Source organism: Actinokineospora sp. UV203 (genome assembly GCF_056323665.1).
Genome location: NZ_CM150484.1, coordinates 5,425,835 through 5,652,660, shown reverse-complemented (window position 1 = coordinate 5,652,660; position 226,826 = coordinate 5,425,835). Strand labels below are relative to the sequence as shown.

217 protein-coding genes, 4 tRNA genes and 1 pseudogene (2 of these 222 running past the window's edge) are annotated in these 226,826 nt (G+C 69.6%); 86 read left to right on the top strand and 136 right to left on the bottom strand.

Going from position 1 to position 226,826, the window contains the following annotated elements:
- The 5 genes from ACUZ2Y_RS27130 to ACUZ2Y_RS27110 all read right to left on the bottom strand — a co-directional run.
- Positions 1 to 4,302, bottom strand: the 5' portion of a protein-coding gene (locus ACUZ2Y_RS27130) for an amino acid adenylation domain-containing protein (RefSeq protein WP_476324163.1). It extends 198 nt beyond the left edge of the window; the window shows 4,302 of its 4,500 coding nt (coding positions 1–4,302); its start codon is at positions 4,300 to 4,302; its stop codon lies off the left edge, out of view.
- A complete protein-coding gene (locus ACUZ2Y_RS27125) occupies positions 4,247 to 5,278 on the bottom strand; it encodes an alpha/beta hydrolase (protein ID WP_476324161.1) in 1,032 nt (343 codons plus the stop codon). Before ACUZ2Y_RS27125 ends, ACUZ2Y_RS27130 begins: the two co-directional genes overlap by 56 nt.
- Before the next feature lie 78 nt (positions 5,279 to 5,356).
- Positions 5,357 to 6,964, bottom strand: a complete 1,608-nt coding sequence (locus ACUZ2Y_RS27120; RefSeq protein WP_476324159.1) for a tryptophan halogenase family protein — start codon at positions 6,962 to 6,964, stop codon at positions 5,357 to 5,359.
- A 67-nt stretch (positions 6,965 to 7,031) separates the two neighbouring features.
- Positions 7,032 to 7,793, bottom strand: a complete 762-nt coding sequence (locus ACUZ2Y_RS27115; RefSeq protein ID WP_476324157.1) for a tryptophan 2,3-dioxygenase family protein — start codon at positions 7,791 to 7,793, stop codon at positions 7,032 to 7,034.
- Positions 7,794 to 7,837: 44 nt separating this feature from the next.
- Positions 7,838 to 9,460, bottom strand: coding sequence for a (2,3-dihydroxybenzoyl)adenylate synthase (locus tag ACUZ2Y_RS27110; RefSeq protein ID WP_476324156.1), 1,623 nt, complete (start codon positions 9,458 to 9,460; stop codon positions 7,838 to 7,840).
- Positions 9,461 to 9,580: 120 nt separating this feature from the next.
- Between ACUZ2Y_RS27110 and ACUZ2Y_RS27105 the strand changes: the two genes are divergently transcribed.
- The 5 genes from ACUZ2Y_RS27105 (at position 9,581) to ACUZ2Y_RS27085 (ending at position 13,666) form a co-directional block, all read left to right on the top strand.
- Positions 9,581 to 10,396 (top strand): thioesterase II family protein, encoded by an 816-nt coding sequence (locus tag ACUZ2Y_RS27105; protein ID WP_476324155.1) that lies wholly within the window; start codon positions 9,581 to 9,583, stop codon positions 10,394 to 10,396.
- The gene (locus ACUZ2Y_RS27100; RefSeq protein ID WP_476324153.1) at positions 10,393 to 11,139 is read left to right on the top strand and encodes an SDR family NAD(P)-dependent oxidoreductase; all 747 of its coding nucleotides are present in this window, start codon (positions 10,393 to 10,395) and stop codon (positions 11,137 to 11,139) included. The genes ACUZ2Y_RS27105 and ACUZ2Y_RS27100 overlap by 4 nt, the downstream gene beginning before the upstream one ends.
- A 56-nt stretch (positions 11,140 to 11,195) precedes the next feature.
- Complete coding sequence (locus tag ACUZ2Y_RS27095) at positions 11,196 to 12,428, top strand: pyridoxal phosphate-dependent aminotransferase (RefSeq protein WP_476324151.1); 1,233 nt, start codon at positions 11,196 to 11,198, stop codon at positions 12,426 to 12,428.
- Positions 12,429 to 12,527: 99 nt separating this feature from the next.
- The gene (locus ACUZ2Y_RS27090; protein ID WP_476324149.1) at positions 12,528 to 13,085 is read left to right on the top strand and encodes a flavin reductase family protein; all 558 of its coding nucleotides are present in this window, start codon (positions 12,528 to 12,530) and stop codon (positions 13,083 to 13,085) included.
- A 56-nt stretch (positions 13,086 to 13,141) separates the two neighbouring features.
- Positions 13,142 to 13,666: a winged helix-turn-helix transcriptional regulator gene (locus ACUZ2Y_RS27085; RefSeq protein WP_476324147.1), complete on the top strand. Its 525-nt coding sequence runs from the start codon at positions 13,142 to 13,144 to the stop codon at positions 13,664 to 13,666.
- 9 nt (positions 13,667 to 13,675) lie between these two features.
- On the opposite strand, the gene ACUZ2Y_RS27080 is transcribed toward ACUZ2Y_RS27085, so the two are convergent.
- Both ACUZ2Y_RS27080 and ACUZ2Y_RS27075 read right to left on the bottom strand, forming a co-directional pair.
- Positions 13,676 to 15,667, bottom strand: a complete 1,992-nt coding sequence (locus ACUZ2Y_RS27080) for a multicopper oxidase family protein (protein ID WP_476324145.1) — start codon at positions 15,665 to 15,667, stop codon at positions 13,676 to 13,678.
- Positions 15,664 to 16,086 (bottom strand): DUF6220 domain-containing protein, encoded by a 423-nt coding sequence (locus ACUZ2Y_RS27075; protein ID WP_476324143.1) that lies wholly within the window; start codon positions 16,084 to 16,086, stop codon positions 15,664 to 15,666. Before ACUZ2Y_RS27075 ends, ACUZ2Y_RS27080 begins: the two co-directional genes overlap by 4 nt.
- Before the next feature lie 163 nt (positions 16,087 to 16,249).
- Between ACUZ2Y_RS27075 and ACUZ2Y_RS27070 the strand changes: the two genes are divergently transcribed.
- From ACUZ2Y_RS27070 to ACUZ2Y_RS27055, 4 genes are all read left to right on the top strand, one after another.
- Complete coding sequence (locus tag ACUZ2Y_RS27070) at positions 16,250 to 17,473, top strand: sensor histidine kinase (RefSeq protein ID WP_476324141.1); 1,224 nt, start codon at positions 16,250 to 16,252, stop codon at positions 17,471 to 17,473.
- A complete protein-coding gene (locus tag ACUZ2Y_RS27065) occupies positions 17,470 to 18,147 on the top strand; it encodes a response regulator transcription factor (protein ID WP_476324139.1) in 678 nt (225 codons plus the stop codon). Before ACUZ2Y_RS27070 ends, ACUZ2Y_RS27065 begins: the two co-directional genes overlap by 4 nt.
- A 101-nt stretch (positions 18,148 to 18,248) precedes the next feature.
- Entirely contained in the window at positions 18,249 to 19,460 is a 1,212-nt protein-coding gene (locus ACUZ2Y_RS27060) for a cytochrome P450 (protein ID WP_476324137.1), read from the top strand.
- Positions 19,461 to 19,487: 27 nt separating this feature from the next.
- Positions 19,488 to 21,062 (top strand): flavin-containing monooxygenase, encoded by a 1,575-nt coding sequence (locus ACUZ2Y_RS27055; RefSeq protein ID WP_476324136.1) that lies wholly within the window; start codon positions 19,488 to 19,490, stop codon positions 21,060 to 21,062.
- 75 nt (positions 21,063 to 21,137) lie between these two features.
- Here the strand turns inward: ACUZ2Y_RS27055 and ACUZ2Y_RS27050 are convergent, their stop codons facing one another.
- The 10 genes from ACUZ2Y_RS27050 to gltX form a co-directional block, all read right to left on the bottom strand.
- Positions 21,138 to 22,886 (bottom strand): non-ribosomal peptide synthetase, encoded by a 1,749-nt coding sequence (locus tag ACUZ2Y_RS27050; protein WP_476324134.1) that lies wholly within the window; start codon positions 22,884 to 22,886, stop codon positions 21,138 to 21,140.
- 173 nt (positions 22,887 to 23,059) lie between these two features.
- Positions 23,060 to 23,560, bottom strand: a complete 501-nt coding sequence (locus ACUZ2Y_RS27045; protein WP_476324133.1) for a winged helix-turn-helix domain-containing protein — start codon at positions 23,558 to 23,560, stop codon at positions 23,060 to 23,062.
- Between the two features lie 163 nt (positions 23,561 to 23,723).
- Positions 23,724 to 25,163: a cation:proton antiporter gene (locus tag ACUZ2Y_RS27040; protein WP_476324131.1), complete on the bottom strand. Its 1,440-nt coding sequence runs from the start codon at positions 25,161 to 25,163 to the stop codon at positions 23,724 to 23,726.
- Entirely contained in the window at positions 25,160 to 25,390 is a 231-nt protein-coding gene (locus ACUZ2Y_RS27035) for an MbtH family protein (protein WP_476324129.1), read from the bottom strand. Before ACUZ2Y_RS27035 ends, ACUZ2Y_RS27040 begins: the two co-directional genes overlap by 4 nt.
- Before the next feature lie 450 nt (positions 25,391 to 25,840).
- A complete protein-coding gene (locus ACUZ2Y_RS27030) occupies positions 25,841 to 27,568 on the bottom strand; it encodes an AMP-binding protein (RefSeq protein WP_476324127.1) in 1,728 nt (575 codons plus the stop codon).
- A gap of 524 nt (positions 27,569 to 28,092) precedes the next feature.
- Positions 28,093 to 28,545, bottom strand: a complete 453-nt coding sequence (locus ACUZ2Y_RS27025) for a hypothetical protein (RefSeq protein WP_476324125.1) — start codon at positions 28,543 to 28,545, stop codon at positions 28,093 to 28,095.
- 283 nt (positions 28,546 to 28,828) lie between these two features.
- Positions 28,829 to 28,901, bottom strand: a tRNA-Glu gene (locus tag ACUZ2Y_RS27020).
- Between the two features lie 72 nt (positions 28,902 to 28,973).
- A tRNA-Gln gene (locus ACUZ2Y_RS27015) sits at positions 28,974 to 29,045 on the bottom strand.
- Positions 29,046 to 29,145: 100 nt separating this feature from the next.
- Entirely contained in the window at positions 29,146 to 29,859 is a 714-nt protein-coding gene (locus ACUZ2Y_RS27010; protein ID WP_476324123.1) for an HAD family hydrolase, read from the bottom strand.
- Positions 29,860 to 30,078: 219 nt separating this feature from the next.
- Positions 30,079 to 31,563 carry a glutamate--tRNA ligase gene (gltX, locus tag ACUZ2Y_RS27005; RefSeq protein ID WP_476324121.1) on the bottom strand — a complete coding sequence of 495 codons (1,485 nt, stop codon included), beginning with the start codon at positions 31,561 to 31,563 and terminating at the stop codon, positions 30,079 to 30,081.
- A 97-nt stretch (positions 31,564 to 31,660) separates the two neighbouring features.
- Between gltX and ACUZ2Y_RS27000 the strand changes: the two genes are divergently transcribed.
- On the top strand, positions 31,661 to 32,887 hold the full coding sequence (locus ACUZ2Y_RS27000) for an FAD-dependent oxidoreductase (protein WP_476324119.1): 1,227 nt from the start codon (positions 31,661 to 31,663) through the stop codon (positions 32,885 to 32,887).
- A gap of 194 nt (positions 32,888 to 33,081) precedes the next feature.
- Here ACUZ2Y_RS27000 and ACUZ2Y_RS26995 read toward each other — a convergent pair whose 3' ends face one another.
- From ACUZ2Y_RS26995 to ACUZ2Y_RS26980, 4 genes are all read right to left on the bottom strand, one after another.
- The gene (locus ACUZ2Y_RS26995; RefSeq protein WP_476324117.1) at positions 33,082 to 33,852 is read right to left on the bottom strand and encodes a fumarylacetoacetate hydrolase family protein; all 771 of its coding nucleotides are present in this window, start codon (positions 33,850 to 33,852) and stop codon (positions 33,082 to 33,084) included.
- Positions 33,853 to 33,999: 147 nt separating this feature from the next.
- Positions 34,000 to 34,611 (bottom strand): lipoprotein, encoded by a 612-nt coding sequence (locus ACUZ2Y_RS26990; protein ID WP_476324115.1) that lies wholly within the window; start codon positions 34,609 to 34,611, stop codon positions 34,000 to 34,002.
- 28 nt (positions 34,612 to 34,639) lie between these two features.
- On the bottom strand, positions 34,640 to 36,301 hold the full coding sequence (gene cimA / locus ACUZ2Y_RS26985) for a citramalate synthase (RefSeq protein WP_476324113.1): 1,662 nt from the start codon (positions 36,299 to 36,301) through the stop codon (positions 34,640 to 34,642).
- A 228-nt stretch (positions 36,302 to 36,529) separates the two neighbouring features.
- Positions 36,530 to 37,276, bottom strand: coding sequence for a class I SAM-dependent methyltransferase (locus tag ACUZ2Y_RS26980; protein ID WP_476324111.1), 747 nt, complete (start codon positions 37,274 to 37,276; stop codon positions 36,530 to 36,532).
- Positions 37,277 to 37,335: 59 nt separating this feature from the next.
- On the opposite strand from ACUZ2Y_RS26980, the gene ACUZ2Y_RS26975 reads away from it, so the two are divergent.
- On the top strand, positions 37,336 to 37,917 hold the full coding sequence (locus ACUZ2Y_RS26975) for a CGNR zinc finger domain-containing protein (RefSeq protein WP_476324109.1): 582 nt from the start codon (positions 37,336 to 37,338) through the stop codon (positions 37,915 to 37,917).
- Between the two features lie 72 nt (positions 37,918 to 37,989).
- On the opposite strand, the gene ACUZ2Y_RS26970 is transcribed toward ACUZ2Y_RS26975, so the two are convergent.
- From ACUZ2Y_RS26970 to ACUZ2Y_RS26940, 7 genes are all read right to left on the bottom strand, one after another.
- Entirely contained in the window at positions 37,990 to 38,982 is a 993-nt protein-coding gene (locus ACUZ2Y_RS26970) for an ABC transporter substrate-binding protein (RefSeq protein WP_476324107.1), read from the bottom strand.
- Entirely contained in the window at positions 38,979 to 39,752 is a 774-nt protein-coding gene (locus ACUZ2Y_RS26965) for an ABC transporter ATP-binding protein (RefSeq protein WP_476324105.1), read from the bottom strand. The genes ACUZ2Y_RS26970 and ACUZ2Y_RS26965 overlap by 4 nt, the downstream gene beginning before the upstream one ends.
- Positions 39,752 to 40,765, bottom strand: a complete 1,014-nt coding sequence (locus ACUZ2Y_RS26960; protein WP_476332089.1) for a FecCD family ABC transporter permease — start codon at positions 40,763 to 40,765, stop codon at positions 39,752 to 39,754. The genes ACUZ2Y_RS26965 and ACUZ2Y_RS26960 overlap by 1 nt, the downstream gene beginning before the upstream one ends.
- A gap of 366 nt (positions 40,766 to 41,131) precedes the next feature.
- Positions 41,132 to 42,169 carry a 3-isopropylmalate dehydrogenase gene (locus ACUZ2Y_RS26955; protein ID WP_476324103.1) on the bottom strand — a complete coding sequence of 346 codons (1,038 nt, stop codon included), beginning with the start codon at positions 42,167 to 42,169 and terminating at the stop codon, positions 41,132 to 41,134.
- 283 nt (positions 42,170 to 42,452) lie between these two features.
- Positions 42,453 to 44,051: a phosphoglycerate dehydrogenase gene (serA, locus tag ACUZ2Y_RS26950; protein ID WP_476324101.1), complete on the bottom strand. Its 1,599-nt coding sequence runs from the start codon at positions 44,049 to 44,051 to the stop codon at positions 42,453 to 42,455.
- Between the two features lie 164 nt (positions 44,052 to 44,215).
- Complete coding sequence (locus ACUZ2Y_RS26945; protein ID WP_476324099.1) at positions 44,216 to 44,626, bottom strand: hypothetical protein; 411 nt, start codon at positions 44,624 to 44,626, stop codon at positions 44,216 to 44,218.
- Positions 44,627 to 46,854: 2,228 nt separating this feature from the next.
- Positions 46,855 to 47,130: a DUF397 domain-containing protein gene (locus ACUZ2Y_RS26940; RefSeq protein WP_187221356.1), complete on the bottom strand. Its 276-nt coding sequence runs from the start codon at positions 47,128 to 47,130 to the stop codon at positions 46,855 to 46,857.
- 131 nt (positions 47,131 to 47,261) lie between these two features.
- Between ACUZ2Y_RS26940 and ACUZ2Y_RS26935 the strand changes: the two genes are divergently transcribed.
- On the top strand, positions 47,262 to 47,978 hold the full coding sequence (locus tag ACUZ2Y_RS26935) for a hypothetical protein (protein WP_476324097.1): 717 nt from the start codon (positions 47,262 to 47,264) through the stop codon (positions 47,976 to 47,978).
- 70 nt (positions 47,979 to 48,048) lie between these two features.
- On the opposite strand, the gene ilvC is transcribed toward ACUZ2Y_RS26935, so the two are convergent.
- Genes ilvC through ACUZ2Y_RS26920 form a run of 3 tightly spaced genes read right to left on the bottom strand, consistent with a single transcriptional unit; the run spans position 48,049 to position 51,450 of the window.
- Entirely contained in the window at positions 48,049 to 49,062 is a 1,014-nt protein-coding gene (ilvC, locus tag ACUZ2Y_RS26930) for a ketol-acid reductoisomerase (RefSeq protein ID WP_476324095.1), read from the bottom strand.
- 46 nt (positions 49,063 to 49,108) lie between these two features.
- Complete coding sequence (gene ilvN, locus ACUZ2Y_RS26925; RefSeq protein WP_091371379.1) at positions 49,109 to 49,615, bottom strand: acetolactate synthase small subunit; 507 nt, start codon at positions 49,613 to 49,615, stop codon at positions 49,109 to 49,111.
- Between the two features lie 2 nt (positions 49,616 to 49,617).
- A complete protein-coding gene (locus tag ACUZ2Y_RS26920; protein ID WP_476324092.1) occupies positions 49,618 to 51,450 on the bottom strand; it encodes an acetolactate synthase large subunit in 1,833 nt (610 codons plus the stop codon).
- Positions 51,451 to 51,741: 291 nt separating this feature from the next.
- On the opposite strand from ACUZ2Y_RS26920, the gene ACUZ2Y_RS26915 reads away from it, so the two are divergent.
- The 4 genes from ACUZ2Y_RS26915 (at position 51,742) to ACUZ2Y_RS26900 (ending at position 54,872) form a co-directional block, all read left to right on the top strand.
- A complete protein-coding gene (locus tag ACUZ2Y_RS26915) occupies positions 51,742 to 52,194 on the top strand; it encodes a PH domain-containing protein (protein WP_476324090.1) in 453 nt (150 codons plus the stop codon).
- A 148-nt stretch (positions 52,195 to 52,342) separates the two neighbouring features.
- On the top strand, positions 52,343 to 54,187 hold the full coding sequence (ilvD, locus tag ACUZ2Y_RS26910) for a dihydroxy-acid dehydratase (protein ID WP_476324088.1): 1,845 nt from the start codon (positions 52,343 to 52,345) through the stop codon (positions 54,185 to 54,187).
- A gap of 56 nt (positions 54,188 to 54,243) precedes the next feature.
- On the top strand, positions 54,244 to 54,501 hold the full coding sequence (locus ACUZ2Y_RS26905) for a type II toxin-antitoxin system Phd/YefM family antitoxin (protein WP_476324086.1): 258 nt from the start codon (positions 54,244 to 54,246) through the stop codon (positions 54,499 to 54,501).
- Positions 54,498 to 54,872: a type II toxin-antitoxin system VapC family toxin gene (locus tag ACUZ2Y_RS26900; RefSeq protein WP_476324084.1), complete on the top strand. Its 375-nt coding sequence runs from the start codon at positions 54,498 to 54,500 to the stop codon at positions 54,870 to 54,872. The genes ACUZ2Y_RS26905 and ACUZ2Y_RS26900 overlap by 4 nt, the downstream gene beginning before the upstream one ends.
- A 69-nt stretch (positions 54,873 to 54,941) precedes the next feature.
- On the opposite strand, the gene ACUZ2Y_RS26895 is transcribed toward ACUZ2Y_RS26900, so the two are convergent.
- Complete coding sequence (locus ACUZ2Y_RS26895) at positions 54,942 to 55,574, bottom strand: DoxX family protein (protein WP_476324082.1); 633 nt, start codon at positions 55,572 to 55,574, stop codon at positions 54,942 to 54,944.
- Positions 55,575 to 55,622: 48 nt separating this feature from the next.
- A complete protein-coding gene (locus tag ACUZ2Y_RS26890) occupies positions 55,623 to 56,528 on the bottom strand; it encodes a 2-hydroxyacid dehydrogenase (protein ID WP_476324080.1) in 906 nt (301 codons plus the stop codon).
- Between the two features lie 231 nt (positions 56,529 to 56,759).
- Between ACUZ2Y_RS26890 and ACUZ2Y_RS26885 the strand changes: the two genes are divergently transcribed.
- From ACUZ2Y_RS26885 to ACUZ2Y_RS26875, 3 genes are all read left to right on the top strand, one after another.
- Positions 56,760 to 56,948, top strand: a complete 189-nt coding sequence (locus ACUZ2Y_RS26885; RefSeq protein WP_476324079.1) for a hypothetical protein — start codon at positions 56,760 to 56,762, stop codon at positions 56,946 to 56,948.
- Positions 56,949 to 57,048: 100 nt separating this feature from the next.
- The gene (locus ACUZ2Y_RS26880) at positions 57,049 to 57,288 is read left to right on the top strand and encodes a hypothetical protein (protein WP_476324077.1); all 240 of its coding nucleotides are present in this window, start codon (positions 57,049 to 57,051) and stop codon (positions 57,286 to 57,288) included.
- Positions 57,289 to 57,298: 10 nt separating this feature from the next.
- Positions 57,299 to 58,489, top strand: coding sequence for a PQQ-dependent sugar dehydrogenase (locus ACUZ2Y_RS26875; RefSeq protein WP_476324075.1), 1,191 nt, complete (start codon positions 57,299 to 57,301; stop codon positions 58,487 to 58,489).
- A gap of 110 nt (positions 58,490 to 58,599) precedes the next feature.
- Here ACUZ2Y_RS26875 and gatB read toward each other — a convergent pair whose 3' ends face one another.
- Genes gatB through gatC form a run of 4 tightly spaced genes read right to left on the bottom strand, consistent with a single transcriptional unit; the run spans position 58,600 to position 62,112 of the window.
- The gene (gene gatB / locus ACUZ2Y_RS26870; protein ID WP_476324074.1) at positions 58,600 to 60,102 is read right to left on the bottom strand and encodes an Asp-tRNA(Asn)/Glu-tRNA(Gln) amidotransferase subunit GatB; all 1,503 of its coding nucleotides are present in this window, start codon (positions 60,100 to 60,102) and stop codon (positions 58,600 to 58,602) included.
- Positions 60,099 to 60,299, bottom strand: coding sequence for a hypothetical protein (locus ACUZ2Y_RS26865; RefSeq protein ID WP_476324072.1), 201 nt, complete (start codon positions 60,297 to 60,299; stop codon positions 60,099 to 60,101). Before ACUZ2Y_RS26865 ends, gatB begins: the two co-directional genes overlap by 4 nt.
- The gene (gene gatA / locus ACUZ2Y_RS26860) at positions 60,299 to 61,816 is read right to left on the bottom strand and encodes an Asp-tRNA(Asn)/Glu-tRNA(Gln) amidotransferase subunit GatA (RefSeq protein WP_476324070.1); all 1,518 of its coding nucleotides are present in this window, start codon (positions 61,814 to 61,816) and stop codon (positions 60,299 to 60,301) included. The genes ACUZ2Y_RS26865 and gatA overlap by 1 nt, the downstream gene beginning before the upstream one ends.
- Positions 61,813 to 62,112, bottom strand: coding sequence for an Asp-tRNA(Asn)/Glu-tRNA(Gln) amidotransferase subunit GatC (gatC, locus tag ACUZ2Y_RS26855; protein WP_476324068.1), 300 nt, complete (start codon positions 62,110 to 62,112; stop codon positions 61,813 to 61,815). The genes gatA and gatC overlap by 4 nt, the downstream gene beginning before the upstream one ends.
- Positions 62,113 to 62,350: 238 nt before the next feature.
- On the opposite strand from gatC, the gene ACUZ2Y_RS26850 reads away from it, so the two are divergent.
- Together ACUZ2Y_RS26850 and ACUZ2Y_RS26845 are read left to right on the top strand one after the other, a co-directional pair.
- Entirely contained in the window at positions 62,351 to 63,004 is a 654-nt protein-coding gene (locus tag ACUZ2Y_RS26850; RefSeq protein WP_476324067.1) for an ACT domain-containing protein, read from the top strand.
- A 709-nt stretch (positions 63,005 to 63,713) separates the two neighbouring features.
- Positions 63,714 to 64,580: a transposase gene (locus ACUZ2Y_RS26845; protein WP_476324065.1), complete on the top strand. Its 867-nt coding sequence runs from the start codon at positions 63,714 to 63,716 to the stop codon at positions 64,578 to 64,580.
- A 142-nt stretch (positions 64,581 to 64,722) separates the two neighbouring features.
- On the opposite strand, the gene ACUZ2Y_RS26840 is transcribed toward ACUZ2Y_RS26845, so the two are convergent.
- The 6 genes from ACUZ2Y_RS26840 to ACUZ2Y_RS26815 are packed head-to-tail and all read right to left on the bottom strand — an operon-like array spanning position 64,723 to position 70,614.
- A complete protein-coding gene (locus tag ACUZ2Y_RS26840) occupies positions 64,723 to 65,259 on the bottom strand; it encodes a GNAT family N-acetyltransferase (RefSeq protein WP_476324063.1) in 537 nt (178 codons plus the stop codon).
- Positions 65,252 to 67,495, bottom strand: coding sequence for an NAD-dependent DNA ligase LigA (ligA, locus tag ACUZ2Y_RS26835; protein ID WP_476324061.1), 2,244 nt, complete (start codon positions 67,493 to 67,495; stop codon positions 65,252 to 65,254). Before ligA ends, ACUZ2Y_RS26840 begins: the two co-directional genes overlap by 8 nt.
- 38 nt (positions 67,496 to 67,533) lie before the next feature.
- The gene (locus ACUZ2Y_RS26830; protein ID WP_476324059.1) at positions 67,534 to 68,244 is read right to left on the bottom strand and encodes a hypothetical protein; all 711 of its coding nucleotides are present in this window, start codon (positions 68,242 to 68,244) and stop codon (positions 67,534 to 67,536) included.
- Positions 68,163 to 68,444 carry a MoaD/ThiS family protein gene (locus ACUZ2Y_RS26825; protein WP_476324057.1) on the bottom strand — a complete coding sequence of 94 codons (282 nt, stop codon included), beginning with the start codon at positions 68,442 to 68,444 and terminating at the stop codon, positions 68,163 to 68,165. The genes ACUZ2Y_RS26830 and ACUZ2Y_RS26825 overlap by 82 nt, the downstream gene beginning before the upstream one ends.
- Positions 68,444 to 69,526 (bottom strand): exo-alpha-sialidase, encoded by a 1,083-nt coding sequence (locus tag ACUZ2Y_RS26820; RefSeq protein ID WP_476324055.1) that lies wholly within the window; start codon positions 69,524 to 69,526, stop codon positions 68,444 to 68,446. Before ACUZ2Y_RS26820 ends, ACUZ2Y_RS26825 begins: the two co-directional genes overlap by 1 nt.
- Positions 69,527 to 69,576: 50 nt before the next feature.
- A complete protein-coding gene (locus ACUZ2Y_RS26815; protein WP_476324053.1) occupies positions 69,577 to 70,614 on the bottom strand; it encodes a methionine synthase in 1,038 nt (345 codons plus the stop codon).
- 63 nt (positions 70,615 to 70,677) lie between these two features.
- On the opposite strand from ACUZ2Y_RS26815, the gene ACUZ2Y_RS26810 reads away from it, so the two are divergent.
- Positions 70,678 to 71,580: a threonine/serine dehydratase gene (locus ACUZ2Y_RS26810; RefSeq protein WP_476324051.1), complete on the top strand. Its 903-nt coding sequence runs from the start codon at positions 70,678 to 70,680 to the stop codon at positions 71,578 to 71,580.
- Here the strand turns inward: ACUZ2Y_RS26810 and ACUZ2Y_RS26805 are convergent.
- Genes ACUZ2Y_RS26805 through ACUZ2Y_RS26785 form a run of 5 tightly spaced genes read right to left on the bottom strand, consistent with a single transcriptional unit; the run spans position 71,577 to position 76,464 of the window.
- Positions 71,577 to 72,887 carry an ABC transporter permease gene (locus tag ACUZ2Y_RS26805; RefSeq protein ID WP_476324049.1) on the bottom strand — a complete coding sequence of 437 codons (1,311 nt, stop codon included), beginning with the start codon at positions 72,885 to 72,887 and terminating at the stop codon, positions 71,577 to 71,579. The two genes, ACUZ2Y_RS26810 and ACUZ2Y_RS26805, sit on opposite strands and share 4 nt — an antisense overlap.
- Positions 72,887 to 73,585 (bottom strand): ABC transporter ATP-binding protein, encoded by a 699-nt coding sequence (locus tag ACUZ2Y_RS26800; protein ID WP_476324047.1) that lies wholly within the window; start codon positions 73,583 to 73,585, stop codon positions 72,887 to 72,889. Before ACUZ2Y_RS26800 ends, ACUZ2Y_RS26805 begins: the two co-directional genes overlap by 1 nt.
- Before the next feature lies 1 nt (position 73,586).
- Entirely contained in the window at positions 73,587 to 74,588 is a 1,002-nt protein-coding gene (locus ACUZ2Y_RS26795; RefSeq protein ID WP_476324045.1) for an efflux RND transporter periplasmic adaptor subunit, read from the bottom strand.
- Between the two features lie 41 nt (positions 74,589 to 74,629).
- Positions 74,630 to 75,547, bottom strand: coding sequence for a LysR substrate-binding domain-containing protein (locus ACUZ2Y_RS26790; protein ID WP_476324043.1), 918 nt, complete (start codon positions 75,545 to 75,547; stop codon positions 74,630 to 74,632).
- Between the two features lie 44 nt (positions 75,548 to 75,591).
- Positions 75,592 to 76,464, bottom strand: a complete 873-nt coding sequence (locus ACUZ2Y_RS26785) for a hypothetical protein (protein ID WP_476324041.1) — start codon at positions 76,462 to 76,464, stop codon at positions 75,592 to 75,594.
- A gap of 239 nt (positions 76,465 to 76,703) precedes the next feature.
- On the opposite strand from ACUZ2Y_RS26785, the gene ACUZ2Y_RS26780 reads away from it, so the two are divergent.
- Positions 76,704 to 77,633, top strand: coding sequence for a hypothetical protein (locus tag ACUZ2Y_RS26780; RefSeq protein ID WP_476324039.1), 930 nt, complete (start codon positions 76,704 to 76,706; stop codon positions 77,631 to 77,633).
- On the opposite strand, the gene ACUZ2Y_RS26775 is transcribed toward ACUZ2Y_RS26780, so the two are convergent.
- Positions 77,591 to 78,232: a response regulator gene (locus ACUZ2Y_RS26775; RefSeq protein ID WP_476324037.1), complete on the bottom strand. Its 642-nt coding sequence runs from the start codon at positions 78,230 to 78,232 to the stop codon at positions 77,591 to 77,593. The two genes, ACUZ2Y_RS26780 and ACUZ2Y_RS26775, sit on opposite strands and share 43 nt — an antisense overlap.
- On the bottom strand, positions 78,225 to 79,355 hold the full coding sequence (locus ACUZ2Y_RS26770; RefSeq protein ID WP_476324035.1) for a GAF domain-containing sensor histidine kinase: 1,131 nt from the start codon (positions 79,353 to 79,355) through the stop codon (positions 78,225 to 78,227). Before ACUZ2Y_RS26770 ends, ACUZ2Y_RS26775 begins: the two co-directional genes overlap by 8 nt.
- Before the next feature lie 144 nt (positions 79,356 to 79,499).
- Between ACUZ2Y_RS26770 and ACUZ2Y_RS26765 the strand changes: the two genes are divergently transcribed.
- Genes ACUZ2Y_RS26765 through ACUZ2Y_RS26755 form a run of 3 tightly spaced genes read left to right on the top strand, consistent with a single transcriptional unit; the run spans position 79,500 to position 81,591 of the window.
- A complete protein-coding gene (locus ACUZ2Y_RS26765; RefSeq protein WP_476324033.1) occupies positions 79,500 to 80,177 on the top strand; it encodes an SDR family NAD(P)-dependent oxidoreductase in 678 nt (225 codons plus the stop codon).
- Positions 80,174 to 80,545 (top strand): VOC family protein, encoded by a 372-nt coding sequence (locus ACUZ2Y_RS26760; RefSeq protein ID WP_476324031.1) that lies wholly within the window; start codon positions 80,174 to 80,176, stop codon positions 80,543 to 80,545. Before ACUZ2Y_RS26765 ends, ACUZ2Y_RS26760 begins: the two co-directional genes overlap by 4 nt.
- Before the next feature lie 32 nt (positions 80,546 to 80,577).
- Positions 80,578 to 81,591, top strand: a complete 1,014-nt coding sequence (locus tag ACUZ2Y_RS26755) for an S-adenosylmethionine:tRNA ribosyltransferase-isomerase (protein ID WP_476332087.1) — start codon at positions 80,578 to 80,580, stop codon at positions 81,589 to 81,591.
- A 1,131-nt stretch (positions 81,592 to 82,722) separates the two neighbouring features.
- On the opposite strand, the gene ACUZ2Y_RS26750 is transcribed toward ACUZ2Y_RS26755, so the two are convergent.
- The 7 genes from ACUZ2Y_RS26750 to ACUZ2Y_RS26720 all read right to left on the bottom strand — a co-directional run bounded on the left by ACUZ2Y_RS26750 (position 82,723) and on the right by ACUZ2Y_RS26720 (position 92,976).
- Positions 82,723 to 84,510 carry an AMP-dependent synthetase/ligase gene (locus tag ACUZ2Y_RS26750; RefSeq protein ID WP_476324030.1) on the bottom strand — a complete coding sequence of 596 codons (1,788 nt, stop codon included), beginning with the start codon at positions 84,508 to 84,510 and terminating at the stop codon, positions 82,723 to 82,725.
- A 206-nt stretch (positions 84,511 to 84,716) separates the two neighbouring features.
- Positions 84,717 to 87,188 (bottom strand): CHAT domain-containing protein, encoded by a 2,472-nt coding sequence (locus tag ACUZ2Y_RS26745; protein ID WP_476324028.1) that lies wholly within the window; start codon positions 87,186 to 87,188, stop codon positions 84,717 to 84,719.
- Between the two features lie 193 nt (positions 87,189 to 87,381).
- Positions 87,382 to 88,704 carry a S8 family peptidase gene (locus tag ACUZ2Y_RS26740; RefSeq protein ID WP_476324026.1) on the bottom strand — a complete coding sequence of 441 codons (1,323 nt, stop codon included), beginning with the start codon at positions 88,702 to 88,704 and terminating at the stop codon, positions 87,382 to 87,384.
- An 18-nt stretch (positions 88,705 to 88,722) separates the two neighbouring features.
- Positions 88,723 to 89,088 (bottom strand): hypothetical protein, encoded by a 366-nt coding sequence (locus tag ACUZ2Y_RS26735; RefSeq protein WP_476324024.1) that lies wholly within the window; start codon positions 89,086 to 89,088, stop codon positions 88,723 to 88,725.
- A gap of 159 nt (positions 89,089 to 89,247) precedes the next feature.
- Positions 89,248 to 90,336: a tRNA 2-thiouridine(34) synthase MnmA gene (gene mnmA, locus ACUZ2Y_RS26730; RefSeq protein ID WP_476324022.1), complete on the bottom strand. Its 1,089-nt coding sequence runs from the start codon at positions 90,334 to 90,336 to the stop codon at positions 89,248 to 89,250.
- Positions 90,337 to 90,340: 4 nt separating this feature from the next.
- Positions 90,341 to 91,567 (bottom strand): cysteine desulfurase family protein, encoded by a 1,227-nt coding sequence (locus ACUZ2Y_RS26725; RefSeq protein ID WP_476324020.1) that lies wholly within the window; start codon positions 91,565 to 91,567, stop codon positions 90,341 to 90,343.
- Positions 91,564 to 92,976 carry an MFS transporter gene (locus tag ACUZ2Y_RS26720; RefSeq protein WP_476324018.1) on the bottom strand — a complete coding sequence of 471 codons (1,413 nt, stop codon included), beginning with the start codon at positions 92,974 to 92,976 and terminating at the stop codon, positions 91,564 to 91,566. Before ACUZ2Y_RS26720 ends, ACUZ2Y_RS26725 begins: the two co-directional genes overlap by 4 nt.
- A gap of 367 nt (positions 92,977 to 93,343) precedes the next feature.
- Between ACUZ2Y_RS26720 and ACUZ2Y_RS26715 the strand changes: the two genes are divergently transcribed.
- The 4 genes from ACUZ2Y_RS26715 to ACUZ2Y_RS26700 all read left to right on the top strand — a co-directional run bounded on the left by ACUZ2Y_RS26715 (position 93,344) and on the right by ACUZ2Y_RS26700 (position 95,598).
- Positions 93,344 to 93,847, top strand: a complete 504-nt coding sequence (locus ACUZ2Y_RS26715) for a SigE family RNA polymerase sigma factor (RefSeq protein WP_476324016.1) — start codon at positions 93,344 to 93,346, stop codon at positions 93,845 to 93,847.
- Complete coding sequence (locus ACUZ2Y_RS26710; protein WP_476324014.1) at positions 93,844 to 94,335, top strand: hypothetical protein; 492 nt, start codon at positions 93,844 to 93,846, stop codon at positions 94,333 to 94,335. Before ACUZ2Y_RS26715 ends, ACUZ2Y_RS26710 begins: the two co-directional genes overlap by 4 nt.
- 325 nt (positions 94,336 to 94,660) lie before the next feature.
- Positions 94,661 to 94,999 (top strand): hypothetical protein, encoded by a 339-nt coding sequence (locus ACUZ2Y_RS26705; RefSeq protein ID WP_476324012.1) that lies wholly within the window; start codon positions 94,661 to 94,663, stop codon positions 94,997 to 94,999.
- Between the two features lie 5 nt (positions 95,000 to 95,004).
- Positions 95,005 to 95,598, top strand: coding sequence for a class F sortase (locus tag ACUZ2Y_RS26700; RefSeq protein WP_476324010.1), 594 nt, complete (start codon positions 95,005 to 95,007; stop codon positions 95,596 to 95,598).
- Here the strand turns inward: ACUZ2Y_RS26700 and ACUZ2Y_RS26695 are convergent.
- From ACUZ2Y_RS26695 to ACUZ2Y_RS26680, 4 genes are all read right to left on the bottom strand, one after another.
- Positions 95,590 to 96,459, bottom strand: coding sequence for a lysophospholipid acyltransferase family protein (locus ACUZ2Y_RS26695; protein WP_476324008.1), 870 nt, complete (start codon positions 96,457 to 96,459; stop codon positions 95,590 to 95,592). The genes ACUZ2Y_RS26700 and ACUZ2Y_RS26695 overlap by 9 nt on opposite strands.
- A 2-nt stretch (positions 96,460 to 96,461) precedes the next feature.
- A complete protein-coding gene (locus ACUZ2Y_RS26690; protein WP_476324006.1) occupies positions 96,462 to 97,214 on the bottom strand; it encodes a GNAT family N-acetyltransferase in 753 nt (250 codons plus the stop codon).
- A 145-nt stretch (positions 97,215 to 97,359) separates the two neighbouring features.
- Positions 97,360 to 98,343 (bottom strand): electron transfer flavoprotein subunit alpha/FixB family protein, encoded by a 984-nt coding sequence (locus ACUZ2Y_RS26685; protein WP_476324004.1) that lies wholly within the window; start codon positions 98,341 to 98,343, stop codon positions 97,360 to 97,362.
- A 23-nt stretch (positions 98,344 to 98,366) separates the two neighbouring features.
- Positions 98,367 to 99,152, bottom strand: coding sequence for an electron transfer flavoprotein subunit beta/FixA family protein (locus ACUZ2Y_RS26680; protein WP_476324002.1), 786 nt, complete (start codon positions 99,150 to 99,152; stop codon positions 98,367 to 98,369).
- A 268-nt stretch (positions 99,153 to 99,420) separates the two neighbouring features.
- On the opposite strand from ACUZ2Y_RS26680, the gene ACUZ2Y_RS26675 reads away from it, so the two are divergent.
- A complete protein-coding gene (locus ACUZ2Y_RS26675) occupies positions 99,421 to 100,257 on the top strand; it encodes a DegV family protein (protein WP_476324000.1) in 837 nt (278 codons plus the stop codon).
- Between the two features lie 223 nt (positions 100,258 to 100,480).
- Here ACUZ2Y_RS26675 and ACUZ2Y_RS26670 read toward each other — a convergent pair whose 3' ends face one another.
- Entirely contained in the window at positions 100,481 to 101,080 is a 600-nt protein-coding gene (locus tag ACUZ2Y_RS26670) for a DUF397 domain-containing protein (RefSeq protein WP_476323998.1), read from the bottom strand.
- A 160-nt stretch (positions 101,081 to 101,240) separates the two neighbouring features.
- Complete coding sequence (locus ACUZ2Y_RS26665) at positions 101,241 to 102,116, bottom strand: helix-turn-helix domain-containing protein (RefSeq protein ID WP_476323996.1); 876 nt, start codon at positions 102,114 to 102,116, stop codon at positions 101,241 to 101,243.
- Positions 102,117 to 102,252: 136 nt separating this feature from the next.
- On the opposite strand from ACUZ2Y_RS26665, the gene ACUZ2Y_RS26660 reads away from it, so the two are divergent.
- From ACUZ2Y_RS26660 to ACUZ2Y_RS26645, 4 genes are read left to right on the top strand one after another with little or no spacing between them, the layout of a single operon-like run.
- A complete protein-coding gene (locus ACUZ2Y_RS26660; RefSeq protein WP_476323994.1) occupies positions 102,253 to 103,089 on the top strand; it encodes an SAM-dependent methyltransferase in 837 nt (278 codons plus the stop codon).
- 38 nt (positions 103,090 to 103,127) lie between these two features.
- Entirely contained in the window at positions 103,128 to 103,889 is a 762-nt protein-coding gene (locus ACUZ2Y_RS26655; protein WP_476323992.1) for a class I SAM-dependent methyltransferase, read from the top strand.
- Positions 103,886 to 105,406: a 1,4-alpha-glucan branching protein domain-containing protein gene (locus ACUZ2Y_RS26650; protein WP_476323990.1), complete on the top strand. Its 1,521-nt coding sequence runs from the start codon at positions 103,886 to 103,888 to the stop codon at positions 105,404 to 105,406. The genes ACUZ2Y_RS26655 and ACUZ2Y_RS26650 overlap by 4 nt, the downstream gene beginning before the upstream one ends.
- A 32-nt stretch (positions 105,407 to 105,438) precedes the next feature.
- Entirely contained in the window at positions 105,439 to 106,692 is a 1,254-nt protein-coding gene (locus ACUZ2Y_RS26645) for a glycosyltransferase family 4 protein (RefSeq protein ID WP_476323988.1), read from the top strand.
- An 11-nt stretch (positions 106,693 to 106,703) separates the two neighbouring features.
- Here ACUZ2Y_RS26645 and ACUZ2Y_RS26640 read toward each other — a convergent pair whose 3' ends face one another.
- Positions 106,704 to 107,459, bottom strand: a complete 756-nt coding sequence (locus tag ACUZ2Y_RS26640; protein ID WP_476323986.1) for an acyltransferase — start codon at positions 107,457 to 107,459, stop codon at positions 106,704 to 106,706.
- A gap of 50 nt (positions 107,460 to 107,509) precedes the next feature.
- Here ACUZ2Y_RS26640 and ACUZ2Y_RS26635 point away from each other — a divergent pair, with 50 nt between their 5' ends.
- Positions 107,510 to 108,451 (top strand): nucleoside hydrolase, encoded by a 942-nt coding sequence (locus ACUZ2Y_RS26635; RefSeq protein WP_476323984.1) that lies wholly within the window; start codon positions 107,510 to 107,512, stop codon positions 108,449 to 108,451.
- Here ACUZ2Y_RS26635 and ACUZ2Y_RS26630 read toward each other — a convergent pair.
- From ACUZ2Y_RS26630 to ACUZ2Y_RS26615, 4 genes are read right to left on the bottom strand one after another with little or no spacing between them, the layout of a single operon-like run.
- A complete protein-coding gene (locus ACUZ2Y_RS26630; RefSeq protein WP_476323982.1) occupies positions 108,429 to 109,607 on the bottom strand; it encodes a class I SAM-dependent methyltransferase in 1,179 nt (392 codons plus the stop codon). The genes ACUZ2Y_RS26635 and ACUZ2Y_RS26630 overlap by 23 nt on opposite strands.
- Entirely contained in the window at positions 109,608 to 110,564 is a 957-nt protein-coding gene (locus tag ACUZ2Y_RS26625; protein ID WP_476323981.1) for a class I SAM-dependent methyltransferase, read from the bottom strand.
- A complete protein-coding gene (locus tag ACUZ2Y_RS26620; RefSeq protein WP_476323979.1) occupies positions 110,554 to 111,333 on the bottom strand; it encodes an enoyl-CoA hydratase/isomerase family protein in 780 nt (259 codons plus the stop codon). Before ACUZ2Y_RS26620 ends, ACUZ2Y_RS26625 begins: the two co-directional genes overlap by 11 nt.
- A 60-nt stretch (positions 111,334 to 111,393) precedes the next feature.
- Positions 111,394 to 112,221, bottom strand: a complete 828-nt coding sequence (locus tag ACUZ2Y_RS26615; protein ID WP_476323977.1) for an ABC transporter ATP-binding protein — start codon at positions 112,219 to 112,221, stop codon at positions 111,394 to 111,396.
- A gap of 74 nt (positions 112,222 to 112,295) precedes the next feature.
- On the opposite strand from ACUZ2Y_RS26615, the gene glgX reads away from it, so the two are divergent.
- The 5 genes from glgX (at position 112,296) to ACUZ2Y_RS26590 (ending at position 117,468) form a co-directional block, all read left to right on the top strand.
- Positions 112,296 to 114,425, top strand: a complete 2,130-nt coding sequence (gene glgX / locus ACUZ2Y_RS26610) for a glycogen debranching protein GlgX (RefSeq protein ID WP_476323975.1) — start codon at positions 112,296 to 112,298, stop codon at positions 114,423 to 114,425.
- Between the two features lie 209 nt (positions 114,426 to 114,634).
- A complete protein-coding gene (locus tag ACUZ2Y_RS26605; RefSeq protein WP_476323973.1) occupies positions 114,635 to 115,174 on the top strand; it encodes a cysteine dioxygenase in 540 nt (179 codons plus the stop codon).
- Entirely contained in the window at positions 115,171 to 115,575 is a 405-nt protein-coding gene (locus ACUZ2Y_RS26600; RefSeq protein WP_476323971.1) for a rhodanese-like domain-containing protein, read from the top strand. Before ACUZ2Y_RS26605 ends, ACUZ2Y_RS26600 begins: the two co-directional genes overlap by 4 nt.
- A 94-nt stretch (positions 115,576 to 115,669) precedes the next feature.
- On the top strand, positions 115,670 to 116,275 hold the full coding sequence (locus ACUZ2Y_RS26595) for a phosphoribosylanthranilate isomerase (protein WP_476323969.1): 606 nt from the start codon (positions 115,670 to 115,672) through the stop codon (positions 116,273 to 116,275).
- Between the two features lie 68 nt (positions 116,276 to 116,343).
- On the top strand, positions 116,344 to 117,468 hold the full coding sequence (locus ACUZ2Y_RS26590; protein WP_476323967.1) for a hypothetical protein: 1,125 nt from the start codon (positions 116,344 to 116,346) through the stop codon (positions 117,466 to 117,468).
- A 102-nt stretch (positions 117,469 to 117,570) separates the two neighbouring features.
- Here ACUZ2Y_RS26590 and ACUZ2Y_RS26585 read toward each other — a convergent pair whose 3' ends face one another.
- From ACUZ2Y_RS26585 to glgP, 6 genes are all read right to left on the bottom strand, one after another.
- Entirely contained in the window at positions 117,571 to 118,023 is a 453-nt protein-coding gene (locus ACUZ2Y_RS26585; RefSeq protein ID WP_476323965.1) for a hypothetical protein, read from the bottom strand.
- 17 nt (positions 118,024 to 118,040) lie between these two features.
- Positions 118,041 to 119,234 carry a type III PLP-dependent enzyme gene (locus tag ACUZ2Y_RS26580; protein WP_476323963.1) on the bottom strand — a complete coding sequence of 398 codons (1,194 nt, stop codon included), beginning with the start codon at positions 119,232 to 119,234 and terminating at the stop codon, positions 118,041 to 118,043.
- 12 nt (positions 119,235 to 119,246) lie between these two features.
- Entirely contained in the window at positions 119,247 to 121,004 is a 1,758-nt protein-coding gene (locus ACUZ2Y_RS26575) for an IucA/IucC family protein (RefSeq protein WP_476323961.1), read from the bottom strand.
- A 2-nt stretch (positions 121,005 to 121,006) separates the two neighbouring features.
- Entirely contained in the window at positions 121,007 to 122,677 is a 1,671-nt protein-coding gene (locus tag ACUZ2Y_RS26570) for an IucA/IucC family protein (RefSeq protein ID WP_476323959.1), read from the bottom strand.
- Positions 122,674 to 123,906 (bottom strand): ATP-grasp domain-containing protein, encoded by a 1,233-nt coding sequence (locus ACUZ2Y_RS26565; RefSeq protein ID WP_476323957.1) that lies wholly within the window; start codon positions 123,904 to 123,906, stop codon positions 122,674 to 122,676. The genes ACUZ2Y_RS26570 and ACUZ2Y_RS26565 overlap by 4 nt, the downstream gene beginning before the upstream one ends.
- 98 nt (positions 123,907 to 124,004) lie before the next feature.
- Positions 124,005 to 126,536 carry an alpha-glucan family phosphorylase gene (gene glgP, locus ACUZ2Y_RS26560; RefSeq protein ID WP_476323955.1) on the bottom strand — a complete coding sequence of 844 codons (2,532 nt, stop codon included), beginning with the start codon at positions 126,534 to 126,536 and terminating at the stop codon, positions 124,005 to 124,007.
- Positions 126,537 to 126,774: 238 nt separating this feature from the next.
- Here glgP and ACUZ2Y_RS26555 point away from each other — a divergent pair, with 238 nt between their 5' ends.
- A complete protein-coding gene (locus ACUZ2Y_RS26555) occupies positions 126,775 to 128,736 on the top strand; it encodes an alpha-1,4-glucan--maltose-1-phosphate maltosyltransferase (protein ID WP_476323953.1) in 1,962 nt (653 codons plus the stop codon).
- On the opposite strand, the gene ACUZ2Y_RS26550 is transcribed toward ACUZ2Y_RS26555, so the two are convergent.
- Positions 128,726 to 129,130, bottom strand: coding sequence for a DUF6463 family protein (locus tag ACUZ2Y_RS26550; protein WP_476323951.1), 405 nt, complete (start codon positions 129,128 to 129,130; stop codon positions 128,726 to 128,728). The genes ACUZ2Y_RS26555 and ACUZ2Y_RS26550 overlap by 11 nt on opposite strands.
- 16 nt (positions 129,131 to 129,146) lie before the next feature.
- On the opposite strand from ACUZ2Y_RS26550, the gene ACUZ2Y_RS26545 reads away from it, so the two are divergent.
- The 3 genes from ACUZ2Y_RS26545 to ACUZ2Y_RS26535 all read left to right on the top strand — a co-directional run bounded on the left by ACUZ2Y_RS26545 (position 129,147) and on the right by ACUZ2Y_RS26535 (position 132,938).
- Positions 129,147 to 129,731 carry a TetR/AcrR family transcriptional regulator gene (locus ACUZ2Y_RS26545; protein ID WP_476323949.1) on the top strand — a complete coding sequence of 195 codons (585 nt, stop codon included), beginning with the start codon at positions 129,147 to 129,149 and terminating at the stop codon, positions 129,729 to 129,731.
- 67 nt (positions 129,732 to 129,798) lie between these two features.
- A complete protein-coding gene (treS, locus tag ACUZ2Y_RS26540; protein WP_476332086.1) occupies positions 129,799 to 131,607 on the top strand; it encodes a maltose alpha-D-glucosyltransferase in 1,809 nt (602 codons plus the stop codon).
- Entirely contained in the window at positions 131,604 to 132,938 is a 1,335-nt protein-coding gene (locus ACUZ2Y_RS26535; RefSeq protein WP_476323947.1) for a maltokinase N-terminal cap-like domain-containing protein, read from the top strand. The genes treS and ACUZ2Y_RS26535 overlap by 4 nt, the downstream gene beginning before the upstream one ends.
- Before the next feature lie 35 nt (positions 132,939 to 132,973).
- On the opposite strand, the gene ACUZ2Y_RS26530 is transcribed toward ACUZ2Y_RS26535, so the two are convergent.
- On the bottom strand, positions 132,974 to 134,167 hold the full coding sequence (locus ACUZ2Y_RS26530) for an RNA-guided endonuclease InsQ/TnpB family protein (RefSeq protein WP_476323945.1): 1,194 nt from the start codon (positions 134,165 to 134,167) through the stop codon (positions 132,974 to 132,976).
- A gap of 195 nt (positions 134,168 to 134,362) precedes the next feature.
- Between ACUZ2Y_RS26530 and ACUZ2Y_RS26525 the strand changes: the two genes are divergently transcribed.
- The 6 genes from ACUZ2Y_RS26525 (at position 134,363) to ACUZ2Y_RS26500 (ending at position 142,008) form a co-directional block, all read left to right on the top strand.
- Complete coding sequence (locus tag ACUZ2Y_RS26525; RefSeq protein WP_476323943.1) at positions 134,363 to 134,791, top strand: CBS domain-containing protein; 429 nt, start codon at positions 134,363 to 134,365, stop codon at positions 134,789 to 134,791.
- Positions 134,792 to 134,796: 5 nt separating this feature from the next.
- The gene (glgB, locus tag ACUZ2Y_RS26520) at positions 134,797 to 136,947 is read left to right on the top strand and encodes a 1,4-alpha-glucan branching protein GlgB (RefSeq protein ID WP_476323941.1); all 2,151 of its coding nucleotides are present in this window, start codon (positions 134,797 to 134,799) and stop codon (positions 136,945 to 136,947) included.
- Between the two features lie 45 nt (positions 136,948 to 136,992).
- A complete protein-coding gene (locus tag ACUZ2Y_RS26515) occupies positions 136,993 to 138,402 on the top strand; it encodes a neutral zinc metallopeptidase (protein WP_476323939.1) in 1,410 nt (469 codons plus the stop codon).
- Positions 138,403 to 138,509: 107 nt separating this feature from the next.
- Positions 138,510 to 139,973 carry a neutral zinc metallopeptidase gene (locus ACUZ2Y_RS26510; RefSeq protein WP_476323937.1) on the top strand — a complete coding sequence of 488 codons (1,464 nt, stop codon included), beginning with the start codon at positions 138,510 to 138,512 and terminating at the stop codon, positions 139,971 to 139,973.
- A 217-nt stretch (positions 139,974 to 140,190) separates the two neighbouring features.
- Positions 140,191 to 141,585 (top strand): Gfo/Idh/MocA family protein, encoded by a 1,395-nt coding sequence (locus tag ACUZ2Y_RS26505; RefSeq protein ID WP_476323935.1) that lies wholly within the window; start codon positions 140,191 to 140,193, stop codon positions 141,583 to 141,585.
- Between the two features lie 84 nt (positions 141,586 to 141,669).
- The gene (locus ACUZ2Y_RS26500) at positions 141,670 to 142,008 is read left to right on the top strand and encodes a cupin domain-containing protein (protein WP_476323933.1); all 339 of its coding nucleotides are present in this window, start codon (positions 141,670 to 141,672) and stop codon (positions 142,006 to 142,008) included.
- Between the two features lie 150 nt (positions 142,009 to 142,158).
- Here the strand turns inward: ACUZ2Y_RS26500 and ACUZ2Y_RS26495 are convergent, their stop codons facing one another.
- The 3 genes from ACUZ2Y_RS26495 to ACUZ2Y_RS26485 are packed head-to-tail and all read right to left on the bottom strand — an operon-like array spanning position 142,159 to position 144,346.
- On the bottom strand, positions 142,159 to 143,121 hold the full coding sequence (locus tag ACUZ2Y_RS26495; RefSeq protein WP_476323931.1) for a co-chaperone YbbN: 963 nt from the start codon (positions 143,119 to 143,121) through the stop codon (positions 142,159 to 142,161).
- A 4-nt stretch (positions 143,122 to 143,125) separates the two neighbouring features.
- Positions 143,126 to 144,028, bottom strand: coding sequence for an SCO6745 family protein (locus ACUZ2Y_RS26490; RefSeq protein WP_476323929.1), 903 nt, complete (start codon positions 144,026 to 144,028; stop codon positions 143,126 to 143,128).
- A gap of 9 nt (positions 144,029 to 144,037) precedes the next feature.
- On the bottom strand, positions 144,038 to 144,346 hold the full coding sequence (locus ACUZ2Y_RS26485; protein ID WP_476323928.1) for an MTH1187 family thiamine-binding protein: 309 nt from the start codon (positions 144,344 to 144,346) through the stop codon (positions 144,038 to 144,040).
- A gap of 44 nt (positions 144,347 to 144,390) precedes the next feature.
- On the opposite strand from ACUZ2Y_RS26485, the gene ACUZ2Y_RS26480 reads away from it, so the two are divergent.
- Complete coding sequence (locus ACUZ2Y_RS26480) at positions 144,391 to 145,434, top strand: DNA polymerase IV (RefSeq protein ID WP_476323926.1); 1,044 nt, start codon at positions 144,391 to 144,393, stop codon at positions 145,432 to 145,434.
- 36 nt (positions 145,435 to 145,470) lie between these two features.
- Positions 145,471 to 145,974 (top strand): MarR family winged helix-turn-helix transcriptional regulator, encoded by a 504-nt coding sequence (locus ACUZ2Y_RS26475; protein WP_091370617.1) that lies wholly within the window; start codon positions 145,471 to 145,473, stop codon positions 145,972 to 145,974.
- 1,773 nt (positions 145,975 to 147,747) lie between these two features.
- Here the strand turns inward: ACUZ2Y_RS26475 and ACUZ2Y_RS26470 are convergent.
- The 5 genes from ACUZ2Y_RS26470 to ACUZ2Y_RS26450 all read right to left on the bottom strand — a co-directional run bounded on the left by ACUZ2Y_RS26470 (position 147,748) and on the right by ACUZ2Y_RS26450 (position 152,408).
- The gene (locus tag ACUZ2Y_RS26470; RefSeq protein WP_476332084.1) at positions 147,748 to 147,993 is read right to left on the bottom strand and encodes a DUF3817 domain-containing protein; all 246 of its coding nucleotides are present in this window, start codon (positions 147,991 to 147,993) and stop codon (positions 147,748 to 147,750) included.
- Between the two features lie 131 nt (positions 147,994 to 148,124).
- Positions 148,125 to 149,174 (bottom strand): ABC transporter permease, encoded by a 1,050-nt coding sequence (locus ACUZ2Y_RS26465; RefSeq protein ID WP_476323923.1) that lies wholly within the window; start codon positions 149,172 to 149,174, stop codon positions 148,125 to 148,127.
- A 70-nt stretch (positions 149,175 to 149,244) separates the two neighbouring features.
- A complete protein-coding gene (locus ACUZ2Y_RS26460; protein ID WP_476323921.1) occupies positions 149,245 to 150,189 on the bottom strand; it encodes an ABC transporter ATP-binding protein in 945 nt (314 codons plus the stop codon).
- Positions 150,190 to 150,255: 66 nt separating this feature from the next.
- Positions 150,256 to 151,218, bottom strand: coding sequence for a methylmalonyl Co-A mutase-associated GTPase MeaB (gene meaB / locus ACUZ2Y_RS26455; RefSeq protein WP_476323920.1), 963 nt, complete (start codon positions 151,216 to 151,218; stop codon positions 150,256 to 150,258).
- Positions 151,219 to 151,220: 2 nt separating this feature from the next.
- Positions 151,221 to 152,408 (bottom strand): acetyl-CoA C-acetyltransferase, encoded by a 1,188-nt coding sequence (locus ACUZ2Y_RS26450; RefSeq protein ID WP_476323918.1) that lies wholly within the window; start codon positions 152,406 to 152,408, stop codon positions 151,221 to 151,223.
- Positions 152,409 to 152,539: 131 nt separating this feature from the next.
- Between ACUZ2Y_RS26450 and mce the strand changes: the two genes are divergently transcribed.
- On the top strand, positions 152,540 to 152,986 hold the full coding sequence (gene mce, locus ACUZ2Y_RS26445; RefSeq protein ID WP_476323916.1) for a methylmalonyl-CoA epimerase: 447 nt from the start codon (positions 152,540 to 152,542) through the stop codon (positions 152,984 to 152,986).
- Here mce and ACUZ2Y_RS26440 read toward each other — a convergent pair.
- Together ACUZ2Y_RS26440 and ACUZ2Y_RS26435 are read right to left on the bottom strand one after the other, a co-directional pair.
- The gene (locus ACUZ2Y_RS26440) at positions 152,983 to 154,443 is read right to left on the bottom strand and encodes a peptide MFS transporter (protein WP_476323914.1); all 1,461 of its coding nucleotides are present in this window, start codon (positions 154,441 to 154,443) and stop codon (positions 152,983 to 152,985) included. The genes mce and ACUZ2Y_RS26440 overlap by 4 nt on opposite strands.
- Positions 154,444 to 154,542: 99 nt before the next feature.
- The gene (locus ACUZ2Y_RS26435) at positions 154,543 to 154,956 is read right to left on the bottom strand and encodes a VOC family protein (protein WP_476323912.1); all 414 of its coding nucleotides are present in this window, start codon (positions 154,954 to 154,956) and stop codon (positions 154,543 to 154,545) included.
- A gap of 63 nt (positions 154,957 to 155,019) precedes the next feature.
- Between ACUZ2Y_RS26435 and ACUZ2Y_RS26430 the strand changes: the two genes are divergently transcribed.
- Positions 155,020 to 155,595 (top strand): TetR/AcrR family transcriptional regulator, encoded by a 576-nt coding sequence (locus tag ACUZ2Y_RS26430; protein WP_476323910.1) that lies wholly within the window; start codon positions 155,020 to 155,022, stop codon positions 155,593 to 155,595.
- Positions 155,596 to 155,604: 9 nt separating this feature from the next.
- Here the strand turns inward: ACUZ2Y_RS26430 and ACUZ2Y_RS26425 are convergent, their stop codons facing one another.
- Positions 155,605 to 155,976, bottom strand: a complete 372-nt coding sequence (locus ACUZ2Y_RS26425) for an SPW repeat protein (protein ID WP_476323908.1) — start codon at positions 155,974 to 155,976, stop codon at positions 155,605 to 155,607.
- A gap of 190 nt (positions 155,977 to 156,166) precedes the next feature.
- Between ACUZ2Y_RS26425 and ccrA the strand changes: the two genes are divergently transcribed.
- Positions 156,167 to 157,498 (top strand): crotonyl-CoA carboxylase/reductase, encoded by a 1,332-nt coding sequence (gene ccrA, locus ACUZ2Y_RS26420; protein ID WP_476323906.1) that lies wholly within the window; start codon positions 156,167 to 156,169, stop codon positions 157,496 to 157,498.
- 81 nt (positions 157,499 to 157,579) lie between these two features.
- Positions 157,580 to 158,809: a chromosome segregation protein gene (locus ACUZ2Y_RS26415; RefSeq protein WP_476323904.1), complete on the top strand. Its 1,230-nt coding sequence runs from the start codon at positions 157,580 to 157,582 to the stop codon at positions 158,807 to 158,809.
- A gap of 369 nt (positions 158,810 to 159,178) precedes the next feature.
- On the opposite strand, the gene ACUZ2Y_RS26410 is transcribed toward ACUZ2Y_RS26415, so the two are convergent.
- Entirely contained in the window at positions 159,179 to 159,637 is a 459-nt protein-coding gene (locus ACUZ2Y_RS26410; protein WP_476323902.1) for a nucleoside deaminase, read from the bottom strand.
- 79 nt (positions 159,638 to 159,716) lie between these two features.
- Between ACUZ2Y_RS26410 and ACUZ2Y_RS26405 the strand changes: the two genes are divergently transcribed.
- The 3 genes from ACUZ2Y_RS26405 to ACUZ2Y_RS26395 all read left to right on the top strand — a co-directional run bounded on the left by ACUZ2Y_RS26405 (position 159,717) and on the right by ACUZ2Y_RS26395 (position 162,161).
- Positions 159,717 to 160,169 carry a universal stress protein gene (locus tag ACUZ2Y_RS26405; protein WP_476323900.1) on the top strand — a complete coding sequence of 151 codons (453 nt, stop codon included), beginning with the start codon at positions 159,717 to 159,719 and terminating at the stop codon, positions 160,167 to 160,169.
- Positions 160,170 to 160,375: 206 nt separating this feature from the next.
- Positions 160,376 to 161,410 (top strand): adenylate/guanylate cyclase domain-containing protein, encoded by a 1,035-nt coding sequence (locus tag ACUZ2Y_RS26400; RefSeq protein WP_476323898.1) that lies wholly within the window; start codon positions 160,376 to 160,378, stop codon positions 161,408 to 161,410.
- A gap of 85 nt (positions 161,411 to 161,495) precedes the next feature.
- A complete protein-coding gene (locus ACUZ2Y_RS26395; protein WP_476323896.1) occupies positions 161,496 to 162,161 on the top strand; it encodes a C39 family peptidase in 666 nt (221 codons plus the stop codon).
- Positions 162,162 to 162,204: 43 nt separating this feature from the next.
- Here the strand turns inward: ACUZ2Y_RS26395 and ACUZ2Y_RS26390 are convergent, their stop codons facing one another.
- From ACUZ2Y_RS26390 to ACUZ2Y_RS26380, 3 genes are all read right to left on the bottom strand, one after another.
- Positions 162,205 to 162,948 carry an alpha/beta fold hydrolase gene (locus tag ACUZ2Y_RS26390; RefSeq protein ID WP_476323894.1) on the bottom strand — a complete coding sequence of 248 codons (744 nt, stop codon included), beginning with the start codon at positions 162,946 to 162,948 and terminating at the stop codon, positions 162,205 to 162,207.
- A 16-nt stretch (positions 162,949 to 162,964) separates the two neighbouring features.
- Positions 162,965 to 163,642, bottom strand: coding sequence for a hypothetical protein (locus ACUZ2Y_RS26385; protein ID WP_476323892.1), 678 nt, complete (start codon positions 163,640 to 163,642; stop codon positions 162,965 to 162,967).
- A 79-nt stretch (positions 163,643 to 163,721) separates the two neighbouring features.
- On the bottom strand, positions 163,722 to 164,024 hold the full coding sequence (locus ACUZ2Y_RS26380; RefSeq protein ID WP_476323890.1) for a hypothetical protein: 303 nt from the start codon (positions 164,022 to 164,024) through the stop codon (positions 163,722 to 163,724).
- Positions 164,025 to 164,068: 44 nt separating this feature from the next.
- Here ACUZ2Y_RS26380 and ACUZ2Y_RS26375 point away from each other — a divergent pair, with 44 nt between their 5' ends.
- A complete protein-coding gene (locus tag ACUZ2Y_RS26375; protein WP_476323888.1) occupies positions 164,069 to 164,287 on the top strand; it encodes an FmdB family zinc ribbon protein in 219 nt (72 codons plus the stop codon).
- A 49-nt stretch (positions 164,288 to 164,336) separates the two neighbouring features.
- Here ACUZ2Y_RS26375 and ACUZ2Y_RS26370 read toward each other — a convergent pair whose 3' ends face one another.
- From ACUZ2Y_RS26370 to ACUZ2Y_RS26350, 5 genes are all read right to left on the bottom strand, one after another.
- Entirely contained in the window at positions 164,337 to 166,112 is a 1,776-nt protein-coding gene (locus tag ACUZ2Y_RS26370) for a 3-hydroxyacyl-CoA dehydrogenase family protein (protein WP_476323886.1), read from the bottom strand.
- Positions 166,113 to 166,219: 107 nt separating this feature from the next.
- On the bottom strand, positions 166,220 to 166,894 hold the full coding sequence (dhaM, locus tag ACUZ2Y_RS26365; RefSeq protein ID WP_476323884.1) for a dihydroxyacetone kinase phosphoryl donor subunit DhaM: 675 nt from the start codon (positions 166,892 to 166,894) through the stop codon (positions 166,220 to 166,222).
- Entirely contained in the window at positions 166,891 to 167,499 is a 609-nt protein-coding gene (dhaL, locus tag ACUZ2Y_RS26360; RefSeq protein WP_476323882.1) for a dihydroxyacetone kinase subunit DhaL, read from the bottom strand. Before dhaL ends, dhaM begins: the two co-directional genes overlap by 4 nt.
- Positions 167,499 to 168,500 carry a dihydroxyacetone kinase subunit DhaK gene (gene dhaK / locus ACUZ2Y_RS26355; RefSeq protein WP_476323880.1) on the bottom strand — a complete coding sequence of 334 codons (1,002 nt, stop codon included), beginning with the start codon at positions 168,498 to 168,500 and terminating at the stop codon, positions 167,499 to 167,501. Before dhaK ends, dhaL begins: the two co-directional genes overlap by 1 nt.
- Positions 168,501 to 168,573: 73 nt before the next feature.
- A complete protein-coding gene (locus ACUZ2Y_RS26350; protein WP_476323878.1) occupies positions 168,574 to 169,563 on the bottom strand; it encodes a DUF3558 domain-containing protein in 990 nt (329 codons plus the stop codon).
- Positions 169,564 to 169,689: 126 nt separating this feature from the next.
- On the opposite strand from ACUZ2Y_RS26350, the gene ACUZ2Y_RS26345 reads away from it, so the two are divergent.
- Together ACUZ2Y_RS26345 and ACUZ2Y_RS26340 are read left to right on the top strand one after the other, a co-directional pair.
- Positions 169,690 to 169,824 carry a hypothetical protein gene (locus tag ACUZ2Y_RS26345; protein WP_476323876.1) on the top strand — a complete coding sequence of 45 codons (135 nt, stop codon included), beginning with the start codon at positions 169,690 to 169,692 and terminating at the stop codon, positions 169,822 to 169,824.
- 12 nt (positions 169,825 to 169,836) lie between these two features.
- Positions 169,837 to 170,151: a hypothetical protein gene (locus ACUZ2Y_RS26340; RefSeq protein ID WP_476323874.1), complete on the top strand. Its 315-nt coding sequence runs from the start codon at positions 169,837 to 169,839 to the stop codon at positions 170,149 to 170,151.
- Between the two features lie 134 nt (positions 170,152 to 170,285).
- Here the strand turns inward: ACUZ2Y_RS26340 and nucS are convergent, their stop codons facing one another.
- Positions 170,286 to 170,945: an endonuclease NucS gene (gene nucS / locus ACUZ2Y_RS26335; protein ID WP_476323872.1), complete on the bottom strand. Its 660-nt coding sequence runs from the start codon at positions 170,943 to 170,945 to the stop codon at positions 170,286 to 170,288.
- Positions 170,946 to 171,032: 87 nt separating this feature from the next.
- On the opposite strand from nucS, the gene ACUZ2Y_RS26330 reads away from it, so the two are divergent.
- Positions 171,033 to 171,515, top strand: a complete 483-nt coding sequence (locus ACUZ2Y_RS26330) for an NUDIX domain-containing protein (protein WP_476332082.1) — start codon at positions 171,033 to 171,035, stop codon at positions 171,513 to 171,515.
- Positions 171,516 to 171,864: 349 nt separating this feature from the next.
- Here ACUZ2Y_RS26330 and ACUZ2Y_RS26325 read toward each other — a convergent pair whose 3' ends face one another.
- On the bottom strand, positions 171,865 to 172,509 hold the full coding sequence (locus ACUZ2Y_RS26325; protein ID WP_476323870.1) for a response regulator: 645 nt from the start codon (positions 172,507 to 172,509) through the stop codon (positions 171,865 to 171,867).
- On the bottom strand, positions 172,506 to 173,663 hold the full coding sequence (locus ACUZ2Y_RS26320; protein ID WP_476323868.1) for a sensor histidine kinase: 1,158 nt from the start codon (positions 173,661 to 173,663) through the stop codon (positions 172,506 to 172,508). The genes ACUZ2Y_RS26325 and ACUZ2Y_RS26320 overlap by 4 nt, the downstream gene beginning before the upstream one ends.
- A gap of 130 nt (positions 173,664 to 173,793) precedes the next feature.
- Between ACUZ2Y_RS26320 and ACUZ2Y_RS26315 the strand changes: the two genes are divergently transcribed.
- Entirely contained in the window at positions 173,794 to 174,384 is a 591-nt protein-coding gene (locus ACUZ2Y_RS26315; RefSeq protein ID WP_476323866.1) for a hypothetical protein, read from the top strand.
- A 68-nt stretch (positions 174,385 to 174,452) separates the two neighbouring features.
- On the top strand, positions 174,453 to 175,991 hold the full coding sequence (locus ACUZ2Y_RS26310) for a chitinase (RefSeq protein WP_476323864.1): 1,539 nt from the start codon (positions 174,453 to 174,455) through the stop codon (positions 175,989 to 175,991).
- Here the strand turns inward: ACUZ2Y_RS26310 and ACUZ2Y_RS26305 are convergent.
- From ACUZ2Y_RS26305 to ACUZ2Y_RS26295, 3 genes are all read right to left on the bottom strand, one after another.
- Positions 175,988 to 176,539 (bottom strand): GNAT family N-acetyltransferase, encoded by a 552-nt coding sequence (locus ACUZ2Y_RS26305; RefSeq protein WP_476323862.1) that lies wholly within the window; start codon positions 176,537 to 176,539, stop codon positions 175,988 to 175,990. The two genes, ACUZ2Y_RS26310 and ACUZ2Y_RS26305, sit on opposite strands and share 4 nt — an antisense overlap.
- Complete coding sequence (locus tag ACUZ2Y_RS26300) at positions 176,539 to 177,312, bottom strand: enoyl-CoA hydratase-related protein (RefSeq protein WP_476323861.1); 774 nt, start codon at positions 177,310 to 177,312, stop codon at positions 176,539 to 176,541. Before ACUZ2Y_RS26300 ends, ACUZ2Y_RS26305 begins: the two co-directional genes overlap by 1 nt.
- 137 nt (positions 177,313 to 177,449) lie before the next feature.
- Positions 177,450 to 179,468, bottom strand: a complete 2,019-nt coding sequence (locus tag ACUZ2Y_RS26295) for a protein meaA (RefSeq protein WP_476323859.1) — start codon at positions 179,466 to 179,468, stop codon at positions 177,450 to 177,452.
- Between the two features lie 134 nt (positions 179,469 to 179,602).
- On the opposite strand from ACUZ2Y_RS26295, the gene ACUZ2Y_RS26290 reads away from it, so the two are divergent.
- Positions 179,603 to 180,472 (top strand): trypsin-like serine protease, encoded by an 870-nt coding sequence (locus tag ACUZ2Y_RS26290; protein WP_476323856.1) that lies wholly within the window; start codon positions 179,603 to 179,605, stop codon positions 180,470 to 180,472.
- Between the two features lie 348 nt (positions 180,473 to 180,820).
- Positions 180,821 to 180,894, top strand: a tRNA-Arg gene (locus ACUZ2Y_RS26285).
- A gap of 1 nt (position 180,895) precedes the next feature.
- On the opposite strand, the gene ACUZ2Y_RS26280 is transcribed toward ACUZ2Y_RS26285, so the two are convergent.
- Positions 180,896 to 181,543 carry a DUF998 domain-containing protein gene (locus ACUZ2Y_RS26280; RefSeq protein ID WP_476323854.1) on the bottom strand — a complete coding sequence of 216 codons (648 nt, stop codon included), beginning with the start codon at positions 181,541 to 181,543 and terminating at the stop codon, positions 180,896 to 180,898.
- A gap of 135 nt (positions 181,544 to 181,678) precedes the next feature.
- Here ACUZ2Y_RS26280 and ACUZ2Y_RS26275 point away from each other — a divergent pair, with 135 nt between their 5' ends.
- Complete coding sequence (locus ACUZ2Y_RS26275; RefSeq protein WP_476323851.1) at positions 181,679 to 181,969, top strand: hypothetical protein; 291 nt, start codon at positions 181,679 to 181,681, stop codon at positions 181,967 to 181,969.
- Between the two features lie 115 nt (positions 181,970 to 182,084).
- Here ACUZ2Y_RS26275 and ggt read toward each other — a convergent pair whose 3' ends face one another.
- Positions 182,085 to 183,863, bottom strand: coding sequence for a gamma-glutamyltransferase (ggt, locus tag ACUZ2Y_RS26270; RefSeq protein ID WP_476323848.1), 1,779 nt, complete (start codon positions 183,861 to 183,863; stop codon positions 182,085 to 182,087).
- Positions 183,864 to 184,010: 147 nt separating this feature from the next.
- Here ggt and ACUZ2Y_RS26265 point away from each other — a divergent pair, with 147 nt between their 5' ends.
- The gene (locus tag ACUZ2Y_RS26265; protein ID WP_476323845.1) at positions 184,011 to 185,108 is read left to right on the top strand and encodes a sulfite oxidase; all 1,098 of its coding nucleotides are present in this window, start codon (positions 184,011 to 184,013) and stop codon (positions 185,106 to 185,108) included.
- Positions 185,109 to 185,115: 7 nt separating this feature from the next.
- Here ACUZ2Y_RS26265 and murA read toward each other — a convergent pair whose 3' ends face one another.
- Positions 185,116 to 186,390 carry a UDP-N-acetylglucosamine 1-carboxyvinyltransferase gene (murA, locus tag ACUZ2Y_RS26260; RefSeq protein WP_476323842.1) on the bottom strand — a complete coding sequence of 425 codons (1,275 nt, stop codon included), beginning with the start codon at positions 186,388 to 186,390 and terminating at the stop codon, positions 185,116 to 185,118.
- Between the two features lie 70 nt (positions 186,391 to 186,460).
- On the opposite strand from murA, the gene ACUZ2Y_RS26255 reads away from it, so the two are divergent.
- On the top strand, positions 186,461 to 187,033 hold the full coding sequence (locus tag ACUZ2Y_RS26255) for a cob(I)yrinic acid a,c-diamide adenosyltransferase (RefSeq protein ID WP_476323839.1): 573 nt from the start codon (positions 186,461 to 186,463) through the stop codon (positions 187,031 to 187,033).
- A gap of 57 nt (positions 187,034 to 187,090) precedes the next feature.
- Complete coding sequence (locus tag ACUZ2Y_RS26250; RefSeq protein WP_476323836.1) at positions 187,091 to 187,522, top strand: SRPBCC family protein; 432 nt, start codon at positions 187,091 to 187,093, stop codon at positions 187,520 to 187,522.
- 366 nt (positions 187,523 to 187,888) lie between these two features.
- Here the strand turns inward: ACUZ2Y_RS26250 and ACUZ2Y_RS26245 are convergent, their stop codons facing one another.
- The 4 genes from ACUZ2Y_RS26245 to ACUZ2Y_RS26230 all read right to left on the bottom strand — a co-directional run bounded on the left by ACUZ2Y_RS26245 (position 187,889) and on the right by ACUZ2Y_RS26230 (position 189,999).
- Positions 187,889 to 188,155 carry a hypothetical protein gene (locus tag ACUZ2Y_RS26245; protein WP_476323833.1) on the bottom strand — a complete coding sequence of 89 codons (267 nt, stop codon included), beginning with the start codon at positions 188,153 to 188,155 and terminating at the stop codon, positions 187,889 to 187,891.
- A gap of 113 nt (positions 188,156 to 188,268) precedes the next feature.
- Entirely contained in the window at positions 188,269 to 189,162 is an 894-nt protein-coding gene (locus ACUZ2Y_RS26240) for a ribonuclease Z (RefSeq protein ID WP_476323830.1), read from the bottom strand.
- Entirely contained in the window at positions 189,163 to 189,606 is a 444-nt protein-coding gene (locus tag ACUZ2Y_RS26235; RefSeq protein ID WP_476323827.1) for a DUF2550 domain-containing protein, read from the bottom strand.
- 27 nt (positions 189,607 to 189,633) lie between these two features.
- On the bottom strand, positions 189,634 to 189,999 hold the full coding sequence (locus ACUZ2Y_RS26230; protein WP_476323824.1) for a F0F1 ATP synthase subunit epsilon: 366 nt from the start codon (positions 189,997 to 189,999) through the stop codon (positions 189,634 to 189,636).
- A gap of 107 nt (positions 190,000 to 190,106) precedes the next feature.
- Between ACUZ2Y_RS26230 and ACUZ2Y_RS26225 the strand changes: the two genes are divergently transcribed.
- On the top strand, positions 190,107 to 190,610 hold the full coding sequence (locus ACUZ2Y_RS26225; RefSeq protein WP_476323821.1) for a SigE family RNA polymerase sigma factor: 504 nt from the start codon (positions 190,107 to 190,109) through the stop codon (positions 190,608 to 190,610).
- Positions 190,611 to 190,612: 2 nt separating this feature from the next.
- Positions 190,613 to 191,968 (top strand): hypothetical protein, encoded by a 1,356-nt coding sequence (locus tag ACUZ2Y_RS26220; protein WP_476323818.1) that lies wholly within the window; start codon positions 190,613 to 190,615, stop codon positions 191,966 to 191,968.
- Positions 191,969 to 192,029: 61 nt separating this feature from the next.
- Here the strand turns inward: ACUZ2Y_RS26220 and atpD are convergent, their stop codons facing one another.
- The 12 genes from atpD to ACUZ2Y_RS26160 form a co-directional block, all read right to left on the bottom strand.
- On the bottom strand, positions 192,030 to 193,466 hold the full coding sequence (gene atpD / locus ACUZ2Y_RS26215) for a F0F1 ATP synthase subunit beta (RefSeq protein WP_476323815.1): 1,437 nt from the start codon (positions 193,464 to 193,466) through the stop codon (positions 192,030 to 192,032).
- Complete coding sequence (locus ACUZ2Y_RS26210; RefSeq protein WP_476323812.1) at positions 193,466 to 194,416, bottom strand: F0F1 ATP synthase subunit gamma; 951 nt, start codon at positions 194,414 to 194,416, stop codon at positions 193,466 to 193,468. Before ACUZ2Y_RS26210 ends, atpD begins: the two co-directional genes overlap by 1 nt.
- Before the next feature lie 11 nt (positions 194,417 to 194,427).
- Positions 194,428 to 196,074, bottom strand: coding sequence for a F0F1 ATP synthase subunit alpha (gene atpA / locus ACUZ2Y_RS26205; RefSeq protein WP_476323809.1), 1,647 nt, complete (start codon positions 196,072 to 196,074; stop codon positions 194,428 to 194,430).
- A 50-nt stretch (positions 196,075 to 196,124) separates the two neighbouring features.
- Positions 196,125 to 196,955, bottom strand: coding sequence for a F0F1 ATP synthase subunit delta (locus ACUZ2Y_RS26200; RefSeq protein WP_476323806.1), 831 nt, complete (start codon positions 196,953 to 196,955; stop codon positions 196,125 to 196,127).
- A 12-nt stretch (positions 196,956 to 196,967) separates the two neighbouring features.
- Positions 196,968 to 197,501, bottom strand: coding sequence for a F0F1 ATP synthase subunit B (locus ACUZ2Y_RS26195; protein WP_476332080.1), 534 nt, complete (start codon positions 197,499 to 197,501; stop codon positions 196,968 to 196,970).
- A 44-nt stretch (positions 197,502 to 197,545) separates the two neighbouring features.
- Entirely contained in the window at positions 197,546 to 197,797 is a 252-nt protein-coding gene (locus tag ACUZ2Y_RS26190; protein ID WP_476323803.1) for an ATP synthase subunit c family protein, read from the bottom strand.
- Positions 197,798 to 197,856: 59 nt separating this feature from the next.
- Positions 197,857 to 198,636: a F0F1 ATP synthase subunit A gene (gene atpB, locus ACUZ2Y_RS26185; protein WP_476323800.1), complete on the bottom strand. Its 780-nt coding sequence runs from the start codon at positions 198,634 to 198,636 to the stop codon at positions 197,857 to 197,859.
- Between the two features lie 221 nt (positions 198,637 to 198,857).
- Positions 198,858 to 199,325: a hypothetical protein gene (locus tag ACUZ2Y_RS26180; RefSeq protein WP_476323797.1), complete on the bottom strand. Its 468-nt coding sequence runs from the start codon at positions 199,323 to 199,325 to the stop codon at positions 198,858 to 198,860.
- On the bottom strand, positions 199,322 to 200,470 hold the full coding sequence (locus tag ACUZ2Y_RS26175) for a glycosyltransferase family 4 protein (protein ID WP_476332078.1): 1,149 nt from the start codon (positions 200,468 to 200,470) through the stop codon (positions 199,322 to 199,324). The genes ACUZ2Y_RS26180 and ACUZ2Y_RS26175 overlap by 4 nt, the downstream gene beginning before the upstream one ends.
- A 6-nt stretch (positions 200,471 to 200,476) precedes the next feature.
- Entirely contained in the window at positions 200,477 to 200,632 is a 156-nt protein-coding gene (locus tag ACUZ2Y_RS26170; protein WP_476323794.1) for a hypothetical protein, read from the bottom strand.
- A 48-nt stretch (positions 200,633 to 200,680) separates the two neighbouring features.
- Positions 200,681 to 201,331: an L-threonylcarbamoyladenylate synthase gene (locus ACUZ2Y_RS26165; protein ID WP_476323791.1), complete on the bottom strand. Its 651-nt coding sequence runs from the start codon at positions 201,329 to 201,331 to the stop codon at positions 200,681 to 200,683.
- A 30-nt stretch (positions 201,332 to 201,361) separates the two neighbouring features.
- On the bottom strand, positions 201,362 to 202,180 hold the full coding sequence (locus ACUZ2Y_RS26160) for a tetratricopeptide repeat protein (protein WP_476323788.1): 819 nt from the start codon (positions 202,178 to 202,180) through the stop codon (positions 201,362 to 201,364).
- Positions 202,181 to 202,269: 89 nt separating this feature from the next.
- Here ACUZ2Y_RS26160 and ACUZ2Y_RS26155 point away from each other — a divergent pair, with 89 nt between their 5' ends.
- Positions 202,270 to 203,055, top strand: coding sequence for a hypothetical protein (locus tag ACUZ2Y_RS26155; RefSeq protein WP_476323785.1), 786 nt, complete (start codon positions 202,270 to 202,272; stop codon positions 203,053 to 203,055).
- A gap of 185 nt (positions 203,056 to 203,240) precedes the next feature.
- A complete protein-coding gene (locus tag ACUZ2Y_RS26150) occupies positions 203,241 to 203,525 on the top strand; it encodes a hypothetical protein (protein WP_476323782.1) in 285 nt (94 codons plus the stop codon).
- 30 nt (positions 203,526 to 203,555) lie between these two features.
- Here the strand turns inward: ACUZ2Y_RS26150 and prmC are convergent, their stop codons facing one another.
- The 3 genes from prmC to rpmE form a co-directional block, all read right to left on the bottom strand.
- Positions 203,556 to 204,419: a peptide chain release factor N(5)-glutamine methyltransferase gene (prmC, locus tag ACUZ2Y_RS26145; protein ID WP_476323779.1), complete on the bottom strand. Its 864-nt coding sequence runs from the start codon at positions 204,417 to 204,419 to the stop codon at positions 203,556 to 203,558.
- Positions 204,420 to 204,449: 30 nt separating this feature from the next.
- On the bottom strand, positions 204,450 to 205,529 hold the full coding sequence (prfA, locus tag ACUZ2Y_RS26140) for a peptide chain release factor 1 (protein WP_476323776.1): 1,080 nt from the start codon (positions 205,527 to 205,529) through the stop codon (positions 204,450 to 204,452).
- An 81-nt stretch (positions 205,530 to 205,610) separates the two neighbouring features.
- A complete protein-coding gene (gene rpmE / locus ACUZ2Y_RS26135) occupies positions 205,611 to 205,841 on the bottom strand; it encodes a 50S ribosomal protein L31 (RefSeq protein WP_476323773.1) in 231 nt (76 codons plus the stop codon).
- 224 nt (positions 205,842 to 206,065) lie between these two features.
- Here rpmE and ACUZ2Y_RS26130 point away from each other — a divergent pair, with 224 nt between their 5' ends.
- Positions 206,066 to 206,446 (top strand): hypothetical protein, encoded by a 381-nt coding sequence (locus ACUZ2Y_RS26130; protein WP_476323770.1) that lies wholly within the window; start codon positions 206,066 to 206,068, stop codon positions 206,444 to 206,446.
- Here ACUZ2Y_RS26130 and ACUZ2Y_RS26125 read toward each other — a convergent pair.
- From ACUZ2Y_RS26125 to argS, 11 genes and pseudogenes are all read right to left on the bottom strand, one after another.
- Complete coding sequence (locus ACUZ2Y_RS26125) at positions 206,388 to 206,570, bottom strand: DUF397 domain-containing protein (RefSeq protein ID WP_476323767.1); 183 nt, start codon at positions 206,568 to 206,570, stop codon at positions 206,388 to 206,390. The genes ACUZ2Y_RS26130 and ACUZ2Y_RS26125 overlap by 59 nt on opposite strands.
- A 9-nt stretch (positions 206,571 to 206,579) precedes the next feature.
- Complete coding sequence (locus ACUZ2Y_RS26120) at positions 206,580 to 206,936, bottom strand: DUF5753 domain-containing protein (RefSeq protein WP_476332076.1); 357 nt, start codon at positions 206,934 to 206,936, stop codon at positions 206,580 to 206,582.
- On the bottom strand, positions 206,824 to 207,132 hold the full coding sequence (locus ACUZ2Y_RS26115; protein ID WP_476332074.1) for a Scr1 family TA system antitoxin-like transcriptional regulator: 309 nt from the start codon (positions 207,130 to 207,132) through the stop codon (positions 206,824 to 206,826). The genes ACUZ2Y_RS26120 and ACUZ2Y_RS26115 overlap by 113 nt, the downstream gene beginning before the upstream one ends.
- A gap of 133 nt (positions 207,133 to 207,265) precedes the next feature.
- Positions 207,266 to 207,376, bottom strand: a pseudogene (locus tag ACUZ2Y_RS26110) (helix-turn-helix domain-containing protein); the annotation flags it as partial.
- Between the two features lie 96 nt (positions 207,377 to 207,472).
- Positions 207,473 to 208,693, bottom strand: coding sequence for an HNH endonuclease signature motif containing protein (locus tag ACUZ2Y_RS26105; protein WP_476323764.1), 1,221 nt, complete (start codon positions 208,691 to 208,693; stop codon positions 207,473 to 207,475).
- 1,119 nt (positions 208,694 to 209,812) lie between these two features.
- Positions 209,813 to 211,966, bottom strand: a complete 2,154-nt coding sequence (rho, locus tag ACUZ2Y_RS26100) for a transcription termination factor Rho (protein ID WP_476323761.1) — start codon at positions 211,964 to 211,966, stop codon at positions 209,813 to 209,815.
- A gap of 494 nt (positions 211,967 to 212,460) precedes the next feature.
- Complete coding sequence (gene thrB / locus ACUZ2Y_RS26095) at positions 212,461 to 213,333, bottom strand: homoserine kinase (RefSeq protein WP_476323758.1); 873 nt, start codon at positions 213,331 to 213,333, stop codon at positions 212,461 to 212,463.
- A complete protein-coding gene (gene thrC / locus ACUZ2Y_RS26090; RefSeq protein WP_476323755.1) occupies positions 213,330 to 214,400 on the bottom strand; it encodes a threonine synthase in 1,071 nt (356 codons plus the stop codon). Before thrC ends, thrB begins: the two co-directional genes overlap by 4 nt.
- Positions 214,397 to 215,707, bottom strand: a complete 1,311-nt coding sequence (locus ACUZ2Y_RS26085; protein ID WP_476323752.1) for a homoserine dehydrogenase — start codon at positions 215,705 to 215,707, stop codon at positions 214,397 to 214,399. Before ACUZ2Y_RS26085 ends, thrC begins: the two co-directional genes overlap by 4 nt.
- 168 nt (positions 215,708 to 215,875) lie before the next feature.
- Positions 215,876 to 217,312: a diaminopimelate decarboxylase gene (gene lysA, locus ACUZ2Y_RS26080; protein WP_476323749.1), complete on the bottom strand. Its 1,437-nt coding sequence runs from the start codon at positions 217,310 to 217,312 to the stop codon at positions 215,876 to 215,878.
- Between the two features lie 8 nt (positions 217,313 to 217,320).
- Positions 217,321 to 218,985 carry an arginine--tRNA ligase gene (gene argS / locus ACUZ2Y_RS26075; RefSeq protein WP_476323746.1) on the bottom strand — a complete coding sequence of 555 codons (1,665 nt, stop codon included), beginning with the start codon at positions 218,983 to 218,985 and terminating at the stop codon, positions 217,321 to 217,323.
- Positions 218,986 to 219,058: 73 nt separating this feature from the next.
- Here argS and ACUZ2Y_RS26070 point away from each other — a divergent pair, with 73 nt between their 5' ends.
- The 3 genes from ACUZ2Y_RS26070 to ACUZ2Y_RS26060 all read left to right on the top strand — a co-directional run bounded on the left by ACUZ2Y_RS26070 (position 219,059) and on the right by ACUZ2Y_RS26060 (position 221,360).
- The gene (locus ACUZ2Y_RS26070; protein WP_476323743.1) at positions 219,059 to 219,754 is read left to right on the top strand and encodes a DUF3105 domain-containing protein; all 696 of its coding nucleotides are present in this window, start codon (positions 219,059 to 219,061) and stop codon (positions 219,752 to 219,754) included.
- A 107-nt stretch (positions 219,755 to 219,861) separates the two neighbouring features.
- Positions 219,862 to 220,695 (top strand): DUF3105 domain-containing protein, encoded by an 834-nt coding sequence (locus tag ACUZ2Y_RS26065; protein WP_476323740.1) that lies wholly within the window; start codon positions 219,862 to 219,864, stop codon positions 220,693 to 220,695.
- On the top strand, positions 220,692 to 221,360 hold the full coding sequence (locus ACUZ2Y_RS26060) for a DUF305 domain-containing protein (RefSeq protein WP_476323737.1): 669 nt from the start codon (positions 220,692 to 220,694) through the stop codon (positions 221,358 to 221,360). Before ACUZ2Y_RS26065 ends, ACUZ2Y_RS26060 begins: the two co-directional genes overlap by 4 nt.
- Position 221,361: 1 nt before the next feature.
- Here the strand turns inward: ACUZ2Y_RS26060 and ACUZ2Y_RS26055 are convergent, their stop codons facing one another.
- Positions 221,362 to 222,267 (bottom strand): cation diffusion facilitator family transporter, encoded by a 906-nt coding sequence (locus ACUZ2Y_RS26055; RefSeq protein ID WP_476323734.1) that lies wholly within the window; start codon positions 222,265 to 222,267, stop codon positions 221,362 to 221,364.
- 188 nt (positions 222,268 to 222,455) lie between these two features.
- Between ACUZ2Y_RS26055 and ACUZ2Y_RS26050 the strand changes: the two genes are divergently transcribed.
- The 6 genes from ACUZ2Y_RS26050 to ACUZ2Y_RS26025 form a co-directional block, all read left to right on the top strand.
- Positions 222,456 to 223,577 (top strand): lytic transglycosylase domain-containing protein, encoded by a 1,122-nt coding sequence (locus tag ACUZ2Y_RS26050; RefSeq protein WP_476323731.1) that lies wholly within the window; start codon positions 222,456 to 222,458, stop codon positions 223,575 to 223,577.
- Between the two features lie 25 nt (positions 223,578 to 223,602).
- A tRNA-Arg gene (locus ACUZ2Y_RS26045) sits at positions 223,603 to 223,674 on the top strand.
- A 595-nt stretch (positions 223,675 to 224,269) separates the two neighbouring features.
- Positions 224,270 to 224,572 (top strand): hypothetical protein, encoded by a 303-nt coding sequence (locus ACUZ2Y_RS26040; protein WP_476323728.1) that lies wholly within the window; start codon positions 224,270 to 224,272, stop codon positions 224,570 to 224,572.
- A 9-nt stretch (positions 224,573 to 224,581) separates the two neighbouring features.
- Entirely contained in the window at positions 224,582 to 226,162 is a 1,581-nt protein-coding gene (locus ACUZ2Y_RS26035) for an alpha/beta hydrolase (protein WP_476323725.1), read from the top strand.
- 92 nt (positions 226,163 to 226,254) lie between these two features.
- Complete coding sequence (locus ACUZ2Y_RS26030) at positions 226,255 to 226,671, top strand: hypothetical protein (RefSeq protein WP_476323722.1); 417 nt, start codon at positions 226,255 to 226,257, stop codon at positions 226,669 to 226,671.
- A 57-nt stretch (positions 226,672 to 226,728) separates the two neighbouring features.
- On the top strand, positions 226,729 to 226,826 hold the beginning of the coding sequence (locus ACUZ2Y_RS26025; RefSeq protein WP_476323719.1) for a hypothetical protein. 1,009 nt of this gene lie beyond the right edge of the window; 98 of the gene's 1,107 nt are visible here — the first part of the coding sequence; the start codon lies at positions 226,729 to 226,731; its stop codon lies beyond the right edge, outside the window.

Genomic DNA, 226,826 nt, shown 5'->3' with positions numbered 1-226,826 from the left:
GAGCAACTTCATCCACAGTTGGGCGACGAACTCCTCGGTCGCGCCGCGCGGCGGGTCTCCCACGTCGCGCGGACGGTCGACGGACTGTTCGAGCGCGGTGAGGATCCGCTTGCGGTCGACTTTGCCGTTCGCGCTGAGCGGCAGCACCGGCAGCACCGCGATGTGCGCGGGCACCATGTGCTCCGGCAGGTGGTCGGCCGCCCACCGGCGAAGGGCGTCCACGTCGACTCCGCGCGCCGACTCCGGCCGGTCCGCGGTGAGCAGGATCTCGCCGGTGTCCTCCTCGCGCAGCACCTCGACGTCGACGAATCCGGCGTCGGTGAGGGCCCGAGTCCAGCGCCGCGTCCCGTGGAGCCAGCCCGCGCCGTGCGCGCCGTCCTCGAACCGGCCCGCCCGCGCCTCCAGCGGCAACGCGGTGATCAGCGCCAGCGGCGTCGGGTAGGCGCGTTCGAGCAGGTAGAGCCTGCCGCCAGGGGCGAGCAGCACAGCCATCGTGGCCGCGGCCGCGTCCGGGTCGGGCATCCGGTGCAGCACGTTGTCCGCGACGACAGCGGCGAAGGCGTGGACGTGCTGCCCGGCGATCGCCTCGTGGCCCTGCGGCGACACCCGCGTGCTGTGTCCCTGCTCGGCCAGCCGCGTCTCGGCCTTGGCCAGGGCGGGTGCCGACGGGCCGAGCAGCGTGTACTCGACCGCGTCGGAGGCGAGCTCGGTGAGCACTCGCGCGGCGCCGTTGCCGCCTGCCACCCCCCACTGCGCCACCGCGCCGGACCGGCCGCGAAGGTCCGCCCCGATGGCCTTGAGGCATTCGGCCGTCGCGGGCATCAGGTCGTTGAGCGCTTCCGGGGCCAGCACCGGGTCGTCGAGCAGCGCGGTGGCGTCGCCGCCACCGGAGACGATTCCGGTGAAGAGCGGCTCCGCCCACTCCAGCGCGGTCGCGACGGCCGCGAACCGGGTACCGATGGCCGACTCGCGCACCTGCTTGATCCACGCCTGGTCCGTGACCTCGGCCCACCGGGGCCCCTGCTCGCAGCCCGCACCCGCGCGGCGAACCACCGCACGCTGGGCGAGGTAGTCGAGCCAGATGTCCACGACAGGACGCTGCCGCGCGCAGACCGGCAGCGCGGCGGCCACCCCGTCGACCAGCGGCGCCACGACAGCCGCGAGCAGCGCCTCCACCAGTTGGTGCTCCAGCGGGTTCGCCTTGGCGTCCGCGGCGGGCGGCAGGAACTCGCTGTGCGCGGCGGCTGGGCGGTCGACGGCTGGGCGGTCGGCGCCCTGGTGGGCGCGCTCCGCCGCCGCCGAACGCTCGGTCACGGCGGCGGCGACCCCGCGCGTGCCCTCGGTGACCACCACCGCGACGGCCTGGGCCACCTCCGCGTCGGCCTGCAGGCAGGACTCGATCTCGCCGAGCTCCACCCGGAAGCCGTTGATCTTGACCTGGTGGTCGAGGCGGCCGAGGAACTCGATGTTGCCGTCGGGCCAGAAGCGGCCGAGGTCGCCGGTGCGGTACCAGCGCTCGCCGTCGACGACCGGGAACCGCGCGGCGGTCAGCTCGGCGTCGCCTCGGTAGCCGAGCGCGACACCGGCGCCGCCGATCCACAGCTCGCCGGGCACCCAGTCGGGACAGTCGCGGCCGCGGCCGTCGACGACGCGGAACTTCTGGTTCTTCAGCGGCTTGCCGTACGGGATCGATCGCCAGCCGTCCTCGACCTCGGCGACCTCGAACGAGTTCGACCAGATCGCGGCCTCGGTGGCACCGCCCGCGGCGATGAACCGGCACCGGCCGCCGGTCGCCTCGGCGAGCCGCGCGGGCAGGTCGAGCCCGATCCAGTCACCGGAGAGCAGTGCCACGCGCATCGACTCGGGCAGCGGCTTGTCCTCGGCGGCGATCAGGACCATGTCGAGCAGGGCGGGAACCGTGTTCCAGAACGTCACCGAATGCGTGTGACACAGGGCCAGCCACTCGGCGGCGTCGCGCCTGCCGGTCTCGGAGACCAGCACGGCCGCGCCGCCCACAGCGAGCGGACCGAAGATGTCGTACACCGACAGGTCGAAGTCGAGGGCGGACACCGCCAGCACCCGGTCGTTCGCCCCGACACCGAATCGCTCGTCGATGTCCTCGACGGTGTTGACACTGGCGCGGTGGTCGAGCTCCACGCCCTTCGGCAGACCGGTGGACCCCGAGGTGAAGATCACGTAGGCGGGGTCGTCCGGCTCGGCGGGCACCGGAGCGCTCAGCGGCGCCTCGGCCAGCGCGGCCTCGATCGTGACCACCTCGACGCCGGTGTCGGCCGAGCTCAGCTGACCGCTGCCGTCGAGGATCACCTTGGCGCCGCTCAACTCCAGGATTCGCGCGCGCCGCTCGGCGGGCTGGTCGACGCCGATCGGGATGTACGCGGCACCCGCGGCGAGCACGCCGAGGACCGCCGTGATCTGTTGGTCACCCTTCGGTGCGACCACGGCGACGTATGAGCCTCGGCCGACATCGCGCCGCGACAAGGCGCCGGCGACGGCCAGAGCCCGGCGAGCGAGTTCGTCGTGCGCCAGTGACTCGTTCTCGCCCCACAGCAACGCGGGCAGGCCCGCCCGCGCGGGCGCGTGCGCGAAGAACGCGGTGTGCAGCAGGTTGTCGGTCATCTCCCGGGTGTCGGAGTTGACCTCGGCGCGCACTTCACGCTGCGCGGCGGGCAGCGGAAGTTCCGGCAAGGCATCCCACGAGCCGACCAGCAGCGCGCGCACGAGCGACTCGTAGGCCGCGATCATCGTGTCGAGCACGTCGGCGGGGAACAGCTCCTCGACCGCGTCCCACACGAGACGTACGTTGTTGTCGCAGGTGCGGTAGATCTGCTGGTCGAGCCAGACCTGCGGGGTCTGCGAGATCATCCACGAGACGTCGCCGAAGCGGTCGGCCCACTCGTCGGGGATCAGCGGCGCGGACAGGTCGTAGGAGAACACGACCGGCGCGGTGCGGGGCGCGTCGACGTCGGCGCGGGCGAGGTCGCGCAGCACGTCGACACCGGTGTAGGCGGCGTGCCCGATGTCGGAGTGCAACTGCCGTTGCACGACCCGCGCGCAGTCGGCGAAGCTGTCGCCCGCCAGCTTGACCTCCACCAGCACCAGGCCGGAGAAGTCGCCGACCAGGCTGCCGATCTCCGGGTGCGCGGCGAGGTCGCGGTCGAACAGCGGCAGGCTGAGCAGGAAGTGATCGTCCCCGCTCCACCGGGACAGGATCAGCGAGTAGGCGGTGGCCAGCACCGCGGCGGGGGTCAGGCCGGCCTCGCCGCAGCGGCGCTCGAGCGCGACCCACTCATCCGCGCTCAACTCCCAGTGCCTGCGCACGAACTTGTGCTTGGTGACAGTCTCCGGGTCGACCGCGAGCGGCAGCTTCGGACCGCCGGGCAGCGACGGCACGCGCTGCTGCCAGTACGGGCGCGCCCGCTCCCGGTCGGACTCGCGGGCCGCGGCGTGGTCGGCCTGGTACTGGCCGAAGGTGTAGGTGAGCTCGGGCAGGCCGTTGGGGTCGTCGTACAACGCGACCAGTTCGATCAGGATCAGTCGGAAGCTGGCCAGGTCGGCGGCGACGAGGTCGACGTTGAGGTGCAGCCGGTCGACCCCGCCGGGCAGCCGCGACAGCGAGACGTCGATGACCTCGCCCCGGTCGACGTGCAGCCACCGGTGGGACAGCCTGTCGCGCAACGCGAGCGCGGACGCCTCCGCCCGCCCGGGAGCCTGGTCGCGCCAGTCGTTGACGGTCAGGCCGGGCCACGGCGACTCGGGCAGGATGTGGTGCATCGCGTCTTCGCTGAACCGCGCCCGCAGCATGGGGTGGCGCTCGATGAGCGCCCGCACCGCGGCCTCGAGGCGCTGGGGCTCCAGTTCCGGCACGTCGAACTCGATGTAGTTGTGGCAGCCGATCCCGCCCAGCTCCTGATGGTCGGCGCGGCCGAACAGGTAGGCCTGCTGCACCGGGGTCAGCGGGAACGTGCTCGGCGGAGCGCTCGCGAGGGCGGGCTCGGCGGGTTGTGGTGCGGGCTCGGCGGTGATCGCGAACTCGGCCCACGCCGACAGCCTGGGGTCGGCGGACAGCCGCGCGAAGGTGACCTCCGAGCCCGCGCCGTTGAGCCGCTGGGTCAGCCGCATCAGGTCCATCGACTGCAGACCGAGTTCGAAGAGGTTGGTCTCGTCGTCCTCCGCGGTCAGCTCGATGCCGAGCACACCGGACACCGTCTCGCGCAATGCGTCGCGATCAGTCGCGGTCATGTCCGCCGACCCCACCGCGGGTTCCTTGTTCTCCGGTGACATTTCCAAGCTCCCTTGCGCGCTGTCCATCGATGACCCTGCCGTGGAGATCACGAATACCGTCTGTTGTGGACTCCGGAGACCCCTCGGCGCCGTCCGCGCCGCGCCGCTTCTCCCTACGTCCCAGGAGCCTGGCGACCGCGTCGCCGAGCGCCGTACCCGGCCGGCCGAGGTCGTAGGCCAAGTCGAAGTGGTTGCGGGATGGGGCGACCAGCTCGGTGACGTCGCCACCGAGCGCCCGCACCGCGTGGGCGAACTCCCGCTGCTGTCGGCCGAATTCCTCGGTCTCGCTCTCCCCGCGCGCCACCACGAGCGGCGGCAGCGCCGGACCGAGGTGGTGCATCGGGCTGCACGCGCGCGCGGTGGCGGTGTCCAGCCCGAGTGGCGCGTTGACGTAGGTGCGCGACACCGGTTCGAGGTCGTACACCCCGCTGAGCAGGACCGCGCCCGCCACCGCGTCCACCGCGCGCGTCCCGGTCCGCCGCCAGCCCGCCTCGTCGAGCAGCGCCATGACGATCAGGTGCGCACCCGCCGAGCAGCCCGCCAGGTAGACCGACCCGGGCTTGCCGGACAGTTGGTCGAGATTCGCGCAGATCCAGCGAATGCCGCCCGCCGCCATGGCGATGATCTCGGGCAGGGAGTACGCCGGAGCGAGGCCGTACCCGAGCGCCGCGACCGACACCCCGGCGGGCACCAGGTCGGGCGCCATGAACGCCGACTCGTTCCGGCTGACCTCCTGCCAGTACCCGCCGTGGACAAACACCAGCAACGGCCCACCCGGATCCCTGGCCGGGAAGAGGTCGAACAGCTCCTCCGGCCTCTGTCCATATCGGACACCGACCTCGACGTCGAGCCGTTCCCGCGCCGCGGCGCTCCGCCGCGCGTACTCGGTCATGTAGACGTCGATGTCGGGGACGCACGAACTCGGCGAGTACTGGACGTCCAGGGTTTCCTGGTCGTACGAAAGGTAGATCGTCACGAGACCTTCCATAGGTCGGTCGCGGGCCGGGGCCGGATCGCGCGGCAGCGATCCGGCCCCGGCGAACGCACGCGGGGATTACTTGGCGTTGGCGCGCATGGCCGCGAAGAACTCGTTCTGGGTCGGCAGTTCCTGAACCAGCTTGTCCGCCTTCATGCGAATGCGGTCGAACTCGACCTGCGCGGCGGTCGGGTCGGCCATGTCCAGCGCCGGAGAGTGCTTGACCTCGATGCCGCCCGCGCCGAGCAGGATGCAGTTGTAGGAGTACGGCGGCAGACCGTGGTAATGCGGGTAGACCGACTCCGCGTCCGGCACCTTGTGCTTCCAGATCTCGATGCGCTCGGCGAGCGAGTCCGGGATCTTGCGGGTCTTGGTGTCCTTCCAATACTGGTTGTCGGCCCGCTTCGCGGCGACATAGTGCAAGCACAGGAACTCGCGGACACCCTCCATCACGTGCTCGATCGAGCGGTTGAACGCGTCGCGGCGCACGTCGTCGTCGCGGCCGCCCGGGAAGTACCGGACGATCTGCTCGATGGCGTGGTGGATGAAGAAGATGCCGGTCGACTCCAAGGGCTCGACGAAGCCGCTGGCCAGGCCGATCCCGACGACGTTCTTCACCCAGGAGCGCCTGCTGCGGCCGATGCGCATCTTGATGTGGTTGGCCGGGACATCCGCGGCCTCGGGGCCGACGAAATCGCGCAGGGTCTTCTCAGCCTCCTCGGCCGAGAGGTACTCGTCGGCGTAGACGTAGCCGGTGCCGATGCGGCTGATCAGCGGGATCGTCCAGATCCAGCCCGCTTCCTGCGCGGTCGCGGTGGTGCACGGCCGGATCGACTTGCGCTCCATGTCCAGCGGGACCTGGAGAGCGACCGCGCTGTTGTTGGGCAGGGTGTCCTGAAAGGACACGAACGGCTCGCCGAGGGCCTGCTTCAGCAGCAGCGCGCGGAAACCGGTGCAGTCGACGTAGAGGTCGCCGGACAGCGTCCCGTTCTCCGCGGTGTTCACGTGCGTGACGAAGCCCTGATCGTCGAGCGCGACGTCGACGACGTTGTCGGTGATGTGCTTGACACCGCGGTCGGTGGCGTATTTCGTCAGGAACTTCGCCAGCAGGTGCGCCTCGAAGTGGTAGGCGTACGGGAACTGCGCGCCCTGGTACTCGGCGATGTTCGACCGCGCCGACTGGCTGTCGCCGACGTTCTCGAACACGCCTTGGGCCAGCGGGGTGCCGTCGGCGTAGCGGGGCGAGCGCTCGGCGTCGCACAGCGCGGCCATGACGAAACAGTCGCGGTCGAACCGGCTCGACTGCGGCATCCGCAGCCACCAGTCGCTCAGCGAGAAGCCGTCGACCGACCCGAGTTGCTCGAACGGGTGGTAGAAGTGGTGGCCGGGCTCGCGCCAGTTCTCGAACCGCACCCCGAGCTTGTAGGTGGCGTTGCAGGCGGGCATCCAGTCGGACTCCTCCAGACGGAGGAACTCGAAGAAGTGCCGGATGTCGCTGAAAGTCGCCTCACCGACGCCGATGGCGCCGATGTGGGCCGACTCGACGACGGTGACGTCGATGCGGTCGCCGAATGCGGCTTTCATGTAGGCGGCGGTCATCCAGCCTGCCGTGCCGCCACCGACGATGACGACGCTCTTGGTCTTGCCGGGGTCGGTCAGGTTGGCGGCAGCGCCACTTTTCATCATGACTGCGTTCTCCTTAACAGTTGACTCGCTTGGTGTTCGGTGATCGCGTGGTATTCGGTGAGGTGGGTCAGGCCCAGCCGCCCGCGCCCGACACCGGGTCCTCGCCGTCGCTCCACTCGTGCCGAGGAAAGACCTCGGGGAACAACGTTCGTTTGGTCGATCGCCACAGGTACGCCGCACCCGACGAACCGGCTGTGCCCTGCGCGCCGTCAAGGAACTTCTCCGCCAGGCCGGCGTGCTGGGCCCGCCACGCCCGCACCGAGTCGTCGAGGTTCGACAACGCGTCTTCGACGCGTCGGACAAGGGAAAAACCAGGTTCCCTCGCGTCGACGCCCGCCCGCTCCCGATACTCGACAAAGGCGGCGCCCAGGGATTTCTCATCCAGGCGTGCCACCAGCTTGGCCCGCTCGCCGTCGCTGAGTCCCGAGATGTTCAGGAACCGCGGATCCCTCGCACCGCAAAGGAATTCGATCTCGCGGTACTGGGCCGATTGGAGCCCGCTGGAGGTCCCGAGCGTCGCCCGGATCTCGTCGAAGGATTCAGGGGTCAGCGTCGTCAACACGGCGAAATGCTCGGCGACGACCCGCATCAGGTGGGGCAGCCGTTCGAGCGGCGCGACCGCCGCGAGCCCGTCGTCGCGGGTCAGCGCGTCTCGCGCCTGCTCGATGTGGCGCAGCACCACGGCGAACCAGATCTCACAGGACTGGTGCGCCGCGAAGAACAGCGAGCGGTCCGGCGTGTCGTGCACGCAGGCCAGTTCGAGGAACTCGTCCAGGCGCAGGATTTCCCTATAGGCCGGGAAGTCGCCTGTGTGTACCGGCTTGGTCATCGCGTAAGTCCCTTCTCACCGGCCATTGCGGCGCGGACGGGCGGTCAACTGCTCTGCGGCTGCGTCAGGCTTGAGCGCAGCGCGTTCTTGTCGACCTTTCCGACGGGCGTGCGGGGGAGATCGGGTACGACGATCAGCTCGTCCGGCAGCTTGTACGAGGCCAGGCCGCGTCCGCGGATGTGCTCACGGATCGCCCGCAGCGTCAGCGGTGTGGCGGTGTCGGCGTCGACGGCCATCACCACGAAGACGCAGAGGCGTTCGTCGCGCCGCTCATCGGGGACGCCGACCACGGCGGTGTCGCGGATCCGCGAGTGGGTCAGCACGTGGCTCTCCACTTCCTCCGCGGAGACCTTCTCGCCGAGGTGGTGGATGATGTCCTTGAGCCTGCCCTCGATGACGAGGTTGCCGTCCTCGGTCAGCCTGGCCAGGTCACCGGAGCGGTAGAAGCACTCGGCGGTGAACGAGCGGCGGTTGACCTCGGGCGCGGCGAAGTATCCGCGGATCGTGTAGGGGCCGCGGGTCAGCAGCTCGCCGGTCACGCCCGCGGGAACGTCGTTGTCCTCGGCGTCGACGATGCGGATCTCGTCCTCGGGGCAGATCGGCCTGCCCTCACAGGTGTGGACAAGCTCGATCGGGTCGCTGAGGCGGGTGGAGGTGATCAGGCCCTCGCCGATGCCGTAGACGTTCATCAGGCGGCAACCCAGGCTCGTCGACACCCGCTCCACCGCTGTGGCGCTGAACTTCGAGCTGCCGACCTGGATCACCATGCCGGTCATGTCGACGGGCATGGTCTGGGCGGCCTCGGCCCACAACAGCGCCAGCGCGGGCACCAGCGCGGTGTGCGTGACGCCCTCGCTCGTGATCAGCGGGAACACCATCTCGGGGCTGGGATTGCCCGCCAGCACGACCTTCCCGCCGACGACCAACGCGCCGAGCGCGCCGGGGCAGCCGAGCGCGGCGTTGTGCGGGACGGGGTTCGCGGCGAGGTAGACGCCGTCCTCGTCGAACTCGACCACCTCGGCGCACGCGAACATGTTGTAGGCGTAGTCGTCGTGGGTCCGGGGAATCAGCTTCGGCACACCGGTGGTCCCGCCGGACAGCAGCAGCAGCGCCACCTCGGCGGCGTCGACGGGCGGCAAGTCCTTGATCTCGGACTCGGCCAGGGCGGCGAGGGCGGTGAACTCGTCGGCGTCGCCGACGATCACGACGTGCTTGAGGTGCGGCGCGTCGGCCTGGACCTCGCGGGCCAGCGCGCGGAAGTCGAAGCCCTGAAACCGGTCGGGGCCGACATAGCCCACGGCGCCCGAGGCGATCGCGAGCTGGGTGATCTCGTCGCGGCGGTGCCCGGGCAGGGCCATCACGGGAATCGCGCCGAGCCGGAACAGACCGACCATCGTGGTGAGGAACTCGATGATGTTCGGCAGGTGCAGCATCACCCGGTCGCCGGAGCCGACGCCGAGCCCGGCCAGGCCGGAGGCGATCCGGTCGGCCTCGTCGAGGAGTTCGGAGTAGGTGACCCGACGGGTCGCGTCGACCGCGGCGATCTTGTCAGGATGACGCTTGGCGCTCTCGGCGACGAGCTGCCCGAGGGCGACGCCTTTCCAGTAGCCCGCGCTCCGGTAGCGCGCGGCGAGATCAGGTGGCCACGACACGAACCCGTCCAGCATGTGTCCTCCTCGGTTGCGACACCTCCAGACTCGTCAGACCGCCCCGGGGCCGCACCGAGCCCCGACAGAGCTTTGAAAGTTTGCGGCGAGCGGGCCAGTGCCATCGTGACCCTCGATCGTGTGAACCGCGCACGCACACGTGACCGAGGTTGGGTACGGGCCATCACCAGTCGGGAGGGCGCAGCTGTCCGACTCCTCTGTTTCCCGCATTCCGGCGGCTCGGCGGCGACCTTCCGCGGCTGGGCGACGGCGCTGCCCGAGGACATCCAGCTCTTCGCGGTGCAGTACCCCGGCCACGCGGACCGGATCGCCGAAGACCCAGCGGACGGCGTGGCCGAGATGGCCTCGTGTGTGGCTGCGGAACTCGCCCGACTCGGCCCGGCGGACTGGGCGCTGTTCGGCCACAGCTTCGGCTCACTGGTCGCCTACGAGACGGCGCGGGTGCTCCAGGACGACGGCGGGCCCGCGCGGGCGCTGTTCGTCTCGGGCGCCCGCGCACCTCGGCACGCGGGCGGCGGGACCACCCACCGCGGCTCCGACGACGACCTCTGGTCGGCTGTGCGCGAACTCGGGGGGATCGAGCCGGAGGTCGCTGACGACCCCGACTTGCGAAACCTGCTGCTACCGGTGTTGCGGGCGGACATCGCCCTGCACGAGACTTACGCGCCCGATCCGCACGCGCCGCCGCTGACGTGCCCGGTCCGCGCCTACCGCAACACCGAGGACCCGTTGGTCGACGCCGAGGCGGTGGCGATGTGGGCCTCGGTGGGCGGCTGCGAGTTCGGCACGCGGGCCTGGCCGGGCGGCCATTTCGCGTTCGCCGAGAATTCGGCGGAGCTGATCGCCGACATCGTCGACTGCCTGGCCCCCCGCCCCGGGAACACCGAGAACACCGGAGACACCGAGAGCGCCAGGAACGCCGAGGTGGCGCGGTGAGCCTCGACGGGAAGTCGGTCGTGGTCACGGGCGCGGCCACCGGCATCGGCCGGGGAATCGCCGAGTGCCTGCTGAAGTCGGGCGCTCTCGTCACCGTCGTCGGTCGCCGCGAGGAGCCCCTGCGCGACTTGGCGGACCGCTACGGCGACGCCGTCGCGATCGCGGCGCGCGATGTCAGCGCCGCCGGTGCGGCCGAGCGGATCGTCGCGACGGCGACCGGCCGGTTCGGCGTACTCGACGCGGTGGTGAACAACGCGGGCATGGCGCGCTTCGGCCCGCTCGGCGTGGCCGACCCCGAGGACTTCGACGCGATGTTCGCCGTCAACGTCCGCGCGCCCGCCGAGCTGATCAGGTGCGCGCTGCCGGAGCTTCGGGCCCGCAAGGGCAGCGTCGTCAACATCTCCTCGGTCGGCGGTGTGCTGTCCATGCCGGGCCGGGCGTACTACGGCGCCACCAAGGCGGCCCTCAACAGCCTCACCCGCTCGCTGGCGCGCGAACTCGCGCCGGACGTCCGGGTGAACGCGATCCTGCCCGGGCCGGTGGACACCCCGATGTGGTCGGCGACCGGCCTCGACAGCGCGGGAATCGACCGGCTGAGGGTGGATCTGGTCGCTTCGACCCCCATGGGCCGCTTCGGCGAAGAGGCGGAGATCGGACGCTGGGTCGGGTTGCTGCTCGACCCCGAACTGTCGGGGTGGGTCACCGGCGCACTGATCCCCATCGACGGTGGTCGCACCGCATGACCGACCACGACCAGCCCTGCACGAATCAGCCTATCGGATCAGAAGGTGGTACCAGCGTGAGTCCAGACATCCTGTCCGCCGCGGGATCGATCCCCTCATCGTGCCTGCACGCCATATTCCGGGAGGCCGAGGCGCGGGAGCGGCAGACCGGCGACGAGGTCGTCAAGCTGCACGTCGGCGAGCCGTACTACACCCCGACCGATGACGTGGCCGAGGCGTTCGTCGCCGCCGTCAGGCGCGGCGACACCCGCTACATGGGCATCGAGGGTCTCGCCGAACTGCGTGAGGCGATCGTCGAGAAACTGCGCGACGACAACGGCATCGACACCACGGCGTCGCGGGTGCTGATCACGCCGGGGTCCTGCCAGGGGTTGTTCTCGCTGCTGAAGACGCTTGCCGAGCCCGGCGCCGAGATCCTCCTGCCGGAACTGCACTGGCCGGTGCACCTGCAGCAGGCGCTGCTCGCGGGCTTTCGGCCCGTGCTCTACCCGCTGGGGAAGGACTTCCGGCCCGACCCCGACGTGATCGCCGCCGCCGCGACCCCGCGCACCAAGGTGATGCTGATCAACTCGCCCGCCAACCCGACGGGCGTCGTGCTCGACGCCGACGAGATCGGCGCCCTGCTCGGGCTGGCTCGCGACCGCGGCTGGCACGTCATCAGCGACGAGGCCTACGAGCACTTCTGCTACGAGAACGAACACCTGTCGGTGGCCTCGCTCGAGCGCGATCTGCCCGTCGACGAGCGGATCGTGCACAGCGTGTTCACGTTCTCGAAGAGCTTCGCCATGACCGGCTACCGCCTCGGCTACGTCGCGCCGGCCAACGACCGGGCAGCCGACGTGATGAAAGTCGTGCAGGAAGCCAACATCATCGGCACCTCGACCCCGGTGCAGCACGCGGGCATCGCCGCGCTGGAAAGCCGGGCCGACGCCGCGGCGACCAACCGCAAGGCGGTGCAGCGCAACCGGGATGTCGCGCTGCCCGCGCTCGCCGAGGCCGGGTTGCTGCGTGAGCTGCCCGCCGGCGGGTGGTACGCGATGCTGGACGTGGCCAAGACCGGGCTCGACGCCGAGACATTCGCGATGCGCCTGCTGGAGAGCAAGGGAGTCGCCGTGGTTCCCGGCAACGGCTTCGCCATGCGCCCGACACTCGACGAGCAGGGCAGGATCGTCTCCCACGACTACGCGCCCTGGGCCAGGAGCCTGATCCGGATCGCCTTCTGTGTCGACCCGGTGCGGCTCGAGACCGGGGTTCGGCTGCTGCTCGAATTCGTGGACGAATGCGTCTGACCGGCGAGTTCTCGGCAGCGCCACCGCCGTGCGCGACCACCGAACGCCTCGAGGACCCAGTGGCCCGAAGCCAGTGGCCCAAGGAGGAGGTACCAGACCATGCCGGATCCGTTGACCGCCCCGGCTCCGTACACCCACGTCGACCCGGCGCAGTTCCGGTCCCTCATGACCACCCATCCGGCCGCGGTGGCCATCGTGACCACCTCCGGGCCGGATGGCGAGCCGTGGGGCATGACCTGCTCGTCGGTGTGCAGCGTGTCGCTGAGGCCGCCGACTCTCCTGGCGTGCCTGCGCGCGGAGAGCCCGACCCTGGCGGCGCTGCTCGAACGGAACGCGTTCGCCGTGAACCTGCTGCACGACCAGGCCGAACGGGCGGCGAAGCTGTTCGCCTCCGGTGACGCCGACCGGTTCGACAAGATCGTCTGGATCAGGGATCCAGACACCGGTGTGCCGCAACTGATCGAGGACGCCCACACGGTCGCGGCCTGCCGGGTCAGCGCGACGCTGTCGGTCGGCGACCACGTGGTGGTCTTCGGCGACGTCGTCGGCGTGACCACACACGCCGACGATGAGCCGAGCCCACTGCTGTACGGGATGCGGCGGTACTGGTCGCTGAACGGCCCCAACCCGCCCGACAAGGGCACCGACCGAAAGTAGGCCACCGGCCCAGCCGGCCCCATGCCCACGTCCGCCAGAACCCGTTGGAGCGAAACATGACCGCCGACCTGAGCGACACCCGGCAGGGCGCACGCCTGCCGGGCCCGAAGTCCCGCGTCCCCGACTGCCCGCTGGGACGGGCCGTCGAGGTGATCGGCCACTGGTGGACGCTGGAGATCGTGCACGAGGTCTTCGACGGCCACACCCGGTTCGCGGCGATCCAGCGCAACCTCACCACCGCGCCGGACGTGCTGCGGGAGCGGATCGGTGACCTCGTGGCCAAGGGCCTGCTGGAGATCGTCGACACCGTCGCCGAAGACCCCGAATACCTGCTGACCGACCTCGGCCGTGCGCTGCGCCCGGTCCTGCTGGTCATGGCCGCGTTCGGGAACCACCGGCTGGCCGAGGAGGACCGCGGCCTCGTCCTGGTCGACGCGCAGTCGGGGGCGCCGGTGGACCCGGTCGTGGTGGACTGGGTCACCGGCGTGCGGGTGGACACACCCGGGTATGTCTTCGCCCAGGGTCCCCGGGCGGGCGCGCTGATCAGGGCGCGTTACCCGCGGATCCCGCGGCTGGGCTGACCCGGCTGCCTATGACAGGAGGGGTGCGCCATGGTGGCCCGAGTGCCCGCCGCCGAACGGGGACGTGACGCCGTCGTAGCGCAGGCGCAGCATCATGCCCTGGTCGGCGTGCGGGAGGTTGTGGCAGTGGTTCATCCAGATGCCGGGGTTGGCGGCCTTGAACGCGACCTCCCACACCTCACCCGGCCGCACGTCGAAGGTGTCGACCCACAGCGGGCTGCCCGACGGCACGCCGTCCCTGGACAGGATCAGCACGGGATGGCCGTGCAGGTGCCAGGGATGGGTCTCGAGGCTCCGGTTCACGACGGTGAACCGGACGGTGTCGCCCTCGGCGACGAGCTGGTCCGGGATCGACGGGTGCCCGACGCCGTTGACGGTCTGCGCGTACGACGGTGAGCCGTCGACAATGGCCAGCCCTCGGCCCAACACCAGGGTGAAGTGCCGGTTCGCGGCCTCGGGGCGCAGTGCGACCGCGGCGGGAGTGCCGTATGCCAGCAGGTCGAGTTCCGGCCACGCCCCCGTGTCCTGGCCGGTGACGGTGTCGTCGCGCGTGCCGGCCTTGGGCAGCACCCACACCTTGGCGGTGTCGCCGTCGACCGCGAGCACCACCGGCCCGGCAGGCATGGTGAACACGACGTCGTAGCGGCCGGAGGCGGCCAGCCGAAGCAGCTTCTCGCTGATCTCACCCGGCCCGTTGAGGTCGCGGCCGTCCACGGCCACGAGTGTGAACGGGGTGCCTGACAAGGCGAACCGGTGCGGGTCGGAGTCGGTGTTGATCAGCCGCAGCCGAACCTTCGTGCCCGGCGCCGCGACGTGCTCGGCGCCGCCGGAGATCACGGTGGCGCCACCATCGAAGGTATGCACGGCAAGGGGAAGGTCGAGCGCACCCTCGCCACCGCCTTCCTCACGGGGCTTCACGACCAGCGTGCCGTAGAGACCGCGGCGGACGTTGACGTGCGACGACCGGTGGGTGTGGTACCAGTAGGTCCCGACCTGGTCGGCCCGGAACCGGTAGACGAATTCGCCACCGGGCCTGACGGTGTCCTGGGTGAGCCCTTCCGCGCCGTCCTGCGAGCACGGTACGTCGTAGCCATGCCAGTGGATGGTCACGCCGTCGTCGATGTCCTGGTTGCGGAGCTTGACCTCGATGACGTCGCCCTGCGTCGCCGTGATCGGCGGCCCGGGCAGGGTGCCGTCGAAGGTGAGCGCGTCGATCTCGCGACCGGATTCCAGCTTCACCATGGCCTTGCGCGCGGTTATGGAATGGGTGCGGACGACGCCGCCGGGCGCCGGGTCTTGGAGGCCACGCAGGTCGGCGACCGAGATGGTCGGCACCGAGGCCGGGCCGGGCCCGCCGCCCAGTGTCGCGTTCGTGCCGGGGGTCAGTGCCAAGCCGATCCCGGTGCCGCCCGCGCCGACCGCGACGACCCCGCCCGCGACGACGAGGAACCGGCGGCGGGTCAACTCCGACGGGGTGGGCACCGCCGTGGACGCCGTGTCCGCGCTCCCGGACTTGTCCTCATCCGGGTTCGTCAGCACGCGCGCGGTCAGCATCGTGGCCGCGACGACGACCGCGGGTGCGATCAGCGCGGTCGAGGGAGTCAGGGGGTAGCCGATGATGAACGCCACCGCGAACGAGACCAGTGCGGTGAACGCGGCGGCGAACAACGCGACGACGCCCGCGGCGGTGTCCCCGGAGCGACTGGTGTCCCGCGACCGGGCGGCGGCGCGCAGTCGGGGCCCGGCGAGCACCGCGGCGGCTATCGCCGCGACACCGAGGATCGGAAGGCCGAAGACCACCTTCTCCTCGACGAACCACCAGCCGCGCCCGGCCAGCGGCACGATCGAGACCGCCCTGATTACGGTCACGACCAGCGCGACCACCAGCAGGAGGAAGGCGGGCTTGGCCCGCATCGCCGCGGTGACGGCGGCGGCGAACCACGCGATCACGGTGAGCGCCGCGATCGCGTGGTCCAGGATGAGCAGCGTGCCGGTCGTCATGACGAGACTGCGGCCGGTTCCGCCGCCGTCTTCCATGCGGTCTGCCGGAACGTCCGCACGAGCATGACGGCGATGCCCATGATGATCACCCCGTTCACCGCGTGCAGACCGAAGATGTAGTTGCCCGCGTCGGATCCGCCGTCGGCGATCGACTTCGAGACCTCGCGGATCAGGGACTGGACGAGCACCAGCACGGCGACCAAACCCGACATCCCGATCAGCTTGCCGGGGAATCGGGCGATGGCCGCGCCGATGGTGAGCAGGACCGCGATGAGCAGGATGCCGTTGCCCAGGCCCCGGTGCAGCGCGAAGGACGCTTCCTTGGGCGCGTTGTCGAACGCGCCGCTGGCGGCGAAGTAGAACTGGACGGTGATGGCCGCGAGAAGCACGATGGCCAGGATGCTGACTGCCTTCTTCATACCGCGATCTTCCCGGCACGCCAGGGTGTCGCGCTTCCGGCGTGGAGATGAGGTCGGCTACGCCTCTGCGCGTACTGACCGGCGCTCCCGCTACGCCTGTCGTCGTAGGAGAACGCGCCATCGAACCGGAGCCGGGCAACCGCGGGTACCCTACGATCATGGTATGGATCCGCGGGTGATGTCGCGACAGATCTCCGCGTGGTTGTCGCGGCGGCCTGGCTGGTTTCTTGATGTCCTACTCGCGCTGTTCGTCACCGCGGTCCAACTCCAGAGCGCCGGCTACGCGATGGGCGCCGAACCGGTCGCCCGGCCGGTAAGCGACCTGGGCAACGCCGGCTACATCCTGCTCGCCATCAGCGGGCTCTCGGTGGCCGCCCGCCGCCGCTTGCCGGTCGTGGTCTTCGCGATCACGTCGTTGGCCAGCCTGGTGTACTTCGCGCTCGGCTTCCCCGACCGTCTGGCCTGCCTCGCGCTGTTCGTCGCCATCTACACCCTGGCCGCCCATGGCGGCCGCAGGTCGCTGCTGATCGCGGGCGTCGGCACCGGGGTGATCTCAGTCGGCTGGCTTGTCGCCGCGGCGGACATCAATCCACCCGCGGCCATCGGCTGGGTGTTCTTCCGCATCGGCGCGTCCGTCATCAGCATGACGCTCGGGGTGTCGATCAAGTCGCGCCGGGTCATCGCGGCCGACGCGCAGCAGCGGGCGGAACTCGCCGAGCGGTCCCGCGACGAGGAGGCCAGGGCCCGTGTCAACGCCGAGCGGCTGCGGATCGCCCGCGAGGTCCACGACACCGTCGCCCACGCGATCGCAATCATCAACGTGCAGTCCGGGGTGACCGCCCACGTCCTCGACAAGCGGCCGGAGCAGGCCCGCGAGGCGCTGCGCACCATCGAGGAGACCAGTTCGCGGGCGCTGCGGGAGATGCGCGCCATTCTCGGCGTGCTGCGCGACGGCGACGACCGCGAGCCCTACCCCGGCCTCGACCAGATCCACGAGCTGACCACCAAGGCCCGCGACGCCGGGCTCGAGATCGCCCTCAACCAGACCGCGCCGGAGACACCGCTGCCCAGCGCGGTCGGCAGCGCCGCCTACCGCATCGTCCAGGAGTCGATCACCAACGTGATCCGCCATGTCGGCCCGACCAAGGTCACGATCACACTCGAACCGGGGATCGACGCACTGCGCATCCGGGTCACCGACGACGGCGGCCGCGGCATCGCACGCGTCCCCTCGGCTGTGGACGCGCCCACCGCGGGCCGCGGCATCGTCGGGATGCGGGAACGCTGCAGGCTGCTCGGCGGCGAGCTCGACGCGCTGTCTCGTCCGGGCGGCGGGTTCGAGGTCACCGCCCGGCTTCCACTGGCCCCGGTCGGGGCCCGGCTGTGAACTCGGGTTCGCCGATCAAAGTGCTCCTGGCCGACGACGAAAGGCTGGTGCGGTCGGGGTTCAGGGTGCTGCTGGACTTGGAGGACGACATCACGGTGGTCGGGGAGGCCACCAATGGCGCTGAGGCCGTGGAGATGGCTCGCGCCGCCCGCCCGGACGTCGTGCTCATGGACATCCGCATGCCGCGCCTCGACGGCATCCGCGCCACGCGCGAGATCGCCGAGACGGCCGGGCTGGAGCAGGTCAAGGTCCTGATCCTGACCACGTATGACACCGACGAGAACGTGTTCGAGGCGCTGCAGGCCGGGGCGAGCGGATACCTGCTGAAGGACGCGGGCCCCGCCGAGCTGCTGCACGCCATCCGCGTGATCGCCGCCGGTGACGCGCTGCTCGCCCCACGGATCACCCGACGGCTGATCAGCCAGTTCACCGCGCAGCGGCGTGCCGCGAAGTCCGGTGAGGACCGGCTCGCGGTGCTGACCGACCGGGAGCGCGAGGTGCTCGCCTTGGTCGGACAGGGCATGAGCAACCAGGAGATCGGCGCCACGCTGTTCCTCAGTCCGGCGACCGCCCGAACGCACGTCAGCCGCATCATGGGCAAGCTCGGCGGGCGGGACCGAGCCCAACTGGTCGCGATCGCCTACCAGACCGGGCTCAGCCACTTCAGCGAGTAACGGGCCCGCGCGTCGGGTCGCGAGGCCGCGGGGCGATCCCCGGGGAAAGGAACCCGGAAGAGTTTGGGCGGCCCGTCCTCGGTGCCTGCCACGATCGGCCAATGACTCATCCCATTCTCGGCGTTCGTGCCCTGGACCTCGCCGCCCCGGCCACCTTCGTCGAGAACGACGTCCATGAGTTCTGGCGCGCGGCGCGCGCGGACAATCCCGTGTACTGGCATGAGCCCACGGACCGGAACCCTGGATTCTGGGTGGTCTCGCGCTATCGCGACATCCAGTCGCTGCTGCACCACGAGGCGCTGAGTTCCGAGCGGGGCAACGTTCTCGACGTTGTGCTGCGCGGCGGCGACTCCGCGGGCGGGAGCATGCTGGCGGTCACCGATCCGCCGCGGCACCGCCCGCTGCGCAATCTGATCTGGAGCGCGTTCACCCCCCGCGTTCTCGGTGCCGTGGTCGAAAAGGTCCGGGAGCGCACCGACGACCTGATCGCCAAGGTCGTCGAGCTGGACACCTTCGACTTCGCCACCGAGGTCGCCGAGCAGGTGCCGATGACCACGATCTGCGACCTGCTGTCGGTCCCGGCCGCGGACCGCGCCGATCTGCTGCGGTGGAACAAGATGGCGCTGTCGTCCGACCACGCGGACAGCGACGAGTTCGAGGCGCTGGGCGCCCGCAATGAGATCGTCCTCTACTTCATGGAGCTGGCCGCGCAGCGCCGGGAGAGCCCGGGCGACGACGTCATCAGCACCCTCGCGGCCGCGGAGGTCGACGGCGAGCGCCTGACGGAGGCCGAACTCGCGGTCAACTGCTACAGCCTGATCCTCGGCGGTGACGAGACCTCCCGCGTCTCGGCGATCTGCGCCGTGCTCGCCCTGATCGAGAATCCGGACCAGTGGAACGCGCTGCGCGCCGGGGAAGTGTCGTTCGAGTCCGCCGTGGAGGAGGTGCTGCGCTGGTCGTCGCCGGCGATGCACCTGGCCCGCACAGCCAAGGCGGATCTCACCATCGACGGGCACGAGGCCCGCGAGGGCGACATCCTCACCCTGTGGACCATCTCGGGCAACAACGACGAGGCGGTCTTCGATGAGCCACGCCGGTTCACCCTGTCGCGCTCGCCCAACAAACACCTCTCGTTCGGCCACGGTCCACATTTCTGCCTGGGCGCCTTCCTCGGGCGCGCGGAGCTGAACGCGCTGCTGGGGGCTCTGGTCGCCAAGGTCGGTCGGATGGAGCCGCGCGGCACGCCCCGACCGATCTACTCGAACTTCCTCAACGGCTACAAGAGTTTGCCGGTCCATTTCCAGGGCCGCTGATTCGAACCATCGAGTGCTAGGGGGGCCATGAAAAAGAACATCTGTGTGATCGGCGCGGGACCGTCCGGGTTGGTCGCGATCAAGGAACTGCTGGACGAAGGCCATTCGGTGACCTGCTTCGAACAGGCCCGTGAGCCCGGTGGCGTGTTCCGCGAGAACATCGGCGGCGGCGAGGCGGGGGCCTACGACTCGACGATGCTGACCATCTCGAACTACATGATGACGTTCTCCAGCTTCCCGCCGCCGGCGCACGAGCCCCGCCAGTTCTGGTCGGCGGCCAGGTATCGGCGGTACCTGCTGGACTTCGTCGAGACGTTCGACCTCGGCCGCACCATCCGGTACGGGACCGAGGTGCTGAGCATCGCGAAGAACAAGGCGGGCGGCTACACCGTCGACGTCGCCTCCGCCGACGACCCCCAGGCCGTTGTCGCGCACCAGTTCGACGCGATCGCCGTCTCCACGGGCACCCACCGCGTCCCGAACTACATCGACCTGCCCGGCCAGGAGGAGTTCGAGGGCGAGATCCTGCACTCGGCGCACTACCGCAACAACAAGGCTTTCGAGGGCAGGAACGTGCTCTGCGTCGGCATCGGCGAGACGGCGGCCGACGTCGTCGACGAGATCGCCCGCGTCGCCGACAGCTGCGCACTGTCGGTGCGGCGCTTCCAGCCGGTCGTGGAGCGCTACCCCGGCGGCGGCCCGCACACCAACGACGCCTTCACCTCGCACTTGCTGCTCTCGGTGCCGCTGGCCGTCGCCAACCCGTTCATCCGGTTGGGCAACAGGCGGAACCGGACGAAGGCCGCCAACCCCGTCAGCAGGGCGGTGGCCGAGTGGAACTCGAAGAACCCCGACTTCTTCAACCACTTCCTGACCAAGAACGAAGGCTTCATCCACCGGATCGTCGACGGCAAGTTGACCGTGAACGCCTCCGGTATCGAGCGGCTCGGCAAGGACTACGTCCAGTTCAAGGACGGCACGCGCAGGCAGATCGACACGATCATGCTGAACACCGGGTACCGCGAGGACTTCAATATCCTCAAGAATGTCGACGCGAGCGACGTGCGCACGATGTACAAGCACATGATCCACCCGGAGCTCGGCACCGGCGTGGTGTTCATCGGCTGGGCTCGGCCCGCCGCGGGCGGTGTGCCCGCCTGCTCGGAGATGCAGGCCCGCTACTTCGCCCTGCTGCTCAGCGGCAAGCGGGAGCTGCCCGACCGCTACCAGCTGAAGAAGCTGATCGAGCAGCAGTCGTCCTACGAGGACGCCGTGTTCCACGGCAACCCGGACCTGCGGACTCTGGTGCACTACAACCACTACATGCTCGACTTCTCGAAGGTGCTCGGATGCTCGCCGTGGCGTGCCGCCGCCTTCAAGGACCCCCGCCTGGTCTACCGCCTGTTCGTGGGTTCCCAGATGCCCACCGTGTTCCGCCTGTTCGGCCCGCACGCCGACTTCGAGGCCTCGCGGCGCTCGATCATGAGCGTGCCGGTGGCGTTCAAGCCGGGAATGGTCATCGGCGCCCTGGCCGTGATCGCGGTGTCACGGGTGCTGATCGCCCTGCGCCTGATGAAGCCGGACCCGGTCTACGGCGGCTGATCGCACGCCCCGCACCCGATGATCCGGGGTGCGGGGCGCGGGGCTCGCGACCAGCGGTGTCGGTTCCGTCGACCGCTAGACGTTCTTGGCGTCCTGCATGATCCTGGCCAGGTCGGCCAAGTTCTCCGCCTCGAACAGCGACCGCATGGGCACGACCACCCCGTGCTCCTTTCGCATGCGGCCTGCCAACTTCGCGGCCAGCACCGAGTGCCCCCCGAGATCGAAGAAGTTGTCCGCCGGGGTCGCCGACGTGATCTTCAGCGTGTCCATCACCACGGCGATGAGGATCTGCTCGAAGGAACCCTCCGAGGGCGGGGCGGCCGAGGGCGCCGCGTCGCTCCTGGCACCCGCCGCCCGCTCCGCCAGGGCCAGCCGGTCGATCTTGCCGTTGAGCAGGGTCGGGAACTCGTCCAACACGACGATCGACGGAACCATGTGCTCGGGAAGGGCCTGGCGGGCATGCTCGCGCAGGTCCGCCGCCAAGGCGTCCACCGCGGTCGTGTCGTGCCGGGCCGAGGTCTTGACGTAGGCGACGACGTACTCGGTCGAGGCGTCCTCCCCACCGACGACCGCCGCGACGAGCTCCACGGCGGCGTGGCTCTCCAGACGCGTCTCGATCTCGCCGAGTTCGATCCGGAAACCGCGCACCTTGACCTGGTTGTCGACGCGGCCGGTGAAGTAGAGCTCGCCGTCGGCGGCTCGCCTGCCCTTGTCGCCCGAGCGGTACATCCGGCTGCCGGGCGGGCCGTACGGGTTCGCGACGAAGCGGCTCGCGGTCAGGCTCGGCCGGTTGAGGTAGCCGCGGGCCAACCCGGTGCCCGCGAGATAGAGCTCGCCTTCCTCGCCGTCGGCGCACATGTCGAGCTTCTCGTCGAGGATGTGGATCGCCGTGCCGTCCCAGGGGGTCCCGATGGTGACCTCGCCTTGGACACCCTCGATCGGGCCGCCGATCGACGCGCCGACGGTCACCTCGGTCGGGCCGTAGCCGTTGAGCAGGCGCCTGCCCTTGGACCACTCCTCGGCCAGCGACCGGGTGCACACGTCGCCGGTCGAGGTGATCGTGCCGTCGACCAGCAGGCCGTCGCTCTCGGTGATTCCGAGCGCCACCGGCGGGAGCACGGCGTGCTTGACGTCGTGGCGCAGCATGGTCTCGCGCAGCGACTCCCCCGGCAGCAGCTCATCCTGCTCGGCCATGACGAGGGTGCCGCCCTGCAGCAGGGCCAGGGTGAAGTCCCAGAACCACGCGTCGAAGCTGAACGACGCCCACTGCAGCACCCGCTCGCCGGCGCCGATGCCGTAGCGCTTCGCCTGGGTCGAGACCAGGTCGGCGACACCGTCGTGGGTGAGCGCGACGCCCTTGGGCACGCCGGTCGATCCGGAGGTGTAGATGACGTACATCAGGTGGTCGTGCGACAGCGGCGCGCGCCGCCCGGCGTCGGTGACATTGTCGTCGCGCTCCCCCGCCACGGCGGCGTCGACCGCCGGGTCGTCCACCACCAACTCCGGCACGTCGAGGTCGAGCGAGGTGACGTTCTCCGTGCGCAGCAACAGGATCGGCTTGGCATCGACGACCATGTACGTGAGCCGGTCGGCCGGGTAGGTCGGGTCCAGCGGCAAATACGCCCCGCCCGCCTTCAGCACCGCCAGAACCGCCACGATCAGCCGGGTCGAGCGAGCCAGCGCGATCGCGACCAGCGCGTCCGGCCCGACGCCGGAGGCGATCAGCCGTCGGGCGAGTCGGTTCGCGCGCGCGTTCAGCTCCGCGTAGCTGACGGCGGTGTCACCGAAGACGACCGACTGAGTATCACCCGACCTGGCAACCATGGACTCGAAAAATTCAGGCACCGTACGCAAATCGCCCGCCTCCGACTGTGAATGCTTCGTGATCATTGCGATGAATCCCGACCGTGAAAGATCTCTTTCGGCCGCGGCCCGACCGACCGACGAATCCGCGACACTGGAACCGTTCGATGGACAAGCAAGCCACCGTGGGTGGGCTACAGGGGTTCGACCACAAACCCCCGACCCCAAACGTTGCGCACCCCGAGCCCGACGAGCTGCAGCCGGCGCCGCAGTCGCATGACGTGCAGGTCGAGCGCGTTGCTCGACGAGCTGGCACCGGAGTGTTCGAGGATCTCGCGCAGCTCGTCGCGGTAGACGAGCCGACAGAAACGGGAGATCAGCGGGGCCAACATCTCGCACTGGGTCAGGGACAAGGTGACCGACGCGTCCCTGAAGTACAGGATCCCCGCGGGGTCCAACACGGGCTTGGTGTTGAGCACCGCCCGAGCGGCGAGCTGGCGGACCCTGGCCTGCAGGTCCTGCGGCACGATGGGCGGGCGAACCCAGTCCTCGTTGGGGCTCAGGTCCTCCGGCGGCGGCGCGCCGCCCTCGACGATGAGCAGGCACAGGTGACGCAACGCTGTGCACTCCTCGCGGAGATCGCTCTCCGCCGGCCAGCGGACGAATTTGACGCGGTTCTTGACATCCAACTTCACGGGACCCCCGGCACACCTTGTCGCTGTCGAGAATTGCCTTGTCGCTGTTGAGAAGCAGGCTTCTGATGGCGGTGTCGGGATCGCGGTCCCCGACCGCCCGGCCATCACGTGCCGCACAGGTGATCCACCCGGTTCGCCCCGCGCGGGCGGTTCGCCGACATCGTCAATCCGTGACGGTGTCGCCCTTCCCCCCGGTGCGCGTCCTCGGCGCCGCGAGGGTGTCGTCCGGTGCCCGCTTCAGCGACCAGCGCACCAGGGGCCCGGTCAGCGCCGTGGTGATCACCGCGACCATGACCATGATCGTGTAGGCGAGCTGGTTGATGAGGTCGGCCTGGTAGCCGATGCTCAGCACCACCACCTCGGTCACACCGCGGCAGTTCATCAGGACGCCGAAGCACCACGCCTCCCGGGCGGGCAGGCCCGCCAACCGCACCGCGCCGCCCGCGCCGACCACCTTGGTCATCACCGCCGCCACGAGGACCGCGCCGAGCACCAGCCAGGCCGTCGGGTCCGCGCCCAGGAGCCCGACGGACATCCTTAGGCCGACACCGGCGAAGAACAGGGGCAGCAGGATGATCAGCGTGAAGCCCTCCAGCCTGCGGCCGATCTCCTCCACGGCCAGCGAGTCCCTCGGCACCGCGACGCCGAACAGGAACGCGCCGACCACCGCGTGCAGCTGGATGGTCTGGGTCAGCACGGAATAGCCGATCGCCCCCGCGACCAGCACGATCGTCAGCAGCGGGCTGGACCCGAGGCGGCGCACGAGCATCGCCAGCAGCGGCCGCACGCACAGAGCGGTCACGAGCACCAGCACGAACGCCAGCACCAGGATCTCGATCCCGTGCCCGCCGGTGCCGGTCCCGGCCAGCAGGAAGGCCAGTGCGACCCAGAGCACGCCGTCACCGATGGCCGCGGCCGAGATCGAGAGCGCGCCGATGCTGGAGTTCTCCAGTTTCAGGTCGGCGAGGATGCGCGCCAGCACAGGCAGCGCCGTCACCGCCATGGCCAGTCCGACGAACAGCATCGCCTGCGGCGGCGTGGCCTTGTCGCCGGCGAGCAGGTCGCCGGTCACGTACACGATCCCCATGCCCGCCAGCAGGGGCAGGGCCATGCCGCCGATCACCGACCCCGCGACCATGCCCTTGCGCTCGATCCGCTCCGTGCGCAACTCGCAGCCCAGCAGGAAGACGAAGATGACCAGGCCCAGCTGCGCGGCCTTGTCCAGCTGTTCGATCACCGGCTGCTGGAACAGGAACGCGCTGCCCTGCGGCCACGCCAGGCCCAGCAGCGACGGACCGAGCAGCAGGCCGCCGACCATCTCGCCGAGCACCGGCGGCTGGCCGATCACGCGGGCGAGCGCCGCCAGGAGCTGGCAGGTGACCAGGATGACGACGACCGCCATGAGGAAGTGGGTGACCGCGTCGACGGCGCGCGAGCCGAACACTCCCCACAGGGGCGTCGACGCCCCGAGCGCGGCTAGCCCCGCGACCGCTCCGAGCACCGTGCGCGTGCGACCGGACGGGGACCTGTCCGCCGAGCGGGCCGCGTCGGATAACCGCGGCTGCTCGGCCCGCTCGACCAACAGTTCGTGGTGCGAGCTCATGCCGACGACCCGCCCGCGTACGCGGCCATCGTGTCCCGCGGGCGCGTGGGCCGCATGTCAGTCCAGGTCTGGTCGATGTAGTCGGCGATCTCCTGAGCCGGCGCCGGGCCGTGCGCGACCCGCCAGCCCTGGGGGACAGCCAGATCCCCCGGCCACAGCGAGTACTGCTCGTCGTCGTTGACCAGCGCCAGACAGTCCCGGCTGTCGTCCTCGAACGGATTGGACATGCGCTTCTACCCTTTTCCTGTTTGTCTGCTTAGGATCCGGAAGCACGCGGACGAAATCGCCGACAAGGTCGGCGCCGCTGACATATTCCATCTCCCCGACCACGGCCGCATTCGTGCCGATCTTTTACATATCCGTCGACCGCGCTGCGGCGATCCGCGCCAACGATAGCGACCGTACCAGCGCCGCCCACCCCGGCAACAGATTAGGTTCACATACCTGACCATGCATTTCACATATCGCAAACGGAGTAGTGAATATCGACCCACCGCCGCAGTTCAGCGCGTCGCGGTGATCCGAAATACTGTCAAGCGAATTCCCGGTCCCACCCCGCGAATTCCCTTATCGGCAACCTGACCGCCCGCTGAAGACAGGACGCCGGAGCCCGGTCCGACAACAGTCGCAATAGCGATTTCGGCGACCAGACCCGCTCGCTCGTCGAACTCTTGGCGCTACTCCCGGAGCGATTCGGGCACCGAGGGTTCGTAATCGACATACAGCGCGTTCATGGCCCGATCGAGGAACAATCCGCGCATCGCCGTGCGCTGGATCTTGCCCGCCGCGGTGCGCGGGATGCCGTTGGGCCGGTAGAAGGCCACGACCGAGGGGCGGACCCCGAATTCGTCGGCGACCATCGCCTTGATCCGCGCCGACAGCTCGCGGAGGCACGCGTCGTCGCGCCGACCCGTGATCTCATGGGTGGCGACCAGCATCGGGTCGGCCCCGGTTTCGGCGGCCGACACCGTGAACACGGCGCCGATCAGGGCGGTCTCGGCGTATCCCGACCGCATCCGCCCCTCGACCTCCTGCGGGGTGAACATCCGCCCCTCCGTTCGCAGCATCTCGTCCACCCGCCCGATGACGTACAACTCGCCGTCGTGCAGGGTGCCGAGGTCGCCGCTGCGGATGAAGCCGTCGAGGGTGAACGCCGCGGCGGTCGCGGCGTCGTCGCGCCAGTAGCCGCGGGCGGCGCTCGGACCGCGCACCCAGATCTCGCCGAGGGCGCCGGGGGGCGACTCCTCGCCGGTTCGCGGGTCGGCGACGCGGATCTCGAAGCCGCGCGGTGTCCCCGAGCTCAGCATGTCGACGCCCGTCGCCGCGGGGACGAACCGGCCGTGCTCCAGCTCGTGGTTGTCGACCTTGGTGACCACGGCCGAACGGAACGCGTCGCCCGCCACGAACGCCGTCGCCTCCGCCAGTCCATAGCAGGGGCTCAACACGTCCGCACGGAACCCGGCGGGCGCGAACCGCTTGACGAAGGCGTCCACTGTGGACGCGTGCAGCGGTTCGGCGCCGATGGCGGCGAACCGCAACCGCGACAGGTCGAGCCCGGCCACCTCGTCGTCGGTGACCCGGCCGCGGCAGATCTCGAAGGCGAAGCCGGGCGCGGCGGTGGCGGTGAGCTCGAACTTGTCGATCACCCGCAGCCAGTCGTACGGCCGTTTCAGGAAGGCCGAGGGGCGCATCACCACGGCGGTGGCACCGAGCACGAGGGCGGGCAGCAGCTGGCCGAGCAGACCCATCGCGTGGTGGTGCGGCAGCCATCCGCCCACCCGCCATTCGGCGGTCATGCCCGAGGCGGCGCACTGGTTCTCGATGTCGCGCAGGATGTTGTCCTGGGTGAGCGCCACTCCCTTGGGCGCCCCGGTGGCGCCCGAGGTGTAGTGGATCATCGCGAGCGCCCCGCGGTCGACCTCGACGGGTGTCCACAAGCCCGCGCCCGCGAGATCGCCGCGATTCGTGGCGAGCACCGGAACGCCGGTGTGCCCCTCCTCCTCAGCCCACTCGGTCACCGAGCCAAGGTTGTCGAGGTCGGTCAGGATCGCCGAGATCCCGGCGTTCGCCGCGATGTCGCACAGGCGCGCCCACTCGTGCCGATACCGGCCGGGCAGCGGAGCGGGCACCGCGACCGTCCCGGCGTAGAAGCAGCCGACGAGGGCGGCGGCGAAATCGAGCCCGGTCGGGTACAGGAGCAGGACGCGCCCGCCCTCGGGGACGCGGGCGCTCAGCCAGGCACCGGTTTTCGTCGCCTCGGCGTCCAACTGGGCGTAGGACCACTGGGGCGCACCATCGGCCGCCTCGACGTTGTCCACGAAGACCACCGCGGTGCGCTCGGGCGCCGAACGGACGTTCTCGCGAAGCACCGCGGCGACGCTCGCGGCGGATCCTGAATCGACCACGAACCCTTGTCTCCTAGGTCTTGTTCACCATTCGAAACATGCCCGAGCGCAAGAATCATGTCCTGCGCGCGCAAAGCATCGAAACCCGGAACAAAAGCGCAAAAGAAACGCCGCCATTATCCGACGGACACGGATAAGGCCCACCGATGCGGCTCGCCGACATTCACGGCCCGTCGCCCATCAGCTGCCCCTCAATGGCATCGTCCCACCCCAGCGCCGTGTTTGAGTCGATTCGACGCTAGCACGGGCAGGGGTTCACCGCCCCACTGTCCGACCACAGTGGTGAGGATCGCCCGGGCGGGTATTAGGAACTCATCAGCCAAGGTTTCGGTCACAGGTTTCGCCGTGGCAAAAGCAGTGCATACGTCGTTGCGGCACACCGCTCCCGTTAGGCGGCCTGCTCTCCAACACCGATAAGGCCCGACTCGCGCCCGGCTGGGCTTCCCCTCGTATCGTGGAGGCATCGCCTTTGAGGAGAGCGGCGATGACAATGACTGAGTCACGACGGAAGTTTGATCAGGACTTCAAGGAAGGCGCTGTGCGTCGGTGAATTTTCCGGATGGTCCAGTCAGCCAACGGCCTGCACACGTGAGGCTTGCATACGCCAGCGCACCGGTGTGGACGGTCGGTGTGATGTTTGACCGACGGCATGCCGTCGCAGTGGTCGCGGCAGCGCCGCAACTCGGCGTAGAAGTCGTCGAAAACCTTGGCGTTGAGTTCGCCATATTCAGGTCGCCGATCGCGCGCGCCCCTGGCCGTGTACCCGGCGGGGTGGCGATGTGCTTGCGCGCGTAACCCTCGTAGGTGCCCTTGGCCCGCGGTCCGATGTCGGCCACCTTGAGGTGCTCGGTGATCAGTTCCATGAGCGAGGCGTTGGTCTTCGGCTGCCGCTTCTCGGCTACCTGCCGAACCAACCTCGCCCGGGCTTCGTCGGCCAAGTCGGTGGCCTCGGGCCCATCCGGAACGACCTCGGTCAAGATAGAGATCCTTGCCGGTCAGCACGTCGACGCCCGCGTAGACACGAACCCGCAGCGATCCGCTCGGCAGTGTCTGAATACTCCCCCGTGGACGCGAGCGCCCGGGAGGGTTCCCCCTTGTTCCCCCCATGGATCCACGGTACGCCTGGTCTGCCATGGCATGAACCATGTCACGCCGTCCTCTCCACAATCGGCTGGAGAGGGCATTGAGCATGGGGATCGAGCGAACAAAGAGGCGGTCTACCAGCAAATATTCTCCGCTGGTAGACCGCCGACTTCTCTGTAGCCCCGACGGGATTTGAACCCGCGCTACCGCCTTGAGAGGGCGGCGTCCTAGGCCGCTAGACGACGGGGCCAAGGAACTTTCGTCTTAAGTTATGTTGTCTTACTGGCGGGAATCCTACCAGATGGCTGTGGACTCTTTACCGCTGGGGTACCAGGACTCGAACCTAGACTAACTGAACCAGAATCAGTCGTGCTGCCAATTACACCATACCCCAATGGCTATTCGATCAGCCCTGTCCGGATCTCTCCGTTAGTGCTGTTCGGGGTGCCGGAGAAGATGTTAGACCACACCCCGCACCGAAGAGAAATCGGGGCCTACCGGCGTGGGGTGGGGACTCCGGAGGCGCTGGTCAGTGTCGGTGTGCGGTAGTCCGTGACGAGGAGTTCGGGCAGGTCGGCGAGGGTTTCGATCACGGGCACGATGGTGTCGGGGTGTTCGTTGCCGCCGGTGCGGTCCAGCCAGACGCCGTGCAGACCCGCTGCGCGGGCGGCGAGGGCGTCGAGGTCGAGGCGGTCGCCGATGTGCAGGGTTTCGCTTGGGTGCAGGCCCAGTTGGGCGCAGGCCGCGTGGAAGATCGCCGGGTCGGGCTTGGCGACGCCCAGTTCTCCGGCGCTGACGACGACGTCGAAGTACCGGGAGATGCCTTGTGCGGCCAGGCGTGCGCGCTGGTGGGGGGCTGAGGCATTGGTCACAGCGGCGATCATGAAACCGGCGGCGCGGAGCCAGTCGAGGCAGGGGCGGGCGTCGGGGAACAGGGTCCACGCCTGGCGCATCTGGGTGAGTCTGCGGTCTTCCAGCACCGCCACCGCGTCGTCGTCGAGGAGGGCGCCCAGGTCGGCGAGGAACGCCTTCGTGCGGGTGCGGCGCATCGTGTCGTAGTCGAGTTCGCCGGAGACGACCATGGCGCTGTGCTCGTCGGTGACGCGCTGCCAGGCGGGCCACATGTCGTCGCGGCCGATCAATTCGGTGAGTGCCGATCTTGCCGAGCCAGTGAAATCGATCACCGTGTCGTCAATATCCAGGCACACCGCGTGAATTGTTGGCGGGCAGTGATCGCGGGTCAGCGCTCCGGGCGTGGCCGTCGGCAACATAAAAGACATGAGCGCTGATGTCATTCAGCGACGATAGATTGTCGAACGACCTTTTCGATTCGTCTGCACAGGTGATATTTCGGCTACTTGCACGGTCAAGCACGAACGCGCCGCGATAGGCCCGAAGGGGTTCTATCGCGGCGCGTTCGGAAAGCGTTACGGCAGTGCGGCGCGCAGCCTCGAGAGGGTGCGGTCGCGGCCGAGCAGCTCCAGGGACTCGTACAGCGGCGGGGACACCGTGCGACCGGTCGCGGCGACCCGCACGGGGGCGAAAGCCTTCCGCGGCTTGAGACCCAGGCCGTCGATCAGCGCCGCCTTGAGCGCCTCCTCGATGGCCGGGGTGGTCCACTCGCCGAGGCCCTCGAGCGCCTCGATGCTCGCGTCGAGGACGGGCTTGGCGTCCGGCCCGAGCGCCTTCGCCGCCGAGTCCTCCTCGGGGGCGAATTCGTCCTCGGGGGTGAACAGGAACCGCATCATCCCGGCTGCGTCGGCGAGCACTATGACTCGCTCCTGCACCATCGGCGCGATCGCGTCCACTGTGGCCACCTGCTCGGCGGTCGGCTCAGCCGGGAGCAATCCGGCGGAAATCAGATAAGGCAGCGTCCGGCTGACGAACTCCGCGGGGGCCAGCGCGCGCACGTGTTCGGCATTGATGGCTTCGGCCTTCTTGAGGTCGAACCGCGCGGGATTGGAGCTGACTTTGCCGATCTCGAATGCCTCGACCATCTCCGCCATGGTGAAGATGTCGCGGTCGTCCGCAATGGACCAACCGAGCAGCGCGAGATAGTTGAGCATTCCTTCCGGGACGAATCCGCGCTCGCGGTAGGCGAACAGATTCGACTGCGGGTCGCGCTTGGACAGTTTCTTGTTGCCCTCGCCGCGCACCAATGGCATGTGTCCGAAATGCGGGGTGAACTCGGCGACGCCGACCCGCTGCAATGCCTCGTACAGCGCGATCTGTCGCGGCGTGGACGGCAGCAGGTCCTCGCCGCGCAGCACGTGGGTGATCCGCATGAGGGCGTCGTCGACCGGGTTGACCAGGGTGTAGAGCGGCTGGCCGTTCGCGCGGACCAGCACCGGGTCGGGCACGCTCCCGGCCGGGAAGCTGATGTCGCCGCGGATGAGGTCGGTGAAGCCGATGGCGCGGTCGGGCATGCGCAGCCGCAGGGTCGGTTCGCGGCCCTCGGCACGCCGTTTAGCCCTGTCCGCCTCGGTGAGGTCGCGGTCGAAGTTGTCGTAGCCGAGCTTCGGGTCCTGCCCGGCCGCCTTGCGCCGCTCCTCCACCTCCTCGTTGGTGGAGAACGACTCGTAGAGCTCGCCCGCCTCGGCCAGCTTCCGGATGACGTCGGCGTAGCGGTCACCGCGCCGGCTCTGCCGGTACGGGCCGTAGTCGCCGCCGACCTCGGGGCCTTCATCCCAGTCGAGTCCGAGCCAGCGCAGCGCGTCGAGGAGAGCTTCGTAGCTCTCCTCGGAGTCGCGCGCGGCGTCGGTGTCCTCGATGCGGAAGACGAGTTTGCCGCCGTTGTGCCGGGCGAAAGCCCAGTTGAACAGCGCTGTACGGATGAGCCCGACGTGCGGGGTGCCGGTCGGAGACGGGCAGAAGCGGGCTCGGACTGGGGTGTTTGCGTCAGGAGTGCTCATGGCCCGATCAGCGTATCTCTGCCGATCGTGCTTGACCGACTCGACGCCCGGGTGCATCCTGAGATTATTCAACTGGCGTTGAAAAAGGGAGATCACCATGGATCGCACGACGGTGTGCGTGGCGGGCGGCGGGCCCGCGGGGATGGTTCTGGGGCTGCTGCTAGCAAGGGCAGGCATCGAGGTCACGGTGTTGGAGAAGCACAACGACTTCCTGCGTGACTTCCGCGGCGACACCGTGCACCCGCCGACCTTGTACCTGCTCGACGACCTCGGCCTCGGCAAGCAGTTCGCGGCGCTGCCGCAGAGCCGGATCCAGCAGGTCCAGGTGCCGTACAAGGGCGGCTCACTCGTCGTGGGCGACCTGTCCCTGCTGCGCGGCAGGCACGACTACATCGCGATGGTCCCCCAGTGGGATTTGCTCGACCTGCTGGCCAAGGCCGCGCGTGAGGAGCCGACATTCACTCTGCGGATGGGCACGGAGGCGACCGGGCTGGTCCGCGAGAACGGCCGCGTCACCGGCGTGACCTACACGACGAGAGACGGTGGGAGCGGCCGGATCCAGGCGGACCTGACAGTCGCCTGCGACGGCCGGACTTCGCTCCTGCGGGCCAAGGCGGGCCTGCGGTCGAAGTCCTATCCGACCCCGATGGACGTCTGGTGGTACCGCCTTCCCAAGCACGACGGCGACCCCTCGGGCATCGTCGGCCTGCTCGGCAACCACCGTGCCGCCGTGATGATCGACCGCGCCGACTACTGGCAGTGCGCCACCCTCATCCGCAAGGGCACCGACGCGCAGGCCCGCCGAACCCCGATCGAAAACCTGATGCGGGACATGGCCGATGCGGCTCCATGGCTGGCCGACCGCGCCGACGCCTTGTCCTCCTGGGACGACGTGAAGGTGCTCGACGTCAAACTCGACCGCCTGCGCCAGTGGCACATCGACGGCCTGCTCTGCCTGGGCGACGCGGCCCACGCGATGTCCCCGGTCGGCGGGGTCGGGATCAACCTGGCCGTTCAGGACGCGGTGGCGGCGGCCCGACTGCTCGCGGCCCCGATCAAGCGCGGCACATTGTCCACAAAGGACCTGGCAAGGGTGCGGCGCAGGCGGCTGCTGCCCACGGTCGTGGTGCAGACGATGCAGCGGATCGCCCACGCGAAGGCCCTCAAACCCGCGCTGGACGGCGAGGTGAACATCGCCCAGTCCGTCGTCCCGCCAAGGCCCCTGCGGCTGATGGCCCGAATCCCGGCGCTGCGCCGAATCCCGGCCCTGATCGTCGGCCGGGGCCTGCTCACCGAACCGACCCCGGTTTTCGCCCGCCGCTGACCACGCGAGTCCCCACCTCCCGACGATGAGTTCTCACTTCCCGACAGTGGGTTCCCACTTCGGCCACGGTGAAGCGGGAGCCATCGACTCGAAATGAGAACTCACTGTCGGGAAGGGGGAACTCATCGTCGGGAAGGGGGAACTCGTTGTCGGGAAGGGGGAACTCGTTGTCGAGAAGGGGGGCTCGCGGGGGTTTAGCGGAGGGTGACTGGGTTGGTGAGGGTGCCGAGGCCGGCGATGGAGACCGAGACGCTCTGGCCGTCCTTGATCGGGCCGACGCCCGCGGGGGTGCCGGTCAGGATGATGTCGCCGGGGAGCAGCGTCATCACGGCGGAGACCCATTCGACCAGCTTGGCCACGTCGTGGATCATGAACGCGGTGCTGGAGTCCTGCTTGACCTCGTCGTCCACAGTGGTCTTGATGTCGAGGTCGTCCGGCGCGACCGTGGTGTCGATCCACGGCCCCAGCGGGCAGAACGTGTCGTGTCCCTTGGCCCGGGTGAACTGCCCGTCGGCCTTCTGCTGATCGCGCGCGGTCACGTCGTTGGCGATCGTGTAGCCCAGGATCACGTCCTTCGCGCGCGCGGCCGGGACGTCACGGCACGGCATGCCGATGACGACCGCCAACTCGCCTTCGAAGTCGACGCGCTCGGAGTCACGCGGCAGCTTGATGGCCGCGCCGGGGCCGACGACCGTCGTGGACGGCTTCATGAAGATGATCGGGTGGGCCGGGGCCTCCCCGCCCATCTCCTTCGCGTGGTCGGCGTAGTTCTTGCCGACGCACACGATCTTCGTGGGCAGGATCGGGGCGAGCAGCCGGGTGTCGGCCAGCGGCCACCGGCGTCCGGTGAACGTGGGCGTCCCGAAGGGATGCTCGGCGATCTCGGCCGCGACCAGGTCGTTCCCGTCGCCTTCGACGGCGACGAAGGCGACACCTTCCGGATGGGCAATTCGAGCGATACGCACGGACACACCCTAAGCCGTCCCCCGCGAGTCGCCCCTCCCGGCAACCGAGTCGCCCCTCCAGGCGAATGAGTTCGACATTCGGGCCCGCGAATGTCGAACTGACTTGCCGGGAGGGGCGACTCGTTTGCCGGGAGGGGCGACTCGCGGTCAGCGCTCGGTGGGGGTGAGGGTGTCCTTGGCCAGGAGGTAGCCGGGCAGGGCCTTGTCGTAGTCGGCGCCGTCGTCGGCGGTCACGGAGACGACCACCGACCGCAGCGGCGTCACCATGGCGAACGCGCGGGCGCGGGCGCCCTGGTCTTTGACGTAGGTCACCTCGACCCCCTCGCCCATGCCGACGCTCGTGTCGCGGTACCGCGGGTCGGAGATGGCGCCCTCGCTCCCGAGGAACTTCTCCAGCGCCCCGCGCGGGGTCGCGCCTGCCTCACGGCCCACCCACGCCCGCAGGAACGCCGCCTTCCCACTGCTCTCCTTGACCTGGCAGGCCAGGGTCAGACCGCCACGCGGCGACCCGCCCGGGGGCTGGGGCACGACCTCCCACTGCTCGGCGATGTCGAACGCCACCGGCATCGGGCAGTCGTCCGGCATGCCGACCTGCTTCGCCGAAGCCGCGGGCGTCGCACGCGCGTGCCAGACGTCGGAGGCGGGGGGCGCCGAACTGGGCGGCGGCGCGGCGTTGCCCGGCGGAGTGCCGCCGCCCGCACACCCGGTGACCACGATCGCCACCGACACGATTGCCGCCGCTACCTGAATCCGACGCACCCGACTGCCTCCTCTGCCCTGAAGGGGCCTACGGACGCAGGCCCCCACCTGTCGGCACACCCGACCGGACACGCATGGCCTTGTGCGTCAGCGCGTCGCAGAGGGCCAGCCAACTGGCCTCCACGATGTTGCCGTGCACGCCGACCGTGGTCCATTCGAGCCCGTGGTCCGTGGACTGCACCAACACCCTGGTGACGGCATCGGTGCCGTGTTCGGTTGCACGCGGGCTGCCACCTGAGGTCAGAATCCGAACCTTGTAGTCGGTCAGCTCGACCTCGTCGATCCACGGCAGGTGCGGCACCAGCGCCTTGCGCAGCGCCGCGTCGAGCGCGTGGACCGGCCCGTTCCCCTCCGCCGTGGCGATGACCCGACGGCCCGCGACGTGCACCTTCACCGTGGCCTCGGAGACGACCTCGCCGTCGATGCGGTGGTCAAGGATCACTCGGTAGGACTCCAGTTCGAACGGCACACGGACCGCCTCAGCGCCGCCGACCTCGTCGCGCAGCAGCAGTTCCAGGGAGGCGTCGGCGGCCTCGAACGACCAGCCGCGCGCCTCCAGTTCCTTGACCTTGGCCAGCGCGTTGTTCAGCGCGTCAGGCCTGCCGGCCAGGTCGACCCCGAGCTCGTGTCCCTTGAGCTCCAGGCTGGCCCGGCCGGCCATCTCGGTGACCAGCACCCGCATGTCGTTGCCGACGATGACCGGATCGATGTGGTTGTACAGCTCCGGGTCGACCTTGATCGCGCTCGCGTGCAGGCCCGCCTTGTGGGCGAACGCTGACGTCCCGACATAAGCCTGGTGGGTGTCGGGAGCGATGTTGGCGATCTCGGCCAGAGCATGGGAGACCCGGGTGAGCTCGGGCATGGCTTCGGCGGGTAGCGCCCGCATGCCGAGCTTGGTCACGAGATTTCCGATCACGGCGAACAGGTCGGCGTTGCCCGCCCGCTCCCCGTAACCGTTCGCGGTGCACTGGACGTGGCTCGCGCCCGCCTGCACAGCCGCGACGCTGTTGGCCACCGCGCAGGACGTGTCGTCCTGGCAGTGGATGCCGACTCGGAAGCCGGTGCGGTCGATGACCGTGCGGACCGTCTCGGCCAGGCCGAGCGGGAGCTGTCCGCCGTTGGTGTCGCACAGGACGGCGACGTCGGCGCCCGCCTCCATACCCGCGCCGATGACGCGCAGCGCGGTGTCGGAGTCGAATGCGTAGCCGTCGAAGAAGTGCTCGGCGTCGAGGAACACCCGCCTGCCCTCGGCGACCAGGAACGCCACGGTGTCGCGCACCATCTCCGCGGCCTCGTCGACGTCGGTGCGCAGGGCGAGTTCGATGTGGCGGCGGTCGGACTTGGCGACCAGGGTGATGACCGGGGCCTGCGAGTCGAGCAGGGCCCTGACCTGCGGGTCTGTCGCGGCCTTGGCGCCCGCGCGCCGGGTCGAGCCGAACGCGACGAGCGCGGCGTGCTTGAGGTCGAGTTCCTTGGCCGCGCGGGCGAAGAACTCGGTGTCCTTGGGCATGGCGCCCGGCCAGCCGCCCTCGATGAAGCCGACGCCCACGTCGTCGAGCAGGCGGGCCACCGCGAGCTTGTCGGTGACGGAGTAGGAGATGCCTTCCCGCTGGGCACCGTCGCGCAGGGTGGTGTCGTAGACGTGGAAGGTGTCGCCGAGCGGTGTGCCTGCGGGCGTCGTGCGGGTCACGGAGGGCTCCTGGGTCAGAGGGCATTTCGTTGGCCGGAAAACAAAAAGACCCCCCGCATGGATGCAGGAGGTCAGCGCGCCGGGTGTGTAGCTCTGCTACCCAGCGCGCTCATCAATAATGATCATGGAGAAAGTGGCCACGGCCTGATAGTGCCACAGTGGACGCGGCGGTACCAACTCGCGGACCCAGGTTCCCAAGCCCTGGGACCCGCGAGTCGGCGCCGCAGGTCAGCGGACCGCGACCACGACGTGGTCGTCACCGAACTGCCAGACCGGACCGGCGGCGGCGAAGCCCGCACCGGTCAGATAGGCCACGTACTCGCCCACCGTGAGGCCGCTGGAGGAGTCATGGGAGATGGTGACCTCGGAGTGCGCGGCGGCCAGGTCGCCCATCCCCGGCTCGGCGAGCACGGCGCCCCACCAGGCCCGCCAGTCCTCGTTGTCGACGACCCCCACCCGCTTCGCGCGCGCCTCCCGGACGACCTTGGCGAACTCGTCGAGCGGACCCTCCAGGTTCATGTTGTCGGCGTTGACCAACACCCCGCCGGGCCGGAGCCTGCCCGCGGCCGTGGCGAACACCTGGGTCAACTCGGCAGGCGCGAGCCAGTGCAGGGCGGTGCTGGACACCACGGCGTCCCACTCCCCCGCCATGCCCACGGCGTCGGCCCAGCCCGGCTCATCCAGGAGCGCCCGGACGAACCGAACGTCGGCCCGGGCGGCGGAGTTCGCCATCTCCAGCAGCAGCGGGTCGGCGTCGACACCGACGACCTCGGCATGCGGCAGCGCATCGGCGAGACGCTCGGCCAGCGAGCCGGGACCACAGCCGATGTCGACGATCCGTGGCTTGGCGATACCCGCCGTGGCCTGCCGGACGATGTCGATGACGACCCGGAACCGCTCTTCCCGATCGGCGACGTAGCGCTCCTGCTGGGTGTCCCACCGGTCCAGCCACTTCCGTGCGGTTATCGTGTCCACAAGCCCCTCCAGTAACTGACGTATTTCAGAACGACAGTGACAAACCTAGAGAAGAGGACGTGACTGGTCAAGTGAATTTCGACAGTCACTCAAGCGTGGTCGCCGAGGCGGCACTGGCGTTGATGAACGAGGTGTCCCCGGGCTACCGCCGCGGCCGCCCGTTCACCGCGCCCGACGATCTTCCTGAGGCCATGACTCAGGCGATCGCGTCGGTCAACCCCAAGTGGGGCGGCCCGCCTGATGACATCACCGCGGCGAAGTTGGCGGCGTGGGCGGTGCGGCTGCACGCGGCCATCACAGCCCTGGACTCGGGCGATGTCGACAAGGCGTGCGTCGAGGTGAACCTCGTGATGCGTGAGGCGGGGGCACTGCCCACGTTGGCTCGGCACGACGACGAGCCATGGCACCTGCACTACCACGCGGTGGACGTGCCTTGGGCTGAGAGCTGGGCGTCGTCGATGGCGACGAGTCTGGCGATCGTGTTGGGCAACGCTTCCATTGAGCGGCTGGGTATCTGCAACGCGCCCGCGTGCGATCGGGCTTATTTGGACGTTTCGCGCAACGGGACCCGGCGGTTCTGTTCGACTGCCTGCCAGAACAGGGTCAAGGCGGCGGCGTTCCGAGCGCGCCAGTCGGGCTGAGTTCGATGCTGGGTGCCTGCTTGGGTGGTTCGGCCCGTCGCGTTTCGTGGGGCTGTTGGTGGCGGATGGCCCTTAGACCGCGGTCAGGAACTTGTTGAACTCCACGATCGCGGCCGGGTTTCGCGGTCCCTCAACCAACGCGGCATATGGCAGCACATAGAAGCGCTTGTTCTGGATGGCGGGCACGCTCGCCAGCGCCGGATGCGAGAGCAGGAACTGCTTCTTCGCCTCAATGCTGTCGCTAGGCCCATCGCCATAGTCGTTGATCAGAATCACCTCAGGCGCCCGCCGCACCACGGACTCCCAGCTCACCGTGGTCCAACTGTCATCCAGATCGCCGAAGATGTTGTCCCCTCCAGCTTTCGCGATGATCTCCTGCGGCCCGGCGTTGCGCCCCGACGTGAACGGCTGGTCGATCCCGGCGTCGTAAAGGAACACCTTGGGCCGCTTCCAGTCCGCCGGCAACGCCTGGGCCGAAGCGACCTGCTTCTGGTAGCCCGCAACAAGTTCATCCGCCCGCTGCCGCACGCCGAACGCAGTCCCGAGGTTGCGCAGGTCCGTGTAGAGCGCCTCCAGCGGGTCCATGATCCCCCGCTGCTTGCCCACCCCGTTGCGGCACGACTCGGTCAGCAGGTAACTCTGGACTCCCAACGCTTTGAGGCTGTCCGGTGTGAGTCCCTTCGTCTCGTTGAACCCGTAGTTCCACCCGGCGAACACGAGATCCGCGTTGGCGCCCTGGATCGGTTCCAGGGCGATGTCCTCGGCGATGCGCGCGACCTTCTCGAAGTCCGCCTTCCACGGGGAACTCGCGATGCCGCGGTCCTGCCCATGGTCCACTGTGTACCCGGCCATCCGGTCGGCCAGGCCGAGCGCGAACATGATCTCGGTGATGCCGATGTCGTTGGCCACCACCCGCGACGGCGCGCGGTCGAACGTCACGTCCGCGTCGCAGTTGCGGATGGTCACCGGGTATCCCTGCGCGGGGGCCGAATTGTCGGCCGCGATCCGCGCGCCGCACGCGGTCGTGGTCAGCATTACCGCGACAGCCAGGACTCGGGTCTTCACTGGATCTCCTCTTGGTGGACGAGCCGGTCGTAGAGCAGTTGTGGGGCACCGGAAACGGGATGTTCGACGACGAACGCCCGCACGCCGAACACCTCGGCGACCAGGTCCGGGGTGAACACTTCGGCGGGTCGTCCACTGGCGACGATCCGGCCCTCGGCGAGCACGTGGACGCGGTCGCAGTAGGTGGCGGCGAGGTTCAGGTCGTGCAGCACGGTCAGCACCGTCAGGCCGGTGCCCGCGACGAGTGCGAGGATTTCGTGCTGGTGGCGGATGTCGAGGTGGTTGGTCGGCTCGTCGAGCACGAGAACCTTAGGCTGCTGCGCCAAAGCGCGGGCGACGAGCACTCGCTGCCGCTCCCCGCCGGACAGGGTGAGCACGCTGCGCTCGGCGAGGTGGGTGGCGTCGACGCGTTTCAACGCCTCCGCGCAGATCGCGGCGTCGGCCTCGTTCTCGCGCTCGAAGGTTCCCTTGTGCGGCAGGCGGGCCATGGCGACGACCTCGGCGACGGTGAAGTCGAGGTCCACCTGACTGTCCTGGGTGACCGCGGCAAGCTGACGGGCGCTGTCCTTCGGCGCCATCGTGGCGAGCGGATCGCCGCCGAGCAGCACAGCGCCCGCGTCCGGGGTCAGTGAGCGGTAGACGCAGCGCAAGGTGGTTGTCTTGCCACTTCCGTTGGGTCCCACCAGACCCACGACGGTGCCGGTGGCCGCGGTGAGCGAGACGTCGGACACGATCGTGCCGACGGAGAGGTCGCGGAGTTCGATGTCCATCAGCGGCCACCGAACACGTAGCCGCGGCGGCGCATCAGGAACACGAAGCACGGCACACCGACGACCGCCGTGATCACGCCCAGCGGCAGTTCCTGCGGCGCGGCGACCGTGCGCGCCACCAGGTCCACCCAGATCAGGAACACCGCGCCCGCCAACGGCGCCACCGTCAGCACCCGCCGGTGGTCAGCGCCGACCACCATCCGCACCAGGTGCGGCACGACCAGCCCGACGAACCCGACCGCGCCGCTCACCGCGACCAGCGTCCCGGTGAGGACCGAGGACACGACGAACAGCGTGCGGCGCAGGGCGGTCGGGTCGACGCCCAAGGTCAATGACGTCTCGTCGCCCATGGACAAAGCGTTGAGGGAGCGCGCTATCAGCCGCAGGTAGACGAGACCGATGACCACAACCGCGGTCGACAGCGGCAGCATCGCCCAGGTGGCCGCGCCGAGGCTGCCCAGCAGCCAGAACAGCACCGATCGGGCCGCTTCCCCGTGCGGCGCCAGGAAAATCAACACCGTCGTGACCGCCGAGAAGGCGTACGCCATCGCGGTCCCGGTCAGCACCAGGCGAAGCGGTGTGAGGCCCTGCGAGGTCCGGGCGGCGACGTAGACGAGCACCGTGGCGACCAGCGCACCCAGTGACGCCGCCACCGACAGCGCGTAGAGGCCCATCGACGCGAACACCCCGAACACGACCACCGTCGACGCGCCGACCGACGCCCCCGAGGACATGCCCAGCACGAACGGGTCCGCCAACGCGTTGCGCACCATGGTCTGCACGACGACACCGACCACGGACAGCCCCGCGCCGACGACGGCCGCGAGCAGCACCCGGGGCAGTCGGATCTCCCACACGATCCGGTACGTGCCCGCGTCGGCGTGGTCGATGATCCCGCCGAACAACGCCGCGCGCAGGTGGGTGACGGTGTCGGCGAGGGGAACCCGGACCGGACCGAGCGCGACACCGCACACCACGGACACCAGGAGCGCCACGGTCAACAGCGCGACCATCGGCGCGAGCGGGCGTCTGGACAACGGGACAGGGGCGGACACGGGCACCTTTCGGAGTGCGGGTCCGAAACGAAACCCGCGACTCCGGCACGCGCGCGTCGACGCCGGAAGGGACTTCGCCCGCAGACCTCGGCGGGAGAGAGCTGGCTTGCGCGGGTTGTCAGGTGGTCGGGCTCGTCCGCCGTGCGGCGGACCTACCGTTGCGGGTCAGCGCCGGATTTTGACCGGTCTTCCCCTTCGAACCGCGGATGAAGTTGTGGCACGCATGGTGGTGGCACAGCGACGACGCTGTCAACGCACCATGCCCTTCACGTGCGAATGGCCACACCCGCCGCAGCGGATGTGGCCATTCGGACGTGCTTTGTCCTAGCCGACGCGCACGTTTGACGACACCAGTGCCGCCAACCGGTCGCCGATGGCGAACGTGCCGCCGGGCGAAGCGTGGTCGCGGGTGGCGAGGTCGAACGCCACCGACGCCTCGATGCGCCGGGCCGACTCGCTCTGGCCCAGATGGTCGAGCAGCAGCGCGACCGACAGCACGGCGGCCGTCGGGTCGGCGATGCCCTGGCCCGCGATGTCCGGCGCGCTGCCGTGCACCGGCTCGAACATGCTCGGGTTGCGCTTGGTGATGTCGAGGTTGCCGCTGGCCGCGAGGCCGATTCCGCCGGTGACCGCCGCCGCCAGGTCGGTGAGGATGTCACCGAACAGGTTGTCGGTGACGATCACGTCGAAGCGGGTCGGGTCGGTCACCATGTGGATGGTCGTGGCGTCCACATGCTGGTAGGCCACCGTGACCTCGGGGTGCTCAAGCGAGACCTCCTCGACCACGCGCGACCACAGCGAGCCTGCGTGGGTGAGGACGTTCGTCTTGTGCACCAGCGTGAGGTGCTTGCGCGGACGGGCCGAGGCACGGCCGAACGCGTCGCGGACCACCCGCTCGACGCCGAACGAGGTGTTGACGCTCACCTCGGTGGCGATCTCGTGCGGAGTGTCCTTTCGCAACAGACCGCCGTTGCCCGCGTAGAGGCCCTCGGTGCCTTCGCGGACGACGATCATGTCGATCTCGCCCGGGTCGACGATCGGGCTCTTGACGCCCGGGTAGAGCCGCGCCGGGCGCAGGTTCACGTGGTGGTCGAGTTCGAACCGCAGACGCAGCAGAAGGCCGCGCTCCAGGATGCCGCTCGGCACCGAAGGGTCGCCGACCGCGCCGAGCAGGATCGCGTCGTGCTCACGCAACTCGCCGAGCACCGACTCCGGCAGCAGCTCACCAGTCGCGTGCCAACGCGACGCGCCGAGGTCGTAGCGGGTGATCTCGGCGGTCGGAACGACCTCGCCCAGCACTTTGAGTGCCTCAGCGATGACTTCCGGCCCGATCCCGTCACCTGGGATCACCGCGAGCCGCATGCACACACCTCCCGGAGTATCGGCCCGAACTGACAGGGCCTCGTAGACGAACGAAAGGCTACCGGCAATAGGCCCGATTGCCGCACCTCGCCACCCCTCTGGGTGGTTTCATCACACCTCGACCGTGCTCCAACTACACCTGCGGTGCCCAAACCGGCTGAGAGACAACCGTTCCGGGCACGCGGGCGGAAAGATCGCGCATCCCAGCAGATGGACCCGATCAGGTGTCGCGCGCCCCGCGACCGCTCGTGCGGCCGCGAGGAGCGGACGGAATCCAAGTCGATCAGCCGAAGTCGATCGAACGAACGGTGCGGGCGCCGATGGACTTGCCGATCGACTCCAGCACCGACTGGTCGACCGAGCGGCCCACGCGCAGCACCATCACCGCGTCGGTGCCGTCGGTGGTCTGGCTGATCTGCGCGGCGTCGATGTTGATGCCCGACTCGCCCAGCAGGGTGCCGACGGTGCCCATCACGCCGGGGCGGTCCGGGTACTCCAAGAACACCACGTCGCCCTCGGCGCGCAGGTCGAAGTGCCTGCCGTTGACCTCGACGAGCTTCTCGACCTGGGTCAGACCGGACAGCGTGCCGCTCACGGTCAGCGACGAACCGTCGGGGTAGACCGCGCGGAGCGTGACGAGGCTGCGGTGGTTGGCGCTCTCGGATTCCTTGGCGAGGTCGATCGCCACCCCGAGGTCCTCGGCCAGGCGCGGCACGTTCACGAACGTCACCTGGTCCTCGACGATGCCGGAGAACACGCCGCGCAGAGCGGCCAGCGGCAGGATCGAGACGTCCTCTGTGGACAGTTCACCGCGGACGACCACGGAGATGGAGGTGGGGGCCTTCGGGCTCAGCGCGGAGAGCACGGTGCCGAGCTTCTGGGTCAGCCGCAGGTACGGCCGGACCTCTTCGCCGACGACGCCACCGGCGGCCACGTTCACCGCGTCGGGCACGAACTCGCCGCGCAGGGCCAGCAGCACCGAGCGGGCCACGTCGGTGCCCGCGCGGTCCTGGGCCTCGCTGGTGGAGGCGCCCAGGTGCGGGGTCACGACGATGCCGGGGACGCCGAAGAGCGGGCTCTCGGTGGTGGGCTCGGTGACGAACACGTCGACACCGGCGCCGCCCACCTGGCCGCTGCGCACGGCGTCGGCGAGCGCCTGCTCGTCGATCAGGCCGCCGCGGGCGGCGTTGACGATGATGACGCCCTTCTTGGTCTTCGCGAGGGCGTCGGCGTTGAGCAGGCCCTTGGTTTCCGGCGTCTTGGGCAGGTGCACGGAGATCACGTCGGCCCTGGAGAGCAGCTCGTCGAGGGTGACCAGCTCGATCCCCAGCTGCGCGGCGCGCGCGGGCGAGGCGTACGGGTCGTAGGCGATCAGCGTGGTGCCGAACGCGGCGAGGCGCTGGGCGAAGAGCTGACCGATCTTGCCCAGCCCGACGACGCCCACGGTCTTGCCGTTGAGCTCGACCCCGGAGAACTTGCTCCGCTTCCACTCGCCGCCCTGCAGCGTGGCGTGCGCCTCCGGCACCTGGCGGGCCACGGCCAGGAGGAGCGCCACGGCGTGCTCGGCGGCGGAGACGATGTTCGAGGTGGGCGCGTTGACGACCAGGACACCCCGGTCGGTCGCGGCGGGCACCTCGACGTTGTCGAGGCCGACACCCGCACGGGCGACGACCTTGAGCTTGTCACTGGCCTTGAGCACCTCGGCGTCGACCTGGGTGGCCGACCGGACAAGCAGCGCGTCGGCACTGGCCACGGCGGCGAGCAGGGCGGGGCGGTCGGTGCCGTCGACGTGGCGGACCTCGATCTCGTCGCCGAACACATCCAGCACGGACGGCGCGAGCTTCTCGGCGATGAGGACGACGGGTCGGGTCGAATTGGTCACGCTGCGACTCCAAGGTCAGGAGGCTGGGCAGGAGACGGTTACCGCGCTGTAACCAGACGTCGACGAGTCTATGACGTGGGCTGAACCGTTACACCAGGAGGTGGGATTCATGACATGGCAGCGTTCAGCCACGCCGCCCCGACGACAAGGTCAACTACGCGGCGTCACTCCCCGATGACCTGCGGAGCGGTGAACTCACCGCTGCCGAACATCTCGTCGTCATCGCCTTCGACCAGGAAGGCGGGGCGGCGTTTCTCCTGGTCCTTGACGGTGGGGAGCTCGGGGTGGTCGTCGCCCGACCGAACCGGGACGGGGGTGCTGCCGGTCGAGTAGCCACCGGAGCCCGCGGGGCCGAAGCCGCCGCCGAAGGCGCCGATGGGCGGGAGCTTGGCAGCGCGGGCTGGAGGTGGCTGGGGCGGGCGGTTGGGTGGTGGCGGGGCTGGGGGGCGGTTTTGCGGATTGGGGCCGGGTGGCTGGCGGGAGGCGTCTGGACCGGGTTGGCGCATCGGGGGACGCGGGGCGTCGGGGCCGGGCTGGCTCATCGGGCGGGGAGCGTTGGGACCGGGCCGGCGCATCGGCGGACGGGAAGCGTCAGGACCAAGCTGGGCCATCGGCGGGCGCGGAGCGTCGGGGCCAGGCTGGCCCATGTGGCGGGGAGCTTCAGGTCCGGACTGACCCATCGGGCGCGAAGCATCAGGTCCAGACCGGCCGGGCTGAATGGGTGGGCGCGGAGCGTCGGATCCGGCATAACCCATCGGACGGGGAGCGTCGGGACCGGGCTGGCCAGGTCGAACCGGAGGGTGTGGAGCCCCAGGGACGGGCAGGCCAGTCTGGACCGACGGGTGCCCGGGCATGCAATGGTGCGGCGGATCGGTCCGGCCGGATTCGCCTGGCCGCATGGACCGCTCGACGTCGGACAAAGGCTGACCGGGGCGATCCTGCGGGCCGGGCAAGTGCTGACTGGCCTGACCTGGCGAACGCTCGGCGCCGGGCGTCGGAGGGCCGAGCCGGGCTGGGTCGGGCCCGTGCTGACCAGGTCCCATCGCCGGGCGCCTGTCGGGCAGGTGTTGTCCGGGACGGCTCTGAGGATCAGCCGGATGCGGTCCGGACATGTCCGATTGACGATCACCCACCGGCACCTGGTGGCCAGGCACGTGCTGACCAGGCAAGCCCGACGGACGGTTGCCGTCCGGCATCGGATGACCAGGCCGAACAGGCAGATGCTGACCCGACAAACCCCGCGATCCCTCGGCGCCAGGCATCGGGCGGTTGGGCCGGGCCTGATCGGGTGCGTGCTGTCCCGACCGCGATGCCGGGTCGCCAGGCAAGGGCTGACCTGGGCGAATCGGGTGTCGTGGAGCGTCGGGGTGCCCGTCGCCCATGGGGGCGCCGGGGCGGTTTTGCGGTGGGCTGCTCGGGCCGGGCCGGCCATGGCCGTCAGCCGGGTGTCCAGGCCTCATCGGCCCGGCGGGGTGGCCCTGCGGCGGGTGCGCCAAAGCCGGGTCGCGGTGCAGGCCGGGCGGACCCGACATCGGCCCCGGCGCACCTGGGTTGGTCGGGTACGGGCGATGCCGCGGCCCGGTCGGCGGGTGGTTCTGCCGGGCGGATGACCTGCCCGCCGAAGAGTCCTCCATCGGGTCCGGCCCACCCAGTGGCCTCGGCGGGAACGGTGCGTGGATGGCTGGTTGAGGGCCGGTCCGCGAGCGAGCGGGCTCTCCCCCGCCGAACGACATCGGCTGGCCGTCGGGTGCATGAGGTCCGCCCATGCCCGCCGGAGACCCGGCCACCGGGCGCGCCTCGTCCGGCGATCGCGACGGCGGCTCGCCGGTCGGGGAGGAAGGGGGCATCGGCAAGCGGTCCTCACTCGAAGGCGTACGCGTCACCTCCATCGGCCCAACTGGGCCGGACGGAAGTACAGGACCATCCATCACAGGGTCGGCTGGGACGGGTGGATAGGCCCGACCATCCACGAACGACCGGGCCTCATCGAACGACGGATACGAAACCTCCGCCGATACGCCGGGCAGCGGAGAACCATCCACCACGGGATCGGCCGAAACCGGCGAATAATCCCCAAGCCCATCGACCATCGAACGATCCTCACCGAACGACGGATACGAACCCCCCACCAATGCGCCGGGCAGCGGAGAACCATCCATGACGGGCGCGGAATCCGGATGAACCGGCGGCCCAGAGGATGCCGTGGGAGGTGGCGGGTTCGGGGGCCGTGGGGCGTCCAGCGGGAGCGGGTCCGCGTTGGAGTGGGCGAAAGGTTGTTCGGCCGGCCAACGCTCCTCCCCCGACGCCGACGCCGACGCCGCGGGCGCGGGCGCTGGCTCGCTGTGGGCGTCGCCGGTGGGCCAGCCTGGGTCGCGGATGTCCGCGGGGGGCTCCTCGATGCCGCCGATGCGCGGAGCGACCCGGGCCGGGAGGTCCTCCGGGGCGGCGTGGGCTCGGCGTGAGCGGCGGCCGGGAGGGGCGCTGGGCTCCGCGAACCGGCCTGCCAAGTCGTGTGTCAAAGAGTTGGGCGCGGCGGGCTCCACGAAGCCTCCACCGGGCCAGACATCCCCAGAACCCCCAGACCCCCCGGCCGGCTCCTCGAAGCCCGGCCTGCCATGCCCCCCGCTGCCTAAGGGTAAGTACTCCTCAGCGGCCTGCCGAGCCTCCGCCGAGTGGCGCCCACCGCCCGACGGCGGTGTCCACCCGCCCTCGTCCTGTGCCCACTCCGGCGCCGCGGCGGGGGCCACCCAGCCTGGGTCACCCGATCCAGTGAAATCCCCCCGGTCCCGGGCCGCGCCCGGGCTCACCACGGCTCGTCGAACTCGCCTGCCTTGGCGCCCTCGACGAAGGCGTCCCACTCCGATTCGGTGAAGACCAGGACGGTGTCGTCCGGGCCGGTGAACTTGGAGTTGCGCATGGCGATGTAGGTCTTGCCGTCGGTGTGCGGGACGAACGCGATCTCGACGTATTCGCCGTTCGGGTCGGCATCCGGCTCCGCGGCGCGCTGCCAGTCGGCCTTCGTCAGGTCGAGGTTGCCGCGCACCTCGGCCTTGTCGTCGTAGATGGGGGCGCTGTCCATCGCGTCTCCTCTTTAGTCCCGAAGGCGTAACCGAAAACTGTCGGGCCCAGGTATACCGCAGTGGGCGGCTCGGCGATGCCGGAACGTGTCGGTCCGGCCACTGTGCTGTCGCGCTCAGTAGCGTGACCCGCGTGAGCTCGTATTACGCGCGTTACCTGAGCGGCGAGCACGAGTCGGTCTGGAACGACCTTCGCGCGCTCGGCGATATCCCGGAAGACCTCGTCGAGGATGCCGCCGCGGTGGCCGACGAGACGATGATCCGGGTCGGCCAGCATGTGGCCCGCATCGCCGCGGCGCTGCCCGAGCTCGGCTGGGTGTCCTCCGACCGGCTCGTCCCCGCCCACCAGTCGCCCACCGAGGACGACGACGACCTGGTCGACACCCTCATCGACAAGATCGGCGGCCTGCCCCTGGCCCTGGAGGCCTGCCTGCGCCGCGTCGGCGAGGTCTGGTTCGCGGGCGACTGCCAGGCCCTGGAGTTGACCTACCACCAGCAGCCCGCCCCGCGCGGCACCCCGCCGGGCCCGGAGTACCCGGACCCGCTGTGCCTGGGCAACGCCTACTCGCTGAGCTACGAGCTGCGGCGCTGCGACGACCCGTCGGCCTTCGTCTTCGCCATCGCCCCCGACGAGAGCACCAAGGCCAACGTCGCGGGCGCCGCCCACGGCATCGAGCTGCCTGCCCTGACCGCCGACGCCGTCCTGCACGGCGTCGCCGGCAGGCCTGGCGTCACCCTCGTCGACTACCTGCGCGAGTCCGTGGCCTGGGGCGGATTCCCCGGCTTCTCCTTCACCCCGGAACTCGCGCCCGCCGCGATCATCACCCTGCGCACCAAGCCGGACTTCTGAGAACACTTCTGAGGAGAACACAGTGGCCCGCGGCGTCGAGGACGCCACGGGCCACCGTTGGGGGTAAGTCTCAGGCGGTGTCGGTCAGCGGCCGGTCGACCCAGGACATCAGGCCACGCAGCTTGCGCCCGGTCTCCTCGATCGGGTGCTGCTCGCCCTGCTCCTGCAGCTTGCGGTAGTTCTCGCGGCCCGCCTCGTCCTCGGCCACCCACTCGCGGGCGAAGGTGCCGTCCTGGATCTCGCCCAGGATCTTCTTCATCTCTTCCTTGACCGCGGGCGTGATGACGCGCGGGCCGCGCGTGAGGTCGCCGTACTCGGCGGTGTCGGACACCGAGTAGCGCTGGCGGGCGATGCCGCCCTCGTACATCAGGTCGACGATGAGCTTGAGCTCGTGCAGCACCTCGAAGTAGGCGATCTCCGGGGCGTACCCGGCCTCGGTGAGCACCTCGAAACCGGTCTGGACCAGCGCGGACGCGCCGCCGCAGAGCACGGCCTGCTCGCCGAACAGGTCGGTCTCGGTCTCCTCGGTGAACGTCGTCTTGATGACGCCGGCGCGCGCGCCGCCGATGGCCGCGGCGTAGGACAGGGCGAGCGCCTGGGCGCCGCCGGTGAAGTCCTGGTGCACGGCGATGAGCGCCGGGACGCCCTTGCCGTCGACGAACTGGCGGCGCACGAGGTGGCCGGGGCCCTTCGGCGCGACCATGGCCACGTCGATGTTCGCCGGTGGCTTGATCAGGTCGTAGCGGATGTTGAAGCCGTGGCCGAAGAACAGCGCGTCGCCGTCTTTGAGGTTGGGCTCGATGTCGTCGGCGTAGATGAAGCGCTGCTTGGTGTCGGGCGCGAGCACCATGATCAGGTCGGCTTCCTTGGAAGCCTCCGCCGGGGTGAGCACGCGCAGGCCCTGCTCCTCGGCCTTGGCGCGGGACTTGGAGCCCTCGGGGAGCCCGATGCGCACGTCCACACCCGAATCACGCAGGCTCAGCGCGTGCGCGTGGCCCTGGCTGCCGTAACCGATGACCGCGACCTTGCGACCCTGGATGATGCTCAGGTCGGCGTCGGCGTCGTAGAAGATCTCGACGGACATGGTGCTGTTGTTCCTTCCTGGGACTAACGAAAATCGTGGGAATCGGTCACCGCACGGCGGTTGCCGTGATGGAACGCGGACCGCGGCCGATGGCGACCATGCCGGACTGGACCATTTCGCGCACGCCGTAGGGCTCGAGCATGCGCAGGAGCGCCTCGAGCTTGTCGGCGGTGCCGGTGGCCTCGATGGTGAGCGCCTCGGGCGAGACGTCGACCACCTTGGCGCGGAACAGGTTCACCGTTTCGAGGACCTGGCTGCGCACGGTGGCGTCGGCGCGGACCTTGACCAGCAGCAGTTCCCGCTGCACCGCGATCGACGGCTCGAGCTCGACGATCTTGATGACGTTGATCAGCTTGTTGAGCTGCTTGGTGACCTGTTCCAAGGGCAGCTCGTCGACGGCGACCACGATCGTCATCCGCGACACGTCCGGGTGTTCGGTCGGGCCGACCGCGAGCGAGTCGATGTTGAAGCCGCGCCGGGAGAACAGGCCGGAGACGCGGGCCAGGACACCGGGCTTGTTCTCGACGAGAACGCTCAATGTGTGAGTAGTCATGATCATTCCTCGTCGAACAGTGGCCGGATGCCGCGCGCGGCCATGATCTCGCTGTTGCCCGTGCCCGCGGCGACCATGGGCCACACCTGGGCGTCCTTGCCGACGACGAAGTCGATCACGACGGGCCGGTCGTTGATGGCCATGGCCCGGTTGATGACCTCGTCGACCTCTTCCTTGGTCTCGCACCGCAGGCCCGCGCAGCCCAGCGCCTCGGCGAGGAGGGTGAAGTCGGGGATGCGGAACTTGTGCGTGCCGAGGTCGGTCTGGGAGTAGCGGCCGGAGTAGAAGAGGTTCTGCCACTGCCGGACCATGCCCAGGTTGCCGTTGTTGATGACGGCGACCTTGATGGGCGCGCCCTCGATGGCGCAGGTGGCGAGTTCCTGGTTGGTCATCTGGAAGCAGCCGTCGCCGTCGATCGCCCAGACCACCGAGTCCGGCTTGCCGAACTTGGCGCCCATGGCGGCGGGGACGGCGTAGCCCATGGTGCCCAGGCCGCCGGAGTTGAGCCAGGTGCCCGGCTTCTCGTAGCGGACGTGCTGCGCGGCCCACATCTGGTGCTGGCCGACGCCCGCGGTGTAGATGGCGTCGGGGCCGGCGATGGCGCCGATGCGCTCGATGACGTACTGCGGCGAGAGGGCGCCGTCCTCGGGCCACTCGTAGCCAAGGGGGTAGGTCTCGCGCCACTGGTCGAGCTGCTTCCACCAGGGGGCGAGGTCTTCGGCCCCCAAGGCCTTCTCGGCCTTCACCGCGGCGATCAGCTCGATCAGGATCTCCTTGCAGTCACCGACGATCGGGACGTCGGCGCGGCGGTTCTTGGAGATCTCGGCCGGGTCGATGTCGGCGTGCACGATGGCCGCGCCGGGCGCGAAGGAGTCGAGCTGGCCGGTGACCCGGTCGTCGAAGCGGGCGCCGAGGGCGATGAGCAGGTCGGAGCTCTGCATGGCGCCGACCGCGGGGACGGTGCCGTGCATGCCGGGCATGCCCAGGTGCTGCTTGTGCGAGTCGGGGAACGCGCCGCGCGCCATCAGGGTGGTGACCACGGGCATGCCGGTCAGCTCGGCGAGCTCGAGCAACTCGGGGGACGCCTGGGCCTTGATGACGCCGCCGCCGACGTAGAGGACCGGGCGCTTCGCCGAGCACATGAGCTTGGCGGCCTCGCGGACCTGCTTGCCGTGCGGGCGGGTGGTCGGGCGGTACCCGGGCAGCCGCAGCTCCGGCGGCCAGATGAAGGAGGTCTGCTCCTGCAGGACGTCCTTCGGGATGTCGACGAGGACCGGTCCGGGCCTGCCGGTCTTGGCCAGGTGGAACGCCTCGGCGATGATCCGCGGGATGTCGGCCGGGTCGGTGACCAGGAAGTTGTGCTTGGTGATGGGCAGCGTGATGCCGCAGATGTCGGCTTCCTGGAACGCGTCGGTGCCGATGAGCGCGCGCGTCTGCTGGCCGGTGATGGCCACGAGCGGCACGGAGTCCATGTTGGCGTCCGCGAGCGGGGTGACCAGGTTCGTCGCGCCGGGGCCGGAGGTGGCCATGCAGACGCCGACCTTGCCGGTGGCCTGCGCGTAGCCGGTGGCGGCGTGGCCTGCGCCCTGCTCGTGGCGGACAAGGATGTGGCGGACCTTGGTGGAGTCGAGCAGCGGGTCGTACGCGGGCAGGATCGTGCCGCCGGGAATGCCGAAGACGATTTCGACGCCTACCGCCTCGAGCGAGCGGACGAGTGACTGCGCGCCGGTCACCCGAACGGGTGTCCCGGTCGGCGGCGCGGGCTTGGGGCGGGCGGAGTTGCCCGGCCCCGGTGTCGCGGGGGCCGGCGTGGGCCGCGATGTGGCGCTGGTCATCGTTTCTGCCTCGTGGGTAGAAGTGTTATCTGGTCACGGGAAGCGGGTGAGGGCACAAAAAAGCCCCCGTCGACCGGCATGGTCGTACGAGGGTCCGCGCGTTCGATGCGTGCTGGCTTCCGTCAGCGTCGAACGCGCGGCGGAAGTACGAGAATGGATGGTGAGGGCACGGCTCAGACGCTAATGCGTTCGGCCTAGGGCGTCAACTCTGCGGGATCGTGATCCCGGATACTGGACGGTGGGCAGGGGGTCGGGCGGATGCCCGCGAGGCCGGGGGTGCACCATTTGTCTGTGTCCGACCAGCAGATTCCTTCCCGTCTCGTGTTCCGGATCCCCGGTGTCGCCATCCTCGCGGCCCTGCTCCTGGCCGTGTGCGCGACGCCGATCGCGTTCGCCGCGCCCTGGCTTCCGGTGCTCTATGTCATCCCGCTCGCCATTGTGGTGTGGGTCATCCGGGTCCGCACCACGGCCAACGCCGACGGCATCGTCGCGCGCCGGGTGGTCGGGAGCCGGACCCTGCCGTGGGACTCCCTCAAGGGGCTGCGGCTGACCAAGCGCTCCGGGGTGCGCGCGGTGCTCGCTGACGACACCGAGGTCACCCTGCCGTGTGTGCGTGTCCGGCATCTGCCCGCGCTCGCTCTGGTCAGCGGCGGCAGGCTGGACGACCCGACCGAGACCCCGGTCACCGAAGCCGAGGACAAGCCTGCCGAGCAGCCGGCAGAACCGGCCGTCGAGGCGGAGTAACCTGGGGTCACCGCTTTCGCCCCGGCGCCCACCCAGCCAACCGCAGGCCTAGGGGACCGAGACGTACCGTCACCACGGTTACCAGCTCACGTAAGACAAACGCATTAGTTGACCCGGGTTTAAATTCCGGGGAGGCGGAAGGAGTCACGTGCCTGCATTGCGCTCGCGCACGACGACCCACGGCCGCAACGCCGCCGGAGCCCGCGCGCTCTGGCGTGCCACCGGCATGACCGACAGCGACTTCGGCAAGCCCATCGTCGCCATCGCCAACTCCTACACGCAGTTCGTGCCCGGCCACGTGCACCTGCGCGACCTCGGCGACATCGTCGCCGACGCGATCCGCGAGGCGGGTGGCGTGCCTCGCGAGTTCCACACCATCGCGGTCGACGACGGCATCGCCATGGGACACAGCGGGATGCTCTACTCCCTGCCTTCTCGCGAGATCATCGCCGACGCGGTGGAGTACATGGTCAACGCCCACCAGGCCGACGCGCTGGTGTGCATCTCCAACTGCGACAAGATCACCCCCGGCATGCTCAACGCCGCGATGCGGGTCAACATCCCCGTGGTGTTCGTCTCAGGTGGACCGATGGAGGCGGGCAAGGCGGTCGTCGTCGGCGGTGTCGCCCAGGCGCCCACCGACCTGATCACCGCGATCTCCGCGTCGGCGAGCCAGGAGGTCGACGACGAGGGCCTGAGCGAGGTCGAGCGCTCGGCGTGTCCGACCTGCGGCTCCTGCTCGGGCATGTTCACCGCCAACTCGATGAACTGCCTCACCGAGGCCCTAGGGCTCGCGCTGCCGGGCAACGGCTCCACACTGGCCACCCACTCCGCCCGCCGGGACCTGTTCACCCGGGCCGGGACGGCGGTCGTCGAGCTGTGCAAGCGCTGGTACGGCGAGGACGACGAGTCGGCTCTCCCGCGTTCGATCGCCAACCGCAAGGCGTTCGAGAACGCGATGGCCCTGGACATGGCGATGGGCGGGTCCACCAACACGGTGCTGCACGTGCTCGCCGCCGCCCAGGAAGGCGAGATCGACTTCACCCTCGCCGACATCGACAACATCTCCCGCCGCGTCCCGTGCCTGTCGAAGGTTTCACCGAACTCCGACTACCACATGGAAGACGTGCACCGGGCGGGCGGGATCCCCGCCCTCCTGGGCGAGCTGTACCGGGGCGGGCTGCTCAACACCGATGTCGCGTCGGTGCACAGCCCGTCGCTGGAGCAGTGGCTGTCCGAATGGGACATCCGCGCGGAGAACCCGTCCGAGGCGGCCGTGGAGCTGTTCCACGCGGCCCCTGGCGGCGTCCGCACCACCAAGGCGTTCTCCACGTCGAACCGCTGGTCCTCTTTGGACACCGACGCGGCGGGCGGCTGCATCCGCGACGTCGAACACGCCTACACCGTCGACGGCGGTCTCGCGGTGCTGCACGGCAACCTCGCCGAGCGCGGCGCGGTCATCAAGGCGGCGGGCATCGACGAGGAACTGTTCACCTTCCAGGGCCCGGCGCGGGTCGTGGAGAGCCAGGAGCAGGCCGTCTCGGTGATCCTCGGCAAGCAGATCCAGCCCGGCGACGTGCTGGTCGTGCGCTACGAGGGCCCGGCGGGCGGCCCGGGGATGCAGGAGATGCTGCACCCCACGGCGTTCCTCAAGGGCGCGGGCCTGGGCAAGAAGTGCGCCCTGGTCACCGACGGCCGCTTCTCCGGCGGCTCAAGTGGACTGTCCATCGGCCACGTCTCCCCGGAGGCGGCGGGCGGCGGCACCATCGGCCTGGTCCAGGACGGCGACCAGATCCGCATCGACGTGCACGCGCGGACCCTGGAACTGCTGGTGGAGCCCGAGGTTCTGGCGGAGCGCCGGGCGAAGATGGACGCGAGCGAGCGCCCGTGGCAGCCGGTCGACCGGGTCCGCCCGGTCACCGCGGCCCTGCGCGCCTACGCCCGCATGGCCACCGACGCCTCCACCGGCGCGGTGCGCGACCCGGACAAGTAAACGCGTTTGACCACGGCATACTGGTGGACTAACCTCTTAGCTAGGAGGTCTTGCCCATGGGCGCCGAGCACCTTGATCAGTTCAACATCCATGAAGCCAAGACGAATCTGTCTCGGATCATCGACCGTGTCGAACACGGCGAGGAGATCATCATCAGTCGGGCGGGCACACCCGTGGCGAAGGTGGTCCCGCTCCCGCGGAAGACCCGACGTTCCAGCTACGGGATCCTCACAGGCAAGATCGCCGTCGCGGGCGACTGGGATTCCCCTGAGGTGAACGAAGCTATCGCCGACGACTTCTACGGGACGACATGAGGCTTCTTCTCGACTCGCACGTCGTTCTGTGGTGGCTGACGCGCGACCCCGGTTTGTCCGATGACGTCAGAGAACTGATCGCCGAGGAAGCGGAAGTCTACGTAAGTACCGCGACTGTATGGGAACTAGGCATCAAGCAGGAGTCAGGCAAGCTCGCCAGCCCGGAGCGACTGCCGGAGGTCGTCATGGACGCCGGCTTTCGCAACCTGCCGATCACCGCGGACCACACGATCAAGGCAGTTCGACTCCCCATGATCCACCGCGACCCTTTCGATCGCGTCCTGATAGCGCAGGCCCTGGTGGAGGAGTTGACCTTGATCACCTCTGATGCGCACATCAAGCAATACGACGTGCCAGTCCTCGCTCCGTAGGAATCCTCCGTAACGACAGTGGCACCGGAGTCATGGACTCCGGTGCCACTGTCGTACAACGATCGTCGGTCAGCGCAGAACGATGAGTGTGGCCACGGAAAGTCCGATGGCCAACACCAGGAACACGAACCCGAACGCGGGTGCGCGGCGGAACCACGGGGTGTTGCGGTCGAGCGAGATCTTGCCCGCGCCCGTGAACAGCAGGGCGAACGCGCCCGCCGCGTAGAAGGCTTCGAGTTCGACCGCGCCGAGGAACTCGTTGACGTCAAGCCTGACCCAGATGGCGTTCGCCATCACGCCGAGCGCGGCGGCGGCGGCCGCGGGGGTGAACAGGCCGAGGACGAGCAGGGAGCCCGCGGTCAGCTCGGTGACGCCGGTGACCCAGGCCAGCAGCGTCGTCTGCTGGTAACCCAGGGTGCCGAGGATCTTCGCGAAGCCGTCGATCCCCGGGCCCTGCATGATCCCGAAGACCTTCTGCAGCCCGTGCCCGACGAGCATCGCGCCGAGCGCGACCCGCAGGACGAGCAGACCCAGGTCGGCGCCGAAGTGCCACTGGTGTGGTTCCCGAGTCGCGACGACATCGTCGTCGAGGTCGGTGGTGTCGTCAGAGTCGTATGCGGTGTACCTCTGTTCGGAAGGCGTGAAATATCCGCTGTCCGTGCTGCCGCTCGCTACCGGGGTGCGGTCATCATCGATACTCACGGGCGCAGACTAGAGCCTCCGTCAAGGGTTCGCCCTCCGGAAGATCGTTCAGTAGGCGCCGCGCAGCAGGTTCAGCGGTGTCTCGCCCGCGGCGAACCGGGCGATCTCGGCGGCGGCCACCCGGTACGCGCGAGCCCGGTGACCTGCGCTGTTGCCCGCGACATGCGGTGTGATGACGATGTTCGGCGCGGTCCACAAAGGATGGTCGGCGGGCAGCGGCTCCGGATCGGTCACATCGAGCGCGGCGCGCAGCCTGCCGGAGGTCAACTCCGCCAGCAGCGCGTCAGTGTCCACAACCGGCCCGCGCGCGGCGTTGACGACGATGGCGCCGTCGGGCAGCAGGGACAGGAACTTCTTGTCGACCATGCGGGTGGTCGCCTCGGTCAGCGGCACGACCAGGACCACCGCGTCGTGTTCGGGAAGCAGCGCTGGCAGTTCGTCGACGCCGCGCACACCGTCGCGGGCCTGACTGGCGACCAGCGTGGTATGCGCGTCGAAGGCGTCGAACCGGCGGCGCAGCTGCTGACCGAGGTCGCCCGCGCCGATGACCAGGATTCGCTTGTCCTGCAACGTGTCCGTCGTGTGCGGAGTCCAGTTGGCGAGCCTGCGGGCGGCGTCGAACTCGGTGAACTCCCGGTAGAACGTGAGCAGCGCCCCGACCGCCCACTCGGCACTGCTGCCGCCGTGGGCGCCGCGGCAGGTCGACAACATGACGTGCTCCGGCAGCCTCCCGGACCAGGCGTCGGCGCCGGTGGTCAGCAGCTGCACGAGACGCAGCTTCGGCAAACGGTCCACAAGGTTCAGCGCCGCGCCCGCGATGAAGTCCGGGATGAGCACCTCGGCGTCCGCGGCCTCCGGCGGGAGTTCCGGCGAATGCCGATGGACCCGTAAGCCATCGATCCCGGAAAGTGCTCCGATACCGTGCTCGTCGGGCACGAGAACTGTCACCGTCACACAGACACTGTGACATGGCGCCGCCTCCGGCGGCGCGGCTCGGTCGCTTTGATGGTGAGGTTCGGGGGTCCCGCCCGAACACTGCCACCTTCGATGGCGTGTTCGGGCGGGACCCCCGAACCTCACCGCGACCTCGCGGAACCTGCGGAGGGGGGTGGTCGCGGACTGGTCGATGGGCGTGATGGTCGCCACCGAGTTGGCCGCCCGGTATCCGAGCGGGTGGCCGGGTTGATGCTGACCCCGGGCGTGCCCGGCGATTTGTTCGGCGGGATGCTCGGCGTCCTGGGCATCCCGGTGCCGGTGCGTCGGCCCGTGGCGTTGGCTGCCGCCTGCGGGCTGCGGTTAGCGCTGGTCGACGCCGTACTGCACCGCGTTCCGGTCAACCGGGTCACGCGTCGGCCGTGCGCGATAGCGGGTTGATGCTGCCCGGTGCCGCGACCGCGGACGTGGTGCGGCGCCGCGGCGGTTCCAGCGTCACGACTGGCGCTGGTTCGTCACGCTCGCGCTTGCCCTGGCCGATGTGCCCGACCGCGACCTGGCCGGTCACCGTGCTCGCCGCCCGCTACCACATCCTGGCCAACCCCGGCGGGCCACAGTGGCCGCGTCGGCGCTGCCCGACGCCCGCGTCCGGGTGCTGCCGACCAGCCACTTCCTGCCGCTGGAGGCGCCGCGGGTGATCGTCGCCGAGCTGGGCGTGCTCGTCGAGCGGGTGGCCGCCGCGGAGCGGGCGCTCACCGCGGATTCACGGACGTCCTCCTAACCTGGGCACCATGTCGGGTACACACCGCCGGGTCCGCGCGCTCGCCGCCGCCTGCGTGGCCAGTGCCCTGCTCGCCTCCTGCGCGACGTTCGAGGAGCAGCCGCCGCCGCAGAGCTGGCAGCCCAATCCGCAGCTCACCCCGCAGGCCGCGCCCGAGCCGGACACCGGGGGCGGCGACAGCGGCGGCGGCGGACCGGCGGGCGACCCGCGGGTCAACCCGCCCGGACCCGTGCCCCCGCCGGACGGCTGCAAGGACTTCCACCCCGCGGTGCTCGCCACCTGCCTCGACACGGTCGTCGCGGTGGCCGCGCTGCCGGGTGACGGGTCCACGCCGTCGGCGCTGGTCGGGGAACGCAAGACCGGCCGCATCCTGCTGGTCCGGATGGGCTCGGAGCCGGTCGTGGTGGCCACGGTCCCGGTCGACGGCAGCACCGACGGCGGACTCACCGGGCTCGCGCTGTCACCGACCTACGTCGAGGACCAGCTCCTCTTCGCCTACATCACCACGCCCACGGACAACCGTCTGGTTCGCATCGCGCCGAACGACACGCCCAAGCCGGTGCTGACCGGCATCCCACGGGGCGCTTCGGGCAACCGCGGGGCGCTGGCGAACGACCATCGTGGGGCTCTTCTGATCGCCACGGGCAACGCGGGCAACCCCGCCGCGGCCGCGGCCCCCGCGTCCCTCGCCGGGAAGGTGCTGCGGATCAACTCCGGTGGGAAGCCCGCTGAGGACAACCCCGCACCGTCGGCTGTGGTGGCCAGTGGCCTTGAGTCGCCCGGTGGTCTGTGCAGTTCGCTGGATGGGTCACGGGTCTGGGTCACCGACCGGACCGCGGCGGCTGACGTGCTCTACCGGCTGGACTACGGCAAGCCCTTGGGGGCTCCGGCCTGGTCCTGGCCGGACAAACCAGGGATCTCGGGCTGCGCCTCGCCCGCCCGGAGCATGTGGGTGGCCATGTCGAAGGCCGCGCACCTGCAGAACCTGGCCCAGGCCCCCGATGGGACGTTCACGGGCAAGCCGCAGGTCGTGATGGCCGAGCCGGACGGCTTCGGCCGCGTCGACGGACTCGACCTGATGTCCGAGCAGCTCGCCATCGGCGGCACGGTCAACAAGGAGGGCGGCAAGCCCACCTCCAGCGACGACCGCGCCGTAGTGATCGTCGTCGAACAAGGCGGCGGCGGCAGCGGCGTCGACTAACCCGCGAGTCGCCCCCTCCAGCAAACGAGTCGCCCCCTCCGGCAGATGAGTTCGACGTTCGGGTGTTCCGAACGGGCGACTCACTTGCCGGAAGGGGCGACTCGCGAGGGTCAGCTACAGCGTTCGAGGATGAGTTCGCGGACGCGCTTGGCGTCGGCCTGGCCCTTAGTAGTCTTCATGACCGCGCCGACGATCGCCCCCGCGGCGGCGACCTTGCCGTCACGGATCTTGTCGGCGACGTCCGGCTGGGCGGCCAGCGCCTCGTCGATGGCGGCGTAGAGCGCCGAGTCGTCCGAGACGACCTTGAGGCCGCGCTTCTCGACGACGTCCTCCGGTTCGCCTTCGCCTGCGAGGACGCCGTCGACGACCTCGCGGGCCAACTTGTTCGTCAGGCTGCCGTCGGCGACCAGCGCGATCACCTTCGCCACCTGGGCGGGCGTGATCGGCAGGTCACCGAGCTCGACACCCCGGTTGTTGGCCTGCTGGCTCAGGTACGACACCCACCACGAGCGGGCCTCAGCGGGTGAGGCGCCCGCCGCGACCGTGGTGGCGATCAGGTCGATCGCACCGGCGTTGATCAGGTCGCGCAGCTCCAGGTCGGTGAGGTTCCACTCGGCTTGGACCCGCTTGCGGCGCTGCGCGGGCAGCTCCGGCAGGGTCAGCCGCAGTTCCTCGACCCACTCGCGGGACGGGGCGATCGGGACCAGGTCGGGCTCCGGGAAGTACCGGTAGTCCTCCGAGGTCTCCTTGCGCCGCCCGGCGCGCGTGGTGCCCGACGCCTCCTCGAAGTGCCGGGTCTCCTGCAGGATCGAGCCGCCTTCGACCAGGATCGCCGCCTGCCGGGTCATCTCGAACCGCACGGCCCGCTCGACGCTGCGCAGCGAGTTGACGTTCTTGGTCTCAGTACGGGTGCCGAACTCGGTGGCGTCCTTGGCCATCAGCGAGATGTTCGCGTCACAGCGCAGGGAACCCTGGTCCATCCGCACGTCGGACACGTCGAGCGCCTTGAGCAGGTCGCGCAGGGTGCTGACGTAGGCGCGGGCCACCTCGGGAGCCCGCTCGCCGGTGCCCTCGATCGTCTTGGTGACGATCTCGATGAGCGGCACGCCCGCGCGGTTGTAGTCGAGCAGCGAGTGCTCGGCGCCGTGGATGCGACCGGTGGCGCCGCCGACGTGCAGCGACTTGCCGGTGTCCTCCTCCATGTGCGCGCGCTCGATCTCCACGCGGAAGATCTCGCCGTCGTCGAGGGTGACGTCGAGGTAGCCGTTGAAGGCGATCGGCTCGTCGTACTGCGAGGTCTGGAAGTTCTTCGGCATGTCCGGGTAGAAGTAGTTCTTCCGGGCGAAGCGGCACCACTCGGCGATCTCGCAGTTGAGCGCGAGGCCGATGCGGATGGCCGACTCGACGCCGACGGCGTTGAGCACCGGCAGCGCGCCGGGCAGGCCGAGGCAGACCGGGCACACCTGGGTGTTCGGCTCGCCGCCGAAGGTGACCGGGCAGCCGCAGAACATCTTGGTGTTGGTGTTGAGCTCGACGTGGACTTCCAGGCCCAGCACCGGGTTGAAGCGCTCGATGACCTCGTCGTAGTCCATCAGCTCCACAGTGGACGTCATTTGCCGCCGCCCTTCCGGAACGCCCGAACCGCGATCAGCGCGCTGGTCAGCGCGACGAAGATGCCGCCGATCGCGTTGGCCAGCAGCAGCTTGTCGTTGTCCTCACGCGCCTTGCGCAGGCTGGTCACCGCGGTGGTCGCCGCGGTCACCGAGCCGACGACACCGAAGGCGCCCTTGAGATTCTTCACGCCGGCCATCAGTGAGCCACCTCCAACTCGGGAACGCGGTTGATCAGCGGACCGCCCTGCGCGGCGTTGCGGGCGGCCTCGTACGCGGCGGCCACGCGGTAGCCGCGGTGGTCCTGCAGCGCGGGGGACATGATCTGCAGGCCCACCGGCAAACCGTCGTCGTCCGACAGTCCACTCGGGACACTCAGGGCCGCGTTGCCCGCCAGGTTCGACGGGATGGTGCACAGGTCGGCCTTGTACATGGCCATCGGGTCGTTCGCCCGCTCGCCGATGCGGAACGCCGTGGTCGGCGTGGTCGGCGAGATGAGGACGTCCACGGTGCCGAACGCGGCGTCGAAGTCGCGCGAGATGAGCGTGCGCACCTTCTGCGCCGAGCCGTAGTAGGCGTCGTAGTAGCCCGAGGACAGCGCGTAGGTGCCGAGCATGATGCGCCGCTTGACCTCGGGACCGAAACCGGCCTCGCGGGTCAGCGACATGACCTCCTCGGCGCTGCGCGTGGCGTCGTCGCCCACCCGCAGGCCGTAGCGCATGGCGTCGAACCGGGCGAGGTTGGACGAGCACTCGCTTGGCGCGATCAGGTAGTACGCGGGCAGCGCCAGGTCGAAGCTCGGGCAGGACACCTCGACGATCTCCGCGCCCAACTCCTTGAGCTGGGCGACCGCGGCCTCGAAGGAGGCGAGCACGCCCGGCTGGTAGCCGTCACCCGCGAACTGGGTGACAACGCCGACCCGGATCCCCCTGAGGTCGCCGTTGGCGCCCTCACGGGCCGCGGCGACGACGGGCGGCAGCGGCGCGTCGATCGAGGTGGAGTCGAGCGGGTCGTGGCCGCCGATGACCTCGTGCAGCAGGGCCGCGTCGAGGACCGTGCGGGCGCACGGGCCCGCCTGGTCGAGCGAGGAGGAGAACGCGACCAGGCCGTAGCGCGAGACCGTGCCGTAGGTCGGCTTGACGCCGACCGTGCCGGTGACCGAGCCGGGCTGGCGGATCGAGCCGCCGGTGTCGGTGCCGATCGCCAGCGGAGCCTCGAAAGCGGCCAGCGCCGCGGCCGAGCCGCCGCCGGAGCCGCCGGGGATGCGGTCGAGGTCCCACGGGTTGTGGGTGGTGCCGTAGGCGGAGTTCTCGGTGGAGGAACCCATCGCGAACTCGTCCATGTTGGTCTTGCCGAGGATGACGATGCCCGCCTGGAGCAGCTTCAGGGTGACCGTCGCGTCGTAGGGCGGGTCCCACCCTTCGAGCATCTTCGACCCGCACGTCGTCGGGGCGCCCCGCATCGTCAGGACGTCCTTGAGCGCGAGCGGCACACCGGCCAGCGGCGACGCCGCCGGACGGCCCGCGGCCACGTCCTCGTCGACGGCCTTGGCGGCCTGCAGCGCGCGCTCGGTGTCGACGTGCAGGAACGCGTGCACGGTGGAGTCCACCGCGCCGATGCGGTCGAGGTGGGCCTGGGCGACCTCGACGGCGGAGACATCCTTGGCCTGGATCTTCGCGGCCAGTTCGGCGGCGGTCAGGCGGATCAGGTCGGTCATGTTTCCTCCCCGAGGATGCGCGGAACGCGGAAGCGCCCGCCCTCGGCGGCGGGTGCCGCGGCGAGTGCCTGCTGCTGGGTGAGCCCGGGTCGTACGAGGTCCGCACGGAAGACGTTGGTCAACGGCACCGCGTGAGAAGTGGGCGGAATGTCCTGGTCAGCGACGTCACCGACCTTCGCCACGGCCTGCACGATCTGGTCGAGCTGGCCCGCGAACAGGTCCAGTTCTTCTTCGGTGACGGCCAGCCTGGCCAGTCTGGCGAGGTGGGCTACCTCGTCACGGGAGATGCTTGGCACTCGACGAACCCCCGGGGGTGTCTGCGATGGGACCCCGTGAGTCTATTTCGCGCAGGACCGAAGCCCCGAACGGGTTGTTCTCAAGGCGCCGTGGGTGTACACCGAAGCCCATCCCGCGATGCGGTCCGATGGACACCAGCCGCCGTGTGGGTCACCTGGTCTGCGACAATCGGCGGTCGGCGTAGGGCGTGGACGTTTGGTTTCGCGCACCGAGTAGGAACATCGGGAGGCGTTCGCCTTGTCCTTCCTGATCCGGGTCCAGCTCCCGGACAGCCCCGGAACCCTGGGCGCGGTCGCGACCGCGCTGGGGGCCATCGGGGCAGACATCCTCAGTGTGGACGTGGTGGAACGCGTGGGCGGTGTCGCCATCGATGACCTCGTCGTCGAACTGCCCGGCGGCAGGCTCCCCGACGTCCTGATCACCGCGGCGGAGTCCGTGGCAGGCGTCGAAGTCGACGCCGTACGCCCCTACGCGGGGGTGCTCGACACCCACCGCGAGCTGGAGCTGGTCGAGGACGTCGCGGCCGAACCCAACGACGGCCTGGCGATCTTCACCGAGGGCGTCCCGAAGATCATCCGAGCGGGCTGGGCCTTGGTCATCACGTTCGACGCGGACGGCGCCCACCCCATCGCGTCGAGCAGCGCGGCGCCGACGGTGCACCGGCTGGACCTGCCGTGGATGCCGTTAGCCCGGGCGACGGTCCTCGATGGGGAGGAGTCGTGGGTGCCGGAAACCTGGCAGGAACTCGGGACCGAACTGGCGGCCACGCCGTTGGGGAAGCCGGACCGGGTGCTGTTGGTCGGGCGACCGGGTGGTCCGATGTTCCGGGCGGCTGAGGTGGCGCGGCTGGCGCACCTGGCTGGGATCGTGGCAGTGGTGCTGCCGGACTGATTCGGGTCGTTGCCACGCCGTCTCGGTCTCGGTTACGGCTTGGCGGGGTTGGCCCGTGGTGCGGCGGGGTGTCTGTTCGGGTGGTTCGCCTTAATTCGGGGACCCCCTCGAAATGGGCCTGGCGCGGGCTCAAAAAGTGGGCACAAGTACAGCCCACCCGCGCCGAAAGTTTAGGCCCATTTCCCCCGAATCAAGGCGAACCACCCAAACAAGCCGTGGGGGTCGGGCCGTCACCTTTCCGGCACGGGATAGCCCGCAAACCTCCCGCGTTCGGCCCATTCCACCCGACGGGCTGGGCCACTCCGTGCCCGGTCCAGGCCGCCGTGCCCCGCACGTTCGATCGGTCGCTCCGTGCGGGCCGCCGCCGTTGCCCGTGGTTCGGCCAGGCCATCCCCGTGGGTTCGCCGATCCCCGCCCACAAGCTCGTAGGCCCCTCCCTGCGCAACGCCGCCCATGCCCGTGGCTCGGCCGGCCCACCCCATGGGTTCGCCGATCCGCGCCGGTCAGGTCGCCGATCCGCGCCGGTCAGGTCGCCGGTCCTGCCGGTCAGGTCGCCGGTCTCTTCCGCGTAGGTTCGGCCAGCCCCTCCCTAAGGCGCGTTCTGTGGGTTGATCGGTGTGTCAGGTTCGGCGTGTCGGTGGGTGGGACGAAGGTGCCCCTGCGCAGGCTGGTGATTGCTGAAGATCGCCGACCTGCGAGGGGCCTTGTCATGTTGCCTGCTGAGGATCTGTTCGTCCACTGCTACGTCCTTGTCGACGACCTGATCAAGGGTGGGGTGGTGCTCATCCCGCCACGTCCTGGTCCGGCACCGGCCTGCACCGACGCCGAAATCATCACGATCGGGCTGGTCAGGCATGTGATGGGTCGGCGCAGCGAGTCCGGGTTTCTGGCTGAGATCCGCCGGGAATGGCCGCTGCTGTTCCCGGCGCTGCCTCACCCGAGCGAGGTCAATCGCCGCACCCGCTGGCTCTATGGGGCCTACGAACAGATCCGCCAGGCCGTGCTCGGCGCCGTCCCGGCCGATGACTGGGGCCAGATCGACACCTCGGCGCTGCCGGTCACACACCCAAGCCGGGTCCGTGGCCCGGACTCCTGGACCGGGCCCAACGAGCTGTGCGCCCGCTTCGGCCGCGACGCCGCACACGGCGAGTGGTTCTACGGTTTCCGCCTCGCGGTGCGCACCGACCTGGGTTCGCGGCTGGTCCGGTCCTGGGCGATCGTGCCCGCAACAGTGAACGAACGCGCCCTGGTCCCCGACCTGATCATCGGCGCCGAGCAACTCGTCGGCCTACTCAACGACAAGGGCTTCAACGGCCGCGCCTTCACCGAATCACTTGCCGCACAAGGCATCACGAACCTGGTACCACCGACAAAAACCGAACGAAAGACCATGCCGCCTGTCCTGCAAAAGATCATCGCCCAGTGGCGCAACCGCGTCGAAACCACCTTCCGTGAACTCACCGACACCATGGAACTAGCCCGACACGGCGCTCACACCTTCCACGGCCTGCTCACCCGCACCGCCGCCACCATCGCCGCCCACACCATCGTCCGGGTAGCCCTACCGACAAACTGAACCCACAGAACGCGCCTAAGGTCGGGCAGCTCTACCTCCCCGATTCGGGCCGTGCTGCCCTGGGTTCCGGGCAAACCCTCCCCGTCGTTCCCTAGTCCCCTCCTCGCTCGTTCGGCCGACTCCCTTCCCTGGATTCGGTCAATCACCCGGGTGGCTCAGGCGTCCGGCAGTCCAGTTCGAATGCGATCAGGTGGACTTTGGGGCCCGGACTCCAATCGCGGTCTGGTAAGCGGGTGAAACCTAACCGCTGGTAGAGGCGGTGGGCGGGGGCCATGTTCTGTGAGCTGCACAGCACCACCCTTGGCAAACCGAGTTCCCGAGCCCGGTCCAAGACCGCGTGGATGAGGGCTTCGCCGATGCCCCGGTTGCGGGCGGTGGGGGCGACGGCGAGCATGCGGAATTCCAGTTCGCCCTCACGGGAGATTTCGGCGTAGTCGGAGCCGGGTAAGGCGAGGGTGACGGTGCCGAGGAGGGTGTCGTCAGCGTCGACGGCGACCAGGAGTTCGGCGCTGCGCAGCCTGCTTGCCGCGTTGGCCAAGCTGGCGGCGTAGCCGGTCGAGTCGGGGCCCAGGTAGCCGTCGGCGGTGTAGGCCTTGAGGGTGAGGGTGCCGATCTCGTCGACCTCGTCCGCGCGGGCCGAGCGCACCGTGATGCTGGAAGCGTCCACTCGGCTACCCATCGGCGGGCTCCGAATCCCCACCCGCCGCGGCCTTCGCATCGGTTTCCGCGGAGTCCGTATCGTCTCTGGCCGCGGTCTTCGGGGTCTCGTCGGGGGCGGCGTCGGCGTCGCCGATGGTGGCTACCTCCGTGGCAGCCTCGGGGCCTTGTTCCAGCAGCACGCGGAAGCCGTCCTCGTCGAGTACGGGGACCTTGAGCTGGATCGCCTTGTCGTACTTCGATCCCGGTGCGTCGCCCACGACCACGAACGCCGTCTTCTTCGACACCGAGCCCGACGCCTTGCCGCCGCGGGCGATGATCGACTCCTTGGCCTCGTCGCGGGAGTAGGTCTCGAGGCTGCCGGTGACGACGATCGACAGGCCCTCCAAGGTTCGCGGCGTCGAATCGTCGCGTTCCTCTTCCATGCGGACGCCCGCCGCACGCCACTTGTCGACTACCTCGCGGTGCCAGTCGACGGCGAACCAGTCTTGGACGGAGGTGGCGATGGTCGGGCCCACGCCCTCGGCGTCGGCGAGTTCCTGTTCGGTGGCCTTGGCGATCGCGTCGATGGACCCGAACTCACGCGCGAGCGCCTGGGCGGCGGTGGGGCCGACATGGCGGATGGAGAGGCCGACCAGGACCTTCCACAGTGGACGGTTCTTCGCGGTGCCGAGGTTGGCCACCAGCTTGCGGCCGTTCGCCGACAGCTCTCCCGCCTTGGTGCGGAACAACTCCACCCGCGACAGCTGCTCCTCGTCGAGGGAGAACACGTCGCCTTCGTCCTGGACCACGCCGGAGGTGAGCAGGGCGGCGGCGGCCTCGAAGCCGAGCACCTCGATGTCGAACGCGCCCCGGCCCGCCAGGTGGAACAACCGCTCCCGCAGCTGCGCCGGGCAGGACCGGGCGTTGGGACACCGGATGTCGGCGTCGCCCTCCTTCTCGTAGGCCAAGGTCGTGCCGCACACCGGGCACTCGGTGGGCATCTCGAACTCGTAGGCGTCCGGCGGGCGGACCTCGATCACCGGGCCGAGCACCTCCGGGATCACGTCACCGGCCTTGCGGATCACCACGCGGTCGCCGATCAGCACGCCCTTGCGCTTGACCTCCGAGGCGTTGTGCAGCGTGGCCATCGCGACCGTGGAACCCGCCACCTTGACCGGCTCCATCACCGCGAACGGCGTCACCCGGCCGGTCCGGCCGACGTTGACCTCGATGTTGAGCAGCGTTGTCGTCGCCTCTTCCGGCGGGTACTTGTAGGCGATCGCCCAGCGCGGCGCGCGCGAGGTGGTGCCGAGGCGGCGCTGCAGCGACACCTCGTCGACCTTGATCACCACGCCGTCGATCTCGTGTTCGGCGTCGTGGCGGTGCTCGCCCCAGTACTTGATGTGCTCGGCGAGCTGGTCGGCCGAGTCGAGCACCTTGGTGTGCCTGGACACCGGCAGCCCCCACGCGGCCAGCGCCCGGTAGGACTCGGACTGCGCGGTGGGCTCGAAGCCCTCGCGCCTGCCCAGGCCGTGGCAGATCAACCGCAGGTTGCGGCTCGCGGTGATCTTCGGGTCTTTCTGCCGCAGCGACCCGGCCGCGGTGTTGCGCGGATTCGCGAAGGGCGGCTTGCCGGCCTCCACCAGCCGGGCGTTGAGGTCGGCGAAATCCTCGACCGTCATGAACACCTCGCCGCGCACCTCGACCAGCGCCGGGATCGGGAACTCGTCGCTCGGGGTGAGCCGGTCGGGCAATCCGCGCATCGTGCGGACGTTGAGCGAGACGTCCTCGCCGGTGCGGCCGTCGCCTCTGGTGAGCGCCCGGGTGAGGCGGCCGTTCTCGTAGAGCAGGTTGATCGCGAGACCGTCGATCTTCAGCTCGCACAGGAAGTGCGCGGCCGAGCCGACCTCCTTCTCCACCCGGTCGACCCAGCCGCTGAGCTCGTCGAGATCGAAGGCGTTGTCCAGGCTGAGCATGCGTTCGAGGTGGTCGGCCGCGGCGAACTCGGTGGAGAAGGACCCGCCGACCCGCTGGCTCGGCGACTCCGGAGTGACCAGCGACGGGTGTTGCTCCTCGATCGCCTCCAACTCGCGCAAGAGCGTGTCGAACTCGCCGTCGGAGATCGTCGGCGCGTCGAGCACGTAGTAGCGGAACTGGTGGCCGAGGAGTTCCTCGGACAGCTCGGCGTGCCGCTCACGCACGTCGGAGGGCACATCCTCGACGCCCTCGACCGCGGCTGGTCGTTCCTGCGGAAGATCCTCGTCAACACTGGTCACGTGTCAAAGAGTAGCCAGGACGACCGACATTCGGAGGCTCAGGAAGCCAGCCTGTGGACAAGTTCGCGCAGCTCCAGCAATCCGATGCTGTCCGCGGGCTCGGTGTCCGCGGCCTCGACCCGGCGCAGCCGCTCCCCCGCCAGGCGCTCACCCAGCGTGGCGTCCAGCGGGAGGAACGTCATCGCCGCGCGCGCCGACGGCTCCAGCCCGGCGAGCGCCGGGTGGTAGACCGCGACGTCGACCAGCCCCTCCTCAACCTGGGCGTGCACCCGGACGTCGGCGAGCGCGACCCGGGTCGCACCGAGGTTGACCGTCACCTCTGTCGGGTCGGGGACGGCGGGCACCGAGTCGTGGAACTCCCACAGCGGGGTATCCGGCTCGGCGGCCGACTTCCACGCGTCGGTGTACGGCCGCAGCTCCGGGTCTTCCTGACCACTCACCACGAACGCGTAGATCGAGCGGATGCCGCGTTCGAGCGAGAAGTGCAGGTCGGGGTGCAGTGCCGCGACCATCTCGCAGAGCTGGTTCTCCACCCGCTGCGGCTCCCCCTCGCCCAACGCGGCCGCGATCTCGGGAAGCTTCTGCTGCCACTGGCACCAGAAGCGTTCCGCGAGAACGGCCGGGTCGGGCCGCTCGACCGGGTCACGGGACCGCTTGAACCAGCGCGCTAGCCGCCCGCCACCGACGGAATCACCTGGATCTCGGCGTCCGCCGCGACCGGTGTGTCCGCCCCGCCCAGATACCGGCATTCCTCTCCGTCCACGTAGAAGTTGACGTACCGGCGCAGCGCCCGGTTCTCGTCGCGCAGGCGCCGCTCCAGCGCCGGGTAGCGCTCGCAGACCGCGTCGAGCACCCCGGCCAGGGTAGCGGGATCGGGCGCGTCGATCTCGAGTTTCGCCTGGCCGTCCGCCTTGGCCCGCAGGACCTGGGGCAGCAGCACCGTGATCATCAGATCACCGCGGCCCGCACCGACAGCACGTCCGGCAGGTGCGCGGCGACCTGCGTCCAGTGCTCACCTCCGTCTCGGCTGGCGTAGACCTCGCCGGAGCGGGAACCGAAGTACACGCCCGCCTCGTCGGCGTCGTCGACGCACATCGCGTCGCGCATGACCGCGCTCCAGAAGTCGTCGGGAAGGCCGTCGCCGAGCGCGGTCCACGTCGAACCGGCGTCGTCGCTGCGGTAGACCCGGCAGCGGCCGTCCGGCGGGAACCGCATGGAGTCCGCGGTCAGCGGGAAGTTGAAGATCGTGTCCGGCTGGTGCGGGTGCACGACCATCGCGAAGCCGAAGTCGCTGGGCAGGCCGTCGGCGATCGACTGCCACGTCTTGGCGCTGTCGTCGCTGCGATAGACACCGTGGTGGTTCTGCGCGTAGAAGCGGTCGGGCCGGTCGGGATGCTGGGCGATCTTGTGGACGCACTGCCCGAACTCGGGGTACGGGTCGGGAAGGAAGTACGCCTTGATGCCCTCGTTGCTCGCGTCGAACGACTCGCCGCCGTCGGCGCTGACGTACACGCCGCCGGTGGACATCGCGACCGTGATCCGGCCCGCCTCGGTCGGGTGCGTGATGACCGAGTGGACGGCCATGCCGCCGAAGCCGGGCGTCCACTTCTCGCGGTGCGGGTGGTCCCACAGGCCACGAACGAGTTCGTAGTTCACGCCGCCGTCGTCCGAACGGAACAGGGCCGACGGCTCGACCCCCGCGTAGACCACGTCCGGTTCACTCGCCGATCCGGGCGCGATCTGCCAGACCCGCGCGAGTGCTGTCTCGGTGTCCTCGGGGAACGCGACCGGCGCGTGGTCGGGCTCGGACCAGGTGGCTCCGAGGTCGTCGCTGATCGCGACGCTCGGGCCCCAGTGCTCGGATGTGACCGCGGCCAGCAGCCTCGGTGTGGCGCGTCGGGTGTCGATCCCGACGGCGTAGACGTCGGTCATCGGGTGGTGCGGACCGGTTGTCTCCCAGTCCCCACCGGAGTTGGTCGCGAGGAACAGCCCTTTGCGCGTCCCTATCGCGAGCAGCACCTTCTGTGTCATCGAGCACCTCCATCAGTGTCCCGCGAAACGTTACGCCCGGGCACCGACAGCTACCAGGACTCCGGCGGCTCCACGAAGGCTTTGCCCAGGTCACGAACCTGCTTGAGGGCAGCGCGTACCCATCCGGTGGACGCTCCGGCGAGGCCGCAGGCCGGGGTGACGACGGTGTGCGAGGCGAGGATCGACCGCGGGAAGCCGAGTCGGTCGACCAGCCGCAGCGCGGGCTCGGCGGCCTCGCGCAGCGACAGCCGCTCGCGCGGCTCCGTCCCCGGCACCAGACCGAGGAACATGAACACCCCCGCGTCCCACGCCTCGCCGAGGTCGTCGGACAGCGACGCGGGGATGCCCTCGAGCAGAGCGGCGTCCAGGGCGAGTGCTCCGGCGCCCGCTTCACGAAGCAAGCCGATCGGGGGACGCGGCGCACAGCAGTGGACTATGACCGGATTCCCGGTAGCGGCACGCGCCGCGTCAATCACGTTCGACAGCACGTCGCGGGCGTCGTGAACGGGCACCGAGGGCACGGTGCCGTAGCCCGACGGCGTGGGCAGCGCCCCCGCGAGGACGGTCGGCAGACTCGGCTCGTCGAACTGGACGACCACCTCGGCCCCGGTCCGCTTGCGCACCTCGGCGACGTGCAGGGCGAGTCCCTCCGCGAGCGACTCGCCGAACTCCCGGCGCGCGCCGAGGTCGGTCAGGACGCGGTGACCTCGGTGCAACTCGACGCCCGCCATCAGCGTCCACGGCCCGGCTAGTTGGACCTTGAACACGGTGGGTGTTTCGCCCGCGCGCCCGATCGCGTCCTCGACAGCGTCGAGGTCCCAGCGGAGCAGGTCGACCCCGCGGCGGTGGTCCCGGCCGGGGTGGGCGGCGACCCGGTAGCCCGAGGGCACCAGTTCGACCGCCAGGTCGACGAGCAGGGCGGTGGTCCGGCCGATCATGTCGGCGCCGAGTCCGCGGGCGGGCAGTTCCGGCAGGTGCGGCAGGTCGGGCAGCTCACCGAGGACGACTGTGGCGGCCTCGGCGGGATCGTCGCCGGGCAGCGAGCCGATTCCGGTGGCGGCTCCGTGCGGCCATGGTGCGTTCGTCACCGGGCCAGTGTGGTCGATCAGGCGACGCCGACGCACACCGACCGTCCGCGGTTAGCATGACTCGTGGACCGCAGTGAAATAACCAGTGAAGTTGCCAAGGCCGCGGGCCGCATCGCCCCGCACATCCGCCGCACCCCGCTGCTTCGCTCCGAAGTGGACGGTCGGAGGGTGGTCCTCAAGCTCGAACACCTGCAGCGCACCGGGTCGTTCAAGTTCCGCGGCGCGCTCAACGCGCTGCTTGGCGGTGACCGCCCCGAGACGGTGGTGACCGCGTCGGGCGGCAACCACGGGCTCGCGGTGGCCACGGCGGCGCGGGTGCTCGGCATCCCCGTGACCGTGTACGTCCCGGCCACCGTTCCGCCGGAGAAGGCTCGGCGGATCGAGGCGGCGGGCGCGAAGCTGATCGTCGGCGGCGACTCGTACGGCGAGGCCTCCGCAGCGGCGCTGGCCGAGGCCGACAGCACCGGCGCGCTCTACGTGCCCGCGTACGACCATCCGCTGGTCATCGCGGGCCAGGGCACCTGCGCGGCGGAGGCGGTCGCGGATGCCCCGGACATCGACACGTTCGTGGTGGCGGTCGGCGGTGGCGGGCTGGCCTCCGGCACCGTGCTGGGCGGCGGCAGGCCCGTGGTCGCGGTCGAACCCGAGAACTGCCAGGCCATGCACAACGCGTTCGCGGCGGGCCACCCCGTCGACTCGACGGTCGACTCGGTCGCCGCCTCCGCCCTCGGCGCGACCCGGGCGGGTGACCTCACGTTCGAGATCCTGCGGTCCGCGGGGACGACGTCGGTGCTGGTCAGCGACGATGAGCTGCTCGCCGCGCGCGACCGGCTGTGGGAGGAGTTCCGGCTGGCCGTCGAACCCGCCGCCGCCGTGCCGTTCGCCGCGTGGCTCGCCGGGCGGGTGCCCGGCGAGCTCGCCTGCGTCATCGTCTGCGGCGCCAACACGGAGTGGTCTCCGAGCTAAGCGCGCATCACTGTCGCGATGGGAATGCGCGCCGCCCGGATCGCGGGAAGCAAACCGCCGAGGACGCCGGCGGCGAGACCCGCGATCACTCCCGCGACCCCGGCCTGCCAGGGGAACGCGAGGTCGCCACCCAGGGACTGGAACCGGCCGCCGAGCACGGACGGCGCCAGCTTGAGTCCCAGCGCACCGACACCGACCGCCGCGGCCGCTGTCAGCATTCCGACTATCAGCGTCTCCGCGAGCACGATCCCGGCCAACAGAAGCCGCGGCGTGCCGACGGCACGGCGCAGGGCGAACTCCTCGACGCGCTCGCCGACCGTCGCGAGCCCGACATTGAGGATCCCGGCGACACCGATGAGCAGCACCAGCACGGCCATGGCGAGGAAGATCAGCCGCATGAGCTTGAGCTGCGACTCGATCTCCTTCTTGGCCTCCACCCGATGCGCATAGATCTGATCGGCGGGCGCACCCGCCGCCGCGAGCCGGGCCCGGAGGGTCTGTTCCACATCGGACGACCCGGCAGGCGTGAACACCGCGAACGAGTTGCGGCCGGTTCCCTGACCAGCTGCTTTGCCTGCCCAGTTCAGCAGTTCATCCGCGCGCACGTAGGCGGTGGGACTGCTGTCGCCGTCATGCACGACACCGAGGATCCGCGGGGTCGGGTTGGCCCCGGAACCCTCGATGCGCATCTCGGCGGGAATCCGATACCGCGTGAAGGCGGCGGCTGCCTCCCGGTTGAGGACCAGGCCCGGCGACAGCGACGGCTCACCGGAGAAGTCGAGCCACCGCCCCGCCTCCGAGTGGAATGGGCGGTACTGGCGGATGTCCCCGGTCAGCCCGACCAGCCGCAGTTCGATCGCCTTGCCCGGAGGAGGCGGGCTGTCGTCTCGCTTGATCTCCCGACAGCCCATCTGGTCGCACACCATGCCCTCCGGCATGTAGCCCTGGCCCGCGTACTTGAGCGGGCTGCCGCCCGGATTGATGGGCGCGACCCGAGGTTCGCCGATGATCGCCATCGTGCTCGTCACGCCGACCATGTCGGGGCGCTCGCGCAGGACCTCCGTCATGATCGGGACCGTCGCATCGTGGTCGGGCAGGTTCAGCACGACGGTGCCGTCCTTGCCCATGCCGAGTTCGATGTCGGTGAGCAGCGCGCGGTCGGCGATCTCCGACCCGGCTTGCACGGTGACCACCGCCAGGACGCCTAGGAACAAACTGACCATCGAGAGCAGCGTGCGCAGTTTGCGCGCGCGGATGCCTTGTCCGCCGATGATGAGCGCGGAGCGGAACCGACCGGACAGGGCCATCAGGCGTACACCCCCGCCCGCTCGGTCACGAGCCTGCCGTCGGTCAGCCGCACCACGCGACCCATCCGGCTGGCGTGCGCGTGGTCGTGGGTCACCAGGACGAGCCCGCACCCCCGCGCGGTCGCGGAGTGCAGGACCTCGATGACGTGGGCGCCGGTCTCGGTGTCGAGCGCGCCGGTGGGCTCGTCGGCCAGCAGGATCTTCGGCTCACGGACCAGGGCGCGGGCGATGGCGACGCGCTGCTGCTCGCCGCCGGACATGCGCTGCGGTTTCTGCTTGGCCAGGTGCGCGATGCCGACCTGGTCCAGCGCCGCCATGACCTTCGCGCGCCGCTTGCGTCGCGCCGCCCAGCCCTGGCCGTTGACCAGCGCCATCGAGACGTTCTGCGCGGCGGTGAGGTGCTTGAGCAGGAAGAATCGCTGGAAGACGAAGCCGAACTCATCGCTGCGCAACCGCGCGGCGCGGCGCTCGGACACCCGGCTGATGTCCACCCCGCCGAGTAGGTACTGACCGCCGTCAGGGCGGTCGAACAGCCCGATCAGGCTCAGCAGCGTGCTCTTGCCGGAGCCGGAGCGGCCCAGGATCGCCACGCTTTCTCCACTGTGGACGGAGAGGTCGACGCCGGTCAGGATCGGCCGTGGCTCGCCCTGCCCCTTCAGCGTCTTGGTGAGTCCGTTCAACTCGATCAGGGGTGTCATGTCAGGACCCCATACCGGGCTTGGCGTTCTGCTCCGGCGGGCCCGGCGGCAGATTCGGGCCGGGCACGGCCAGCGTCTCGTCGCCGGTCAGGCCGGACTTGATCTGCACGACCCGGCCGTCGGTCAGGCCGAGGACGACGTCCTTGGTCTGGCGTGAGCCGTCCGGCCCCAGGACGTCGACCTTGCCGCTGCCCTGCTTGCCCGCGACCGCCTCGACCGGCGCGACGAGCACCTGCTTCGCCGTCTCGGTGATCACCTCGATGGTGGCGGCGGCGCCGTTGATCAGCTTCACGTCGGCGGGAGCGGTGCAGACCAGACGCATGCCGGTGGCCTCCGACGGCTTGTTCTGCGGCTGCTCGGGCTGCGGTTTGGGCTGCGGCCGCGGCTGCTGCGCGTTCGGGTCCGGATCCGGCTGCTGCGGCGCGGGGTCCGGCGCGGGCGGTTCCGGGATGGTGCCCGCGGGGAGCGCGGCGATGGTGCCCAGGACAGCGCAGTCGAACGGGCCGGGCCCGCTCTTGATCTGCGCGCGCACCGAGGTCAGCGTGTCGGACAGCTGGTATGCCTGCGCGCCATCGATGTCGGCCACGATGCCGTAGCCGACGTAGGTCGCGGAGACGATCGGCATGCCCGCGGTCACCGACGACTTGTCGGCGACGAGGCGACCCGCGAAGACCGCGCCAGCGGGGACGTCGACGTGCGTGGGCTTGCCCGACGCCCACACCGCGCCCGCGCGAGTCGGCTTGGTCGGCGTGCTCGTCGGCGTCTTCACCTCGACATAGCGGACTTGGCCGTCGCCCGGCGCGACGAGACCGAAGATCGGGTTGAGCGTGACCTTGCCGGTGAGGCTGACCTTGTTGGTCAGGTCCTGCCGGGTGATCTTGGCCGTGGTCATGGTCGTGCCGCGGTCGGCGAGGCCGGGCACGGGCGGCGGCGCGTCGGATGACGTACACCCCGCGAGGGTCAAGGCGGCGGCGATGACCGCCGCGCAGATTCGTGAGTCCACCGGTACCCCCAGAGAGTCGAATTGCCCGGTACTCGCTCAGTCTATACATGCAGTGAATAGTGATGTTCGCGCCACTGCTCGACCGCCATTTCGACGAAAGCGCGGACTGCGGGCTTGCGGCTGCTCTCCTCCCGCCAGACGGCGAAAACCCGCCGCGACATGGCGGGTTCGACCGGGCGGAGACGGACGCCGTCGGGGACGTGGTCGCCCGCCAGCCGGGGCATGAGCGCGACGCCGAGGCCCGCGGCGACGAGGCCGAGCTGCGTGGGGAACTCGACGGCCTGATGGGCGATCTCGGGCTCGTGCCCGGCACCACGGAAGGTGCTGGTGAGCCAGTCGTGGCAGATGGTCCCGGCCGTGGACGCGATCCAGCGCTCACCGGCGAGGTCCGACAGCGCCACGGCCGACGCGTCGACCAGCGGATGGCCGACCGGAAGGGCCACATCGATCCGGTCATGGCCGATGTCATGGGTACGCAGGCGGTCGGAGACGGCGATCGGGACGTTGACCCAGTCCTGGGCGATCGCGAGGTCGAGGTCGCCGCGGGCGAGCTGGGCGATCGCGTCATACGGTTCAACCTCCCGCAGGCAAAGGCGCAGCCGCGGATAGCGCTCGTTCATCGCCACCAGCACCTTGGGCAGCAGCCCACGCGCGGCGGTGGGGAACGCGGCGACGGTGAAGTCGCCGAGGACCTCCCCGCGGCGCTCATCCAGGTCGGCCTCGGCCTGCTCGACCGCGCCGAGGATGCGTTCGGCGTGCTCCGCGAGCAGCCTGCCCTCCTCGGTGAGCCGGACCCGCCTGCCGTGTCGCTCGATGAGCACGCAGCGGGCCTCACGCTCCAGCTTCGCCATCTGCTGCGAGACCGCAGAAGGGGTCAGGTGCAGGACGTCGGCGGCCGCGGCGAGGGTGCCTTGATCGGCGACGGTGCGCAGGACACGGAGACGTACCAGGTCGAACATGAAGCAAGGCTAACGCTGGGTCCGTGTCAGCCATTAGCGGAGCTTCAGGATACGAAGACCGTGAACGCCCCTCGGTGGACCTGACCGTCGCGGTTGAACTCCAGGAACAGGCGGTACTCGCCGCGTTCGCCGAACAGGGCCTGGAAGGTGAGCTCGCCGTTGATCAGCGGGGCGCCCAGCGGTTCGCGTGGGTGCAGGTGGGTGGCCGACAGCAGGGCGGTGTGGAAGCCCGTCATGTGGCCGTAAGCGCCGAGGTGCGGGTCGACGGTGTCCAGGGGCTTGCCGTCGGGACCGCGCAAGGAGAACCGCAGGATCGTCGGCTGTCGGACCGCGACGGTGGTGGCGCCCTCCGGGCGCACGATCCGGTAACCCGAACCGGCGTCGGATTCAGCGGCCGGGGCCGGGATCTCGACGGTCGCGGTGTCACCGGTGATCGCGAAGGGCAGGCCGAGGACAACCGGGTGCGTGGTGTCGGTGGTGTTCATCGGGATGAACTCGGCGAACATGCGGTAGGCGCCGCCGTCGGCGATGGCGACCGCCACCTGCCAGGTGTCGCCCACGAGTTCCGGGTGCAGGTGCTGGTAGCCCTGCATGTCGTCGCGGACGACGAAGAAGTGCAGCTGCTTGGTGGCGTTGAGCTGGAACTGGGTCTCCGGCTTCCCGGACGGCCCCAGGATCCGGAACGCCACCGGCACCGCGTCGCCACGGGTCGTGGGCAGGGTGACCGGCTCGAAGCGGAAGCCGTTCTCGAAGTCCGACAGCCCGTCACTGTGCGCGGCCAGCGTCATCGGCGAGCCCATGTTCTGGTGGGGCGAGGCACCGGTCGAGGAGCGCATCACGACGAAGACGATGGCCACCACAGCGACCAACACCGCCGCCCCGAGCGCGACCCAACTGGCCCAGTGCAGCTTGCGCATGCCGGCAGAACCTCCGAACCCTCGCGACCGGTACGTGGGGTGAGTAGCGGGTATTCACCGAATACGTGCCGGTTTCGTCAATTAGCAGGATCTGCAGTGTCGCTGAGGGGGAAGGCAATGACAACCCGCGAACGGCGAGGTCACGTCCGATTTCGGCGCAGGTGGTCGGTGTGTCGCGTTCTCAGCATTCTCAGCCGGTGACGGATAGCTTGGCGGCCATAGTGGGGAGGTGGGGTGCCATGGTTTCGGAGGGGCAGACCCGGTTGATGCTGTCGTCGCTGCGTGGGATGTGGACGCAGGGTCGGGCGGTCGAGCGGATCGGCTATGTCGTGGGTGTCTGTCTCCTCCTCTCCGGTGTCGCGCATTTCGGCGTGTTTCTGGTCGACGGCGGCCCGTGGGAGGGGCCGGTGTCGTGGCGCAAACCCGTCACCTTCGGTCTGTCGTTCGGTCTGGCCTTGATCACCCTGGTGTGGGTGTCCACCTGGATTCGGCATACCGAGCGAGCGCGGTCGGTGACGCTGTGGCTGTTCACGGCGGCGAGCGTCGTGGAGGTCGGGCTGATCTCCCTGCAGGCGTGGCGCGGGGTGCCATCGCATTTCAACAGTGAGACCGGATTCGACCGGGTGATCGCCACCTCGCTCGCGGTTGGCGGCGGCCTGATCCTTGTCTCCGTGTTGACCATCACCGTGGCGGCGCTACGGGCGGACTCGGTCGCACGGCCTGACATGCGCTTGGCCGTGCGTGCCGGGTTGTTGCTCCTGGTCGTGGCATTGCTCGTCGGCGCGGCCATGATCGTGCGGGGAGTCAGCGCAGTCACCGCGGACAACCCCGACCTCGCCTACACGACGGCCGGCGCGTTCAAACCGATCCATGCGGTCGCCATGCACGCCGTCCTGGTTCTGCCCGCCATCGCCTGGCTGTTGGGCTTCACCCGGTGGACGGACCTGCTCCGGCTGCGCGTCGCGCAACTCGGCACCACGGGTTACGGCCTGTTGACCCTGACCACGGGTGTCGAGTCGCTGCTCGGCATCTCGCCGTTCTCCGCACCATTACTCGCGGACGTCACCAACGTCGTCGGCTTGGTCGCCTTGGCGTTGGCCGGTGTGATCGCCTGCTATGGCGTGGTTCATTTCCCGGTCAGGGACACCAACCCCGTCCGCACCGCGTAGAGCGCCGCCTGGGTGCGGTCCTGCAGGCCCAGTTTGGCCAGGATCGCGCTCATGTGGGATTTCACGGTCTTCTCGGACAGGTCGAACTTCTTGGCGATCTCCCGATTGGACAGGCCACGAACGACCGCTTCCAACACCTCCGATTCCCGCGAGGTCAGCTTCAGGTCACTCGGCCGCGAGTCGCCTTCGGCGAGGAGACGGGCCACGTCCGGGTGCAGCAACACGTGGCCGGCGTGGACCGACCTGATGGCCGCCGCCAGCGCCCGCGGATCGACGTCCTTGTAGACATAGCCCGCCGCGCCCGCGCGGACCGCGGGAACGATCGCCGAGGGGTCGGCGAAGCTGGTGACCACCAGCACTCGCGCGGGATTCGCCAGGTCGCGCAGACCGCGCAGCGCGAACACACCATCCGTGCCCGGCATGCGCAGGTCGAGCAGGATCACGTCCGGGTGCAATCGCTCCGCCTCGGCCACGCAGGAAGCGCCGTCGAAGGCTTCGCCGATCACGGTGATGTCGTCCTGCAAGTCCAGGAATGTGCGCAGTCCCTGGCGCACCACCGGATGGTCGTCGACGATCAGCACCTTGATGTCGTCAGTCAATGGGCACCTCCAGCAGCACGGTCGTCCCACCGGGACGCTCCGAGGTGACCTTCAACCGTCCGCCCGCCGCTCGCGCACGCTCCCGCATCGACGAAAGCCCTAGCCTGCGCGAGGTCTGTCCGGACGGCGAGGTGTCGAACCCGATGCCGTCGTCCTTGACCTTCACCACGAGCATCTGGGCGCGGAAGGACACGTCGATCTCGATCTTGTCTGCCTGCGCGTGGCGCAACGCGTTGTGGAGTGCCTCTTGCGCGATTCGATAGACCGCCTCCTCTCTCGCCGAGGTCAGCCTCGGCACGTCCCGGCTGCTGAACCGCACGGCCGCGTCGTGCACGCGGTCCAACAGGTCGGCCTGCTTGCGCAACGCGATGTCCAGGCCGTCGCCGGCGAGATCGGGCGAACGCAGCCCGATGACGACCGACGACAACTCGTCCGTGGCGTCCGCGGCGAGCCTGCGCACGGTGTCTATCTCGGTTCGCGCGCGGTCGAGGTCGCGGTCCAGCAGAGCGGCCGCCGCCTCGGCGGTGAGCCGGAGGCTGAACAGCTTCTGGGTGACCGAGTCGTGCAACTCCCGCGCGATGCGGTTGCGCTCCTCCACAATGGACAACTCGCGGCTGCGCTCGTACAACCGGGCGTTGACCAGAGCGATCGCCGCGTGGGAGGCGAGCAGCGCGAGGAGTTCCTCGTCCTGGGCGGTGAAGCCTCCCGGCACCTCCTTGTTGGCGACGAAGATCTCGCCGAGGATCTCGTCGCCATCGGTGATCGGCACCCCGAGGAAGTCCGTCAGCACCGGATGCGCCGCGGGCCACCAGCCGAACTTGGGGTGCGCCCGGATGTCGTCGAGCCGGACCGGGTGGGGGTCGGACAGCAGGACGCCGAGCAGGCCGTGCTGACGGGGCACCGGGCCGATCTCGGCCCACTGCTCGTCGCTGATGCCGTCGGCCAGGAACTCGGCGAATCCACCGTCCTTGTCGGGCACGCCGAGCGCCGCGTATCGGGCGCCCACCAGCCTCCGTGCGGACGTCAGAATCGTCTGGAGGACATCGCGCACCTCAAGGTGGGTGGCGACCGCCAGCACGGCGGCGCTCACCTCACGAAGTTCGTCTCGGTCGATTCCGGTCACCACTTCAAGGTACCCAGGAGGACCGACAAAGCCCCTGGTCCTAGGACTAAAGTCGGAGAAAAGAGCCATCTCTGGTCCGATGGCGAACGGCCCCGACCGGCCTAACGTCGATCACGTCAAACGACGATCGACGAAAGGACCGACATGCCAGTCGCCATCATCACCGGCGCGTCCCGCGGCCTGGGCCAGGCGCTCGCGGCCGGACTCGCCGGCGTTGGCTGGGACCTTGTTCTCGACGCCCGCGGCGCGACCGCACTCGCCGAAGCCGCAGCCGCCCTGCCCAAGTCGGTGACCAGCGTGCCGGGCGACGTCACCGACCCCGGTCACCGCGCGGACCTGATAGCCGCCGCCGACGCGCTCGGCGGAGTCGACCTGCTGATCAACAACGCGGGCGGCCTCGGCCCGAGCCCACTCCCGAAGCTGGCCGAGTACCCACTGGACGCCCTGCGCGAGGTCTTCGAGGTCAACGTCGTCGCCCTGCTCGCGTTGACCCAACTCGCGCTTCCCGGATTACGGGAGCGAGCGGGCGCGCTGGTCAACATCACCTCGGACGCGGCGGTCGAGCCGTACGAAGGCTGGGGTGGCTACGGCTCGTCGAAGGCGGCGGTGGAGCAGCTCAGCAACGTCCTCGCCGCCGAGGAGCCGAAAGTCCGCGTCTGGTGGACCGACCCGGGTGATCTGCGAACCCAAATGCACCAGTACGCCTTCCCGGGCGAGGACATCAGCGACCGGCCGCTGCCCGCCACGGTGGTCCCCGCGATGCTCAAGCTGCTGGCGGACCGGCCCGAGTCCGGCCGGTACCGGCTCGCGGAGCCGGCGTGACACGGGCCCTGTGGATTCCGTTCGAGACGGCCGACATCGACCCGGCCCGAAGGTTCTACCTGGACCGTCTCGGCCTTTCCGAGGTGGACAGTTGGTCCACGGCGGAGGAACGCGGATCGGTCATCCAGGTCGTCCAGGGCGCGTACATCGAGTTGGTCAGCCCGGTTCGACGCCGTCCTGGACAGGGACCGCTGGCGTTCGAGCAACCGAGGGTCGCCGACGTCGACGCGCGGCTCGCGGAGATGGAGCAGAACTCGCTCACCCGGGCGCCCGGCCGGTATCCGCGCGGGCATTACGGGTTCGAGGTCGCCGGGCCTGGCGGGGTCGACGTCATGGTGTGGACCGAGGACAGGAGCACTGGGGGATGATGAGCGCATCACCGGAGAGTCAAGTGTCCACAATGGAGTTCGAGCTTCCTCCGGAACTGGAGGCACACGAGCCGCCGGAAGCACGCGGACTCTCCCGAGACGGCGTGCGACTGCTCGTCGGCACCGGACCGTCGGTCGACCACCGACGGTTCGCCGATCTGCCCAGCGCCCTGCGTGCGGGCGACCTGCTCGTCGTCAACACCTCGGCGACCGTGCCGGCGGCGGTCAAGGTCCCCGACAGCGACCTCTCGGTGCACTTCTCGACAGAACTCCGCGACGGGTCGTGGCTGGTGGAACTTCGGCAGGCTCAAGGGAAGACGACAGAGCGCTACAGCGGCGGCGTCGCAGGGCTGCGGTACGCCCTTCCCGCCGGCGGCTCGGTGACGTTGACGCGTCCGTACTCGCGGGACCGGCTGTGGGAGGCGGAGGTCGACCACGGCCCATTCGGGTCCGTGATCGGGTACCTGCGGGCAGTTGGGTCGCCCATCCGCTACGGGTACGTGCCCAGAGACTGGCCGATCGCCTACTACCAAACGGTTTTCGGCACCGAACCGGGCAGCGCCGAAATGCCGAGCGCGTCCAGACCGTTCACCGACCGGATGGTCACCACCCTGGTGACCAAGGGAATACGCATCGCCCCAGTCCTCCTCCACACCGGCGTCGCCTCGCAGGAGGCACACGAACGCCCCTACCCGGAACGCTTTCGTGTGCCCGCTTCAACGGCAACGCTGATCAACGACACCCGCGCCACCGGCGGCCGCATCATCGCGATCGGCACCACAGCGGTCCGAGCCGTGGAAAGCGCCGTGGCCCCGGACGGAACCGTCCAGGCGGCCGAGGGCTGGACCGACCTGATCATCACCCCGGACCGCGGCGTCACCGTGACCGACGGCCTCCTCACCGGCTTCCACGAACCCCGCGCCTCCCACCTGGACATGCTCGAAGCCATCGCCGGCCGCCCATTACTGCGCGAGTGCTACCGGGAGGCCGTCGCCGCCGGCTACTTATGGCACGAATTCGGCGACCTCAACCTGCTGATCCCTTAACTCCTTGGCCCGCCACGAATGCCGACGAAGTACGGAGAGGAGTGATAGGCCGGTCAGGCATGAACCCGGCCGGGAATGAGCAACGACCGAACCGGCCCGATCACAGCCGCACGGGCGGACGACCTTCATCTGGCACGCGGCTCAGCACCCGGAACCGCTGACTGAACCGAGCCTGCACGGCTGTACCGGGCCGAGTTGGCAGGGCCGGTCGCCGGACGCTGCTGTTGGGACGGCTTCAGTAAGCCGGCGTGGCCAGACCTGCACAGCCGACATGGCGGAGTCGGCGGGCCGGTCAAGAGGCGGGACCGGCAGGCCGGCGGGGTTTGAGCAGGCCGGGCCGAACTGGCCGGGCCGGCCCGGCCAGCCGGGCGGGACCGGGCTGACCGTGCAGGCCGGGCGAGCCAGGCTGGGCCAGGCCGACCGTGCAGGCCGGGCCGGGCTGGGCTGGGCTGGCCGAACTGGGTTGGCCGGCCGTGCGGGCCGGGCCCGAGCAGGCCGGGCGGGGCCAAATTGACCGGGCCGGGCAGGCCGGGCAAGGCCGGGCTGGGCTGGCCGGCCGTGCGGGCCGGGCCCGAGCAGGCCGGGCGGGGCCAAATTGACCGGGCCGGGCAGGCCGGGCAAGGCCGGGCTGGGCTGGCCGGCCGTGCGGGCCGGGCCCGAGCAGGCCGGGCGGGGCCAAATTGACCGGGCCGGGCAGGCCGGGCAAGGCCGGGCTGGGCTGGCCGAACTGGCCGGGCCCGACCGTGCAGGCCTGGCAGACCGGGCAGGCCGGCGGGGCCAAGCTGGCCGGGCCAAGTTGGCAGGCGCGCTGAGCGAGTCGGGCGACTTGTGGCGGGCGAGTTGGGCCGAGCGGTCAGGCAGGGACGGGCGGGCCAAGCGCTTGGTCCGGCCAGCCTGGCTGCGGAGCTGGACGGGCGGCGTTGGGCGGGTCGCTAGCGAGCCCAGGCGGCTGCTGGGGCTGGGCTGGGCTGGGCGGCGTACAGGTTAGCCAGTTAGCTCACGGCCGCGCGGCTACCGCTGCGCGACTGCACAGCCGTGCAGCCGTGCAGCCGTGCAGCCGTGCAGCCGTGCAGCCGTGCAGCCGTGCAGCCGTGCAGCCGTGCAGCCGTGCAGCCGTGCAGCCGAACGCAATCAGGAGCCGACGTTGATCGTGTCCGGTGTGTGTGAGTCCGCGTAGAGGTCGTCGATGTCGTGGGCGTATTTCTCCGCGATGGGTTTGCGGCGCAGCTTCAGGGTCGGCGTTAGTTCGTCGCCGCCTGGTTCCCAGAAGCCGGGGACTATGCGGAACCGTTTGATCTGTTCCACCCGGGACAGGGTGGCGTTGCCCTTGCGGACAGCGTCGGTGATCAAGCTTCGGACGGCCTCGTGGTTGAGGACGGCGCTTGGGGAGGTGGGGTCCAGGCCGTGTTTGGCGGCGAGGCCGGCGGCGGCATCCTGGTCTACGACGATCAACGCCGAGATGTACGGGCGGTCGTCGCCGATCGCCACTACCTGGCCGATGAGGGAGCTGGCCGCCTTGACCGCGTTCTCGATGTTCGTCGGGGACATGTTCTTGCCCGACGAGTTGATGATCAGTTCTTTCTTGCGGTCGACGATCGTCACGTACCCGTCCGCGTCGATCACGCCGATGTCGCCGGTGTGGACCCAGCCGTCGGTGTCGATCGTTTCCGCTGTGCGGGTGGGGTCGTTTCGGTAGCCGCGCATGACCGACGCCGCTCGGATGAGGAGTTCACCGTCGTCGGCGAGGGTTACCTCGGCGCCGTGTACCGGGGTGCCTACCGTGCCTAGTTTGACCTGGCCCGCTCGGCAGGAGGTGCCCAGGCCCCCTGTCTCCGACATGCCCCAGATCTCGTACACGGGGATGCCGATGCCCCAGAAGTACTCCATCGTGTCCACCGGAATGGCGGCGGCACCGGAGGCGGGGACCTTGGCCTCGTCCAGCCCCAGCTTCTGCCGGAGCTTGGACAGCACGAGCTTGTCGGCCAGCTTGTGCTGGAAGCCGAGCGCGGCCGGGATGGGCTCGCCTGCCAGCTGCAGTTTCGCGACCTTCCGGCCGACGTCGAGGGCCCAGCCGGCGATCTTGCGCTTGGCGCCGCTGGGTTCGGCCGCCAGGCCGGTTTCGATGGCGAGCTTGAACTTCTGCCAGACGCGGGGGACGGCGAAGAACACATGGGGGCGGGCGTCCGGGAGGGCGACCGCGAGCTGCTTGGGGTCGGCGACGGAGGTGACGATGGTGCCGAACAGCATCGACAGGTAGTGCGAGATCACCCGGTCGGCGATGTGGGCTGACGGGAGGAACGACAACACCCGGTCACCGGGGTCGACCTCGTACGCGCTGCGGACGGCGTCGGCGACGGCAAGGACGTTGCGGTGGGTCAACTCGACGCCCTTGGGCGGGCCGGTGGTGCCGGAGGTGTAGATGATCGTGGCCAGGTCACCGGGTTCGACGGCACGCCAGGCAGCTTCGAAATCGAAGGCGGGGTCGCCGGCGGCCTCCAGGTCGGCGAGCGTCATCGTGCCTTCTTCGGCCCCGTCGACGCAGACGATCTTCAGGTCGGCGCCGGTGGCGCGCAGGGTCGGGAGGAACGCCTTCTCCGTGACGACGATGCTGTTGCCCGCGTTGGAGAACACGTACGCGAGCTGCTCGGGGGCACTGGTGTTGTAAACCGAGAACGGCACCGCGCCCAGGTGCAGCGCGCCCGTGTCGACCAGGTGGAACTCCGGGCGGTTGGTGAGCATGATGCCGACCGTGTCGCCCCGCTTGACTCCCTGCGCGGCGAGACCGGCGGCGATGCGCCGGACCCGGTCGGCGTACTCCTGCCATTTGATCGACACCGCGTCGCCGGTCGTGCGCAGCGCGACGAGGGTCGGGATCTCCTTCGCCGTCGCCTGGAATGCCTCGCACAGGGTTTGGCTCATGGCTCGCCTCTCGACCGTTGTGACTCGTCACACAGGGGCGTGATCGTATTCAGAACCGTCGCCGTCTGTCTATGGTCGATTCGTCAGATCCGCCGAGCGTCTCCAGCGCCAAACACGACGGATTTGCGGTTTCACCTGCGCGCAGGTTGCTCAAGGTATGCGAAGACCGACACGGGGCCGGCATATCCGGTCTCCACACTGTCCCTTTAACCAGCCCCCAGACAGATGAACGGTCTACGGAGGGGGTCTATGGCCACCGACTCGGCCAATGCCTGAGAAGGGGGCATTCCTGCCGAGAGACGCTGGTGATACCCCACCATCACTGACGCGGTCGACTCGTCACCGACTCGGCTTGTCGCGGCGATGACCGTGCGCACGCCACTTGCCAGCAACGCTCCGGCATAGCCAAGAGCTTCGTCTCCTGGGCGAACATAATTGAGGGCCAATTCGCATGCGGCGAGCACTACCTGAGTAGGCGGTTGCTTAAGGCGGGCGACCTCGTAGGCGAACAACGGACCATCAGCAAGCTCCAGCCTGGAGAACAACGCGTTTGTCGGCTCGTGTTCCCCATGCGCGGCTAAATGGGCCAGAGTTGCCCCATCGAGCGCTTGGAGCACCGACGCGACCGTTGTTTGGGCACCATCGAAATGCGCGGCATTCGGATAGATCTCTCGTAAGGCGCCATCCTCACCGACTGGGTCGGTCAGGCTCGGCCCGCGGGCGAGGACCGTCCCACCGGAGGACACTTCGGTCGTGGTCGCAGTGATCCACGCGGTCGCCGACGGCGCGACCACGACAGGACGTTGACGCAGGGAGGGCAAGCTCCCCCATGGGACGGCGTAGAGCGCGCCCGTCGGAACGATAACCAGTTCCCGGTCACCGAGTATGTCGAGAAGCGGCCGAACGGCTTGTTCATCGAACATCTTCGCGCTTCGAACCGCGGAGCGCTTGACCACATCCTCAACCTGCGGCGGCAGTGTGTCCGGCGCGAGTGTGTCGAGGTCGGCGTGCAGCCGGGCGACCCATTCGGCGGCAGCGGACGCTGATCCCAGCCGAACCATGCGCACGTTGCCGCCGGTTACGACGACAGCGACCAGTTCACTGCCAGAGGTCGCATAGGACAACAACGCCCGGTCAGCGAGAGCATCGGCAACAGTTGACAAGGCGGCGACCGGACGCGGCCGTCCCCAGGGGCTCGCGTACCACCCGAGGCGCTCGACATCGCGTTCCAGTGCCGCCGCATGGCGTTCCAGCCGCTGGGTCGGTCGTCCCTCAAGGCGGGCCAACTGAACCGCCCGCCGAGACCGACGAAGTTCGGTGGCCTGTTCCGCCACATGGGGATCGTCGATGTCGGGCAACGGCTCATACCGGAATACCTGGGCACGGGTCCTTTCCAACCAACCGAACAGCGAACGGGGATTGGGGCGCGATCCGCTGAGCACCAGGCGGACCGCCAAATCGCCCAATTGCCTGCCGTGCACCGCCGTTCCGCAGACGAGGTCAAGCCCGCCCATCCGGTCGCGGGCTCGCCCCAGCTCCGTGAGCCCAGACCGCGCCTCGGCCAGCGCGCGGCGGCGGTCGCCCTCGGCCACCGCGAGCTCGGCACGGCAGAGCCTGAACAACATCCTGTGGTCGATCGGCGTGGTAGGCCGAGCCCTGGGAACTTGATCCAACAGATTGTGTGCGGCCATCGGGGCACCGCGCCGCAACTCAAGTCGCACAGCCAGGAGCAGAGCAAGCGCTGTCTCATCTTCCAGAGCCAACCCGCGCAGTTCCTCGGCCAACTTCATGGCAGAGGTCGGCAACGTAGATGGCACGCGGCCGGATGCCAGTGCCGCTGCTGTCTGGGCCCGCAGCGCCGCCAACGCGGCGACGGCGGCCCAACGTAGGTTTCCCCTCCGGAGGAACCGCCGCTGCGCCGAGCGTGCCCACCTCCGTGCGTCATCGATCCGGTCTTCGAGCAGCGCAACCGCGGCCTGAGTCAACTCCAGTTCGGCCGTGTCCTGGCCGGCGCGTTGCTTACGCAACAGGGGCAGCGCACCTTCGAGTTGTTTGCCCGCCTCGACCGGCAGTCCCGCGGCGAGCAGAGCACGAGCCTGATCGAGGCGGATCACCGGCAGCATGCTGGGTGCACGCTGAGCACACTCGGCCGATGACAGTTCGAACTCCCGCAGCGCTGACGGCAGGTCGCCGGTCATGTAGGCGATGTAGCCGAGGTTGTGCCTCGCCTTGATCCCGACCGGACTCAGATCATATTGCTCGGCCAATTCGATACAGCGACGCAACTCAGGCTTCGCCAACTCGACCTGGGCCTGTTCGATATACGCGAGACTACGGTTGAGGTGCAACCCGGCCAGTGCGTCCGGGTCGCCGACACCTGCGGAAAGCCCAGCTTGCAGATGGTCGACAGCCGCGTCGAGCACGCCCATACCCTCATCGGTGCGTCCTGCCCGGATGAGGAGGAAGCCGCGCTGCTGCGACACCAGCCCCTCGAGTTCGGTTTTCCGCGGACCAGGAGTCAAGTAGCCCAGCAACACATCTGCCTCATCCAGATGTGCCAACCCTGGCATCACTGCCGCACCCTCGCTGGCGGCATAGGCGAGACTTACCAGGACACGAATACGCAGGACCACGAACTCCGCGCCCGCACTGTCGTCGACAGAATCCAGGATGTGCATCGCCCCACGAAGCATGGATCTCGCGGTGGCGAAGTCATACGACCGAACCGCGTCCCGCGCTTTGCGGTGCAGCGCGCCCGCACGGCGCAGCCCGCGGTCACGGTCTGTCGCTCGTCGCGTTTCCGGCATGCTGGGCACGCCTGAGTACAGTACGGGCTTGGCCGTGTCCGCGGGCTCCTCGTCCGGATACGAATCAGCCTGACCAGCCCAGCGCCTTCAGCTCCTCGTCTACCTCGCAGAGAGCCTGCTTGGCACGGGAGGCCCGCTCGGCCACCTCGGTCGTATCCGCGATTGCCGCGAACCGGCTGGCGAGCATGCCCGCGATAACGGGGGTGGCGAAGGATGTGCCTGCCCACACCGCGAATCCTGTCGTCAGGTCATCCTCATCGGGCGCGGCGCGGAGGCGCTGACCGTCCGCGAGGGAGAGCCCGGGTTGTGAACTGCCCTGCCAAAGCGGAACAGTGCTGACTACGGCATTGCCGGGAGCCCACCGCGTGATCCAGTCGCCACCATTGGTATACGCGGCGATCGTCTGACCTGATGCGTTGAGCGCTCCGACCGCGACCAATAGGGGGTTTCCGTTGTTGCTGCCATCCGCGTTGAGCGCGTATGCCGCCGGTACGAAGGGACGGTTCGTGGCGTCATTGCCCGCCGCGGCTACGACGGCCACCCCGAGGTCGGTCAATTTGCGCACGGCTTCCGCGAGCAGCAGGCCAGTCGACTGGTCGTCGGTCTCGGGGTAGAACCCCAGCGACAGCGACACGACGTCGATCATCTGGTCCGGTGTCTCGTTGTCCAAGGCTGACTGGACCCGCTCACGGAGCCATTCCAGAGCGAACAGGACCGTTTTGTCGGTCGTGACCCCATCACTGTGCAGGACCCGCAGGGACAGCACGCGTGCGTCAGGGCAGTTCTGGTGGACCAGACCGGTGACGAAGGTGCCGTGTCCGCTGTGTGAGTCCGTGACCCCCAGCAGCGGCTGCAGTACGTCGCGCTCTTCCTTCGCCGAACTCAGGGAAGGAGGCGGCTGGTCGCCACTCGCGGCGGCGAGTGCCGCCTCCTGGTCGGCCAGAAGTTGCTGGAACTCGCTGGACACCTCGACCACTGGATCGGACGCGAGGTCGCCGATCGGCAACCATGGATGCTCGCCGATTCCGGTGTCCAGCACCGCTACGACAGGTCGCCTGCCCAAGGGCAGATCTGAAACGCTCGCGCGATCAGGACGACGCAGGAACAGCCGAACGGGATTCCGGTTGCCGGTCGCCAACGGCAGGCCGCTGGGCCCTTGGCCATGGCCGAACGGCTGCCCATGGCCAAACGGCTGGCCATGCCCGAACGGCTGGCCGTGCCCGAACGGGGCGCCGTGAAGGTTCACCGACGCCGCGCGTGCGAGATGTTCCAGACCAATCCCTTCGACCTCCTCGCCAAGAACACGGCGCAGCCGGACGAGCAGTGCCCACGGATCCGGAACCTGGTCGAATGGCGCGTCATCCCGCAGCCGGACCAGCACGGACACCGGGATGGCCGGATCAAATCAATGGATCGCCGCATTCCAGGACTTCGTGTTCGGCACGACCGGCTCGAGCACCGCTCCCATTTGCTCGACGACCTCGTTGAGCCGAGCGAAGAGGACCTCGTCGTTGACAACCCGCAGCGGCATAAGCAGCGTGTCCGCACGGTATGCGGTCGACTCAGGACGCTTCCCCGCGTGTCCGGGCAAGGCTATGGCCGGATCCAGCATCTTCGCTCGATGCCGTTCGAGAAGCTGGAACGCGACCTCGCCGCCTGAAGTCGGCCGTGCAGTCGTATCAGCGTCCGCGACCAAGCCCTCGCCGCGCTCACCGCTCCCGTTGGGTCCCATCGTCGCCATTGAGTACTTCACCCCGATATTCGTCGTCACGGTCGGTGCTGTGCGAACCACCCGAGCCACTCATTTGTAGTAGAGCAGGTATCCGCACATCAGATACGTCGGTCCGCATAGTTCCTACGTAACGCGATCTGCCCGATCGTGCGACGAAATCCGCCTTGCGGTCAGTCATTCCCGAGGCTCACGATCGGCCTAGCGGGTAGCCACGATCATCCCACTGCCGAGGACGATGTCGCCCGCGCCGTCGGGCCGGTAAAGAACGATGGCCTGCCCGGGAGCCACGCCGCGCAGCTCTTCGCCGGGCCGCACGAGGAGTTCGCCGTCGACGATCTCCGCGGTGGCCCGCGAGGTGCCGCCGTGGGCCCGAACCTGGGCGACGCACTCGACCGTGTCCTCGATCGGGCGTCCGCCGGGCCAGATCAGCCGGGTCGCGATGATCTCGCGGACGGCGAGCTTCTCGATGGCGCCGACCCGGACGTTGCCGCTGACCGGCTCTAGCGCCAGCACGTAGCGCGGGCGGCCGTCAGCGGACGGGGCGTCGATGCCCAGGCCGTGGCGCTGCCCGACGGTGAAGCCGTGGACGCCCGCGTGCACGCCGAGGACCGCGCCGGTCTCGTCGTCGACGAGCTGTCCGGGGCGTGCGCCGAGCTTGCCCGCGAGGAAGCCGCGGGTGTCGCCGTCGGGGATGAAGCAGATGTCGTAGCTGTCGGGCTTCTCGGCGACAGCCAGCCCGCGTTCGGTGGCCTCGACCCGCACGTCGGACTTGAGCGAGTCGCCCAGGGGGAACATGGCGTGGCTGAGCTGCTCGGCGGTCAGCGAGGCCAGCACGTAGGACTGGTCCTTGCCGAGGTCGGCGCTGCGGCGCAGTTCGGGGCGGCCGTCGACCTGGGCGAGCCGGGCGTAGTGGCCGGTGCAGACGGCGTCGAAGCCCAGTGCGATGGCCTTGTCCAGCAGCGCTTCGAACTTGATCCGCTCGTTGCACTTGAGGCACGGGTTGGGCGTGCGGCCCGCGGCGTACTCGGCAACGAAGTCCTCGACCACGTCCTCGGTGAACCGCTCGGCGAAGTCCCAGACGTAGAACGGGATCCCGAGCAGGTCGGCGACCCGGCGGGCGTCGTGGGCGTCCTCGACGGTGCAACAGCCGCGCGAGCCGGTGCGCAGGGTGCCGGGCTTGGCCGAGAGGGCCAGGTGCACGCCGACGACCTCGTGGCCCGCGGCGACGGCGCGCGCGGCGGCGACCGCGGAGTCGACGCCGCCACTCATCGCGGCCAGGACTCGCACTGCCTCACACCTCCGCCGCGGCTGGGGACTTGGCCCGCCGCATTCCGGCGAGACCCGCGGTGCGGGCTCGCTCGACCACCGGACCGATGGCCTCGACCAGGGTATCGACGTCATCGACGGTCGACGTGTGTCCCAGCGAGAAGCGCAGCGAGCCGCGGGCGATGGCGGGCTCGGCGCCCATCGCGAGCAGCACGTGGCTGGGCTGGGCGACGCCCGCGGTGCAGGCCGAGCCGGTCGAGCACTCGATGCCTTTGGCGTCGAGCAGCATCAGCAGGCTGTCGCCTTCGCACCCGGGGAAGGAGAAGTGGGCGTTGCCGGGGAGCCGGGACGGTCCGCCGTCCACAGTGGACTCACCGGGGTCGCCGTTGAGGATGGCGTCGGGCAGCGCGGCGCGGACGCGGTCGACCAGGTCGGCGCGCAGCACGGCCAGCCGGTCGGCCCGGTCGACCCGCTCGGCGGCGGCGACGCGGACGGCCTCGGCGAAGGCCACGATCGCGGGGACGTTGAGGGTGCCGGAGCGCACGTCGCGCTCCTGCCCGCCGCCGTGGGAGACGGGGGCGCAGGGCACGTCGCGGCCGAGCAGCAGCGCGCCAACGCCGAACGGCCCGCCGAGCTTGTGGCCGGACACGGTCAGGGCGTTGGCGCCGCTCGCGGCGAAGTCGACCGGCAGGACGCCGACGGCCTGCACGGCGTCGGTGTGGAACGGGATGCCGTGCGCGGCGCAGGCGGCGGCCAGCTCACGGACCGGGTTGACGGTGCCGACCTCGTTGTTGGCCCACATCACGCTGACGACCGAGACGGACTCCGGGTCTTCGGCGATCGCGGCCCGCAGGGTGTCCTCGTGGACCCGGCCGAACGCGTCGACCTCGAGGTGAACGACCTCGGCGCCGTCGTGCTCGGCGAGCCAGGTGGCGGCGTCGAGCACGGCGTGGTGTTCGACCGCGGAGACCAGCACCCGGGTGCGGGCCGGGTTCTTCGCCCGGCGGGCCCAGTGGATGCCCTTGACCGCGAGGTTGTCGCTCTCCGTGCCACCGGAGGTGAAGATCACCTCGGAGGGTCGGGCGCCGAGGGCCGCGGCGACGGTCTCGCGGGCCTCCTCGACGGCGCGTCGGGCCAGCCTGCCGGAGGTATGCAGCGAAGAAGCGTTGCCGTAGGTGGTCAACGCCCCGGTGAGGGCCTCGGCCACCGCGGGAAGGATGGGCGTGGTGGCCGCATGGTCGAGATAGGTCATCGCTCAACCAGAGTAGACCGACCCTCCACACCCCTGTCACGAGATACCTCCCACCGGCCATTCCCATTACGGCTGTAGAGGACGAAACCCAGGGCGGCGACGCCCGCCATCACCAGGTTGAGCGGGATCACCGCGGCGGTCGGGGCGGCCGCTGTGGCGAGCGACACGAGCAGGACGCCGCCGAACCCGACGCAGACCGCGGAGAACACCATGTCGGCGACCTGCAGTGCCGATGAGGTGAAACCACGCTCCTGCTCGGATGTCTGCTCCAGGGCGAGCACGTTGATCGCCGGGAAGGCCATCCCGATGCCCGCGCCGCTGACCACCCACATGACCGAGACCAGCCAGGACGGCCCCCACACCGGCGCGATGAAGGCCGTCGACGCGAGTCCGACCGCGAGAATCGCGAACCCCCAGCGGATCAGCGTGGCCCGCGGGATGTCGGGCCGTCTGCCCTGCCAGTGCGACGCGCCTGCCCAGCCGAGCGCGCCCAGGGTGAGCGGGAGCCCGGCCATCGCGGGCGAGTAACCGTGGACCGCGGTCAGGGTCAGCGGCAGGAAGGCCTCGACGCCGAAGAACGAGCCGGCCAGGACACCCCGCGCCAGCACGGTGCGGGGCAGCCCCTTGCGGCCGGTGAGCGTCCCGACGGGGAGCAGCGTGCGCAGGGCGGGGATCAGCACGGCGAGCCCGCCGAGCCCGATCCACAGCGTCCCGAGGGACGGGCGCTGCGCGGCCCAGGTCACCGCGGTGATCCCGACGGCGGCCGCGACGGCCGCCAGCGGCAGCCCCCGCTTGCCCGGGGTGGCCGGTCGGGTCGGCTTCGGCAGCGCGCGCAGGGCCGGGACCAGCAGGATCGCGCCGAGAACGGCGAGCGGGGCCAGGCCGAGGAACACCCACCGCCAGCCGAGCCGCTCGGTGGCGATGCCCGCCATCGTCGGCCCGACGATGGACGGGATCACCCAGGCCGCGGCGAGCAGCCCGAAGGCGGCGGGCCGGTACTTCTCCGCGTAGATGAGAGCGACCAACACGTAGATCGCGGCGACCTCGGTACCCAGGCCAAGGCCCTGCAGCGCGCGTCCGACCAGCAGACCGGCCATGTCGCCGGCCGTTCCCGCGACGATCAGCCCCGCGAGGAACAGCGTCGGGCCGACCATCAGCGCCGGGCCCGGCCCGACCCGGTCGCAGAGCCTGCCCGAGAGGACGGTCGCCACGACGCTGGCGGCGAGGAACGAGGTGAACGGCCAGGCGTAGAGGAGGCCGCCGTCGAGTTCGGCGAGCATCCGGGGCATCGCGGTGCTGACCCCGAGGTGCTCGAAAGCGGCGATGGTGATGAGCAGGAGCATGCCGACCGTGGTGGCCCGGTTCTCGGTGCTCCACAGGGACCCGCTGGGGGATTCGGTGACCGTCACCCGGCCATGGTGCTACCTCCACCGCAGCGGAGGTCCAGTCCTTTTGGTGAGATTTTCCGGGGAGGGCAACCTGGCGCCCCACCTCAGTCGTCACCTTGGGTAGATCGGGGTTAGCACCTGTTCGTTCGCCGACTCGACTACGGCTGGTACGGGTCGCGCGTGTGGAAAGCCGATCGCTGGTTCCCCAGCTCCAAGACCTGCTCGCGGCCATGCTCGCCGACACCGGATGACCAGATCACCTCGCCGGGAAGTTCCCCGGAGAGACGAAACGCCTGTGGAGACCATGTCAGCCTCCGGCTCCGCCGGAGCAACGGTCAGCGAAGCAGGAAGCATCACTGAGATTCAACGAACGGAGGGAGACCGTCGGGTGACCGATCGCGACAACGAGTTCGTCGACTACGTCAAAGCGCGCGGGGCGGCGCTTCGGCGCACAGCGTTTCTGCTGTGCGGCGACTGGCACCGGGCGGAGGACCTGGTGCAGAGCGCGCTGCTCAAGCTCTTCCGCGCCTGGCCGAAAATCCGCGCCGACGACGCCGTGGACGCCTACGCTCGCAAGATCCTGGTGCGCACAGCCATCGACGAGTCCCGCCGACTGTGGCGCAAACGCGAATGGGGCGCCGACGACCTCCCCGAGGTAGCGGCCCCGCACGAGGACCACGACAGCGCACTCGACGCCCGCCGCGCGCTCGCCCGTCTCCCGGTCCGGCAGCGGGCGGCGGTGGTGCTGCGGTACTGGGAGGACCTGCCGGTCGAGGAAGTCGCACAGCTGCTCGGCTGCGCGGAGGGAACGGTGAAGAGCCAGTGCGCCAAAGGCCTGGCCACACTACGGCGGATGCTCCGCGACGAGATGGTGTTGGAGGGACCGCGATGAACAGCTTCGCTGAAGGTGCGGAGACAGACCCGCGGGAACGCGACGACGTCCGTGAGGTGATCCACCGGGCGCTGGATGAAGAACCCGAGCTGGGCTTGGAACCACAGGAGATCCTGTCCCTGGCCCGACGCCGCCTACGGACCCGGCGTTACGCGGGAATCGGAGGCGTGGCAGCGGCGGTCGCCGGGGTGACCCTGGGCGCGACTCTGCTGACGGGACCGGTCGAAGCGCCGGGGATGGTCGGCCCGGCAGAGGTCGGCCGCGTCACCACGACCGCGCCATCGGTGCCGCAGGTGACTACGACGACCCCACCGACAACGGTGAGCCCGTCCCCGATGCCGCCGCCGAGCGCCACGACGAAGTCGACCGTCCGCCCGCCCGAACCTCCGGCCGCCACCGCCTCCCGACGACCGACCACCCCGCGCTCGGCACCCGCCACCTCGGCACCGGCACCGGCGTCGTTCACCCCGACCACCACCCGGCGGTAAATCGGGAACGATCGCGCTCGAGTACTGAGTCCAAACAGGCCCCGACACAGGGGCCTGTTTGCGATGTGGCAGCCATCCCCAACCACCGCACGAAGGTGACCGGGCCGGTCACTCCCCCGAGCAAACGGCGGTTGCCGGGGGTGGTTCGAGCAAAGCGTCCGACACAGTGACGATCAGGCCCGCCGTCAGGTTGCCCGTTGTGTTCTGACCGACGAAACAACCCCCAAGGCGAACCAACCTCCACCACCGACCGGTCTTCCCATGCGTACCCACCCACCAGACACAGCGAGCATTTCCCCGCTGTCCCAACGCATAGGAGAAGCACATGCGTGCTGTCCGCGTACTGCTCGTCGGCCTCGGAGTCGGCGCCGCGACCCTGTTCACCATGTCCCCCGCCGTGGCCGACCAGGGCCAACCCGCGCCGTCGTCGACCACGGTCAAGCCGCCGCAGCCCTCCGTCGCACCCCCGTCGACTGTCACGTCCAGCCCCACCCCCACCCCGACCACCGCGCCCGCTCGTCCGCGGCCCAAGGGTGGTGTGCAGACCGGTGGTGGCAGCCCGGAGGGTGACAACACCGGTCTGCTGCTCGGTGGCGGCGCCGCCATCGTCGCCGGGTTCGGTGCCTTCGCGCTGCGCGGGCGCGCGGTGCGTGGGTCCAACTGATCGTCATGGCCCGCACTCGTCATGGCCGCCGCGGGTTCGCGGCGGCCATGGTCGCGGTGACACTGCTGTCCGGTTGTTCCGCGGCCGTGTCCGGGCCGTCGGGTACGTCCTCGGTGAGCGTGCCGCCGCCCGCGACCCAAAGCACGAGGATCAAGCCGATCTCGGTGGAGATCCCGAAGATCGGCGCGAAGTCGTCGCTGGTGCCGGTCGGGCTCACCGCCGACGGCGCGCTCGACGTGCCGCCGACCTCGCAGCCGTTGCAGGCCGCCTGGTACGAGTTGGGTCCGATGCCGGGTGAGGTCGGGCCGTCGGTGGTGCTCGGGCACGTCGACGGCGACGGCAAGCCGGGCATCTTCCACCAGCTCACCAAGCTCGCCCCCGGCGACGAGGTGCGGATCGCCCGCGAGGACGGCAGCACCGTGACGTTCGTCGTCCGCAGGCTCCAGCAGGTGCCGAAAGACGCCTTCCCGACCGAAGCGGTCTACGGCGACACCGCGGGACCCGAGTTGCGGCTGATCACCTGCGGCGGCAGCTTCGACCGCGCCACGGGGAACTACCGCGACAACGTCATCGCCTACGCCACCCCGAAATCAGGCTGACAGCGCCGGGTGCGGTCGGACCGGCCGCACCCGCCTGCGCTGCGCGGGCACCGTGACCCGGCCGAGGGCGGAGTTCACCGCGGCCTCGGTCAGCGCGGCGAGTTCGCGGCGGTCGGCCGCGCGGCCGGGGGCGATCTCGTCGAGCACCTGGACCTGCAGCACCAGCCCGCGCAGCCGCGCCACCCGCAGCACCGAGTCGATGATCGTCTCGTCGCCGATGAACGCGGGCGCGCTGGTCTCGCGGCCGTCGGCCATCAGGAACCGCAGCGCGATCGGGCGCACCGGCACACCGCCGTCGATGGCCGCCTGGAACACCGCGGGCCGGAACCGGCCGACTCCCTGGCCGCACCACGTCGTCCCTTCCGGACACACGTAGACGAGCGACCCCGACCGCAGCGCGTCCGACAGGGATGCCATCGTCGCGGGCAGCGCGCGGAGGTTTTCCCGGTGGAGGAACACGGTTCCGGCGGCGGCGACGATCCGGCCGAGGACCGGCCAGGAGCGGATGTCGCGTTTGGCCAAGGCGCGCATCGGGCGGATCGCGTTCACCGCCGCGATGTCCAGCCAGGACACATGGTTGGTCGCCACCAGGGCACCGCGCCGCTGGTCGGCCCCGAGATCACCGGTGACGTCCAGTCGGACGCCGAAAGCCCGCAGCAGGCAACGGAAAATCGTCTTCGCGACCACTTCCCGGCCCGCCCGGCCGATGACCGGCAGCAGCGGAACCGCGATCGCGCTGCCCAGCAGCACCGCCGCGGCCCCGGCCAACCGGGCCACGACCCGGGCCCGGCCGACGGCAGGCTCGCCACCGGTCAGACAGGACGGGCCGCACGGCGACGTCGGCATCCAGGCGTGGGCCATCGCTACTCCCCCAGGAAGAACTTCAGGTACCGCTGGTCGATGTGCTCGAGGCCGAGCAGCACGAAGAAGTCGGCGACACCGAAGTCGGCGTCGTGCGCGGGCGGGCCGCACACCCAGGCGCCGAGGCGCAGGTAGCCCTTGAGCAGCGGCGGCATGACCGTGCGCGCGGGCGTGCGAACCGAGTCGACGTCCCACGGGTTCAGCGGCTGGACCCGGTAGCGCTCGTCGGCGTAGTGCTTGGCGCGCACGGTGTTCCACACGCCGGCGGCGAGGGTTCCGCCGTCGGCCAGCGGGACCGACGCGCAGCCTGCGAGCCAGCTTTTGCCGGAGAGCAGCATGTACCGGGCGATGCCCGCCCACACCAGGCTCACCACGGCGCCGTTGCGGTGGTCGGCGTGCACACAGGACCGTCCGGTCTCGACCAGGCCGTCGCGCATCCCGGCGAGCGCGGAGAGGTCGAACTCGGTCTGGGAGTACAGGCCGCCCGCCTCGGCGGCCCGTTCCGGCGGCAGCATCCGGTAGGTGCCGACGATCTCGCCGGTCGTGTCCTCGCGGACGATCAGGTGGTCGCAGAACTCGTCAAACCGGTCCACGTCGAGACCGGGCTCGGGAGTCCGCAGAGTCGCGCCCATCTCCTCGGCGAAGACCTGGTGGCGAAGTCGTTGCGCGGCGCGCACTTCGGCCCCGTCGTGGGCCACCAGAAGCGAGTAGCGCGCGGTACCGGTCTCTGGGGTGCTCACCAGCACGTGGGTCATATCTGTTTTCTACGGACCATTCGGCAACCGTCACCGGCCCATTCCCGTAACCGGTCGGTGGAAAGTCAGTGAATTACCAGTGCCGGGGCAAAGATTTCGGGGCGGTCCCCAGTGGGAACCGCCCCGAATTCGATCTTGATTTGACTCAGCCCTTGCGCTTGCCGACCTCGTCGGTCAGCTGCGGGGCCACGGCGAACAGGTCGCCGACGACACCGAAGTCGGCGATCTCGAAGATCGGCGCCTCGGCGTCCTTGTTGACCGCGATGATCGTCTTCGAGGTCTGCATGCCCGCGCGGTGCTGGATCGCGCCCGAGATGCCGAGCGCGACGTAGAGCTGCGGGGACACCGTCTTGCCGGTCTGCCCCACCTGGAACTGCGGCGGGTAGTAGCCCGAGTCGACCGCGGCACGCGAGGCGCCGACAGCCGCGCCGAACGCGTCCGCCAGCTTCTCCACGACCTCGAACTGCTCGGCCGAACCGACACCGCGACCACCGGAGACGACAACCGACGCCTCGGTGAGCTCGGGGCGGTCGCCGCCGACGATCGGCTCCTGGCCGGTGATGCGGGCGGACTTGGCCGCGTCGGCCGCGGGAACGTCCACGGCCTCCTCGGCCGCGGCGCCCTGCGCCTGCTCGGCCTCTAGGCCACCGGGGCGCACCGAGACGATCGGCGTGCCCTTGTTGGACTTCGACTTGACGACGAACGCGCCACCGAAGATGGACTGCACGGCGACGACAACAGCGCTGTCGCCGGAACCTGCTGTGTTTTCAATGCCAATGGCGTCGACCAGCAGGCCGGAACCGGTGCGGGCGGCGAGCCGACCCGCGATCTCCTTGCCGTCGGCCGTGGCGGCGACGAGGACGGCCGCGGGGGACGCCTTCTCCACCAGGGCCGCGAGCACGTCGACCTTCGGGGTGACCAGGTAGCCGGTGGCGTCGTCGGACTCGGCGACATAGACCTTCGCCGCGCCGTAGGCCGCCAGGGACTCCTTGAGCTTGGCCGCCGTGCCGGGCGAGCCCACCACTACGGCCGACGGCTCGCCGATCTGGCGGGCCGCGGTCAGCAGCTCGAAGGTGACCTTCTTGATCTCGCCGTCGACGTGGTCGACGAGGACCAGAACTTCGGACATGGGGTTTCCTCCTTCGCTGCTTGTCAGATGAGCTTCTGGGCGATGAGGTACTCGGCGATCTTCACGCCGCCGTCACCCTCGTCGGAGACCCGCTGACCCGCCGCGCGCGGGGGCTTCGGGGCCGCCTCAAGCACGGACGACGAGGCGTTGGCCAGGCCGACCTCGCCCGCGTCGATGCCGAGGTCGGCGACGGTGAGCGTCTCGACCGGCTTCTTCTTCGCGGCCATGATGCCCTTGAACGACGGGTAACGCGGCTCGTTGATCTTCTCGCCGACGCTGACCACGGCGGGCAGGGAGGCCTCGAGGTGCGTGATGCCCTCGTCGGTCTCGCGCTCGACCTTGATCGTCGTGCCCTCGATGGTGACCTTGCGGGCGTGGGTGAGCTGCGGGTAGCCCAGCAGCTCGGCGAGGATCGCCGGGACGGCGCCGGAGCGGCCGTCGGTGGCCTCGTTGCCGGCGATGACGAGGTCGACGCCGTCGACCTTGCCGATGGCGGCGGCGATGACCTTGGAGGTCTGCAAGACGCACGAGCCGTGCAGAGCCGGATCCGAGACGTGCACGGCCTTGTCCGCACCCATGGAGAGGGCCTTGCGGATGGCTTCGGTCGCACGGTCGGGGCCGACGCTGAGCACGGTGACCTCGCCGCCCTGCGCCTCCTTGATCAGCAGCGCTTCCTCGACGGCGCGCTCGTTGATCTCGTCGAGCACCGCGTCGGCGGACTCACGATCCAGCGTGTGGTCGGAGTCGGAGAGCTTGCGCTCCGAGTAGGTGTCTGGCACCTGCTTGACCAGGACAACGATGTTTGGCATGGGTCTTCTTCGACCTCCTGGGTACGAGCACCGTGTGTTCGCCGCCGACCGGCAGCGCGCCGCCTTGAATTCTCGTGCGGTTCGGCTGACCTTGCCATGCGGGTCGGCCGCTTGACACGGTGGCCTTGGCCACGCCGATGTTACTCGCCAGTAGCCGAGGTGCAAGGCGAAGCACCCACCCCAGAGCCGTGACAGTGCTCACCACGCGGCCCGCCCGACGGTGATGCGCACGTCGATGCGCTGGTCCGAACGGGTTATTGTCCTAGGAATGAGGGTCGCCGTGATCACGGACTCCACCGCCTGCCTGCCCGCCGAGATGGCCGCGCAGTGGCGGCTGACTGTCATTCCGGTACAAATCCGCATCGACGGCCATCTCGATCTCGAAACAAGAGTTCCACGAAAGATGCTGATCGACGCGCTGCGGGCGGGCCGTGCCGTGTCGACCGAGCCACCGGACCCGGCGGCGCTGTTCTGGGCCTACCAGGCCGCCGCGGCCGACGGGTGCGACGCGATCGTGTCCGTCCACATCTCCAGCCGCCAGTCCCAGACCTACGCGCACGCGAAGGAAGCCGCCGAGCGCGCGTCCATCCCCGTGCACGTCGTGGACTCCCGGACCACGGGAATGTCCCTTGGGTACGCGGCGACGACAGCCGCCCGGGTCGCGGCGGCCGGTGGCGATCCCGCCCGGATCATCGACGCGCTCAGCCGCAGGCTCGCCGACTGCTCCGAACTGCTCTATGTGGACACCCTGGATTACCTGCGCCGGGGTGGGCGCATCGGCGCGACCGCGAGCCTCATCGGCACCGCGCTGTCCCTCAAGCCGCTGCTGGCCATGAAGGACGGTGAGGTGGCCCCGCTGGACAGAGTCCTCGGCAGTGGCCGCGCGGTGCGCAAGCTCATCGACACCGCGGTCCGGCGGATCGATGGCCGGGCGGTCGACCTGGCCGTGGGGCACGTGGGCGCACCCGAGCGGGCTCGGGCGATGCTCGACACCTTGCTGCCGCGCGTTCCCCAGGTGCGCCAGTCGGTGATCATCGAGGGCAGTTCCGCCCTGGCGGTCCACTTGGGCCCCGGCGCGCTCAACATCTCCATCTCGCCCGTATAGATGGGTGTCTGACAAACCCGCCGCGATGCGACCGGAACCTAAGGGGACCGTGACGAGAGCCGACCACGGTCACCACCAAACCGCACCCCCATAAGCGGCAGGTGACCAAATCTTAGAATTTCGGGGAGGCGGAACCGTGAAGACCACCTTTCGGGGAAAGGTGGTCTTCACGTTCGTGATGAACAGGGCGCGCTGTCATCACGCACGCGCGGCGACGTGGGGGTCAGGCCGTCGCGGGAAGCCATTTCGCACGGCCGGGCGCGGTGGGCACCCAGCAGCCCGCGGCCGAGGTCTCGGCGCGGTGGCGCGTGAAGGCGCCGGGCGTGCGGTCGTCGGGCAGGGCAAGCAGGTCACGCAGGATGTCGGTGGCCCAGCCGGCGCGCTGCCAGAGCACCTCGGTCGGGTTGAGCACGTCCGCGGCGTCGGCGGGCAGCCGGGACGCGATCGCGTCGTCCTCGGCGTGCAGCCGGATGACGTCGATGACGTTGTGGTGGGCGCGCACACCGACGACGGCGGCGATCTCGCCGTGGGCATCGCGCGGGTGCAGGAAGTCGAAGCCGCGGGCGACGAGCCTGCGCAGGTAGGTCTCGGCGGTCGGCATCCGCAGGACGCCGCCGCGCAGCGCGCTGGTGAAAGAGCGGATGACCTGCCCGGAGAAGACCAGGGCCGGGCCGTCGGGGCTCTTGGAGTCACGGATGGCGGTGCGCCCGTCGGAGACCGGCGAGACCTCGACACAGTTGCCGACCGCGCCACTCCGGCTGCCCTTGCGCCAGTGGGCGCCGGTCACCAGTGCTGCTGACATTCCGTTGCGAATCACGGTCATCGCGACCCCGCCTCCCGACGTCATCCTCACGTTGCAGATGCACGTGCATTTGAACGTGACGACGGTAACACGACCGCCCGCCGGCGCAGATGCACGTGCATCTGCCGAAGTCGTCGGGTGGTCGGATCGGAGCGGCGAGTGGTCAGCCCACTTCGCCCGGTCAGATCTCGGCGCGTCGCTTGATCAGCGTCTGCCGGGTCTGGCTTGGTGTTTCGGCGTCGACGGCCAGCCGGTCGATCACCCGGCTGTAGGTCTCGATCTCCTCGCGACGGTCCAGGTAGACGGCGCCGCCGAGGTGTTCGATGTAGACCAGGTCGGGCAGCTCCGGCTCGGTGAACCGCAACATCGTAAACGAGCTCTCCGCGGCGTAGCCGGACAGCGCGTAGGGCACGACCTGCAGGCTGATGTTGGGCAGCCGGGTGACTTCGAGCAGGTGGTCGATCTGGTCGCGCAGCACCCGGGGCCCGCCGATGGGCCGGTGCAGCACGGACTCGTCGATGACCGCCCACAGCTTCGGCGCGTCGGTGCGGTGGAGCACCTTCTGCCGCGACACGCGCAGGGCGACCCGGCGCTCGGTCTCGTCGGTGCTCAGTTCGGGTCGGCCGTGGCTGGCCAGCACCCGGGCGTACTCCTCGGTCTGCAGCAGGCCGGGGACGAACTGCAGCTCGCAGGTCTGGATACGCGAAGCCGACTCCTCCAGGCCCACGTAGTCGGTGAACCAGGTCGGCATCAGGTCGCTGTAGCGGTGCCACCAGCCGGGCTCGTTCGACTGCCGGACCAGGGCGAGGAACTGGTCGCGTTCCTCCTTGTCGGTGACGCCGTACATGGACAGCAGGTCTTCGACGTCGCGCTCCTTGAAGCCGACGCGGCCCAGTTCCATCCGGCTGATCTTCGACTCGGACCCGCGGATCTGGTAGCCGGCCTTGCCCCGGGTGATCTCGGCTTTCTCACGGAGTCTGCGGAGCTGGGAGCCCAACACGATCCTGCGCGCGGTCGGGCCACCACTGAGCCCACCGTCGTTGCGGCCGTCGGCCACGCGCCGTCCCTTCCTGACTCGAACTCTCCAGCTGAAATGCGAGCCCGACCTGGCCGCACTCTTGCCAACACCCCTAGGGTGAGGTTACCCCGCGACTCCGCACCGTCCATGATCCACGACGCTCTGTGAGGAAAGCATGTCCACCGACGCCCAGCAGACCGAACGTGATGTGCCTGTCTACATCGACACCAGCAAGGCAAGCATCGCGAGAGTCTACGACGCGTTCCTCAATGGCAAGGACAACTACGAGATCGACCGCGAGGTGTTCCGCCGGGTGAAGGCGGTCGCCCCCGAAGCGGCGCAGCTCGCGTACGACAACCGCGCCTTCCTGATCCGCGCGACCCGGTTCATCGCGAACCAGACCGGGATCAAGCAGTACCTCGACCTCGGCTCCGGCCTCCCGACCGCGGAGAACACCCACCAGGTGGCCCAGCGGATCGAGCCCGACTCGGTAGTCGTCTACGTCGACAACGACCCGGTGGTGCTGGCCCACGGCCGCGCGCTGCTCGAGGAGAACGACCAGACGCACTTCATCGCCGAGGACATCTTCGAGCCGGAGCGCATCCTCGAGAACGAGACGGTGCGGAGTCACCTCAACTTCGACGAGCCGATCGCGCTGTTCCAGATGGGCACGATCCACCACTACGACGGCGAGCGGTCCCCCGCCGACATCATGCAGACCTACATCGACGCGCTGCCCTCGGGCTCGTTCGTCGGCATCAGCCACTTCCTCGACCCGCAGACCAACGAGCACAGCGCGCTCGCGCGGCGGATGGAGGACGTATTCATCCACAGCCCCATGGGCACGGGTGTGTTCCGCAAGCAGAAGCAGATCGAAGGCATGTTCCCGGGCCTGGAGATGGTCCACCCGGGGGTCTCCCTGTGCGCGACCTGGTGGCCGGACGGTCCGCAGATCAAGCCGCTCGACCAGGTCCAGTACTGCATCGCGGGCGGCATCGGCCGCAAGCCCTGATCCGTACTGGCTGGTAGGCCATCGGCTACGGTGCCGAGGTGTCCACCGATCCCGTAGCCACGGCCGACTCGCTCCCGCTGACCGGTGAGCGCACGGTTCCGGGCATCCCGCAGGAGAACTATTGGTTCCGGCGCCACGAAGTCGCGTATCTCGACCTCGCGGCGCACTGCGCGGACGCGGTGGTGCTGGAGGCAGGCTGCGGTGAGGGCTACGGCGCCGACCTGCTCGCGGGTCACGCGCGGCTGGTCGTGGGGCTCGACTACGACCAGCTGACGGCCACGCACGTGGCCAAGGCGTACCCGTCGGTGCGGACGCTGCGGGGCAACCTCGCGGCGCTCCCGCTGCGGTCGGAGTCGGTGGACGTCGTGGCGAACCTGCAGGTCATCGAGCACCTGTGGGATCAGGAAGGCTTCCTGCGCGAGTGCCGCCGGGTGTTGCGCCCCGGCGGCAGACTGCTGATCACCACGCCGAACCGGATCACCTTCTCCCCCGGTCGCGACACCCCGCTCAACCCGTTCCACACCCGCGAGCTCTCGGGCGCCGAGATGGCGGACCTGCTGGTCGACGCGGGGTTCGAGGTCGAGTTCCTCGGCGGCGTGCACCACGGGCCGCGGCTGCGCGAGCTGGACGCGGCACTGGGCGGGTCGATCATCGACGCGCAGATCGAGGTGGCCGTGTCGGGCCAGGCGTGGTCCGACGAGCTGATGGCCGCGGTGACGTCAGTGCGCGCGGAGGACTTCGAGATCACCACCGAGGACATCGACGCCAGCCTCGACCTGGTCGGGATCGCGCGCGCATGACCAACCAGCCGATAGGCAGCTTCGCCTTAGTCCTGCACAGCCATCTGCCCTGGCTGCCGCACCACGGCACCTGGCCGGTCGGCGAGGAGTGGCTCTACCAGGCCTGGGCCCACTCGTACCTGCCGATCGTGGACCTGGCCCGGCGCTTCGCCGCCGAGGGCAAGCGCGACATGTTCACCCTGGGCATCACCCCGGTGCTGGCCGCGCAGCTCGACGACCCGTACTCATTGCGCGGGGTGCACGACTGGCTGGGCAACTGGAACCTGCGGGCGCAGTACGCGGGCGTCCGCTGGCAGGCGGCGGACCCACTGCTGCGCGAGGTGGCCGCGGCCGAGTTTCGGGCGTCCGCGGCCGCGCTGACGGAGTTCGAGACGCACTGGAGTAGCGGGTTCTCGCCCATTTTGCGGACCCTGGTCGGCAGCGGTGTGATCGAGCTGATCGGCGGCCCGGCCACCCATCCGTTCCAGCCGCTGCTCGACCCGCGGCTGCGCGCGTTCGCCCTGCGCACGGGTTTGGACGACACCGAGGCGCGGATCGGGCACCGGCCCGAGGGGATCTGGGCGCCCGAGTGCGGTTACGCGCCGGGCATGGAGACGGGGTACGCGGCGGCGGGTGTCGGGCGGTTCCTGGTCGACGGTCCGGCGCTGCACGGCGACACCTCGGCGGCGCGCACGGTGGGCGACTCCGACGTCGTGTGCTTCGGGCGCGACCTGGAGGTCACCTACCGGGTGTGGTCGCCCAAGGCGAGCTACCCGGGCGACCCGGCCTACCGCGACTTCCACACCTACGACCACCCGTCGGGCCTCAAGCCGTCGCGGGTGACCGGTCGCAATGTCGAGCCCGGGGACAAGCGGCCGTACGAGCCCGCACTGGCCGCCCAGGCCATCGAGCGGCACGTGACCGACTTCGTCGACACCGTCGTGCGCAGGCTGACGGACCTGCGTGAGCAGCACGGCAAGCCAGGGCTGGTGGTGTCCGCGTACGACACGGAGCTCTACGGGCACTGGTGGCACGAGGGCCCGGTCTGGCTGGAGAAGGTGCTGCGGGCGCTGCCCGCGGCGGGGGTGCGAGTGACGTCGCTGCGCGGCGCGCTCGACGCCGGGCACCTCGGTGGGCGGGTCGACCTGCCCGCGTCGTCGTGGGGGTCGGGCAAGGACTGGCGGGTGTGGGACGGCGAGCAGGTCGCCGACCTGGTGCACGCGGGCGCCGAACTGCAACGCGACCTGCTGGACCTCATCGACAAGCACCCGGTTGATGATCGAGACCCGGTCATGGACCAGGTGCTGCGGGAGGCCCTCTTGGCCCTGTCCAGCGACTGGGCGTTCATGGTCACCAAGGACTCCGCGGCTGATTACGCTCGGCGCCGGGCCAAGGTGCACGGCGAGCGCTACGCGGAGTTGGCGAGCCTGGTTCGCGCGGGCGCGCGCGACCGCGCGTCACAGCGGGCGGCCGAGCTCGTCGCCGAGGACGGGCCCTTCGCCGGACTCGATGCACGACAGTTGGATACTGACGAGTAGGGTTTCGAGACCCGAAAGCGAGGATTCGCTCGATGCGCGTGCTGATGCTGTCCTGGGAGTACCCCCCTGTCGTCGTCGGGGGGCTCGGCAGGCATGTGCACGCGATCGCCCGACACCTCAGCGACCAGGGCCATGAGGTCGTCGTGCTGTGCAGGCACGAAGCGGGCACCGACGCCGCGACCCACCCCACCGAGGACGACGTCCACGACCGTGTTCGAGTCATCCGGGTCGCCGAGGACCCCACGCACCTGGTGTTCGAGAAGGACCTGGTCGCCTGGACCCTGGCCATGGGCCACGCGATGATCCGCGCCGGCCTGTCCCTGATCGACGGCTGGCGCCCCGACGTCGTCCACGCGCACGACTGGCTCGTCACCCACCCGGCCATCGCCCTGGCCGAACAGGCGAAGGCACCGCTGGTGTCGACCGTGCACGCCACCGAGGCAGGCAGGCACAGCGGCTGGCTGTCCCAGCCACTCAACCAGCAGATCCACTCGGTCGAGTGGTGGCTGGCCAACCGCTCGGACGCGCTGATCACGTGCTCGTCGGCGATGCGGGCCGAGGTGTCGCACCTGTTCGAGGTCGACCCGGAGACGATCACGGTCATCCACAACGGCATCGAGCCGCGCAGCTGGCGGGTCCCACCGGCGGCCATCCGCGAAGCCCGGATGTCGCACAGCCCCGCGGGCGCTCCGCTGCTGCTGTTCTTCGGCAGGCTGGAATGGGAGAAGGGCGTCCAGGACCTGATCGGCGCGCTGCCGAGGATCCGCCGCACCCACCCCGGCACGCGTCTGGTGGTGGCGGGCCGCGGCACATACGCGAAGCCCCTGGAGGAACTGGCCCGCAAGCTCCGGGTCCGGCGCGCGATCGACTTCGCCGGCCACATGTCGGACCGGGAATTGGGTGCGACTTTGGCGGCGGCGGACGCGGTGGTCCTGCCCAGCCGGTACGAGCCCTTCGGCATCGTGGCGTTGGAAGCGGCGGCTGCCGGCGCTTCGCTGGTGTCGTCGACGGCGGGCGGGCTGGGTGAGGTCGTGGTCGACGGCGAGACCGGTCTGTCATTCACCCCGGGCGACATGGACGGCATTGCCACAGCGGTTCGGCGGGTGTTGGACGATCCGGCGAGCGCCAAGCGACGGGCTCGAATGGCGAAGGCGCGGCTCGCGGTCGACTTCGACTGGAACCGCATCGCCGAGCAGACGGCATCGGTCTACGCCCGTGCCGAGGCCGGACCGGCAGGACAGCTCGGCAGGCCAAAGATCGCCAGCGGCAACGCTTTTACCCTCTAGCACCCCGCGAGTCAGGTGGACTCTAGGGATTTTTGCAGGGCTTTGCGGGCTTTGCGGTCCATGTCCTCGACTGCCGCGCGGCGGGCGGCGTCGGCTTCGTAGGCGGTGAGGCGGCTCTTGACCACCTTCGCCGGCATTCCCGCCGCGATGGCGTAGTCCGGGATCTCCCCCCGCACAACCGCGTGGGCGCCGATGACACAGCCTCGGCCGATCCGAGTGCCCTTGGTGACCGTGACCTTCGTGCAGATCCACGTGTCCGGTCCGATTCGCACCGGGGATTTCACGATGCCCTGGTCCTTGATCGGCTGGTGGATGTCAGCCGTCACGTGGTCGAAGTCGCAGATGTAGACCCAGTCCGCGACCAAGGCGGCCTCGCCGAACTCGACGTCCAAGTAGCAGTTCACGACGTTCTGGCGACCGAACACGACCTTGTCGCCGATGCGCATCGAGCCCTCGTGGCAGCGGATGGCGTTGCCGTCGCCGATGTGGACCCAACGCCCGATCTCGAGCCTGCCGAAGCCTGGGCGGGCGTGGATCTCGACGTCCTTGCCGAGGAACACCATGCCGCGCAGGACGACGTGGGGGTTGGCCAGACGGAACTTGAGCAGGCGGTAGTACCGGACCAGGTACCAGGGGGTGTACGCCCGGTTGCGCAGCACCCAGCGCAGGGAGTCCCTGGTCAGGAAGCGCGCCTGGGCGGGGTCGCGGTGCGCGCGCGACCAGAATCGCAGTCGGTCGGACACGGGCGAGCCCCACATGGACGTCATGGGCGAAAACGTTAACCCAGCGGTAGGTGTGCGGTGGCAGGGTGGGTCGTATGCCTCGCCTGATCATCGACACGGACCCCGGCGTCGACGACGCCTTCGCCCTCTGCCTCGCCGCCCGCTCACCCGAGGTGGAGCTGCTGGCCGTCACCACCGTGTTCGGCAACGTGAGCCTTGAATCGACGACCCGCAACGCGCTGCGGCTGATGGCGCTTTGTGGGCGTGAGGACGTCCCGGTGGCCGCGGGGGCCGCCCGGCCATTGGTGCATCCGCAGGCGGCTGAGGGGAAGGCGGCGCACGGGGAGGACGGGCTTTCGGGTGGGGCGGACCTGCTGCCGGCGCGCACACGGGGTGTGGAGCCTGTTGGTGCCGTCGATTTGATGGCCCGGGTGCTGCGGGCCTCGCCGACTCCGGTGACGATCGTGCCGATCGGGCCGCTGACGAACATCGCGCTGCTGCTGGCCGCCCACCCGGAACTCGCTCCCCGAATCGAGCGGCTGGTCATCATGGGTGGCGGACTGGCCGGTGGGAACGCGACCTCGGCCGCTGAGTTCAACATCTGGTCGGACCCGGAGGCGGCGCGGCGGGTGTTGGTGGAGGAGGCCGTTCCCACCGTCCTGGTGCCGATGGACCTGACGTACCGGTGCCGGGTCGAGGCCGACTGGCTGGACCGATTGGCCGCGACTGGTCCCCTCGGCGAGACCCTGACGGCACTGACCGGCTCATATCGCGCGCACTACAGCGAGCTGATGAACTTCGACGGCATGGTGATCCACGATGCCGTCGCGGTGGCCGAGGCGATCAGTCCGGGGATTCTCAAGACCGAACAGCTTCCCATTCGCGTCGAGACGGCGTTCGGACCGGCGCGCGGAGCGACAATCGCCGACCGACGGCTGACTCAGTACAACGACACCACAGAGGCACGGACGATCGATATCGCGACCGACACCGAACTCGACGAGCTGCGGGAGTTCATCCTGCGAGGTCTGTCCTGACCGCCTCGCACACGATCGCGACCGGCGAACGGCCGACACGCGTCAGCACCACGGACGCCTCGTCCGGGCCCTTGAGCTTCAACCTCGGCCGCAGCGCGTTCGGGTCGATGTCCAGGCCTCGGACCAGGATTTCGAGACGGCCGATGCCGCGTTTGGCCAGCGTCGAGCGCAGAGTCTTCTCGGTGTACTTGCCGTGTTCGAGCACGCGGAACGCGCGGATGCCCGGCGGGGGCAAGGGTCCGGTGAGGTAGGCGATCCGCTCGTCGAGTTGGCTGAGGCCATGCGCCGCGGCGTAGTGGCGGACCAGGCCGGCCCGAACGACCGCGCCGTCCGGGTCGATGATCCACTCGCCGACGTCGGTCACCGGGCAGGTGTCGTCGTGGCGGTCAGTGACTGTCCACTCCGAACCGTCGGAGCGCAGGACGGTGGCCCGCCTGCGGGCTTGCGTGGCCAGGCCGCCGGTCCACAAGCAGGCTTCGCGGACGGCGCCGTCCAGCGAGACGACTTCGACCTCAGCCGCCCAAGGCACGTCGTCGAAGTCGATGCCGGGGGCGCATTTCACGGCCAGGTCTCGGCCCCGATACGTCTCGGCGAGGGCGCCCAGGGGCGGTGCGAAGTCCTCCGGGCGCCAGCGGCGCCTGCCGGACGAGTCGCGGCGGCCCGGGTCGGCCAGGACCGCCATGTCCCGGGTGATCGGCATCAGCGCGTCGGCGTGAGCCAGGATCACGTTGGGGCGCTTCAGGTTGTGCCGGGCCATGGCCAGACGCACGGGGTCCAAGTCCGAGCCGACACAGCGGGCGGCCACCTCGGACACCGCCGCGAGGTCGACGCCGACCGAGCACGTCACGTCATGGACATCGCGGCCTTCGAGTCTGCGGGCGCGGTGTCGGGCGACCGGGGTCGGGGTGGACTGCTGTAGCGCCGCGTCGGTGAACAGCCAGTCGGCCGGCTTGTCCACTTTGGACACAGCTTTGCGCCGCAACAGCACGGTTTCCAGCAAGGCGGGGGCGCGGTCACCGGCCAGGGCGCGCGCTTTGGCGACATCGGCGAGATAGCTCGCGGGGGTCAGCGGCAGCCGATCGATCTCGGCCGCCGCCGCCGCTCCGTCCGGCGAACGCAGGAACGCCACGTCGCCGAGGGTGAACCCGTAGCCCACTCAGTTCGGCTTGCGGCCGCTGATGAGCACGTTGTAGAACAGCTCGCGCGGCAGGACCTTGCGCAGCACGCGCTCGTCGAGCCAGGACAGGCGCTGCCAGGTCTTGAAGGCGAACATGCCCCAGCCGAAGCCGAGCTTCTCGCGCGGCACCGCCGCCTCGAAGGTGCGCACCGGCCAGCCGAACAGGGCCGCGGCGAACTCCTCGGTGACCGCGCGGACCTCGACCATGCCCGCGGCGCGGGCCTGGGTCTCCAGTTCCGCCGGGTCGAAGGTGTGGATGTCGACCACGGCCTCCAGCGCGGCGGCGCGGGAGGACTCGTCGAGTTCCTCCTGCGGCCTGCGCCACGAGCTCAACGCGCCCAGCTTGGTGACGTTGGTGGTCAGCCACCAGGTGGCCTGGCCCAGCTTGCGGGCGTAGCGGTCGCCGATCTTGGTCGGCTCGCCGGCGAAGACGAACCGGCCCCCCGGCTTGAGCACCCGCTGGATCTCGCGGAACGCCGCCGGGATGTCGGGGATGTGGTGCAGCACGGCGTGGCCGATGACCAGGTCGAAGCTGTTGTCCTCATACGGGATGCGCTCGGCGTCGGCGACCCGGCCGTCGACGTCGAGGCCCAGGCTCTTCGCGTTGCGCAGCGCCACCTCGACCATGCCGGGCGAGAGGTCGGTGACCGACCCCTTCTTGATCACGCCGCCCTGCATCAGGTTCAGCAGGAAGAAGCCGGTGCCGCTGCCCAGCTCCATCGCCGTCTCGTACGGCCATTCGCTGTCGCCCGCGACGGCCTTGAACCGGCCGGTCGCGTAGTCGATGCAGCGCTCGTCGTACGAGATCGACCACTTCTCGTCGTAGGAGCCCGCTTCCCAGTCGTGGTACAGCACGTTCGCGAGCTTGGGGTCGGAGAACGCGGCCTCGACCTGCTCGGCGGTGGCGTGCGGGTTCGGTGTCGGGTCAGCGGCCATGGAATTCCGCCTTTCCGGGCCCGTTCTCGATGAACGACTTCAGGCCCGTGTCGCGGTCCTCCGTCGCGAACAGCGCCGCGAAGAGGTTGGTCTCCAGCTTGAGACCGCTGGCCAGGTCGTTGTCCAGGCCGCCGTCGATCGCGGCCTTGGCGGCGGCGAGCGCGCGGGAGGCGCCGTTGGTGAACTGGCGGGCCCAGCGCTTGGCGGCCTCGTAGACGTCGTCGGGGGCGACGACCTCGTCGACCATGCCGAGCGTGAGCGCCTCCTCGGCCTTGACGAAGCGGCCGGTGTAGACGATGTCCTTGGTCTTGCTCGGGCCGATCAGCCGGGCCAGCCGCTGGGTGCCGCCCGCGCCGGGGATGATGCCGAGCAGGATCTCCGGCTGGCCGACCTTGGCGTTGTCGCCCGCGATGCGGCGGTCGCAGCACAGGGCCAGCTCGAAGCCGCCGCCGAGGGCGAAGCCGGTGATGGCCGCGACGGTCGGCTTGGGCAGCTCGGCGATCGCGGTGAGCGACCCGGTCAGCTCGGGGGCGTAGTCCGCGATGTCGGTGTACGACATCTCCGCGAACTCCTTGACGTCAGCGCCCGCCGCGAACACCTTCGGGCCGCCGTAGACGATGACCGCCTTGACGTCGTCTCGCTCACGGGCCTCCTGCGCGACCTCGCGCAGCTCGGCCTGGAGTTGGCGGTTGATGGCGTTCATCGGCGGCCGGTCGAGCCGGATGGTCCCGATGCCGTCCTCGACCTCAAGCCGAACGAACTCACCCACGGCGATGTCCTCCTACCGGTCCGATACCACGTCGTCGAAGGTTACCTGTCAGTACGAAAGTCAGCCGCGGCGGCGGGCGAAGTACCGGTCGCCGGAGCGCTCCAGTTCGAGTTCCTGGCCGAACGCGGCGGACAGGTTCTCGCTGGTCAGCACGTCCTCGATCAAGCCCTGGGCGACCACGCCGCCCGCGGAGAGCAGCAGGAGGTGGGTGAAGCCGGGCGGGACCTCTTCGACGTGGTGGGTGACCAGCACGGTCGCCGGGGCGTCGGGGTCCATCGCCAGCTCGGACAGGCGCGCGACCAGGTCCTCACGGCCGCCGAGGTCGAGACCCGCGGCGGGCTCGTCGAGGAGCAGCAGCTCGGGGTCGGTCATCAGGGCCCGGGCGATCATGGCGCGCTTGCGCTCGCCCTCGGACAGCGTGCCGAAAGTACGGTCGGCCAGGTGGGCGATGCCCATGGCCTTGAGCAGCTCACCCGCGCGGCCGGTGTCGAGCTGGTCGTACTCCTCGCGCCAGCGGCCGAGGACGGCGTAGCCGGCGCTGACGACGACGTCGAGTACCTTCTCTTCGGCGGGCACGCGGCCGGCGAGCGCGGCGGAGCAGAAGCCGATGCGGGTGCGCAGCTCGAAGACGTCGACCTTGCCCAGGCGCTCGCCGAGGACGTGCACGGAGCCCGTCGTCGGGTGCAACTCGGCGCCCGCCATCCGCAGGAGCGTGGTCTTGCCCGCGCCGTTGCTGCCGAGGATCACCCAGCGCTCATCGAGCTCGACGTTCCAGTTCACCCCTTTGAGGAGTTCCGTGCTGCCGCGACGGACGCCGACGTCCGTCATGTGCACAACCAGGTCGTCGGGAGCGGTGCTGACGTCAGTGTGCGGGGTCACGGCGGCCATTCTGCCTTTGCCTCGACGCGGCCGGAGCTGTCGGGGGTCACCCAGTTGTCGGGCCCGTGCGCCAGGATGGAGCCGTGACCCAATCCGAGCCACGTCTGCTGCCCGGCCATCCCTACCCGCTCGGCGCGCACCCGGAGGCGGGTGGGGTGCGCTTCGCCGTGGCGTCGTCGATCGCCGACGCGGTCGAGTTGTGCCTGATCAACGAGGGTGGTGTCGAGCGGCGGATCGAGCTGGCGGAGCGCACGTTCGGGGTCTGGCACGGGACCGTCGCGGGGGTCACGCCCGGGCAGCGGTACGGCTACCGGGTGCACGGGCCGTATGAGCCCGCGCGGGGTCGGCGGTGCAATCCGGCCAAGCTTCTCATCGACCCGTACGCGCGCCGGATCGCCGGCACGATCACCGACCTCGGCGCCACCCGCGGCTACCGGGGCGACCCGATGACCGGGCCGCCGTCGCGGATCGACTCGCTCGGCTCCGTCCCCCTATCGGTGGTCACCTCACTGGGCGGTCCCGACACCGGGCGGCGCCCGGATGTGCCGTTCGAGGAGACGGTGATCTACGAACTGCACGTGCGCGGGTTCACCAAGCTGCACCCGGACCTGCCGAAGGAGCAGCGCGGCACGTACCTGGGGCTGGCGCACCCGGCGGTGATCGAGTACCTGCTGCGGCTGGGGGTGACGGCGGTCGAGTTGCTGCCGGTCCACAGCTTCGCCGACGAGCCGCTGCTGCTTCGCACGGGCAGGCACAACTACTGGGGCTACGCGAGCCTGGGCTTCCTCGCGCCGCACGCGGCGTACGCGTCTCGGCGCGGCAAGGAGGTCGAGGAGTTCCGGACCATGGTCGCGGCCCTGCACGCGGCGGGCATCGAGGTGATTCTCGACGTCGTCTACAACCACACCTGCGAGGGCGGCGCGGCGGGCCCGACGGTGTCGCTGCGCGGGCTCGACGCCCCGGCGTACTACGTCCTGAACTCCGACGGGCACGACGTCGACCTCACCGGGTGCGGCAACACGATCGACGCGGGGTCGCCGACCGCCGTGCGGCTGATCACCGACTCGATGCGGTACTTCGCCACGGAGATGGGTGTCGACGGGTTCCGCATCGACCTGGCCAGCGTCCTCGGCAGGCCGCACGGCGGCGCGTTCCACCAGGACGCCCCGCTGCTGACGGCGATCACGACGGACCCTGTGTTGGCCAACCGGAAACTGATCGCGGAGCCGTGGGACGCGACCGGCGACGGCTACCGGGTCGGCGGCTTCGGAGTCAACTGGGCGGAGTGGAACGGCCGCTTCCGCGACGGCACCCGCGACTTCTGGCGCGGCGCCACCGGGCTGCGCGACGTCGCCTACCGACTGTCGGGCTCGTCGGACCTGTACGCCGCGAACGGGCGCCGGCCGTGGGCGTCGGTCAACTTCGTCACCGCCCACGACGGTTTCACCCTGCGCGACCTGGTGTCGTACAACCACAAGCACAACAACGAGAACGGCGAACACGGCGCGGACGGCACCGACGACAACCGGTCGTGGAACTGCGGGGCGGAGGGCGAGACGCAGGACCCGGCGGTGCTGGAACTGCGCGACCGGCAGGCCCGCAACATCCTCAGCACGCTCCTGTTGTCCACCGGCACCCCGATGCTCACCGCGGGCGACGAGCGGTGGCGCACGCAGCACGGCAACAACAACCCGTACTGCCTGGACAACCACACGTCGTGGCTCGACTGGTCGGCGACCGCGCGCGGCGAGGACCTGCTGGCGTTCACCCGCCACCTGATCTCCCTGCGCGCCGACTCCCCCGCGCTGCGCCAACCCGAGTTCTTCGACGGCAGGCCCACCAGGTCCGGCGAACCGGACCTCGTCTGGTTCCGCCCCGACGGCAACCCCATGACCGACGACGACTGGTTCGACGAGTCCCGGCGCACATTGGGAATGTGGATCGACGGCTCGGAATGTCTCTCCCGCACCCGCGACGGCGACGTCGTCGCCGACGACTCCTGGCTGCTGCTGCTGCACGCGGGGCAGGACCCGATCGACTTCGTCCTGCCCTCCGCCCGGTATGGCGAGCGGTTCGTCCCGACCCTGGACACCCGCACCCGCCGGGGCGCACCGGACGACACCAACCCGTGCCGACCGGGGGCGAAGGTGCACTTGGCCGGCCGGATGACGCTGCTGATGCGCGCCCCGCGGGCGGACTCGACGCGGGCTTGAGTCCAGTGAGTGGGACCGGCTGCCGCCGGTCGCCCACCGTGCCAGCATGGGCGCCGTGACCGGGTCGCTCCTGTGGCGTGACCGCACGATCGACCTCCAGTTGGTGGCCTCGTGCGGCTGTACCGCCACGCGGCCCGCCAGCACCTGATCAGCACCCAGGCGTGCCGCGTTTCGCTGTCCTCACCCGACACGAACTTCAGGAGCGCCGCATGCCGGTCCTAGCCGATCTCGACATCCACCCCCGTCTCGACTCCCCCACGCTGCGCGGCCTGATCGCCCCGCGGCGTCCCGTGTGGACGCCCGCCGAGCTGCGCCGGCTGACCGCGTCCGCGGTCAACCGCCTGTCCGTCCCGCTGCTCGACATCGTGCGGTTCTCCAGCCCGCGGCGGTGGTGGGCGCGGGTCGCGGTCACCGACGAAATCGAGTTGTGGCTGCTGTCCTGGCTGCCGGGTCAGGGGACGGCGCCACACGACCACGGGGGCGCGACCGGGTCGTTCACCGTGCTGTCCGGCGAGCTCGCCGAGACGTTCCGCTACCCGGCGGGTCCGATCCGCAACGCTTTGCACCGCACGGGTTCCAGCGTCGCGTTCGGTGCGGGACGGGCCCACCAGGTGGAGAATGTAGGCAGTCGGATGGCGGCGAGCGTGCACGCGTACTCGCCGCCGCTGGTCCCCACCCGGGAGTACCAGAGCCTTCGCGAGGTCCCCGACAGCATTCCTGACCTTCCGACGCAGCGGGACAACCGATGAGTGCCATCGACGACGAACTCGCCCGGGCCCGGGCGGACCTGGACCGGGTCGACCCGGCGACGGCGGAGCGCCTGCGACTGGAGGGCGCCCTGCTCGTCGACATCCGCCCGGTCGGCAACCGCGTCGAGGAGGGCGAGATCCCCGGGTCGATCCCGATCGAGCGCATCCACCTCGAATGGCGGCTCGACCCGCACGGCGAACACCGGATCGCGGGTTTCACCGAGGACACCACCGTGATCGTCCTGTGCAACGAGGGCTACGCCTCCTCCCTCGCCGCCCGCGACCTCAAACGGCTGGGCCTGCGCAACGCCACCGACCTGATCGGCGGCTACCGCGCCTGGCGTGCCGCGGGTGGGAAGGCCCGCCCCGGCGGAACCCCCTGCCCCCGCGAGTCGCTGTGACATGGTGCAGGCCACCCAGCCCTGCTCGGTCGCGGTGACCACAAAAGCGACCGAGCCGCGCCGCCGAAGGCGACGCCAAAGATACAGTCGCGGCATGTTCGTAAAAGTGTGCGGGGTGCGGACGGTGGGTGATGTCGACGCGGCGGTGGGGGCCGGGGCGGACGCCATCGGGTTCGTCTTCGCCGAGCGCAGCGTTCGGCGGGTCGACCCCGAACTGGCCGCGCGCCTCGCCGCGCGGGTTCCGGACGACGTGCTCACCGTCGGCGTCTTCAGTGACGTGTCGGCCACCGCGGCGGGCGGGATCGCCGTCGCCGCGGGCCTGCGGGCGGTCCAGCTGCACGGCGACTACCCGCACACCGCTTTCACCGAGCTCGCGGACGTCCCGGTCCAGCTCATCCGCGCGACAACGCTCAAGCCGACGACCGACGTCGAGGTCGGCGCGTTCGGTGAGGACATGCTGCTCCTCGACTCCCCGGTGGCGGGTTCCGGCGAACGATGGGACCTCGCCACCCTCGACAGGGCCCGGCCCGAGGGAAAATGGATCCTCGCGGGCGGACTCGACCCGGCCAACGTGGGCGCCGCCATCGCCGCGTCCCGCCCGTGGGGTGTCGACGTGTCCAGCGGGGTCGAGTCGGGCCGCGGGGTGAAGGACCACGGCCTGATCCGGGACTTCGTCAAGGCGGCCCGCTCCGCGACCTGACGCCGGAACCGGTTGTCACCAGGTAGCGTCTGCCTATCGTGCGGTTACTTCGAGTGGTCTCAGGTCCTGTGTTCCTTTCGGCCGCTGTCGCCGGGGTGGTCGTCGCGGTTGTCGAGCGGTCGGTGGGCCAGGTCGCGCTGGGACTGGTCGGCGCGGTTGTCGGACACCTCGTGGGTCTCCTCGCACTCCAACTGGGACTGCTCGCCGGCGCCATCGCCCTGCGAGCGCGCGTGCATCGGGTCGTGATCGGTATCGGCACCCGCCTCAAGGACTGGACGACGCCAAGGCGGGTTGTCGTGTTGCGTGCGGTGCCGCTGTTCCTGTCGGTGTCGGTGGGTCCTGGGATCGCTCCCGCCCGCCGGCGCATGTGGGGAGCCGCGCTGTGCTCGATGATCGCGGGTGTGGCCACCGCGGCTTTGATCGTGCTCCAAGCGTTCGCCGCACCTTCCGGGTTCTGGATGGGCCTCGCCGTGGCCTGTGTGATCACGGTGGGGCATGCCTTCGTCCCGCGGAAGACCGCGACGTCGACCTCCACCGGCTGGTTGGTCTTCAAGCTCCCGGCCCTCACCGGCGTCCGCGCCCAGCAGCTCGATGCCGCTCCGCTGGTGGGCCAGACCGTCGACGCCGCCCAGGAGGGCAAGCTCGATCTCGCGGCCGACCTGGCGGCCAGGCTGCGTGACGAATACCCGACACTGCGGACGGCGACGGCGGCCCGCGTCCTGGTGCTGCAAGCCCAGGGCCGCTACGCCGAGGCGATGATGGTGGCGATGACCATCGTCGAGGACCGCGAGCAGACACCCGCCGAGGCCGCCGTGGCGTTCGCCGCACTGGGCGGGTTGGCGTGCGCCACCGTGGAAGCCGGTCAGCTCGACGCCGAGATCGGACTGAGCACCGCCGCCACGGCCATCGAGAACGCGATGACCCTCGGATACCCGGAACACAAGCTGAACGGCTCCCGCGCCCTGCACGAATTGCTGTCGGGCAACACCAGCCGCGCGATCTCCCTGGCTCGCTTGGCGGCGGAATCCGGCGATGACCGGCTGGGCCGGGCCGACGACCTGGCCACCCTGGCCCGCGCCCACATGACGGCGGGCGACAACCGCTCGGCACGGACCGCGTTGGCCGAGGCGGAGAAGCTGGTCCCGTGGTGGCCCCGCGTGGCGACCCTGCGAAGCCGCCTCGACATCGCCTGATTCCCAGTTCAGCCTGTGGACAGAGCCGGTCGAAATGAGAACTCGCTGTCGTGACTTGGGGACTCGCGGGGGCGCGGGGGTGGCGAGCGCGAGCATCGCTGGTCAGGGGCGCGAAGGCGGACGCGAACGGGTGCGGGCGAGGACAGCTCCCACCACCAGACCGAAGGCCACATGGTCGGCCACCTGCGGCAACACCGGCAACGCCCTGATCCGCGAAAGCCGCCGCCCGATCAACCCCAGGTCAAGGGCCGCGATAGCGAGCCCGGCCACCGCGCCCGCCACGGTCGTGTGCCGCCTCGGCAGGGTCGCGGCGAGGGCCGTCGCCCAGCCCAGGGACAGGCCTGTGTGGACGACGACGGCCGCCACCAGGAGGCATCCGTGGCGGGTTTCGTTTGGTAGGAGGAGCGAACCCGCGGCCCGGGTCGCGGCCAAGGGGTCTTGGCCCGCGACGATCGCCCACGCGGTCGACGGCGCTCCGCTCAGAATGCCCGCGGCCGCGCCCGCCAGCAGGCCGTCGCGGAGTACGCCTCGGTGTTCGGGATCGTGCGAGTCCACGGTGTCAGTGTCGCAGATCAGCGGGCGCCGACGTGGGCTACGGCGGGACGGTCGTGCATCAGGAACTCCACGTGGCTGATGTTCTGCGCGTACGCCCCGGCCAGGGCGAACACCACCTTGTCCCCGACCCGCACCCGGCCCGCCCGGACCGCCCGGGCGAGCACGTCCTTCGGGGTGCACAGCTGCCCGACGAAGGTGACCGCGTCCTCGGCGCCGCAGCCGGGGCGGGCCCACGGGCGGTCCCAGCGATCCACCGGCAGCACCGCGAGCGGCTGGTCGTGGCCCTTCGCGGCCGGGGTGCGCAGGTGGTGGGTGCCGCCCGCGCAGATGGCGAACCATTCCCCGTGGCTCTGCTTGATATCCAGGACTTCCGTGGCGTACCAACCGGAGTAGGCGCTCACCGCCCGGCCTGGCTCGATCCTCACCACCGGGCCGCCAGGAAGCACGGTCAGATGCCGGGCGTACTCGCCCCAGTCGAAAACCCGCTCGGGCTGCGCGTAGTCGACGTTCATGCCGCCGCCGATATTGACCTCGGCGAGCGGGAGTCCGTGCCGACCCGCGAAGTCGACCGCCCAGCGGTGGATGGCGGCACCCTGCGCGGCGCAAGGCTGTGGGTCCAACCCGCTGGCCAGGTGCGCGTGGATGCCCACGAACTCGATGCCGGGCAACGACTCCAGCGATCCCGCGCAGGCGTCCGCTTCGGCCGGGTCCATGCCGAACGGGCTCGGGCGGCCACCCATGGTCAGCACGCCGACGGCACCGCCGGTCGGGATGTTCACCCGCGGCAGCACCCGCGCCCGGGTGCCTATGTCCCTCGCCAGAACATCCAGTCGGCGCAGTTCGTTCAGGCTTTCCACGTGGAAGCGGTGCACCCGCGCGTGCAGGGCGGCGGTGAGTTCCGTGTCAGTCTTCCCGGGACCGCCGAAGGCGAGCGGGACGTCCGGCGCCACCTGCCGCACATGCGCCAACTCGCCGCCGCTGGCCACCTCCAGACCGTCGACATGGCGCGCGATCACCCGCAGCAGGCCCGCATCCGGGTTCGCCTTCACCGCGTGGATCAGTTCCACGGACCCGAGCGCGGCCCGGATCGCCGTCACGTGGGCATCGAGATGCTCCAGGTCGTAGACGTAGGTCGGCGACCCGTCCAGCCCCCGAACCGCTTCGGCGACCCGGGTGGTCAGGGGTGTGCCTGCGGGCAGGAGACTCGTCAACGGGTATTCCTCTCAGAGAAGGCGGCCGATCGGGTTGGGAAAGGGGACATAGCCCGCCTGCCGATCGGCTTGGCGCTCCCACCGGACGAGCAGGTTCGTCTTGGCGGGCAACGGAACCCCGGTCAGCAGCGCACGCAGCCGCGGCGGGTGGCCCAAGGTCCGGCTCACCGCGGCCACGGTGTCGCCGAGGTCGGACCACAGCCGGTCCTCGAACCGGCACATCCCCGGTGCGGACTCGTGCACGAGATCGGCGAGCGCGCCGGCGAACTCGGTCAGGTTGTTGACGAACAGGCAGTAGGCGATCCGGTTCCACGCGCGTTCGTCGTCGTAGGCCACCGCGCGGGCGACGTCGGCGGGCAACGCGGCGAGGGTGTCCAGGTGCCGGTCGGTGAGGAGCTTGGTGCCTTCCAGGTCACGGGCGAGCACCCGCACCGGCAGGTTGTCCGGGCCGAGGACGACCAGCACGTTCTGCGGGTGCGGTTCGAGCACGACACCGTGTTCGGCCCACAGGCTGAGCACCGGCGGGACGAGCAGGGTCGTGTAGCGGTGCCACCACCGCAGCGCCCACGCTTCGACGTTCGCCGCCCCGACGAGATCGGCCAAGCGCGTTCGGGTTCCCGCTGGATCGCGGTGCTCGGCGGCAAGGGCGCCCGCGAGGTGCACCTGGCCACCGAGGTGCTCGCCTAGGCCGCCGCGCACGATGGTGCCGAATCCCTCCAGCAGCGCGTGCCGCCCCGGCTTGTCGCCGTAGCGGGTGGGCAGGTCGACAGTGCGCGCGGCGGGCTCGGGCAGGAATGCGAATCCCGGGTGTTCGCGCGTCACGTGCGCGCACGGTTCGGCGAGCAGACGGGTGAGTTCGACGGCGCCCGAGAGTTCGTAGTCGGCGTTCTTGCGCAAGCAGTTGGTGATCCGCACGTTGAGGCTGGTCTTGAGGAACAGGTCGGCTTCGGGTTGGTAGAGCGTGCGAACGCTCGCCGTCGGATGGAACTGGGGGCCCGTCTCGCCGAGGTCGCGCAGCGCGCCCGCGGCCATCGCCGTGCGCAGGACCGGGCCCGCGGCTTCGTCCGCGGACATCAGCGCGAACTGCCACGGGTGCACCGCGAGCGCGCGGAATCCTTCTGGCACAGGCAAGTCCGCGGTCCGCGCGTGCCCGTCGAAGCCCAGGTCGTCGATGGTGTGGTCGCGGACGAGTTCGGCGGGTGCGGCCAGCCAACGCAACGGGAAGGCAGACCGTGCCTCAGGGGCATAGCGGCGCCACTGCTCGGAGCCGCCGGAACGCGACTTGGGCGTCGGGTGGCGGGGGTGCCCGGCCACCAAGGACTGTTCGGAGTCGAGGTAGGCACCCGCGGATCCCGGCACCGGCCGGTCGGCGGACTTCGGCCGGGTGCGCAGGATGTCCTCAAGCGCGTCACGGCTGGCCGCGACCTGCGCGGCGAACTCGTCGTTCCCGTGACCGGTGCGCAGCGTGAGTTCGGCGTCGATCAGCGCGGCCAGTTCGTCGGCGCCGCACGATCGCCACCCGCCGTCGTCCTGTTTGGACTGGACGGGCCCGGTGAAGCGGTGCGCCGCGACGGTGGACGCGCGGCGCAGCCGAGCCCGCAGCGTGTGGCCGGTATGTGGCAGGTGCACCACGAGGAAACGGTCGACGATCCCCGTGCGCCGTTCGGGTCCGGCGACTTCCCGGACGAGGCAGCCGAGAATCGTGTGGGCGGTCAGCAGATCGGCGGTGTCGACGCTCAGACCCGCCGCGGCGGTGGTCGAGGCGGTCAAGATCAGCTCCTGGGGCGCAGATAGTTCGGGCCGGCGTAGCGGTAGTGCTTGTTGATGTCCGTGCAGCCGAGGCGGTGCTTGGGAAGCAGGGTCCCGGCGGTGACCATCGCCTTGACCGGTAAGTGTTCCGCCTCCAGCACGCGCCTGCGCACCGCTTCGGCCGCCGCGACGGACCTGGGGTCGGCCAGGTCGGTCCAGCGGACCAATGCCTGCTCGATCCTGGTCCGCAGCAAGGCGAACAACCTCGCCCGGCGCGTCAGGTCGTCGCCCGCGTGTTCGACGATCAGGGCGCCCGCGCACAGGTGCAGGGTGATCGTGATGAACATGTCGGCGAGGTCGTCGTCGCCGGTGACACACATCCGCTTGTCGGCGAAGGAGTCCGGTGACACGGAGATGCCGAGCGCGCCGGAGAGGCGCTCACAGTCGATCCGGGCGCCGTCGTCGTCCTTGTAGACCAGCCGAAGCCAGGAATCTCGGTCGGCCATGGCAAGAGTGATGTTCTGCTGGTGCGCCTCCAGCGCGACGCCATAGCGGACCCACAGCGCGACATGCCAGTCGAGCAGCAGGGTCAGGTAGGCGTCGAGCCAGGCGTCGGTGTCACCGCCGGTGTGCCGGGCGGCGAATGTGTCGAGAAGTGTCGTGCCCGGGCACGCCGGGTCGGCGGCGAGCAGCGCGGCGACGGGTGCGAGAGTGTCGCAGGCGAGATCGGCGGGATAGCGCCGGACCAGCACGGCGAGCAGGTCATCGGCGCTGTCGAGCCAGCCGGATTCGTCGGCGAGCAGGATCCGCTCACGCAGCGCGGGTTCGCGGTCGAGGATCGCCTGCAGCAGCCGGTGCACGGTGTCGCCGTCGGCCAGCGTGCCGGGCTTGATGGTGCGGCGGTTGCGTTTGCCGAGTGTCGCGGTGGGCATGGGCAGCTTGAGGTGGACGCCGGGGTGGTCGGCGAGCGCCACCGTGCGAGTCGACAACGTCGGTGTGGCGAGCAGCGACCCGTCCAGGTTCGCTGTCAACGGATGCACCGGCACCGCGATGTGACCGGCGACCGCTTCGGGCCACCAGTCCGGGAGACCGGCGGCCAGCGTCGGCGAGAGCCGCACCGAGTCCCGGGGGACGGTGGTCCAGCCGACCTTCAGATCCGGCAGGAACTCCGGCGCGTAGCGGCGGAGGTCGGCCTCGTCGAGGCCCCACCGGAACCGGCCGGTGGGGTGCACGGGGTGGTCGCACAGCGCGGCGAGTGACTCGTAGTGCAGCAGCTCGCGAAACCCCGCGGCGCCGGACTCCGCCCGGATCTTGGCGTACAACTCGCCGCGCGCGGTCTCGTGCAGCCGCACAACGGCAAGCGTTTGCGCACATTCGTCGACGAAGTCCGCCCAGCCCTGTTCCGCCTCCGGATCGTCCGTGGGCGCGAGCACGGCCAACACGCCGGCGACCGTGTCGAGCACCTGCCCGGCCACGACGACCGACGGACGCGCGAGCCGGTACTCGGCAAGGAATCCGTCCGGTTCCACCGGCAGGTGCACCCGCCGCTCCCCCGGCAGCGGCGCGCTCCACCACCACCCGGACCAGTAGGGCCGCGGCGGCTCACCCAGCTCGCCTCGCGAGGCCAGACCGAGGTGGTCCTCACGCAACAGCGCGTCCACCACCCGGCGGAGCAGATCGGCCTCGACCGTCACGCCGCCACCACGGGTTCGATCACCCAGCGCTGTTCGGTGAGAAACCCGTCGACCGCGTTGTCCACTGTGGACCGGTCGGGTCCGATCGCGTGTACCGCGGAGAGGTAATCGCGGTTCGTCCCGTGCCAGTCCGCCACCACACCGACCTCCCGCATCCGCCGATGCCCCAGCCGCACCCCGCCGACGGTGAACTCGCCGGACGCGGGCGCGGCGACCAGGACACCCGAGCGGTCCGCCGTCACGTAGTCCACCCTGGCGTGCCGGGCCAATCCCACCGGGTCCGGCAGCCCGGCGGGCAGGGACTCCCCCAGGTGCAGCCGGACCACCTGGGCGAACAGGTCGATGCCGAGCAGCTCGGCGCAGATCAGATCCACGGTGTCGCCGATGAGCCGGTAGTTGACCTCGATGATCCGCGCCCGGTCGCCGTCGATGACGAACTCCGTGTGACACGCGCCCAATCCGACGCCGAGCGCGGCGAGTTGGGCGCGCAGGTGCGCCTCGACGGCGGGCGGCAGCAGCGGGTCCCACTCCATCCGGGTCTCGGCGAAGTGCGGCGGCGAGCCGAGGCTGGTTCGCCAGGAACCGAAGTGGTACAGCGACTCTCCGTCGCCGAGCGTGTCGTAGGTCCGCACGTCACCGGCCAGGTACTCCTCGACGACCAAGGTCGCCTCCGGTCTGCGAACCCTGATCTCGGCGACCCGGGCAGTCAGGTCGGCGAGGTCGGTGACCAGCAACGCGTCCTCGCTGGCCACGCCCTCGCGCGGCTTGACGACCGCGGGGAACGGCACGGCCGAACTCGCCAGTTCGGCCAATGGCAGCGCCGGGTCGATCTGGTCGCAGCGCACGACGTCCAACCCGGCCTCGGCCAAGACCGAGCGGGTGAGCGCCTTGTTCTTGCAGCGCACCGCCGCCGCCCACGGCTTCGCGGGCAGCCCTAGCAACTCCGCGGCGAGCGCGGTCGCCGCTTGCAGGTGGTCACTGTTGCTGAGCAGGCCCGCCGGCCTGCCGAACCGGGACGCCATGGCCCGCACCTGCGCGGCGACCGCACCCGGGTCGCGCACGTCCGCCTCGACCACGACCGGCGGACAGTCAAGGCCGCGGTAGGCCTCCCGGTGCGGCTCGGCGCGGTCGGTCAGGAGCACCGTCTCCAGACCGAGCCGGGCGGCGGCCGGGAGCAGGCCGTGGGTGACCGCGTCAGTCGGCGGAAGCGCGGTGACGTAGAGCCGCAAACGAGACCCCTCGGAGAGTGGACGTTAGGTTAGGTATACCTAACGATCTTCCCCGGGCAAGGTCAAGCCGACGGCCCGATACAGCCCGATCGGGTCCCTCAGGCGAGCACGACCTTCCCCAGTTCCGCGTGCGTGGCGAGCAGACCGTGCTTGGGCAGCACCCGCGCCGTGACCCCGAGCGCCCCCGCGTGCGGGAGCGAGATCTCCGCCGAGTACCGCCCGGACCCGATCGGCCGCATGGTGGCGGTCACCACGTCGCTCAGGTCGTCCGCGTCGCTGACCCGGCCGACCACCGCCTGCACCTCGACGTCGCTGGGGTCGAGCCCGGCCAGGTCGACCGAGGCCTGCACCTGGACCCGGTCGCCGATCACCGGCATCTGCCCCTCGTCGAGCGAGAGCTCGCAGCTGGTGACCCGGATGTGCGGCCACGAACCGGACAGCCTGCGGCGGTACTCCGCGAGGTCCTTGGCGGCCCGGAAGCCGTCGGACTGCGCGAGCACCCCAGCGGTGGCGGCGGGCGCGTAGTGCGCTTCGACGTACTCGCGGACCATGCGTGAGGCCTGCACCTGCGGACCGAGCGACATCAGGGTGTGGCGCACCATCGCCATCCAGCGGCTGGGCACCCCGCCCTGGCCGCGGTCGTAGTACAGCGGCGCGACCTGCGACCCGAGCAGCTCATAGAGCGCGGCCGCCTCCAGGTCGTCGCGGCGCACCGGGTCGGTGACACCGTCGGCGGTGGGGATGGCCCAGCCGTTGCTGCCGTCGTAGAACTCGTCCCACCAACCGTCCCGAATGGACAGATTGAGGCCGCCGTTCAGCGCCGCCTTCATACCGGAGGTGCCGCACGCCTCCAGCGGGCGCATCGGGTTGTTCAGCCAGACGTCGCAGCCCCAGTACAGGTAGCGGGCCATCGACATGTCGTAGTCGGGCAGGAAGACGATGCGGTGGCGGACCCCGGCGTCGTCGGCGAACCGGACGATCTGCTGGATCAGCGCCTTGCCGCCGTCGTCGGCCGGGTGCGACTTGCCCGCGACGACCAGCTGCACCGGGCGTTGCGGGTGCAGCAGCAGCGCCCGCAGGCGCTCCGGGTCGCGGAGCATGAGCGTGAGCCGCTTGTAGGTCGGCACCCGCCGGGCGAACCCGACGGTGAGCACGTCCGGGTCGAAGACCGAGTCGGTCCAGTTCAGTTCGAGTGCCGACGCGCCGCGCTGCAGCCAAGCCGCGCGCACCCGCCTGCGGACCTCGCCGACGAGCCGCTCACGCAGCCCGCACCGGAGCTTCCACAGCTCGGCGTCGCTCATCGACTCGATCACCGACGACGGGTCTTCCTCGTCGAACGCCGACGCCATCTCGCGGGCCGCCCACGTGGGGCCGTGGACTCCGTTGGTCACCGACGAGATCGGCACCTCGTCGGTGTCGAAGCCCGGCCACAGGCCGCCGAACATGGACCGGCTCACCGCGCCGTGCAGCTTGGAGACGCCGTTGGCCCGCTGCGCGAGGCGCAGGCCCATGTGCGCCATGTTGAACATGCCCGCGTTCTCCTCGGCGCCGAGCGCGAGGATGCGGCGGAGATCGATCCCGGGAAGCAGGGACTCGTCGCCGAAGTAGTGCTGCACGAGATCGATCGGGAACCGGTCGATGCCCGCGGGCACGGGGGTGTGCGTGGTGAACACGGTCCCCGCGCGCACGGCGGACAGCGCCTGGTCGACGTCGAGGTTGTGCCCGGAGACCAGTTCGCGGACCCGCTCCAGGCCGAGGAACCCGGCGTGGCCCTCGTTGGTGTGGAACACCTCGGGCTGCGGGGTGCCGGTCAACTCGCAATAGGTGCGCACGGCGCGGACGCCGCCGATGCCCGCGAGGATTTCCTGGCGGATGCGGTGGTCCTGGTCGCCGCCGTAGAGCCGGTCGGTGACCCCTCGAAGATCGTCGGAGTTCTCCTCGATGTCCGAATCGAGCAGCAGCAGCGGCACCCGGCCGACCTGCGCCTTCCAGATCCGGGCGCGCAGGATGCGCCCGCCCGGCATCGCGACGTGCACGAGGATGGGCGTGCCGGACGGCTCGGCCAGCGGCTGCAGCGGCAGGCCGCTCGGGTCGATGACCGGGTAGTGCTCGACCTGCCAGCCGTCGAGGGAGAGCGACTGGCGGAAATAGCCGGAGCGGTAGAGCAGGCCGACACCGATCAGTGGCACGCCGAGGTCCGACGCGGCTTTGAGGTGGTCACCGGCCAGCACACCCAGACCGCCGGAGTAGTTCGGCAACGCCTCGGTGACGCCGAACTCCATCGAGAAGTAGGCGATGGCCGCGGGGAATCGCGTCCCGTCGACCTCCTGGGCGCGGTTCTGGTACCAGCGCGGCTCCTCCATGTAGCGGCGGAGGTCGTCGGAGATCTCCCGCACGCGGCCGAGGAACTCCTCGTCCCCCGCGAGCCGCTCAAGCCGCTCGGCGGGAACCTGCGCGAGCAGGTGCAGCGGATCCCCGCCGACGCGCTGCCAGATGTCCTGGTCGACGGCGGCGAAGAGGTCCTGGGTGGGCGGGTGCCACGTCCAGCGCAGGTTCGTGGCAAGCGTGCCGAGATCGGCAAGCTGCTCGGGAAGACCGGCACGGACGGTGAATCGGCGTACGGCTCTCACGGGGCACGACACTAGCGGCCAGACTGGATCGAGCAAGCCGCCAGTGGGTGCCTGGTCGGTGACGGGCCGCGTCCACAAGGGCCATGACCACCGCCGATGCGTCACCAAGAGGGCATCGTCACCAGTGAAACATCGCCGGCGACGGCTCCCCGGACCGGATCACACGGTGGGCTGTGCAGTGAAGCTGGATCGAGCAAGGCAGACTAGGGGCAGGACCCCAACGAGAGGAGCCTGACCGGTGAGCGGTCGGCTGGCAATCGATGACGTCTCCCCGATCGTGTCGAGCGGTCGCTACCCCTCCAAGGCCGTGGTCGGCGAGCACATACCCGTGCGCGCCACCGTGTGGCGGGAAGGGCACGACGCCGTGGCGGCCACGGTGACCTGGAGAGGGCCCGAGGACGGCAAGGCCCGCCGGACCGCGATGAAACCGTTCGCGGAGGACCGCTTCACGGCCGACATCGTTCCCGACCATAGCGGTCTGTGGACGGTCCGCGTCGACGCGTGGAGCGATCCGTGGGTCACGTGGCGGCACGCGGTCGAGGTGAAGGTCGCGGCCGCGCAGGGTCCCGAGGAACTGGCCAACGACCTCGAATCCGGCGCGCGGCTGCTGGAGCGGGTCTCGCGCAGGCCGGACCGCAGTTCTGACCGGAAGCTGCTCGTGTCCGCGGCGCGCGCGCTGCGTGATGTCTCGCTGCCGCTGCCCGCGCGTATCGCGGAGGCGGTCTCCGAAGCGGTGCACCGGGTGATGACCGAGCACCCTGTGCGCGAGTTGTTGACCAAGGGCAAGCCGCTGCAGATCTGGGTCGACCGCAAGACCGCGCTCTACGGCTCCTGGTACGAGTTCTTCCCGCGCTCCACCGGCGGCGTCGACGCCAACGGGCAGGCGGTGCACGGCACGTTCAAGACCGCGACCAAGGAGCTGGACCGGGTCGCGGACATGGGCTTCGACGTGGTCTACCTGCCGCCGATCCATCCCATCGGCGCGGTGAACCGCAAGGGCCCCAACAACAGTGTGCTGTCGCAGCCCGGCGACGTCGGCTCGACGTGGGCGATCGGGTCGGCCGACGGCGGCCACGACGCGATCCACCCTGAGCTGGGGACCTTCGACGACTTCGCCGCGTTCGTCGCGCGGGCACGGGAACTCGACCTTGAGGTGGCGCTCGACTTCGCGCTGCAGTGCGCGCCGGACCACCCGTGGGTCAAGTCCAACCCGGAATGGTTCACGACCCGCCCGGACGGGTCGATCGCGTACGCGGAGAACCCGCCGAAGAAGTACCAGGACATCTACCCGATCAACTTCGACAACGACCCCTACGGCCTCTACGCGGAGACGTTGCGCGTGGTCCTGCTGTGGGTCGAGCACGGGGTGCGGATCTTCCGGGTCGACAACCCGCACACCAAGCCGCCGGACTTCTGGGAGTGGCTGATCAAGAAGGTCAAGGCGGTCGACCCGGGCGTGCTGTTCCTGTCCGAGGCGTTCACCCGGCCCGCGCGGCTCTACGGCTTGGCGCGGCTTGGCTTCACCCAGTCCTACACGTACTTCACTTGGCGCACGGCCAAGCAGGAGCTGATCGACTTCGGGGTCGAGCTGGTCGAGCGGGCCGACGAGGCGCGGCCGAACCTGTTCGTCAACACCCCGGACATCCTGCACGCGTCGCTGCAGCACGGCGGCCCGGCGATGTTCGCCATCCGGGCCGCGCTGGCCGCGACGATGGCGCCGACGTGGGGCGTGTACTCCGGTTACGAGCTGTACGAACACCTTGCCGTCCGCGAGGGCAGCGAGGAGTACCTCGACTCGGAGAAGTACCAACTACGGCCGCGCGACTACGCGAAGGCGCTGGCCGACGGCCGCTCGCTGCAGCCGTGGATCACCCGGCTCAACGCGATCCGCCGGGCGCACCCGGCGCTGCAGCAGCTGCGGACGCTTCGGTTCCACCACGTCGACAACGACGCGCTGATCGCCTACTCGAAGACCGACCCGGCCACCGGTGACACCATGGTCACGGTCGTCACCCTCGACCCGAGCCTCACGCAGGAGGGCACCGTGTGGCTCGACCTCGGCGCGCTCGGCTTGGACCCGCACGGGTCCTACACCGCGTTCGACGAGGTGTCCGGCCAGACCTGGCTGTGGGGGGCGGCGAACTACGTCCGGCTCGACCCGTGGAACGCCGTCGCCCACATCGTGCACCTCAGGCACTGACCCTGGCCCGCTGCCGGTCGCCCGCGATGATCAGCCCGCCGATCAGCGGGAACATCCATCCGGGCGACGCGGGCAGCAGCGACACCGCGACGACACCCCAGGCCGCCACGCCCCAGCCGAAAGCGGCGGGGACGCGGTGTCCTTGGTTCGCCGACCACACGACCAGCGCGCCGAACAGGAGCAGCGGTGCGGCGAAGCTGCCCGGGGTGAGCCAGAACGCCTCCGCCACGGGTAACCGCTCAGGCGTCGGTTCGAGTGTCACAGTGTTCCACCATCCCTGGGAGAACACCTCGGACCAGGCCGAACCCCGGCTCAGTGGGGTGGCGACGAGATGGAAAGCGCTGCCCGCGATGGCGAGCCAGCCTGCCGCGCGGGTAATGTTTACGTTGTTCACATGGAGGATGTTAACGATGTCAACATCGGCTGGCAAGCCATACCACCACGGCGACTTGAGACGCGCGCTGATCACCGCCGCGCGCGAGCTGGTTCGCGAGACCGGGCCTGCGAAACTCACCCTGCGCGGGGTCGCCGCGCGAGCCGAGGTGTCCCCCGCAGCGCCCTACCGGCACTTCGCCGACCGCGACGCGCTGCTCGCGGGCGTGGCCGAACAGGGCTTCGTCGAACTGGCCGAAGCCATGACACCGACAGAACCGAGCCTCGACGCGCTGCACCAGGTCGGCGCCGCGTACCTCAAGTTCGCCCTGCGGGAGCCCCAGCTCTACCGGCTGATGTTCGGCCCGGTCGACCGCACCGCGCACCCCGGGCTCGCCGCCGCCGAGCGCGGGCTCACCGAGATCTTCCGTGAGGCGCTGCGAAAAGCCCAGATCGCGGGAGTCGTCCAGCCGCAAGATCCCGAAGACGTCATGCTGACTATGCGGTGCGTGATGCACGGCCTGACATCACTGGTGGTGGACGGCCAGATCGCCGCCGGGCAGGCCGCCGACGCCGCCGGACGGGTGATGTCGGTCGTCGACCGAGGTCTGCTTCCACGCTGACCGCGTGGTACGCATGAACGCACCGCCGCTGTTGGACAAGGGCTACTACGACGAGGGCGATTCAAAGATGACGCTGCACGACGTGACCGCGCCGGACGCGGCATTGGGTCTGGAAGGCATCCCGCACACCGGTGAGACGCTGACCGCCGACGGTCACCTCACCGAGCCGCAAGCCGAGGACTTCAAACACGCGCGCACCGTTCCGCAAGACCTGCTCTGGTACAAGAGCGCCGTCTTCTACGAGGTGCTCTGCCGGGCGTTCAACGACTCCGACGGCAACGGCACCGGCGATCTCCGCGGCCTGGCCGACAAGCTGGACTACATCCAGTGGCTCGGCGTCGACTGCCTGTGGCTGCCGCCGTTCTACGCCTCGCCGCTGCGCGACGGCGGCTACGACATCAGCGACTTCCGCGCGGTGCTGCCCGAATTCGGCACGGTCGACGACTTCGTCTACCTGCTCGACCAGGCCCACCAGCGCGGCATCCGGGTGGTCACCGACCTGGTCCTCAACCACACGTCCGACGCCCACCCGTGGTTCCAGGAGTCCAGGCAGCACCCGGACGGACCCTACGGCGACTACTACGTCTGGTCCGACACCGACGAGGCCTACTCCGACGCGCGGATCATCTTCGTCGACACCGAGACGTCGAACTGGACCTACGACCCGGTGCGCGGGCAGTTCTACTGGCACCGCTTCTTCGCCCACCAGCCCGACCTCAACTACGAGAACCCCGAAGTCGCCGAGGCGATGCTCGACGTGCTGCGGTTCTGGCTCGACATCGGCATCGACGGCTTCCGGCTCGACGCCGTGCCCTACCTGTTCGAGGAAGAGGGCACCAACTGCGAGAACCTGCCGCGCACGCACGAGTTCCTCAAGCGGTGCCGCAAGGTCGTCGACGACGAGTACCCGGGCCGGGTCCTGCTCGCCGAGGCCAACCAGTGGCCCGCCGACGTCGTGGAGTACTTCGGCGACCCCGACAAGGGCGGCGACGAGTGCCACATGGCGTTCCACTTCCCGCTGATGCCGCGGATCTTCATGGCGGTGCGCCGGGAGTCGCGGTTCCCGATCTCGGAGATCCTGGCCCAGACACCGTCGATCCCCGACGGCGCCCAGTGGGGAATCTTCCTGCGCAACCACGACGAGCTGACCCTCGAGATGGTCACCGACGAGGAACGCGACTACATGTACGCGGAGTACGCCAAGGACCCGCGGATGAAGGCCAACATCGGCATCCGCAGACGCCTGGCCCCGTTGCTGGACAACGACAGCAACCAGATGGAGCTGTTCACCGCGATGCTGCTGTCGCTGCCGGGGTCGCCGGTCCTGTACTACGGCGACGAGATCGGCATGGGCGACAACATCTGGCTCGGCGACCGCGACGCCGTCCGCACGCCGATGCAGTGGTCGCTCGACCGCAACGCGGGCTTCTCCCGCTGCGACCCGGCACGCCTCTACCTGCCCGCGATCGCGGACCCGGTCTACGGGTACCAGGCGGTCAACGTCGAGGCGCAGATGAACAACACCAGTTCGCTGCTGCACTGGACCCGGCGGATGCTCCAAGTCCGCAAGGAGCACCCGGCGTTCGGGCTCGGCGACTTCACCGAACTGGGCTCGTCGAACCCGAGCGTGCTCGCCTACCTGCGCAGACACCTCCGCGACGACGGCAGTGAGGACTTGGTGATCTGCGTGAACAACCTGTCCCGCTTCCCGCAGCCGGTCGAGCTGGACCTGTCCGAGCACGCCGAGTGGGTCCCGATCGAACTGACCGGTGGTGTCCGGTTCCCGCCGATCGGTGAGCTGCCGTACCTGCTCACCCTGCCCGGCCACGGGTTCTACTGGTTCCAGCTCACTCCTGAGGAGGGCGAAGGTCCTTGAGCACCCGTCCCGTGCACGCCGTCGAGTCCCTGGCCGACGACCTGCGCGCCTGGCTGCCCGGCCAGCGCTGGTTCGCGGCCAAGGGCACCGAACTGGCAAGCGTCTCCGTCGAGCGCGCGGTCATGCTGACCGACGGCGACCCGGCGCTGGTGCACGCCCTGATCGACGCCGACGGCGAGCGCTACCAGCTGCTCATCGGGGTCCGCGACGACCCGCCAGAGCACCTGCACCACGCCCTGATCGGCAGGCTCGGCGGGTCCCACGCCTACGACGCCACGCAGGACGGCGAGCTGATGGCCGGGCTGCTCGACCTGCTCGACGCCGGGGCCGACCAGGGCGGCATCCACTGGACCAAGGAGCCGCACGTCGAGCTGGTCACCGGGCTGCGCGCGCGGCCGATCGGCGTCGAGCAGAGCAACACCTCGATCGTCTACGGCTACCACTACATCCTCAAGCTGTTCCGCCGTCCCGGCCCGCGGCCCAACCGCGACGTCGAGCTGCACCGGGCGCTGCACCGGGCGGGCAGCACGCAGATCGCCGAGCCGATCGCGGTGGTCGAGGACGACGAGCTGGTGTTCGGGTTCGCCCAGCGCTACCTCGCCGACGCCGCCGAGGGGTGGGCGACGGCCACGGCCAGCGTGCGCGACCTGCTGGCCGAGGGCGACCTGCACGCGGGCGAGGTCGGCGGCGACTTCGCGGGCGAGTCCTCCCGGCTCGGCATGGCCGTGGCCCAGGTGCACGCCGACCTGGCCGCGACCATGGGCACGGAGCTGGTCAGTCCCGACCGGCTGCGCGAGGCCGTCGAGGTGATGCACGGCAGACTCGACGCCGTCACCGCCGAGGTGCCGGAGCTGGCCGAGTTCGAGCCGATGCTCCGCGCGGCCTTCGACGCGGTCCGCCACCTGCGGGAAAGCCAGCTGATCCAGCAGATCCACGGCGACCTGCACCTGGGCCAGGTGCTGCGCACGGCCACCGGCTGGGTGCTGATCGACTTCGAGGGCGAGCCCGCCGCGCTCGCGACCGACCGGGCGAAGACCAGGTCACCGCTGCGCGATGTCGCGGGCATGCTGCGGTCCTTCGACTACGCCGCGTTCGCCCTGCTCGGGGCCGACGACGACCACCAGCGGACCACCCGGGCCACCGAGTGGAGCGACCGCAATCGTGCGTCTTTCTGCGCGGGCTACGCCTCGGTGGCCGGGGCCGACCCACGCGACCAGGCGGTGCTCCTGCGGGCGTTCGAACTGGACAAAGCGGTCTACGAGGTGGCCTACGAGCACCGCAACCGGCCCGACTGGGTTCGGGTGCCACTGACAGCATTGCGCCGCTCTTGACTTCCTCCCCGCCTGAAGGCCGGGATTCCAAGCCACTACCGCACAAGGAGGTAGTCGCGTTGAGGTTCACGGTTCGCAGGCTCACCCAACGGCGGGCCTCCCCGTGCAGTCCCGGCATGCCCTGCCGCGAGTCGAATATTCAGCGCCGCGTTCACATCGGCGTTGGCGGCGAAGCCACAGGACCGACAGCGGAAGGCGGCTTGGCTCTCGCGCGCCTCCCGATCCACGATCCCGCACGCCGAGCAACGCTGACTGGTGAACCGCGGATCGACCTTCGCCACCCGGCCCGGGGCCTTCTGCTCCAGACGGGTTACCAGCAGACCCCACCCGTTGGCGAGGATTCCCCGGTTCAGCCCCGCCTTCTGCCGCACGCCCTGCCCGGGCGCGTCGAGAGTGCCTTTCGCCGACCGGGTCATGTTTCTGATCTTGAGGTCTTCGACCGCGACAACGTCGAACTCTCGGGCCAGGCGGGTGCTGGTCTTCTCGACCCAGTCCTTGCGCCGGTCGGTCTCGCGGGCCTTGAGCTTCGCGATCGCCATCTTGACCTTGCCGCGCCGGTTGGAGCCGCGTTGGGCCCGGGCGAGCTTGCGTTGGAGCCGCAGCAGGCGCGCTTTCTCGGTTGCGCGCAACGTGGGTACCGACAGCAACTCCCCGGTGGACAGCGCTGCCGAGACCGTGACACCACGATCGACGCCCACCGCCGCACCCGTGCCCGGCCCGGCGACGGGTTCGGGGACCACGGCGAACGCCACATGCCAACGCCCCGCCCGATCACGGGTGACCCGGTAGGACTTCGCACCCTCGGCGACCGCCCGTGACCAGCGGAACCGCACCCAGCCGACCTTGGGCACACGCACCTCACCGACCTTGCGGGACACCCGGCGCACATCGCCCGGGGTGACCGCCACGATCCGGAAGCCCTCGGCATGCCCCCGCCGTCGCCAGGTCGGCCGCCGGTGGGTCCTACCGAAGAAGTTTGCCATCGCCTGGGCGAAGTCCTTCAACGCCTGCTGCTGCACGACCACCGACCCGGCCGCCAGCCAGGGGTTCGCCGCCCGTGCCTCGGTCAACTGGCGGCATTGCTCGTTATACCCGGGCGCGCCCTTGCGCCCCGACTGCCAGTGGGCGTGCTGCTCCATCGCGAGGTTCCACACGAACCGGGCATGCCCACAATGCTCTAGCAACGCCCGCTCCTGGGTAGGGGTCGGTTGAAGGCGGAACCGGGACATGCCGATCAACCTAACGACCACCACCGACAAACCCGGACACAGGTGAGACCAGTCTGGTCGACCACACCCAGGTCAAGACACCTGTGGGACCCGATTCCTCCCCGGGAGCGCCGCTCGTGAGGTTTCGGCGTGACCCGAACGTGGTTAACCTGATCGACAAGGCGTGATGCGACGACCAGGATCGAGGTGGCCTGCATGCGGATCTCCGATGTGTTGCGTGTCAAAGGTGCGAAGGTGGCCACGGTCGACCCGGGGACCTCGGTGGCCGGGCTGATCAGAGCCCTGGCCGAGTACAACGTCGGCGCCCTGGTGGTGGTCGACGCCGATTCGGTCGTCGGGATCGTCTCCGAGCGCGACATCGTGCGCAGGCTCGATGAGCGCGGCAGCGATCTGCTGAACGCGACCGTGGCTGACATCATGACGGTGGACGTGGTCACGTGTGGTCCGGAGGAGAGCGTCGACGCCCTCGCCGAGACCATGACCGACCGCCGGGTCCGCCATATGCCAGTGGTGGTCGAGGGCAAACTCGTCGGCATCGTCAGCATCGGCGACGTCGTGAAGACCCGCATCAGCCAGTTGGAGACCGCCCGCGACCAGCTCCAGTCCTACATAGCCCAAGGGTGACCTTTTTGGCTTCTGAGATCGAGCGCCTTCTTTCCGGCGCGCACCACGATCCCCATTCGGTTCTAGGCGTCCATCCGGACCCGCGCAGACCAGGAGGGGCGGTGGTGCGGACACTGCGTCCGCACGCGACCGCCGTCACCGCCCTGGTCGGGCCGGACAGACACGACCTGGCGGAGATCGCGGAAGGGCTGTTCGAGTCCGAACTGCCCGCGCTGCCCGACGAATACCGACTTGAGATCGACTACGGCTCGGACACGCGCGTCGTGGACGACCCGTACCGCTGGCTCCCCACCCTCGGCGAACTGGATCTCCACCTGTTCGGCGAGGGCAGGCACGAGCGGCTGTGGGAGATCCTCGGCGCGCACCCGCGCTCCTACGACACCTCGCTCGGCACGGTGACCGGCACCTCGTTCGCGGTGTGGGCGCCGACCGCGCGGGGGGTGCGGGTGTGCGGCGACTTCGACGGCTGGGACGGCCGGGCGACGCCGATGCGGTCGCTGGGCTCTTCCGGGGTGTGGGAGCTGTTCATCCCCGGAGTCGAGCCGGGCACCCGCTACAAGTTCCGCATCAACGGCGCCGACGGGTCGTGGCACGAGAAGGCCGACCCGATGGCCTTCGCCACCGAACTCCCGCCCGCCACCGCGTCCGTCGTGTCCACTTCGGACTATGAGTGGTCCGACGCGGACTGGCTGACGACCCGGGACGCCACCGACTGGAGCGCGGCGCCGATGAGCGTCTACGAGGTGCACCTCGGCTCCTGGCGCGAGGGGTTGACCTACCGGGACCTCGCCGCGCATCTCGGCGACTACCTCGTCGAGCACAACTTCACCCACGTGGAGCTGCTGCCGGTCGCCGAGCACCCGTTCGGCGGCTCCTGGGGCTACCAGGTCACGTCGTACTACGCGCCGACCGCGCGGTTCGGCACCCCGGACGAGTTCCGCTACTTCGTCGACGAGCTGCACCGGCGCGGCATCGGGGTGCTGGTCGACTGGGTGCCCGCGCACTTCCCGCGCGACATCTGGGCGCTGGCCCGGTTCGACGGCGGCCCGCTCTACGAGCACAGCGATCCGCGCCGCGGCGAGCAGCCGGACTGGGGCACGCTGGTGTTCGACTTCGGCCGCCCCGAGGTCCGCAACTTCCTGGTCGCCAACGCCCTGTACTGGATCGAGGAGTTCCATATCGACGGCCTGCGGGTCGACGCGGTGGCCTCGATGCTCTACCTCGACTACTCGCGCAAGGACGGCGAGTGGCTGCCCAACATCCACGGCGGCCGGGAGAACCTCGACGCGGTGAAGTTCCTCCAAGAGCTCAACGCGACCGTCTACAAGCACCACCCCGGCACCTTGATGATCGCCGAGGAGTCCACCGCGTGGCCCGGTGTGACCAGGCCGACGCACCTGGGCGGGCTCGGGTTCGGCTTCAAATGGAACATGGGGTGGATGAACGACACGCTGCGCTACATCGGGCACGACCCGGTGCACCGCGCGTTCCACCACAACGAGATGACGTTCTCGCTGATGTACGCCTGGAGCGAGAACTTCGTCCTGCCGCTGTCGCACGACGAGGTCGTGCACGGCAAGGGTTCACTGTGGACCCGGATGCCCGGCGACGACTGGAACAAGGCCGCGGGCCTGCGCGCGCTGCTGGCCTACATGTGGGCGCACCCGGGCAAGCAGCTGCTGTTCATGGGCTGCGAGTTCGGCCAGGTCCGCGAGTGGTCGGAGAACCGGTCCCTGGACTGGGACCTGACCGGCGAGCGGCTGCACGGCGGCGTGCAGGCGCTGGTGTCGGACATGAACGCCGTCTACCGCGACCAGCCCGCGCTGTATGTCGACGACACCCACCCCGAGGGCTTCTCGTGGATCGACGCCAACGACTCGGCGGGCAACGTGCTCAGCTTCGCCCGCCGCTCCGGTGAGCACGTGCTGGTGTGCGTGGCCAACTTCTCCGGCGCACCCCACCACGACTACCGCGTCGGCATGCCGCACGCGGGCCGGTGGCGGGAAGTGCTCAACACCGACGCCACGGGTTACGGCGGCTCCGGCGTCGGCAACTACGGCGGCGTCGAGGCCACCGCGACTGCGTGGCACGGCCGTCCGGCGTCGGCGGTCCTGCAGCTCCCGCCGTCCGGCGTGGTCTGGTTCACCCCCGAGTAGCCGGTTCAGGCATCGGGCCCGCGGTGGCTCAGGCACACTGGTCGGGTGCGCCTGCCCATCGCTGTTGGTCGACCCGTTCCGGTGCTGTTGGCGTTAGCGCTGGCCGTGACGGTGACGGCGTGCACGACAGCCATCCCGGGAACGGCCACCAGCCAGGGCTCCGTGGTCTCCCGCGAGGACCCCAACCAGCCGGGTGGGGTCGATCCGTCCTTCGTGGAGAACACCGATAACGGTGAGATCGACCGGCTCGCCGCGACGGTGATCACCGATGTGCGGACGTACTGGACCGAGCAGTTCCCGAAGACGTTCGGCGAGGACTTCAAGGACCTCAAGGGCGGCTACTTCTCCGTCGACACCGCCGACGCCGACAGCGACGCGCCGCCGTGCGCGGACAAGGCCGATGAGGTGGAGGGCAACGCCTTCTACTGCCCCACCGCCGACATCATCGCCTGGGACCGGGCCGCGCTGCTGCCGGTGCTGCGCGACCGGTTCGGCGAGGCGGCGGTGATGCTGGTGCTCGCCCACGAGATGGGCCACGCGGTGCAGAACCGCACCGGTGTCGGCCTCGACGCGCGCAAGGCGAACCCGAGCAAGTTCCCGACGATCCTGATCGAGGCGATGGCCGACTGCTACGCCGGGTCGTTCGTCCGCTGGGTCGCCGACGGGAAGGCCAAGCACCTGAACATCGCCAAGGACCGGCTGGACTCGGCGCTGGAGTCGCTGATCAGCTTCCGCGACCCGATCGGCACCGAGCAGACCGACCGCGGCGCGCACGGCGACGCGTTCGACCGGGTGTCGGCGTTCCAGGACGGCTACGAGAAGGGCGTCGACCTGTGCGCCAAGATGACCGTCGACAACCGCACGTTCACCCTGAGTGGCTTCATCGACGCCGGTGACCAGGCCCGCGGCGGGAACCTGCGGTTCGACCAGATCGTGCAGTCGATCTCGCCGGGGCTCAACACGTACTTCTCCGCCCTGATGACCAAGTCGGGCAAGACGTGGACCGAACCGAAGATCACGACGGTCGACGAGGCCCCCGAGTGCGGGGGCGGCAAGCAGGGACCGGTCGCGTTCTGCGGGGACGGCGGGGCGTTGGAGATGGACGGCAAGAAGGAGCTGCCGGAGATCCACGTCGAGATCGGCGACTACGCGACCGGCGCGCTGCTGGCCAGCCGATACGGGCTGGCCGCGCTCGCCGCGGCGGGCAAGCCCGTGGAGGGGCCGGACGCCCAGCGCTCGGCGGTGTGCCTGGCGGGGTCGTTCACCGGGTCCCTGTTCAGCGCGGAGCAGCGCTTCCTGTCCCCCGGCGATCTCGACGAGGCCATCCAAGTCCTCCTCGACTACGACTACGCCGCCCGCGATGCCAAGGGCGACGCCATCGACGCGGGTTTCGACCGGGTGATCGCGTTCCGCGAGGGCTTCACCGGCGGCGGCGAAAAGTGCGGACTGGGCTGAATCGGACGGATCACGCCACGGTGGTTCGGACTCGGCAGTAGGGTGCAGCGAGATAACCGACCAGGTCCCCGGGGCCGGCGCGAGTTGATGAAGTGTGGGGATGACGGGTGCGTATCAGAATCGCGTTGGCGCTCGCCGCGGCGGTGGTCATGGCTGTTCAGGTCGGCGGTTGCGCGGCCAGGGAGATCGCAGGCAAGGCACGCGCGGTCGGTGAGATCGACGCGGGCACCGCGGCGGGCATCCCGATCGACAACAGCCGCCCCAGCGGGCCGAAGCAGGGCGTCGAGGACGCGAAGTTCCCGGTGGAGAACGCCGACAACGGTGAGATGGACCGCTTGGCGATGAACGCCGTGAGCGACATCTATGACTACTGGGCCGAGAAGATGCCCGCCGAGTTCGAGGGGCAGAAGTTCGAGCCGCTGCGCCGGCTGGTGTCCTACGACTCCAACGGCAAGGCCGTGAAGGTCTGCAACACGTCGACGGCGAAGCTGGTCAACGCCTTCTACTGCAGCCTCGACGACAGCGTGGCGTGGGACCGCGGTGTGCTGCTGCCGATGCTGGACAAGCAGTTCGGCCCGATGTCGGTGGTGACGGTGCTCGCCCACGAGATGGGCCACGCCGTGCAGTTCCGCCTGGGCGCGAAGAGCAACGTCAACCGCGGCACGCCGACGATCATCAAGGAACAGCAGGCCGACTGCTACACCGGCTCGTTCTTCCGGCACGTCGCCGAGGGCAAGGCCAAGCACTTCGACATCAACGTGGGCGACGGCCTCAACCAGGTCCTCGCGACGATGTTCTTCATCCGCGACCCGGCGGGCGAGTCGGCGAACAAGCAGGGCGCCCACGGCCTCGCGTTCGACCGGGTCTTCGCGTTCCAGGCGGGCTTCACCGAGGGCCCGCGCCGCTGCGCGAAGATGGACCAGGCCGAGATCAACAGCCGCATCGCCGAGAAGGAACGCAGCGAGCAGGATAAGGAAACCAACGGTCAGGTCGAGATCAGCGAGAAGCGGATCATGACCAAGCTCGAGGAGAGCCTCAGCGAGGCGTTCAAGCGCACCGGCGCCGCGATGCCGAAGATCAAGGACAACGGCGCCAAGTGCGCTGACGGCTCGTCAACGCCGCCCGCGACCTACTGCCCGGACGACAACGTCGTCGCCATCGATCTCGCCGCGCTGAAGAAGATCGCGACGCCGCCCAAGCGCGGCGAGCCCGGCCTCGACACCGGCATCGGCGACTTCGCCGCGTTCGCCGAGATCGCCTCCCGGTACTCGCTGTCCATCCAGAAGTCGATGGGCGCCTCGCTGGAGGGCGACAAGGCGGGCCTGCGGACCGCGTGCCTGACCGGCGCGTGGGCGGCCTTCACGGTGGACAAGACGCCCGACGACGGCGACGCGAAACTCCATATCGCGGTCGGCGACCTCGACGAGGCCGTGGCGGAACTGCTGCTGGAGAAGAGCCTCATCGCCGCCGACGCCAAGGGCAAGCACGTCCCGTCCGGCTTCGCCCGGGTGGAAGCCTTCCGCGTCGGCTACTTCGACGGTGACAAGGGCTGCGCCAACCAGTTCAGCTGACCGACCCCCTTCGCGGACGGCCTGCCGGTGACCTCACCGGCAGGCCGTTTTGCGTTCCGCTGCCGCGAGCAGAATCTGGCCACATCTTGCATGAAAATGTCCATTAGTTCGAGTTTCCAGTCATCTCTTGACAGCGCGGGCGGAAGGTCGACAGAGTCGGAGGCGTCCCGACCGCCGCAAGCCGAGCGCGAAACACGTGACTGAGGAGTGGTGCCCCATGCCCGAAATGCCCCCTGTCTCCCGACGATCGATCCTTGGCGGCATAGCCGCGGGCGGCGCGCTGACCGCGCTGAGCGGTGTCGCGCAGGCGCAGGGCGCGGCCGAACCGGCCCGCGAGCGCGGCCAGACCACGATGATCGGCACGCCCTTCGCACCGCATCGCACCGTGCGGGTCGGGGTGATCGGGCTCGGCAACCGCGGCATGGGGATGCTCAGCGGCTGGGCCGCTGTGCCCGGCTGTGTCGTGACAGCCGTGTGCGACGTGCGCGCGGACCGCGTCACCCGCGCCGCCGACCGGCTCGTCGCGTTGGGCAAACCGCGCCCGGCGGAGATCGGCGGCTCGGACAGCTCCTTCCAGCGCCTGGTGGGCCGCGACGACGTGGACTTCGTCTACATCGCCACGCCGTGGGAATTCCACTACACACAAGGGAAAGCCGCGCTGGTCGCGGGCAAGCACGTGGGCGTCGAGCTGCCGATCGCCACCGAGACCGCGGAGCTGTGGGATCTCGTCAACACCTCGGAGATCACCCGCAAGCACCTGTTCCTGATGGAGAACTGCAGCTACGGGCGCAACGAGCTGGCGATGCTCAAGATGGCCCACCAGGGACTTTTCGGCGAGATCACCAACGGCCACGGCGGCTACCTGCACGACCTGCGGGCCCTGCTGTTCTCCGACACGTACTACACCGACGCCTGGCGGCGGAAGTGGCACACGCGCAGCACCGCGAGCCTCTACCCGATGCACGGCCTCGCCCCTATCGCCGCCTGCATGGACATCAACCGCGGCGACCGGATGACCACCCTGCGCGCCACAGCCACCGCCCCACGCGGACTCGCCGACTACCGGGAACGCCACATCCCCAAGACACACCCGTCCTGGACGGAGACCTACATCAACGGCGACTTGGTCACCTGCCTGATCGGCACCGAACGCGGCCGGATAATCCGCGCGGAACACGACGTCAGCTCGCCACGGCCGTACAGCCGGATCAACAGCCTGGCGGGCACCCGCGGCATCGTCGAGGACTACCCGGCCCGCGTCTACCTCGAACCCGACCACGGCAACCACGCCTGGCAGGACTTCCGCCCGTACCGCGACACCCACGACCACTGGCTATGGAAGAAAATCGGCGACGACGCGGCCAATAACGGCGGCCACGGCGGGATGGACTACGTCCTGCAGTGGCGCATCGTCCAGCAGATGCGCGCGGGTTTGGTTCCCGACATCGACGTCTACGACTCAGCAGCGTGGTGCGCGGCGATACCGCTGAGTGTGGTGTCACTGCGGGCGGGCGGCAGGCCGGTAGGCGTCCCGGACTTCACCCGCGGCCAATGGTCTCGCCCCCGGTCAGGCCTGGACTCGCAACCGTCGGAAATGCCACCGGTCGGCTGATTCCTCCGCCGGCGGATCACGGCGCACTTCCTTGGGAAGAGCGGTAGCTTCATGGAACTGACGTCCCATGAAGAGGAGTGCGCCGTGGATCCGACGACGACGAACCCGGACCTGTACAAGGTCGTGTTCGAGAACGACCGGGTACGAGTGCTGGAATACACGGACCAACCCGGCGACCACACCTCACCGCACGAACATCCCGACAGCGTGATGGTGACCCTGAGCAACATCCAACGGCGAATCACCTCGGGCGGACGCGAGGTCGACGTGACGCTGCCCGCCGGACAGGCCCGCTGGCTCGACGCCCAGGAACACGCCGGCGAAAACACGGGCGACAGTGCGACGCATGCGATCTTCATCGAGCTCAAGGAGCCCCGCTCCAACGGCGATTCCGAAAGGGACGCGACGCTCGGTCCCCGCTAGAACGAGGTGACCTGCGGGAAATGCGACCGCCCAACCCCCGAACCCGAGCAGGCGAACCCACAACGGCCAGTCGGGATGCGGCCATCCCCATCCACCCGCCCGGCTTTGTCTGGAATGCCGGTCGGGTGGTTCGCGCGTTCTCCAGTGCGGCTAATAAAGCGCGCTAGCCAAATCCCTCCGCGCCTTCATCACGCGAGGGTCGTCCGCCGGGAACAGATCGAACAGCGAAACCAAATGCGTCCGCGCCTTGTCCCGGTCATCGCCCGACGCCCGCCGGACAGCGTTGATCAGGCGCGCGAACGCCTGCTCAGCCTGCTGCCCCGCCAACTCCAGGTCCGCCGCCGCCACCTGCGCGTCCACGTCATCCGGGGACATGTCCGCCCGGACGATCACCGACGGGTCATGGGACTCCGTCCGCGCCAGGAACTTCACCTGGGCGAGCGCTGCCTTGGCCTCTTCATTGGTCGGTTCAGCGTCGAGGATTGACTGGTAGCCGGCTTCCGCGGCCGCGTAGTCGCCCTGTTCGAAGGCCCGCTCGGCGACGAGGAAGCGTTCGTCCTCTGGTTCCGGCTCCGGTGCCGACGCCGCGGGGGCGCCTTCCTCGGCGGCGCGGATGGCGGGCATGCGGTCGCGCAGGGCGTCGAGGAGGCCGCCGATCCACTGGCGCAGGCGCGGCTCCGGCGGCACTTCGGCGAACGCCTCGACCGGCTGGCCCGCGGCGATGGCGATGACCATCGGCACGGACTGGGCGCCGAAGAGCTGGGCCACCCGGGGGCTGGCGTCGACATCGACCGTCGCCAGGCGCCAGGCGCCGTTGGATTCGGCGACGAGCCGGTCGAGCAGCGCGACGAGCTGCTCCGAAGGCACCGACCAACTCGCGTGCAGGGCGACGACGACGGGGACTTCCATCGACCGTTCGATGACGTCGTTCTGGAACGTCGCCTCGGCCACCTGGGAGGTGAACGCGCCACCCGCCGCCGCGGCGGCGGCAGGGGCGCCTGCCTGCGGAGCCCTGGTGGTGGCGTCCGCTCTGGCCTTGAGTGCGGAAAGGTCGACGGCCCGGGAGAGGGCGGCCGACAGAGCTGCGGTCTGGCGTGGATCAGGCCTGGTCACCTTCTCATCCTGGCATGGCCGGTGTGACGACGTTTGGGCTCCCGGTCATCTCGGCCAACGCCGCCTCCGGTGCCAGGCCCATCGGGTTGACCCGCATAGCCTCGTTCTGCCTGGTGATCCGCAGCGACAGCGGTGCGAGCAGCTCCACCAACCGGGCCGTGCCCTGCTCGCCGAGCTCCGTCCACGGCGTGGCCGCGGCCTCATCGGTCAGCGCCTCGACGGTCTCCCGCATGTCCCGGCCGTCGGCGGTCAGCCCGCTGTCGTCGATGAGGTCGCGCTCGCGCAGCCGGTCCTCAGCGGCGGCCCACTCGTCCCGCGGCCAGTTGCGGGCCTTGCGCATGTAGTCCTGGGTCATCCCGTTGTCCGCCGCGAAGAGGACCAGCGTCTCGCACGGGTCGAGGCCCGCGGTGATGAGCGCGGCGACATGGCCGTCGCCGCGGGACTCGCGCAGGGTCGTGGCGCACTGCCACAGCGCCAGGTGCGGCTCCTCGGGCACGTCGAGCGCCGCGTTGGCGGCGGCGAGCGCGCGGCCCGCGGTCGGCGCCCAGCCCGCCGCGGTGCGCGCGAGGTCCGCGGCCTCGGCGATCTCCGGGCCGGACACGGCGTCGCCCAGCATGCGGCGCAGCGCGCCGTCGACGCCCGTGAGCCGGGTGCGCAGGAAATCCTCGGGGGACGCGATCGTCCACGCGTCGGGCAGCGCCCGCTCCACCAGCGACGGGTGGAAGTTGTAGAACAAGCTGGTCACCAGCCATGCGGGCGCGGCGCCGAGCGGCGCGGCCCGCATGCCGAAATAGCCCATCCACCGGCCCTTGCAGCCGAGCGCGTCGGTCGCGGCGATCGACTCGGGGCTGAAGTACGTGACGGCGTGGTAGGGCTCGAAGCACAGCCACATTCGGCGCGGATCCATGGGCTGATCCTAGGAGTCGGCGGCGTCGGCCAGGTACTGCTCGACCCGTTCGACCTTCGCCGTGAGCTGTCCGACGTGACCTGGGCGGATGTCGGCCTTGAGGACAAGCCCGACCCGCGGGTACTTCGCGAGCAGGACGTCGGTGGCGCGCTTGACCACGGCCATCACCTCGTCCCACTCACCCTCCACAGTGGTGAACATGGCCGAAGTTTCGTTGGGCAGGCCGGACTCGCGGACCACCCGCACGGCCTCGGCGACGGCCTCGCCCACGTTCTCCGATTCCCCGCCGAGCGGGCTGACACTGAAGGCGACGAGCACGGTTCACTCCTGTCGTTCGGCGACTTGCCAGGCACACTAGCCAGGTGGTCTCCGACCGCTGGGTCCTGCACGTGGACCTCGACCAGTTCATCGCCGCGGTCGAGGTCCTGCGCCGACCTGAGCTGCGCGGACTTCCCGTGGTCGTCGGCGGCCAGGGCGATCCCACCCAGCGGGCGGTGGTGGCGACGGCCTCGTACGAGGCCCGCGCGTTCGGTGTCCGCTCCGGCATCCCGCTGAAGCTGGCGGTCAAGCGCTGCCCGCGGGCGGTGTTCCTGCCCAGCGACCCCGAGGCGTACACGGCGGCCTCCGCGCAGGTCATGGCCGCGCTGCGGGAGTTCGACGCCGTGGTCGAGGTGCTGGGGTGGGACGAGGCGTTTCTCGGGGTCGAGACGGCCGACCCGGTGGCGCTGGCCCGCGAGATCCACGACGTGGTGCTCGACCGGACCCGGCTGCACTGCTCGGTGGGGATCGGCGACAACAAGCTGCGGGCCAAGCTCGCCACCGACTTCGGCAAGCCCCAGGGCGTCTTCCAGCTCACCGCCGAGAACTGGTTCGAGGTCATGGGCGGGCGCCCGACCGACGCGCTGTGGGGCATCGGCGCCAAGACCGCCCGCAAGCTGACCGAACTCGGCCTGACGACGGTCGCGGAGTTGGCCGCCGCCGACCCGGACGTGCTGGCCGCGCGGATGGGCCCGACGATCGGCCCGTGGCTGCGCACGCTCGGCCTGGGCGCCGGGTCCACGGAGGTCTCGGGCGAACCGTACGTGCCGCGGTCGCACAGCCACGAGACGACGTTCCAGGAAAACCTCACCGCCGTCGAGGACATGCGCGCGGCGGTGGTGAAGCTGACCGAGCAGCTCATGGCGGAGGTGGAGGCCGACGGCAGGCCGGTGATCCGGGTCGGGGTGAAGGCCCGCTTCGCCCCGTTCTTCACCAAGACTCGCAGCGTCACCCTCGCGGGCCCGACGACCGACCAGGCCGACATCGGGGCCGCGGCCCTGGTCGCGCTGGAACGGTTCGAGCTGGACAGGCCGGTGCGGCTGCTCGGCGTGCGGGCCGAGTTCGCGCCGCCGCCGGAAGGCTACTGAGGGCGGCAGGCGGTTCCCGGCTGGTAACTTCTGGCCATGAGCCCCCGCTCCCTGCCGTTCGATCCCATCGCCCGAGCTGCGGATTTGTGGCAGGAACGAATCGGCGACGCCAAGACCATGGCCGCGGTCACCAGCGTCATGCGGGTCCAGCAGATCCTCCAGTCCGCTGTGGACGGAGCGCTCAAGCCGCACGGGCTGACCTTCGCCCGGTACGAGGCCCTGGTGCTGCTGACGTTCTCCCGCAAGGGCAGCCTCCCGATGCGGGTGATGGGTGAGCGGCTGCAGCTGCACCCGACCAGCGTCACCAACATCGTCGACCGGCTCGAAGCCGACGGCCTGGTCAAGCGCACCCCGCACCCGACCGACCGCCGCACCACGCTGGCCGAGATCACCGAGGCGGGCCGCGAACGGCAGGCACAGGCGACCGCGGCGGTGACCACCGTGGACTTCGGACTCAAGGGCCTGACCGAGCGCCAGACCGCGCAGCTCACCGACCTGCTGGCAAAGGTCCGCAAAGCGGCGGGCGACTTCCAGGACTGATCGCGCTTGGGTCACGAAACGTAACGACCCCCGCACTCTCCGGCGACTCTCTAAGACAGGCTCGCAGCGGAGGCGGATATGTCGTCGATCGAGATTCGCGTGCACGGCATCGGTGACCACGATTACTACAGTGCGCTGGGCAGGCCGGCGGTCATGTCGTCGAACGACCGCGCCGACGTCGCCCCACCGCCGATCGTGCCTCCGCATGAGCTGAAACTGGTCAACTGGTCGCGATCCTCACGCAAGCTGTCCGGCGGCCTGCTCTGGTACCTCGCGTTCCCGTTCACCCTGGCCAACGCCGCGGGCAACATGGGACCACCCAACGACGACGCGTGGGTGCGGCGGCTGCTGCGGGCGGCGGTGACGGCGGTCGGCGTGCTGTTGTCGGTCGCCGCCGCGGCCTGGCTGATCGTCTTCGCGGAAACCGTGCTCAAGGTCGTCCCGGCCCCCGCCGACACGCGGACATTCGCCCGACTGATCTCGTTCGGCATTCCGCTCGCCATGGCCGCGGCCATGGTCATCCGGGCGAAGTGGCGCGGACTGGGCATCCGGAGATTCGTGCTGTGGCTCAACGTGCTCGCGGTGGTCGGGTTCGGCGCCTGGGTCGCGCTGACCCTGCCCGCGCAGCGGCTCTACGCCGGTTGGCCCTCGCGGAACATCTGTCCGCAACGAGGGATCATCGAGTGCTCCCTGCCGGAAGAGCGCCTCGACGCGATGGCGGCGATCGTCGCCGTGACGACCGTCGCCACCTTGCTGATAGCCGTGCTGCTGATGGTGCTGCGGCTGTTCACCGACGCCAAGGCGAGCGTCGCCGGGGCGGCGGCGCTGCTGGCCATCGCCATGGTCTCCACGCACGCGTTCAGCGCGGTGCTGCGGATGGGCATCGACTGGATCTCCGTATGGGCCTCGCCGGTGGCCTCGGGCAGGCTCGACACCCTCACCGCTTGGGACCGGACGCTCATGGCCTACTACGACCGGGGCACGGTGGTGTCGTCACGGCTGGACTACATCGCGGTGTTCGGCGTCCTGGCCGGCCTCGCACTGGCCGGGGCCGCGTTGGTCGCGATTCGATTCAAGCGAAACGAGCCGCCACGCACCCTGGTGGGCAGGGTGACGGCAAGGCTCGGCATGATCTTGTTCGGCACCCTCGTGTTCGCGGTCGTGTTCTCCGCCCCACTGGTCTTGGGCCGGGAATGGCTGCTGACCGGCGGGCCGGGTGAGGTCGCCGTGCGACTGATCCACGTGCTGACCGTGTTCACCGTCCTCGCGGTCTTCCTGCGCCACCGCTTGCCCTCACTGAGCAAGGTGATGGGCCGGTTCGCCGACATCGTCGGGTTCTGGCCGGTGGAACACCATCCGCTGGGCGGTGTCTCCTACCGCAGGTCGACTCTGGCCGGAGTCACCTACGCCCTGGGCACCGCGGAGCATGTTGTCCTCGTCGGGCACAGCCAGGGATCGGTCGTCTGCGCGTGGTGGCTGGCGAAGCACGAAGGGCCTCTGCCGACGGTGAGCCTGGTCACCTGCGGCTCACCGCTGCACTCGCTCTACCAGACGTACTTTCCCTGCCACTTCACCACAGCGTTCTTCGACACCGTGATCGAGCGAAGTCCTGACTGGAAGAACTTCTGGCGGGTCACCGATCCGATCGCCAGTCCGCTCCCCAATGCGGACAACACGGAACTCGACGATCCGCGGCCGGGTGAGACCACTGTCCTGGGGCACAGCGACTACTGGATCGACCCGGTGCAGACGACCTGGATCAGCGGCCGGATGTCAGCTGAACTGGCGGACCCGAACCGGGTCGAGCTTGCCCGTGCGCAGCGCCCAGCGTTCGAAGACGATGGTGGCCAGGGGCGGGATGCTGGACACGAAGGCCCAGACCGTCGTCCACCGGTTCCACCGCTGTTCGCGCGCGGTGAAGGCCGCGACGACGATGTAGGCGACGAAGACGGCGCCGTGGATCGGGCCGAAGACCTTCACCCCGAACTCGCCGAGGTCGGTCGCGTACTTGAAGAACATGCCGATCAGGAGACCGACCCAGGAGACGGCCTCAGCGAGGGCGACAATGCGCAAACGGCCTGCGGGGGTGGCGAACATGGCTCCAGTGTGGAGCGTGAGCGCGCTCACCCCCCTCTCGGGTCGCCGTGAGGTCAGCTGTCCTCCCAGGTGAACACCCGGCTGGCGATGAATCCAACCACCAGGGTGAATCCGACGAGCACCGCGCACGGCACCAGCAGGGCCGAGACGTCCTTGCCGCGGACCAGGAAGTCCATCATCCCGTCGTTCATGTGCCGCAGCGGGAAGACCTTCGACACGGTCTGCAGCCAGGGCGGCGCGGCGTCGATCGGGAAGAACGTGCCGGACAGGAACGCCATGGGCAGCACGACGATGTTGGCCGCGCCGGTGGCGGCTTCCTCGGTCTTGCAGAACGCGCCGATGAGCATGCCGATGGCGAAAAAGGCCAGGACTCCCAGCAGGAACACCGGAATCGACAGCCACCACGTACCGGACAGGCGCAGGCCGAAGATGGGAAGCAAGGCCACACCGACGAAAACCAGCGCCTGGACAAACGCGACACCCACCGTCACGGTGAGCCGCGAACTGAGCACGGTCGTCGGGGTGATGGGCGCCAGCCGCAGCCTGCGCAGCACCTGCTTGCGCCGCCAGTTCACCATCGTGAGGGCGGCGCCGAAGACCGCGGTCACCGCGATGCCCCACGACATGATGCCTGGCGTCAGGTACTGGATCGGTTGCAGCGACGCGTCTTCCACCTGCGAAGCCTCGAACGCGAAGCGCGGGGGCTGACCGCTCGCCCGCACGTTGAGCTCCTGTGTGACACCGGCCACCAGCCCGCGCACCGTGCCCGCCTGGGCCTGGTCGCTCGCGGCGAAGCTCAGCCGGACCGTGTCGCCGGTCGCCTCGACGAGACCGGGCAGGTCGCCGTCGCGCACCTTCCGCACGCCCGCCTCGACCGAATCGAACCGCTCCAGCTCCACCGCGCCGGTCTGTTCGAGCGCGGCGAGGACCGGGCCGTCGCCGACCGCCCCGATCTTGATCTTCTCCGCGCCCGCGTCGCGGAACAGCAGACCGAAGATCACCAGGAACATCAACGGGAACACGAATGAGAAGAACAGAGTCGCCTTGTCCCGAAAGAAACCCTTGGCCATCGCCTTCGACAGACTGGTGAACGCCGTACTCATTTGGCCACCTCACAGGTTCGGTGGCGCCACTCGCGAAGACACTGTGTCGATGATTCGCTCGCAAGCTCGCTCATGCGCGGTACTCCCGCCCGGTCAGGTCGAGGAAGACGTCCTCGAGCGTGGCGGTCCGCACCTGCAGGCCGTCGAGGGTGCCGCGTTCGGCCAGCGTGGAGAGCACGGGGGCCGGGGTGCGGGTGGAGATCGTGAGCGAGACCTCGTCGGCGTGCACGTCGTCGGCGCCGGTGATCGCCCGAGCGTCCTCAAGGGACAGTGAACCGCGTTCGAGGATCACGTGCGTCGGGGCGTCGAGGCCGCGCACGAGCGTGGCGGGCGGGTCCATGGCGAGGACGCGGCCGTGGTCCATGATCGCGACCCGGTCGCAGAGGATCTCGGCTTCATCGAGGTAGTGCGTGGTGTAGACGATGGTCTTGCCGCGCTCCTGGATCGCGCGCAGCACATCCCACAGGTTGCGCCGCGCCTGCGGGTCGAGCGCGGCGGTGGGCTCGTCGAGGAACACCACGTCCGGGTCGTGGACGAGCGCGCAGGCGATCGAGAGCCGCTGCCGCTGACCGCCGGACAGCTTGTCCTCGCGGGTGTCGGCCTTGTCGGTGAGGCCGACGAGTTCGAGCATCTCGCCCGCGGTCTTCGCGTCGATGCCGTAGAGCGCGGCGAAGGTCTCCAGTTGTTCGCGCGCGGTCAGCTTCTCGAAGAAGGCCGACGCCTGCAGCTGCACGCCGATGCGCGGAAGCAGCGCGACGTTGCGCGGGAACGGGTTCTCGCCGAGCAGCCGCACGCTTCCGCCGTCGGGCACGCGCAGGCCCTCGACGATCTCCAGCGTGGTCGTCTTGCCTGCGCCGTTCGGACCGAGGATCCCGAAGAACTCGCCCTCGGCGACAGTGAAGGAAACGCCGTCGACGGCTTTGAGATCCCCATAGGACTTACGGATGTCCTCGACCACAATCGCGGGCGCGGGCGCTGTTCCGCCACCCCGAAATTCCAAGTTTGGCAATGTCACAGGGTCATAGTGCCGGAAATGCGATCCCCGTGGTCGAGCAACGTCACGGTCCCTTAGGTGCGGTTATCAGCGTTCCAGGCTCTCGATCAAGGAGTCGGCGGCGAAGTAGGGGTCGACCTCGCCCGCCATCACCCGCTTCGCCAGCCCGTCGAGCGCGTCGCCGTGCACGTCGGCCAGCTTCGCGCGCAGCGATTCGACCGCGATGGCCTCGATCTCGGTGCGGGCCCGGACCGCGCGGCGCTCTTCGAGCTCGCCGTGCTCAGTCATCCACGTGCGGTGCGTGTCGATTGCCTCGACCACATCGGCGATGCCCTCCGAACGGGCGGCGACCGTCTTGACGATCGGCTGGCGCCAGCTCGCGCCGCGGATCTCCCGGCGGCCCAACGAGATCATGTACTTCAGCTCGCGGACGGTGGTGTCGGCGCCGTCGCGGTCGGCCTTGTTGACGACGAAGACGTCGGCGATCTCCAGGATGCCCGCCTTGGCCGCCTGGATGCCGTCGCCCATGCCCGGGGCGAGCAGCACGATGGTCGTGTCGGCGAGCGCCACGACTTCCACTTCGGACTGGCCGACGCCGACGGTCTCGATGAGGACGACGTCGAACCCGGCCGCGTCGAGGACCCGCAGCGCCTGCGGGGTCGCCCAGGCCATGCCGCCGAGGTGGCCGCGGGTGGCCATGGAGCGGATGAACACGTCCGGGTCCGTGGCGTGTTCCTGCATCCGGATTCGGTCGCCCAGCAGGGCGCCGCCGGAGAACGGCGACGACGGGTCGATGGCGAGCACGCCGACCCGCTTGCCCTGCGCGCGGTAGGCCGCGACGAGGGCCGAGGTGGTCGTGGACTTGCCGACACCCGGCGACCCGGTGAGCCCGATGACCTGGGCCCGCCCGCCGAGGGGTGCCAGCGCCGCCGCTGCTTCGCGCAGCTGCGGGCTGGCGTCCTCGACGAGTGAGATGAGCCTGGCGACCGCGCGCGGCTCACGCCGCCGCGCGCGGTCGACAAGATCGGCTACATCGACCTGACGGGCCAAGCTCAGGCCTTGGGCACGGAGATGATCAGGGCGTCGCCCTGGCCGCCGCCGCCGCACAGGGCCGCCGCGCCGACACCGCCGCCGCGACGCTTGAGCTCGTAGGCCAGGTGCACGACCAGTCGGGCGCCGGAAGCGCCGATCGGGTGGCCCAGGGCGATGGCGCCGCCGTTGACGTTGACGATGTCCTCGGAGATGCCCAGCTTCTTGGTGGAGACGACGCCGACCGCGGCGAACGCCTCGTTGATCTCGACCAGGTCGAGGTCGGAGGCCGCGATGCCCTGCTTGGCCAGCGCGGCGTTGATGGCGTTGGACGGCTGCTCGTGCAGGCTCGCGTCCGGGCCCGCCACGACGCCGTGCGCGCCGATCTCGGCGATCCAGGACAGGCCCAGCTCCTCGGCCTTGGCCTTGCTCATGACGACCACCGCGGCGGCGCCGTCGGAGATCTGCGAGGCCGAACCGGCGGTGATGGTGCCGTCGCTGGCGAACGCCGGACGCAGCTTGCCCAGGCTCTCGACGGTGGTCTCGCCGCGCACACCCTCGTCGGTGTCGAAGACGATCGGGTCGCCCTTGCGCTGCGGGATGGTGACCGGGGCGATCTCGTCGGCGAACACGCCGTCGGCGATGGCCTTGGCCGCCTTCTGGTGCGAGGCCGCGGAGAACGCGTCCTGCTCCTCGCGGGTGAGGTCGTAGCGGGCGTTCACCTTCTCGGTGGAGACACCCATGGCGACCTGGTCGAACGCGCAGAACAGGCCGTCGTAGGCCATGTGGTCCTGCAGCGTGACGTCGCCGTACTTGAAGCCGGAGCGGGACTTCGGCAGCAGGTGCGGCGCCTGGGTCATGGACTCCTGGCCGCCCGCGACGATGATGTCGAACTCGCCCGCGCGGATCAGCTGGTCGGCCAGCGCGATCGCGTCGAGGCCGGACAGGCAGACCTTGTTGATGGTCAGCGCGGGGACGTTCATCGGGATGCCCGCGGCGACGGCGGCCTGCCGGGCCGGGATCTGGCCCGCGCCCGCGGTGAGCACCTGGCCCATGATCGTGTACTGCACCTGCTCGGGCTTCACGCCCGCCTTCTCCAGCGCGGCCTTGATGGCGACCCCGCCGAGCTGCGCTCCGCTGAAGTCCTTCAGCGAGCCGAGCAGGCGACCGATCGGGGTGCGGGCCCCCGCGACGATGACGGTTCCGGACACAGCGGTCTCCTCAGCGTGCGAACGTGCGTTAACTCGGACCTTACTCGCGGAGAACCGCTTCGCCATGTGCCTGTGTGAGTAGCCGCACAGCAAATAGTTACCGATGGGTAGGGAAGGCGTAATCTTCGCGTATGACCGATGCCCTGAAGCCGCACGTTGTCGCAATCGACCATGTCGGGATCGCCGTCCCGGACCTCGACGCCGCCATCGCGTTCTACCGCGACAACTTCGGCCTCGAGTCGGTCCACGAGGAGACCAACGAGGAGCAGGGCGTCCGCGAGGCCATGCTCCGGGTCCCCGGCGACACCGCCGGCCCGGCCATCCAGCTCTTGGCGCCGTTGAACGAGCAGTCGACGATCGCGAAGTTCATCGGCCGCTGCGGCCCCGGCCTGCAGCAGCTGGCGTACCGGGTGGTCGACGTCGAAGCCACCGCCGACGCCCTGCGCGCCAAGGGCCTGCGCCTGCTCTACGACAAGCCCAAGCGCGGGACGTCGAACAGCCGGGTGAACTTCGTGCACCCGAAGGACGCGGGCGGCGTGCTCGTGGAACTCGTCGAACCCGCCGCCGACGCGCACTAGCGGATCCCGTTCATCAGCTTCCGGACGGCGGGCGTCAGCAGGGCCATCACCACGCCCAGCGCGATGGCGCCCGCTCCCAGGAGGCCGAAGTACGTCGGCTCCGAGTCCTTCGAGTAGTACTCCGCGAGCGCGCCCGCGACGGACGTGCCCAGGGCGATCGACAGGAAGAACAGCGCGACCATCTGCGCGCCGTAGGCTTTCGGGGCCAGCTTCGTCGACAGCGACAGGCCGACCGGCGACAGGCACATCTCGCCGAGCACGAAGATCACCAGCACCAGCACGACCAGCAGCGGGTTGATCACCTTCTCGCCCACGGTGAAGCCGAGCAGCGCCATCACCAGGAACGCCACGCCCATCGCGGCGACGCCCATGGCGAACTTCACCGGGGTCGACGGCTGGCGCGCGCCCAGCCGGATCCACAGCGCCGCGAAGACCGGGGCGAGGAGCACCACGAACAGCGGCTCGACGGACGCGAACCACGACGGCGGGATCCTGAAGCCCATCAGGTCCAGGTCGACCCGGGTCTCCGCGTAGATCGCCAGCACGGTGAACTGCTGCTGGAACAGCGCCCAGAAGCCGAAGCTGACCAGGAACATCGGGATGAACGCGACGACCCGCCGCCGCTCGACCCCGTCGACCTTGCGGCTGGTCAGCAGGATCGCGAACAGGGTCACGGCCGCGACCGCGATGACCCACGTGACCACGATCGCCAGGTTGTCCGCGCCGACGACGCCGGTCAGCACCAGCGCGAGCACCGCCGCGACGCCCGCGCCGATCACCGCGAACGCCCGGACGCGGTCCGGTCCGTCGAGCGGGTTGGGGACGATCCGGCCGGACTCCGGCAGGTGCTTGCGCCCCAAGACGTACTGCGTGAGGCCGACGGCCATGCCGACCGCCGCCAGCCCGAATCCCCAGTGGAACCCGACGCGGTCCTGCAGCAGGCCGGTGAGCAGCGGTCCGACGAGCGCGCCGATGTTGATGCCCATGTAGAAGATCGAGAACCCGGAGTCACGCCGCTCGTCCTCGGGCGCGTACAGCGCCCCGACCAGCGCGGTGGCGGTGGCCTTGAGTCCACCCGAGCCCAGCGCGACGCAGATGAGGCCCGCGGCCACGCCGATGACGCCCGGCAGGACCGCGAGCGCGACGTGGCCGGCGAGGATCAGCGACCCGCTGTAGAACAGCGTGCGCTCCGGGCCGAACAGCCGGTCCGCGACCCAGGACCCGGCGATCGTGGCCAGGTACACCGACCCGCCGTACGCGCCGACGATGCCCGCCGCGGTGGACTGGGGAATCCCCAGCCCACCTTCGGCGACGCTGAAGTACAGGTAGTAGAGAAGGATCGACTGCATCCCGTAATACGAGAAGCGCTCCCACATCTCGGTGCCGAACAGGTTCGCCAGTCCGCGCGGATGGCCGAAGAACTCCTTGCCCTGCTCGACTTCGGTCGTGGCGGTCACGGTCGCCGGTCCCCTCTCACTCCATTGTGGAGAAGTTGTGTGGAGAACTCCCGAGGAGACCGTACGACAGGTGACCTTCCTACGAAGGTAGGTATCCGGTCACAAGCCGTTGGCGGCGAGCCACGCCGGGTCGGGGGCGACCATCTGGACCATTTCGAGCAGCAGACCGCCGGGCACGGCGGCGTAGAAGTGCCGCTGACCCCACGGCTCGTCCTTGCACGACGCCACGATTTCGACGCCCGCCTCGCGCAGGCGGGCTTCCTCGGCCTGGGCGTCGTCGACCACGAGGGCCAGGATCGTTCCCGCCACCGGGCGGCCGCGGTAGGGCTCCGGCGTCGACTCGTGGTCGACCTGCACGAGGTCGAACATGAACGACTCAGCCGACTCGTGGCAGAAGTCGACGTACCAGCCGAGGTCGACGGTGACCTTGAAGCCGAGCAGGTCGACCAGGAAGTCCCTGGCGGCGGCGACATCCTCGACCAGCACGGCGGTGGCGAACTTGCTGAAGCGCATACACGTCCTTCGTTGAATCACTATGTGTGTAGTACTATAATCACAGTGGTCAAGGAGGTTTAAGTGCGACGCAACGACGACCGACGCCTGGCTCTTGTCGACGCGGCGGTGGAGGTGTTGGCGCGCGAAGGTGCGAGAGGGCTGACGTTCCGGGCGGTCGACGCCGAGGCGGGTGTGCCGAAGGGGACCGCGTCGAACTACTTCCCCAGCCGCGACGCGCTGCTCGACCAGGTGGGCACGCACATCCACGTGCGGCTCGCGCCCGACCCCGCGCAGGTCGAGCGGACGCTGGACGCGCCGCGGGACCGCGACCTGGTCGTGCGGTTCATGCGCGACATCCTGCGGCGCGTGCACGCCGACCGCGCGGGCTATCTGGCGCTGCTCGAACTGCGGCTGGAGGCGACCCGGCGGCCGGAGCTGCGGGCCGGGTTCACCGAGACGATGCGCGCCCAGCTGGAGGGCGGCATCGCGTTCCACCTCGACTCACGGCTCCCCGGGGACCGGACGACGGTGGAACTCCTCTACATCGCGATGACGGGCCTCATCGTCGAGTCGTTGACCCTCCCCGGCGTCCTGGGCGACGAGGAGGCCCTGGTCAGCGCGCTGGTCGAACGGGCCGCGACGACCGCGGCCCGTTGACCTGGCGGGTCAGTGCGACCCGGCCATCCGGCTGGCGGCCTGCGCCAGTGGCAGAGCGGCGGCGCCCGCCACCACGGTCAGGGCACCGATGATCCAGGAGGACCACGCGATGCCGGTCAGGTGCGTGTAGCTCATGACCCAGGGCGAGATGAACAGCAGCACGCCGAGCACGATCTGGATCGCCTCACCGGCGACCATGCCCGGCATCGCGAGCGATACCAGGCCGTCGAGCGCGATCAACGCGCCGAGCACGACCATGGTCCACATCGCGGCGTTGTCGGTTGCCATCCAGAGTGGAGACGCCATAGCGACGACGCCGAGGACTACTTCGGCCCAGTCGTAAGGACGGGTCCACGGTTTGTCCGCTCGAGACTCGTTCACGAGACCACCTCCATCAAAGGGAGATCCCTCAGGCCATGGTCCGCTTGTCAAGAGCCGCTGGTCAATATCGACCTGCAACGATCGAGTGCGTGCCATCCCTCACATCACCGGTACCTGCTGTCTACCGCTAAGTAACATCACGCCACCTGGGTGCTTGAGCCCTGTGTCCGATTCGCCGGGAGGTCCCGCAGTGCAGAAGATCCTCGACGCCATCCAGGCCGACGAGCTCGACGCGATCGGCTCATTGCCGGTTCCGGAGTCGTACCGCGGTGTCACCGTGCACGCCGACGAGGCCGGAATGTTCGAAGGTCTCGAGTCGCGCGACAAGGACCCGCGCAAGTCGCTGCACCTCGACGAGGTCGCGGTCCCCGAGCTCGGCCCGGGTGAGGCCCTCGTCGCGGTGATGGCCAGCGCCATCAACTACAACACCGTGTGGACCTCGATCTTCGAGCCGGTCTCCACGTTCAAGTTCCTCGAGCGCTACGGCAAGATGTCGCCGCTGTCGAAGAAGCACGACCTGCCGTACCACGTGGTCGGCTCCGACCTGTCCGGCGTGGTGCTGCGCACCGGCCCCGGCGTGCACGCCTGGAAGCCGGGCGACGAGGTCGTCGCGCACTGTCTCAACGTCGAGCTCGAAGGCCCCGACGGCCACAACGACACGATGATGGACACCGAGCAGCGCATCTGGGGCTTCGAGACCAACTTCGGCGGACTCGCCGAGGTCGCGCTGGTCAAGTCCAACCAGCTGATGCCCAAGCCCAAGCACCTGACGTGGGAAGAGGCCGCGTCCCCCGGCCTGGTGAACTCCACCGCCTACCGCCAGCTCGTCTCGAGCAACGGCGCGGGCATGAAGCAGGGCGACGTCGTGCTGATCTGGGGCGCCTCCGGCGGCCTCGGCTCTTACGCGACCCAGTACGCCCTCAACGGCGGCGCGATCCCGGTGTGCATCGTGTCCAGCCAGGAGAAGGCCGACATCGTCCGCAAGATGGGCGCGGAGCTGATCATCGACCGCAGCGCCGAGGACTACAAGTTCTGGAAAGACGAGAACAACCAGGACCCGAAGGAGTGGCAGCGGTTCGGCAAGAAGATCCGCGAGCTGACCGGCGGCGAGGACCCCGACATCGTCTTCGAGCACCCGGGCCGCGAGACCTTCGGCGCGTCGGTCTACGTCACCCGCAAGGGCGGCACGATCGTCACCTGCGCGTCCACCTCGGGCTACATGCACCAGTACGACAACCGGTACCTGTGGATGAGCCTCAAGCGGATCGTCGGCTCCCACTTCGCGAACTACCGCGAATCGTGGGAGGCAAACCGGCTCATCGCCAAGGGCCTCATCCACCCGACGGTGTCGAAGACGTACGCGCTGGCCGACACCGGCCAGGCCGCGCTCGACGTGCACCGCAACGCCCACCAGGGCAAGGTCGGCGTGCTGTGCCTGGCCCCGGAAGAGGGTCTGGGCGTGCGCGACCACGAGATGCGGGCCAAGCACCTCGACGCGATCAACCGTTTTCGTGGTGTCTAACTGATCACCCGTACGGGCCGTTCGATGTGGGATTGCGCTACTTGTCGTGAGTGCCGTAACCCAGACAGGTAGCGTGACCCCATGGGATTGGGCGACGAACGCGATCTCGTGCCGTTGGGTGCCGGATTCGACATCACCAAGCGGGGCTACAGCCGCGCGCAGGTCGAAGAGCACCTTGAGCGGCTCGACGCCGAACTGCAGCTACTGCACGCCGACCGCAACGCGGCCGTCTCACAGGCGACGGATCTCGCGAAGCAGCTCGAACGGGGCCGCTCGGAGATCGACGAACTCAAGGGGCAGGTCGAGCGGCTCTCACTGCCGCCGACCACCCTTGAGGGCCTGAGCGAGCGACTGCAGCGAATGCTGCGGCTCGCCCAGGACGAGGCGAGCGAGGAACGGGGCAGGGCGGAGGCCGATGCCGAGCGCATCCGGCAGAAGGCCGAAGCCGACGCCCTGATCCTCAAGCAGCGCTACGAGAAGCTGATGGCCGACCTCGACCAGCGCCGCGCGGCGATGGAGGCCGAACACGTCGGCGTCGTCGAGAAGGCGCGCGCGGACGCCGAGCAGACCGTCGCCGCGGCGACGGCGGAGGCGGCCCGGATCGACGCCGCGTCCCTGGAGCGGCGCACGAAGGTCGAAGAGGACTTCGAGATCGCCATGGCGTCGCGCCGCACGGAGTCGATGCGGGCGCTGGCCGAGCAAGAGGCGACAAGCAAGTCCGAGGCTGAACGCCGCGTGCGTGAGGCCACGGAGGAAGCGAACCGCAGGCGGCACGAAGCGATCACCGAGTCGACCTCGCGGCTCAAGGAAGCCACCACGGAGGCGCACCGCCGCGTCCGTGAGGCCACCGAGGAAGCCAACCGCCGAATCACCCACGCCACCCAGCGCGTCGCCGCCCTGCGCCAGCTCCGGGCCCGGGTGGCGGACCAGCTGCACACCGCCCGCGACCTCATCGCCGACGCCCACGTCCAACTGGCCGACGCGACGCCGATCCTCGACCCGCTCCCGGAGGAGCGTGCGCCGAAGACGATCGACGGCGCACCGGCGGACGAGTCGCCGACGAAGATGATGAAGCCGGTCGGGCCGCCGCAGGAGCACTGGGAAGCGGTGGAGTCCGACACCGAGCGGACACCGGCGAGCAGGCCGGAGCGCCCGACGGAGAAGCCGACCGAGAAACAGGCCCCCAAGCCGGCATCGAAGGCCAAAACCCCCGAGGCCGTCCGCACCGCCGAAGCCGAACCCAGCGGCGAACGCACCCAACGCCTCCCCAAGCCCACCCCGGAAACCACCAGAGTGAACTCCCGCGGATAAGGCCCACTCGGCGCCCGAAACCCACGCTCGGTCGCGGTGACGTTTCGAGGACCCGGCACCGAACACGCCATCGAAGTTGGCAGTGTTCGCGCCGGGCCCCCGAAACGTCACCTCAAAAGCGACCGAACCGCGCCATGTCACCGCGACCGAACCGCGCCGGCAAGCCGGCGCCATGTCACCGCGACCGCACTTCCCCCTTGCCTCTCGTCCTGGCCGTCTTTAACGCTGGTTCGGCAGGGTCAAGGATCAGCTTGCTGATCGCGAAGCGACGGCGCTTGCGCCGCCCTTGACGCTGTCAAGCCAGCGTTGAACACTCGAGCCAGAGGGGCATCCCACCCCACAGCGGCAAGGCCCGAAGGGCGAGCCGCCTCACGGCGACCCGATGTCCTCGTTCCACAGACTCGGGTTGGCCGAGATGAAGTCCGTCATCATGCGCACGCACTCGGGATCGTCGAGCACAACAACCTCAACCCCATGATCAGCAAGCCAGTCATGGCCCCCGGTGAACGTCCGAGACTCCCCGATCACGACCGTCGAGATCCCGAACTGCCGCACCAACCCGCTGCAATACCAGCACGGCGACAGCGTCGTCACCATCGTCGTCCCCGCATAAGACCGCCGACGCCCGGCCGCCCGAAACGCGGAAGTCTCCCCATGGACCGACGGATCGCCGTCCTGCACCCGCCGATTGTGCCCACGGCCCCAGAGTTCGCCGGATGGCCCGAACAGCGCGGCCCCGATCGGGATGCCACCCTCGGCCAGTCCGATTTGTGCCTCGGCGATGGCTACGGCGAGCATCTCTGTCGTTTTCATCGCGTCGATTCTCATTCTGGCGCGTCCGATGGGCGAATCGGTCGTTGACCTGGTTAAGTCTACCGGCAAGTAGGACTCGGGAGGGACATCCGCAATGGCCGCCTATCAGACCGTAGTCGTCGGCACCGATGGCTCGGATTCGTCGTACCGCGCCGTCGATCGCGCCGCCGCGATCGCCGGTGACACGGGCGCGACGCTCGTGATCGCCTGTGCTTTCCAGCCCGCCAGCGCCCGGACCGTGGAACGGGCTCAGGACTCGCTGGGCTCCGACGTCGCGTACCAGGTGGTCGGCTCCAACCCGGCCGAGGAGTCGGTGCGCACCGCCGCCGAGCGGGCCAACCGCGCGGGTGCGACCAAGGTCAAGACCGTGGTCGTCGACGGTGACCCGGTGCCCGCGCTGACCAAGGTCGTGCACGAGCACAACGCCGACCTGCTGGTGATCGGCAACCGGGGCCTCAACACGATCGCGGGCCGCATCCTGGGCTCGGTGCCGTCGGAGGCCGCGCGCAAGTCGACTGTCGACGTGCTCATCGTCCACACGACTTGACACCCTCCCCCGGCTGGAGCCGGGGGATTACAACAGCGACTACCGCACAAGGAGGAGGTGCTGTTGAGGTTCACGGTTCGCAGGCCCGCCCAACACCGGGAGACACCGGTGAGACCCGGCAGGCCACGGCACACCCGGACCTTGGCGGGATGCCCGCTCGTGACTCCTCCCATCAGTGAGCACCGGACCACCCTCGGGAGGTCCTTGTGACCGAGGAGCTCGGGGCGGCGCAGCGCCAGGTCGAGGAGATCCTCCTCGGTGGCGAGCGCCGCTACACCCGTCAGCAGGTCCGCGAGAAGGCGGGCGTGCCGCTGGACCGCTCCGTCATGCTGTGGCGGGCGCTCGGTTTCGCGACGGTCGGCGACGACGATGTGGTGTTCACCGACAGCGACGTCGAGGCCCTGCGGATGACGCAGGAACTCATGCTGGCGGGCATCATCGAGCCGGAGATGACCACCGCGACCGCGCGGATGCTCGGCCAGCATCTTTCCCGGCTGGCCGAGTGGCAGGTCCACCTGATGACCGACATCCTCGCGGCGAACCCCGAGCTGGTCTCCGACGAGCGCCAGCTCGGCCGGTTCATCGAGCGCCTGGTGCCCGATCTCGAACGCATGCAGAACTACGCCTGGCGCAGGCACCTCGCGGCCTACGCGGGCCGTGCGCTGGCCAGCCCGGGTGAGCAGCTGCAGGTGCAGAGCGAGGTCATCGGGTTCGCCGACATGGTCGGCTTCACCACGCTGACCCGCCGGGCCAACGAGGCCGAGCTGGTCACCATGGTCGACCGGTTCGACGCGATGACCGCGGAGATCGTCGCGGACAACCACGGCCGGATCGTGAAGATGCTCGGCGACGAGGTCCTCTACGTCGCCGACTCCCCCCATCATGGCGCCGAGATCGCGCTGCGGCTGCTGGAGGCCGCGGAGGCCGACCCGGATCTGCCCGCGCTGCGGGCGGGCATGGCCTACGGCCGGGTCATCAACCGCTTCGGCGACGTCTACGGCTCCGTGGTCAACATCGCCGCCCGGCTCACCGGCGTCGCCCGCCCGGGCACGGTGATGATCGACCGCGCCCTGGCCGACGCGCTGGCCGGGGCCGACGCGTACACGGTGCGCAGCAGGCGGCCGGTGTCGGTACGCGGCTTCAGCAGGCTCAAGTGCGCGGTGCTGCGCCGCTCCGAGGAGTCGAAGGTGCCCAGCATCGATCTGGTCCCCGACGAACGCCCGCGCCGCAAACGCCGCTAGGGGACGTGGCAAGAGAACGGCAACGGGACGGCAACCGGGGCGGGAGAAGGTCTTCACACCTTCTCCCGACTCCAAGGAATCCGTCATGAAGAGCAAGATCCTCCGCGCCGCCACCGCCATCGCGGTCGGCCTGGGCACCATCACCGGCGTCACCGTCGCCACCGCACCCGCCGCCAGCGCGTGCGTGATCATCGACGGCCAGTGCATGCCCAACTATCAGACCAGCAAGACCCTTGGGAACAACCAGATCCAGGGTCAGCACACCAGCTACTTCTGCGGTCCGGCGGCGACCCGCATCGCCCTGTCCGTCCGGGGCGCCTACCCCAGCCAGGAAAGCCTGGCGAACTCGCTCGGCACCACCACCAACGGCACGAACAGCTCGTGGAACATCCGGGCCACGCTGAACGCGACGCTCGGCACCTCCTACTACGACGCCAAGTTCGGTTCGGACTACACCTCGGAGGGCTGGGCGAACCTGCTCCGCTCGGACATCCTGTTCGACATCAACCGCGGTTGGGCGCTGGTCGTCAACGTCTCGGGCGGGGCGAGCACCACCAGCGGCTGGCGCAGCTACCCGGGCGGGCACTACGTGGCGGTCCTCGGCTACGACCAGTCCGGCGGCCGGGCACTGGTGGCCGACACCGGGTACAACGGCGGCCTGTACGACGCCCAGGGCTACCACTACGGCGTGTACTGGATCAACACCACCGAGCTCGCCAAGTGGAGCAAGTACCGCGGCTACGCGGCGTGAGAACACGAAAGGGACCGTCGTCGACGGTCCCTTTCGCCGTTGCTCAGCGCTTGGCCAACCAGGGTGTGACCGCGCCAAGGAAGGCCGCCGGGGACTCGATCGACGGCAGGTGGCCGGTGTCGGGCAGCAGCCGCAGCTCGCCACCGGTCAACTCGGCGAGTTCCTGCGCCACCGGCACCGGCATCAGCTTGTCGAGCGCGCCATGCACGACGAGGGTGGCGACGCCCGCGGACCGCAGCGTGTCGCGGGAGTCCATTCGGGCCGCCATGGCCCGCTGCGCCCACGCCACGGCGGCGGGACTCTGCGACTCCATCAGCTCGCGGACGGTGCCCGCGTGGGCCTGGTCGGCCAGCAGCATCGGCAGCATCGTGTCGGCGAGCCAGGGCGCGGTCCCCTCGGCTTCGGCGCGGTCGGCCACCTTGATCCGGTTGGCGGCCGCCTCCTCGGTGTCGATGGTGGCCTTGGTGTCGATGAGCAGCAGCCCGGAGACCCGCTCGGGCGCGGCCCGCAGTGCGGCCATTGCGCAGTAGCCGCCCATCGAGCAGCCGCCGACCACCGCGCGGTCGAGTCCCAGTTCGTCGAGCAGGGCCACGACGTCCTGGCCGAGGGTCTCCACCGAGGGCTCGGCGTCGCCCACGGGGGTGCGGCCGAAGCCGCGCAGGTCGGGGGTGATCAGCCGGACGACGGCCGAGAGCGCCTCGCGGACCGGGTCCCACATGCGCGAGTCCAGCGGGAACGCGTGGAGCAGGACGACGGGGGTGCCGGAGCCGGTATCGGTGAAGTGCACGCCGCCATTGTGGACCTCAGAACCGGGCTTCGCGGACCCGCCGCACCGCCTCCTCACCCGAGAGTTCGGCGCGCGCGTCCGGGTTGTCGAGGTAGAACTGCAGGGTGTGCAGCACGACGAGCTGGTCTATGTCCATGGTCCGCATAGGCACCGCGCACGCGACGTCGCGGCCGAACTTGGCGGCCACCTTGCGCATCCGGGTGTCGGCCGAGGCCTCGTCGGTGGAGATGACGCCCAGGTAGTTCTGGCTCGGCGCGGTCCGCGACCGCCCGACGCGCAGGCTCAGCGGCCGGATCTCGGTGATGACCTGCCACGGCAGCCGGACCACCGGATGCACCCACGTCAGCGCGACGTGGTCGGGGGTGAGCAGGATCCCGACCATCCGCTGTTTGCGCTTGAGCGCGAAGAAACCCGCGACCAGCAGCAGCACGCCGAGGACTCCGAGCACTGCCGCGCCGACCGTGGGGCCCACCCCGCCTCGGATGATCAGCAGCGCGGCGAGCCCGCCGAGGCCGAGTCCGATGATGATCAAGACGATGCCCGCCGCGACCCGGGCCTGCCGGGCCGGGATCAGCAGACCGGGGACGCTTTCGAAAGTCGCCGCGGTCGCGGCTCCGGTTGGTGTGCCGGAAGGCTGGGATGATCCGTCCGCGGCACGCCAAGGCCGCGGATAGGGGAGCGAGCGGTCGTCCATGTGTCAATGCAAGCGCATGCGGGGGCCTTACGCCTAGCCAACCGCCCAGCGCGGCGGTGAAGTCGATCACCCAGTCGGGTCAGCGCCTGCGCGGCGTCGGGCCGCGGCGGCCGCGTGCGGCCCAACACGCCTGGTGCCAGTGCCTGCGGTCCTCGACCGAGCCGTAGTCGTCGGCGGGCCAGGTGACCACGTGGGCCATGCCGACGGGGATCTCGTGGTCGCATCCCGGGCAGCGGTACATCTTCGTCGCGTGTGCCCCGGGAACGTTGCGGACCAGCCAGTCGCCGTCGTGGGCGGTTTCGCGCCGCTGGGCGGCCATGCCGCCGCCCAGCGGTCGGGGGTCGTCGCCGACGGCGTACTTGGGTCGGTTGCGGCGGGGCACGGTGAGCACCGTATCCGCGCGCACCGGTGAGGCAGAATGGGCGGGTGCCCACTTATGAGTTCCGCTGCCGCGAGTGCGGATCGACCTTCGACGTGCGACGCCCGATGGCCGAGTCGTCCGCCCCCGCCGCCTGCCCCGAAGGCCACGCCGACACTGTGAAGCTGCTCAAAATGGCAGGCCTGTCCGGATCCGCGGGCACCACCGCGTCAGCCCCGCAGAGCGGCGGCGGCGGAGGCTGCTGTGGCGGCGGTTGTTGCAGCTAGAACTGTGGCATGGCGCCGGCTAAGCCGACGCCATGCCACAGTGCGATTTTTAATAGTCGCGGAAGCCTTTACCGGTCTTGCGTCCCAACCGGCCCGCGGTGACCAGGTGTTCCAGCAGCGGGGCCGGGGCGTAGCCTGCCTCGCGGAATTCGTTGTACAGCGTGCGTTCGATGGCCAGTGACACGTCGAGGCCGACGACGTCGAGGAGTTCGAACGGGCCCATCGGCAGGCCGCAGCCGACCTTCATCGCGCTGTCGATGTCGTCGGCGCCCGCGTAGTGCGCTTCCAGCATCTTGATCGCGTCATTGAGGTACGGGAACAGCAGGGCGTTGACGATGAAGCCCGCGCGGTCGCCGCAGTGGACCGGCTTCTTGCCGACCTTCTCGCAGATCGCGTGGGCGGTGGCGACGACGTCCTCGGCGGTGGAGATGGTCTCGACGATCTCGACCAGCTTCATGATCGGCGCCGGGTTGAAGAAGTGCAGGCCGACCACGTCGGAGGGGCGTGAGGTCGCCGCGGCGCACTCGATGACCGGCAGCGAGGACGTGGTGGTGGCCAGGATCGCGCCCGGCTTGAGGACCTCGTCGAGCGCGCCGAAGACGGCCTGCTTGATGGCGAGTTCCTCGGCGACGGCCTCGACCACGAGGTCGCAGTCGGCCAGTTCCTCGAACTCCACTGCCGGGCTGATGCGGCCGAGGATGGCGTCGCGCTCCTCTTCGGCGAGGCGGCCCTTGGCGACCTGGCGGTCGAGCGACTTGCGCACCTTGCCGATCGCCGCGGTCGCCTTGTCGGCGCTGCGGGCGCGGAGCACGACGTCGAAACCCTTGCGGGCGAAGACTTCGACGATCCCGGTGGCCATCGTGCCGGTGCCGACCACGCCGACCCGCTGGACGTCGCGAGTGGACACTCCGGTGTCCCCGGCGGCGGCCGGGGTCTGGGTGTCGGCGACGACGTTGGGCGAGTCCGGGGCGTCGTAGGTGTAGAAGCCCTTGCCGGTCTTGCGGCCGAGCAGACCCGCGGTGATCATCTGCTTGAGGATCGGGGCGGGGGCGTGCAGCCGGTTGCGCGACTGCGCGTACATCGTCTCGAGGATCTCGTAGGCGGTGTCGAGGCCGATGAGGTCGAGCAGCGCCAGCGGGCCCATCGGGTAGCCGCAGCCGTAGCGCATGGCGGCGTCGAGGTCCTCGCGGGTGGCGTACTTCGTCTCGAACATCGACACGGCGTGGTTGAGGTAGCCGAAGAGCAGCGCGTTGGCGATGAAGCCCGCGCGGTCGCCCATGACGACCGGTTCCTTGCCCAGGCGCTCGGCGAAGGCGACGACGTCGGTGACCACGTCCGGCTCGGTCACGACGGTCTTGACGACCTCGGTGAGCTTGAGGACCGGCGCGGGGTTGAAGAAGTGCAGGCCGACGACCTTGCCCGGGCGGCCGGTGTGCACGCCGATCTCGGTGATCGACAGCGACGAGGTGTTGGACGCGAGGATGGTGTCCGGGCCGACAATGGTGTCGAGCTCGGCGAACACGCGCGCCTTGAGTTCGAGCGACTCGGGGATCGCCTCGATGACCAGGTCTGCGCCTGCGAGGTCCGTCAACGAGGTGCTGTAGGTGACCCGGCCGAGCAGCTCGTCGCGGGCGGCCTCGTCGAGCTTGCCCTTGGCGAGCGCACGGCTCGTCGAGTGCTCGATGTGGCCGCGCCCGCGCTCGATGCCCGCGTCGTCGACCTCCACCGCGACCACCTGGACACCGGTCCTGGCCAGTACCTCGGCGATGCCCGCACCCATGGTCCCGAGCCCGACAACACCAACGGTGGAGAACTCACGCGCCACAGCTACCTCCGCAGTCACCGAAAAGCACATCAGATGCTACCTGTCAGTAACATCGTGTGCTGATGATGCCACGCGACCAGGGGATCGCCAGGTGAACTGCGCCACTCTCACCCGGGTGAGCGGTCCTCGAAACCGCGTTCGGCAAGGTCAGCGACCCTCCTCACGGCTTCGTCGGCTTCCGGGCCGGTGGCCGCGACGCGCACCCGGTCACCACCGGCCGCGCCGAGACCCATCAGGCTGAGCACACTTCGGGCGTCCGCCGCCCGGCCGCCGAAAGTGACCGTGACCTCGGCATCGACGCCTGCCAGGGCCTGTGCGAGCAGGCCCGCGGGGCGCGCGTGCAGGCCGACGTCGTTGGTGAGCAGGATTTCGACACCCTCAGTGGAGTCGGACTCGTCGGGCACCATGTCGCCCATCGCCCCGGCGGCGGCCGACAGCACCCCGTCGAGGTCCGCGCCACCCTGAGCGGCGGCCGCGGCGGCGACCGCGCCCTCCACCAGCGGCGCGTCGACGACGGCGGCGGACTCCGGGTCGCCGAGCATCTCGACGGCCAGGTCGGCGACCATCTTCGCGCTGCCGAGGTCGTAGAGCACGACAACGCCCGCGCCGCTCTGCGCGCCTTCGAGGGCCAGCGAGACCGCTTCGAAGTCGGTGCCGAGTTCGCCGTCGAGGCCGCCCGCGGTGGCGATGGTGACGTCGGGCGCCATCTGTCCCGCCACCTCCGCGACGCCGTCCGCAAGCCGCAGGCTGTGCGAGACGATCACCAACCCAACGCGACTCATGCCGACTCCGCGAACGAGCGCAGCAGCAGAGCCGAGGACCGCGCGCCCGGGTCGAGGTGGCCCGCGCTGCGTTCGCCCAGGTAGGACGCTCGCCCCTTGCGCGCCACCAGGGGCACGGTCGACTCCGCACCCGCCTCGGCGGCGTCCGCGGCGGCGCGCAGCACCTCGCCGACCGTCGTCCCCTGGGCCTTGGCGGCGGGGGCGAGCGCGTCGACCATCGTCTTGTCGCCCACCTCGGCCTTGCCGCGGGCGACGACACCGTCGACAGCCGCCTGGAGTGCGGTCGAGATCAGCTCGGGGGTGAGTTCGGCGGCGTCGCCCACGGCGGTGGCCGCACGCAGGAACGCCGTGCCGTAGAGCGGGCCGGCCGCTCCCCCGACCTTCGAGATCAGGGTGGTGGCGACCAGCTTGAGCACCGCCGCCGGAGTGTCCGGAGTGGACTCGTCGAGCCGGGCGACGACGAAGCCGAAGCCGCGCTTGAGGTTCTCGCCGTGGTCGCCGTCGCCGATGGCCTGGTCGAGCTTGACGAGTTCGTCGCGGTGCTCGGTGATCACGGCGGCGGCCTCGCGGATGGCGGCGGCCACGGTGCCCGCGTCGCAGCCCATCAGGCTCCCCAGCGCAGGGCGGCGGTGTGGACCGGCGCGTCCCAGAGGGCCGTGAGTTCGTCGTCGAGGCGCAGCAGGGTGAGGCTCATGCCTTGCATCTCCAGGCTCGTGATGAACGGTCCCACCAGTCTGCGTTCGACCGTGATCCCCCGCTCGGCGAGTATCCGCTCCGCGATCCCATGCGCCAGGTACAGCTCCAGCAGCGGCGTGCCGCCCATGGAGTTGGTGAACAGCAGGACCTGGCTCTTCTCGGCGAACGGGAGGTCGTCGAGGATCGGGTCGAGCAGGGCGGCCACGATGGCGTCGGCGTCGGCCATCGGCTCGCGGCGGCGGCCGGGCTCACCGTGGATGCCGATGCCGACCTCCATCTCGTCCTCGGCCAGGGTGAAGCTCGGCTCGCCCACGTGCGGCACCGTCGGCGCGGTCAACGCGATGCCCATCGACCGCACGTTCCCGACGACCGCGCGGGCCAGCCGCTCGCAGGTGTCGAGGTCGGCGCCGGACTCGGCCGCGGCGCCCACGATCTTCTCCAGCAGCACCGTCCCGCCGACGCCGCGCCGCCCGGCCGTCCAGGTCGAGTCGCGCACGGCGACGTCGTCATCGATCACCACCGTGCGCACGTCGATCCCGTCGGCGGCGACCAGCTCGGCGGCGGTCTCGAAGTTCAGCACGTCGCCGGTGTAGTTCTTGACCAGCAGCAGGACACCCGCGCCGCCGTCGACCTGGGTCACCGCGGCCTGCACCTGGTCGGGCGTCGGGGAGGTGAAGACGGCGCCGGGACAGGCGGCGTCGAGCATGCCGGGGCCGACGAACCCGCCGTGCAGGGGTTCGTGGCCGGAACCGCCACCGGAGACGATCGCGACCTTCCCCCGGACCGGGGCGTCGGCTCGGGCGATGACCGCGGGGTCCTCGGTGATCCGCAGCAGACCCGGATGGGCGAGCGCCATCCCGCGCAGCGCGTCGGCCACGATGGTCGTCGGATCGTTGATGATCTTCTTCATCACACGCCTCTCGCTGGAACGGGTCCGTCTCCCGTTCCTACACCGCCCAAGCCCGGCGCGAAAGGCGTACCGGTCAGCCTGTGGGCAACTTGGGGATCAACGCCTTCGCCGCGGCCTCGACCTTGGCGCACGGATCGCCCGCCTTGTCGTCGTACCGGCTGTACGACAAGGAGACGACCTCGGCCTGCTCCTTGTCCGGCGGGAACGGCGCGTGGGCCCAGTCGACCCGGCACCGGTCCTCGGACGGCCTCTTCTGCGCCTTCACCCCGCCCAGGTCGACCGGCGTGGAGTCCGCGGCGTCGGCCAGGTCGTCGGGATTCGGTCCGACCTTGAAGGTCAACGAGAATGACGAGCCGCCCGCGCTCCAGTCGCACGCGTGCAGCGTCGTGGGCCGGGCGTTGGTCTCACCGACGGCCTCGGTGATCGTGGACTCGTCCAGGACCGCGCACGGGTCGACCCCGGCCACCGTGCCCTTGGACAACGCCAGCTTCTGCGCGCCCGCCTGCAGGTTCTTGATGACGCCTTCCATCACCTTGCGCCCCGGCTCGCAGAGGGGACCCGCCGGGCCGCTGATCTGCAGCGTGATCGCCCGCTTGGGTGAGGCCTCGGTGATGACGCCGATGAAGCACGCGGTCTTGTCGTCGAGTTCGGACTCGCTCGCGGGCAAGCCGCCGATCTTGAACGTCCCCTCGGCCGACTTCCCGCTCGCCGACTCGCCGAGGACCAGGTTGAAGTTCAGTTCCTTGCCCGCGGTGTCCTTCATGTAGTGCGCGCAGGCGCCGAAGTCGCGCAGGCGGTTCTTCGCGGGCGTGCCGACCGACGCCATCGTCTGGTCGTCGAGCAGCACGCAGGGGTCGACGACCCGCAGGTTCTCAGCGGTGAACGCCGCCTCACCCCCCGCGGGCTTGCCGTCGATCGGGGCGTCGCCGCCGCCGAGATCGGCCGCCGCGGCCACCGTGGACCGGGGGAAATTCTTCTTGGCCAGGTCGGGGCCGCCACACCCGGCGAGCACGCCCACCAGACACACGACCACGCCGACCGACCACCGCGCTGAACGCCTCACGGCGTGAACCGTAGCCAGTCGCGGCCCGCCGTGTGTCACCAACCGGCTTATTCGCCCACGGCCAGTCACCCAAGGTGGGTGACCCGCCACCCTGAAACCGCGTCAGGGCCACGTGATCAGCGTGTCGTGGGTACGGCCGTGGGCTCGGTCGTGGTCGTGCTGGTCGGCGGCGTCAGCGTCGTGGTCGTCGGCGGCGTGGTCGGAGGCGTCATCGTCGTGGTGATCGGCGGTGGCGTGGCACCGGCGGCGAAGGCGCTGTAGCTGAACCAGATCGTGGCGCCGCTCTTGGGCTGGGTCGAGGTGACCATCGCCCTCACCTTGAACGTGGTCGGCGTGAACGAGTCGCGCACGGTGTTGAGCATGAAGCCGTTCCACCCGGCAGGTGTGTTGGCCGAGACGACCACCGCCGTGGGCACCACGCCCAGCGCGTGCGACACCGTGCACACCCCGAGGTTGTCGAGCACGCAGGAAACCGCGTCAGCCGTCATCCGTGGCGCGGGCGCGGGACCCACGGGGCTGGTCGCACTCGCCGACACCCCCACGACCGCGATCCCAGCGGCGGCGGCGAGCCCGACCGCCGTCAGTTGAATAGCGCGAATATTTGGACGCGACACAATTCCCCCCCATTGGATTCATTCCGCGGATTCGCGGAGAAACATCACGTGGGAAATATCGTGTGGCCATGTCGATCCGTTACCCGGATCACCGGATCGGACCAACTGTCAGAAAAGGCGGAATTCGTCCGATTCGATTCCGCGCAGTGTGTCGTAATCCAGCACCACGCACCGGATTCCGCGGTCCTCGGCCAGCACGCGGGCCTGCGGCTTGATGATCTGGGCGGCGTAGATCCCCTGCACGGGGGCGAGCAGCGGGTCCCGGTTCAGCAGTTCCAAGTACCGGGTCAGCTGTTCCACGCCATTGATGTCGCCGCGCCGCTTGATCTCCACGGCCACCGAGCCGCCGGTGTTGTCGCGGCACAGGATGTCGACCGGGCCGATCGCCGTCGGGTATTCGCGGCGGACGAGGGTCCAGCCGTCGCCGAGGGTGGTGATGTGTTCGGCGAGGAGTTCCTGGAGGTGCGCCTCCACGCCGTCTTTGACCAGGCCCGGTTCGAGGCCCAGTTCGTGCTTGGAGTCATGCGTGATCTCTTCGATCGTGATGACGATCTTCTCGCCCGCCTTGTTCTGCACCGTCCACGTGTCGGGCTCCTCGGTGAGCCAGCACGGCGGCGTCATCCAGTTCAGCGGCTTGTACGCGCGGTCGTCGGAGTGGACCGACACCGACCCGTCGGCCTTCACCAGCAGCAGCCGGTTGGCCATGGGGAGGTGGGCGGTCAACCGACCGACGTAGTCGACTTGGCAGCGAGCGATCACGAGGCGCACGGCGAGCAGGTTAGTCCCGCCGGCCGCGTGCGGCAGGATCACCCCGTGGACACCCTCGGCACCGAACAGGTCTATGCGAACGCCTGGATGACCGTCCGCGAGGACCGGGTCCGCCGCCACGACGGCAGCGCGGGCATCTACGGCGTGATCGACAAACCCGACTACGCGCTGGTCATCCCCCTCGACGGCGACCGGCTGATGCTCGTCGAGCAATTCCGCTACCCGCTCGGCGAGCGGCGGTGGGAGTTCCCCCAGGGCACCGCCCCGAACCGCGAACACGTCGACACCGCGACCCTCGCCGCCCGCGAGTTGCGCGAGGAGACCGGGCTGCGCGCGGGGACGATGGCCAAGATCGGCTCGCTCGACTGCGCGGCGGGCATGTCGAGCCAGCGGGGACACGTGTTCCTCGCGACCGACCTGACCGAGGGCGAGCCGGAGCGCGAACCGGAGGAACAGGACATGCGCACCGGCTGGTTCACCCGCGCGGAGTTCGAACAGCTGATCCGGACGGGCGAGATCACCGACGCCCAGTCCATCGCGGCGTACGGGTTGCTGATGTTGCGAGGGTAGGGCCTGCCTCACCGCGGAGACGCCAGTTGGCCTGACCGCGCGCGGCGGCAGGGCAGCCAGGCTGGTGGAGATGATGAGCACCAACCAAAGGCGGATCGCGGCGGGGATGGCCGTCGGACTGCTCAGCACCTTCGCCCTAGCCCGGATCTTTCGCGCGGCACGGCCTTGCTTGGGCCGGTGGTAGTGGCTGGTGGCGGTCTCCTTTCGTGTTTGGGGTTGGCGGATTGGCCCGTTGTCGGTTGGGGTGCCGCCGGTTTCCACTGTCCGGTGGTGGTGTTGATCGCTGGTAGGGGTGAGGTCCGCCTCGGGGAACCTCAAGGCGCCCACCGAATCAGTACGAAACGTGCTGTTAAACCAGCCCAGCCTCCTGTGCGAGCACAGCAGCCTGCACCCGCGATCGCAGATCCAACTTCGTCAGCATCCGCGAAACATGCGTCTTCACCGTCGCCTCAGCGATCCCCAGTTTCCGCGCGATCTCCTGGTTGGACAGCCCTTGCCCGACTCCCACCAACACGTCCGTCTCCCGGTCCGTCAACTCATCCAGCCCCGCGGGCCGCGCCACCACCTTCGGCTGGGCATCCGCGAAGGCGCTGATCAACCGACGGGTGACACCCGGCTCCAAGACCCCGTCCCCAGCCGCCACCAGCCGGACCGACTCGATCAGCCGGACCGCGTCCACGGACTTGAGCAGGAATCCCGCCGCTCCCGCGCGAAGAGCTCCATAGACGTACTCGTCCATGTCGAACGTGGTCAGCACCAACACCGCGCACACGCCGTCGGCGACGAGTCGGCGGGTGGCCTCGATGCCGTCGACCTCGGGCATCCGCACGTCCATCAGGACGACGTCCGGCCGCAGCGCGGTCGCCTTGCGGACCGCGGCGGCGCCGTCGGCGGCTTCGGCGATCACCTCGATGCCTTCGGCGTTGTCCAGGATCAGGCACAGCCCGGCCCGGATCGCCGCGTGGTCGTCGGCCACCAGCACCTTGATCGTCATTCGTCCTCCACCGGCAGTTCCGCCCGCACCCGCCAGCCGCGCGCGCACGGGCCCGCGACCAGCACCCCGCCCACGGCCTGGGCGCGTTCGGACATTGTGATCAGGCCTGTTCCCGACGGGTTGAGCATCGCACCGGTGCCGTCATCGATCACTTCGACGACCAGTGTCCCTTCGTCGTGGCGGACGCTCACTTCGGCCCGTGAGCCGGGTGCGTGCTTGACCGCGTTGGTGAGCGCCTCCTGCACGATCCGGAACGCAGACAGGTCGACCGCGGCGGGCAGTTCCGGCGGGTGCTCGGCGTCGACCCGCACGTCGAGGCCGGACGCGCGCGCGGAGCGGATCAGCCGGTCGAGTTCACGCAGGCGCGCGGGGGCGGTGCGTTCGGAGACGTCGTCGTCGGCGCGCAGCAGGCCGATCATGGCGCGCATCTCGGCGAGCGCGTCGACGCTGTTCTCGCGGACCGACCGCAGCACGGTCCGGGTCCGCGGGTGCCCGTCGGGCAGGGTCAGCAGGGCCTCGGACTGGATGGCGATGGCCGAGAGGTGGCCCGCGATCACGTCGTGCAGGTCGCGGGCCATCGAGGCGCGCTCGGCGTGGACGGCGGCGTCGCGGTCGAGGGCGGCGATGCGGGCGAGGTCGTCGGCGCGGGCGCGTTCGGCTTCGGCGGACTCGCGCTGTTGGCGCATGTTCATCCCCCACCACACCGGCACCAGCGGCAGCGCGCACGCCTTGAGCAGCAGGTCCGTCGTGGTCCGCATGTCCCAGCCGTGCACGACCGCGATCCCGATGATGCTGACGATCAGCACGCCGACCGCACCGGCGATCACCCGGCTCGCCCGGCGCGATCCGTGCAGGACAGCCGAATACAGGTGTTCGCCCGCGACCATCACCACCGGGAGGGTGAGCCCCATGAGCAGGTCGACGGCCACAAGCGGCCAACCCGCCACCATCGCCAGGACCGGCATGCGCAGGCGGAGCAGCAGCAACGCACACATGCCCGCGAGGACCAGGACATGCGCCCAGACCGACACGTGAATCGCTGCCGGGGCCTCCAGCGGCGCCAAGTCCTTGAGGAGAACCAGTGCGCCGAGGCTGAAGGCGAAGACGGCATGCCACACGGGCTTCTGCCACGGTCGAACCGGTCGTTCCCTCACCCACCAATCACAACACACCTGCTCACCCAGCGTCCCCAACCAAAGTCCTAGATCCGAGTGCAACTAAAGGATGACCCGAACTCAACTATTGACTGATGCCGCCGGTCGCCCCACCGGGCAGGCTTTGGGGGTGCGATTCCTCATGGACAACCCGCTCTTCGCCGTGATCGCCTTGTGCGAGATCGGTTTCTGGGTCCTGCTCGGCGCCGGCCTTGTCGCCCGCTATCCATTGCGGCTGCGGCGGACCGGCGCGGCCCTGCTCGTGGCGACGCCCATTGTGGACGTCATCCTGCTCGCGGCGACCGTCCTGGATTTACGCCGTGGCAGCGAAGCCGGCTTGGTGCATGGGTTGGGGGCCGCATATCTCGGCTTCAGTGTCGCTTTCGGACCGAGCGTGATCCGCTGGGCCGACCGATGGTTCGCGTACCGGTTCGCGGATGGTCCACGGCCGGTGAAAGTACCCAAACGCGGTCCGGAACGGATGCGCCACGAGTGGCGCGAGTGGGGCAAGTGCGTCCTGGCCTGCGGCATCGGCGTGGCGGTGCTGGCTGTGTTGTCGTTCGTCGTCGGCTCGCCGGAACGAACGACCGCGCTGTGGTCGGGCTGGTCCGCGTGGATCCCGAAGCTCGGCGCGGTGACGGTCATCTGGTTCGCCACGGGTCCTTTGTGGACATTATTCGGCCAGGACGAGGGGGCGGTAATGGGAACACGTGGGGGTTGACAGGCCAAGTGGTCTAGTCCATTTTGGGTTTTCGACCACCCTGCAGCTGTCATGCCCTGGAGGCAGCCATGACGCTCCCTGCCAAGCGAGCGCTCGTCGCCCTGTTATCCGCTTTCTCGATCTGCGTCGGGCTCATCCTGGCTTTCACAGGACAAGCGGCCGCCGCGAACCTCGTCGCCAATCCCGGATTCGAATCGGGGACGCTCAGCGGCTGGTCCTGTTCCAGCGCGGGCGCCGTGACCAGTGGCGATGCCCATGCCGGCACGTACGCCCTCACGGGCACGCCTGCCGGTCAGGACAACGCGCGGTGCACGCAGACCGTCACCGTGAAACCGAACTCGGCCTACACCCTGACCGCCTGGGTCAAGGGCGCCTACACCTACTTGGGAGCGAGCGGGACAGGCACAAGCGACCCGAGCACCTGGACCCCGACCTCGGGCGTGTGGACCCAGCTCTCCACCAAGTTCACCACGGGTGCGTCCACCACCTCGGTGTCGATCTACCTGCACGGCTGGTACGGCCAGCCCGCCTACAAAGCCGACGACGTGATCCTCGACGGCCCCGGCACGACCCCGCCCACCACCACGACCACGGCACCCACGACGACCCCGTCGACCACCACGCCCACCACGCCCACCACGCCCACCACCAACCCGACCACGACCACCAACCCGACGACGACCACCACCACCACCACGACACCACCGCCGACCGGGCTGCCCGCGCACGTCCTCACCGGCTACTGGCAGAACTTCTACAACGGCGCCCGAGCCCTCACCCTGGCCGCCGTTCCGACCACCTACGACATCATCGCCGTCTCCTTCGCCGACGCCGTCCCGGGCACGCCCGGCGCGGTGACGTTCACCCTCGACTCCGGGCTGTCGAGCCAACTCGGCGGCTACACGGACGCCCAGTTCAAGGCCGACATCCGGACAGCGCAGGCCCGGGGCCAGAAGGTGATCCTTTCCGTCGGCGGCGAAAAGGGCACCGTGACCGTCGGCGACACCGCCGCCGCAAACGCTTTCGCCTCCAGCATGGCCCGACTGATCAGGGACTACGGGTTCGACGGCGTCGACATCGATCTGGAGAACGGCATCAACGCCACCCACATGGCCTCCGCGCTGCGCCAGATCCACGCGGCAGGCGGGAAGATCATCACGATGGCTCCGCAGACGATCGACATGCAGTCGACCTCCGGCGGGTACTTCCAGTTGGCGTTGGCGATCAAGGACATCCTGACGATCGTCAACATGCAGTACTACAACTCCGGATCGATGATGGGCTGCGACCAGAAGGTCTACGGCCAAGGCTCGGTCGACTTCCTGACCGCACTGGCCTGCATCCAGCTGCGGGGCGGTCTACGCGCCGACCAGGTCGGCCTCGGACTGCCCGCTTCACCCTCGGGTGCAGGCGGCGGCTACCAGTCCCCCGCCAACGTCAACGCTGCCCTGAGCTGCCTGGCCCGGCGGACGAACTGTGGCGGGTTCACCCCCGCCGTGGCGTACCCGACGATCCGCGGAGCCATGACCTGGTCGATCAACTGGGACGCGTCCAACGGCTACGCGTTCGCCAATTCGGTGGCCGCGCACCTGGACACGCTGCCCTAGAGCGGCTCGATACCGCGGGTCATCATCACGCCCTCGATCTCCACGCCGTCCGGCATCAGGATTGCCCGCCGCTCGGTCTCGCGGAAGCCGAAGGACCGGTACAGCGGCACTCCCGGCAGCGTCGCCAGGAGTGCCAGCGAACCGAATCCTTCGGCTTCCGCGGCCCGTCTGCACGATTCGAGGATCGCCCGGCCGAGACCGCGCCTGGTCCAGTCCGCCCGCACGAACATGGCGCGGACCCGGGCGGGTTCGGTGGCCGGGTCGATCAGCCGGTGGTCGTCCTGCCCCGACCCGGAGCCGGTGTAGAGCTTGCCCCGTCTGCTCCAGCCGCCGCAGGCGATGATCTCGCCGTCCACCTCGTGAACGAAGTAGGTGCCGTCTTCGATCAGCGTCAGGTCGATGTGCGCGATATGCACCACCGCGCTCGCTGTCTCCTTCTCACCGTAGAACAGCGGGAACAGCTCCACCACGGACGCGTGCATCAGCTCGGCGATCCGCGGCGCGTCCGCGAGCGTCGCCAGGCGCTGGGGCGGAACTGTCTCGGCCATCAGTCCGGCCAGACCGGAGAGCGCTTCTGCAGGAAGGCGGCCATGCCCTCCTTGGCTCCAGGCAGCTGCGAAGCCGCCGCCATCACTTCCAGCGCGATCGCGTAGGCGTCGGCCTCCGGCCGGTCCAACTGGGCGTAGATGGTCTGCTTGCCCAAAGCCTTGCTGGCCGCGCTGCCGCGGGTCGCCTTCCGCATCAGTTCGTCGACCGCTTTGTCCAGTTCGGTGTCGGGGACGACCTGATTGACCATGCCCCACTGTTCGGCGGTGTGGGCGTCGACGACATCGCCGGTCAGGGCCATCTCCATCAGTCGCTTGCGGCCGATGGCCCTCGCCACCGGCACGGCGGGCGTGTGGCAGAACCAGCCGCCCTTTCCGCCGGGAAGGGCGAACCCCGCCGACTCGGCGGCCACCGCCAGGTCGCAGGACGCGACCAGCTGGCAGCCTGCCGCGGTGGCCAGACCGTGGACACGGGCGATGACCACCTGGGGAACCGACTCGATGGTGCGCATCAGGTCCGTGCACAGCCGCAGTAGCTCGCGCACGCCGCCGAGGTCGCGGGAGGAGACGTCGCCGAAGTCGTGGCCCGCGGAGAAGACCGGCCCCTCGGCGGCCAGGATGATGCCGGTCGCGTCGGAGACGCCCGCCGCGCGGAAGGCGTCGAGGAGTTCGGCCAGGTGGTCCTCGGAAAGCGAGTTCCGCCTGCCCGGGCGGTTCATGGTGATGCGGACGACGCTGTCCGCACGCTCGACGAGAATGTGCTGGTAGTCGGCCATAGCTCGACGGTACTGCCGCCAAGTGCCGCCGACCACCACCGCTGGTCACGCATCCATGCGGGTGCGTCGGCGATCCCGACCGCGCGAGTTCCACGAGAAACACGGCCCCGCGACACGCCCTGAGGTCCGACCCACTGCTACGGCAGCTTGTTCGCCTCACGGATGACGTTGACGATCTCGTCCATGATCTGCGTCATCTCGTAGTCCTTGGGCGTGAACACCCGGGCCACACCGCGCTCGGCGAGGATCTTCGCGTCGTCGGGCGGGATGATGCCGCCGACCACGACCGGAACATCCCCCGCGCCGGCGGCCCGCAAACCCTCGACCACCGCGGGAACGACTTCCAGGTGTGAGCCGGACAGGATCGACAGGCCGACCACGTGCACGCCCTCCTGCACCGCGGCCGCCACGATCTGGTCCGGGGTGAGGCGAATGCCCTGATAGACGACCTCGAAGCCGGTGTCGCGGGCCCGCACGGCGATCTGCTCCGCGCCGTTGGAGTGGCCGTCGAGACCAGGCTTGCCGACCAGCATGCGCAGCCGCTCGCCCAGCTCCTCGCCGGTCGCCTTGACCCGCTCGCGCACCGCGGCCAGCTCGACGCCCGCCTCGCCACCCGCCGACGCGCCGGAGACACCCGTGGGCGCCCGGTACTCGCCGAACACCTCGCGCAGCGCCGCGGACCACTCACCGGTGGTGACGCCCGCGTGCGCGCACGCCAGCGTCGCGTCCATCAGGTTGACGTCGGTCTTCGCGGCCTCACGAAGCTTGCGCAGCGACTCGTCCACCGCGGTCTCGTCGCGCTCGGCCCGCCAGCGCCGGACCGCCTCGACGGCCTCCAGTTCGGCGGCCGGGTCGGCGGTCTCGATGGCCTTGGCGCCCTCGGCCTGCAGCGGGCTCGGCTCGGTGGTGTCGAACTTGTTGACGCCGACGATGATCTGGTCGCCGTTCTCGATGAGCCTGCGCCGCTCGGCCAGCGAGCCGACCATCTGCGTCTTCATGTAGCCGGACTCGACGGCCGCGACCGCCCCGCCCATGGCCTGCACGCGGTCGATCTCCTCGCGCGCGCCGGTCATGATCTCGTTGACCTTGGCCTCGATGACCGGGGAGCCGTCGAAGATGTCCTCGTACTCCAGCAGGTCGGTCTCGTAGGCGAGCACCTGCTGCATGCGCAGCGCCCACTGCTGGTCCCACGGGCGCGGCAGGCCGAGGGCCTCGTTCCACGCGGGGAGCTGGATCGCGCGGGCGCGGGCCTTGCGCGAGAGCGACACGGCGAGCATCTCCAGCACGATGCGCTGGACGTTGTTCTCCGGCTGCGCCTCGGTCAGGCCGAGGGAGTTGACCTGCACGCCGTAGCGGAACCGGCGCTGCTTCTCGTCGGTGATGCCGTAGCGGTCGCGGGTGATCTCGTCCCACAGCTCGGTGAAGGCGCGCATCTTGCACATCTCTTCGACGAACCGCACGCCCGCGTTGACGAAGAACGAGATGCGGGAGACGACCTCGCCGAACTTCTCGGCGGGCACCTGCCCGGAGTCGCGCACCGCGTCGAGGACCGCGATCGCCGTGCACATCGCGTAGGCGACTTCCTGCACCGGGGTCGCGCCGACCTCCTGCAGGTGGTAGCTGCAGATGTTGATCGGGTTCCACTTCGGCACGTTCGACACGGTCCACGCGACCATGTCGGTGATCAGCCGCAGGCTCGGCCCGGGCGGGAAGACGTAGGTGCCGCGGGACAGGTATTCCTTGATGATGTCGTTCTGCGTGGTGCCCGCGAGCTTCGCGACGACCTCGTGCCAGTCGGTGCCCTCGGCCTCGGCCTGCTCCTGGGCCACCGAGACGTAGAGCGACAGCAGCCACATGGCCGTCGCGTTGATCGTCATCGAGGTGTTGGCCACACCGAGCGGGATCTGGTCGAACAGCGTGCGCATGTCGCCGATGTGCGTGACCGGGACGCCGACCTTGCCGACCTCGCCCTTGGCGAGTTCGTCGTCGGGGTCATAACCGGTCTGCGTCGGCAGGTCGAACGCGATGGAAAGTCCGGTCTGCCCCTTGGACAGGTTGCGCCGGTAGAGCTCGTTGGACTTGGTCGCGGAAGAGTGCCCGGCGTAGGTGCGCATGACCCACGGGCGGTCTCGCTCACGGTCTGACGGATACGGCACCGGTTTACCTCCGTTAACAGCCCTTTTCGTGGAGCGTACTGGTCAGTAAGGAATTTCGGCTCGGTGCCATTGCTCACAGGCACTCTCACCGGTTGACTGGCGCAACCTGAAACCCTTTCCCGGAGGCTTTGACCATGAGTCTGAAGTACCTCGTGCCCGCCGTCGCCGTAGTAGCGCTGACCAGCGTGTTATCCATCCCAGCATCGGCGATCAACAGCTACAACGCCACCCCCGCGCCCGAACGGACCGAGGTCGGCGCGCTGGTGGTCCAGTGGGACAACGACGACGACCCGGCCACGCCCGACCGCATCGACTGGATGTGTTCGGGGACCATGGTCGACCGCGACACCTTCCTGACCGCGGCGCACTGCACCACCGACTGGGCCGAGGGCGTGCGGTACTACGTCTCGCTCGCGCAGAACGTGCAGGCCGACTTGGACGCGGCCGCCCTGGCCCACCCGGGGGACCCGGCGGCGGTCGGAGCGGCGGTGGGCGTCGAGGGCGTCGCCCACAACGACCCGGCGTACCCGGGCAACTCCGCGGACTCGCACGACATCTCCGTGGTGCAGGTGCCCGCCGCCGCGCTCGCGGCCCGCTGGAGTTTCACCCCGGCGACCCTGCCCACCGCGGGCAAGCTCGACACCCTCGGCCCGCGCGGCCTGGACGCGGTGCCGTTCACCGTGGCCGGTTACGGCACCCAGGAGGCCGTGCGCGGCCCAGGTGGACAGACCCACCCCGGCGGCGGCGTGCGGATGAAGGCGCCGGTCGGCTTCGACGCGCTCAACAACACGTGGGTGCGGCTGCACATGACCGCGCCCCAGGGCAACGGCGGCGCCTGCTACGGCGACTCGGGCGGCCCGAACTTCGCCGTCATCGACGGAAAGCGGACCCTGGTCGCGACCACGGTCACCGGTGACGGACCCTGCTACGCGACGAACGTGTCCTACCGGCTCGACGCGCCGACCGCGCGGGCCTTCATGAGCCCGTTCGTGGCCCTGCCGTAAATTCGCTGGACGTTGACCGTCCACGTCGGACATGCTGATCGCAGCAAACGAGGAGACACGATGACAGTCGCGAACGAGCAGCGAGGGGTGTGGCGCCGATTCGGCACCGCGCACGTCGCCCGCCCGCGCCTGGGCGTCGGCTCCCCACCGTGAGATCAGTGATCCTCACGTGAGGGAGCCGCCCATCGCCAGCACCGATGGGCGGCTCTCTTGTTTACACAGACTGTTCCGCCTCCCCGGAATTTCATGTTTGGGTCACCTGCCGGGTAACGGTGCGGATTGGTGGATGACCGTGGTCAGGTGTCGTCACGGTCCCCTTAGGCGGCGGTTGGACGCGCGGCCGGGCGAATCCCTGTAGCTCAGCTGGACAGAGCGCGCCGCTACGAACGGCGAGGTCCCAGGTTCAAGTCCTGGCAGGGATGCTCAGTCTTTGAGGATGGCGATGGCTTTGCCCTTCGCCGCCCACGCGACACCGAAGGCCAGCACGGCGCCGGATTCCAGCCACAGCGCGGGATGCAGTGCCTTGGTCTCGTTGTCAAAGAGGTAGGCGATCACCGGGATCAGGGCGATGCAGGCGAGGATCATGACCCCGCAGGCGACGTAGACCTTGTTGCGCACCTCGTTGTGCTCGCCCGGGTTCTCCGCGTCGCGCCTGGTGAACAGGAACAGGCAGAAGTACGCCAGGGACAGGAAGAACACGCCCGCGCAGGCGACATGGACGAAGCCGAGCAGCTTGTCGTCGCCCGCGCTGACGTTCGGGCCGCCGCTGGGTGACGTGGGGAAGATCGCGACCCCGATCGCGGACAGGCCCGCGATGTTGGCGACCCAGTCGTCGACCGGGCTGTAACCGCGGTAGCAGAACAGGAACACGCCGACCGCCCACATGGCGCCGACCAGGACGTCGCGCATCCCGGTGTAGTAGTAGCCGCTGAGGGAGTTCTGCAGCCCACCGCCATCGAGGAGGATCTTCCCGAGGATGAGCACGGGTGGCAGCGCGAGGCCGATCAGGCCGATCGCCCTGCGCAGGTAGAGGTATGAGTGGACGAGGTCGCGTCCCACTGTCTGAGTCATGGCCGCCTCCGGAGACTCGGTTCCGTGGATCGGCTCGCGCGGATCACACCGACCCGACCCAAGTTGATCGCATTCGAGGTGGCGAACATAACCGCCTAACGGTTACGTCTTGTGCTCGGGAGGATGATGGACGGCATGGATGTGCCCGCGCCGTTCCTCATCCTGGTGGCACTGGCGATCGTCGGCCTGCTCGGCCTCGTGCTGCGCTGGGGCATGGCGTCGGACGCCGACCGGCGCAAGGATTACGGCCTGCTCCGTGAGGTCGCGAAGGTGCACAGCGTCGACGCCGCCCGTTTCGTCGAACTGCAACTCCAGAAAGCAGGCGTACGCGCCACGACCGTCCCAAGCGAGGACGGCGAAACCTACCGAATCCTCGTCTTCCCCGCCGACGAACAAACCGCCATCCAAACCCTCCTCAACACCTGACCCACCCGCGAGTCCAACGTTCAGAACATCCCGCTTCCAGCCTCACGTGACGTGAGATGGAAATTCGATGTTCTGAACGTTGGACTCGTTGTTCTGAACGTTGGACTCGCGACGGTTAGGGGGTGGGGTGGAGGACGGCGGCGGAGGTGCCGCCGCGGCGGAATTCCTCGCCTACGGCCAGGACTTTGCCGGTGCCGGTGAACTCCAGGGTGGCGGCGGCGCCGATGAAGCGTTGTTCCGTGAAGGCGTGGCCGAGGGCCTTCAGGCCGCCGGCGGCGGCGATGAAGGCCGGTTCGGCCACCGTCGTCGGCGAGTTGCGCTGGGTCGCGCGCGGGGCGGCGACGGCCTCCTTGAGGGACATGCCGAAATCGACTCGGTTGACCAGGATCTGCAGGACCGTGGTGATGATCGTCGAGCCGCCCGGGGACCCGAGTGCCAGCCACGGCTTGCCGTTCTTCAGCACGATCGTCGGCGACATGCTCGACCGCGGCCGCTTGCCCGGCGCGGCCAGGTTCGGGTCGGGCGCCGAACCCTGCGTCGGGGTGAAGTTGAAGTCGGTCAGCTCGTTGTTGAGCAGGAACCCGCGGCCCGGCACCACGATGCCGCTGCCGCCGACCTGCTCGATGGTGTTGGTGTAGGACACCACGTTGCCGAGCTTGTCGGAGACCACGAAGTGGTTCGTGTGGACCTCGTTCTCCGGCGACGCCGTGCCCGCCGCCGCGGGCTCGCAGCCCGCGTCCGGGGCGGTCGGCGCGGGCATCACCGACGCCGGGTCGATCAGGCAGGCCCGCTTGGCGGCGTGCGCGTCGGAGAGCAGCCGCTCCTGCGGGACGTCGACGTAGGCCGGGTCGCCGATGTAGCGGTTGCGGTCGGCGAAGGCGAGCTTGCTGGACTCCAGGTAGTGGTGCAGCGCCTGGGTGCGGTCCATGCCCGCGATGTCGAAGTTCTCCAGGATGTTGAGCGCCTCGCCCACGGTGATGCCGCCGCTGGAGCTGGGGGCCATGCCGTAGACGTCGTAGCCCCGGTAGGCCACGTGGGTCGGCGCGCGGTCGATGGTCCGGTAGTCGCGCAGGTCCTCGACCGTCATCCGGCCCTTGGGCGGGGTGATCGTGGCGTCGGCGGCCAGCGGCGGGTTCTGCGTGGTCTCGGCCAGATCGCGGCCGATCGCGCCGCCGTAGAAGGCGCCGATGCCGTCCTTGGCGATCTCGCGGTAGGTGTCGGCCAGGTCGGGGTTACGCAGGAGGTAGCCGACCGGGGGCGCGGTCCCACCGGGGAGGAACAGCTCGGCGGTCGAGCTGAACTGCTTGAAGCGGGCCTCGTTCTCCAGGATCTCCGACCGCAGCTGGGGGGTGACCGGGAAGCCCTTCTCGGCGACCTTGATCGCGGGCTTGAGGTTGTTCTTGAGGCTGAACCGGCCCCAGCGCTGCAGCGCGCGCTCCCAGGTGGCCAGCATGCCGGGGGTGCCGACGGACAGGCCGCTGTTGACGGCCGTCCAGAACGGGTACGGCGTGCCCGTGGCGGGGTTGATGAACATCTGCGCGTCGCCTGCGGCGGGTGTCGTCTCGCGACCGTCGATGGTGGACACCTTGCGAGTGCGGGCGTCGTAGTACACGAAGTACCCGCCGCCCCCGAGGCCCGCCATGTTCGGGTCGGTCACCCCCAGCGTCGCGGCGACCGCCACGGCGGCGTCCGCGGCGGTGCCGCCTCTGCGCAGCACCTCGATGCCCGCCTGGGTCGATTCGACGGAGTCGGAGACAACCGCCCCGCCATATCCCTGCGCGAACGGCGCCTTCGCCAACGGCGGCGCGGCCACCGCGGCCGACGGAGCCGCCACCAGCCCCGCTATCGCGAGTAGCGCTACGGACAGTGCGTTGCCTCGGCGTGGAGTACGCATCACGGCCTTCCTGTCGTACTGGACGGTGGTCCAGTTCTACTCGCGGTGGCCCGGTGGCGCCAGGTTTACGCACGGGCACTTCGGGTGCGCGAACCGACCGAAAAATGCCCACTGTCACACCTGGGCGTCGTGGGCGATGCTCAAGGCATGACTTCCTCCAGCGTCCGTGAAGGTGAGGCGTCGCGGATCGCGGGGCCCGACGAGGGCATCTCGCTCGATGAGTTGCGGCTGGCGGCGCGCAACCACGGGATGCCGTTGGAGGCGCTGCGCTACGACCTGACACCGCCGGGGCTGCACTACGTCCTGGTGCACTACGACATCCCGTATGTGGACCCCGACACCTACCGGCTCACCGTGGACGGCCGGGTCGGCACGCCGCTGGAGTTCGACCTGGCGTCGCTGCGGGCGCGGCCGAAGGTGAACCTGACGGTGACGCTGGAGTGCGCGGGCAACGGGCGGGCCCGGCTGCACCCGCGGCCGGTGAGCCAGCCGTGGCTGGATGAGGCGGTCGGGACCGCGCGGTGGACCGGGACGCCGCTGGTCGATTTGCTGGCCGAGGCGGGCGTGCTCGATGACGCTGTGGATGTCGCGTTCACCGGGCTTGACCACGGGACTGATCGGGGGGTTGAGCAGGACTATCAGCGGGGGCTGTCGCTGGGGGACGCGGTGGGGCGGGACGTGCTGGTCGCCTACGAGATGAACGGGCAGCCGCTGCCGCCGCAGCATGGCGCGCCGGTGCGGCTGGTGGTGCCGGGGTGGTACGGGATGGCGAGCGTGAAGTGGCTGCGGCGGATCACCGTGCTGGATCACGAGTTCACCGGATTCCAGAACGCGACGGCTTATCGAATCAAGCACGACACTGGGGACGACGGCGAGCCGGTGACGCGGATCAGGCCGCGGGCGCTGGTCGTTCCACCGGGGTTCCCGGACTTCATGACCCGGCGACGGATCGTCGACGCGGGCCCGGTCGAGCTGTTCGGCCGGGCGTGGAGCGGCCAAGGCCCGGTGACGCGGGTCGAGGTCAGCGTCGACGGCGGGCAGACCTGGGCGAACGCGGCGCTCGGCAAGCAGGCGGGCAAGTACGCCTGGCGGCCGTGGACCTTCCGCTGGTCAGCGGCCCCGGGTGAGGTCTTGGTGTTGGTTCGGGCCGCTGACCGGCATGGGGTGCAGCCGGTGGAGCAGCCGTGGAATACGCAGGGGATGGCCAACAACATGGCTCAGCGGGTTTCGGTGACCGTTCGCTGAGCGAAATCTAAACCGCGCGCTCGGGTTCGATGTCGACGCGTCGCACGTCGGCGCCCAAGCGCTGCATGTTTTCCACAAACATGGGGTAGCCGCGGTCGATGTGGAAGACGTCCCACACCTCTGTCACGCCTTCCGCGCACAGGCCGGCCAATACCAGCCCCACCCCCGCGCGAATGTCCGACGCCCACACGGGGGCGCTCGACAGGCGTTCGACACCGCGGATCACGGCGTGGTGGCCGTCGGTGCGGGCGTCCGCGCCGAGTCGGACCATTTCCTCGACGAAGCGGAAGCGGGCTTCGAAGAGGTTCTCGGTGATCATCGACGTCCCCTCCGCGACCGCGGTCAGGGCGATGGCGAAGGGCTGCAGGTCGGTGGCGAAGCCGGGGTAGGGCAGGGTCACGAAGTCGACCGCTGTGGGGCGCTCGTGCTGGACGACGCGGAAGCCGTCCTCGTAGATGGTGATCTCCGAGCCCGCGCTGCGCAGCTTCTCCAGGACCAGGTCCAGGTGGTGCGGGTTGACGCCCTTGACGGTGATGTCGCCGCGGGTCATCGCCGCGGCGAAAGCCCAGGTCGCGCCGACGATGCGGTCGCCGACCACGCGGTGTTCGGTGGGCCGCAGGGACTCGACGCCGTGGACGGTGAGCGTCGACGTGCCCGCGCCCTCGACCTTGGCGCCCATCTGCTGCAGCATCAGGCACAGGTCGATGATCTCCGGCTCGCGCGCGGCGTTGTCGATGACCGTGACCCCGTCGGCCAGCACCGCGGCCATCAGGATGTTCTCGGTGGCACCCACGCTGGGGAAGTCGAGCCAGATCTGCGCGCCGTGCAGGCCCTCGGCCTCGGCCACGACACAGCCGTGCTCGATCTCGCTGGTCGCGCCGAGCGAGCGCAGGCCGTTCTGGTGCATGTCCAGCGGCCGCGAGCCGATCGCGTCGCCGCCGGGGAGGGCGACGACCGCGCGCCTGCACCGGCCGACGAGCGGACCCAGCACGCAGACCGAGGCCCGCAGCTTGCCCATCGACGGCGAATCGGCCCGGTGGTTGAGCTCCGCGGGGGTGGTGATCACCGCGCGGTCGCCCTCCAGGGTCACCTCGCAGCCCAGGCTGCGCAGGACGTCGGCCATCAGGGGGACGTCGAGGATCTCCGGGCAGTTGGTCAGGGTGGTCGTGCCCTCGGCCAGCAGCGCCGCCGCCATCAGCTTGAGCACGCTGTTCTTGGCGCCGACAACCGCGACGTCGCCGACGAGCCGCGCGCCGCCGTGAACCTGGAAGTGCTCTGTCACGCGGGCAATGATGCCCCTACCGAACCCGCTCACCCCAGTCGGGTGGTCGGGCGGGTAATAGGCTGACGCCATGTCGGTTCACATTACGAGGGTCTATACCAAGGTCGGCGACAAGGGCACGACCGCGCTCGGCGACGGCTCGCGGGTGCCGAAGACGTCGGTCCGCCTCGCTGCCTACGCCGATGTGGACGAGGCCAACTCCTCGATCGGGGTGGCGATCGCCCTCGGCGGGCTGACCGACGAGGTCACCGACGTCCTGCGCGGCATCCAGAACGACCTGTTCGACGTCGGCGCCGACCTGTGCGCCCCGATCGTCCCCGACCCGCCGTACCCGCCGCTGCGCATCACCGAGGCGTACGTGACCCGGCTCGAAGGGTGGATCGACGACTTCAACGACCGCCTGGAGAAGCTCAACTCCTTCATCCTGCCCGGCGGCACCCCCGGCGCGGCCCTGCTGCACGTCGCCCGCACCGTCGCGCGGCGGGCGGAGCGCAACACGTGGGCGCTCATCGAGGACGACGCCGAGCGGACGAACATCCTGGCCGCGAAGTACCTCAACCGGCTGTCCGACCTGCTGTTCGTACTGGCGCGCATCGCCAACCCGGACGGCGACGTGCTCTGGAAGCCCGGCGCCAACGGATGACTTGTCCGGTCGCGGGCGGCTCGATCGACGTATCGGCGACACTTTGGAGGAGTCGAGATGGATGTGATCGCTGAGCGGGTCATCCCGCTGCCGCCCGCGCGGGTGGCCGAGTACGCGATGGACTGGCGCCACGACCACGAGTGGACCCAAGGCATCAAGGAAGCCGCGCTGACCACGGAAGCACCCGGCGGCGGCTTCGGCGTCGGCGCGCAGGTCACCCGCACCGCGCACTTCCTGGGCAAGCGGATCGACTACGTGCTGCGGGTCGAGGAGCACGAACCGCCCACGCTGCTGGACATGCGGTCGGTGGCCGGGCCGTTCCCGATGCACGTCACCTACCGGTTCGACGAGCATCCCGAGGGGACACTCGCCAGCATCCGCGTCCAGGGCGACGCGAGCGGCTACTACCGGTTCGTCGGCCCGCTCATGGCGCCGATGGTGCGCGGCAACATCCGCAAGGATCTGCGCGATCTGGCGAAGAAGGCTTGATCTTCGAATCCGGCTGGACCGAAAAGTCGGCCAGGACCTTGGTCAGTTCGCGCGCATGCGTAGTCTCGATCGGCGCCGGTTCTTCCGATACCGCCACCGTCCGGGGACCGGCCGCCACCGGAACCCGGGGTCCCGGACCACGCCGATCACGAGGACGACGATCGCGACCGACACCGTTGTCGCCAGGATTGCGAAGAGTAAGAGCCGTCGGCTGTACGACCGCATGTTGTCCCCCCAGGGTGCGCAGTCAGCGCATCCTGCCGGCTACCGGATCAGCGCCGCTTGGGAACGCGCACTCTCGCCAAGTCCGTGGCCACCACGATCTCGCCGTCGAACTCCGCCGCGCTGGAGGTCAGGTCGCCGGGCTCAGGAGTAGCGGTGGCTCTTGGCCGCGTGACCGTGCTCGCGGGTACAGGTGCGTCCGCTGATCGCCCGATGGCCGCAGAGCGCTGCCTCCGGCTCACAGTCCACCTCGGCCACCTCGGCGTCCGTGGCGTCGGTGGCGTCCGCGGTGACTTGGGTCGGTTTGGCAGGCGGCCGCTCCGTCGGTGCGATGATCGGCTTGGTTTCGCGTGCGGACCGCTGCTCGTAGCGCGCCTCGCGCAAGGCGCGAAGGTCGTCCGTCTTACTCATCGTGGGCTCACCCCGAGAGTCTAGGGTCGGGCCGACGAGTTCTGGCTCAGGCGCTCCGGACGACCGCGCGTAGGCGATCACGAGCACCGCCACCACCCGCCGAACCGGTGCGGTCACTGCCGCTTCGGAACCGGGATTCTGGCCAGATCCGTGGCCACCACTATCGTTCCGCCGAACTCCGCGGCGGCTTCTTCGTGGAACAGGCTCAGATCGTCGTAGCGCTGCGAGAAGTGGGTCAGCACGAGGGTCCGCACACCGCTCTCCCGCGCGACCCGCGCCGCCTGCCGGGCCGTGAGGTGGGCGTGTTCCTCGGCCAAAGCCGCGTCCGCGTGCAGGTACGTCGACTCGATCACCAGCATGTCGGCGGCGTCCGCCAGTTCGTACACCGAGTCGCAGAGGCGGGTGTCCATGACGAAGGCGAACCGCTGCCCCGGTTTCGGCTCGCTGACCCGCTCCAGCAGCTCCCCGCCTTCGCGCTGCAATGCGCCGACAGCCGGGCCGGTGATGCCGAACTCGGCCAGCTTCTCCGGCAGCATCCGGCGGGAGTCGGGCTCCCGCAGCTGGTAGCCGAAGGTCTCGATGCGGTGGTCGAGCCGCCGCGCGTGCAGTTCGCCGAAGCGGCCGGTCGCGATGACGCCTTCGGCCACCACCGGCTCCTCGCGGACCCGCGCGACCTCATAGAACGAACTCGCGCGCCGCAGGTTGCCGAAGAACTCGGCGCCCGACGCCGGGTAGTGGGCGACCACCTCATGGGCGACGCCGTCAAGCGAGAGGCGCTGCACGATGCCGGGGACGCCCAGGCAGTGGTCGCCGTGGAAATGGGTCACGCACAGCCGGGTGATCGCGGTGACCGACACCCCGGCCAGCGCCATCTGCCGCTGCGTGCCCTCGCCCGGGTCGAACAGGAAGACGTCGTCGTCCCAGCGCAGGAAGTAGCCGTTGTGGTTGCGCGCGCGAATCGGCACCTGGCTCGCGGTCCCGAGGACGACGAGTTCCCGCATGGACAACTAGGACGCCCAGGGCAGCCGTTGTCCGGGCGGGGCGCTTTCCAGCCAGGACAGGAAGCCGGTGAGCACGTCCGGGCCCATCGCGACCTCGACACCCGGGGCGGCGCCGCCGTTGGCGTACTCGAAGCGCAGGACACGGGAGCCCACGGGCATGTTCGGGGTCTCGCCGCGTTCGGGCTCGCGGCGGTGCACGATCTCCAGGCCGTCGCGGCGCAGGACGCGGTCGGGGCCCTTGCGCAGGCTCAGCGCGCGGAACCAGGCGAACTCGTCGCCCTGGTAGCGGCCGACACCGAGGTGCCAGCCCTTGCCCGTGTCGTCGATGCGGGTGCGCAGGGCAACGTGAACGCCGCCCGCGCGAAGAAGGCGCAGGCGGCGCAGGACTAGCAAGACCAGGAAGGCGAACACGGCGGCGAGGACCAGCACGACCACATCGCTGATGTCCATCGGCCGCCCCCGCCCCCTACGCCGACATCAGGAGGAGTGCTCGGCGGCGCGCACCCGGGCGGCTGCTCTCGCGCGCTCCTCGGCGTCGTCGGCGTCGAGTCCGGAGCGGGCCGCTGCCACGTCGATCTCGCCCGCGAGCTCGGCGGACTCAGCCAGGATGCTCACCGAGTCGGCGGTGACCGAGAGGAAGCCACCGTGCACCGCGGCCACGACCGCTTCGCCGTCGGTGGTGATGACCTTGACCACGCCACCCTCGACGAGCTGGCCGAGCACGGGTTCGTGACCAGGCATGATGCCGATCTCACCCTCGGTGGTCTGCGCGCTGACGAATGAGCCGGTACCCGACCACAGGCGTCGTTCCACGGCGACCAGCTGGACGGACATCTCAGCCACGCTTATCTCCTTAGACTCACGGTTCTTGGGCAGTCTAGATGGTCGGCAGGCAACCTCCCCAGCCAGGCCGGTGTCACTCTTGGCATGAGCCACTTCGATCACAGGCGGTGACCGACATCGAGGACACCGACTTTACCGAGTTCGTGACCCACCGGTCGACTTCCCTGCTGCGCACCGCGTACTTGCTCTGCGGCGGCGACCGCGGCGCGGCGGAAGACCTGCTCCAGGACGTACTCGAACGCGTCTACGCCCGCCGCAAACGCGTCAAGGGCAACCCGGAGCCCTACGTCCGGGCCGCGCTGGCCAACGCCTCAGCCAACCGCTGGCGGCACCGGTCGCGCCGGGTGACCGAGACAGCCCTGGAGCATGCCGCCGAACCGGGCGTGCGCGGCCACGAGAGTGGCATCGCCGACCGAGACCAGATCGCCCGGGCGCTGGGGACGCTCCCGCCGCGAATGCGGGCCGTGCTGGTTCTGCGCTACTTCGACGACCTGTCCGAAGCCGACACCGCCGCCGCACTCGGGTGCGGCACCGGGACGGTCAAGAGCCAGACCTCGCGCGGGCTCGACCGCCTGCGCGCACTGCTGGCCGAACCCGCGACGAAAGGATGAGCATGAACACCGACGACCTCACCCGCGCGTTGCGGGACGCCACCGACGACATCGAGCCCCGCATCGGCTTCACCACAGACGTGGTGCGCGGCGGCAAGCGCAGGCAGTTTCGCCGCCGAATGCTGGTCACCGGCACCCTAGCCGTCGCGATGGCCGCGGGCGCCGTGGTCTCGGTGGCGCCGTGGGCGCCCACCCGGCCCGCGATCACCGCCGCCGCCCCCAATCCCCTGCTGACCGCGGCGACCCGCGGTGACCTGGCAGGCGACGCCGACTACCTGCGCGACGCGCGAACCGCGTTCACCAAGGGCATGGCCGTGGCACCGGGAGCCGACCAGCCCGGAAACACCCTGATCGGCGAACCCCGCGTGTACTGGGCCGGGACCACGCCCGCGGGCAAGGTCGCCATCGTCGTGCAGCAACGGGAATCCGAGAAAGGGACCATGACCTACATCGACGGCAACGTCGTCGATCTCAGCACCATTCAGCGGGTCGTGATCGGGTTGGTCATCGGCGACCAGGCCACCCTGATCAACAGCGCTCCGGGCAGCGGCGACGCGATGACACCCGAGCGGGCCGCGTTCCTGTTCGGTCCGAGCGATCGCTACGCGGTCGCCTTCAGCGGCAGCGCCCCACTGCACGCCTCACCCGAGTGGAAGGTCGGCGAAGACGGCCGAGGCTCCCGTGAGTGGACGGCCATGACCGACCTGGGCGGGATCTCGTTCCTGGCGTTCCCCGGGGCGGTTCGCGGCGGGGACGTCCGAGTCGTGCGGGCGAAGGACCCGACGAACGCCGGCCACAAGGAAAGCATCGGCGTCCTGCCCGCGTCGCAGTATCACGAAGGCACCGACCGGCAGAGCAAACCGGTCCCCCGCCGCACGATGGACTGGCCGCAGAACCAGCCGCTCCGCGCGGGTGGGACCAAGGCCGCTCCGCTGACCGACGACCTGGATGTCGGAAGCGCGCTGCAGGCGGCCGGTTACGGCGATCCGCTGGCCCGCGTCGGCGTGATCGGGTTCGAAGTGATCGCCGATCTCCCGGGCGGCCGCAGCGTCGTGGGCGTGGAGTACGTGCCCAACGACACCGGCAGCAGGCTCTACCTCGGCTACCGGGACGCGACCGGCAAGGTGACGAAGTGGGCGTACGGAGGGCCGCTGAACGCGCCGGAACCACTGCCCGTCAACGTGAAGTTGGAGAACGGCCAGGGCACGCTCGTCGCGGCGCGCGGGGCGGTGCTGCGCTACCGCACGGACGGCGACTGGATCAGCGCGGGTAGGGACGCCGCGCTGCTCCCCACGAACGCGACCCAGGTCGAGGTGACCAGGGACGGCGAGTCGACGCTGTTCGAAGTCACGCTCTGAGATAGCCGAAAGGGCCGGTGTCCGCAGTGGACACCGGCCCTTTCGTCGTGCTTGGCGGCAGTTACTTCTTCTTGCCGGTGAGCTCGTGGTACTTGCGCTCCAGGTCGTCGAGGCCACCGATGGAGAGGAAGGCCTGCTCCGGAACGTGGTCGTACTCGCCCTTCGCGACCTTGTCGAAGGCCTCGATGGTGTCGGCGAGCTTGACGAACGAGCCGACCTCGCCGGTGAACTTCTCCGCCACGAAGAAGTTCTGCGACAGGAAGCGCTCGATGCGACGGGCGCGGTTGACCGTCACCTTGTCCTCTTCGGACAGCTCGTCCATGCCGAGGATCGCGATGATGTCCTGCAGTTCCTTGTACTTCTGCAGGATCCGCTTGACCTCCTGCGCCACCCGGTAGTGCTCGTCGCCCACGATGGACGGGTCGAGGATTCGGGAGGACGAAGTCAGCGGGTCGACCGCCGGGTAGATGCCCTTCTGGGAGATCGGACGGGAAAGCTCCGTCGTCGCGTCCAGGTGGGCGAAGGTCGTCGCCGGGGCCGGGTCGGTGTAGTCGTCCGCGGGGACGTAGATCGCCTGCAGCGAGGTGATCGAGCGACCACGCGTCGAGGTGATGCGCTCCTGCAGCTCACCCATCTCGTCGGCCAGCGTCGGCTGGTAACCCACGGCCGACGGCATGCGACCCAGCAGGGTCGAAACCTCGGAACCGGCCTGGGTGAACCGGAAGATGTTGTCGATGAAGAGCAGCACGTCCTGCTTCTGCACATCGCGGAAGTACTCCGCCATGGTCAGGGCCGACAGGGCGACGCGCATACGGGTGCCCGGCGGCTCGTCCATCTGACCGAAGACGAGCGCGGTGTCCGGGAGAACACCCATCTCTTCCATTTCCAGGAAGAGGTCGGTGCCCTCACGGGTGCGCTCACCGACACCGGCGAACACGGACGTACCACCGAAGTTGCGGGCGATACGGGTGATCATCTCCTGGATGAGCACCGTCTTGCCGACACCGGCACCACCGAACAGACCGATCTTGCCACCCTCGACGTACGGGGTGAGCAGGTCCAGGACCTTGACGCCGGTCTCCAGCATCTTGGTCTTGCCCTCGAGCTGGTCGAAGGGCGGGGGACGACGGTGGATGCGCCAGCGCTCGGCGTCCGCGGCGTGGCCCGGCTTGTCGAGGCAGTCACCCAGGGCGTTGAACACGTGGCCCTTGACGACGTCGCCGACGGGCACCGAGATGCCCTCGCCGGTGTCGAGCACCGGGGCGCCACGCACGAGGCCGTCCTGCGGCGCCATCGAGATGCAGCGCACCAGGTTGTCGCCGAGGTGCTGGGCGACCTCGAGGGTGATGGTCTTCTTCATCGACTCAAGGGCGACGTCGACCTTGAGCGCGTTGAAGAGCTCCGGCACAGAGTCCCGGGGGAACTCCACGTCAACGACGGGGCCGATCACCCGGACGACGCGACCGGTTGCGGTCTTGGGTTCCTGAATGGCGGTCATTAGTCATCACTTCCTGCGGCAGCGGCGAGCGCTTCCACGCCACCGACGATCTCGCTGATCTCCTGGGTGATCTGCGCCTGGCGAACCTGATTGGCCACTCGCGTGAAGCTCTTGACCAATTCGTCGGCGTTGTCGGTCGCCGCCTTCATCGCCGTGCGTCGAGCGGCGGACTCGGAAGCCGCCGACTCGAGCAGTGCCGCGTAGATCCGGGTGTTGATGTACTTCGGCAGCAGATTGCCGAGCAGCGTTTCCGCGCTCGGTTCGAAAGCGTACGCCGACTTCAGCTCGGCCCTGGCCGCGGCGGCCTCCTCCTCGGAGGAGTACTCCACCTCAAGCGGGGCGACCCGCTTGGCGACCGGACGCTGCGTGAGCATCGAGACGAACTCGGTGTACACGATGTGCAGCTCGTCGACACCGAGGATGCCATCGGCGCCCGCGTTGTCACCCTCATCGTCGGCGCCCGCGAGGAACGCGTCGATGAGGGCCTGACCGGCGTCGGCCGCGTTGACGTAGGTCGGCTTCTCGGAGAAGCCGGACCAGCTCTGCGCGACCGGGCGCTGGCGGAACCGGTAGAAGTTCAGTCCCTTGCGGCCGATCACGAAGAGCACCGGGGTCTTGCCCTGCTCGCGCAGCAGCGCCTGCAGTTCCTCGGCCGCCTTGATGGCGTTGGCGTTGTAACCGCCGCACAAGCCTCGGTCGCTGGTCACCAGCAACACGCCCGCCCGCTTGGCGTTCGTGCGCTCGACGAGCAGCGGCGAGTCCAGGTTGGCCGCCGCGCCCGCGAGGGCGGTCAGCACAGTGGTGATCTCGTCCGCGTACGGCTTGGACTGCGCGACCCGGGCCTGCGCCTTGCTGATGCGCGAGGTCGCGATCAGCTCCTGTGCCTTGAAGATCTTCTTGAAGGACTGGGCTGACTTGATCCGCTGTCGGATTTCCCGAAGTTGCGCCATGGCTTACCCGGTCACTTCTTCGGGGCGGTCTTGGCGACCTTGATGGTCTCCTGGCCGACCGCGGTCGCGTCCATGGCCTCGGCCTCGGCGTCCTTCACCACGACCGACGAGCCGTCGGAGGCGGTGAAGTTCTCCTTGAAGGCCTCGACCGCGTTGACCAGGCGCTCCTCGTTGTCGTCCGAGAGAACCTTGTTCACCCGGATCTCTTCGAGGATGCCCTCGTGGCGGTGGCGCAGGTTCTCCAGCAGCTCCGACTCGAAGCGGCGCACGTCGGCGACCGGAACCGAGTCCAGGTGCCCCTTGGTGCCGATGTAGATCGACACGACCTGCTCCTCGACGACCATCGGCGAGAACTGGCCCTGCTTGAGCAGCTCCATCATCCGGGTGCCGCGGGCGAGCTGGGCCTTGGAGGTGGCGTCGAGGTCGGAGGCGAAGGCGGCGAAGGCCTCCAGCTCGCGGTACTGCGCCAGCTCCAGACGCAAGGTGCCGGAGATCTTCTTCATCGCCTTGGTCTGGGCGGCGCCACCGACACGGGAGACCGAGGTACCCACGTTGATGGCCGGGCGCTGACCGGAGTTGAAGAGGTCGGACTCCAGGAAGCACTGGCCGTCGGTGATCGAGATGACGTTGGTGGGGATGTAGGCCGAGATGTCGTTGGCCTTCGTCTCGATGATCGGCAGACCGGTCATCGAGCCACCGCCGAGCTCGTCGGACAGCTTCGCGCAGCGCTCCAGCAGACGGGAGTGCAAGTAGAAGACGTCGCCCGGGTAGGCCTCACGGCCCGGCGGGCGGCGCAGCAGCAGCGAGATGGCGCGGTAGGCCTCGGCCTGCTTGGTGAGGTCATCGAAGATGATCAGGACGTGCTTGCCCTGGTACATCCAGTGCTGACCCAGCGCGGAGCCGGTGTAGGGCGCGAGCCACTTGAAGCCCGCCGAGTCGGACGCGGGAGCGGCCACGATGGTGGTGTACTCCAGCGCGCCCGCCTCCTCCAGCGCGGTCTTGACGCCCGCGATGGTGGAGCCCTTCTGGCCGATGGCGACGTAGATGCAGCGGACCTGCTGCTTCGGGTCGCCGGTCTCCCAGGCCTTCTTCTGGTTGATGATGGTGTCGACGCAGACCGTTGTCTTGCCGGTCTTGCGGTCACCGATGATCAGCTGGCGCTGGCCGCGGCCGATCGGGGTCATCGAGTCGACGGCCTTGAGGCCGGTCTGCAGCGGCTCCTCGACGGGCTGGCGCTGCACGACCGTGGCGGCCTGCAGCTCCAGGGGACGCTGCTCCTCGGCGACGATCTCGCCGAGACCGTCGATCGGGGCGCCCAGGGGGTCGATGACGCGACCCAGGAAGGCGTCGCCGACCGGAACGGACAGCACGCGTCCGGTCCGCTTGACCTCCTGGCCTTCCTCGATCTTGTCGTACTCACCGAGGATCGCGGCACCGATCTCGCGCGCGTCCAGGTTCAGCGCGACGCCGAGCACCCCGCCCGCGAACTCCAGCAGCTCGTTGGCCATGGCCGAGGGCAGGCCCTCGACGTGGGCGATGCCGTCGCCGGTGTCGGAAACCGTTCCGACCTCTTCCCGGTTGACGTCCGGGGAGTAGCTGGAGACGTAGTTTTCGATCGCACTGCGGATCTCGTCCGACGAGATCGTCAGCTCCGCCATGTCGTTCCTGCTCTCGCTTCGTTTCTTTGTGGAAAGTTCTAGGGGGGTGCTCAGCCGGCGAGCCTGCGCCGAAGCGCTTCAAGCCGTCCGGCTGTGGAGCCGTCGATGACCTCGTCGCCGACCTTGACGACCAGTCCGCCGCCGAGCGACTCGTCGACCTCGACGTGCAGGCCGATCGGGCGGCCGTAGATCCGCTGCAGGGACGCGGTGAGGCGCTCCTGCTGCGCGGCCGACAGCGGTCCGGCGGAGATCACGTGCGCCACCGAGCGCTCGCGCCGCTGAGCCGCCTCGCTCGCGAGGTTCTCCAGACCCTCGACGACCGTGCGGCCGCGGGGCTGGCCGACCAGGTTCGCGACCAGGGTCGCGGTGGTCGGGTCGACCTTGCCGTCGATCAGCCCGTTGATCAGGCTGAGCTTGCCTTCGACAGCCGCGGTCCGGTCGGACAGCGCCTGCTCCAGCTCGGTCTGGTCGGCGATGATGCGGCCGAGGCGGAACAGCTCGTCCTCGACCGCGTCCAGGCGCCCGTCGCGCTCGGCCCGCACCAGCAGCGCGGTCGTCGCCAGCGACTCGATGCCGTCGACGAGTTCCCGCGGGCTCGACCAGCGGGCACTGACGGCCGCGATGGTCACCTGCAGGGTGTCGTCGGCGACCTTGCCGCCGAGCAGGTCCCGGACCAGCCGCTCACGGGCGGCCGGGTCGGTCGAGGAGTCGGCCAGCGTGCGACGCAGGCCGATCTCCCGGTCGAGCAACCCGGCGACCGCGAACAGCTCTTCGCCCAGAGCGGCGGCGACTGTGCTCGCCTTGGCGGTGCCCTCCACCACGTCGAGCAACTTCAGCTCGACAGCGGCGAGAGCTTCCCGGCTCGCGGCTTGGAATGTCATCTCAGGCGTCCCCTAGTTCTTCGCAGGAGCCGAGACGGCGTCGAGCTCGGAGAGGAAGCGGTCGACGGTGCCGCGGCGCCGCGTCTCGTCCTCAAGCGACTCGCCCACCACACGGCTGGCCAGCTCGACGGCGTGGCGCCCGAGGTCGGCACGCAGCTCGGCGACGATCTGCGCGCGCTGTGCCTCGAGCTGAGCCGTGCCCTGAGCCACGATGCGGGCGGACTCGGCCTGGGCCTGGGCGCGCAGCTCTTCCTTGATCTGCTCCGCCTCGGCACGGGCGTCGTCCCGGATCCGGGCCGACTCGGCCCGGGCCTCGGCGAGCTGCGCCTTGTACTGCTGCAGCGCCTGCTCGGCCTCGGCCTGAGCCTTCTCCGCCTTCTCGATGCCGCCCTCGATCTTGGCCGTGCGCTCGGTGTACAGCTTTTCGAACCGAGGCGCGACGAACTTCGAGATCACGAACAGCAGCAGAAGGAAAGCCACCAGACCGAGAATGACCTCGGCGATGTGCGGCATAACCGGGCTCGGCGTTTCAGCGGCCAGGTACAACACAGACTTCACCACGACGTCTCCCTAACGAACGAAGGGCTGGATCAGCCGCCGGAAGCGATGAAGTAAACGACCAGGCCGATCAGCGCGAGCACCTCGACGAGGACGAAGGTCGTCCACGCGATGCCCATGAGCTTGCTCTGGGCCTCCGGCTGGCGGGCGGTGCCGTTGATGACAGCGGCCCAGATCAGACCGACACCGATGCCGGGGCCGATCGCGCCGAGGCCGTAGCCGATCGCGGCGAGACCCGCGTTGATGCTGGCGGGGGCTTCCTGCGCGAGAACCATTGCGCTCACTTGTGTATCCCTTTCCAACTCGGTCCGCGGGTGTCCGCGGATCGGGGGCTTTGTTTCCCTTAGTGGTCTTCGGCGAGCGCGCGGCCGATGAAGCTGGCCGACAGCAGCGCGAAGATGTACGCCTGCAGAACCTGGATGAACGCCTCGAGGAAGGTCATCGCGATGGCCATCGCCCAGGAGATCAACGACACCGGCTTGAGCGGCACCGAGGCGTGCAGGAGCAGGTACTCACCACCAAGGGTGAACACCAGCAGAATGAGGTGTCCCGCGAACATGGCGGCGAACACTCGGATCGCCAGCGTGATCGGGTCCATGAAGAACTTGAGGAACAGCTCGATCGGGGTCAGCAGGAAGTACACCGGCTTGGGGACACCCGGGGGAAGCAGCTGGTTCTTCAGGTAGCGGCCGAGGCCGAACTTCTTGATACCCACGAAGTGGTAGACGGGAAAGACCACCAGGACGGCGAGCGCCAGCGGGAAGCCGATCTTCGCCATCGTCGGGAACTGGATGATCGGAATGATCCCGTACAGGTTGTTCACCAGGATGAAGGTGAACAGCGTGAGAATCAGCGGGATGAACGGCCTGAACTCTTTCGAGCCGATCTGCTCCCGCGTGATGTTGTTGCGACTGAAGTCGTAGACCGACTCGGCGGCGAACTGCCACTTGGTCGGGACGATCTTCATGTTCCGCGACGTAATAAGGAAGAAGGCGGAGACGATGACGATGGACAGAACCATCAAGACCATCGGCTTCGTGACCTCGCCGAAAATCGGCGGGAGGAAAAAGTCCTTAACACCGGGGGGAACGAACTCTTCCCCCTGGGCCAGCAGCCTGCCCACCTGTGGGCTCCTTCCGGTTCTCCCGGCCGGCGTTCACTCCGCCGGGGGAATCGTCACGATCAGGACGTAACGTACCTGACTAACTTGGCTTGTCTTCAGGCGGCTACCCGGTTCGCGCAGCGCCATGACGGCATGCGCGTAACACGGCCACCCCGCCGTCTGAGGCGAACCATATCAGGGGTGTCGCTCTCACCTGACAGGCGTACTGGGTGAGTGGTGAACTACTTCTCACCAGCGGGAATGATGGTCGGCAGCTTCGTGCGCCGGAACGCCAGCGCCTCGGCGCCCGCGGCCACGAGCACCACGGCGACCATGGTCAGGCCGAGCGAGATCCGATGCAGCGCCTCGACGTCGCGCAAAGCGGTCATGACCAGCAGCAATATGAACAGCTTGGCCACGAATCCGCCCAGTGACGCGGCCATGCCGATATGCGGGCCGTGTGCGGCGGTTTTGCGCATAAGGAACAACGTCAACAGCGAAGACGCGCACGCCAGCACGCCGCCGACAAGCGCGCCAAGCGCACCCGGAGTGCCATTGAGTATGCCGAAGATCACTACGCCTACCACGACCGTGGCGATCGAAGGCCACAGCGCGTAACGGAACATCGCCTCCGCCAGCGTGCGAAGCGCCCGCGCGTGCGGATCGATTTCCGGGTTTTCCGGGGTCTGCTGCTGCTCGTTGTCGCTCATCGAGACCTGAGTCTAGGGATGGCGGAGACGATCACCGCGACCAGGACGCCGATGCCCATTCCCCAGGCGACGATGAATGCGTCGAATAGGGACACCGCCACCGCGCCGAATGCGATCACCGCCGCCCACAAATAGATGAGCAGCACCGCTCGGCGCTGGGAGTGGCCGATTTCGAGCAGGCGGTGGTGCAGGTGCATCTTGTCCGCGCTGAACGGGCTCTCACCGCGGCGGGTGCGGCGGACGACGGCCATCAGCAGGTCGAGCAGCGGGATGAACAGCACCGCGGCGACGACCAGCAGGGGCGAGAACAGGGCGATGGAGTTCGTGGCGCCCTCGGTGGGCGTGGTCTTGCCGGACATCGTGGTGCTGGCCGTGGCCAGCATCAGGCCGATGAGCATCGAGCCGGAGTCGCCCATGAAGATGCGGGCGGGCTGGAAGTTGTGCGGCAGGAAGCCCAGGCAGGCGCCCGCGAGGGTGGCCGAGATCAGGATCGGCGGGTAGTTGTTCACCGAGCCGCCGGACTGGTCGAGCAGGTGCAGCGAGAACGCGCACGTGGCCACGGCGGCGATGAAGCCGATGCCGGAGGCGAGCCCGTCGAGGCCGTCGACGAAGTTCATCGCGTTGACCATGGTGACCACGAGCAGGATCGCCAGCAGGCCGCCCTGGTTCTGGTCGAGGATCAGCACGGTGCCGAAGTAGCCCTCGTCGCCGCCCCACGGCACCCACAGCACCATCCACTGGATGCCGAAGAGCACCAGGATGCCCGCGCTGGTCGTCTGGCCCGCCAGCTTGGTCAGCGAGTCGAGTTCGAACCGGTCGTCGAGGACGCCGATCGCGACGATGAGGCCGCCGCCGACCAGCACGGCGATCGGGTCCAGCGCGAAGTCGAACGCGCGCCGCAGGACCGGCAGCTGGTGGGCGACCATCATGCCGCCGCAGATGCCCAGGTACATGGCCAGCCCGCCCAGCCGCGGCATGGGGACCACGTGCACGTCGCGGGTGCGTGGGTAGGCGACCGCGCCGATGCGGATGGCGAAGAGCCGGACGAGCCCGGTGAGCAGGAAGGTCAGGGCCGCGGTGACCAGGGCGACCAGCGCGAACTCGCGCACCGGCAGACCGGCGACGGCGTATCCCTCGGGAGGTATCACCCGCTAGCCCCTCGGGTCCTGTTCGCCCGGCAGCGCGCCGACGGTCTCGATCGGCCTGCCGCTCTCACCGAGGATCGGCAGCTTGATCCAGTCGAACACCTGCTCCGGTTCCGCGCTGCGCGGGGCCGCCGGATCCGGGCCCCGGAACGGAGTGGGCACGTCGGGTCGCATCTCCTAGTTAGATACCGCTTCTGGGATGCCGCAACGCTACCGCGCCGCGCGCACCTCGGCGCCCAAAGCCTCGGACACCGCGGCGAGGCTGACGGCGCCTTCGCGCAGCACCACGGGCTCGTCGCCGGTCAGGTCCACGATGGTCGACGGGATCGGCTCGCCGCACGGTCCGCCGTCGAGGTATACCGCGACCGACTCGCCCAGCTGATCACGGGCGCCCTGCGCGGTCGCGGGCGCGGGGTGGCCGGTCCGGTTGGCGCTGGAGACCGCCATCGGCCCGACCTCGCGCAGCAGCTCAATGGCCACCGGGTGCAGCGGCATCCGGAGCATGACCGTGCCGTGGGTCTGGCCCAGGTCCCAGGCCAGCGACGGCGCGTGCGGAAGAACGATGGACAGGTCGCCCGGCCAGAACGCCTCGATCAGCGTCCGCGCGGTCTGCGGCACGGACAGGACGAGTCCGTCGATGGTCGACCATGAGCCGACGAGAACGCCGACCGGCATGTCCGGCCCGCGCCCCTTGGCCGCGAGCAGCGACACGACGGCGGAGCTGTTGAAGGCGTCGCACCCGATGCCGTAGACGGTGTCGGTCGGGATCACGACGACCCGCCCCGTGCGCACCGCGCCCGCCGCGGCGGCGATGCCGTCTTCTCTGTCCTCACGGACACTGCAGTCGTAGACCGTGGTCACCCGGCGAACTCTATCGGGACTGTGCCATCGCTAGTCCGCGCCCCGGTCGACAATCGACTCCGCGAGCGCGTCGGCCCGGCTCTGCCAGGTCTGTCTGCGGAACCGGACCACGATCAGATACAGCAGACCGCCGCCCAGCAGCACCCCGGCGATCACCAGCGAGACGTTGCCCGCCAGCCCGCCGACGGCCACCAGGATCAGCCCGAGCGACACCGCGAGCACCGCGAGGCTCACCGCGATCCCCTCCGGCTGCCACCGCCAGCGCCGCCCGGCCGTGACCTCGTCGAGCAGCAGCTCCGCGCCCCGCCGCAGTTCTGCGTCCCGGACGTCGAGGTCGATGATCCGCCGGGCGGCGGCCTCGCAGACCTCCAGCTGGTGTTCGCTGGTGATGACCAGGGCGTCGTCGGCCGTGCGGCTGCGCACCTGCTCGGACACCGAGCACCAGGTGCTGGCCAGGTAGTACCGCAGCACCGGGTCCGTGGACCCGCCGAAGCGGGCCTCCAGCTCGGCCGCCGCGCCCTGGGCGTCGCCGCTCGCGACGCGGGCCTGCGACATGCCGAGGACCGCGAGAACGTTGTCCGGGTCGCGCTCGGCGGCCCGGCGGTAGTGCGTCGCCGCCGCCCGCCAGCGTCCCCGGGCCAGGAACACGTCGCCGATGCCGATGTCGTCGTAGGCGCACTCCCGGGTCGCCGCGGCCCGCTCGAAATCGCCTGCCGCGGCGTCGAGCCTGCCCTTGACCAGCGCCGATAGCGCGCGATCGAAGTACAGCCTGGCCTCGGTCGGCCCCTCCTGCGCCTCGGGTGGCGACAACTGCCACTTCTCGATGACGTCCTGCCATGTGCGTAGCACCGGATCACCCCGGGTCGAAACGCTACCGCTCATCGGTGGGCGAGGGATTCGGCCATGATCCGGCCGGGTGAACGAGATCCGCGCGGAAGTTGAGATTCACCGACATACCGGGCACCATTTACCTGTCCTCGAAGCAGATCCGGGTTCGTCGCAGCAGGGGAGTTCCCACGAGCAGCCGTCCGCAGCGTCGAGGGCACCAGCTCAGCTCACGCTGGCTGGCGTCGGCGCTTGTCGCGGGCTACACGACGGTGAGCGCGCTGGTCGGCGCCGTTCTGCTGGTCGCCCCGAAACAGTCCGGGCCGAGCACGGCGGCTCCGTCGACGACCTATGTCCTCGCACCGCCGCCGCCCGCGTTCGGCACGGCCGATTCCGCCGCGCCCGCGCCGCGGATCGACACCGCGGATCCCGATTCGCGGCCGTCCAAGGTCGCGCTGCCGGTCCCGGAGGGATTCCAGCGGGTCGCCGGTCCCGGCGGCCTGGTCACCACGGTCCCCAAGGGCTGGGCGATCGCCCGGTCGTCGGGTCCGGGTTCCGTGCAGGCCACCGACCCGGCCGACCCGGCCCGGCACGTGCGCTACGGCGGCGCCCCCGCGCCCGCCACCGACCTGCTCCAGTCCCATGTGGACTATGAGGCGGTGTTCGCCAAGTCGAAGCCGGGCTTCAAGCGGCTGAGCCTGGGAACCACCCAGTACCACGGGGTTCTCGCCGTCGACTGGGAGTTCGAGCACGATTCGGCCGGGGTGCGCAAGCACGTGCACTCGATGTACTGGCGGGTCGACGGCATCGAGTACTTCGTCTACGCGGCCGCGAACGCCGACCGCTGGGCCGAGACCGTGCCGATCTACCACGCGCTGATCGACAATGCGTCTCCTTGATCGAAAAGGGTTGACGATCTCGCTACGGTGAGTGTGCGATCACTGGCGGGCAGCAACTTTTCGCTGCCCCAGGCAACACTCGAACGACGGGGACGCCATGCCTGAGCACAGCGCAGCCGCCGAACAGCCCATCGATTGACCGGACCCCGCCGAGCGGGATCCCCGGCATCCCGCAGCGGCAGCGCGTGCCGCACGGTCCGTCCGACCGCGACGACGCGACCCGCTACCTGTGCGCGGCGGCCCATCTCGACCCCGGGTACGCGACGGCGGCGATCAGGGAGTTCCTGGTCGAGCCGACCAGGGCGGCGCCGCCTCAGAGCGCCGAGGTGAAGCCGGCGTTCGTGAAGTCGTCGTGGGGGCGGATTCGTGGTGCCCTGGCCGGGATTGTCGGGGCCACGGGGACACTTGCCGCGGTGGGGACGAACGTGAACGAGATCAATGAGGCGATCACCGGGGTGTTCGGGCCCTAGGCGTGCGGGTGCCGGTTTGGGTGGATTCGCTCAGCCGCGCAGGGCTGTCGCGAAGCGGGGGCGGCCCGCAAGATCCTTGTGGCCTTGGACGTCCGTGAGTACCCGTCGGGCTTGCAGCAGTGCCGGTACGGATTCGCCGTGGGTGTCGTCGTGTTCGATGGCCACGCCGCCGGTGACGCGGAGGAGTCTTGCCGCCGCGGTGATGACGCCGCGGATGACGTCCAGGCCGTCTGTTCCCGAGAACACCGCGTGGGCGGGGTCGTGTTCGGCGACCTCCGGGGGTACCTGGGTGCCTGAGGGGACGTAGGGCGGGTTGCACAGGACCAGGTCGACCCGGCCGTCCAGTTCGCTGAACAGGGTTGGGTCGGTGACGTCCCCTGAATACAAGCGCACGGGGGTGTCGCCCGCCGCTGCCCTTGCGTCGGTGTTTCGGCGGGCCCAGGCCAGGGCGGTGTGGTCGATGTCCACCGCGTGGACGACCGCGTCGGGGCGGGCGTTCGCGGTGGCCAGGGCCAGGACGCCGGAGCCGGTGCACAGGTCGACGACGATCGGGTTGCGCTTGCCCTCCAGCGTGGCCAGGCCCCAGGCAAACATCAGCTCGGTCTCCGGCCTCGGGACGAACACACCGGGGCCGACGCTGACGCTGATGGCGCCCATCCAGGCCGTGCCGATCAGGTGTTGCAGCGGTTCCCGGCGGGCGCGGCGGCTGACGAGTTTGCCCAGGGCGTCCACGACCGGGGGGTCTACCAGGGGGACCATCGGGAGCTTGCCGCGATCGACGCCAAGGACGTGGGCGGCCAGGAGTTCGGCGTCGTTTCGGGGGGAGGCGACGCCCGCGGCCGCGAGGATGCGCGCGGCTTCCAGGATCGCCACGCGGAGGGGTTGCCTGCTCATAAGGGTCACCCTGTCACGCCTTTCGGTGGATCACCCGGATGAGTGAGCGGCGAGTCGTTCGTTGCGGTCGGCGTCGGAGAGGGCGTCCAACACCGCGTCGAGGTCGCCGTCGAGGACCGCGTCGAGGTTGTGGGCCTTGAAGCCGACGCGGTGGTCGGAGAGGCGGTTCTCCGGGAAGTTGTACGTGCGGACCCGCTCGGAGCGGTCGACCGTGCGGATCTGGCTGCGGCGCGCGTCCGAGGCGACCTTGGCGGCCTCTTCCTCGGCGGCGACGGCGAGGCGGGCGCGGAGGACCTGCATGGCGCGGGTCTTGTTCTGCAACTGGGAGCGCTCGTTCTGGCAGGACACCACGATGCCGGTCGGCAGGTGCGTGATGCGCACAGCCGAGTCGGTCGTGTTGACGCTCTGGCCGCCCTTGCCCGAGGAGCGGTAGACGTCGACGCGAAGGTCCTTGTCCGGGATCTCGGCGACCTCGGAGGTGTCCTCGATGTCCGGGTAGACGAGCACGCCCGCGGCGGAGGTGTGGATGCGGCCCTGCGACTCGGTCGCGGGCACGCGCTGCACGCGGTGCACGCCGCCTTCGAACTTCAGCCTGGCCCAGACGCCCTCGGGGTCGCTGCCCTTGCTCTTGATCGCGACGGTGGCGTCCTTGACCCCGCCCAGGTCGGACTCGGTGCTGTCGAGCACCTCGGCTTTCCAGCCGTGGCGCTCGGCGTAGCGCAGGTACATGCGCACGAGGTCGCCCGCGAACAGGGCGGACTCCTCGCCGCCCTCACCGGACTTGACCTCGAGCACCACGTCGGAGCCGTCGTGCGGGTCGCGCGGGAGCAGCAACTCGGTCAGCTTGGTTTCCAGCTTCGGGATGCGCGCGGCGATCGCGTCGGCCTCCTCGGCGAAAGTCGAGTCCTCGGCGACCAGCTCGCGGGCGGCTTCGAGGTCGCTGCGGGCGCCCTCCAGCTCACGCAGGACCTTGACGGCCGGGGTCAGCTCGGCGTAGCGCTTGCCCAGCTTGCGGGCCCGGTCCTGGTCGGCGTGCACGGCGGGGTCGGCGAGAACCGCCTCCAACTCGGCGTGCTCACCGAGCAACTCAGCGAGGTTCGAAGCGTCCACCGTTCACCTTCCCAGGTGCGAAAATAACCCGAACATGGCGACGGCGCCCGTCCCGCGAGCGGGAGGGCGCCGTCGGCGAAGCTACTTCGCGGCTTCGGTCTTGGCTGCGCGCTTGCCGTAGCGCGCCTCGAAGCGGGCGACTCGGCCACCGGTGTCGAGGATCTTCTGCTTGCCCGTGTAGAACGGGTGGCAAGCCGAGCAGACCTCGACGTGGATGTTGCCGGAAGACTTGGTGCTGCGGGTGGTGAACGTGTTGCCGCAACCGCAGGTCACGTTTGTGGACACGTACTCGGGGTGGATCCCGTTCTTCACAGTCGTCGCCTCTCATATGTGGCCGCCGGGTCCCCGCCGTGTCTGGGGTGAACCGGAGCCGGACTCGACCTAACAGTGTGCCAGATGTGCTGACGGTCGGTTCAACGCGGGCCGACTCGCCGGTATTCCGCCGCTCGTCGCACGTCAGAGACCTCCGAACGCAGGTATCGACCCACTCACCGAACGTAGTTCCGCAGGCCCCGATTCCGTCGCAGACTGTCGGCGTGTTCTTCACGGTAGGCAGGCCATTGTCCGTCTCCCTGTGGTTGACGGCACCGTTGCTGTTCGCGGTCTCGGTCCTCGGACTGACCGCGATCGGCGGCATCCTGCTCGCCGCGTCCTGGCAGGTCACCCTGTCCAGCGCGCTGTGGGGAGGGGCCGCCGCCATCACCGCCGTACTGGGCGGCGCGGTCGCGTGGCGCTCCCGCGAACAGCGGATGATGCTCGCGATCCCCTACCCCGTGACACTGCTCCTGACCGGCCTGGCGCTCGACGACGTCACGGTGCCGACACAGTGGGCGATCGGGCTGAGCGTGCCCGCGATGCTCACCCTGGTGTACCTGTGCGGCCGCCGATCGTCGAAACGAACGAACGCCACTCGCTAGCGGGGATGCGCAGGCGGGGTCCGGTGGCGTTCTTGGCGTCCCGCACCAGCACAGTCGGGGCTACCGCGACCTCAACACAGTTCGCGTCGTTGCCGCCCACGCTGGAGCTGCTCTTGCGCCACATGGCAACCTCCTACAGATCCCGCTCTACTCGGCGGATCAGCTCGACCGATGCCGCAGGATCGAGCGCCACGGAACGAATCCGGTCGAAGGCCAGATTACAGGGCCGAACCTGGTCCTCCTTCTCGATGCGGAACGCCCCAGCCACGTTCTCGACATAGGCCAGATCGGGCGCACGGTCGAAACTGAGCACCGTGAATGCCCCTTCCATGCCGACATAGAACCCGCGGTCCGCGGGCACGATCTGAAGGATCACGTTAGGCAGCGCCGAAATCTCCACCATGCGGTTGAGCTGCTCTTTCATCAACTCCGGCGAACCCACCATCCTCCTGACCACGCCCTCGTCCGCACGCGAGGTCGAGCTGATCATCGCCTGCATGGAGTCTTTGCTGCCGGATCATCCGGACCTTCACCCAATTCTCGATGGCCCGCCGATCCGACGAGTAGTGGCGACTTACCGTCCGCACGTATTCCGCGGTCTGAAGCAGCCCGGGGACGTGCGTGATCTCGAATGTCCGGATGCCCGTGGTGGCCGTCTCCAACGCGACATAGCCGCGTGAAGCCACTCCATAGGCCTGCCACCAGCCTTTGGTCTTGCGAGCCGCTCTGATCTCCTCCAACCAGGGTTCCCAGTCGTTCACCGGGATGCCGTAGCGGTCGAAGAGGTACTTGGCCAGTGGGATGTCCGGGGGCCACCTCGCCGTTCTCGATCCGACTCAATCGTCCAGTCGAGATCTCCAGCCGCTCCGCGACTTCCGCAGCCGTGAAACCGGCCTCGCCTCTGAGATCGCGCAGCTTCTTGCCAAGCATCCGGGTGACCGCCGTGTACCCACCGGAGCCCTTAAGCACTGTGCGTACACATGATCCCGAGTGGAGGATCGAAAGCGGAACTTCCGCTTTCGACGGTCAGAACGGTGCGGGCTCCGCGACGGCGGCAGTTGGTCGTGGGTCGGGTGCCCTGGGTGGCGGGATGTCGTAGTCGACGAGTGGTTCTTGGTCGAGGGCATGGGTTTGCCCAGTGGGTGTGGTCCAGATGAACAGGCCTGGCCTCGTTTGTTTGAGGTGCCAGCCGGGTTGGTCTTTGAGTTTGTGGTGCAGCTTGCACAGGCAGCCGAGGTTGGGTGCACTGGTGCTGCCGCCGTGGCTGTGGGGGGTGGTGTGGTCGAGTTCGCAGGACGCGGCGGCCCGGTGGCAGCCGGGGAATCGGCAGGTTTGGTCGCGTAGGCGGATGTGGCGGGTGAGGTCGGCGCCGGGGTGGCGGCGGGTGCTGACTTCGAGGACTTTGCCGACCGGGTCGGTGAGGATTCGCCGCCAGCTGGTGGCGTGGTCGGTGATCAGTTCTCGGATGGCGATGTTCGGGACGGGCCCGTACCCGTCGAGGGTGCCGCCCAGGTTCGCCCCGAGCAGCACGGTGTAGGGCACGGCGACCTGCAACTCCACGGTCACACCACGCCCACCGCCGTTGACGACAATGTCGTGCAGGGCGTCGGCGCGCAGGGTGTCGAGTGGTTCGGCGGCACCGCCCGCGCGCATGGTGCGGGCGATCTTGTCGACCACCAGGTAGACGGCGCGCAGGCGTTCGCCGGTGTCGTAGATGTCGAAATGGGCCATGCCGTCCTCGGCGGCGTAGAGATCCACTCGCCGCTCGCGGCGGCGTTGTTCGCGGCGGCGGTCGGCGCCATCGGGGTCGATCCGGTCTTTCTTCGCGCGGATAGCCTGGCGCCACCCGGCAATGGTCTTGTGTTCGGCGCGGCCGAGAATCCAGCGCTCCAGGTCGTGGGCGTGCTGATCGGACAGGGTGGCGGTGATCTCGGCCAGGGCGTGCGCGCGGGCCAGATTGATCCGACCGGCGGCCAACGCGTCCACCGTGGACGGGAACAGGGTGGCCAGGCGGGCGGCGCGGGCGACTTGGGTCGCCGCCTGTGCCGGGGTCCACGCCAACGCCGCCCCGACCTCCGCCCCGGCGAACCGGTGCCCACCACGGTCGCGATCCGGACGCAGCTGTGCCATCCGGGCCAGCGCACGAACCTTCACGGCGTCGCGGGCGGCCTGCTCGCGCTCAAGATCGCGCAGCAGGTCCAACACCTCGACGTCGCTCATCTCCGCGACCGCATCCACTGTGAACACATGTTCGATCTTACCGGCCGGGCGGCCACATTCCCGCAGCTCAAGCCATGATGACCCGATCGTGGCACCTCCGGATTTCACGAGGTTCGGTCCAGGGCTGGTCTCGCAGCCGCCCACGTCGGCGCAAGAGCCGCGGCGTGCTGATCCCAGGCGGACGCGCCGCCAGGAACAAGCCACGACCGGGTCCGGCCTTCGAGCCGGGCGAGGGCGCCAAGTTTCCCTGCCAGCTGACGGCTCAGGTGTGCGACGGGCGGGCGCACCCGCGTCATGCGGCCTTCGTACGCGCGAACCGCGGGTCGGGCCAGAGCGGCGATCCGGTCGTGCCCGTCGAGCACCAGCAACGTGTTGAGTCTTCTCCCGCAGCGGGATGTCCCGTCGACGGCAGAGCCGGTCGATGCGGGAGCGGGACACGGCCTTGGTGTCGTCGGTGTTCTCCCGCCGCCGCTCGAGACCGCTCACCCACCAGAGCAGCGCGGGAGCAAGGACACCCTCGCGAACCTGCCGCCGAAAGGGTTTCACCCGCGCCGCGTCCGGCGATGACAGTTCGCGCAGTGGGAGAACGTCGCGCACATCGTCGTCCGGGTCGCCATATCCGAACCAGGTGATGTGCCCGTGATCTGGATCGACGGCACGCAGCCGTGGCCAGAGCGCTGGGACGGCCCATGGCGACATGCCGTGGGCCAGGGTCCACCGGCCGGTGTGCAGTGGGCCGTCCACCGTGCGGCACAACCAGTCAGTGAACTGGTGCGTCCAGCGCGCCGCCCACTCGTCCGGACGGGCCTCACGGATCCGCCGCGACAGGGACGCGCTGATCGGCGGCAGCGGTGACCGGTGGTGGCCCGTGCGCGCGTAATGCACTCCCCGATGGCGAGACCGCCGCATACCGAGCAAGACGATTCGATCGGCTTGGCGCAGCAGGAGCCTTCGCCCGCTCGCGACCTCCACCCGCAGCCCCGGGCGGGTCGGCTGCCGCACGTCCAAGCTCAGGCCCGCCCATCGGCCATCGACCGAAGGAAGATCGGAACGCGTCACGCGGTCAGGTTAAGGCCGGATTGGGTGCGAGTCCCCCGGATAAAGGAGAAGCCCCCGCCGAGGCGGGGGCTTCTCCTTGAACTGTGACTAGTCGTCGTTGCTTGACGGGGTCGTCTTCGCTACCTGCATCAGGAACTCGATGTTGGTGCGGGACTTGCGCAGGCGGTCGAGCAGCAGCTCGATGCCTGCCTGGTTGTCGAGCGCGTGGAGCACTCGGCGGAGCTTGACCATGACCGCGTGCTCGTCCGGCGGCAGGAGCAGTTCGTCCTTACGCGTGCCGGACTGGTCGATGTCGACAGCCGGGAAGGTGCGCTTGTCGGCGATCTTGCGGTCGAGCTTGAGCTCGGCGTTGCCCGTGCCCTTGAACTCCTCGAAGATCACCGTGTCGCCGGCGGAGCCGGTCTCGACCAGCGCGGTGGCGAAGATGGTGAGCGAGCCGCCACCTTCGATGTTGCGCGCGGCGCCGAGGAAGCGCTTCGGCGGGAACAGCGCCGTCGAGTCGACACCACCGGAGAGGATTCGGCCGGACGCCGGGGCCGCCAGGTTGTAGGCGCGACCCAGACGGGTGATCGAGTCCAGGAGCACGACCACGTCGTGGCCCATCTCCACCAGGCGCTTGGCGCGCTCGATGGACAGCTCCGCGACCGTGGTGTGGTCTGACGGCGGCCGGTCGAAGGTGGAGGCGATGACCTCACCCTTGACCGAGCGCTGCATGTCGGTGACCTCTTCGGGGCGCTCGTCGACAAGTACGACCATGAGGTAGACCTCGGGGTTGTTCGTGGTGATCGCGTTGGCGATCGCCTGCAGCACCGAGGTCTTACCCGCCTTCGGGGGCGAGACGATGAGCGCGCGCTGGCCCTTGCCGACGGGCATCACCAGGTCGATGACACGCGTCGTCAGGATGTGCGGCTCGGTCTCCAGCCGAAGACGCTCGTTCGGGTAGAGCGGCGTCAGCTTGGTGAACTCCGGGCGGACCTTGGCCGCGTCCGGCTCCAAGCCGTTGATCGTCTCCACCCGCACCAGCGGGTTGAACTTCTGCCGCTGCTGCTCGCCGTCACGCGGCTGGCGGACCAGGCCGGTGATGGCGTCGCCGCGCCGCAGGTTGTACTTGCGGACCAGCGAGAGCGACACGTAGACGTCGTTCGGGCCGGACAGGTAGCCGGAGGTGCGGACGAACGCGTAGTTCTCCAGCACGTCGAGCACGCCCGCCACGGGCAGCAACACGTCGTCCTCGCGGACCTCCGTGTCGTTCTGGCCGCCCACACCGTCGACTCGGCCGCCGCGGCGGCGACGGTCGCGGAAGCGACGGCCACGGCGGTCGGTGCCGTCCTCGTCGTCGTCCGGGCCGTTGTCGCGGTTCTGCTGACGGTCCTGGTCGCGACCCTGCTGACGGTCCTGGTCCCGCCCCTGGTCGCGACCCCGGTTGCGGTCGCCGCGCTGGCGGTCTCCGCGCTCGCCCCGGTCGCCACGGTCATTGCGGTCGCCACGGTCGCCGCGCTGGCGGTCCTGGCGGTCGCCCTGCTGGCGGTCATCCCGGGCCGGACGCTCGCCCTGCTGGCGGTCCTCGCGGGCCGGACGCTCGCCCTGCTGGCGGTCATCCCGGGCCGGACGCTCGCTCTGCTGGCGGTCGCCCTGCTGCCGGTCCGGACGCTCACCCTGCTGGCGGTCGTCGCGGGCCGGGCGCTCGTCACGAGCCGGGCGGTCCTCACGGGCCGCACGGTCCTCACGAGCGGGACGGTCTTCACGAGCGGGCCGGTCCTCACGGGCCGGGCGCTCGGTGACGACCGAAGCCTGCTCCCCCGCCTCGGGGCTGCCCGCGGGACGGCTGGCGCCGCGACGGCGCCGGTTCTCGCGGCCACCCTCGGTGCGCGCGGTCTCCTGCGGCGCCTCGGCGGGCTTGTCGGCACCCTCCGCTCCCGCGGTGGGCCGGACCTCGGCGGGCTGTGCGGCCTTGGGCCGCTCAGTCTTGGCCGGGGCCTGCGCGGGCGCGGCGTCGGTGCCGGTTCGGGGCGTCCGTGCGGCGGCCCCGCCCGGGGCACCACCCTGGCGCTCCTTGATGGCAGCGATCAGGTCGCCCTTGCGCATGCCCGTGGTGCCGGAGATTCCCAGCTCACCAGCGAGCGTGCGCAGCTCGGCGAGGACCATCCCGGACAGCCCGGCCCGGCGCTTGGGAGCGCCGTTCTTGTCCGCGGCCGCGGTGTCAGTGGCTGTCTCGCTGCTCAAAAGTTCGGTATTGCTCACACAAGTCCTTCCTGACCGGTCCCCGCCTCCTACGTGGACCAGCGGACCGCCGTCCGTCGGAATGCGAGACGGCGTATCTCTCCGCTGTTGGGCTTTTGTCGCCAACCTGGCCACGATTCGGGCCAGCCGAGCGACTTTGTCGCCAACAGGGAGCATCTGGTCACCACGGTCGTCGGGTACCTCCGAGCCTCGGCTCGGACCTGATTAAAGGACTGAGCCGACTACTCGGCAGATGATGCGACCCGGAAAGAATCCCGGGAACGACACCGGGCGCCCGTGCGCGCGGTGACTGAACGTCCCCGAGGGTAGACGGCCGTCACTGAAGGTGCAACAACCGGTCCACAGCGCGTCGCGTGGCGACGTCTCGGATCGCGAGTGATCTGAATCACGACCACCCATCTCCGTGCAACAGCCCGATCACAGTGTTTGTTCCCTGTTCAGCCAAGTGGACTGTGCTTGTACCCAGTCGAGTCAAAGACACCGCCGGTTCCGGTTCAGCCAAGCGGACTGACCTGGACACCCATCCGGTCGACCGCGACGGGCAGCACGGTGAACCCACTGACGTCGACCACATCCGGAAGAGCGCCGTCCGTGGTCAGCGCGAGCACGGTCGGCCCAGCCCCGGACACCGCCGCCGCGACACCGTGGGCGCGCAGCTCGCGAACCACTCGAATGGTCGACGGCCAAGCGCTTTCCCGGTAGTCCTGGTGCAGCTTGTCCGCGAGCGCGAGGAGCAGCAGGTCGGGCCGGGTGCTGATGGCGTGCACGGCCAGCGCGCTGCGACCCGCGGCGAACGCGGCGTCGGCGTGCGCCACCTTGTCCGGCAGCAGGCCGCGGGTGACGTGGGTGGCGGACGACTCGGCCGGGATGATCGCGATCGGCCGCAGGTCCGCGTGCGGCTCGATCCGCGCCGCGCCGAAGCGGTCGTCGTCGGACCAGGCCACCACGAGACCGCCCAGCAGGCTCGCCGCGACGTTGTCGGCGTGTCCCTCGAACTCGGCGGCGAGTTGCAGCGCCTCGTCGTCGAGCGGGCGTCCGGCAAGGCCGTACGCGCCCGCGATGCCGCCGACGATCGCCGCCGCCGAGGAGCCGAGGCCCCGGGCGTGCGGAATCGCGTTGGCGCAGTGCAAAGCGAGCCCGGCGGGCGCGAACCCGATCCGCTCGCAGGCGGCCCGAAACGCGCGCACCACGAGGTTGGACTCGTCGCGGGCGACGTCGTCGGCGCCCTCTCCGGTGACCGTGACCTCGAGCCCGGACACGGTCTCCCGGAACTCCAGGACGTCGTGCAGCGCGAGCGCCATCCCGAGCGCGTCGAATCCGGAGCCCAGGTTGGCCGTGGACGCCGGGACCCGGACGCGCACGCTCACCTCAGGTCCAACGCGGTGGCCACCGCCGAAGCGTCGACCGGGACGGCTTCGACCTCGGGCATGGTGGACAGCGCGGTGTCGGGGTCCTTGAGGCCGTGTCCGGTGACCGTGCAGACGACGACCGAGCCCGCGGGCAGGCGGCCGTCGGCGTGGGTGATCAACATGCCCGCGACGCTGGTGGCCGACGACGGCTCGACGAAGACACCCTCGCGCACGGCCAGAAGCCGGTACGCCGCAAGGATTTGCTCATCGGTCGCGGCATCGAACAGACCGCCGGACTCGTCGCGCGCCGCGACCGCACCGGCCCACGAAGCCGGGTTGCCGACCCGGATCGCGGTGGCGATCGTGTCCGGATTGGACACCGGCTCGCCGCGCACCAGCGGCGCCGAGCCCGCGGCCTGGAAGCCGAACATCTTCGGCGTGCCCTCGACGATGCCGTCGGCTGCGTATTCGCTGTAGCCGCGCCAGTAGGCGGTGATGTTGCCCGCGTTGCCGACGGGCAGGCAGTGGATGTCGGGCGCGCGGCCGAGGACGTCGCAGATCTCCCACGCGGCGCTCTTCTGGCCGATCAGCCGCACCGGGTTGACCGAGTTGACCAGGCCGACGGGGAACTCCGCGGCGGTCTTCTGGGCCAGTTCCAGGCAGTCGTCGAAGTTGCCGTCGATCTGCAGGATGCGCGCGCCGTGCACGACGGCCTGGGCCATCTTGCCGAGCGCGATCTTGCCGCGCGGCACCAGCACCGCGCAGGTCAGGCCCGCGCGCGTGGCGTACGCGGCGGCCGAGGCCGACGTGTTGCCGGTGGACGCGCAGATCACCGCTTCGAGGCCGTTGGCCAGCGCGTGGGTGATGGCCACGGTCATGCCGCGGTCCTTGAACGAGCCGGTCGGGTTGGCGCCCTCGACCTTGAGGTAGACCGTGCAGCCGGTCAGCTCCGAGAGGTGCGGCGCGGGCAGCAGCGGTGTGTTGCCCTCGCCGAGAGTGATCACCTTCGCGCCGTCGGGGACGGGGATTCTGTTGGGATAGGCCGCGATGATGCCCGGACGTCCGGGCAGCACACCGATGGTCATGATTCCTCGCCTTCGACCCGCATCACACTGACCACGTCGTGCACGAACGGCAATCCGGCGATTTTGTCCACTGTGGACCGCAGGGCGGCGTCGGGCGCGGAGTGGGTGACGATCACCAGGCTCGCGTCCGTCGCGCGGCCTTCCTGGCGCACCGCCGAGATGCTCACTTCGTGTTCGGCGAACACGGCGGCCACGGCCGCCAGCACGCCTGCGCGGTCGGCGACGTCCAGGCTGATGTGGTACCTGGTCGACGCCTGCGCGATCGGGCGCACCGGCAGGTCGGCGTAGGCCGACTCACGCGGTCCGCGCCCGCCGACGACCAGGTTGCGGGCGACCGCGACCAGGTCGCCGAGCACGGCGCTGGCGGTGGGTGCACCGCCCGCTCCCTGCCCGTAGAACATGAGCTGTCCGGCCGCCTCGGCCTCGACGAACACCGCGTTGAACGCGCCGTTGACGCCCGCCAGCGGATGGGTGCGCGGGATCATCGCCGGGTGGACGCGAACCGCGACGGACTCGCCGTCGGGGGTGTCGACCCGCTCGCAGATCGCCAGCAGCTTGATCGTGCGGCCCAGTGCCCGCGCGGCGGAGACATCGGCGGGGGTGACCGCGGAGATGCCCTCGCGGTAGACGTCGCCTGCGGTGACCCGGGTGTGGAAGGACAGCGACGCGAGGATCGCGGCCTTCGACGCGGCGTCGTAGCCGTCGACATCGGCGGTCGGGTCGGCCTCGGCGTAGCCCAGCCGGGCGGCCTCTTCGAGCGTCTCGGCGTAGCCGGCGCCGGTCTCGTCCATCGCGGAGAGGATGAAGTTGGTGGTGCCGTTGACGATGCCCATCACCCGGGTGATGCGGTCGCCCGCGAGGGACTCGCGCAGCGGGCGCAGCAGCGGGATCGCGCCCGCGACCGCGGCCTCGAAGTACAGGTCGCCGCCGAAGGTGTCGGACTCGGCGAACAGGTCGCCCGCGTGTTCGGCGAGCAGCGTCTTGTTGGCGGTGACAACCGACTTGCCCGCGCGCAGGGCCTCGATCAGCCAGGTGCGGGTCGGCTCGATCCCGCCGATGACCTCGACGACGACGTCCACGTCCGGCCGGGTGACCAGCTCGGCGGCGTCGGTCGTCAGCAGTTCGGCGGGCACCCCCGGGCGCGGCTTGTTGAGCCTGCGCACGGCGACCCCGGCCAGCTCCACCGGCGCCCCGATCCGCGACGCGAGGTCGGGCGCCTGCTCGGTGAGCAGCCGGACGATCTCGGTGCCGACCGTGCCGCAGCCCAGCAGCGCGACCTTGATCGGCTTGGCGGGCTCGCTCGTCACGGCATCTCCAGTCTCAGCAGGTCATCGGCGGGGACACCCATGTCGCAACCCCAGCGCACGACACTCGTCGGCTCGGGCCTACTCACGGCATCTCCAGTCTCAGCAGGTCATCGGCGGGGACACCCATGTCGCAACCCCAGCGCACGACACTCGTCGGCTCGGGCCTACTCACGGCATCTCCAGTCTCAGCAGGTCATCGTCGGTTTCCCGGCGCAGCAGCAGCCGCGCGGCGCCGTCGAGCACGGCCACCACGGCGGGCCGCGGCAGCCGGTTGTAGTTGCTCGCCATCGAGTAGCAGTAGGCGCCGGTCGCGGCGACCGCCAGCAGGTCGCCGGGAGCAAGGTTCTCCGGTAGCCAGCAGTCTCGCACCACAACGTCACCGGACTCACAGTGTTTGCCCACTACTCGGGACAGCACCGCCTCCGTGCCCCGCTCCCCCTCGCCGCTGGAGCGCGACGCGAGGCGGGTGTCGTAGACCGCGTCGTACAGGGCGGTGCGGATGTTGTCGCTCATCCCGCCGTCGACGCTGACGTAGCGGCGGCCGGTGCCGTGGCCGAGCGAGACGTCCTTGGTGGTGCCGACCTCGTAGAGGGTCACGGTGCCGGGACCGGCGATGGCACGGCCGGGCTCGACCGCGATGCGCGGCACGGCCAGGCCCTCCTGCTCGCACTCCTTGGCCACGATGGTGCGCAGCTGGTCGGCCAGCCACATCGTCGGCGGCGGGTCGTCCTGGGCGGTGTAAGCGATGCCGAGGCCGCCGCCGAGGTCGACGACGGTCAGCGACTCCAGGGCGTCGGCCCCGTGCTCCTTGTGCAGCGCGGCCAGCAGGCCGATGACCCGGTGCGCGGCGACCTCGAAGCCGTCGGCGTCGAAGATCTGCGACCCGATGTGGCTGTGCAGGCCCAGCAGCGACAGGCCGCCTGCCTTGACCACCCGGCGGGCCGCCTCGGCCGCGGCGCCGCCCGCCAGCGAGAAGCCGAACTTCTGGTCCTCATGGGCGGTGGCGATGAACTCGTGGGTGTGCGCCTCGACGCCGACGGTGACCCGGATGAGCACCGGCGCGACCAGGTCGCGGTCGCGGGCGAGCTTGTCGAGGCGGGCGATCTCGTGGAACGAGTCGACGACGATCGCGCCGACGCCGACGTCCAGCGCGGTGGTGAGTTCCGCGACCGACTTGTTGTTGCCGTGCAACGTGATCCGCTCGGGCGGGAAGTCCGCGCGCAGCGCCACGGCCAGCTCGCCGCCGCTGGCCACATCGAGACTCAGGCCCTCCTGCGCGACCCAGCGGGCGATCTCGACCGACAGGAAGGCCTTGGAGGCGTAGTGGACCAGCGCCGGGTCGCCGAACGCGGCGGCGTGTTCCTGGCAGCGGACCCGGAAGTCGGCTTCGTCCACCACGAACAGCGGCGTCCCGTAGGTCTCGGCCAGCTCGCGGACGTCGACACCGGCGATCCGGATGGCGCCGTCGTCGCCGCGCTCGGCGTTGCGCGGCCAGACCGCCGGGTACAGCTCGTCGAGCGCGTCGACGGTGGTGGGCCGCTCGCTTTGGGTGTTGCTCGGCGGCAGCACTTCCGCGTGCCGCGGCCCTGCCGGGTGTGCCCTCATTCGCTTGCCTACATCCGTTCCGGTGCTTCGATGCCGAGGACGCCCAGCCCGTTGGCGATGACCTGGCGGGCCGCGCCGCACAGCGCCAGCCGGGCGAAGTTCACCGGCTGCGGGTCCTCATCGCCCTGGGGGATCACCCGGCAGTTCTCGTAGAACTTGTGCAGCGCGCCCGCGAGTTCCTCGAGGTACCGCGCGACACGGTGGGGCTCCCGCAGTTCGGCGGCGGTGGCCAGCACGCGCGGGAACTCGCCGAGGGTGCGCAGCACGTCACCCTCGCGGTCGTGTGTAAGCAGGCTTAGATCCACTGTGTCGTCGCTATCCGGCCCGGACACGACCATGCCCAAGTCCCCGGCGTTGCGCTTGATGTTGCACAGCCGCGCGTGCGCGTATTTGACGTAGTAGACCGGGTTGTCGCTGTCCTTCTTGCTCCACAGGTCCAGGTCGATGTCCAAAGTGGAGTTCGCGGACGAGCGGATCATGGCGTAGCGCGCGGCGTCCACGCCGACGGCCTCCACCAGGTCCTCCATGGTGATCACGGTCCCGGCGCGCTTGCTCATCCGCACCGGCTTGCCGCCGCTGACCAGGTTGACCATCTGTCCGATGAGGACTTCCACGGTCGCCGGGTCGTCGCCGGTCGCCGCGGCGGCCGCCTTGAGCCTGCCGATGTAGCCGTGGTGGTCGGCGCCGAGCATGTAGAGGCACAGGTCGAAGCCGCGAGCGCGCTTGTCCTGGAAGTAGGCGATGTCACCGGCGATGTAGGCGGGCTGCCCGTCGCTCTTGATGACCACCCGGTCCTTGTCGTCGCCGTACTCGCTCGACCGCAGCCACCAGGCACCGTCCTCGAGGTAGAGCCCGCCGGACTCCTTGAGCGCCGTGACGGCCGTCCCGACCGCGCCGGACTTGTGCAGCGTGTCCTCGTGGAAGTAGACGTCGAAGTCGGTGCCGAAGTCGTGCAGGTCCTTCTTGATCTGCTCGAACATCAGGCCGACGCCGATGCGGCGGAAGATCTCCTCGCTGTCGGGGTCGGTCAGCGCGCCCGGCTCCTGCTTGATGACCTCGGCGGCGATGTCGGAGAGATAGGCGCCCGCGTAGCCGTCCTCGGGTGGGGCCTCGCCCTGCGCGGCGGCGATCAGGGACCGGACGAACCGGTCGATCTGCGTGCCCGCGTCGTTGAAGTAGTACTCGCGGGTGACCTCGCCGCCCTGCGCGGACAGCACCCGGCCCAGGGCGTCGCCGACGGCGGCCCAGCGGGTGCCGCCGAGGTGGATCGGGCCGGTCGGGTTCGCCGAGACGAACTCCAGGTTGATCTTGCGGCCGGCCAGCATGGCGCCGTTGCCATAGGCGGTCCCCGCGGTGAGCACCTCGCGCACGATCTGGCCCTGCGCGTCCGCGGCCAGGCGCAGGTTGATGAACCCGGGCCCGGCGACCTCCGCGGAGGCCACCCCGGTGGTCTTCGCGAGGGCGTCGGCGAGCGCGTCGGCCAGCTCGCGGGGCGCCAGCCCGACCCGCTTGGCGACCTGCAGCGCGAGGTTGGTCGCGTAGTCGCCGTGCTCGGGATTGCGGGGTCGCTCGACGGTCACGACGGCCGGGACGACGGAGGTGTCGAGGCCGCGCTCGCCCAAGATCGTCATGGCGGCGGAACGGACCAGGTCAGCGAGAACGTCGGGAGTCACCTGCACAAGTCTAGGTAGCGGGGTTCCACCGGGCGTCACCGCCTCGGACCGGCCGTTGCCTACACTCCCCGAGGTGAATCGGATCGCCGCGCTCGTGGCCGTCGCCTGCCTCGTCCTCACCAGCTGTGCCACCGTTGAGCAGGGCAAACCTGTCGCCGCCGGGACCACCACGACCAAGGCGCCGACGAGCAAGAAGCCTGCCTCGCGGGAGTACGTGCCGACCGAGACGAGCAAGGACCCGACGAAGAAGATCGACGGCGTCGTCGCGTTCGACTACAAGCCAAGCCTGCACATCGACCCGGCGAAACGGGTCGCCTACGACAAGGCGCCGCCCTTCGGCGGAGCCCACGACCAGGCCTGGGCGGCGTGCATGGGCGTCGTCTACCCGAAGGCAGTGCGCACGGAGTCGATCGTGCACTCGCTCGAACACGGGGCGGTGTGGATCAGCTACGAGCCGGGGCTCGGCGCGGACGAGGTCAAGGCGCTGGCCAAGCGGGTCGACAACAAGCCGTACCTGTTGATGTCGCCCTACCCCGGCCAGGACACGCCGGTCTCGGTGCAGTCCTGGGGCAGGCAGCTCAAGGTCGACTCCGCCGACGACGAGCGCATCGACCAGTTCATCAGCGCCACCCTTCGCAACAAATACCTGACGCCGGAGCCCGGGGCGTCGTGCGACGTGCTCGGCCCGCCGCACTTCGACCAGGACGATCCGCCGCCGTTCGACCCGGCGCCGCCGGGTGCCGACGCGGTGCCCGTGACCGGGGGCTGACGGGGACCGAACATCGGTTCCTTAGACTGTCCGCGCACTACCATCCCTGTGCAGGTTCGCCCCCACCCGGGTCGGACCTCCCCGTCGACGAGAAGTCCGAGGACGGCATGGCCAGCGGCACCAAGAACAAAGGCAGCAAGGGCAGCGTGAAAGCGGCCCGCGCGTCCGTCGTCGCCAAGAAGGGCGCGCCCTGGGGCACGATCGCCGCGGTGGTCGCCATCGTCCTGCTGGCGGGCGGCATCTTCGGCTACGCGTACACCCAGATCGCCGCGGCGAAGAAGTTCACCGTGTCCGAGGAGAACAAGGACCCGTCGGTCAACATCGACGGCGTCGTGCGCAAGGAGTACTCGGCGGGCCAGCACGTCAAGGGCACGCAGCGGGTCGCCTACGACCAGAGCCCGCCCTTCGGCGGACCGCACGACGAGGCCTGGGCCGACTGCGAGGGCGTCGTCTACCCGACCGCCGTGCGCAGCGAGAACATGGTCCACGCGCTCGAGCACGGCTCGGTGTGGATCGCCTACAACCCGGACAAGATCCAGGGCGCCGACCTGGACAAGCTCAAGGGCCGGGTCGAGGGTCAGCCGTTCATGATGCTCTCGCCGTTCCCCGGTCTCGACAAGCCGATCTCGATGCAGTCGTGGGGCCACCAGCTGAAGCTGGACAGCGCCGACGACCCGCGGGTCGAGCAGTTCATCAAGTCGCTCAAGCGCAACAAGTACCAGAACCCGGAGCCCAACGCGGCCTGCGGTCCGCTCGGCCCCGGCGTGTTCGACCCGGCCTCGCCGCCGCCGTTCGCCGCCGAGCCGCCCGGCCCGGACGCCATCCCGATGGACGGCAAGGGCACCGAGACGCCGCCGGCGTCGGGCCAGGCCCCGATCCCGCCGACCGGCGCGCCCGCACCCACTGTGCCGTCCGTGCAGGCCCCGCCCGCCTCGCAGTGACGGAGAACGAAAGCACGCCGGAGAGCACGAAGCGCAAGATCTTCGTGCTCTCCGGCGCCGCGTTGGCGGTCCTGCTGGTCGGCGCGGCGGTCGGCATGCTGATCACGCTGTCCGTGGTGCGGCAGGCCAGCACCCCGACGACCGAGTCGGTCGACGTCGGGTTCGCCCAGGACATGCAGGTCCACCACCTGCAGGCGGTCACGATGGCCAACTGGGCGCGTGACCACACGCAGGACCTGTCGGTGAAGAGCCTCGCGTTCGACATCGAGCAGACCCAACTCGGCCAGATCGGCGCGATGAGCGGCTGGCTCGACATCTGGGGACAGCCGGAACAGGCGCCCGAGCCGGGGTACATGTCGTGGATGGCGGGCGGCAGCCACGGACACACCACCGAGGCGTCCGGCGGGGTGCGGACCATGCCCGGTATGGCCACCAGCCAGGAGATCGCCAAGCTGCGCACCCTCACCGGGCGCGAGCTGGACGTGTACTTCCTGCAGCTGATGCTGCGCCACCACGCGGGCGGCCTCGACATGGCGCGCTACGCCAGCGAGCACGCGGCGACGTCGCAGGTGCGCAACCTGTCGGAGAAGATCCTCAAGGGCCAGGCCAACGAGATCAAGGTGCTCGAATCGATGCTCACCGAGCGCGGCGCGAAACCGCTCTGACCTACCAGGACAGTTCTTGGCACCGCGCGTTCGGCGACTCAACCTGAAGCGTGGCGTGCTCTAGGCCGTAATCGGCGGTAAGCAACTCTTGGGCCGCGCGCAGGACCACGGCTTGGTCGGCGTCGGCGGTGATCGTCAGGTGGGCGGAGGCGACCTCCATGCCCGAGGTGAGCGTCCAGACGTGCACGTCGTGCACCTCGGCCACGCCGGGGACGGCGCCGAGCCGCTTGGTCAGCTCCTCGACGTCGACCCGCTCGGGCGCGTGCTGGAACAGGATGTGCAGCGCGCGGCGGGCCAGTCCCCAGGTGCGCGGCAGCACCCACAGGCCGATGGCGACACCCACGATCGGGTCGGCGTAGCGCCAGCCGAACAGGATCGTCACCAGCGCGCTGATCAGGACGCCGACGGAGCCGATGAGGTCGGCGAGGACTTCCAGGTAGGCGCCGCGGACGTTGAGGCTGTCCTTGGCGCCGTCGCGCAGCAGCAGGAACGAGACGATGTTGGCGGCCAGACCGGCCAGGGCGGCCAGCAGCACGGGCACCCCGGCGACGGCGGGCGGGTTGTCGAAGCGCTGCACAGCCTCATAGACGACATAACCCGCGACGCCGAAGAGCAGCACCGCGTTGGCCAGCGCGGCCAACACCTCGGCCCGATAAAGCCCGAAAGTCCGATGCGACTTCGCCTTGGCCCGGCGTGCCGCCATGATCGCGGCAAGGGCGAGCCCGACCCCCACGACATCGGTCAACATGTGCGCGGCGTCGGACACCAGGGCTAGCGAAGAGGTCGCGAACCCGACGACGAACTCGAGCACCATGATCGCCGCGGCGATGCCGAAGGCGGCCCACAACCGGCCCGCCATCCGCCCGGACGCGCTGGCCGCAGTGCCGTGTCCGTGCCCGTGCCCCATGTCCCCACCCCTTCTTCGTCGCGGTCATATTGTCACATGCGCATGAATGCACAAACCACCCGAACGGGCCCCGTTCTCCACCCGAACGAGGGGTCCCCATGCGTGGCCAGGGGATCTTCGGTCAGCGGGCTGGTAGACGAGTGATACGGGTAACACACTCCGGATCGTCACATGGAATGAGGCAGTGCGTGCGCTCTCCATCCCTTAGGCCCCACCGGGTCCGTCCGACCACGGCGCTCGCCCTGATCACCCTCTGCCTGGCGGGCGCGGCCGCCCAGGCGTCGACACCCGCGCAGGTGGCTGCGCCGCGGAGGGAGGTTCCGGAGCCGATCCCGGTCCGGGTTCCGGCCGCTGTTCCCGCTCCAGCTCCCGTCCAGGCGGCGGTCCAGCCCGCCCCGGTCCAGCCGATGGCGCCCGCGGTCATGCCGGTCACCTTCACCGAGACGGGCATCCCCGCGAACCTCCTTGCCGCCTACCGCTCGGCGGAGGCGCTCCTGCACTCCGGCTGCGGTCTGCGCTGGTATCACCTCGCGGGCATCGGCCACGTCGAGTCCGGCCACGCCCGCGGCGGCCAGGCGGACCCAAAGGGCGACACGTCGCCGCAGATCTTCGGCCCGGTCCTCGCGGGCGGCCCCGGCATCGCGGCGATCTCCGACACCGACAGGGGAACACTCGACGGAGACCCGGTCTGGGACCGCGCGGTCGGCCCGATGCAGTTCATCCCGTCCACCTGGGCCTTCTACCGAACGGACGGAAACGCCGACGGCACCACCAACCCCCACAATGTTTATGATGCGGCAGCGGCGGCAGGTCGCTACCTGTGCTCAGGCGGCATGACCCTGTCCAACCCATCGGACCTGAGCGCGGCGGTGTACCGCTACAACCACTCGACCGAGTACGTGTCGACGGTCCTGATGTGGATGCACCGGTACTCGGCGGGCGCCACCCCGCTACCGCCGCGCGCGTCCACCCCGTCGCCCGGCTCCGTGGTCACCGCCCACTTTCCCTCAGGGCAGCTCCCGCTCGACCCACCCCCGCCGCCGGACATCCCACTCCCGGAACCAATCGAACCCCCCAAACCCGACCCGATGCCGATCCCGGACCCCGAACCGGCCCCGGAGCCGAGCCCCCTCCCGGACCCGGACTGCGAAACCGTCCTGGACACCCTCACCGCCATCGTCGAGGACCTGATCACCCCCTGCCCCGACAACGCCGCGCCCCCGAACCCCCTTCCCACCCACCTGCCGACCCGACAGAAACCCACGACGAGTAGCCCGCCCGAGTTCATCCCCCGAACCCAGGTGCGCTAGGCTTCCCAAGTCGCGCGAGCGATGGGCCCCCGTAGCTCAGGGGATAGAGCACCGCCCTCCGGAGGCGGTGGCGCAGGTTCGAATCCTGCCGGGGGCACAGTCATATGGCGGTCTACTTGCGGTGAGAATCCGCTGGTGGACCGCCATTTTTCGTTGCGCGGGCGTTGTGTCCTCCGGCCTCTGTTGAGCGGAGTCCGTGGAATGAGTCGTGGACATGACCGTCTTGAGCCCGATGGCGATGGGCCGCTCGCGGCGGGATGGGCCGCGCGGGTGCGTGGAGCGGCGAACTGTGCGCTCTGCGGTGGCGGGACTTCGACCCCGCCACCAGGGTTCTGGTGATCGAACACAGCATCGCCCAACTCGGCTCCCGCACGTGGGAGAAGGACACCAAGCTCCACGCCCGCCGCCACATCGTCCTCGGCACCCAGACAGTCGAGATGCTCACCGCCACCGCGCAGGCCAGACCCCGAACACGCTTTCGGCCGACGCCCACAGGTAAGTCCTCTTTGGACCTGGGGTGCAGCGCCTGCCTTGCAGGTCGGCGTCGCGCCGCAGGAGGCTGCGGCCCCCGATCTACGGGACGTGCGCTGATGTGAGTAGTACTACTCGTTTCGGTAGTCGTCCGGCTCCTGTGCGTGTGCGGCTGCGTCATACTCGCGTTCGGGGTTCGTTGGGGCCGGAGGGGGCATGACATGACATCACCGGGTGAGCGGGTCGAAGTCACCGCCGAGGAGTTGACGGCGGCGGGAAGCAATGCGGTTGAGATCGCGGAGCAGACCCAGCGCGACGCGAGCGGGTTCAGCGGGACGCAGGACGCGATCACCGGGCTGGTGCGGGGCTTCGATCTGGTGGCGGCGGGCGCGGAGTGCGAGGCAAGTTGGCAGCGGGCGATCGACGTGACCGCCGCGAAGCTCGCGCTCGACGGCGACAACCTCGGCGTCAACGCGGCCAACTACGCCGCGACCGAGGCGCAGAACACCGCGAAATCTGCGTAGGACCGGATCATGGTGACCTTCGCCGACCTGCATGAGGTCGACCCACAGGCGTTCCGGCAGGGCGAACGGGCCTGGCAAGCGATGTCGAACACCCTGGGTGAGCGGGCGGCCGAGGTTCGTCGGGTCAACGATGCTCTCGCCGATTGGGAGGGCGAGGCGGCGACCGCCTCGAAGGCCGTGTTTCAGGGGCATTCGCAGAAGTTGGATGCCTGCTCGGACACGCTGTTCGAGGCGTACCGGCTCTGGGGTGAGGCCGCCGACCGGATCGGTGCCGTGCACCGTCGAATCCTTGAGGGCGCGGCGGAGTGCCGCTACTGGGGTTTGACGGTCACCGCCGACGGGACCATCCACGATGACAACGCCCGTAACCGGATGGCTGATGAACCTGTCCGTATTCGCCAGGTCATCGCCAAATACACCGGGCTGTTCCGCGACGCTGTCACCGAGGCGACCGCGGCGGACACGCAGATCGCCGCCTCGTTCCGTCGCCTGACCGCCGAAGCTGTCGGCGCCGCGCCCGGGTCGGACTCCACTACCGCCGCTTCCGCCACGGTGCCCGCGCGCGGAACCTCGCCCGTCGAGGTGAAGCAGTGGTGGGACTCGCTGAGCCCGATGGAGCAGGAATCGCTGCTGTTCACCCGTTCTAGTGAACTCGGCATGCTCGACGGTATCCCGGCTGAGATCCGCGACCGCGCGAACCGCTTCCAACTCGTCGAGGAACGCGCCGAACTCGACGCCCAGAAACAACGCCTGGAAACTCTCCCGAGCCGCACCCGCGAGCAAGAAGTCGAACTCCAGTCGATCAACGAGAAGCTCGGCGGTCTCGACACCATCGAGAAGCGGCTTACGTCACCGCAAGCCGGCCAGCAGCAGGCATACCTGCTGGGCATCGACAGCTCCGGCAACGGCCGTGCCATCGTCGCCATCGGCAACCCCGACACCGCCGCCAACGTCGCCACCTTCGTCCCCGGCACCGGTGCCCGGCTCGGCACCTGCGGCACCGACATAGGCCGCTCCGACAGCATGGTCGACGCCGGGGAGCAGGCGGGTTCACCGTCCACCGCGTCGATCACGTGGATCGGTTACGACGCCCCGCAGGATCTCGTCGACGCCGCCGATGAGGATTACGCACAGAACGCCCGCCAGGACCTGGACCGGTTCCAGGACGGGCTGCGCGCCACCCACGAGGGGACGCCGTCGCACAACACTGTGATCGGGCACAGTTACGGCTCCACCGTCATCGGGCACACTGCCCGCGACATGAACATCAACGCCGACGACGTCGTGTTCGTCGGCAGCCCCGGAACCGGTGTCAGCCGCGCCGAGGAGCTCGGCCTGCCGCCGGAGAATGTCCACTCCACCGTCGCCAAGCACGACGTCATTCAGGTCACCAACGTGTTCAAAGAACCGTTTGACGTGCACGGACCCGACCCCGCGGGGCCCGTGTTCGGCGGCAACGTGTTCACCTCCGACCCAGGGACGTCGAGCTGGACCGGCTACAGCACCGACGCCCACAGCCAATACTGGGACCGAGAGAACCAGTCGTTGGGCAACATGGGCAGGATCATCGCGGGGAAACCGACAACGTGAACGGAGCCGCCACAAGAATGTCTGGCTTTCACCGAAGGTTGGTCGTCGGAATCGGTTTGATGGCTGTCCTCACTTCTGGCTGCGGAGGCGATGTGCGCAACACGATCACACAGCAGGAAGCCGCGAAGCGCGTGGAGGAGAACATCCACGCCGTGGTCGCTCTGCTACCCAAAGAAGCGCGACTCGAACAGGGCCTCAGTACTCCTCAGAACTGCGACGACCCCACCGACAACGGACCGCGCGGTCGCATCACCGAATCCCACACGTACCAAATACACGATCTTCCACCAGCCGACTACAACACCTACTTCGACACCATCAAGCAATGGTGGGAAACGCACAACTACCAGATACTGGCGGACTCGCGCCCCAAAGCCATGTACCTATGGGCGGAGAACAAGAACGACAGCTTCCGAATCTCGGTGAAGTCCAATGACGTCGGCGGTTTCTACGTGATCTCCACGTCGCCGTGCGTCTGGCCGCAGGGAACACCAGCGCCACGCGAATGACCAGCGGAGTGCGCATCGGGCTATGTCGGGTCCCAGGCGTCGACAGTCGTGATCAACGTGACCGTCACTGACGCGCAAGGCTCGGGCTACATCTCCATCTATCCCACCGACGTGCCGCGCCCGACCGTGTCGTCGCTCAACTACAAGCACGGGTG

Excerpts from the sequence above, each read along its gene's own strand:
- ACUZ2Y_RS26700 (WP_476324010.1), top strand. The coding sequence starts at position 95,005 with ATGGCCCGCACTCGTCATGGCCGCCGCGGGTTCGCGGCGGCCATGGTC.
- ACUZ2Y_RS26765 (WP_476324033.1), top strand. The coding sequence starts at position 79,500 with ATGCCAGTCGCCATCATCACCGGCGCGTCCCGCGGCCTGGGCCAGGCG.
- ACUZ2Y_RS26275 (WP_476323851.1), top strand. The coding sequence starts at position 181,679 with ATGGATGTGCCCGCGCCGTTCCTCATCCTGGTGGCACTGGCGATCGTC.
- ACUZ2Y_RS26415 (WP_476323904.1), top strand. The coding sequence starts at position 157,580 with ATGGGATTGGGCGACGAACGCGATCTCGTGCCGTTGGGTGCCGGATTC.
- ACUZ2Y_RS26180 (WP_476323797.1), bottom strand. The coding sequence starts at position 199,325 with ATGAGCGACAACGAGCAGCAGCAGACCCCGGAAAACCCGGAAATCGAT.
- ACUZ2Y_RS26300 (WP_476323861.1), bottom strand. The coding sequence starts at position 177,312 with ATGGCCGACTACCAGCACATTCTCGTCGAGCGTGCGGACAGCGTCGTC.
- mce (WP_476323916.1), top strand. The coding sequence starts at position 152,540 with ATGACCGATGCCCTGAAGCCGCACGTTGTCGCAATCGACCATGTCGGG.
- ACUZ2Y_RS27085 (WP_476324147.1), top strand. The coding sequence starts at position 13,142 with ATGACCGCCGACCTGAGCGACACCCGGCAGGGCGCACGCCTGCCGGGC.
- ggt (WP_476323848.1), bottom strand. The coding sequence starts at position 183,863 with ATGCGTACTCCACGCCGAGGCAACGCACTGTCCGTAGCGCTACTCGCG.
- ACUZ2Y_RS26725 (WP_476324020.1), bottom strand. The coding sequence starts at position 91,567 with ATGACCTATCTCGACCATGCGGCCACCACGCCCATCCTTCCCGCGGTG.
- ACUZ2Y_RS26120 (WP_476332076.1), bottom strand. The coding sequence starts at position 206,936 with ATGATCAGCTCGACCTCGCGTGCGGACGAGGGCGTGGTCAGGAGGATG.
- ACUZ2Y_RS26600 (WP_476323971.1), top strand. The coding sequence starts at position 115,171 with ATGAGTGCCATCGACGACGAACTCGCCCGGGCCCGGGCGGACCTGGAC.
- ACUZ2Y_RS26900 (WP_476324084.1), top strand. The coding sequence starts at position 54,498 with ATGAGGCTTCTTCTCGACTCGCACGTCGTTCTGTGGTGGCTGACGCGC.
- ACUZ2Y_RS26385 (WP_476323892.1), bottom strand. The coding sequence starts at position 163,642 with ATGGACGACCGCTCGCTCCCCTATCCGCGGCCTTGGCGTGCCGCGGAC.
- ACUZ2Y_RS27110 (WP_476324156.1), bottom strand. The coding sequence starts at position 9,460 with ATGCTGGACGGGTTCGTGTCGTGGCCACCTGATCTCGCCGCGCGCTAC.
- ACUZ2Y_RS26465 (WP_476323923.1), bottom strand. The coding sequence starts at position 149,174 with ATGAGTACGGCGTTCACCAGTCTGTCGAAGGCGATGGCCAAGGGTTTC.
- ACUZ2Y_RS27050 (WP_476324134.1), bottom strand. The coding sequence starts at position 22,886 with ATGGTTGCCAGGTCGGGTGATACTCAGTCGGTCGTCTTCGGTGACACC.
- ACUZ2Y_RS26305 (WP_476323862.1), bottom strand. The coding sequence starts at position 176,539 with ATGGCCGAGACAGTTCCGCCCCAGCGCCTGGCGACGCTCGCGGACGCG.
- ACUZ2Y_RS26035 (WP_476323725.1), top strand. The coding sequence starts at position 224,582 with ATGGTGACCTTCGCCGACCTGCATGAGGTCGACCCACAGGCGTTCCGG.
- ACUZ2Y_RS26405 (WP_476323900.1), top strand. The coding sequence starts at position 159,717 with ATGGCCGCCTATCAGACCGTAGTCGTCGGCACCGATGGCTCGGATTCG.
- ACUZ2Y_RS26250 (WP_476323836.1), top strand. The coding sequence starts at position 187,091 with ATGGATGTGATCGCTGAGCGGGTCATCCCGCTGCCGCCCGCGCGGGTG.
- ACUZ2Y_RS27035 (WP_476324129.1), bottom strand. The coding sequence starts at position 25,390 with ATGTCCAATCCGTTCGAGGACGACAGCCGGGACTGTCTGGCGCTGGTC.
- ACUZ2Y_RS27080 (WP_476324145.1), bottom strand. The coding sequence starts at position 15,667 with ATGACGACCGGCACGCTGCTCATCCTGGACCACGCGATCGCGGCGCTC.
- ACUZ2Y_RS27115 (WP_476324157.1), bottom strand. The coding sequence starts at position 7,793 with ATGACCAAGCCGGTACACACAGGCGACTTCCCGGCCTATAGGGAAATC.
- ACUZ2Y_RS26960 (WP_476332089.1), bottom strand. The coding sequence starts at position 40,765 with ATGGTCGCGCTGTTGACCGTGGCGCTCCTGGTGTCCGTGGTGTGCGGT.
- ACUZ2Y_RS27120 (WP_476324159.1), bottom strand. The coding sequence starts at position 6,964 with ATGATGAAAAGTGGCGCTGCCGCCAACCTGACCGACCCCGGCAAGACC.
- ACUZ2Y_RS26055 (WP_476323734.1), bottom strand. The coding sequence starts at position 222,267 with ATGGGGCACGGGCACGGACACGGCACTGCGGCCAGCGCGTCCGGGCGG.
- ACUZ2Y_RS26200 (WP_476323806.1), bottom strand. The coding sequence starts at position 196,955 with ATGACATTCCAAGCCGCGAGCCGGGAAGCTCTCGCCGCTGTCGAGCTG.
- gatA (WP_476324070.1), bottom strand. The coding sequence starts at position 61,816 with ATGACCGACCTGATCCGCCTGACCGCCGCCGAACTGGCCGCGAAGATC.
- ACUZ2Y_RS26605 (WP_476323973.1), top strand. The coding sequence starts at position 114,635 with ATGCCGGTCCTAGCCGATCTCGACATCCACCCCCGTCTCGACTCCCCC.
- ACUZ2Y_RS26220 (WP_476323818.1), top strand. The coding sequence starts at position 190,613 with ATGAACACCGACGACCTCACCCGCGCGTTGCGGGACGCCACCGACGAC.
- ACUZ2Y_RS26820 (WP_476324055.1), bottom strand. The coding sequence starts at position 69,526 with ATGACACAGAAGGTGCTGCTCGCGATAGGGACGCGCAAAGGGCTGTTC.
- dhaK (WP_476323880.1), bottom strand. The coding sequence starts at position 168,500 with ATGAAGAAGATCATCAACGATCCGACGACCATCGTGGCCGACGCGCTG.
- ACUZ2Y_RS26785 (WP_476324041.1), bottom strand. The coding sequence starts at position 76,464 with ATGCGCAAGCTGCACTGGGCCAGTTGGGTCGCGCTCGGGGCGGCGGTG.
- ACUZ2Y_RS26265 (WP_476323845.1), top strand. The coding sequence starts at position 184,011 with ATGACTTCCTCCAGCGTCCGTGAAGGTGAGGCGTCGCGGATCGCGGGG.
- ACUZ2Y_RS27055 (WP_476324136.1), top strand. The coding sequence starts at position 19,488 with ATGAAAAAGAACATCTGTGTGATCGGCGCGGGACCGTCCGGGTTGGTC.
- ACUZ2Y_RS27040 (WP_476324131.1), bottom strand. The coding sequence starts at position 25,163 with ATGAGCTCGCACCACGAACTGTTGGTCGAGCGGGCCGAGCAGCCGCGG.
- ACUZ2Y_RS26245 (WP_476323833.1), bottom strand. The coding sequence starts at position 188,155 with ATGAGTAAGACGGACGACCTTCGCGCCTTGCGCGAGGCGCGCTACGAG.
- ACUZ2Y_RS26965 (WP_476324105.1), bottom strand. The coding sequence starts at position 39,752 with ATGGACATCGAACTCCGCGACCTCTCCGTCGGCACGATCGTGTCCGAC.
- ACUZ2Y_RS26280 (WP_476323854.1), bottom strand. The coding sequence starts at position 181,543 with ATGACTCAGACAGTGGGACGCGACCTCGTCCACTCATACCTCTACCTG.
- ACUZ2Y_RS26780 (WP_476324039.1), top strand. The coding sequence starts at position 76,704 with ATGGTTTCGGAGGGGCAGACCCGGTTGATGCTGTCGTCGCTGCGTGGG.
- ACUZ2Y_RS26920 (WP_476324092.1), bottom strand. The coding sequence starts at position 51,450 with ATGACCAGCGCCACATCGCGGCCCACGCCGGCCCCCGCGACACCGGGG.
- ACUZ2Y_RS26645 (WP_476323988.1), top strand. The coding sequence starts at position 105,439 with ATGCGCGTGCTGATGCTGTCCTGGGAGTACCCCCCTGTCGTCGTCGGG.
- ACUZ2Y_RS26650 (WP_476323990.1), top strand. The coding sequence starts at position 103,886 with ATGACCAACCAGCCGATAGGCAGCTTCGCCTTAGTCCTGCACAGCCAT.
- ACUZ2Y_RS26670 (WP_476323998.1), bottom strand. The coding sequence starts at position 101,080 with ATGACCGTGATTCGCAACGGAATGTCAGCAGCACTGGTGACCGGCGCC.
- ilvC (WP_476324095.1), bottom strand. The coding sequence starts at position 49,062 with ATGTCCGTCGAGATCTTCTACGACGCCGACGCCGACCTGAGCATCATC.
- ACUZ2Y_RS26595 (WP_476323969.1), top strand. The coding sequence starts at position 115,670 with ATGTTCGTAAAAGTGTGCGGGGTGCGGACGGTGGGTGATGTCGACGCG.
- gatB (WP_476324074.1), bottom strand. The coding sequence starts at position 60,102 with ATGACGTCCACTGTGGAGCTGATGGACTACGACGAGGTCATCGAGCGC.
- ACUZ2Y_RS26325 (WP_476323870.1), bottom strand. The coding sequence starts at position 172,509 with ATGACGATCAAGGTGCTGGTGGCCGACGACCACGCGGCGATCCGGGCC.
- ACUZ2Y_RS26875 (WP_476324075.1), top strand. The coding sequence starts at position 57,299 with ATGTCGGGTACACACCGCCGGGTCCGCGCGCTCGCCGCCGCCTGCGTG.
- ACUZ2Y_RS26805 (WP_476324049.1), bottom strand. The coding sequence starts at position 72,887 with ATGGCCCTGTCCGGTCGGTTCCGCTCCGCGCTCATCATCGGCGGACAA.
- ACUZ2Y_RS26675 (WP_476324000.1), top strand. The coding sequence starts at position 99,421 with ATGAGGGTCGCCGTGATCACGGACTCCACCGCCTGCCTGCCCGCCGAG.
- ACUZ2Y_RS26660 (WP_476323994.1), top strand. The coding sequence starts at position 102,253 with ATGTCCACCGACGCCCAGCAGACCGAACGTGATGTGCCTGTCTACATC.
- ACUZ2Y_RS27090 (WP_476324149.1), top strand. The coding sequence starts at position 12,528 with ATGCCGGATCCGTTGACCGCCCCGGCTCCGTACACCCACGTCGACCCG.
- ACUZ2Y_RS26940 (WP_187221356.1), bottom strand. The coding sequence starts at position 47,130 with ATGGACAGCGCCCCCATCTACGACGACAAGGCCGAGGTGCGCGGCAAC.
- ACUZ2Y_RS26905 (WP_476324086.1), top strand. The coding sequence starts at position 54,244 with ATGGGCGCCGAGCACCTTGATCAGTTCAACATCCATGAAGCCAAGACG.
- prmC (WP_476323779.1), bottom strand. The coding sequence starts at position 204,419 with ATGAGCAGGCAACCCCTCCGCGTGGCGATCCTGGAAGCCGCGCGCATC.
- ACUZ2Y_RS26290 (WP_476323856.1), top strand. The coding sequence starts at position 179,603 with ATGAGTCTGAAGTACCTCGTGCCCGCCGTCGCCGTAGTAGCGCTGACC.
- ACUZ2Y_RS26210 (WP_476323812.1), bottom strand. The coding sequence starts at position 194,416 with ATGGCGCAACTTCGGGAAATCCGACAGCGGATCAAGTCAGCCCAGTCC.
- ACUZ2Y_RS26310 (WP_476323864.1), top strand. The coding sequence starts at position 174,453 with ATGACGCTCCCTGCCAAGCGAGCGCTCGTCGCCCTGTTATCCGCTTTC.
- ACUZ2Y_RS26695 (WP_476324008.1), bottom strand. The coding sequence starts at position 96,459 with ATGGCCCACGCCTGGATGCCGACGTCGCCGTGCGGCCCGTCCTGTCTG.
- ACUZ2Y_RS26545 (WP_476323949.1), top strand. The coding sequence starts at position 129,147 with ATGTCAACATCGGCTGGCAAGCCATACCACCACGGCGACTTGAGACGC.
- ACUZ2Y_RS27000 (WP_476324119.1), top strand. The coding sequence starts at position 31,661 with ATGGATCGCACGACGGTGTGCGTGGCGGGCGGCGGGCCCGCGGGGATG.
- dhaL (WP_476323882.1), bottom strand. The coding sequence starts at position 167,499 with ATGGGCTGCGACGCGGGCACCGTGGCCGCCGCCATCCGCGAGGCCGCC.
- atpD (WP_476323815.1), bottom strand. The coding sequence starts at position 193,466 with ATGACCGCCATTCAGGAACCCAAGACCGCAACCGGTCGCGTCGTCCGG.
- ACUZ2Y_RS26615 (WP_476323977.1), bottom strand. The coding sequence starts at position 112,221 with ATGGCCGCCGTGACCCCGCACACTGACGTCAGCACCGCTCCCGACGAC.
- ACUZ2Y_RS26830 (WP_476324059.1), bottom strand. The coding sequence starts at position 68,244 with ATGCCGGTATCTGGGCGGGGCGGACACACCGGTCGCGGCGGACGCCGA.
- ACUZ2Y_RS26945 (WP_476324099.1), bottom strand. The coding sequence starts at position 44,626 with ATGCGCCGGCCCGGTCCCAACGCTCCCCGCCCGATGAGCCAGCCCGGC.
- ACUZ2Y_RS26845 (WP_476324065.1), top strand. The coding sequence starts at position 63,714 with ATGTTGCCTGCTGAGGATCTGTTCGTCCACTGCTACGTCCTTGTCGAC.
- ACUZ2Y_RS26750 (WP_476324030.1), bottom strand. The coding sequence starts at position 84,510 with ATGAGCCAAACCCTGTGCGAGGCATTCCAGGCGACGGCGAAGGAGATC.
- ACUZ2Y_RS26530 (WP_476323945.1), bottom strand. The coding sequence starts at position 134,167 with ATGTCCCGGTTCCGCCTTCAACCGACCCCTACCCAGGAGCGGGCGTTG.
- ACUZ2Y_RS26825 (WP_476324057.1), bottom strand. The coding sequence starts at position 68,444 with ATGATCACGGTGCTGCTGCCCCAGGTCCTGCGGGCCAAGGCGGACGGC.
- ACUZ2Y_RS26790 (WP_476324043.1), bottom strand. The coding sequence starts at position 75,547 with ATGTTCGACCTGGTACGTCTCCGTGTCCTGCGCACCGTCGCCGATCAA.
- treS (WP_476332086.1), top strand. The coding sequence starts at position 129,799 with ATGACGCTGCACGACGTGACCGCGCCGGACGCGGCATTGGGTCTGGAA.
- ilvN (WP_091371379.1), bottom strand. The coding sequence starts at position 49,615 with ATGACTACTCACACATTGAGCGTTCTCGTCGAGAACAAGCCCGGTGTC.
- ACUZ2Y_RS26755 (WP_476332087.1), top strand. The coding sequence starts at position 80,578 with ATGGAGTTCGAGCTTCCTCCGGAACTGGAGGCACACGAGCCGCCGGAA.
- ACUZ2Y_RS26710 (WP_476324014.1), top strand. The coding sequence starts at position 93,844 with ATGAACAGCTTCGCTGAAGGTGCGGAGACAGACCCGCGGGAACGCGAC.
- lysA (WP_476323749.1), bottom strand. The coding sequence starts at position 217,312 with ATGAGGGCACACCCGGCAGGGCCGCGGCACGCGGAAGTGCTGCCGCCG.
- ACUZ2Y_RS26690 (WP_476324006.1), bottom strand. The coding sequence starts at position 97,214 with ATGACCCACGTGCTGGTGAGCACCCCAGAGACCGGTACCGCGCGCTAC.
- ACUZ2Y_RS26635 (WP_476323984.1), top strand. The coding sequence starts at position 107,510 with ATGCCTCGCCTGATCATCGACACGGACCCCGGCGTCGACGACGCCTTC.
- ACUZ2Y_RS26040 (WP_476323728.1), top strand. The coding sequence starts at position 224,270 with ATGACATCACCGGGTGAGCGGGTCGAAGTCACCGCCGAGGAGTTGACG.
- ACUZ2Y_RS27075 (WP_476324143.1), bottom strand. The coding sequence starts at position 16,086 with ATGAAGAAGGCAGTCAGCATCCTGGCCATCGTGCTTCTCGCGGCCATC.
- dhaM (WP_476323884.1), bottom strand. The coding sequence starts at position 166,894 with ATGAGTCGCGTTGGGTTGGTGATCGTCTCGCACAGCCTGCGGCTTGCG.
- ACUZ2Y_RS26435 (WP_476323912.1), bottom strand. The coding sequence starts at position 154,956 with ATGCGCTTCAGCAAGTTCGCCACCGCCGTGCTGGTCGAGGATGTCGCC.
- ACUZ2Y_RS26235 (WP_476323827.1), bottom strand. The coding sequence starts at position 189,606 with ATGGACATCAGCGATGTGGTCGTGCTGGTCCTCGCCGCCGTGTTCGCC.
- ACUZ2Y_RS26410 (WP_476323902.1), bottom strand. The coding sequence starts at position 159,637 with ATGAGAATCGACGCGATGAAAACGACAGAGATGCTCGCCGTAGCCATC.
- ACUZ2Y_RS26705 (WP_476324012.1), top strand. The coding sequence starts at position 94,661 with ATGCGTGCTGTCCGCGTACTGCTCGTCGGCCTCGGAGTCGGCGCCGCG.
- ACUZ2Y_RS26800 (WP_476324047.1), bottom strand. The coding sequence starts at position 73,585 with ATGACACCCCTGATCGAGTTGAACGGACTCACCAAGACGCTGAAGGGG.
- ACUZ2Y_RS27060 (WP_476324137.1), top strand. The coding sequence starts at position 18,249 with ATGACTCATCCCATTCTCGGCGTTCGTGCCCTGGACCTCGCCGCCCCG.
- ACUZ2Y_RS26505 (WP_476323935.1), top strand. The coding sequence starts at position 140,191 with ATGCCCGAAATGCCCCCTGTCTCCCGACGATCGATCCTTGGCGGCATA.
- ACUZ2Y_RS26685 (WP_476324004.1), bottom strand. The coding sequence starts at position 98,343 with ATGTCCGAAGTTCTGGTCCTCGTCGACCACGTCGACGGCGAGATCAAG.
- ACUZ2Y_RS27070 (WP_476324141.1), top strand. The coding sequence starts at position 16,250 with ATGGATCCGCGGGTGATGTCGCGACAGATCTCCGCGTGGTTGTCGCGG.
- ACUZ2Y_RS26680 (WP_476324002.1), bottom strand. The coding sequence starts at position 99,152 with ATGCCAAACATCGTTGTCCTGGTCAAGCAGGTGCCAGACACCTACTCG.
- ACUZ2Y_RS26840 (WP_476324063.1), bottom strand. The coding sequence starts at position 65,259 with ATGGGTAGCCGAGTGGACGCTTCCAGCATCACGGTGCGCTCGGCCCGC.
- ACUZ2Y_RS26885 (WP_476324079.1), top strand. The coding sequence starts at position 56,760 with ATGCTGACCCCGGGCGTGCCCGGCGATTTGTTCGGCGGGATGCTCGGC.
- ACUZ2Y_RS26470 (WP_476332084.1), bottom strand. The coding sequence starts at position 147,993 with ATGTTCTTCAAGTACGCGACCGACCTCGGCGAGTTCGGGGTGAAGGTC.
- ACUZ2Y_RS26065 (WP_476323740.1), top strand. The coding sequence starts at position 219,862 with ATGGCCAGCGGCACCAAGAACAAAGGCAGCAAGGGCAGCGTGAAAGCG.
- ACUZ2Y_RS26475 (WP_091370617.1), top strand. The coding sequence starts at position 145,471 with ATGAGCCCCCGCTCCCTGCCGTTCGATCCCATCGCCCGAGCTGCGGAT.
- ACUZ2Y_RS26525 (WP_476323943.1), top strand. The coding sequence starts at position 134,363 with ATGCGGATCTCCGATGTGTTGCGTGTCAAAGGTGCGAAGGTGGCCACG.
- ACUZ2Y_RS26865 (WP_476324072.1), bottom strand. The coding sequence starts at position 60,299 with ATGGCCGGCGTGAAGAATCTCAAGGGCGCCTTCGGTGTCGTCGGCTCG.
- atpA (WP_476323809.1), bottom strand. The coding sequence starts at position 196,074 with ATGGCGGAGCTGACGATCTCGTCGGACGAGATCCGCAGTGCGATCGAA.
- ACUZ2Y_RS26255 (WP_476323839.1), top strand. The coding sequence starts at position 186,461 with ATGTCGGTTCACATTACGAGGGTCTATACCAAGGTCGGCGACAAGGGC.
- ACUZ2Y_RS26395 (WP_476323896.1), top strand. The coding sequence starts at position 161,496 with ATGAAGAGCAAGATCCTCCGCGCCGCCACCGCCATCGCGGTCGGCCTG.
- ACUZ2Y_RS26125 (WP_476323767.1), bottom strand. The coding sequence starts at position 206,570 with ATGTGGCGCAAGAGCAGCTCCAGCGTGGGCGGCAACGACGCGAACTGT.
- thrC (WP_476323755.1), bottom strand. The coding sequence starts at position 214,400 with ATGACCATCGGTGTGCTGCCCGGACGTCCGGGCATCATCGCGGCCTAT.
- ACUZ2Y_RS26745 (WP_476324028.1), bottom strand. The coding sequence starts at position 87,188 with ATGCACATCCTGGATTCTGTCGACGACAGTGCGGGCGCGGAGTTCGTG.
- ACUZ2Y_RS26490 (WP_476323929.1), bottom strand. The coding sequence starts at position 144,028 with ATGGATCCGCGCCGAATGTGGCTGTGCTTCGAGCCCTACCACGCCGTC.
- ACUZ2Y_RS26640 (WP_476323986.1), bottom strand. The coding sequence starts at position 107,459 with ATGACGTCCATGTGGGGCTCGCCCGTGTCCGACCGACTGCGATTCTGG.
- ACUZ2Y_RS26625 (WP_476323981.1), bottom strand. The coding sequence starts at position 110,564 with ATGGCCGCTGACCCGACACCGAACCCGCACGCCACCGCCGAGCAGGTC.
- ACUZ2Y_RS26330 (WP_476332082.1), top strand. The coding sequence starts at position 171,033 with ATGACCGTCCGCGAGGACCGGGTCCGCCGCCACGACGGCAGCGCGGGC.
- gltX (WP_476324121.1), bottom strand. The coding sequence starts at position 31,563 with ATGAGCACTCCTGACGCAAACACCCCAGTCCGAGCCCGCTTCTGCCCG.
- ACUZ2Y_RS26955 (WP_476324103.1), bottom strand. The coding sequence starts at position 42,169 with ATGCGGCTCGCGGTGATCCCAGGTGACGGGATCGGGCCGGAAGTCATC.